200 protein-coding genes, 1 tRNA gene and 5 pseudogenes (2 of these 206 only partly in view) are annotated in these 226,456 nt (G+C 72.8%); 102 read left to right on the forward strand and 104 right to left on the reverse strand.

Features of this window, described 5'->3' with window-relative positions; all coding sequences use genetic code 11:
- Positions 1-674: the 5' portion of a saccharopine dehydrogenase family protein gene (locus tag DT019_RS01550; protein ID WP_114034716.1), read on the reverse strand. Its footprint begins 397 nt before the window's first position; the window shows 674 of its 1,071 coding nt (coding positions 1-674); its start codon is at positions 672-674; the stop codon falls past the left edge of the window.
- A gap of 107 nt (positions 675-781) precedes the next feature.
- Here DT019_RS01550 and DT019_RS01555 point away from each other — a divergent pair, with 107 nt between their 5' ends.
- Positions 782-1,762, forward strand: coding sequence for a helix-turn-helix domain-containing protein (locus DT019_RS01555; protein ID WP_114034717.1), 981 nt, complete (start codon positions 782-784; stop codon positions 1,760-1,762).
- A gap of 44 nt (positions 1,763-1,806) precedes the next feature.
- Here the strand turns inward: DT019_RS01555 and DT019_RS01560 are convergent, their stop codons facing one another.
- Positions 1,807-2,103 carry a hypothetical protein gene (locus tag DT019_RS01560; RefSeq protein ID WP_114034718.1) on the reverse strand — a complete coding sequence of 99 codons (297 nt, stop codon included), beginning with the start codon at positions 2,101-2,103 and terminating at the stop codon, positions 1,807-1,809.
- A gap of 229 nt (positions 2,104-2,332) precedes the next feature.
- Between DT019_RS01560 and DT019_RS01565 the strand changes: the two genes are divergently transcribed.
- Complete coding sequence (locus DT019_RS01565; RefSeq protein ID WP_223279252.1) at positions 2,333-2,497, forward strand: hypothetical protein; 165 nt, start codon at positions 2,333-2,335, stop codon at positions 2,495-2,497.
- 225 nt (positions 2,498-2,722) lie between these two features.
- On the opposite strand, the gene DT019_RS01570 is transcribed toward DT019_RS01565, so the two are convergent.
- Together DT019_RS01570 and DT019_RS01575 are read right to left on the reverse strand one after the other, a co-directional pair.
- Complete coding sequence (locus DT019_RS01570) at positions 2,723-3,283, reverse strand: GNAT family N-acetyltransferase (protein WP_114034720.1); 561 nt, start codon at positions 3,281-3,283, stop codon at positions 2,723-2,725.
- Between the two features lie 277 nt (positions 3,284-3,560).
- Positions 3,561-4,403, reverse strand: a complete 843-nt coding sequence (locus DT019_RS01575; RefSeq protein WP_223279253.1) for a maleylpyruvate isomerase family mycothiol-dependent enzyme — start codon at positions 4,401-4,403, stop codon at positions 3,561-3,563.
- 206 nt (positions 4,404-4,609) lie between these two features.
- Here DT019_RS01575 and DT019_RS01580 point away from each other — a divergent pair, with 206 nt between their 5' ends.
- Together DT019_RS01580 and DT019_RS01585 are read left to right on the forward strand one after the other, a co-directional pair.
- Positions 4,610-5,773, forward strand: coding sequence for a PP2C family protein-serine/threonine phosphatase (locus DT019_RS01580; RefSeq protein ID WP_114034721.1), 1,164 nt, complete (start codon positions 4,610-4,612; stop codon positions 5,771-5,773).
- 57 nt (positions 5,774-5,830) lie between these two features.
- Positions 5,831-6,616, forward strand: coding sequence for a class I SAM-dependent methyltransferase (locus tag DT019_RS01585; RefSeq protein WP_114034722.1), 786 nt, complete (start codon positions 5,831-5,833; stop codon positions 6,614-6,616).
- A 32-nt stretch (positions 6,617-6,648) separates the two neighbouring features.
- Here the strand turns inward: DT019_RS01585 and DT019_RS01590 are convergent, their stop codons facing one another.
- Positions 6,649-6,987, reverse strand: coding sequence for a thioredoxin family protein (locus DT019_RS01590; RefSeq protein WP_114035272.1), 339 nt, complete (start codon positions 6,985-6,987; stop codon positions 6,649-6,651).
- 308 nt (positions 6,988-7,295) lie between these two features.
- On the opposite strand from DT019_RS01590, the gene DT019_RS01595 reads away from it, so the two are divergent.
- Together DT019_RS01595 and DT019_RS01600 are read left to right on the forward strand one after the other, a co-directional pair.
- Entirely contained in the window at positions 7,296-7,952 is a 657-nt protein-coding gene (locus DT019_RS01595) for a hypothetical protein (RefSeq protein ID WP_114034723.1), read from the forward strand.
- Between the two features lie 265 nt (positions 7,953-8,217).
- Positions 8,218-9,276: a hypothetical protein gene (locus DT019_RS01600; RefSeq protein WP_223279254.1), complete on the forward strand. Its 1,059-nt coding sequence runs from the start codon at positions 8,218-8,220 to the stop codon at positions 9,274-9,276.
- A gap of 90 nt (positions 9,277-9,366) precedes the next feature.
- On the opposite strand, the gene DT019_RS40080 is transcribed toward DT019_RS01600, so the two are convergent.
- The 3 genes and pseudogenes from DT019_RS40080 to DT019_RS01610 all read right to left on the reverse strand — a co-directional run bounded on the left by DT019_RS40080 (position 9,367) and on the right by DT019_RS01610 (position 10,754).
- Positions 9,367-9,657: a hypothetical protein gene (locus DT019_RS40080; RefSeq protein ID WP_223279296.1), complete on the reverse strand. Its 291-nt coding sequence runs from the start codon at positions 9,655-9,657 to the stop codon at positions 9,367-9,369.
- Between the two features lie 83 nt (positions 9,658-9,740).
- A pseudogene (locus tag DT019_RS40085) lies at positions 9,741-10,151 on the reverse strand (metallophosphoesterase); the annotation flags it as partial.
- A 150-nt stretch (positions 10,152-10,301) separates the two neighbouring features.
- Positions 10,302-10,754, reverse strand: a complete 453-nt coding sequence (locus DT019_RS01610) for a hypothetical protein (protein WP_114034724.1) — start codon at positions 10,752-10,754, stop codon at positions 10,302-10,304.
- 460 nt (positions 10,755-11,214) lie between these two features.
- Here DT019_RS01610 and DT019_RS01615 point away from each other — a divergent pair, with 460 nt between their 5' ends.
- Positions 11,215-11,913: a hypothetical protein gene (locus DT019_RS01615; RefSeq protein ID WP_223279255.1), complete on the forward strand. Its 699-nt coding sequence runs from the start codon at positions 11,215-11,217 to the stop codon at positions 11,911-11,913.
- Positions 11,914-12,086: 173 nt separating this feature from the next.
- Here the strand turns inward: DT019_RS01615 and DT019_RS01620 are convergent, their stop codons facing one another.
- Complete coding sequence (locus DT019_RS01620) at positions 12,087-12,416, reverse strand: LuxR family transcriptional regulator (protein ID WP_114034726.1); 330 nt, start codon at positions 12,414-12,416, stop codon at positions 12,087-12,089.
- 173 nt (positions 12,417-12,589) lie between these two features.
- Positions 12,590-13,552, reverse strand: a complete 963-nt coding sequence (bla, locus tag DT019_RS01625) for a class A beta-lactamase (protein WP_114034727.1) — start codon at positions 13,550-13,552, stop codon at positions 12,590-12,592.
- Positions 13,553-13,871: 319 nt separating this feature from the next.
- Here bla and DT019_RS01630 point away from each other — a divergent pair, with 319 nt between their 5' ends.
- From DT019_RS01630 to DT019_RS01640, 3 genes are read left to right on the forward strand one after another with little or no spacing between them, the layout of a single operon-like run.
- Complete coding sequence (locus tag DT019_RS01630; RefSeq protein ID WP_114034728.1) at positions 13,872-14,504, forward strand: DUF4956 domain-containing protein; 633 nt, start codon at positions 13,872-13,874, stop codon at positions 14,502-14,504.
- Entirely contained in the window at positions 14,501-15,496 is a 996-nt protein-coding gene (locus tag DT019_RS01635; RefSeq protein WP_114034729.1) for a polyphosphate polymerase domain-containing protein, read from the forward strand. The genes DT019_RS01630 and DT019_RS01635 overlap by 4 nt, the downstream gene beginning before the upstream one ends.
- Positions 15,486-16,460, forward strand: coding sequence for a trypsin-like serine peptidase (locus tag DT019_RS01640; RefSeq protein WP_223279256.1), 975 nt, complete (start codon positions 15,486-15,488; stop codon positions 16,458-16,460). Before DT019_RS01635 ends, DT019_RS01640 begins: the two co-directional genes overlap by 11 nt.
- A 102-nt stretch (positions 16,461-16,562) precedes the next feature.
- Here DT019_RS01640 and DT019_RS01645 read toward each other — a convergent pair whose 3' ends face one another.
- The 3 genes from DT019_RS01645 to DT019_RS01655 are packed head-to-tail and all read right to left on the reverse strand — an operon-like array spanning position 16,563 to position 19,157.
- A complete protein-coding gene (locus DT019_RS01645) occupies positions 16,563-17,300 on the reverse strand; it encodes an FAD:protein FMN transferase (protein WP_189389150.1) in 738 nt (245 codons plus the stop codon).
- 40 nt (positions 17,301-17,340) lie between these two features.
- Positions 17,341-17,763, reverse strand: coding sequence for an FMN-binding protein (locus DT019_RS01650; protein ID WP_114034731.1), 423 nt, complete (start codon positions 17,761-17,763; stop codon positions 17,341-17,343).
- Positions 17,764-17,792: 29 nt separating this feature from the next.
- Positions 17,793-19,157: a ferric reductase-like transmembrane domain-containing protein gene (locus DT019_RS01655; RefSeq protein WP_114034732.1), complete on the reverse strand. Its 1,365-nt coding sequence runs from the start codon at positions 19,155-19,157 to the stop codon at positions 17,793-17,795.
- 191 nt (positions 19,158-19,348) lie between these two features.
- Between DT019_RS01655 and DT019_RS01660 the strand changes: the two genes are divergently transcribed.
- Positions 19,349-20,083, forward strand: coding sequence for a response regulator transcription factor (locus DT019_RS01660; protein WP_114034733.1), 735 nt, complete (start codon positions 19,349-19,351; stop codon positions 20,081-20,083).
- Positions 20,080-21,567, forward strand: a complete 1,488-nt coding sequence (locus DT019_RS01665; RefSeq protein ID WP_114034734.1) for a sensor histidine kinase — start codon at positions 20,080-20,082, stop codon at positions 21,565-21,567. Before DT019_RS01660 ends, DT019_RS01665 begins: the two co-directional genes overlap by 4 nt.
- Positions 21,568-21,630: 63 nt before the next feature.
- On the opposite strand, the gene DT019_RS01670 is transcribed toward DT019_RS01665, so the two are convergent.
- A complete protein-coding gene (locus DT019_RS01670) occupies positions 21,631-23,151 on the reverse strand; it encodes an LCP family protein (protein ID WP_114034735.1) in 1,521 nt (506 codons plus the stop codon).
- A 159-nt stretch (positions 23,152-23,310) separates the two neighbouring features.
- On the reverse strand, positions 23,311-23,541 hold the full coding sequence (locus DT019_RS01675; protein ID WP_114034736.1) for a hypothetical protein: 231 nt from the start codon (positions 23,539-23,541) through the stop codon (positions 23,311-23,313).
- 138 nt (positions 23,542-23,679) lie between these two features.
- Between DT019_RS01675 and DT019_RS01680 the strand changes: the two genes are divergently transcribed.
- The 4 genes from DT019_RS01680 to DT019_RS01695 all read left to right on the forward strand — a co-directional run bounded on the left by DT019_RS01680 (position 23,680) and on the right by DT019_RS01695 (position 28,672).
- Entirely contained in the window at positions 23,680-24,348 is a 669-nt protein-coding gene (locus tag DT019_RS01680; protein WP_114034737.1) for a hypothetical protein, read from the forward strand.
- 57 nt (positions 24,349-24,405) lie between these two features.
- Positions 24,406-24,981: a TerD family protein gene (locus tag DT019_RS01685; RefSeq protein ID WP_114034738.1), complete on the forward strand. Its 576-nt coding sequence runs from the start codon at positions 24,406-24,408 to the stop codon at positions 24,979-24,981.
- A 195-nt stretch (positions 24,982-25,176) separates the two neighbouring features.
- On the forward strand, positions 25,177-27,081 hold the full coding sequence (locus DT019_RS01690; protein WP_114034739.1) for a cellulase family glycosylhydrolase: 1,905 nt from the start codon (positions 25,177-25,179) through the stop codon (positions 27,079-27,081).
- Positions 27,082-27,265: 184 nt separating this feature from the next.
- Positions 27,266-28,672, forward strand: a complete 1,407-nt coding sequence (locus DT019_RS01695) for a lipase maturation factor family protein (RefSeq protein ID WP_114034740.1) — start codon at positions 27,266-27,268, stop codon at positions 28,670-28,672.
- A 25-nt stretch (positions 28,673-28,697) separates the two neighbouring features.
- Here the strand turns inward: DT019_RS01695 and DT019_RS01700 are convergent, their stop codons facing one another.
- Both DT019_RS01700 and DT019_RS01705 read right to left on the reverse strand, forming a co-directional pair.
- Complete coding sequence (locus DT019_RS01700; RefSeq protein WP_114034741.1) at positions 28,698-30,077, reverse strand: FAD-binding oxidoreductase; 1,380 nt, start codon at positions 30,075-30,077, stop codon at positions 28,698-28,700.
- A gap of 466 nt (positions 30,078-30,543) precedes the next feature.
- A complete protein-coding gene (locus DT019_RS01705) occupies positions 30,544-31,170 on the reverse strand; it encodes a hypothetical protein (RefSeq protein WP_223279257.1) in 627 nt (208 codons plus the stop codon).
- Positions 31,171-31,594: 424 nt separating this feature from the next.
- Between DT019_RS01705 and DT019_RS01710 the strand changes: the two genes are divergently transcribed.
- On the forward strand, positions 31,595-32,332 hold the full coding sequence (locus DT019_RS01710) for a dienelactone hydrolase family protein (protein WP_223279258.1): 738 nt from the start codon (positions 31,595-31,597) through the stop codon (positions 32,330-32,332).
- A gap of 73 nt (positions 32,333-32,405) precedes the next feature.
- On the opposite strand, the gene DT019_RS01715 is transcribed toward DT019_RS01710, so the two are convergent.
- The 7 genes from DT019_RS01715 to DT019_RS01745 form a co-directional block, all read right to left on the reverse strand.
- The gene (locus tag DT019_RS01715; protein ID WP_114034742.1) at positions 32,406-35,258 is read right to left on the reverse strand and encodes a condensation domain-containing protein; all 2,853 of its coding nucleotides are present in this window, start codon (positions 35,256-35,258) and stop codon (positions 32,406-32,408) included.
- Positions 35,248-37,086 carry a non-ribosomal peptide synthetase gene (locus DT019_RS01720; RefSeq protein WP_114034743.1) on the reverse strand — a complete coding sequence of 613 codons (1,839 nt, stop codon included), beginning with the start codon at positions 37,084-37,086 and terminating at the stop codon, positions 35,248-35,250. The genes DT019_RS01715 and DT019_RS01720 overlap by 11 nt, the downstream gene beginning before the upstream one ends.
- Position 37,087: 1 nt before the next feature.
- Positions 37,088-38,977, reverse strand: coding sequence for a non-ribosomal peptide synthetase (locus DT019_RS01725; RefSeq protein WP_223279259.1), 1,890 nt, complete (start codon positions 38,975-38,977; stop codon positions 37,088-37,090).
- Positions 38,977-42,180, reverse strand: coding sequence for a non-ribosomal peptide synthetase (locus DT019_RS01730; protein WP_114034744.1), 3,204 nt, complete (start codon positions 42,178-42,180; stop codon positions 38,977-38,979). The genes DT019_RS01725 and DT019_RS01730 overlap by 1 nt, the downstream gene beginning before the upstream one ends.
- A gap of 161 nt (positions 42,181-42,341) precedes the next feature.
- Entirely contained in the window at positions 42,342-43,634 is a 1,293-nt protein-coding gene (locus tag DT019_RS01735; RefSeq protein WP_114034745.1) for a non-ribosomal peptide synthetase, read from the reverse strand.
- Between the two features lie 87 nt (positions 43,635-43,721).
- Positions 43,722-45,035, reverse strand: coding sequence for an MFS transporter (locus DT019_RS01740; RefSeq protein ID WP_114034746.1), 1,314 nt, complete (start codon positions 45,033-45,035; stop codon positions 43,722-43,724).
- Between the two features lie 311 nt (positions 45,036-45,346).
- Positions 45,347-45,778 carry a DUF6299 family protein gene (locus tag DT019_RS01745; protein WP_114034747.1) on the reverse strand — a complete coding sequence of 144 codons (432 nt, stop codon included), beginning with the start codon at positions 45,776-45,778 and terminating at the stop codon, positions 45,347-45,349.
- Positions 45,779-46,162: 384 nt separating this feature from the next.
- Here DT019_RS01745 and DT019_RS01750 point away from each other — a divergent pair, with 384 nt between their 5' ends.
- Together DT019_RS01750 and DT019_RS01755 are read left to right on the forward strand one after the other, a co-directional pair.
- On the forward strand, positions 46,163-47,296 hold the full coding sequence (locus tag DT019_RS01750; RefSeq protein ID WP_114034748.1) for a glutamate--cysteine ligase: 1,134 nt from the start codon (positions 46,163-46,165) through the stop codon (positions 47,294-47,296).
- Positions 47,297-47,605: 309 nt separating this feature from the next.
- Positions 47,606-48,220 carry a hypothetical protein gene (locus DT019_RS01755; RefSeq protein ID WP_114034749.1) on the forward strand — a complete coding sequence of 205 codons (615 nt, stop codon included), beginning with the start codon at positions 47,606-47,608 and terminating at the stop codon, positions 48,218-48,220.
- A gap of 73 nt (positions 48,221-48,293) precedes the next feature.
- Here the strand turns inward: DT019_RS01755 and DT019_RS01760 are convergent, their stop codons facing one another.
- The 5 genes from DT019_RS01760 to DT019_RS01780 all read right to left on the reverse strand — a co-directional run bounded on the left by DT019_RS01760 (position 48,294) and on the right by DT019_RS01780 (position 50,595).
- The gene (locus tag DT019_RS01760) at positions 48,294-48,995 is read right to left on the reverse strand and encodes a ribonuclease H (RefSeq protein WP_114034750.1); all 702 of its coding nucleotides are present in this window, start codon (positions 48,993-48,995) and stop codon (positions 48,294-48,296) included.
- 54 nt (positions 48,996-49,049) lie between these two features.
- On the reverse strand, positions 49,050-49,574 hold the full coding sequence (locus DT019_RS01765; RefSeq protein WP_189389035.1) for a DUF3592 domain-containing protein: 525 nt from the start codon (positions 49,572-49,574) through the stop codon (positions 49,050-49,052).
- A gap of 187 nt (positions 49,575-49,761) precedes the next feature.
- Positions 49,762-50,145: a lamin tail domain-containing protein gene (locus tag DT019_RS01770; protein WP_114034752.1), complete on the reverse strand. Its 384-nt coding sequence runs from the start codon at positions 50,143-50,145 to the stop codon at positions 49,762-49,764.
- Between the two features lie 119 nt (positions 50,146-50,264).
- Positions 50,265-50,338, reverse strand: a tRNA-Met gene (locus DT019_RS01775).
- A gap of 71 nt (positions 50,339-50,409) precedes the next feature.
- Entirely contained in the window at positions 50,410-50,595 is a 186-nt protein-coding gene (locus DT019_RS01780; protein ID WP_114034753.1) for a DUF1059 domain-containing protein, read from the reverse strand.
- 204 nt (positions 50,596-50,799) lie between these two features.
- Between DT019_RS01780 and DT019_RS01785 the strand changes: the two genes are divergently transcribed.
- The gene (locus tag DT019_RS01785) at positions 50,800-51,963 is read left to right on the forward strand and encodes a serine hydrolase domain-containing protein (protein WP_114034754.1); all 1,164 of its coding nucleotides are present in this window, start codon (positions 50,800-50,802) and stop codon (positions 51,961-51,963) included.
- Positions 51,964-52,041: 78 nt separating this feature from the next.
- A complete protein-coding gene (locus tag DT019_RS39310) occupies positions 52,042-52,218 on the forward strand; it encodes a hypothetical protein (protein WP_189389038.1) in 177 nt (58 codons plus the stop codon).
- 144 nt (positions 52,219-52,362) lie between these two features.
- On the opposite strand, the gene DT019_RS01790 is transcribed toward DT019_RS39310, so the two are convergent.
- A complete protein-coding gene (locus tag DT019_RS01790) occupies positions 52,363-53,421 on the reverse strand; it encodes a PHP domain-containing protein (protein ID WP_114034755.1) in 1,059 nt (352 codons plus the stop codon).
- Positions 53,422-53,675: 254 nt separating this feature from the next.
- Between DT019_RS01790 and DT019_RS01795 the strand changes: the two genes are divergently transcribed.
- The gene (locus tag DT019_RS01795; protein ID WP_114034756.1) at positions 53,676-54,596 is read left to right on the forward strand and encodes a trypsin-like serine peptidase; all 921 of its coding nucleotides are present in this window, start codon (positions 53,676-53,678) and stop codon (positions 54,594-54,596) included.
- Positions 54,597-54,804: 208 nt separating this feature from the next.
- On the opposite strand, the gene DT019_RS01800 is transcribed toward DT019_RS01795, so the two are convergent.
- From DT019_RS01800 to DT019_RS01810, 3 genes are all read right to left on the reverse strand, one after another.
- Entirely contained in the window at positions 54,805-55,191 is a 387-nt protein-coding gene (locus DT019_RS01800) for a hypothetical protein (protein WP_114034757.1), read from the reverse strand.
- A 45-nt stretch (positions 55,192-55,236) separates the two neighbouring features.
- A complete protein-coding gene (locus DT019_RS01805; RefSeq protein WP_114034758.1) occupies positions 55,237-56,124 on the reverse strand; it encodes a C40 family peptidase in 888 nt (295 codons plus the stop codon).
- Positions 56,125-56,327: 203 nt separating this feature from the next.
- On the reverse strand, positions 56,328-60,092 hold the full coding sequence (locus tag DT019_RS01810) for a helix-turn-helix domain-containing protein (protein WP_223279260.1): 3,765 nt from the start codon (positions 60,090-60,092) through the stop codon (positions 56,328-56,330).
- 398 nt (positions 60,093-60,490) lie between these two features.
- On the opposite strand from DT019_RS01810, the gene DT019_RS01815 reads away from it, so the two are divergent.
- Complete coding sequence (locus DT019_RS01815) at positions 60,491-62,275, forward strand: M4 family metallopeptidase (protein WP_114034760.1); 1,785 nt, start codon at positions 60,491-60,493, stop codon at positions 62,273-62,275.
- 61 nt (positions 62,276-62,336) lie between these two features.
- On the opposite strand, the gene DT019_RS01820 is transcribed toward DT019_RS01815, so the two are convergent.
- Positions 62,337-63,233 (reverse strand): hypothetical protein, encoded by an 897-nt coding sequence (locus DT019_RS01820; RefSeq protein ID WP_317617718.1) that lies wholly within the window; start codon positions 63,231-63,233, stop codon positions 62,337-62,339.
- 164 nt (positions 63,234-63,397) lie between these two features.
- Positions 63,398-64,720 (reverse strand): annotated as a pseudogene (locus DT019_RS01825) (serine hydrolase domain-containing protein).
- 209 nt (positions 64,721-64,929) lie between these two features.
- Here DT019_RS01825 and DT019_RS01830 point away from each other — a divergent pair.
- Complete coding sequence (locus tag DT019_RS01830; RefSeq protein WP_114034762.1) at positions 64,930-67,500, forward strand: DEAD/DEAH box helicase; 2,571 nt, start codon at positions 64,930-64,932, stop codon at positions 67,498-67,500.
- 8 nt (positions 67,501-67,508) lie between these two features.
- Here DT019_RS01830 and DT019_RS01835 read toward each other — a convergent pair whose 3' ends face one another.
- Positions 67,509-67,928, reverse strand: a complete 420-nt coding sequence (locus DT019_RS01835; protein ID WP_223279261.1) for a nuclear transport factor 2 family protein — start codon at positions 67,926-67,928, stop codon at positions 67,509-67,511.
- A gap of 100 nt (positions 67,929-68,028) precedes the next feature.
- On the opposite strand from DT019_RS01835, the gene DT019_RS01840 reads away from it, so the two are divergent.
- The 5 genes from DT019_RS01840 (at position 68,029) to DT019_RS01860 (ending at position 73,583) form a co-directional block, all read left to right on the forward strand.
- Positions 68,029-68,604, forward strand: coding sequence for a TetR/AcrR family transcriptional regulator (locus tag DT019_RS01840; RefSeq protein WP_223279262.1), 576 nt, complete (start codon positions 68,029-68,031; stop codon positions 68,602-68,604).
- Between the two features lie 142 nt (positions 68,605-68,746).
- Positions 68,747-68,953, forward strand: coding sequence for a hypothetical protein (locus tag DT019_RS01845; protein WP_114034765.1), 207 nt, complete (start codon positions 68,747-68,749; stop codon positions 68,951-68,953).
- A 168-nt stretch (positions 68,954-69,121) separates the two neighbouring features.
- Positions 69,122-70,666, forward strand: coding sequence for a carboxylesterase/lipase family protein (locus DT019_RS01850; protein WP_114034766.1), 1,545 nt, complete (start codon positions 69,122-69,124; stop codon positions 70,664-70,666).
- Between the two features lie 123 nt (positions 70,667-70,789).
- On the forward strand, positions 70,790-72,304 hold the full coding sequence (locus DT019_RS01855; protein WP_114034767.1) for an MFS transporter: 1,515 nt from the start codon (positions 70,790-70,792) through the stop codon (positions 72,302-72,304).
- A 325-nt stretch (positions 72,305-72,629) separates the two neighbouring features.
- On the forward strand, positions 72,630-73,583 hold the full coding sequence (locus tag DT019_RS01860; RefSeq protein WP_114034768.1) for an NAD-dependent epimerase/dehydratase family protein: 954 nt from the start codon (positions 72,630-72,632) through the stop codon (positions 73,581-73,583).
- A gap of 14 nt (positions 73,584-73,597) precedes the next feature.
- On the opposite strand, the gene DT019_RS01865 is transcribed toward DT019_RS01860, so the two are convergent.
- Positions 73,598-74,014 (reverse strand): organic hydroperoxide resistance protein, encoded by a 417-nt coding sequence (locus DT019_RS01865; RefSeq protein ID WP_114034769.1) that lies wholly within the window; start codon positions 74,012-74,014, stop codon positions 73,598-73,600.
- A gap of 136 nt (positions 74,015-74,150) precedes the next feature.
- On the opposite strand from DT019_RS01865, the gene DT019_RS01870 reads away from it, so the two are divergent.
- The 4 genes from DT019_RS01870 (at position 74,151) to DT019_RS01885 (ending at position 76,573) form a co-directional block, all read left to right on the forward strand.
- Complete coding sequence (locus DT019_RS01870; protein WP_114034770.1) at positions 74,151-74,657, forward strand: MarR family winged helix-turn-helix transcriptional regulator; 507 nt, start codon at positions 74,151-74,153, stop codon at positions 74,655-74,657.
- A gap of 122 nt (positions 74,658-74,779) precedes the next feature.
- Complete coding sequence (locus DT019_RS01875) at positions 74,780-75,520, forward strand: SDR family NAD(P)-dependent oxidoreductase (RefSeq protein ID WP_114034771.1); 741 nt, start codon at positions 74,780-74,782, stop codon at positions 75,518-75,520.
- A gap of 58 nt (positions 75,521-75,578) precedes the next feature.
- A complete protein-coding gene (locus DT019_RS01880) occupies positions 75,579-76,025 on the forward strand; it encodes a hypothetical protein (RefSeq protein WP_114034772.1) in 447 nt (148 codons plus the stop codon).
- A gap of 80 nt (positions 76,026-76,105) precedes the next feature.
- Entirely contained in the window at positions 76,106-76,573 is a 468-nt protein-coding gene (locus tag DT019_RS01885; RefSeq protein ID WP_223279263.1) for a hypothetical protein, read from the forward strand.
- Between the two features lie 33 nt (positions 76,574-76,606).
- Here the strand turns inward: DT019_RS01885 and DT019_RS01890 are convergent, their stop codons facing one another.
- The gene (locus DT019_RS01890; protein WP_223279264.1) at positions 76,607-77,641 is read right to left on the reverse strand and encodes a methyltransferase; all 1,035 of its coding nucleotides are present in this window, start codon (positions 77,639-77,641) and stop codon (positions 76,607-76,609) included.
- A 229-nt stretch (positions 77,642-77,870) separates the two neighbouring features.
- On the opposite strand from DT019_RS01890, the gene DT019_RS01895 reads away from it, so the two are divergent.
- Complete coding sequence (locus tag DT019_RS01895) at positions 77,871-78,257, forward strand: PPOX class F420-dependent oxidoreductase (RefSeq protein ID WP_114034774.1); 387 nt, start codon at positions 77,871-77,873, stop codon at positions 78,255-78,257.
- An 8-nt stretch (positions 78,258-78,265) separates the two neighbouring features.
- Here the strand turns inward: DT019_RS01895 and DT019_RS01900 are convergent, their stop codons facing one another.
- Positions 78,266-80,485: an RICIN domain-containing protein gene (locus tag DT019_RS01900; RefSeq protein ID WP_114034775.1), complete on the reverse strand. Its 2,220-nt coding sequence runs from the start codon at positions 80,483-80,485 to the stop codon at positions 78,266-78,268.
- A gap of 238 nt (positions 80,486-80,723) precedes the next feature.
- Here DT019_RS01900 and DT019_RS01905 point away from each other — a divergent pair, with 238 nt between their 5' ends.
- Entirely contained in the window at positions 80,724-81,206 is a 483-nt protein-coding gene (locus tag DT019_RS01905; RefSeq protein ID WP_114034776.1) for a hypothetical protein, read from the forward strand.
- A gap of 21 nt (positions 81,207-81,227) precedes the next feature.
- Here DT019_RS01905 and DT019_RS01910 read toward each other — a convergent pair whose 3' ends face one another.
- Positions 81,228-82,445 (reverse strand): trans-sulfuration enzyme family protein, encoded by a 1,218-nt coding sequence (locus DT019_RS01910; RefSeq protein ID WP_114034777.1) that lies wholly within the window; start codon positions 82,443-82,445, stop codon positions 81,228-81,230.
- A 59-nt stretch (positions 82,446-82,504) separates the two neighbouring features.
- Between DT019_RS01910 and DT019_RS01915 the strand changes: the two genes are divergently transcribed.
- Positions 82,505-82,978 (forward strand): Lrp/AsnC family transcriptional regulator, encoded by a 474-nt coding sequence (locus tag DT019_RS01915; RefSeq protein WP_114034778.1) that lies wholly within the window; start codon positions 82,505-82,507, stop codon positions 82,976-82,978.
- A gap of 46 nt (positions 82,979-83,024) precedes the next feature.
- Here the strand turns inward: DT019_RS01915 and DT019_RS01920 are convergent, their stop codons facing one another.
- From DT019_RS01920 to DT019_RS01930, 3 genes are all read right to left on the reverse strand, one after another.
- Positions 83,025-84,608, reverse strand: a complete 1,584-nt coding sequence (locus DT019_RS01920; RefSeq protein ID WP_114034779.1) for a GMC family oxidoreductase — start codon at positions 84,606-84,608, stop codon at positions 83,025-83,027.
- Entirely contained in the window at positions 84,589-86,130 is a 1,542-nt protein-coding gene (locus DT019_RS01925) for an APC family permease (protein ID WP_114034780.1), read from the reverse strand. Before DT019_RS01925 ends, DT019_RS01920 begins: the two co-directional genes overlap by 20 nt.
- Before the next feature lie 89 nt (positions 86,131-86,219).
- Complete coding sequence (locus DT019_RS01930; RefSeq protein ID WP_114034781.1) at positions 86,220-87,707, reverse strand: aldehyde dehydrogenase family protein; 1,488 nt, start codon at positions 87,705-87,707, stop codon at positions 86,220-86,222.
- A gap of 281 nt (positions 87,708-87,988) precedes the next feature.
- Between DT019_RS01930 and DT019_RS01935 the strand changes: the two genes are divergently transcribed.
- The gene (locus DT019_RS01935) at positions 87,989-88,588 is read left to right on the forward strand and encodes a Type-2Aa cytolytic delta-endotoxin (protein WP_114034782.1); all 600 of its coding nucleotides are present in this window, start codon (positions 87,989-87,991) and stop codon (positions 88,586-88,588) included.
- Positions 88,589-88,600: 12 nt separating this feature from the next.
- Here DT019_RS01935 and DT019_RS01940 read toward each other — a convergent pair whose 3' ends face one another.
- The 3 genes from DT019_RS01940 to DT019_RS01950 all read right to left on the reverse strand — a co-directional run bounded on the left by DT019_RS01940 (position 88,601) and on the right by DT019_RS01950 (position 92,483).
- Positions 88,601-90,307, reverse strand: coding sequence for a ricin-type beta-trefoil lectin domain protein (locus tag DT019_RS01940; RefSeq protein WP_223279265.1), 1,707 nt, complete (start codon positions 90,305-90,307; stop codon positions 88,601-88,603).
- A 311-nt stretch (positions 90,308-90,618) separates the two neighbouring features.
- Positions 90,619-91,272 carry a response regulator gene (locus tag DT019_RS01945; protein WP_114034784.1) on the reverse strand — a complete coding sequence of 218 codons (654 nt, stop codon included), beginning with the start codon at positions 91,270-91,272 and terminating at the stop codon, positions 90,619-90,621.
- 5 nt (positions 91,273-91,277) lie between these two features.
- A complete protein-coding gene (locus DT019_RS01950) occupies positions 91,278-92,483 on the reverse strand; it encodes a sensor histidine kinase (protein WP_114034785.1) in 1,206 nt (401 codons plus the stop codon).
- Between the two features lie 167 nt (positions 92,484-92,650).
- Here DT019_RS01950 and DT019_RS01955 point away from each other — a divergent pair, with 167 nt between their 5' ends.
- From DT019_RS01955 to lepB, 4 genes are all read left to right on the forward strand, one after another.
- Positions 92,651-93,166 carry a YceI family protein gene (locus DT019_RS01955; RefSeq protein WP_114034786.1) on the forward strand — a complete coding sequence of 172 codons (516 nt, stop codon included), beginning with the start codon at positions 92,651-92,653 and terminating at the stop codon, positions 93,164-93,166.
- 63 nt (positions 93,167-93,229) lie between these two features.
- Complete coding sequence (locus DT019_RS01960; protein ID WP_114034787.1) at positions 93,230-93,991, forward strand: N-acetyltransferase; 762 nt, start codon at positions 93,230-93,232, stop codon at positions 93,989-93,991.
- Between the two features lie 188 nt (positions 93,992-94,179).
- The gene (locus DT019_RS01965) at positions 94,180-95,286 is read left to right on the forward strand and encodes an alpha/beta hydrolase (RefSeq protein ID WP_114034788.1); all 1,107 of its coding nucleotides are present in this window, start codon (positions 94,180-94,182) and stop codon (positions 95,284-95,286) included.
- A 211-nt stretch (positions 95,287-95,497) separates the two neighbouring features.
- Positions 95,498-96,340, forward strand: coding sequence for a signal peptidase I (gene lepB / locus DT019_RS01970; RefSeq protein ID WP_223279266.1), 843 nt, complete (start codon positions 95,498-95,500; stop codon positions 96,338-96,340).
- Between the two features lie 16 nt (positions 96,341-96,356).
- Here the strand turns inward: lepB and DT019_RS01975 are convergent, their stop codons facing one another.
- From DT019_RS01975 to DT019_RS01990, 4 genes are all read right to left on the reverse strand, one after another.
- Entirely contained in the window at positions 96,357-96,854 is a 498-nt protein-coding gene (locus DT019_RS01975) for a hypothetical protein (protein WP_114034790.1), read from the reverse strand.
- Complete coding sequence (locus DT019_RS01980) at positions 96,851-97,501, reverse strand: RNA polymerase sigma factor (RefSeq protein WP_114034791.1); 651 nt, start codon at positions 97,499-97,501, stop codon at positions 96,851-96,853. Before DT019_RS01980 ends, DT019_RS01975 begins: the two co-directional genes overlap by 4 nt.
- A 58-nt stretch (positions 97,502-97,559) precedes the next feature.
- Positions 97,560-98,027 (reverse strand): LPXTG cell wall anchor domain-containing protein, encoded by a 468-nt coding sequence (locus DT019_RS01985; protein WP_147267249.1) that lies wholly within the window; start codon positions 98,025-98,027, stop codon positions 97,560-97,562.
- A gap of 196 nt (positions 98,028-98,223) precedes the next feature.
- Positions 98,224-99,453, reverse strand: a complete 1,230-nt coding sequence (locus DT019_RS01990) for a carbohydrate-binding protein (RefSeq protein ID WP_114034793.1) — start codon at positions 99,451-99,453, stop codon at positions 98,224-98,226.
- A gap of 293 nt (positions 99,454-99,746) precedes the next feature.
- Here DT019_RS01990 and DT019_RS01995 point away from each other — a divergent pair, with 293 nt between their 5' ends.
- The 8 genes from DT019_RS01995 (at position 99,747) to melC2 (ending at position 106,361) form a co-directional block, all read left to right on the forward strand.
- Entirely contained in the window at positions 99,747-99,935 is a 189-nt protein-coding gene (locus tag DT019_RS01995; RefSeq protein WP_114034794.1) for a hypothetical protein, read from the forward strand.
- Between the two features lie 35 nt (positions 99,936-99,970).
- Positions 99,971-100,507: an RNA polymerase sigma factor gene (locus tag DT019_RS02000; protein WP_223279267.1), complete on the forward strand. Its 537-nt coding sequence runs from the start codon at positions 99,971-99,973 to the stop codon at positions 100,505-100,507.
- On the forward strand, positions 100,508-101,242 hold the full coding sequence (locus DT019_RS02005; protein WP_114034796.1) for a hypothetical protein: 735 nt from the start codon (positions 100,508-100,510) through the stop codon (positions 101,240-101,242).
- A 27-nt stretch (positions 101,243-101,269) separates the two neighbouring features.
- Positions 101,270-102,421 (forward strand): D-alanyl-D-alanine carboxypeptidase family protein, encoded by a 1,152-nt coding sequence (locus DT019_RS02010; RefSeq protein WP_114034797.1) that lies wholly within the window; start codon positions 101,270-101,272, stop codon positions 102,419-102,421.
- Positions 102,422-102,838: 417 nt separating this feature from the next.
- A complete protein-coding gene (locus tag DT019_RS02015; protein WP_114034798.1) occupies positions 102,839-103,285 on the forward strand; it encodes a subtilase-type protease inhibitor in 447 nt (148 codons plus the stop codon).
- A 155-nt stretch (positions 103,286-103,440) separates the two neighbouring features.
- Positions 103,441-104,532, forward strand: a complete 1,092-nt coding sequence (locus DT019_RS02020) for a phosphatidylinositol-specific phospholipase C domain-containing protein (protein WP_114034799.1) — start codon at positions 103,441-103,443, stop codon at positions 104,530-104,532.
- A 549-nt stretch (positions 104,533-105,081) separates the two neighbouring features.
- Positions 105,082-105,480: an apotyrosinase chaperone MelC1 gene (gene melC1, locus DT019_RS02025; protein WP_114034800.1), complete on the forward strand. Its 399-nt coding sequence runs from the start codon at positions 105,082-105,084 to the stop codon at positions 105,478-105,480.
- A gap of 53 nt (positions 105,481-105,533) precedes the next feature.
- Complete coding sequence (melC2, locus tag DT019_RS02030) at positions 105,534-106,361, forward strand: tyrosinase MelC2 (protein ID WP_114034801.1); 828 nt, start codon at positions 105,534-105,536, stop codon at positions 106,359-106,361.
- A 28-nt stretch (positions 106,362-106,389) separates the two neighbouring features.
- On the opposite strand, the gene DT019_RS02035 is transcribed toward melC2, so the two are convergent.
- From DT019_RS02035 to DT019_RS02050, 4 genes are read right to left on the reverse strand one after another with little or no spacing between them, the layout of a single operon-like run.
- A complete protein-coding gene (locus DT019_RS02035; protein WP_114034802.1) occupies positions 106,390-107,190 on the reverse strand; it encodes a class I SAM-dependent methyltransferase in 801 nt (266 codons plus the stop codon).
- A gap of 22 nt (positions 107,191-107,212) precedes the next feature.
- Positions 107,213-108,070, reverse strand: a complete 858-nt coding sequence (locus DT019_RS02040) for an ABC transporter permease (protein ID WP_114034803.1) — start codon at positions 108,068-108,070, stop codon at positions 107,213-107,215.
- Positions 108,030-108,857 carry an ABC transporter ATP-binding protein gene (locus DT019_RS02045; RefSeq protein WP_114034804.1) on the reverse strand — a complete coding sequence of 276 codons (828 nt, stop codon included), beginning with the start codon at positions 108,855-108,857 and terminating at the stop codon, positions 108,030-108,032. Before DT019_RS02045 ends, DT019_RS02040 begins: the two co-directional genes overlap by 41 nt.
- Entirely contained in the window at positions 108,854-109,318 is a 465-nt protein-coding gene (locus DT019_RS02050; RefSeq protein ID WP_114034805.1) for a MarR family winged helix-turn-helix transcriptional regulator, read from the reverse strand. The genes DT019_RS02045 and DT019_RS02050 overlap by 4 nt, the downstream gene beginning before the upstream one ends.
- A gap of 190 nt (positions 109,319-109,508) precedes the next feature.
- On the opposite strand from DT019_RS02050, the gene DT019_RS02055 reads away from it, so the two are divergent.
- The 5 genes from DT019_RS02055 (at position 109,509) to DT019_RS02075 (ending at position 115,422) form a co-directional block, all read left to right on the forward strand.
- Entirely contained in the window at positions 109,509-110,648 is a 1,140-nt protein-coding gene (locus tag DT019_RS02055; protein ID WP_388974356.1) for a hypothetical protein, read from the forward strand.
- Positions 110,649-110,754: 106 nt separating this feature from the next.
- On the forward strand, positions 110,755-111,426 hold the full coding sequence (locus DT019_RS02060; protein WP_114034807.1) for a transcriptional regulator: 672 nt from the start codon (positions 110,755-110,757) through the stop codon (positions 111,424-111,426).
- Positions 111,427-111,712: 286 nt separating this feature from the next.
- Positions 111,713-113,266 (forward strand): alpha/beta hydrolase, encoded by a 1,554-nt coding sequence (locus DT019_RS02065; RefSeq protein WP_114034808.1) that lies wholly within the window; start codon positions 111,713-111,715, stop codon positions 113,264-113,266.
- A gap of 114 nt (positions 113,267-113,380) precedes the next feature.
- A complete protein-coding gene (locus DT019_RS02070) occupies positions 113,381-114,856 on the forward strand; it encodes an MFS transporter (protein WP_114034809.1) in 1,476 nt (491 codons plus the stop codon).
- Positions 114,853-115,422 carry a TetR/AcrR family transcriptional regulator gene (locus DT019_RS02075; RefSeq protein WP_114034810.1) on the forward strand — a complete coding sequence of 190 codons (570 nt, stop codon included), beginning with the start codon at positions 114,853-114,855 and terminating at the stop codon, positions 115,420-115,422. Before DT019_RS02070 ends, DT019_RS02075 begins: the two co-directional genes overlap by 4 nt.
- 15 nt (positions 115,423-115,437) lie before the next feature.
- On the opposite strand, the gene DT019_RS02080 is transcribed toward DT019_RS02075, so the two are convergent.
- Both DT019_RS02080 and DT019_RS02085 read right to left on the reverse strand, forming a co-directional pair.
- Complete coding sequence (locus DT019_RS02080; RefSeq protein ID WP_114034811.1) at positions 115,438-115,632, reverse strand: ferredoxin; 195 nt, start codon at positions 115,630-115,632, stop codon at positions 115,438-115,440.
- 35 nt (positions 115,633-115,667) lie between these two features.
- Positions 115,668-116,900: a cytochrome P450 gene (locus DT019_RS02085; RefSeq protein WP_114035279.1), complete on the reverse strand. Its 1,233-nt coding sequence runs from the start codon at positions 116,898-116,900 to the stop codon at positions 115,668-115,670.
- Positions 116,901-117,099: 199 nt separating this feature from the next.
- Here DT019_RS02085 and DT019_RS02090 point away from each other — a divergent pair, with 199 nt between their 5' ends.
- On the forward strand, positions 117,100-118,107 hold the full coding sequence (locus tag DT019_RS02090) for a cytochrome c oxidase assembly protein (protein WP_388974346.1): 1,008 nt from the start codon (positions 117,100-117,102) through the stop codon (positions 118,105-118,107).
- A gap of 4 nt (positions 118,108-118,111) precedes the next feature.
- Here DT019_RS02090 and DT019_RS02095 read toward each other — a convergent pair whose 3' ends face one another.
- Together DT019_RS02095 and DT019_RS02100 are read right to left on the reverse strand one after the other, a co-directional pair.
- Complete coding sequence (locus DT019_RS02095; protein WP_223279268.1) at positions 118,112-118,510, reverse strand: hypothetical protein; 399 nt, start codon at positions 118,508-118,510, stop codon at positions 118,112-118,114.
- A gap of 83 nt (positions 118,511-118,593) precedes the next feature.
- Positions 118,594-119,364, reverse strand: coding sequence for a DUF2127 domain-containing protein (locus tag DT019_RS02100; protein WP_114034813.1), 771 nt, complete (start codon positions 119,362-119,364; stop codon positions 118,594-118,596).
- A gap of 143 nt (positions 119,365-119,507) precedes the next feature.
- On the opposite strand from DT019_RS02100, the gene DT019_RS02105 reads away from it, so the two are divergent.
- Both DT019_RS02105 and DT019_RS02110 read left to right on the forward strand, forming a co-directional pair.
- Complete coding sequence (locus DT019_RS02105; RefSeq protein ID WP_114034814.1) at positions 119,508-120,137, forward strand: DUF1275 family protein; 630 nt, start codon at positions 119,508-119,510, stop codon at positions 120,135-120,137.
- A 239-nt stretch (positions 120,138-120,376) separates the two neighbouring features.
- Complete coding sequence (locus DT019_RS02110; RefSeq protein WP_114034815.1) at positions 120,377-121,810, forward strand: PP2C family protein-serine/threonine phosphatase; 1,434 nt, start codon at positions 120,377-120,379, stop codon at positions 121,808-121,810.
- A gap of 67 nt (positions 121,811-121,877) precedes the next feature.
- On the opposite strand, the gene DT019_RS02115 is transcribed toward DT019_RS02110, so the two are convergent.
- Entirely contained in the window at positions 121,878-123,371 is a 1,494-nt protein-coding gene (locus DT019_RS02115) for a hypothetical protein (RefSeq protein WP_114034816.1), read from the reverse strand.
- Positions 123,372-123,603: 232 nt separating this feature from the next.
- Here DT019_RS02115 and DT019_RS02120 point away from each other — a divergent pair, with 232 nt between their 5' ends.
- A complete protein-coding gene (locus DT019_RS02120; protein ID WP_114034817.1) occupies positions 123,604-124,734 on the forward strand; it encodes an aminoglycoside phosphotransferase family protein in 1,131 nt (376 codons plus the stop codon).
- A 72-nt stretch (positions 124,735-124,806) separates the two neighbouring features.
- Here the strand turns inward: DT019_RS02120 and DT019_RS02125 are convergent, their stop codons facing one another.
- The 3 genes from DT019_RS02125 to DT019_RS02135 form a co-directional block, all read right to left on the reverse strand.
- Positions 124,807-126,135 (reverse strand): N-acetylmuramoyl-L-alanine amidase, encoded by a 1,329-nt coding sequence (locus DT019_RS02125; protein WP_114034818.1) that lies wholly within the window; start codon positions 126,133-126,135, stop codon positions 124,807-124,809.
- Positions 126,136-126,426: 291 nt separating this feature from the next.
- A complete protein-coding gene (locus DT019_RS02130; protein ID WP_114034819.1) occupies positions 126,427-126,927 on the reverse strand; it encodes a hypothetical protein in 501 nt (166 codons plus the stop codon).
- 211 nt (positions 126,928-127,138) lie between these two features.
- Positions 127,139-130,018 (reverse strand): ATP-binding protein, encoded by a 2,880-nt coding sequence (locus DT019_RS02135; RefSeq protein ID WP_114034820.1) that lies wholly within the window; start codon positions 130,016-130,018, stop codon positions 127,139-127,141.
- A gap of 301 nt (positions 130,019-130,319) precedes the next feature.
- Here DT019_RS02135 and DT019_RS02140 point away from each other — a divergent pair, with 301 nt between their 5' ends.
- Positions 130,320-131,381 carry an isoafricanol synthase gene (locus tag DT019_RS02140; RefSeq protein WP_114034821.1) on the forward strand — a complete coding sequence of 354 codons (1,062 nt, stop codon included), beginning with the start codon at positions 130,320-130,322 and terminating at the stop codon, positions 131,379-131,381.
- A gap of 170 nt (positions 131,382-131,551) precedes the next feature.
- Here the strand turns inward: DT019_RS02140 and DT019_RS02145 are convergent, their stop codons facing one another.
- The 5 genes from DT019_RS02145 to DT019_RS02165 form a co-directional block, all read right to left on the reverse strand.
- Positions 131,552-131,818, reverse strand: a complete 267-nt coding sequence (locus DT019_RS02145) for a DUF397 domain-containing protein (RefSeq protein ID WP_411292681.1) — start codon at positions 131,816-131,818, stop codon at positions 131,552-131,554.
- A gap of 107 nt (positions 131,819-131,925) precedes the next feature.
- Entirely contained in the window at positions 131,926-133,092 is a 1,167-nt protein-coding gene (locus DT019_RS02150) for a thiolase domain-containing protein (protein ID WP_114034822.1), read from the reverse strand.
- A complete protein-coding gene (locus DT019_RS02155; protein WP_114034823.1) occupies positions 133,089-134,150 on the reverse strand; it encodes a thiolase domain-containing protein in 1,062 nt (353 codons plus the stop codon). Before DT019_RS02155 ends, DT019_RS02150 begins: the two co-directional genes overlap by 4 nt.
- Positions 134,150-135,109, reverse strand: coding sequence for a Zn-ribbon domain-containing OB-fold protein (locus tag DT019_RS02160; protein ID WP_114034824.1), 960 nt, complete (start codon positions 135,107-135,109; stop codon positions 134,150-134,152). Before DT019_RS02160 ends, DT019_RS02155 begins: the two co-directional genes overlap by 1 nt.
- Positions 135,110-135,295: 186 nt before the next feature.
- Entirely contained in the window at positions 135,296-136,096 is an 801-nt protein-coding gene (locus DT019_RS02165) for a crotonase/enoyl-CoA hydratase family protein (protein WP_114034825.1), read from the reverse strand.
- A 166-nt stretch (positions 136,097-136,262) separates the two neighbouring features.
- On the opposite strand from DT019_RS02165, the gene DT019_RS02170 reads away from it, so the two are divergent.
- Positions 136,263-137,885, forward strand: coding sequence for an acyl-CoA synthetase (locus tag DT019_RS02170; protein WP_114035282.1), 1,623 nt, complete (start codon positions 136,263-136,265; stop codon positions 137,883-137,885).
- 18 nt (positions 137,886-137,903) lie between these two features.
- Here the strand turns inward: DT019_RS02170 and DT019_RS02175 are convergent, their stop codons facing one another.
- Positions 137,904-139,418: an alpha/beta fold hydrolase gene (locus DT019_RS02175; protein ID WP_114034826.1), complete on the reverse strand. Its 1,515-nt coding sequence runs from the start codon at positions 139,416-139,418 to the stop codon at positions 137,904-137,906.
- Between the two features lie 220 nt (positions 139,419-139,638).
- Between DT019_RS02175 and paaK the strand changes: the two genes are divergently transcribed.
- Entirely contained in the window at positions 139,639-140,928 is a 1,290-nt protein-coding gene (gene paaK / locus DT019_RS02180) for a phenylacetate--CoA ligase PaaK (RefSeq protein WP_114034827.1), read from the forward strand.
- A 51-nt stretch (positions 140,929-140,979) separates the two neighbouring features.
- Here the strand turns inward: paaK and DT019_RS02185 are convergent, their stop codons facing one another.
- From DT019_RS02185 to DT019_RS02200, 4 genes are all read right to left on the reverse strand, one after another.
- The gene (locus DT019_RS02185; protein WP_114034828.1) at positions 140,980-142,470 is read right to left on the reverse strand and encodes an acyl-CoA synthetase; all 1,491 of its coding nucleotides are present in this window, start codon (positions 142,468-142,470) and stop codon (positions 140,980-140,982) included.
- Positions 142,471-142,540: 70 nt separating this feature from the next.
- On the reverse strand, positions 142,541-143,410 hold the full coding sequence (locus DT019_RS02190) for an RNA polymerase sigma-70 factor (protein ID WP_114034829.1): 870 nt from the start codon (positions 143,408-143,410) through the stop codon (positions 142,541-142,543).
- A gap of 99 nt (positions 143,411-143,509) precedes the next feature.
- The gene (locus DT019_RS02195; RefSeq protein ID WP_114034830.1) at positions 143,510-145,060 is read right to left on the reverse strand and encodes an acyl-CoA synthetase; all 1,551 of its coding nucleotides are present in this window, start codon (positions 145,058-145,060) and stop codon (positions 143,510-143,512) included.
- Positions 145,057-146,166 (reverse strand): nitronate monooxygenase, encoded by a 1,110-nt coding sequence (locus DT019_RS02200; protein ID WP_114034831.1) that lies wholly within the window; start codon positions 146,164-146,166, stop codon positions 145,057-145,059. The genes DT019_RS02195 and DT019_RS02200 overlap by 4 nt, the downstream gene beginning before the upstream one ends.
- 270 nt (positions 146,167-146,436) lie before the next feature.
- Here DT019_RS02200 and DT019_RS02205 point away from each other — a divergent pair, with 270 nt between their 5' ends.
- Positions 146,437-148,128, forward strand: a complete 1,692-nt coding sequence (locus tag DT019_RS02205) for a serine hydrolase (protein WP_114035283.1) — start codon at positions 146,437-146,439, stop codon at positions 148,126-148,128.
- A 25-nt stretch (positions 148,129-148,153) separates the two neighbouring features.
- On the opposite strand, the gene DT019_RS02210 is transcribed toward DT019_RS02205, so the two are convergent.
- The 4 genes from DT019_RS02210 to DT019_RS02225 all read right to left on the reverse strand — a co-directional run bounded on the left by DT019_RS02210 (position 148,154) and on the right by DT019_RS02225 (position 154,191).
- Positions 148,154-149,719 carry a phytoene desaturase family protein gene (locus DT019_RS02210; RefSeq protein WP_114034832.1) on the reverse strand — a complete coding sequence of 522 codons (1,566 nt, stop codon included), beginning with the start codon at positions 149,717-149,719 and terminating at the stop codon, positions 148,154-148,156.
- Between the two features lie 46 nt (positions 149,720-149,765).
- The gene (locus DT019_RS02215) at positions 149,766-152,009 is read right to left on the reverse strand and encodes a serine/threonine-protein kinase (protein ID WP_114034833.1); all 2,244 of its coding nucleotides are present in this window, start codon (positions 152,007-152,009) and stop codon (positions 149,766-149,768) included.
- 18 nt (positions 152,010-152,027) lie between these two features.
- Positions 152,028-152,918, reverse strand: a complete 891-nt coding sequence (locus DT019_RS02220; protein WP_114034834.1) for an oxygenase MpaB family protein — start codon at positions 152,916-152,918, stop codon at positions 152,028-152,030.
- Between the two features lie 82 nt (positions 152,919-153,000).
- Positions 153,001-154,191 (reverse strand): acyl-CoA dehydrogenase family protein, encoded by a 1,191-nt coding sequence (locus tag DT019_RS02225; protein WP_114034835.1) that lies wholly within the window; start codon positions 154,189-154,191, stop codon positions 153,001-153,003.
- A gap of 298 nt (positions 154,192-154,489) precedes the next feature.
- Between DT019_RS02225 and DT019_RS02230 the strand changes: the two genes are divergently transcribed.
- Complete coding sequence (locus tag DT019_RS02230; protein ID WP_114034836.1) at positions 154,490-154,909, forward strand: CBS domain-containing protein; 420 nt, start codon at positions 154,490-154,492, stop codon at positions 154,907-154,909.
- 123 nt (positions 154,910-155,032) lie between these two features.
- Positions 155,033-155,233 carry a hypothetical protein gene (locus DT019_RS02235; protein WP_114034837.1) on the forward strand — a complete coding sequence of 67 codons (201 nt, stop codon included), beginning with the start codon at positions 155,033-155,035 and terminating at the stop codon, positions 155,231-155,233.
- A gap of 72 nt (positions 155,234-155,305) precedes the next feature.
- Here the strand turns inward: DT019_RS02235 and rho are convergent, their stop codons facing one another.
- Together rho and DT019_RS02245 are read right to left on the reverse strand one after the other, a co-directional pair.
- Positions 155,306-156,472, reverse strand: coding sequence for a transcription termination factor Rho (gene rho / locus DT019_RS02240; RefSeq protein WP_262985303.1), 1,167 nt, complete (start codon positions 156,470-156,472; stop codon positions 155,306-155,308).
- A gap of 312 nt (positions 156,473-156,784) precedes the next feature.
- A complete protein-coding gene (locus DT019_RS02245; RefSeq protein ID WP_114034838.1) occupies positions 156,785-158,143 on the reverse strand; it encodes a DUF2252 domain-containing protein in 1,359 nt (452 codons plus the stop codon).
- A 319-nt stretch (positions 158,144-158,462) separates the two neighbouring features.
- On the opposite strand from DT019_RS02245, the gene DT019_RS02250 reads away from it, so the two are divergent.
- Positions 158,463-159,422 (forward strand): D-2-hydroxyacid dehydrogenase family protein, encoded by a 960-nt coding sequence (locus tag DT019_RS02250; protein ID WP_114034839.1) that lies wholly within the window; start codon positions 158,463-158,465, stop codon positions 159,420-159,422.
- 11 nt (positions 159,423-159,433) lie between these two features.
- Here the strand turns inward: DT019_RS02250 and DT019_RS02255 are convergent, their stop codons facing one another.
- A complete protein-coding gene (locus DT019_RS02255) occupies positions 159,434-160,276 on the reverse strand; it encodes a carboxymuconolactone decarboxylase family protein (protein WP_114034840.1) in 843 nt (280 codons plus the stop codon).
- A 102-nt stretch (positions 160,277-160,378) separates the two neighbouring features.
- Between DT019_RS02255 and DT019_RS02260 the strand changes: the two are divergent.
- Positions 160,379-160,897, forward strand: a pseudogene (locus DT019_RS02260) (MFS transporter); the annotation flags it as partial.
- Positions 160,898-160,903: 6 nt separating this feature from the next.
- Here DT019_RS02260 and DT019_RS02265 read toward each other — a convergent pair.
- The 3 genes from DT019_RS02265 to DT019_RS02275 all read right to left on the reverse strand — a co-directional run bounded on the left by DT019_RS02265 (position 160,904) and on the right by DT019_RS02275 (position 164,140).
- Positions 160,904-162,463, reverse strand: a complete 1,560-nt coding sequence (locus DT019_RS02265) for a bifunctional phosphatase PAP2/diacylglycerol kinase family protein (protein WP_114034841.1) — start codon at positions 162,461-162,463, stop codon at positions 160,904-160,906.
- Between the two features lie 51 nt (positions 162,464-162,514).
- Positions 162,515-162,892, reverse strand: a complete 378-nt coding sequence (locus DT019_RS02270) for a DUF488 domain-containing protein (RefSeq protein WP_114034842.1) — start codon at positions 162,890-162,892, stop codon at positions 162,515-162,517.
- Between the two features lie 126 nt (positions 162,893-163,018).
- Entirely contained in the window at positions 163,019-164,140 is a 1,122-nt protein-coding gene (locus DT019_RS02275) for a hypothetical protein (protein WP_114034843.1), read from the reverse strand.
- A 315-nt stretch (positions 164,141-164,455) separates the two neighbouring features.
- On the opposite strand from DT019_RS02275, the gene DT019_RS02280 reads away from it, so the two are divergent.
- From DT019_RS02280 to DT019_RS02335, 12 genes are all read left to right on the forward strand, one after another.
- Positions 164,456-164,971 (forward strand): DUF5709 domain-containing protein, encoded by a 516-nt coding sequence (locus DT019_RS02280; RefSeq protein WP_223279270.1) that lies wholly within the window; start codon positions 164,456-164,458, stop codon positions 164,969-164,971.
- Between the two features lie 19 nt (positions 164,972-164,990).
- A complete protein-coding gene (locus DT019_RS02285) occupies positions 164,991-165,239 on the forward strand; it encodes a type B 50S ribosomal protein L31 (RefSeq protein WP_114034844.1) in 249 nt (82 codons plus the stop codon).
- The gene (locus DT019_RS02290; protein WP_114034845.1) at positions 165,236-165,607 is read left to right on the forward strand and encodes a hypothetical protein; all 372 of its coding nucleotides are present in this window, start codon (positions 165,236-165,238) and stop codon (positions 165,605-165,607) included. Before DT019_RS02285 ends, DT019_RS02290 begins: the two co-directional genes overlap by 4 nt.
- A 207-nt stretch (positions 165,608-165,814) precedes the next feature.
- On the forward strand, positions 165,815-166,705 hold the full coding sequence (locus DT019_RS02295) for a glycerophosphodiester phosphodiesterase (protein ID WP_114034846.1): 891 nt from the start codon (positions 165,815-165,817) through the stop codon (positions 166,703-166,705).
- Between the two features lie 82 nt (positions 166,706-166,787).
- Complete coding sequence (gene dhaK, locus DT019_RS02300; protein ID WP_114035285.1) at positions 166,788-167,780, forward strand: dihydroxyacetone kinase subunit DhaK; 993 nt, start codon at positions 166,788-166,790, stop codon at positions 167,778-167,780.
- Positions 167,781-167,802: 22 nt separating this feature from the next.
- Positions 167,803-168,399, forward strand: a complete 597-nt coding sequence (gene dhaL / locus DT019_RS02305; RefSeq protein ID WP_114034847.1) for a dihydroxyacetone kinase subunit DhaL — start codon at positions 167,803-167,805, stop codon at positions 168,397-168,399.
- Entirely contained in the window at positions 168,396-168,809 is a 414-nt protein-coding gene (locus DT019_RS02310; protein ID WP_114034848.1) for a PTS fructose transporter subunit IIA, read from the forward strand. The genes dhaL and DT019_RS02310 overlap by 4 nt, the downstream gene beginning before the upstream one ends.
- Before the next feature lie 127 nt (positions 168,810-168,936).
- Positions 168,937-169,728: a PIG-L deacetylase family protein gene (locus DT019_RS02315; protein ID WP_114034849.1), complete on the forward strand. Its 792-nt coding sequence runs from the start codon at positions 168,937-168,939 to the stop codon at positions 169,726-169,728.
- A 99-nt stretch (positions 169,729-169,827) separates the two neighbouring features.
- Complete coding sequence (locus DT019_RS02320; RefSeq protein ID WP_114034850.1) at positions 169,828-171,849, forward strand: NADPH-dependent 2,4-dienoyl-CoA reductase; 2,022 nt, start codon at positions 169,828-169,830, stop codon at positions 171,847-171,849.
- A 28-nt stretch (positions 171,850-171,877) separates the two neighbouring features.
- Positions 171,878-172,423: a PadR family transcriptional regulator gene (locus tag DT019_RS02325; protein WP_114034851.1), complete on the forward strand. Its 546-nt coding sequence runs from the start codon at positions 171,878-171,880 to the stop codon at positions 172,421-172,423.
- Positions 172,424-172,528: 105 nt separating this feature from the next.
- Positions 172,529-172,963 carry a MarR family winged helix-turn-helix transcriptional regulator gene (locus DT019_RS02330; RefSeq protein ID WP_114034852.1) on the forward strand — a complete coding sequence of 145 codons (435 nt, stop codon included), beginning with the start codon at positions 172,529-172,531 and terminating at the stop codon, positions 172,961-172,963.
- A gap of 61 nt (positions 172,964-173,024) precedes the next feature.
- Complete coding sequence (locus DT019_RS02335; protein WP_114034853.1) at positions 173,025-175,010, forward strand: NAD-binding protein; 1,986 nt, start codon at positions 173,025-173,027, stop codon at positions 175,008-175,010.
- A 7-nt stretch (positions 175,011-175,017) separates the two neighbouring features.
- On the opposite strand, the gene lysA is transcribed toward DT019_RS02335, so the two are convergent.
- Both lysA and DT019_RS02345 read right to left on the reverse strand, forming a co-directional pair.
- Complete coding sequence (lysA, locus tag DT019_RS02340) at positions 175,018-176,352, reverse strand: diaminopimelate decarboxylase (RefSeq protein WP_114034854.1); 1,335 nt, start codon at positions 176,350-176,352, stop codon at positions 175,018-175,020.
- 17 nt (positions 176,353-176,369) lie between these two features.
- On the reverse strand, positions 176,370-176,747 hold the full coding sequence (locus DT019_RS02345; protein WP_114034855.1) for an SAV_915 family protein: 378 nt from the start codon (positions 176,745-176,747) through the stop codon (positions 176,370-176,372).
- A gap of 309 nt (positions 176,748-177,056) precedes the next feature.
- On the opposite strand from DT019_RS02345, the gene DT019_RS02350 reads away from it, so the two are divergent.
- On the forward strand, positions 177,057-177,584 hold the full coding sequence (locus tag DT019_RS02350; RefSeq protein ID WP_114034856.1) for a universal stress protein: 528 nt from the start codon (positions 177,057-177,059) through the stop codon (positions 177,582-177,584).
- A gap of 18 nt (positions 177,585-177,602) precedes the next feature.
- On the opposite strand, the gene DT019_RS02355 is transcribed toward DT019_RS02350, so the two are convergent.
- Complete coding sequence (locus tag DT019_RS02355) at positions 177,603-178,994, reverse strand: MFS transporter (RefSeq protein ID WP_114034857.1); 1,392 nt, start codon at positions 178,992-178,994, stop codon at positions 177,603-177,605.
- Between the two features lie 76 nt (positions 178,995-179,070).
- Here DT019_RS02355 and DT019_RS02360 point away from each other — a divergent pair, with 76 nt between their 5' ends.
- The 8 genes from DT019_RS02360 (at position 179,071) to DT019_RS02395 (ending at position 187,887) form a co-directional block, all read left to right on the forward strand.
- Positions 179,071-179,436 (forward strand): MerR family transcriptional regulator, encoded by a 366-nt coding sequence (locus tag DT019_RS02360; protein ID WP_114034858.1) that lies wholly within the window; start codon positions 179,071-179,073, stop codon positions 179,434-179,436.
- A gap of 31 nt (positions 179,437-179,467) precedes the next feature.
- A complete protein-coding gene (locus tag DT019_RS02365; RefSeq protein ID WP_114034859.1) occupies positions 179,468-179,872 on the forward strand; it encodes a VOC family protein in 405 nt (134 codons plus the stop codon).
- A gap of 91 nt (positions 179,873-179,963) precedes the next feature.
- Positions 179,964-180,458 carry an NUDIX domain-containing protein gene (locus DT019_RS02370; protein WP_114034860.1) on the forward strand — a complete coding sequence of 165 codons (495 nt, stop codon included), beginning with the start codon at positions 179,964-179,966 and terminating at the stop codon, positions 180,456-180,458.
- A 167-nt stretch (positions 180,459-180,625) separates the two neighbouring features.
- A complete protein-coding gene (locus DT019_RS02375; protein ID WP_114034861.1) occupies positions 180,626-181,939 on the forward strand; it encodes an ROK family transcriptional regulator in 1,314 nt (437 codons plus the stop codon).
- A gap of 296 nt (positions 181,940-182,235) precedes the next feature.
- Positions 182,236-183,606, forward strand: coding sequence for a family 2B encapsulin nanocompartment shell protein (locus DT019_RS02380; RefSeq protein ID WP_114034862.1), 1,371 nt, complete (start codon positions 182,236-182,238; stop codon positions 183,604-183,606).
- A complete protein-coding gene (locus DT019_RS02385; protein ID WP_114034863.1) occupies positions 183,593-184,858 on the forward strand; it encodes a cysteine desulfurase in 1,266 nt (421 codons plus the stop codon). Before DT019_RS02380 ends, DT019_RS02385 begins: the two co-directional genes overlap by 14 nt.
- Positions 184,859-185,050: 192 nt before the next feature.
- Positions 185,051-185,398, forward strand: a complete 348-nt coding sequence (locus DT019_RS02390) for an SH3 domain-containing protein (RefSeq protein WP_147267250.1) — start codon at positions 185,051-185,053, stop codon at positions 185,396-185,398.
- A 365-nt stretch (positions 185,399-185,763) separates the two neighbouring features.
- On the forward strand, positions 185,764-187,887 hold the full coding sequence (locus tag DT019_RS02395; protein ID WP_317617721.1) for an NPCBM/NEW2 domain-containing protein: 2,124 nt from the start codon (positions 185,764-185,766) through the stop codon (positions 187,885-187,887).
- 138 nt (positions 187,888-188,025) lie between these two features.
- Here DT019_RS02395 and DT019_RS02400 read toward each other — a convergent pair whose 3' ends face one another.
- The 3 genes from DT019_RS02400 to DT019_RS02410 form a co-directional block, all read right to left on the reverse strand.
- Positions 188,026-188,733, reverse strand: a complete 708-nt coding sequence (locus DT019_RS02400; protein WP_114034865.1) for a class I SAM-dependent methyltransferase — start codon at positions 188,731-188,733, stop codon at positions 188,026-188,028.
- Between the two features lie 64 nt (positions 188,734-188,797).
- Positions 188,798-189,553: a lysophospholipid acyltransferase family protein gene (locus DT019_RS02405; RefSeq protein ID WP_223279271.1), complete on the reverse strand. Its 756-nt coding sequence runs from the start codon at positions 189,551-189,553 to the stop codon at positions 188,798-188,800.
- A 38-nt stretch (positions 189,554-189,591) separates the two neighbouring features.
- Positions 189,592-190,344 (reverse strand): GNAT family N-acetyltransferase, encoded by a 753-nt coding sequence (locus DT019_RS02410; protein ID WP_114035287.1) that lies wholly within the window; start codon positions 190,342-190,344, stop codon positions 189,592-189,594.
- Between the two features lie 369 nt (positions 190,345-190,713).
- On the opposite strand from DT019_RS02410, the gene DT019_RS02415 reads away from it, so the two are divergent.
- Positions 190,714-192,192: a peptidoglycan D,D-transpeptidase FtsI family protein gene (locus DT019_RS02415; RefSeq protein ID WP_114034867.1), complete on the forward strand. Its 1,479-nt coding sequence runs from the start codon at positions 190,714-190,716 to the stop codon at positions 192,190-192,192.
- Between the two features lie 92 nt (positions 192,193-192,284).
- On the opposite strand, the gene DT019_RS02420 is transcribed toward DT019_RS02415, so the two are convergent.
- Entirely contained in the window at positions 192,285-193,304 is a 1,020-nt protein-coding gene (locus DT019_RS02420; protein ID WP_114034868.1) for an alpha/beta fold hydrolase, read from the reverse strand.
- A 252-nt stretch (positions 193,305-193,556) separates the two neighbouring features.
- Here DT019_RS02420 and DT019_RS02425 point away from each other — a divergent pair, with 252 nt between their 5' ends.
- Entirely contained in the window at positions 193,557-195,032 is a 1,476-nt protein-coding gene (locus DT019_RS02425) for an immune inhibitor A (protein ID WP_114034869.1), read from the forward strand.
- A gap of 34 nt (positions 195,033-195,066) precedes the next feature.
- Here DT019_RS02425 and DT019_RS02430 read toward each other — a convergent pair whose 3' ends face one another.
- Positions 195,067-196,317 (reverse strand): cytochrome P450, encoded by a 1,251-nt coding sequence (locus DT019_RS02430; protein WP_114034870.1) that lies wholly within the window; start codon positions 196,315-196,317, stop codon positions 195,067-195,069.
- Positions 196,318-196,632: 315 nt separating this feature from the next.
- Here DT019_RS02430 and DT019_RS02435 point away from each other — a divergent pair, with 315 nt between their 5' ends.
- The gene (locus tag DT019_RS02435; RefSeq protein WP_114034871.1) at positions 196,633-197,703 is read left to right on the forward strand and encodes an esterase-like activity of phytase family protein; all 1,071 of its coding nucleotides are present in this window, start codon (positions 196,633-196,635) and stop codon (positions 197,701-197,703) included.
- Between the two features lie 140 nt (positions 197,704-197,843).
- Here the strand turns inward: DT019_RS02435 and DT019_RS02440 are convergent, their stop codons facing one another.
- Together DT019_RS02440 and DT019_RS02445 are read right to left on the reverse strand one after the other, a co-directional pair.
- A complete protein-coding gene (locus tag DT019_RS02440) occupies positions 197,844-200,066 on the reverse strand; it encodes an NADP-dependent isocitrate dehydrogenase (RefSeq protein WP_114034872.1) in 2,223 nt (740 codons plus the stop codon).
- 169 nt (positions 200,067-200,235) lie between these two features.
- Positions 200,236-200,442 (reverse strand): cold shock domain-containing protein, encoded by a 207-nt coding sequence (locus tag DT019_RS02445; protein WP_114034873.1) that lies wholly within the window; start codon positions 200,440-200,442, stop codon positions 200,236-200,238.
- Positions 200,443-201,485: 1,043 nt separating this feature from the next.
- On the opposite strand from DT019_RS02445, the gene DT019_RS02450 reads away from it, so the two are divergent.
- From DT019_RS02450 to DT019_RS40095, 4 genes and pseudogenes are all read left to right on the forward strand, one after another.
- A complete protein-coding gene (locus tag DT019_RS02450; protein ID WP_114034874.1) occupies positions 201,486-202,595 on the forward strand; it encodes a mechanosensitive ion channel family protein in 1,110 nt (369 codons plus the stop codon).
- Positions 202,596-202,740: 145 nt separating this feature from the next.
- A complete protein-coding gene (locus DT019_RS02455; RefSeq protein WP_114034875.1) occupies positions 202,741-203,199 on the forward strand; it encodes a helix-turn-helix transcriptional regulator in 459 nt (152 codons plus the stop codon).
- 10 nt (positions 203,200-203,209) lie between these two features.
- A complete protein-coding gene (locus DT019_RS02460; protein ID WP_114035288.1) occupies positions 203,210-203,623 on the forward strand; it encodes a VOC family protein in 414 nt (137 codons plus the stop codon).
- Between the two features lie 222 nt (positions 203,624-203,845).
- Positions 203,846-204,466, forward strand: a pseudogene (locus tag DT019_RS40095) (MFS transporter); the annotation flags it as partial.
- A 167-nt stretch (positions 204,467-204,633) separates the two neighbouring features.
- Here DT019_RS40095 and DT019_RS40100 read toward each other — a convergent pair.
- A pseudogene (locus DT019_RS40100) lies at positions 204,634-204,756 on the reverse strand (hypothetical protein); the annotation flags it as partial.
- Between DT019_RS40100 and DT019_RS40105 the strand changes: the two are divergent.
- The gene (locus DT019_RS40105; protein ID WP_223279291.1) at positions 204,722-205,261 is read left to right on the forward strand and encodes an MFS transporter; all 540 of its coding nucleotides are present in this window, start codon (positions 204,722-204,724) and stop codon (positions 205,259-205,261) included. The pseudogene DT019_RS40100 and the gene DT019_RS40105 sit on opposite strands and share 35 nt — an antisense overlap.
- Positions 205,262-205,309: 48 nt before the next feature.
- Here the strand turns inward: DT019_RS40105 and DT019_RS02470 are convergent, their stop codons facing one another.
- The 6 genes from DT019_RS02470 to DT019_RS02495 form a co-directional block, all read right to left on the reverse strand.
- Entirely contained in the window at positions 205,310-207,226 is a 1,917-nt protein-coding gene (locus DT019_RS02470; RefSeq protein ID WP_114035289.1) for a helix-turn-helix domain-containing protein, read from the reverse strand.
- A 97-nt stretch (positions 207,227-207,323) separates the two neighbouring features.
- Entirely contained in the window at positions 207,324-208,127 is an 804-nt protein-coding gene (locus DT019_RS02475) for a 3-hydroxybutyrate dehydrogenase (RefSeq protein WP_114034877.1), read from the reverse strand.
- Positions 208,128-208,182: 55 nt separating this feature from the next.
- Positions 208,183-208,665 carry an NUDIX hydrolase gene (locus DT019_RS02480; RefSeq protein WP_114034878.1) on the reverse strand — a complete coding sequence of 161 codons (483 nt, stop codon included), beginning with the start codon at positions 208,663-208,665 and terminating at the stop codon, positions 208,183-208,185.
- A 33-nt stretch (positions 208,666-208,698) separates the two neighbouring features.
- Entirely contained in the window at positions 208,699-210,315 is a 1,617-nt protein-coding gene (lnt, locus tag DT019_RS02485; protein ID WP_114034879.1) for an apolipoprotein N-acyltransferase, read from the reverse strand.
- Between the two features lie 75 nt (positions 210,316-210,390).
- Complete coding sequence (locus DT019_RS02490) at positions 210,391-210,978, reverse strand: hypothetical protein (protein WP_114034880.1); 588 nt, start codon at positions 210,976-210,978, stop codon at positions 210,391-210,393.
- Between the two features lie 46 nt (positions 210,979-211,024).
- Positions 211,025-211,807, reverse strand: a complete 783-nt coding sequence (locus tag DT019_RS02495; RefSeq protein ID WP_114034881.1) for a glutamate racemase — start codon at positions 211,805-211,807, stop codon at positions 211,025-211,027.
- Between the two features lie 80 nt (positions 211,808-211,887).
- Between DT019_RS02495 and DT019_RS02500 the strand changes: the two genes are divergently transcribed.
- Complete coding sequence (locus DT019_RS02500; protein WP_114035290.1) at positions 211,888-213,063, forward strand: glycosyltransferase; 1,176 nt, start codon at positions 211,888-211,890, stop codon at positions 213,061-213,063.
- Between the two features lie 4 nt (positions 213,064-213,067).
- On the opposite strand, the gene DT019_RS02505 is transcribed toward DT019_RS02500, so the two are convergent.
- Positions 213,068-214,387: a TerD family protein gene (locus DT019_RS02505; protein WP_223279272.1), complete on the reverse strand. Its 1,320-nt coding sequence runs from the start codon at positions 214,385-214,387 to the stop codon at positions 213,068-213,070.
- A 256-nt stretch (positions 214,388-214,643) separates the two neighbouring features.
- Between DT019_RS02505 and DT019_RS02510 the strand changes: the two genes are divergently transcribed.
- The 4 genes from DT019_RS02510 to DT019_RS02525 all read left to right on the forward strand — a co-directional run bounded on the left by DT019_RS02510 (position 214,644) and on the right by DT019_RS02525 (position 219,245).
- Positions 214,644-215,099: a DUF6643 family protein gene (locus tag DT019_RS02510; RefSeq protein WP_114034883.1), complete on the forward strand. Its 456-nt coding sequence runs from the start codon at positions 214,644-214,646 to the stop codon at positions 215,097-215,099.
- A gap of 57 nt (positions 215,100-215,156) precedes the next feature.
- The gene (locus DT019_RS02515) at positions 215,157-215,990 is read left to right on the forward strand and encodes an MOSC domain-containing protein (protein ID WP_114034884.1); all 834 of its coding nucleotides are present in this window, start codon (positions 215,157-215,159) and stop codon (positions 215,988-215,990) included.
- 148 nt (positions 215,991-216,138) lie between these two features.
- Positions 216,139-216,735, forward strand: coding sequence for a hypothetical protein (locus DT019_RS02520; RefSeq protein ID WP_317617725.1), 597 nt, complete (start codon positions 216,139-216,141; stop codon positions 216,733-216,735).
- A 113-nt stretch (positions 216,736-216,848) separates the two neighbouring features.
- Positions 216,849-219,245, forward strand: a complete 2,397-nt coding sequence (locus tag DT019_RS02525) for a right-handed parallel beta-helix repeat-containing protein (protein ID WP_114034886.1) — start codon at positions 216,849-216,851, stop codon at positions 219,243-219,245.
- Here the strand turns inward: DT019_RS02525 and DT019_RS02530 are convergent.
- Positions 219,215-221,551 carry a hypothetical protein gene (locus tag DT019_RS02530; RefSeq protein WP_114034887.1) on the reverse strand — a complete coding sequence of 779 codons (2,337 nt, stop codon included), beginning with the start codon at positions 221,549-221,551 and terminating at the stop codon, positions 219,215-219,217. The two genes, DT019_RS02525 and DT019_RS02530, sit on opposite strands and share 31 nt — an antisense overlap.
- Before the next feature lie 190 nt (positions 221,552-221,741).
- Here DT019_RS02530 and DT019_RS02535 point away from each other — a divergent pair, with 190 nt between their 5' ends.
- Positions 221,742-222,614 carry a DeoR/GlpR family DNA-binding transcription regulator gene (locus DT019_RS02535; protein WP_114035291.1) on the forward strand — a complete coding sequence of 291 codons (873 nt, stop codon included), beginning with the start codon at positions 221,742-221,744 and terminating at the stop codon, positions 222,612-222,614.
- Positions 222,615-222,696: 82 nt separating this feature from the next.
- Positions 222,697-223,179 (forward strand): SRPBCC family protein, encoded by a 483-nt coding sequence (locus tag DT019_RS02540; protein ID WP_114034888.1) that lies wholly within the window; start codon positions 222,697-222,699, stop codon positions 223,177-223,179.
- Between the two features lie 39 nt (positions 223,180-223,218).
- Here the strand turns inward: DT019_RS02540 and DT019_RS02545 are convergent, their stop codons facing one another.
- The 3 genes from DT019_RS02545 to DT019_RS02555 all read right to left on the reverse strand — a co-directional run.
- Entirely contained in the window at positions 223,219-224,847 is a 1,629-nt protein-coding gene (locus DT019_RS02545; protein ID WP_114034889.1) for an FAD-dependent monooxygenase, read from the reverse strand.
- 160 nt (positions 224,848-225,007) lie between these two features.
- Entirely contained in the window at positions 225,008-225,913 is a 906-nt protein-coding gene (locus DT019_RS02550; RefSeq protein ID WP_114034890.1) for a universal stress protein, read from the reverse strand.
- A 61-nt stretch (positions 225,914-225,974) separates the two neighbouring features.
- Positions 225,975-226,456, reverse strand: partial view of a PLP-dependent cysteine synthase family protein gene (locus tag DT019_RS02555; protein ID WP_114034891.1) — the final stretch only. The gene runs 619 nt beyond the window's last position; only the last 482 of its 1,101 coding nucleotides appear in the window; the start codon falls outside the window, past its right edge — the gene reads right to left on this strand; the stop codon is at positions 225,975-225,977.

Raw genomic sequence — 226,456 nt, forward strand, 5'->3', positions numbered from 1 at the left:
TGCGTCCCGAACGGCTCGGGAAACTCCCACGGGAACTCCGGGGGGGTGTAGTCGAACGGCACCAACTTCCCTTCGGTGTAAGCGAGTTGCTGCCCGGCGTTGCTCTTGCCGGTGAGTCGGCTGCCGAGGGTGGGCAGCCAGCTGTCGAGGGCGTACGCGAGGACCACCTCGTCCACCTCCGCCCAGTCCCCCAGGGCCGCGGTGGCCAGCAGATCGCCGAGAGCCCCGTAGAAGGCGACCGAGGGCGCGAGGACGATGCCCGCCGCACGGGCACGATGGTCGTACGTGTCGAACAGCGCGGCGGTGACGGCCTGTTCGGCGGCGACGTCCAGATACGGCAGCCGCGCGCGCAGCGCCGCCTGGGCGACGGGGAGCGCGGTCGCGAGGAAGGGCCCCGCACAGTTGACGACCGCCGAGGTGCCGTCGAGGGCGCGGTCGAGGGAGGCCGCGTCCCCGGTCGACGCGACCCGCAGCGGAGCCTCGGGGGCGAGCGCGCCGAGGCCTTCGAGCTTGGCCCGGTCGCGGCCGACGAGCACGACGCTCGCTCCCCGGTTCACCAGCTCCCTCACAACGAAGCGACCCGTGTGCCCGGCTGCGCCCATGACGGCGACGGGCCGCCGGTCGGGCCAGGCTCCGGTGCGCGGGGCGGGCAGGGCGGAGGATGCGGAACTCATGACGGGCTCCCGATTTCTGCTGGTGGGGTGGGTGTGCACGCCATGATGTGGGGCCCGCACACCCGTCCACCAGCGTCCGGAATGACGAGGGGCGTACAGTTTCGGACATGACCGCTGAGGACCCGATCACGCCGAAGACCGCGGGCGGCCGGACGGTGGCGCTCGCCGTCGCCGACGGCAGCATGCTCTTCGAGGCCGCGGCGGCCTGTGAGGTGTTCGGCACCGACCACAGCGAACTCGTCGATCCCTGGTACTCGTTCCGCGTGTGCGGCTCCCGGCGGGCTCGGGTCGGGGACTGGCTGCGGGCCGACACCACCCACGGCCTGGACGCCCTCGCCACCGCGCACACGGTCATCGTCCCGGCCCAGGACGACATCGAGGGTGACCCGCCGGGCGAGCTCGTCGACGCCGTACGCGCCGCGCACGCCGCCGGCGCCCGCATCGTCTCCCTGTGCACCGGGGCGTTCGTCCTGGCCGCGGCGGGGCTGCTCGACGGCCGCCGCGCCACCACGCACTGGGCCCACGCGGACCTGCTCGCCGCGCGCTATCCGAAGGTGACGGTGGACGCCGGGGTGCTCTTCACGGACGAGGGCGGCGTGCTCACCTCGGCGGGCAAGGCCGCCGGGATGGATCTGTGCCTGCACATCGTCCGCAGCGACCACGGCGCGACGGTGGCCAACGCGCTCGCCCGCCACCTCGTGGTGCCACCGCACCGCGACGGCGGTCAGGCCCAGTTCATTCCGGCGCCGGTGACCCACGGCCGCGACCATCCGCTCGCCGAGCTGCTCCCCTGGGCGCTCGACCGCATCGACCAGCCCCTCACGGTGGAGGACCTGGCCCGGCAGGCCGCCATGAGCACCCGCAATCTGGTCCGGCACTTCCACGCCGTCACCGGGACCTCGCCGCTGCGCTGGCTGCTGAGCCAGCGCGTGCGCCTGGCCCAGGAACTGCTGGAGTCGGGCGACGACAGCGTGGAGCGCATCGCCGCACGGACCGGCATGGGCACGTCCGCCACCCTGCGCCGTCACTTCGCCCGCGTCACGGGCCTGCCGCCCGAGGCCTACCGGCGCACCTTCGGCGTGCGTTGACGTCCCTCGGGCCGAGCGCCCATTCGGCCCGAGGGACGCCAGGTTCAGAGGACGAACACGCTGCGGCTGCCCTGCGGGTGGTAGGTCTCACCGGGATAGATCAGCCAGTCGACCTGCCCCGTGCAGTCGGGCCCGGACCGGACCTCGGCGATCGCATCCGTCTGGTTGGTGACCACGGACGGCACGAAGTCCCCCAGGGGGAAGCAGCCGCTCGGATTGGGGTGGGCCGCCCCGTCGATGATCAGCACCCCCTGCGCCGCATACGCGGCATTCGGCGCCCCCAGCACCAGCGCCGCGGCCGCCACGCACCCGCCGAGCACCCTGATCATGCGCCGCACCATGCTCGTACCCCTTCTGTCGCCGCAGGCCACACTCCGCGTGGTCTGCCTTCGCGACTCACCGTATGCGATCAACTACGTGCCGTCACAGGCGTGCGGGGGTGAAACCGCCCGCCCCCAACGCGCCCCACGCCGACCCTCCGCGCCGCACCCACCCGACATGCGATCTCCAGATGTGCGTGCAAGCGTGGAAGTGCTCAACCTCCGATCTGCCCACCAGGGGGCGACCACCATGAGCAAGAAGCAGACCCGCCAGAACCGGGGAGCACGCACGGGCGGCCATGACCGCAGCACGACGTCCGAGGTCAAGGAGCAGACGACCGCCGCCACGTCACAGGCCGCGCACCCGACCCCCGAGGTCTCCCACAAGCAGCCGCGGAAGTTCGGGCACAACTAGGGTCCAGAACCGTCCTGTTGACCAACTCATCTGCGGAGCTGGACCGTTGACCCCTCGCCCGCACACGGGGCCCTCCCTTGAGGGCCCCGCGCAACTTCCGCCTTCGTACATGGCCGACGGTTGAGGCGCGGGCCCCGAGGTCGCCAGGAGCTCGGGCCCCCGGGCTCTGACGATCAAAGGGTGCGAAGGCTCGGTGGCTGGGGCTGCCCGGTGGGGCTCGCGAGTTCAGGGAAGCCGCTTGGCCGCCCGCCATTGCGGTGCGAGCACCGACCAGATCTCCTCGTCGTGCCGCTCGCCCCGGTAGAGGTAGCTCTCCCGCAGCACCCCGTCCCTGGTCATGCCCAGACGTCGGGCCACGGCGATGCTGGGTTTGTTCCGCGCCGAGGCCCACCACTCCACCCGGTGGACGCCGCGCTCCTCCACGGCCCAGTCGATGATCACGCGCATGGCCCGGGTCACCAGGCCCCTGCCCACCGCCGCCGGCTCCAGCCAGCAGCCCGCCTCCGCCACACCCTGTGCGAGGTCCAGCCTCCGGAACAGCACCGCGCCGACCAGCCTGCCGCCCGACCGGATGCCGTAGAGGCGCCCGGTGTCGGCCGCCGCCCGGTCCGCGTACGCCTGGAGGAAGGACCGGCTCGACGCGAGGTCGGTCACGACGTCCGGAAGCCCGTTGTACTGCCCGATGAACTCCCGGCCCCGGTTCACATGGTCCAGGAACTCCTTGGCCTGCCACGGTTCGAGCGGGCCCAGCTCGGCGCCGTCCTCCCCCAGGCACATCGCGTACATCCACACCCTCCACGGTCTCGGTCGGCCTGCGGCGCAGATCCTCTCACGCGGCCCGGGGCCCCTTGGGGCCCATGGCTTGCCCGGGCCGTTGGGGCCTCGGCGCTCCTCGGGCCCATGTGGTGTCGCCCTGTGGATGGCATGGGATCCGTGGAGGCGACGCGGGTAGTGAGCGTGCGGCAAGGGTGTGCGGTCGCACCACAGGGGCCCAACCGGGCCTGCCCCGGGCCGACTTCACGGTCGGCCCGGGGTCGGTGATTGTGGCTGAGCCCGGGGCCCGTCAGAACTCGGAGTTGGCGACCCACCGCCTGAGCAGGTCGTCGTCGCCCGACGTTGCGAACGCCTCCGAGCCGGGGCCGAGGCGTCCGTACATCAGCAGGAGCAGATCGGCCGCGGCCCCCTCGACGGTGGCGTGCGCCGCGGGTGCGTCCGTCTCGGCCGCGGGGTTCTGGTCGAGCCCGAAGCCGTCGGGGCGAAGGCGGACCAGCCAGTCACCGGCCCGGTCGGCGCAGCGGAAGCGAATGGTTTCGCCGTCGCCACGCAGATGGGCGGTCTTGGGGGCGAAGGGGGCGGCGAACGGCAGGTTGACCAGGAACTCGTCCACCCCGTCGACCGCGAGGGCGGGATCGATCGCGGGCCGCAGGCCCAGGGCGAGTTCCGCGTCGACCCGGTGCACCAGCGTCTCGAACAGCATGCGCCGCATCCAGAACCGGGCGTGCGGATCGGCGCCCCACACCCACATCGCGGCCTGCGCGTCGGTGTCGGCGAACGCCTGGTCCGCCACCTGCGAGCTGTCCGTCAGCCAGGCGCGGTAGCCGGAGTCGTGCGCGGGCAGGTCGAGTTCCACGTCGCGGCTCAGGGGCCGCTCCTGAATGCGGCTGCGCAGCAGCCCGGAGAACCAGCGCTGCACGCTCCCGGTGTGCCGGATGAGGTCGACGAGGGTCCAGCCGGGGCAGCTCGGCACCGGTGTCGCCAGGTCCGCGTCCTGGACGGCCGCCACGAACTTCGCGGTCTCGGCCATCACCGCGTCGCAGTGGGTCGCCGGGGCACAAGCCCACCGCGAAACCGGCACACCGTCCTTACCCATGTCGCTGTCCATCCCACTGCCCGTCTCGCTGCCCATGTGCGCGCACCTTCTCCGTTGTGCTCTTACCGTCCGACAGACCGGCCGGATCGCGCTCGGGGCGCGCCTCCTCCACCGTCTGCCGCAATCAGTGTGCTCCGAGCACAGTCGGCCGGAGGACTCGGGTTGCCTCTCGTGCGGTGTGGTGGGACCCCATTCGGCCAGGCGTGACGTGTGTGGGACGCAGGGCGGTGTATTCAGGAGTGATGGATCTTCAGGCCCTGCGCCCGGCCCGCCACCGTTCCCAGGCGGCGCGTCACGCACTGCTGACGGTGCCGTTCGCGATGATCGCGCTCGTTACGACGGGGGATGTGCTCGCCCCGCCCGACGTGCACCTCGGCCCCTTCCTGGCGGCGGCCCCCGCCGTCACGGCCTCGTTCGCCGGACCCCGCACCACCGGGTTCATCGGCGCCGTGGCGGTGCTGGCGCAGGTGGTCGTCGCGATGGTGCGCGGCAGCGTCACCGACCTCAACCACACCTTTCAGATCATCACCCTGATCCTGATCTCGGTGTTCGTGACGATCTTCGCCCATCTGCGCGAGGTGCACGAGAAGGAGCTGGTGCAGTTGCGATCGGTGGCCGAGGCCGCCCAGCAGGTCGTGCTCCGGCCTCTGCGCGAACACCTCGGCCCGCTGCGCCTCGCGAGCGTGTACCTGGCCGCGGCGGCGGACGCGCAGATCGGCGGCGACCTGTACGCCGCCGCCCGCACCACCCACGGCACCCGGCTCATCATCGGTGACGTACGAGGCAAGGGCCTTGAGGCGGTCGGGGACGCGGCGCTGGTGCTGGGCGCGTTCCGGGCCTCCGCCCACCAGGAGGCCGATCTGCCGGGCCTGGTCGGCTACCTGGAACGCGCGGTCGCGCCGGACCTGGACCACGCGCATCGGGACGGCGGCGCCGACGCCGACGCGCCCTTCGACGACCGCAGCGAGGCGTTCATCACCGCCGCCCTGCTCGACATCCCCGACCTGGGCCAGGCCTTCGAGATCGTGAACTGCGGCCATCCGCCGCCCCTGCTGCTGCGCGGCAACCGGGTCATCCCCCTGGAGGTCGACCATCCGTCGCCGCCCCTGGGCCTGGCCGACCTCGCCCATTCCCCGCTCGCCCCGCAGGGCTTCGCGTTCGAGCCGGGCGACATCCTGCTCCTCTACACCGACGGCGTCCTCGAGGCCCGCGACGAGTCGGGCACCTTCTATCCACTGGCGGAACGCGCGGCCGCCTGGCGCGGCTCCGGCCCGCGCGCCCTGCTGAGCCATCTGCGTGACGACCTGCTCGCCCACACCCCCGGCGGGACGCTGGGTGACGACGCCGCGATGGTCGCCATCGAACGGCTCCGCCCACCCACCGAGCGGGGTGCGCCCCGCCTGTAGGGACCCGATGATGGGGAGAACCTGTGCAGCGTACGCATCCGAGAGGCGGGAGCAGGCATGCCGCAGGAACCAGCGGGTGAGAAGCCGGCTCCCGAGGGCGAGCGGGCCTGGTCCGGCCGCGAGGGCGCCCGGGCGTTCGCCTCGGTGGACGCGGCCACCGACTGGCTGCTCGGCTATCCCTTCGTCTTCAGGGCCCTGGCCGAACACGGGGCCGCCGGGGTTCTGCTGGACTTCGGCTGTGGGCCCGGCCGCGTCGCCGCTCACGCGGCCCACCGGCTCGGCATGCGGATCATCGGCGTGGACACCTCCCCCGACATGCTCGCCCTGGCCCGCCGGCAGGGCACCCCCGGCGCCGAGTACCACCTGATCACCGACGGCCGGGCCGACGCACTGTCCGATGGCTGTGCGGACGCCGCGATGTGCAACCACGTCCTGGCGTCACTGCCCGACGAGCGGACCGTCCTCGACGTGTTCGGCGAGATCCACCGGCTGCTGCGCCCCGGAGCGCCGCTCGTCCTGCTCACCACGGACCCCGCGGCGAGCGGCATCGAGTACGCGTCCTTGCGGGTGGGCGAGCCCGGCGTCGCCTACCGGCCGGGACAGCCCATGACCGTACGCCTGCGCCGGACCGACGGCACCTGGCAGACCATGCCGAACCACGCCTGGCCCCCGGCCACGATCCGCGCCCTCCTGGAGCGTGCCGGGTTCACCGGGCCCACCCAGCACCACCCGACGCCGGACGAAGCGCGAGAGGTGGCCGAGCCGAGCCATGTGCACAGCCGCGACTGGGTCGCCGAACGGCGGCTTCCGCCCCTGGTGGTGACGGTCGCGATCCGGGACTGACCACCGGGCGCCTCCGCCTTCTTGGTGGTGGTTCAGAGGTTGCGCTCAAGGAAGTCCCGCAACGCCGGCCGGTCCATCGCGCCGGTCTCGGCGGCCGCCGCCTCCCCGTCCTTGATCAGGACGACGGAGGGCGCGGCGGTGACTCCGTAGCGCTGAACGGGAGCCGGGCACCGAGTCATGTCGACCTTGACGACGGTCAGCCGCCCCGCGTACTCCTCCGCGATCTCCCCCACGACGGAGTCCATCTCCCTGCACACCGTGAGAGCCTTCGGCCAGCTCCCGCAGAAGTACCCGAGGACCGGGCCGTCGGCCATGGCGAGGATGAAGTCGAACTCACGGTTCTCCAGCGGTTGATGGACCCTGCGGGCCATGGCACTCCTCATGTTCCGATCGATACGCCGGTCATCGGTGCACTGGACACTGGTGAGCGGCACGCGCCTCCATCATCGCCCGGGTGCCGGGCGGCCCGCCGCGTGCTCATCGGCGGCCGCCCGCACCGCCCGTCGCTCCAACCGGCGGACCTGCGACGACGAACACGTTTCGCTTCCGTATTGGGCAGGTCATGGAACGGTGACGAGGCTGGCGGGCGGCCGTGTTCCCGTACTAAGAAGTGTGATCACAGAGATCGCTTTTGACGGTCCACAGTCATGCATGGGGGAGAACAGTGAGCATTTTCGGCGTGCGACGGACCACGTACGGTGCCATCGGCGTGGCGGTCGTCGGGGTGTTGGCCCTGAGCGGCTGTCAGAACAACGACGACAAGGGCGACGGCGGAAAGGCCTCGAACCCTCCTGCCGCCGGGTCGAGTCAGCCCAGCCAACCCGCGCAGCCCAGCGCGTCCGCCCCTGCCCAAGGCGGCGGCACGGCCGGCGGCGCCGGCATGGCTCAGGCGGGCCAGAGCTTCAAGATAGGTGAGGCGGCGCAGATTCCGTTCAGCTACGGAACCACCACGAAGGGCACCATCGCGCTCACCGTCACCTCGATCGACCAGGGCCAGCCCGGCGATCTGGCCCCGCTCAAGCTGGGCGACCAGGTGAAGGGGAAGGTCCCCTACTACGTGCGGTACTCGATCAAGAACACCGGCACCACCGACCTCGCCTACGCGTCGGTGGGTCATATCAAGGGCCTCCTCGGGGACGGCACCGCGGCCCAGGACCTCATGGTCATCGGGTCGTTCGACAAGTGCCCGAGCGACTCGCTGCCCAAGGGCTTCACCAACGGCCACACCCAGACCGGCTGCGCGGTCGCCCTGGCACCTTCCGCCGCGACGAAGGTGACATCGGCCGAGTACTGGGGCGACCCCTTCACCCTCGGCAAGGGCATCACCTGGAAGTGACACAGTCCGGGCCCCACTCATAGGGCGGCACCACACCCCGCGTCGCCTCGTGCGGCGCGGGGTGTGGCGCATGTATGGGGTGCTTGTGGCGCGGAGCCCAAGTCTCCCGGTGTGGCGAAGGCCCGGGAGGCTCCCCGCCGTCGTCCGGGGCAAGGCCGTCGGGGGTGGATCCGGTGACCCCTGCCCGGCGAGGTGTGCCACCGGGCGGGAGCGAGGGGCGGATACTGGCGGCGTTCCGTACCGCCGCGCGCCCGAGGAGCCGGTCATGGCCCTGCTTCCCCCGCCCTGCACCCCTCCGCCCGGGGCCCTCGCCCGACGTTCGGTACTGCTCGGCACGGCGGCCTGGTGCGTGGGCGCCGCAGGCTGTTCGGGCGGGGCGAAATCGCCGTCGGATTCCTCGTCCCCCTCCGCCGGTTCGCGTTCCCCGGGTGCGTCCGCGCAGGCATCCGGCTCACCGTCCGACGCCGAGAGACCCCGTGCCGCCCTCCCGAAGGCCATCTCCTGGCGACCGGGACCCGGAGAGATCGAGCCCGCGGCCAAGCTCGCCGCCGTCCGGCTCGTGGAAGCGCTCGGTACGTGGCCGGACGGGCAGGGCAGCGAGCGGGCGGCCGCCGCCCGGGCCGCGGCGCTGGGCATCTCCGCCACCCCGGCGGCTCAACTGGCCGCACAGGCAGGCTCGTTGAGGCCTACCGCCGACGCCGCTGTCGTCCGCGTGATCGACGCCCAGTACGGCGGCATCCTGACCGACACGGCGAGCGTTCTGGTGGTCTGCGACCAGCCCACCCTGCTCGGCTCGGTCGTCCACCCCGGGGGCACCACGGTCGACGTACGGCTCAGCCGCACCTCCGCCGGCTGGAAGGTCACCACCCTGCACCCCGCCGCACCCGGCCCCGCCACGGCTCTGGACGCGGCCGCGCGGGAGGTGTTCGCCCAGTCCCGGATCGAGTTGCCGCCCGCCTCGGCCGCCGACATCCGCAGCGGCGCCGTGCACGACAGCGTGCTGCGCGCGATGCTCCAGCTCGCGGGCGGCTACCGCTTGTCGGTCAGCGTCGTACGCTCCGGACACCCGCTGGACGTGTTCGGTACCGACCGCCCCAGCGACCATCCGCTCGGCCGCGCCTTCGACGTCTGGCGCATCGACGGCCACGCCGTCGTCGACCCGGCGACGTCCCGCACGCTGATCACCGCCTTCATGCGGGCCGCCGCGGCGGCCGGTTCCTACAACGTCGGCGGCCCCGTGCAGCTGTCGGGCGGAGCCACGGCGAACCAGTTCTTCTCCGACGACACCCACCACGACCATGTGCACGTCGGCTTCACCTCCTGACGCCCGCCGCTTCACTGCCCGCGTCGCCTCCCCCGCGATGACCTGGGGCATCGCGAGATGGGGCCGGGAACAGGGCTGCCGTCGTGGTGCTCAGAGCCAGGTGGCCAGCGGGGCACTCGTATGGCTGACAGGGATGGTGTGAGTGACCCACATGGGTCCCGTACACACATGGAGGAGGAATGAAGTGGGCTCGTCACGGTAGTTGGGGACCTCACCATGGCGGGCCAGGCCGCTCTGGAGATAGGTGCTGGGGGCGATGGCCAGCGTGGCGCCCGCGAACTCCGCGGCGACGGACCGGTGGACATGGCCGGTGAGAACGCGCACGACCCGCGGGTGACGCACGACCACCTCGGCCAGACCCTCGCCGTCGGCCAGCCGCATGGCGTCCAGGAAGGGATCCCCACCGGGATCGGAGGATGATGCAGACAGACCAGGGCCGGGGTGTCGGAGCGGCGGCCAAGTACGCCGTCCAACCAGGCGAGTTGGGCAGCGCCCAGTCGGCCGCCGGGAGATCCGGGCACCTTCGAGTCCAGGACGGCGATCGTGAAGGCGGGGTGGTCCACCACATAGTGGGTGTCGTGTGATCCGCCCAGGAACGCGGTGCCGCCGAACACCTCCCGCAGCGCCTGGGGGTCGTCGTGGTTTCCGGCAGTCAGATACAGCGGCAACGGAAATCCGTCGATCACCTCGCGCAGCACCGCGTACTCCTCGGCGCGGCCACGGTTGGCCAGATCCCCCGTGATCACCACGGCGTCCGGTGGCGGATCGAGCGCGAGGACCCGGGCGAGGGCCCGGCTCAGCGCCTCGGCCGGTGCGCCCGCCAGCGGGCCGGATGTGAGGTGCGGGTCGCTGAGGTGCGCGATGGCCGGGGTCATACCCGCAGGCTTCCCGCCATCCGTCCCGGTCGCAACCAGTCACGCTCAGGGCGAAAGGCGTGCCACCCCACGAGCGTGCCACTCTCGGAGGCGGGGAGTCCCCAACGCGGCTCCACCTCTTGTTGGTTGAGGCAGGGATCGGGTTCGGGCTCACTTGGATGCGAACAACGACCGCAGATGACTGCCGTTGACCAGCGCGACGACGGCGATCAACAGAACGCCGCAGAGCCCCTGTTCGGCCTTCATCCACAGCGGGAACGCGCCGGGCAGCGCGATGATCGCCGCGATGGCCACCACCATGACGCCGGAGATGACCCTCAGACGGCGATACGCGGAGCGCGAGCCGCGAGCCGCGCGGACGGCACATCCGTACGTCACCAGGGCGCTGACCACCACGATGGTGCCGCGGACCCATACGGCCGAGTTCACGTCCGCGGAGTCGTCGCGCAGGAGCACGATGGCCACCAGCGTGAGCACGCTGATGCCGAGGTAGCCCCCGAGGAGGAGCTTCGTGGCACGGAAGGCCGCCAGGCTGCGCGGGTGGGTGAGGTGTTCCGCGGAAACGGGGGCGGCTGCGGAACGCGAGCTCCGGACGGCGTTCATGTGGGTCCCCTCTCTTCTCTCGATGGATGACGGCCACGACGAGCGACATACGGGCGGGCCGCACGCCCCTCGCGTGGGTTCAGCGGCCCTTCGTGCGGCCCTTCCCAGGCTCCGTCTCCGCGGCCGCGCATCCATCGCCCCCACGGACGAATCGCGGTCGGCACGACGTCAGGGCCCTCTGAGGGCCGCCCCGTAGTGGGGCGCGGCCCCCACCCCTACGGCGATGAGGAGGGGCGCGGCCCCACGTGAGCGGACGGGGGTGGGGGCAGCCCCCACACACGGCGGCCAGGGGCGTGGGACTGCGCCCCACCGAGCGCGAGGGTTCGGGGACGGCGTGCCACACACATCCGGTAGGACTGTTTCCCCCGTGGGGGTGAGCTCCTGCCGATTCCGGGCGTTTCATGATCCGCGGCCGCTAGAAAGGGCCCGTCTTGTCGATCAACAGATGGGCTGTTCCGCCATGTTGAAGACCGCTCTGCGTGTTCTCGCCGCTACGTCCCTGGCTGCCGCCTCCCTGACGGTCGCCGCACCCGCCGACGCGACCGTCCACCGCGCGACGACGGCACGCGCGCAGGCGCCCGACACCGAGCCGTGCGGACCGGTCGGCCCGTTCCGCCCGTCGGACTGGTGGCGGACCACCACCTCCCCCTCCATCGCCCCGGCCGTCCGGCACGCCGCCGAGGACGAGAACTGGCAGTGGCGCGACGACGCCAACACGCTCTGGCGGGGCGACACCCGCGAGAACGTGCAGCAGCTCTTCGAGGACGGTTTCACCCCGCGGGGCGAGACGGTCACCCCGCTCGCCGAGTACATCGTCAAGGGTGGCGGTCAGAACACCGCGCACGTCAGCACCAGTTGCGAGAAGTGGGTGGCGCAGAAGTTCGCCACGTACGGCGCGGCGAAGACGGGATGGGTCTACGAGATCGAGGCACCGGGTGGCATCGACGTCAACGCCACCGCACACCTCAACGGTTACGAGTCCCCCTACCTCTGGAACAAGGAGATCGACTTTCCCGGCGGTATCAAGGGGAGTCACCTCAAGAAGGCCTGCAAGTACCACCTCCTGAGGACCGACCCGGAGACCCGGGTCAACACGTACGAGAACCTCGGCTGCCGGACCAACCCCCACTTCGAGCACGCTCTGACCGCCGCGCCCTGAGCCCGCGGCGGCGGTACCAAGGTACGGATCCCCGGCAGGCCCGGCCGGGTGGCGTCGGCAAGCGCGCCACCCGGCCCCGCCTCTTCGAGGGAAATGTCGTACGACTCCCGGAGGGCGGTCGGTTCGGCGGGGTCGGGCATTCCGCGACCGTAGGCGGGTGGGGGCGGGCGGGGTCAGGTCATCGCCACGGTCAGCAGGAACGTCGAGTCCTCCAGGGCTTCCACCGTGTGGGCCGTGCCGGGCACGGTCAGCAGGTCGCCGTCCCGGCCCTCCCAGGTGTCCGCACCGGACACGAGCCGGATCCGGCCCGCCCACACCAGGAGCGTGGCCTCCCCGCCCAGACCGTGCTCGCCGAGCTTGTTCCCCGCGGTGAGCGCCAGGACCGTCTGCCGCAGGACGCGCTCGTGGCCGCCGATCACCGTGGACGCGCTGCGCCCCGCTTCCGCCTCGCGGGCGGCGGTCAGTTGAGCGCGGGCGATTGCCTCAAGGGAGAACTTCTCCATGTCTTGCTCTCACTTCCTCGTGCGACGGGTGCCGCGCCGCAGCGCCAGGGGTACGTACGAGCCCGACCCTGACAGAACCGCCGCCCGGCGGCACTCCGGGACGCGCCGGAAGGCGGTCCCGGGTGCGGCCGCACCCACCCCTCCCCCACGCGTCACTCACCTGCCCCGTGGGATCATCGACGCACACCCAGTCCGCGTACCAGTGTCGAGGTGGTGCTCGCGATCACGGCGCTGTCCGCGGGGGCGTCGGCCGTCAGGTGATTGGTGTAGATCGCGATGATCACGGGCCTCCCCGACTTCGGCCAGGCGACGGCGATGTCGTTGGCGGAGCCGTAGGCGTCGCTGGTGCCGGTCTTGTCGCCGACGGTCCAGTCCTTGGGCAGCCCGGCCCGGATGCGCTCGTTCCCCGTGACGGTGGCGCGGAGCCAGCTGTTCAGCCGCGCCCGGTCCGCGGGTACCAGGGCGCTGCCCAGCGAGGTCCTGGCGAGGTCGCGCCCCATGGCCGCGGGCGTGGTGGTGTCGCGCTGCTCGCCGGGCTTCCACACGTTCAAGTCGGGCTCCCAGCGGTCGAGCCGGGAGACCGCGTCGCCGAGGGCGCGGTAGTAGCGGGTCATGCCCTCGGGGCCACCGATCCGGCCGAGCACCAGGTTGCCCGCCGTGTTGTCGCTGCGGGTGACGGCCGCATGGCAGAGGTCGGCCACCTTCATGCCCTTCCCGCCCTGTCCCGCGGTGACGGGTGAGTTGGCGACCTCCTGGCTCGCCTTCCAGTGGACGACCTTGTCCAGCAGTCCCGGCTCCGTGTGCCGCGCCCGTCCCAGGACGGCGGCACACACCATGGCCTTGAAGGTGGACAGGGAGGGGAACTTCTCGTTGCCGCGGTAGCTGACGCTCCGCCCGGTGGCCGTGTCGAGGGCGTACGCGCCGATCCGTACATGCTGTGCGGTCTCCAGGCGCCTCAGCTCGTCCGCCACGTCGTGCGAGCCGCGCGCGGGGAGCGGCGCGAGCACCGGCGGCACGTCGGCCGCCCGCGCGGTGGAGGCCGTGCCGGTGGTGAGAACGGCGACGGCGAGCAGCGCGGCGGGCCACTTCGCACGGGAACGGGACAGGGGGGCACGGCGTTTCGTGAGGTCTCGCATGGCCTCAGCAGAACAGGCCCGGCCCGCCGCCGTCCAAGAGCCGCACGCGGAACGCGGCCATAGCGATCCGCCTATCGCACCTGCTGAGGCGGGCTGCCAGGCGGCCGCACCAGCCAGCCAATCCGCCAGGACAAGTGCGCCGCAAGAGGCGCGAACGGGACACCGGTGGTGCCGTATTGGTCATTTGCCACCCTGATACATCAATGATCCGTCGGATTCACTGACAAGTTGGTGAACGTACACCCCGGGGCCTCCTAGAGTCTGGGTTCTCTTCCCGTACACACATGTACGCCTTCGCACGAACGCAGGGAGCGGAGCCATGGATTCATTACGTCATCTCGCCGCCCATCTGGGGCTCGACCTCACCGCCATCTGCCTGCTCACGTTCGCGATCTACTATCCGAGACATCGGCGGCGCGATCTCGTGCCGGCGTATCTCGCCCTGAACGTGGCCCTGTTCACCATCGTCGCGGCGCTCGCCGAAGTCCGCGGAAGCGGCGGCATGGCACTCGGCTTCGGGCTGTTCGGCGTCCTCTCGATCATCCGGCTGCGCTCGGACGCCGTCCAGCACGAGGAAGTGGCCTACTACTTCACCACCCTGGTCCTCGGCCTCATCTGCGGTCTGCCGCGCCTCGGGTTCGCGCTGGCCGCGACGCTGAGCGGGCTCCTGCTCCTGGTCGTCTACGCGGCCGACCACCCCCGCCTGTTCGCCCGGGCCCGGCGCACCGTCATCACGCTGGACACCGTGCACACCGATCCCGGCGCGCTGCGGGCCGACCTGGCGCGGCGGCTCGGCGAGCCCCATCACTGGACCGTCATGGAGATCGACTTCGTACGGGACCTGATGGTGGTCGACGTCCGCTACCGCGAACCGGAACCGAGGCAGGCCGGGCAGCAGCCCGGCCCCGTCGAGGCGCGGCGCCCGGCCACCCCCGCCCTGGACTCCGTATGACCACCCGGACGGCGGCACCGGCCGGGGAAGCCGTACGCGCCATCCACGAGGCGGCCCTGGCGGCCGGCCCCATCTCGCTGGCCGAGCTCAACGAGCGGTCCTCGCTGCTCACGCGGTTCGACCGCAGCTACCTGGTGCCCGCCGCCACCTTCCTCGGGGTGATCGGCCGGCTCACGGAGGCCCGCCACCCCGGCGGACCCTTCCGGGCGCTGGCCATCGACGGCCGCCGCGCCTTCCGCTACCACTCGGTCTACTACGACACACCGGGGCTCCGCTCCTTCCACGACCACCGCCAGGGCCGCCGGCTGCGTTTCAAGATCCGGGAGCGCGTCTACGAGGACAGCGGGGAGCGGCAGTTCGAGATCAAGCTGAAGGGGGCCCGCGGTGACACGGTCAAACACCGCTGCCCGCTGAGCGGCGCGGACACCCCGCTCGACGCCGCGCCGCAGGCCTTCCTCGCCGACACGCTTCGGCGCGCGTACGCGATCGACGCGCCCACCGCCCTGCGGCCCTCCCTGTCCACCGACTACCTGCGGACCACCTTCGTGGCCGACGGGCAGCGCATCACCTGTGACGCGGGGCTCGTCTGCGTCGATCTGGGCGCGGACCGTCTGGTGCGCGGCGACGCGGGTCTCGTCCTGGTCGAGACGAAGTCCGCCGAGCACCTCACCGAGGCGGACCGGCTGCTGCACGCCCACCGGGTGCGGCCCGCCGTGTTCACGAAGTACTGCGGGGCGCTCGCCGTGCTGCGCCCGGCCCTGCCCGCCAACCGGTGGCGGCGCGCCGCACACCAGGCGTTCGGCCCGGCGTCCCCCTGCGCGTGGCGGCAGCAGGTGTGGCCGGAATCCATAGTGCCCGCTCGCACCGGGTGGGACCACCCCGTCACCGACGCGCCGCGCCCGGGCAACTTCGCACACTTCTGTCCGCCACCGCGGCACCCGTATGGTGAGCCGTCACATGTGTCCCGGCAGAGGGGAACTGATGGTGCGTAGGACCAGGATCATCCGACAGGCCACGGCGGCCGCGGCCGCCCTGCTGCTGTCCGCGGGGCTGGCCCCCGCGGCATCCGCCGCGGACACCCCGGCCCCGCCGAACCCGGACGCGGCGGCGCTGAGCGCCTACTGGACCCCGGCCCGCATGACGGCCGCGGTGCCGAGCGACCCGGCCCGGAGAGGCGACCTGGGGGCCCGCACCACCTCGCCCACCGTGGACGGGCCCCGGCCCGGCGAGTTCATCCCGCCGAGCAAGAGCTTCGACGGCATCCCGCAGGCCGGCACCTTCTTCTGGACCGACGCCTCCGGCACGGGGCGCACGTGCAGCGGCTCTGTGGTGCGCAGCCCCGACCACGACCTGGTGCTGAGCGCCGGGCACTGTCTCAAGGGCTACTCCGGCACCTCGCCCAAGCGTCATCTGGGCTTCGTCCCGCAGTACCACGACGGGCTCACGCCGTTCGGCATCTTCCCCGTCCGGAACAACGGCGTGTACGTCTCGCAGGAGTACTACGACCAGGGTGAACACGCGGGCGCCGCCTACGACTTCGGGTTCGCGGTCACCGAGCCCAACCAGGACGGGCAGCGGCTCCAGGACGCGGCGGGCGGCGTCGAGCTGCTCACCGACACGGGGTACTCGCACGCCCCGGTACGGATGATCGGCTACCCCGGTGGCGCGCAGAAGCCGCTGGAGTGCCTGAGCTGGACCACCCAGTGGGCCAGCGACGACCCGGCCGACCCGGGCACCTTCGAGCGCATCGCCTGCGCCGGGTTCGTGGGCGGGACCAGCGGCGGGCCGATGCTGGTGCCGTGGCCGGGCGGATGGGCGGTGGTCGGCGTCATCGGCGGCTACCACACCGGCGGCAACACACCCCAGGTCTCGTACAGCGCGTACTTCGGCAGTGCCACCCGCGCCCTGTACGACGCCGCGACCACGGGCGCCCCGCCGGCGGGACCCGCCTCCTGACGGCCGTGCCGGTCACCCCGACACGCGACGCGCACCTGCCCCTGCTCCGGGAGCACCTCCCGGACCGGAGCACACAGGCTGCGCGACACCTCGACCGGCCGGTCAGGCAAGTCGGTCGAGGTCGACGGCGGGGAACTCCTCGCTGTGCCACACCTCGCCCGCCGGGGTCATCACCAAGGTCTCGTATCCGGGGTGGGCCCGGGTCCAGGCCCGGGCGGCCTCGGCTCCCATCGCGAAGAGGGCGGTGGCGTACGCGTCGACCTGGGTGAGGTGGCGGCCGGTCACGGTGACCGACGCCAGGCGCGTGGCGGGCTGCCCGGTGTGGGGGTCGATGATGTGGTGGCCGCGTTCGGCGGTGCCCGAGGTGGCCACGGCGAGGTCGCTGCCGGTGACGACGGTGAGGAGCCGGCCGGGCTCCAGCGGGTGCGCGATGCCGACGCGCCACGGCACGCCCGGTGCCGACTCGCCCGTGAGCTGGAGGTCGCCACCCCCGTTGACGCAGGTGTTCCGGGCGCCGGCAGCGTACAGGATCTGTGCGGCGCGTTCGGTCGCCCAGCCCTTCACGAGCCCGGACGGGTCGAGCCGGCCCGCGGGGTTGTGGCTGAACCAGCCGTCGGTGGCGGCGGCGGCCGTCTCGCACAGGGCGAGGACCTCTGCCACGTCGGGCGGGCAGTCGCTCGCCCGCAGCTCGCCCCCCGCCATGCGGCTGATCGCGCTGTCGGGCCGGTAGGTGGAGAACACGGCGTCGACCTGGTGCAGCCAGGCCACGGCGTCGGCCAGGGCGGCGCGGACGCGGCCGGTGGGCCGGTCACGGATGTCGAACGAGAAGACCGTGCCCATGACGTGCTCGGCGTGGCGCAGCCCCCCGGCCGCGTGGGTGTCAGACACCGGCCCTGTCCAGGGCGCTCTGGAGGGACTGGATGTAGCCCTCGCTGGTGTAGCTCGCGCCGGAGACGGCGTCGATCCGCGCGTTCTGCGTGCCGAGCGCCTCCTCGGTGAGTCGCGGCACGGCCCGTGCGGCGATCTCCTGATCGCGGCCGTTCTCCGAGGGCACCTGGAGGACATGGACGGCGGTGAGGCGCCCCTTGTCGAGGCTGACGGACACCTGGACCGGCCCGTACCGGGTGTCGATGACGTCACCGGTGAAGTCGCCGGTGCGGGTGCCGGTGGCCGCCTGCCCCGGTGTCGAGGCGGCGGGCCTGGGGGCGGACACCGCGGGCGGATGGCTCTGGTGGGGTTTGAGGGAGAGCAGCAGGACCACGCCCGTCGCGGTGGACAGGGTGGTGACGGCGGCTCGGCGCACGGCGGGTCTCCTCGGCTTCCGATCGCGCATCAGAACGCGAAGGACTCGTGGTGGATGCGGCGGCGGCGCACGCCCGCGCCGCGCAGGGCGCGCAGGGCCGCGTCGGTCATGCCGGGCGGCCCGCACAGGTATATGTCCCGGTCCCGCAGGTCGGGTACGTACTGGAGCAGCGCCGAGTCCGTCAGCGGCAGGTGGTGGGCGGCGGGCTCGTCGACCGAGTAGAGGATCCGCGCGCCGCGCGCCGCGGCGAGGGCGTCGAGTTCGCCGCGCAGCGCGAGGTCCTCGGGGCGGCGGACGCGGTACATGAGGGTGATGTCGCCGGGCAGGGTCTCCAGGAGGGCGCGGAGCGGGGTGATGCCGGCGCCTCCTGCCAGAAGCAGGGTCTTCGTCGTGGTGCGGCGGGCCGCGGTGAAGCCGCCGTAGGGGCCTTCGGCCCAGACCCGGGTGCCGGGGGCCAGCCGGGCGAGGGCGGCGCTGTGCGTGCCCACGGCCTTCACGGTGATGCGCAGGAAGCGGTGGTGGGCGGGGGCGGACAGCGAGTACGGGTTGGCGGCCCACCACAGGCCGGGGGCGAGGAAGCGCCAGCGGAAGAACTGCCCGGGTTCCGCGCCGAGTTCGTCCAGGTGCTCGCCGGTGAGGTAGACGGACACGACGCCCGGCGCCTCGGCGCGGACCTCGGCGACGCGCAGGCGGTGGCGCAGCCCGCGGCGGACGGGGACGACGAAGCGGAACCACAGGAGCAGCGCGGCCACCCCCACATACATCGCGTACCAGGCGAGCTGCGCGGAGCGGTTGCCGACGAAGTCGGCGCCGTTGGACAGCATGTGCCCGAAGACCAGGAAGACCGCGAGGTACGTGGCGAAGTGGAGGTAGTGCCAGGTCTCGTAGCGCAGCCGGCGGCGGGCGGCGCGGGCGGAGACGATGCCGGTGCCCACCAGGAGCAGGAACCCGGCGGTGCCCTTCAGGAGGTCCGGGTAGTGCAGTACGAGGGTGGTGGTCTGGTCGACCACGTGGGCGTGTGAGGTGACCGCGTAGCCCCAGATGATCAGGAGGGTGTGGGTGAGGGCGAGCGAGAGGGTGTAGCGGCCGCCCATGGCGTGCCAGCGGGCCAGCCGGTCGGAGCCCACGCCGTGGTCGAGGAGGGGGATGCGCGCCATGAGGGCGAGCAGGACCGCGCAGGCGTATCCGGCGAGGAGCCCGGTGATGCGGCCGCCGTCGGTCAGCCATCCCCCCATGCCGACGACCGAGGTGGTGTCGCTCCACCACAGGCCGAGCACGCCCGCGGCGCCGGTCCAGACGAGGATCAGGGCGGCGCGGGGTATCCAGGCGGTGCCGCGCGGCGCGGCGTGCGGGACGCGTGCCACGGGCCGGCTGTCGTGAAGGCTGGCGGCCATGTGGCCCCCTTTCCGGGTGGCGGATCCATGTGGTCCGCCACCATGTGGGCGGTGCCCGGCCAGCCTCACACCGGTACTTCTGAGTTCCCTCTGAAAGGGGGCCCGGGGGCCGCGTCCACAGGGGATTCTGAGGAAACTCAGAGCTCCGCGCGGCTCCGGCGGCGGGGCGTCCGGGGGATGCTGGAAACATCATGGAAAACCCCTCACCGCCTGCCGTGCTCCGCAGGACCGACGGCTCTCCTGTCCGGATCCTCGTCGTCGACGACGAGCCGGATCTGACCGAGGTGCTGTCCGGCGCCCTGCGCTCCGAGGGCTGGGACGTCCGCTCGGCCGCCGACGGCACGAGCGCACTCGCCCTGGCGTCGTCGTTCCGTCCCGACGCCGTGGTCCTGGACTGGATGCTGCCCGACCTGGACGGTCTGCGCGTCCTGCGCGAGATGCGGGCCGGGCTGCCGGACGTCTGTGTCCTGTTCCTGACCGCGCGCGATTCGGTCGAGGACCGCATCGCGGGCATCACCGCGGGCGGCGACGACTACGTCACCAAGCCGTTCAGCCTGGAGGAGGTGCTGGCCCGGCTGCGCGGGCTGCTGCGCCGGGCGGGCATGGCCCGCGAGCCCGGCGGCAACCGTCTGGTGGTCGGCGATCTCGTGATGGACGAGGACGCGATGGAGGTCAGCCGGGCGGGCCGACTCGTGGACCTGTCCCGCACCGAGTTCGAGCTGCTGCGCTTCCTGATGCGCAACCCGCGCCGGGTGCTGTCCAAGGACCAGATCCTGGACCGGGTGTGGTCGTACGACTTCGGCGGCCGCGCGCACATCGTGGAGCTGTACATCAGCTATCTGCGCAAGAAGATCGACGCGGGCCGGACGCCGCTGATCCACACTGTGCGCGGCGTCGGCTACGTCCTCAAGCCCGACCCCTCATGAGGTGGCCCGCCCCTCCCCGCGCCGCACGGCGGGCCGCCCGGGAGCGCCGGTCCTCGGCGAGGCGGCCGGGGCTCCCCCGCACCCTGCGGGCCCGTCTGACGGCCGGTCTCGTGCTGCTCCTGGCGCTGGCCTGCCTCGCGGTCGGGGTGACGAGCGTCCTCGCCCTGGAAGGGTTCCTCGTCAGCCGGCTCGACCAGCAACTCAGCGCGTCCGGGGGCCGGTTCGCGGCCAGTCTCGAACACGACGAGAAGCCGGACGCCGACAACCAGCCGGACACCCGCGGCCAGGCGAACGGCACGTTCGGGGCGCGGCTGCTGCGCGGTGAGACCACCCAGGCCGCCGTGGTGCACGCGCAGACCGACGCCGCCGTGCCGCTCACCGCGGCGGACCGCGCGGCGCTCGCCGCCGTGCCGGTGGACGGGCGGGGCCATGACATCCGGTTGTCGACGCTGCGCCACTACCGGGTCGCTGCCGTGTCGGGCGACGACGGCGATGTGCTGATCACGGGCCTGCCGCTGGAGCCGGTGGAGGAGACCGTGCACCGCCTCGAAATCGTCGAGGCCGTCGTGTTCGGCGCCACCCTCGCGGCCACCGGAGTCGCCGGAGCCCTGTGGGTACGCCTCTCCCTGCGCCCGCTGCGCAGGGTGGCCGCCACCGCCACCGAGGTCACCCGGCTCTCCCTGGCCAGTGGGGAGATCGCGATGCCCGCCCCGGTTCCCGACACCGATCCGCGCACCGAGGTCGGCCAGGTCGGCGCCGCGCTCAATCACATGCTCGGGCATGTCGGGGACGCTCTCGCCCAGCGGCAGGCGGGCGAGGAGCGGCTGCGCCACTTCGCGGCCGACGCCAGCCACGAGCTGCGCACGCCCGTCGCCACCGTGCGCGCCCACGCCGAGCTGGCGCTGCGCCACCGCGGCCCGGTGCCGGGCGAGGTGCGCCACGCGCTGGAACGGATCCAGTCCGAGACCCAGCGCATGACGGGCCTCGTGGACGATCTGCTGCTGCTCGCCCGGCTGGACGCGGGCCGCCCGCTCGCGCGGGAGCCCGTCGACCTGACCCGGCTCGCCCTGGACGCGATCAGCGACGCCCAGGCCGCCGCCCCCGGTCACCGCTGGCTGCTCGACCTGCCGGAGGAACCCGTCGTCATGGCCGGGGACGATCACCGACTCCACCAGGTCATCGCCAACCTCCTCACCAACGCGCGCACGCACACCCCGCCCGGCACCGAGGTGACCCTGCGGATCGGCGAAACCGGTGCGGGAGTACGGGAGTTGAGTGTGACCGACACCGGGCCCGGGATCCCCGCGGGGCTGCTGCCCGAGGTGTTCCAGCGCTTCACCCGGGCCGGGCACAGCCGTGCGGTGTCGGCGGGCAGCGGCCTGGGTCTCGCCATCGTCCTGGCGGTGGTCCAGGCTCACGAGGGGACGGTCGACGTCACCAGCAGCCCGGGCCACACCGCCTTCCGCGTCACCCTGCCCCGGTGAGGAAGTCTGACTGACGGCCTGTCAAACCCCTTCGTACCAGAGCCGCTTGGGGCCGGTGTCCGCTCAGCCGTACGAGAGGTTGGAGCAGACGTCGTCGTCGGCCGAGCGGGCGGTCCCTGCCACCCCGGTGGGCAGGGCGGTGGGTGCGGGCGACGACGCGGTGGGCCGCAGGGGGTCGGCGTAGCTGCTGCCGAGGATCACGTTGATCCCGGCCGCCGCCGCCGAGGTGACCTCCGCGCCGGGGAAGACCTGGGCGACCTGCTGGGCCTGGGCCTGCTGACCGGGGCCGTACTCGATGACCGTCTTGGTCTGGGTGCGCACGATGGCGGAGGCGACGCTGGTGACCGTGAAGCCCTGCTGCTTGAGCGCGTCCGCGGCGCGGGCCGGGAGAGCGGTGTCGGTGGTGCCGTTGTAGACAGCCACGGAGATCCCCCTGCTCGCGAGCGGCGCGGTCGGCGAGGGCGACGCCGCACCGGCCTGCTCGTCGTGGTGACCGCTTGCGTCCTGCCCGTCGAGGGTTCGGTCGGCCTTGAGCGCGGCCCACAGCGCCTCGGCGTCCGGGTGGACGATGGCGACCCGCGCGCCCTGGTAGCGCCACGGCAGGGTGACGAACTTGGTGTTGTGCAGGTCTATGTCGCGCATCGACATCGCGAACGAGATCAGCTTGTCGGCGGAGCCGAGGCCGGGGTCCACGGTCAGCGACTGGGTGGCGGCGTCGGCGAGCGGGAACAGTTTGGTGGGGGTCAGGCCGTCGCTCTTGACCTTCTTGACGAGGGAGGCGACGAAGGCCTGCTGCCGCTGTATGCGGCCTATGTCGGAGCCGTCGCCTATGCCGTGCCGGATGCGGACGTAGTCGAGGGCCTTCTGGCCGGACACGGTCTGCGGGCCCTTGGCGAAGATCTGATCGCCGCGGGTGGCCCGGTTGGGGTTGAGGTCCCGCTGGTAGACGTCCTGGGGCAGGCAGACCTGGACTCCGCCGACGGCCTGCGTCATCTTCGCGAAGCCCTTGAAGTCGACGACCACGGTGTGGTCGACGCGCAGCCCGGTCAGCTTCTCCACGGTGTTCTGGGTGCAGGCGGGGTTGCCCTTGGCGCTCTCGCCCACCGAATAGGCGCCGTTGAACATGGTGTTGGTCTGCGGCTTGGTCCATGTGCCGTCGGGCAGCTTGCAGGACGGGATGTCGACCAGGGTGTCGCGCGGAATGGAGACCGCGACGGCGTGCTTGTGGTCCGCGTACACATGCAGCAGGAATGCCGTGTCGGAGCGCCCTATGTCGCTCTTGTCCCCGCCGCCGAGGTCACTGTTGCCGCCGATGCGCGCGTCCGTGCCGATGACGAGGACGTTCGAGCCGTTGGCCGAGGCCGGGGGGCGCGTGCCCGAGACGCCGTCCGCGTTGAAGGTCTCGATGTTTCCGTCGAGCCGCAGGTAGGCCCAGCCCACACCCGCCGTCACCAGGACGAGCAGGGCCAGCACGATGCCCAGGCCGAGCCGCACCCCGTTGCGTCTGCGGCGTCCGCCGCGCGCGTGGGCTTCACCCCCCTGGCTCCGCCCCGCCCCCTCGCGCCCACCCCGACCGCCTGCCATCCGCGTGCTCCCCATCCGTCCGGCGCACCCCGAAGGGGAGAGCCGCCCCCACCCCATAGTCCGACAGTTGCGCAATCTAGCAATCTTTCCCGTCCCCGTACCCGGGGTGGCGGCCACCTTCTCACGGAAATCGAACAAACCCCGCCCCAGGGGGTGTGGTCAGGGACTGGCGCCGTCGAAGCCGTAGCGCAGGGGCTCTTCACGTGTCCGGTGGTCGCGGCGGTACACGTACACCGCCTCGGCGCGCACGCCCCGCGTCGGCGACTCCCACGCACAGGGGTAGGTCACCTGCACCACCGACGGACGGTCCCTCACATACATGCGCAGCCCGTCCGCCGGACCACCCGTCAGCACGGCGAGTTCCCCGCGCGATGCCGTTCCCGCATTCATCCCCGTCTCCATTTCTGTCACTTTAAAGGTTGCGCAATACTTGAACTATGGTGAGGTCCGTCACGCGACGGGCGGAACACCTCGGTTCCGGCGGCCCCCGCGTGTGCGCGCGGGACACGACACACCATCGGGGGAGACATGCACCGTTCCGACGGGCTGCGGGAGCAGGATGCGCGGGAGTTCGCCAGGCTCCTCCAACAAGCCCTGGACTCAAGGGAGATCAGGGGCCTCCTCCGGTCCTCGCGGCACGCCGTCGATGCCGGGCGGTTGCGCGCCGGGGCCCTTCGGGAACGCGCCGGCATCGCGGCGGTGGCGAACCCCGAGTACCAGGCCTTCCTCCGCGCGGCCGCGCTCCCCGAGGTCCGGGCGGACGCCCAAGCGCAGCCGCCCGACGACCTGCAGGAGCCCGGACGCGGCGGCCTGCTGGCCGTCCTGGCCGTCCTGACCCCCACCCTGTCGGCCATGGCGGCGGTGCTGCTGCTCCTCATCGGGTACGCCCTGCGGCTGGTGGGCCTCCACGTCCACCTGGCGCGCGGGCTGCACAACGCGGGCTGGATGCTCGCGGGCCTCGCCGCGGTCAGCGCGCTTCCGGGACTGGCCGCGGTGCTGGTGACCGCGGCCCGCAACCGCCCCTCCCCGCAGACCGCGCCCCCGCCGGGCCCGGAAGCCGCCCACGCGTACGAGCTCTGGCGGCAGGCGCTGCTCGAGCGCGGGATCCTGCCCCATCTGCGCCGGCGCATCGAAGCGGCCCACCGCACCTGCGACGGCGACTCCCACTTCAGCGATTGCGCAACCTTGGAACCGTAGCGCCGTCCACGACGTTGTCATCAGACGACGGGAACCGCACAACCACGGAGGAAGAACATGGGCGTGAGCCTGGGCAAGGGCGGCAATGTCTCACTGAGCAAGGAAGCCCCTGGGCTGACGGCCGTCACGGTCGGCCTGGGCTGGGACGTGCGGACCACCACCGGAACGGACCACGACCTCGACGCCAGCGCGCTGCTGTGCAACGAGAGCGGCAAGGTGCTCTCCGACAGCCACTTCGTCTTCTACAACAACCTGACCAGCCCCGACGGTTCGGTCCAGCACACCGGCGACAACCTCACCGGCGAGGGCGAGGGCGACGACGAGACGATCAACATCGATCTCACCCGGGTCCCCGGCCCGGTCGCGAAGATCGTCTTCCCGGTCTCCATCCACGACGCGCAGGCCCGCGGCCAGAGCTTCGGCCAGGTGCGCAACGCCTACATCCGCGTGATCAACCAGGCGGGCGGTGCCGAACTGGCCCGCTACGACCTGAGCGAGGACGCCTCGACCGAGACCGCGATGGTCTTCGGCGAGCTCTACCGGCACGGCGCGGAGTGGAAGTTCCGCGCCGTCGGCCAGGGGTACGCGTCCGGGCTCGCCGGGATCGCCTCCGACTACGGCGTCAACGTCTGACCCACGGCCCATCCCCATGCCGCCCGCCCTTTCCGGGCGGGCGGCGGCCCCACTTGGCGATTCCTTTGCCGCACGCCCCGTTGTACCCGGCGGTAACAGAACCGCATGCTGCTCCCAGCCGGCCACATCCGACGTTCGCCGTTCACCCATCGCTTCAACCCGGCTGCCCGGACGGCCCGTTGAGACGGAGCACGGATGGTGGGATTCCTGCGGCGGTGCACCCTGATCCTCGCCGCCCTCGCGCCCCTCCTCGCCGCGGGGCCGACGGCAGAGTCCTCGTCCGCGAGCCCCGTCCAGCGGACCGGGGCACTCACCGATTCCTGGACCGGCCCGCTCTCGGCCAGAGGGCGCTACCTCGTCGACGCGACCGGTGCCCGCTTCAAACTCAAGGCCGCCAACTGGGGCGGCGGACAAGGCAGTTGGACCGGCTCGGGCGACATCGCCGACCCGGCCAACCACCACGCGGGCGAGGACTCGTACAACATCCCCCTCGGCGTCGACCGGGTGCCGCTCGCCAACCTGCTGGCCGACTTCCACCGCCTGGGCATCAACAGCGTGCGGCTCCCCTTCTCCAACGCACTCGTCCACGCCACCACCCCCGTCCCGGACGCCGCGGTGGCCGCCAACCCCGAGCTGCGGGGAAGCACACCGCTCCAGGTGTACGACGCCGTCGTCGCCGCCCTCACCCACGACGGTTTCGCGGTGATCCTCAACAACCACACCAACACGGCCCGTTGGTGCTGCGGCCTCGACGGCAACGAACGCTGGAACACCTCGCAGTCGACCGCCCAGTGGGTGGACGACTGGGGCTTCATGGCGGGCCGCTACAAGGACAACAAGCGGGTGGTGGGCGCAGACCTGTACAACGAGGTGCGACGCACCGTCCTCGACGATCCCAACTGGGGCGGCGGCGACGACCACGACTGGTTCGGCGCCGCGCAGCAGGCCGCCGACCGCATCCTCACCCAGGCCGATCCGGACCTCCTCGTCATCGTCGAGGGCATCAACTGGACGGGCATCCCGGCCGACGGCCTCCCCCACGACCGCCCCACCCTCGCCCCCGTACGCACCCTTTCGCACACCTTGCTGCGCTCCGGCAAGCTCGTGTACTCGGCGCACTTCTACGGCTTTACCGGCCCCCACCACTCGGGCGCCCACGGCACCGGCGAGACCCACGACCCGCGCTACCAGGACCTCTCCCGCGCCGACCTCTTCGACGTGCTGCGCCGGCAGGCGTTCTTCGTCACCGACGAAGGAGAGCACTACACGGCGCCGCTGTGGGTCAGCGAGTTCGGCACGGGCGCCTCGGAGACCGATGCCAAGGCGCGCGCCTGGTTCGCCGACTTCACGGACTACCTGAGCGCCAATGACACGGACTTCGGCTACTGGCCCCTGGTCGGACTGCGCGGCCCGGCCGGACAGGGCGACGACTACGCCCTGCTGCGGTACGACCCCGAGGGACACCGCTCGGGCATCCTCGACGCGGGAGACTGGCGCGCGGCGGACTGGCAGGCGCTGCTCGCCTCCCCGTCCCGCACCGGCCGGATCGCGATGCCGGCCCGCTGGAACATGCTGGACCTCGACCATGGGGACGCGGTCCGCTCCCTGCGCGTGGCGGCGCTCGGCGACTGGGACCCGGGTGCCCGCAAGGGCGTCTGTCCCGACGGCCAGCGCCTCATCGGCCTTTCCCACGGCACGGGCCGAGGGCTGTGCACCGACGCCGGCGCGGGTGACCTGCGGGCGGCGGGCGACGCGTACACCGTCGTGCGCGACGAGCGGTACGTCACCCACGGGGACTGGGCGAACGGCTACACCAAACTGGAGTGCCCACCCGGCCGGTTCCTGACCGGCTACAGCCTGCGCGGCGAGGCGGCGGCCTCGGCCCTGTGCGTCCCGGCCCGCGGCGGCCTCGGAACGGCGGGCCGTACCGTCGGGTTCGACCGGGGCGACAACCGCCCGGCCACCTCCCCCGGCGGGGAGTTCGCGTACGGCCGCTACAAGGGGCAGTGCGAGGAGGGGGAGTACATGGCGGGCCTCGCCTTCACCGCGCGCCTCGGGGCCTCACCCGCCCCGGCCGCGCTCCTGTGCCGCGCCCTGTAACCCTGGCGCGCCCCGGCCCGCCGCTCCGGGGCCTCCGCGCCGCTCAGCGGCCTTTTCCGATGATCACGGTTCTCGCGCGGGCGGGTGACGTAGCCTCCCCTGCCTCGACCCGGTGCCTGATTCCCCGCTACGAAGAGGTGACAGACTCCCCCGCATCCCGCTGTGACCAGGAGGCGCCCTCGCCGTGGAATGGTTCTCGTCGTCGGCCTACTGGCTCGGCCGGCTGGTCTTCCAGCGCTCTCTGGCGGCCGTCTACCTGGTGGCGTTCCTCGCGGCGGCCCTGCAGTTCCGGGCGCTCATCGGGGAACGCGGGATGCTGCCGGTGCCCGCGTTCGTGCGCCGCGTGCCGTTCCGCGCCGCTCCCAGCCTCTTCCATCTGCGGTACTCCGACCGGCTGTTCGCCGGGTGCGCCTGGACGGGTGCGCTGCTCGCCGCGGCCGTGGTCGCGGGGGCCGCAGACGCGGTGCCGCTCTGGGCGTCCATGGTGTTCTGGGCGGTGCTGTGGGCGCTGTACCTGTCGATCGTCAACGTGGGACAGACCTGGTACGGCTTCGGCTGGGAGTCGCTGCTCCTGGAGGCCGGATTCCTCGCCGTCTTCCTGGGCAATGCCGAGGTCGCGCCGCCGGTGGTCCTGCTGTGGCTGCTGCGCTGGGTGCTGTTCCGTGTGGAGTTCGGCGCCGGTCTGATCAAGATGCGCGGCGATCCGTGCTGGCGCGATCTGACCTGCCTGTACTACCACCACGAGACCCAGCCGATGCCCGGCCCGCTGAGCTGGTTCTTCCACCATCTGCCCAAGCCGGTCCACCGGGTGGAGGTGGCGGCCAACCACTTCGTCCAACTCGTCGTCCCCGTAGCCCTGTTCACTCCCCAGCCGGTGGCGAGCTGTGCGGCGGCCCTCGTCGTCTGCACCCAGGTGTGGCTGGTGCTCTCCGGCAACTTCGCCTGGCTGAACTGGCTGACCATCGTCCTCGCCGTCTCCGCCCTGGACGGCTCCCTCGTCAGCACACCGCCCACGCTGCCGAAGCCTCCGCTGTGGTACGAGATCCTGGTCCTGGCGGTCGCCGTACTCGTCCTGGCCCTCAGCTACCGCCCAGCCCGCAATCTGCTGGCGCGCGGCCAGCGCATGAACACCACGTACGAGCCCCTGCACCTGGTGAACTCCTACGGGGCCTTCGGGAGCATCACGCGCATCCGGCACGAGGTCGTCGTCGAAGGGACGTCGGATGACGCGATCACCCCGGAGACGGTCTGGCGGGAGTACGAGTTCCACGGGAAGCCGGGCGATGTGCGCCGACTGCCACGGCAGTTCGCTCCGTACCATCTGCGGCTGGACTGGCTGTTCTGGTTCCTGGCGCTCTCGCCCTCCTACGGATACTCCTGGTTCAGCGGGTTCGTCGAACGGCTCCTGGTCAACGACCGCGACACCCTGCGGCTGCTGCGGCACAACCCCTTCCCCGACGCCCCGCCGGTGTACATCCGGGCCCGGACGTGGCGCTACCGCTTCACCACCTGGGAGGAACTCCGTGCGACCGGGGCATGGTGGCATCGCGAGGCGCCCCGCGAGTTCCTGCCACCGACGACGCTGCGGTGAGGGACGGGCCGGACGCCGCCCGCCGCTATTCGGCGGGCCTGATGTTCTGGTTGGCGTGGAAGAGGTTGTGCGGGTCGTACAGCCGCTTGATGGTGGCGAGCCGGTCGTAGTGGTCGCGGTAGGTGGCCTTCACCCGGTCCTGGCCCTCGCCCTCACCGATGAAGTTCACATACGCGCCGCCCATGGAGTGGGGGTGCAACTCCTCCCAGTAGTCCACGCACCACTGCCGGACGAGTTCCGCGTTGGCGGGATCGGGGTCGACGCCGCCGATGACTCCGGACCAGATGGCGTCCCGGTAGGCCCAGGCCGTGTCCTTCTGGGCCACCCGGTGGGCGGCGCCGTCGACCGGGTAGAGGTGCATCGTCGACAGGTTGGTGGGCAGTCCTTCCGCGTACTTGGCGTGCACGTCGATGGCGCCGTCCGTGATCCGGTCGAAGAAGTCCCCTCGCCAGTACCACTGCAGGCCCTTGGGGATCAGCTCGTCGAACATGCCCTGCAGCATCGGGTACGGCATCGGTGCCGTGAAGTGGAAGGTCGGCGGGCCCGCCTCGTCGACCGTCGCCAAGGTCTTCTCCGCGACGTCCGGATCACCCGTCCAGCACCACACCACACCGCACATCTTGTGCCCGTGGATCTCCTCGGGGAACGGGGGCGCCGGTGGCACGACGATCTCGGCGAAGAACCCGTTCAGGTCGTGCGGCGCCTGGGGCAGGAAGTCGCGGTACCAGCGCAGTACGTCTCCGATGCGGTCGAGGGTCCACAGGGTCACCCCGAGCACCACGGTGTGCACGGGGTGCAGGCGGAAGGTGAAGGAGGTGACGACGCCGAAGTTGCCGCCGCCGCCCCGCAGGGCCCAGAACAGGTCCGGATTGTCGCGCTCGGTGGCGGTGACGAAACTGCCGTCCGCCAGGACGACGTCGGCGGCCAGCAGGTTGTCCACGGTCAGGCCGTACTTGCGGGTCAGATGGCCGTGCCCGCCGCCGAGGGTGAGACCCCCGACCCCCGTGGTCGACATGATGCCGGCCGGGGTGGCCAGGCCGAACCCGTGGGCCGCGTGATCGAGGTCCGCGAGGGTGCTTCCGCCGCCCACCTGGGCGGTCTCGGTCACCGGGTCGACCCGGGCCCACCGCATCGGTGACAGATCGAGGGTGACGCCGTCGTCCACCAGGCACAGACCTCCGCCGCTGTGCCCGCCGCCGCGTACCGCCAGTTCGAGGCCGTGGTCCCTGACGAAGTCGACCGCGTCGATGACATCGGCCGCGTCCGCGCACCGCACGACGGCGGCCGGTCGCCGATCGATCATCGCGTTGTAGATCGTGCGGGCCCCGTCGTACTCGGGGTCCTTCGGGCCGATGACCGGGCCGCGCAGCACGGTCCGCATCGCCTCCAGCGTCGTGCCGTCCATGACGATCTCCTCGCGGAGCGCGGCTTGAACCGTGTCCCGCCCGGCACTTCCCCTGCTGGGCCGCCGGTGGCAGCGCACGCTCGCCGGTGCCCCGGCCTCCGCACGGGCCACCGGCGCGGTCGGAGGCCACAGGGCTGACCCCTCCAGCGTCCCGCCGCACCGGCCGCCCCGCAATCGGTGGCTCCGCTCTCCCCACCGCATGCCGGTGCGAGCGTCCGCGCTGTACGGGTCCGGCCACATGGGGTGAGCACCCATGGGGGCTCCGGAGCGCGTGTGGTTCTCCCCCGCGCCTCGCTCAGGAAGCGCCCTCACCAGACGGCGGAGCGTGTCCGCAGGCTCCCTCGCCGCCGACCACCGCGCGTATCCCCAGGGCCCCGACTCGCCGTCCACCACCTCCGGGCCGCCCACCACGGTGGTACGTGCCGGGGGACATGGGAGCGACGACAGGTGACGACCTGACGAAGCGTCAGCGAACGATCTGATCCCCGTCCGGCACGTCCTGAACGGTCACGATGTGTTGGACGCGTCCGAGGCCGTCGGCCACGGCACGGGCGATCCCGTCGAAGTCCTGACCGGTCGGCACCGGGACCCGCCCCCCCTCGCCATAACCCTCGATCGCCTTGGTGAAGTAGCTCGGGTGCCAGGCGCCGACGGCCCCCTTGACCTCGATCGCGGTCACCGGCCGACCGCCGACGAGGGCCCTGAGGGCCGGCAGTATGGCGTCCGACCGGAGCTCGCCGGGCACCTGGAACAGGCTGGCGTGCGCGCCCACCAGGCCGCCGCCGCGCAGCCGTACGGTCACGGTCAAACAGCTGGTGACGCTCGGGTACGTGATCACACCGCCCGGGGCCACCTCCTTGACCTGCCCCTCCGAGACCGTAGCCGCGAGCGGAGCCTTCGGCCCGCGCCCGACACCCGCTGCCGTCACCCCGTACCCGTCCTTCACCGGCTCGTGCGTCCGCGCCTGAGCCGGGGAACCGGCCCCGATCTGCACGGCGACCAGCGCGACCGGAAGCACCAGGGCGCCCGCCGCGACGGCCCTCCATGCCGTGGACCGGCCGGGGGCGGACTGAGGGCGCTGCGGGAAGGACACGTGGACTCCTGGCTGGTGAAACGGGGCCCGGCCGCGCCTGTCCGGCGGCCGGAGGTCGGCCGCCAACTGTACGCAGGGGCCGGGGGTGGCCGTGCGGGTGAGCCCCCATGGTGCGGGCGACGGCGCGCCTCCCGACGTGCTCCGGTCGTTGGTGGCGCGTCCGGGGTGGAGGGGTTCGCCTCGCCGTACTTCTGCCACCGCCAACTGGCTGAACTCGGCCTGGCCCACGTAGAGTTCGGCGTTCGCGGCGTTCACCCGAATCACCCACTGCCTCCGGCTCACCGAGGAGACCCGGCGTCATGCCACGCAGCTGCGGGAGGTCATCGGTCCGGCCTCTGTGGAGGCCCCGGTGCCATCCCGCGGGCCGACGCCCGCGCTCCACCGAACCGAACGCCGCTCGCGGCTCACAGAAGAGGGTTTCCCCATGTCCGATGTCCCCGCGATGTCCGCCACTCCCGTCGAGTACCGCCATGGTTCGTCCGTGTTCGAGGGGCTCCTGCTGCGCGGCGAGGGCCCGCCCGGTCCCGCGCCCACGGTGCTGGTGTTCCCCGGCATGGAGGGCCGCACCGGCGGCATGGTGGACCTCGCCAAGGAGGTGGTGCCCTGGGGGTACCAGGCGTTCGCCGTGGACCTGTACGGGAAGGGTGTCTCCGGCTCCACCCCGGCCGAACTGCGTTCCCTCATGCAGCCGTTGATGGACGACCGTGCGCTGCTGGCGGAGCGCCTGGCAGCCGTGGTGGCCGCCGTGGCCGCCCTGCCGGAGGTGGACGCGTCGAGGATCGCGGCCGCGGGATTCTGCTTCGGCGGCCTGTGCGTGCTCGACCTGGCGCGGGCCGGTGCCCCCGTCACCGGCGTGGCGAGCTTCCACGGCGTACTGACGCCGCCGCCCGCGCCGTCCGGGCGGCGGATCGACTGCAAGGTCGCCGTCTTCCACGGCTGGGACGACCCCTTCGCGCGTCCGGACGACGTCACCGCGCTGGCCGCCGAGCTCACGTCCGCGGGCGCCGACTGGCAGCTCCTGGCGTTCGGCGGCACCGCACACGGCTTCATGGCGCCGACGGCGAACCTGCCCGCACTCGGCGTGATGTACGACGCCGTCGCCGCCCGGCGCTCCTGGGCCGCGGCGAAGGCCTTCCTCGCGGAGTGCCTGCCAGAGGCGTGAGAGACCGACGGCGGCCGCGACGCCCACCTGTCCGGGCATCGCGGCCGCGCCGCGGTCAGGAGGTCCTGACCGGTCAGGACTCCGCGGGTGTGATCATCGAGGCGAGCACGGTGTGCAGGTCCTCTCCCGGCTGGGGCCGCAGCGCTCCCGCGAGTCGGTCCGCGCGGTAGTGCCACCGGTGGTCGAGGTCCGGATGCACCGCGTCGTCGAAGGTGACGACGCTGTCGCTGCCGAGCAGGGTCACCAGGGCGGCCGTCAGGTCGGACCAGGCGACGTGTCCGCTCACCGCGTTCGCCACGCCGTGGACCGGCGCGTCGAGGCAGGAGACCACGGCCCGGGCCAGCGCGGCAGCGTGCACCCAGGGCGCCCCGTACCAGTCGTGCCCGTCCGTGCCGGACGCGGGCAGGCTGATGGGGCGGCCCGCCCGCGCGGCCTGGTACAGCAACCCGGTGGCCCCCCAGCGCAGCTGGTCGCGCAGCCGGTCGTGGGCGCCCCACACGATGGGCGAGCGCACGGCGCTCGCGCCGCCGCGCCCCTCGGTGCCCGCGGCGCTCAACAGGAGCCGCTCGCAGTCGAGTTTGGCCTGCCCGTACGCGCTCAGCGGCGCCCGCGACGCGGACTCCTCCGCGACCTCGGCGACGGCGGGCTGCCCGTAGGCGTCCACACTGCTGACGAACACGAACGGTCCGCGGCGCCAGGCATCGACCATGGCCCCCATCGCCGCCACGTCGACGTCGGGGCGGGTGAAGGTGCACGCGGCGTGGATCACCGCGTCGGCGCCCCGGACCGCCGCGCGCAGGCTGTCGAGATCACCGAGGTCGCCCTCGACGACCTCGATGCCGTCGCCGCCGACCAGATGCGCGGACTCCGGGCGGGCCAGCGCGAGCACTGGCCTTCCCCGCGCGGCCAGTTCGCGCAGCACGAACGCGCCGACCCCGCCCGTGCCGCCGGTCACCAGGACCGTTCCCGCACGTGCCCGGCGCGGGCGCGCGGCCGTGGTGGAGGCCGCCGCGACCGCCTTGGCCCGCTCCGCCGCCCGCGCGTCCAGGAGCGCCGCGACGGCGCGGGGTGTACGGGTCTGCATGATGTCGAGGCCGATGAGCGGCAGCTTGAGGGCGGACCGCAGGCGCTCGGCCAGCTGGACGGCGGTCAGTGAGTGGCCGCCGAGCGCGAAGAAGTCGTCGTCCGGGCCCGGACGCTGGTCGAGCAGGCCCGCGAAGGCGTCGGTCACCGCGTCCAGGTGGCGGCTCCTCGGCACCGCCGGGCTGGGCGCGGTGGGCAGGCGGCCCGCCTCCACCGCGCCGTCGGCCGTGCGCGGCAGGGAGTCGAGCAACATGACGGTGGCCGGGACCAGTTCGCGTCCCAGTACGCCGCGCAGGTGGGCGCGGAGCTGGGCGGGCGAGGGGCCGCCGGTGCGGCTGAGGACGGCGTAGGCAAGGAGTGGGCCGCCCGCCGGGTCCGGCACATGGGCGTCGGCGACCTCCGGGTGGGCCCGCAGCCGCACCTCGGCGGGGTGGGCGGCCGTGGCCCGCGGCCGGGCGAGCCGGCCAGGCAGCCGGGAGAGCGGGAGCGCCGGGTCGGCCGCCACCGCGCTCAGCAGAGCGGCGAAGGAGGCGCCCAGGTCCCGGCCCGTCTCCTCGTCCAGGGCGGCCCGCCCGTACTGCACCAGGCTCGCCGGGCTGTCCGTGTCCAGGAGACCGAAGGTCAGGTCGAACTTGGCCTCGCCAACGCCGACTTCGACGGGACGCGCCTCAAGTCCGGGAAGAAGCAGGGCCGTCTGCTCGCCGATCACGTCGGAGGTGACCCGCACCAGGGCGGTCCCGTCGTCGCCCCGGGCAGCGGCGCCGAGGCGTTCCAGGATCAGGTCGAAGGGCACCTCGCGGTGCTGCTGCGCTTCGAGCAGCGCGTCGCGTACGCGCTCGACGAGGGTGGCGAAGGCGGGGTCGCCGGACAGGTCCACGCGTACCGGAAGGGTGTTGACGCAGAGCCCCACCAGGCCGCGCGTCGCCGGGCCCTCGCGGTGGGTGGCGGCGCAGCCGATGACCAGGTCGAGTTCGCCGGTGAGGCGGTGCAGCGCGGCGAACGCCGCGGCGAGGCCCACCGTGAACACCGTGGCGCGGTGTTGGCGGCCCAGCTCGCGCAGCGCGGGCAGCACCTGCGCGCCGAGCTCGGTGGTGCGGGTCCGCGCGGGATGCCCGGCCAGGTCGGCGGGTGTGGTGGCGGGGCGGGGCAGGCGGGGCGGGGTGGCTCCGGCGAGACGGCGGGCCCAGCGGTCCAGTCCGTCGTCGAGGCGGGCGGCCCCGGCGTGCTCGCGGCGCGCGAAGTCCGCGTACTGGGGCGGCTCGGCCAGGTCGGCGCGGCGGCCGTCGACCGCGGCGGCGTACAGGGCGGCGAGCTCCTCCGCCACGGTCTCCAACGAGCCGCCGTCGATGGCTATGTGATGGAACGTCAGCAGCACTGTGTGGTCCTCGGGCGCGTGCCGCAGGACGAAGGCGCGCGGGACCGTGCTCCGCGCCAGGTCGAAGGGGCGGCGGGCCTGTGCGGTGAGGAGGTCGGCGCCGTCGCCCGGCGCGTCCACCACCTCCACGGTGACGTTCTCCGGGGCGGGCAGCGGCTCCTGGTACGGCTCGTCGCCGCGCGTGCCGTAGCGGGTGCGCAGGATCTCGTGGCGGCGCACCAGTTCGGTGAGCGCGGCGCTCAGCGCCGCCATGTCGAGCGGGCCGCGCAGCCGGGTCGCGAACGGCACGCTGTACTGGGCGCTGTTCTGGCCGAGGCGTTCCATCAGCCACATGCGGCGCTGGGCGCGGGTGAGCGGGGCGGGGCCGGCCTCGCGCGCGGGCGCCGGGGCGGTGGAGCGGCCGGCGGCGCGGGCGCGGGCCCTGCGCAGCAGCTCTTCCTGGAGGGCTGCGGAGGTGTCAGTGGCCATCGGTGTCCTCCGGCGTTTCGGGGCGCAGGTCGGTGTGGGCGGCGAGCAGGGCGCGTTCGACGAGCGCGGCGTGTCCGGCGACCGTGGGGGCGGCGAAGAAGTCGGCCAGCGAGAGTTCGACGCCGAGGTCCTCGCGCAGCTCTTCGGCGACGACGAGGGCCAGCAGGGAGTGGCCGCCCAGGGCGAGGAAGTCGGCGTCGGGCCGGGTCACCTCGCAGCCGAGCGAACGGCTCCACACCTCCGCCACGGCCTGCTGGAGCGGGGTCAGCGGCTGGGCGTCGGCGCCGGTGGCCTCCGCCGTGGCGAGGTCGGCGAGCGCACGGCGGTCCACCTTGCCGGAGCCGGTGAGCGGAAGCCGGTCGACGACGGTCAGCTCGTCCGGCACCAGGTGTGCGGGCAGGAAGGCGGTGAGGCGGGCCAGGAGCGCCTCGGGGCGGGGCACCGGGCCGGGGCCCGCGACCACGAAGGCGGCGAGGCGGGCGTCGTCGGGGGTGGGGCGGCGGACCGTGACGGCCGCGTCGTCCACCTCCGGCTGCTCGCGCAGCGCGTGTTCGATCTCCCCCGGCTCGATGCGGAAGCCGCGCACCTTGACCTGGTCGTCGGTGCGGCCGTGGAAGTCCAGGACGCCGTCGGGGCGGGCCGAGACGAGGTCGCCGGTGCGGTAGAGGCGGCCGAGGCCGGGGTGGTCGACGAAGCGTTCGGCGGTCAGCTCGGGCCGGCGGGTGTATCCGTGGGCCAGGCGGCTTCCGCCGATCCACAGTTCGCCGTGTGCGCCGTCGGCGACGGGCAGGCCTGCCTCGTCGAGGATGTGGGCGGTGGCACCGGCCACCGGTCGGCCGATCGGCACCGGTCCGTCGCAGTCGCGGTCGGTGACGCGGTGGGTGGTGGCGAAGGTCGTGGTCTCGGTCGGGCCGTAGCCGTTGACGAGCTCGACCCAGGGGAACGCGCGCAGCACCGCCCGGGCCGGCTGGGCGGCCATCGCCTCGCCGCCCACGACCACCGTGCGCAGCAGTGAGAAGACGCGGGAGCGGCGGGCGGCGAGCTGGTGGAAGAGCGCCGTGGTGAAGAAGGCGACGGTGACGCCGTGCCGCTCCACCTCCTTGGCCAGCTCCTCGAAGGAGGGCCGCTCCGTGGTGCACACCACGACGGCGGCGCCGTTGGCGAGCGCCGACCACACCTCGAAGGTGGAGCCGTCGAATGTCGCCGGGGAGTGCAGCAGGACGCGGTCACGCGCGGTGACGGTGACGTAGGCCGGGTCGGTGACGAGTTCGGCTATGGCGCCGTGGGGGACGGCGACGCCCTTGGGGCGGCCGGTGGAGCCGGAGGTGAACATGACGAACGCCGTGTCGTCGGGGCCGGGCCCCTCGCCGGGCATCTCCCCGCCGGTCAGCTGCTCGTCGCCGGGCAGCGCGAGGGTGGCGCCGGAGGCTCCGGCGGCTTCGAGCAGCTTGCTGTCGCCGACGGTCAGCGTGGCGCCCGAGTCTTCGAGCATCGCCTCGGTACGGGGCCGCGGATGGGCCGGGTCGAGGGGTACGCAGGCCGCGCCGGCCCACCACAGCGCGAGTTGCGCGACCACGGTCCTGGCCGAGCGGGGCATCAGGAGGGCCACGAAGTCGCCGGGGCGTACGCCCTGCTCGTGGAGGTACGAGGCCAACCGCCGCGCTGAAGAGGCGAGTTGGGAGTACGTCAGGGTGGTGTCGCCGTCCGCCACCGCGAGGGCGTGCGGGGTGTGTGCGGCGTGCCGCGCCACCAGGGCGGGCAGGCCGGTCCGGGCCACGGTCACGGTCGGTTCCTTCCGGTCGTCGGGCAGGAGCTGGGGGTCGGCCATGTCAGGACCCCGGCGTGCGGGCCGCCGCGCGGCGCTTGTCGAGCACGGCGGCGATGGCCCGCAGATCGGGCTGGCGCAGCAACTCCGGTGCCCGCAGCCGCACATGGGACTCGCGCTCCAGGACTTCCAGGAGCCGCGCCGCGAGCAGGGAGGTGCCTCCGGCGTCGGTGAAGTTGTCCTCCAGTGTCGTCTCGGGGCGGCCGAGCAGGTCGCGGACCGCGGCGAGCACGAGCAGTTCGTCGGCGCTCGCGCCGTCCGGCAGCGTGGCGGCGTCGGCGGCGCTTCCCGGTGCCTCTTCGGCGTGCTTCAGGAGGGCGTGCCGGTCCACCTTGCCGTTGGCGTCCAGGGGGAAGGAGTCCACGACGCGCAGCGTCGAGGGCACCGCCTGCTCGGGCAGCCAGGTCCGGACGGCGGCCAGCAGTTCGTCGGCCGCGGGGGTGGCGCCGGCCGCCGGCAGGACGTACGCGACGAGCCGCGCGCGGCCCTCGGCGTCGCGGGGGGCGGTGACCACGGCGCTCAGCACGGCGGGGTCGTGTTCGAACGCGGCCTCGACCTCGGCGGGTTCGATGCGGACCCCGCTGATCTTGACTTGGTCGTCGAGGCGGCCGAGGAAGACGAGGCGTCCGTCCTCCAGCATCCGTACGCGGTCGCCGGTGCGGTACAGGCGGTCCAGGCCCGGCAGTTCGGCCGGCGGGGCGGTGAAGCGCCGCGCGGTCAGCTCCGGGTCCAGGTACCCGAGCGCCAGGCAGGTGCCGCCGATGCGCAGTTCGCCGTCCGTGCCCCGCGCCAGGACCGTGCCGTCGGCGTCGGTGACGGCCACGGTCGCGCCCGCGATGGGAAGGCCGATGGGCGGCGCGGTGGCGGAGTGCGCGTCGGGGTCGTCCGGGCGCATGGTGTGGGTGGTGGTGACGACGGTGGCTTCGGCGGGGCCGTAGGCGTTGTGGACGGTGGCGGTCACATCGGGGCCGGGGCGGCGGCGCATCCGGTCGCCGCCGACCATGAGGTGCCGGAGCTTCAGGCCCTGCGGCCAGGGGCGGTCGAGAAGTGGCTCGATCATGGGGGTGGCCGACACGGCGACGGTGACCTCGGCCTCGCGCCACCAGTCGGTGAGCGCGGCCGGGTCCCAGCGGACCTCGTCGGGGGCGGGTATGAGTGCGGCGCCGCAGGTGAGGCCCGCCCACAGTTCGAGGAGGTGCGGGTCGAAGGCGACCCCGATCAGCAGGGACTGCCGGTCGCCGGGGGCGAGTCCGGTCTCGGCGCGGTACCAGTCCAGCAGCACGGCCAGCGAGGCTTCGGCGACCGCGACGGCCTTGGGCCGTCCGGTGGAGCCGGAGGTGAGCACGGCGTACAGGGCCTCGGGCGGCGCGGTCCGTGCCTCTGCCGCGATGGGTCCGAAGGACGCCACGACGGATGCGGCGGCGTTGGCCCCCTCGGCGGGCAGGGCCAACTCGACCTGATCGCCGATTTCATGACGTGCCATCAGGACATTGGGGTCCCCGATGAGGCAGACGACGCCGATGTCCTCGGTGACCGCGGCGATGCGGCGCTCGCCGGGACGCGGGCCGAGTGGCAGATAGACCGCGCCGAGCCGGGCCAGCGCGACCGCCGTGACGACGAGGGCGGCCGAACGGTCCAGGCAGACCCCGACGAGGTCACCGGGCCGGACGCGCCCGGCCAGCGTCGCGGCGACCGCGTCGGCCGCCTCGTCGAGCTGCGCGTAGGTCCAGCTGGACTCCCCGTCGATCACCGCGGGCGCCTGGGGCGAGCGGCGGACCCACTCCTCGTAGCGCGCCAGCACCCCTGCTTCGGCGGAAACGGGGAGGGGCGCGCCGTGCAGCACACTCAGGGTGCTGTCCGTACCGGCCCGACGGTCCATCAACTGCTCGGTCATCACGACTCCTTCGGCGCGGTGGTGGTCAGTGCGGAGGTGGCGGCGGGGGCGAGGGCGCGCGCCTGGTCGGCGAGGACCGGGTGCTGGAAGAGCAGGCGCAGCGAGGGCCGCTCGCCCAGGCGCGGCTCCAGCCAGGCCGCCAGCTGGGCGGCGAGCAGGGAGTGGCCTCCGACGTGGAAGAAGTGCGAGCTCTCCTCGAAGCGGTCGTGCCCGAGCACCTCGCGCCAGCCCTCGGCGAGCAGCACCACGGCCGGGTCGTCCGAGCGGGCGGGATCCGTCGCCGGCGCCGCTTCCTCGACAGGGGCGGCGGGGGCGGCGGGGGCCGCCTCGGCGGCCAGGCGGGCGAGGGCGGCCCGGTTGGGCTTGCCGCCGGCGAGGGTCGGCATGCTGTCCAGGAGCACCCAGCGGCCGGGCACGAGGGCGCCGGGCAGGCGGGTGCTCAACTCGGCGTGCAGGGCCTGCTCGTCCCACTCCTCGCCCTCGTGGGCGCGCTCGCGGAAGGCGACCAGACGGGGTCCCCCGGGGGTTTCCCGGTCGAGGACGACGGCACAGGACCGGCCGCCGAGCGCGGCGGAGGCCGCGGCTTCGACCTCTTCGAGTTCGATGCGGTAGCCGCGCAGTTTGATCTGGTTGTCGCGGCGGCCCAGGAAGCGCAGCAGCCCGTCCTGGCCGCGGTAGCCGAGGTCGCCGGTGAGGTAGACGCGCTCGCCGCCGAGCGCGTCGACGGTGACGAAGCGGGCCGCGGTGGCCTCCGGGTTGCCGACGTAGCCCTCGGCCAACCCGGCGCCGGAGATCGCCAGTTCACCGACGGCGCCGGCGGGCAGCGGCCGCAGACCCTCGTCCAGGACGTGGACTCGCTCGCCGGGCAGCTCGACACCGAGCGGGATCTCGGCCCCGTCGACCAGGCTGTCCGGGGTGATCTCGTGCACGGTGGAGCTGATCGCGGCCTCGGTGACGCCGTACACGTTGAGGACGGCGAACCGGGCGGTGTCGCCGCCTTCCGTGTCGGCGAAGAAGGCGCGCATCACGTCGGCCGGTATGCGTTCGCCGCCGAGCACGAGCAGGCGCGGCGCCCAGCGGCCCTCCCCGAGCACCGGCAGCAGGTCCTCGCGGGTGGCGAGGAAGTAGCTGGTGGGCAGGTTGGCCACGGTGACCCGGGCGGAGGCGAGCAGTTCGGCGAGCTCGGCGCCGGTCGGTACGTCCTGCTCGGGGACGACCAGGCAGGCGCCCGCGTACAGGGAGGGCAGCACCTCTTCGAGGGCGACGTCGAAGGACGGCTGGGCGAACAGCAGCACCCGGTCCCCCGCCGCGAGGGCGAACCGCTCGGCCGCGCCGGTCAGGTGGTTGACCAGAGCGTCCCGGCCGACGGCCACGGGCTTGGGGATGCCGGTCGAGCCGGAGGTGTGGATGATGTACGCCGCGCCCGGCACGGTCCCCGCCGCGCGGGCGGGCGGCAGCACCTCGACGCCGACCGCGGCGCTCGGCAGCCCGTCGGGAACGCGTACCGCGCTGTCCTCGGCGGTCAGGACGAGCGCCGGGCCGAGCCGGTCGAGCAGCAGCTCAAGGCGGGCGGGCGGGTCGGACGGCGACAGGGGGCAGTAGACGGCCCCGGTCCGCAGGCAGGCGAGCAGCGTGACCACGGAGTCGGCGCCGCGGGGCAGTACCGCCGCGACCGGCTGCCCGGCCGTCACTCCCGCCGCCCGCATCCGCTCCGCGAGGGAGGTGACCCGCGCGTCGAGGTCCCCGTACGTGAGGCGGCGGGCGCCGATCAGGAGGGCGGGCAGGGACGGGTCGTGGGCCGCGGCCGGGTCGAGGGGGTCGCGGCCGGGTACGACCCGCGCCGCGGACGCGGCCTCCTGGGGCGCGGCGGGCGGCGCGAGGTCGGCGAGGGGGGTGGCGGGGGCGTCGAGATAGGCCCGGAGCAGGTCGAGGAAGCGCTCGGCGAGCAGCTTGGCCACGTCCTCGCCGAACAGGTCGGCGTCGTAGTCCCAGACCAGGGTCATGCCGGCCACGCCGTGGCGCGGGCTCACACCGCGCCGGTCGTCGGGGAGCAGCACCACATCGAGGTCGAAGCGGGTGGTGCCGGTGTTGAACCCTTCGAACAGGGTGACGTCGAGGCCGGGCACCTCGATCTCGGGCAGCGCCGCGTCGTGGGCGCTGAACATGACGCTGAACAACGGGTTGTCGGCGCCCGAGGTGTGCAGGCCGAGCGCCCGGGTGAGCTCCTGGACCGGCACCTCCTGGTGCGGGAGGGCCCGGATGAGGGTGTCGGTCACCTCGTCCATGGCGTCCTCGGCCGGTGCGCCCGAGTCCAGGTTCAGCCGCAGCGGGATGGTGTTGACGAACATGCCGACGGCGTCCTCGAAGCCGCGTGGCCGGTTGCCCACAGCGGTTCCCACCACCATCTGGCTGCGTCCGCTGTGGCGCCGCAACAGTTCCGCGAACAGGCCGAGCAGGGTGGCGAAGGGGGTGAGTCCACGCTCGCGGGTGTGGGCGCGCAGCCGTTCGGCGAGGTCCGCCCCGATGGACTGGCGCAGCTGTCCGCCGTGGTGGCGCCGCCGCGCGCCGGGCCGGGTGAGACCCGGCAGGGGCATGTCGTACGAGGCGTCGCGCAGGGTGTCGGACCAGTACTCCAGGCTCGCGGCCAGCTCCTTGGCCCGTACGTCGTCGGCCCGGGCTCGCACATGGTCGGCATAGGAGCTGGGCGTGCCCAACTCGAGGTCCTCGCCGAGCACCTGGGCGCGGTAGACGCTGAAGACGTCGTCGAGGAGGATCGCGAACGAGTGGCCGTCGTGGATCAGGTGGTGTTCCACGTGGATGAGCCGGTGCTGGTCGTCGGCGAGTTTGACGAGGGTCCAGCGCAGCAGGGGTGCCTCGCGGGTGTCCAACGGTGTCTCCGCCTCGGAGCGCAGCAGGTCCTGGAAGGCCGCCTCGGGGTCGGCCTCCCAGGTGATGTCCACGGTGCGCAGCCTCGGCAGGCACACGTCGGCCACCCGTTGACCCGGCATCGCGCCCGCCACCGGCACGAGTTCGAGCCGCAGCCCCGGGTGGCGGGCGAGGGTGGCGGCCAGGCCGCTGCGCAGCGCCTCGACGTCGAGGGTGCCCCACAGGTCGAGCGCGGCGGTGAAGTTGTAGGCGCGGCTGCCCGGCTGCACTTCTTCGTGCAGCCAGACGATCTCCTGCGAGGAGGAGAGGGGGAGCATGGGCGATCCCTTGGGTTGTCGGGTCGGAAGGTGCCGCGCGGTCGTGCGCCCGCGGCGGCGGGCCGGCCGGTCCGCGGATCGCGCGGTACGGCCGGATGCTGGAGGTTCACGGGGGAGGACGGTCGTACGCCGGCGTCCGGGTGGGGACGGCCGGGGCGGGCTCAGTGGGCGGGGGCCCCGGCGGGCAGCGCTCCGCGCAGCGCCGCGAAGGCGTCTTCGGCCGCGGCGTCGTCGAGCACGGAGCGGTCCCACACCATGCGCAGGTGGAGTTCGGGTCCCTGGGTGGCGGAGACGGCGAAGGGGGCGCGCACCTGTCGGCCGCCGATGTGCACCTCGCGGCCGGCCGTCCCGCCGAGCCGCAGCGGGGTGCGGTTGCGGGCGTCGTCCACGGTGAGCAGCCCGTCCAGCCTGCCGGACCAGGCGGATCCGCCGGACCGGGCGGCGCGGACGACTTCGTCGAAGGGGGTATCGGCGCGGTCCAGGTCGTCCCACCAGTCGGTGGCCGTGACCTCGGGTGCGACGGTGCCCCGGGTGTCGGCCGGGAAGACCACGGTGTTCAGGAAGCAGCCGAGAACGGGTGCGGCACCGGCCGGGCGGCCGCCCCACGGGTAGCCGATGGGTGACACCGGCCCTGTCCCGAACAGGGCCGCGGCCGCGGCACGGCACGCGTCGAGCAGCGCCGGGAAGGGAACTCCCCCGGCGGGCGAGGCGATTCTCGTCTCGACCGCTCCGCTGGGCAGTCCGGCGGACATGGGCCTTGAGCCGGGCAGCGGGGCCTGCTCGCGGACCGTACGCAGCCGTTCTCCCCAGTACGTCAGCGCGCCGGGCACCGCGGCGCGGTCCTCGGCGTCGAGCTGGCGCAGGACGGCGTCCCGGTAGGCGGCGAGTTCGGCGGCCGCGGCATCGGGCGCCAGGTCCTCCGGTCCGAGACGGTCGCGGTAGGCATCGCCGAGTTCCTCGACGATGCGGGCGAGGGACTGGCCGTCGCAGGCGGTGTGGTCCAGGACGACCGCGAGGAGCTCCTCCTCGGCGTGCGGGCCGTCCTGGGCGAGGAACAGGCGCAGCGGCGGGCCGTCGGCGGCCCAGCCGGCCAGCGTCCGGCGCAGCGCGTTTTCGGCGTCCTCGCCGGGCGCTCCGGCGACCAGGTCCAGCGGCACGTCCGGCGCGCCGGGCCGCAGCACGGGCGTGCCGCGCACGACGCTGGGGCGGGAGCGCAGCACGGGGTGGCGGGCGGCCAGGTGGCCCGCGGCGGCGCGCAGCCGCGCCGTGTCGACGGTGCCGCGCGGGAAGGCGAAGAACATCGGGACGATGTCGGCGCGGCCGGCGGGATCCAGGGAGCGCACGAGCAGGAAGCGCCGCTGGGCCCCGGTGACGGGCAGCAGTCCGGCGGCCGGGTCACCTGCGCCGAGGCGCTGGTAGCGGGCCAGATACTGGCCCGTGATGCTGGGGAGCACGTGATCCTCTCTCGGGTCGGGAACTCTCGGTCGGGCATGGCTTGCGCGCGGTTGCCCGCGGGAGGGGAGGTGAGCGGTCGCTCGGCGTCAGGCGACGGGCACGTTCTCGTCGCGGCCGGTCGTCGCGGGCCGGTGGGCGTCTTCGTCGGGATCCGCGCTGTCGGGGAGGTCGCGCATCCGGCGCAGCGGGGAGAGCAGCAGGGGCAGCGGCACGACGAGGAAGCCGATCGCGCAGACCCACAGGGCCGAGCGCGCTCCGAAGGCGTCCGCGATGGCGCCGCCGACGAGCGCGCCGAGCGGCAGGGTGCCCCACATCAAAAAACGCAGGGTGGCGTTCATGCGCCCCAACAGCCGTTCCGGGCACAGCGTTTGACGGAAGCTCACCTGAGCCACGTTGTAGACCACGGCGCCGAAGAAGACCACGCCGGAGGCGACGGCGAACAGGGCGGCGGCCGCTCCCTTTCCGGACAGCGGCCACAGCAGTGCGAACGGACCGGTGGCCAGGGCCGACAGCCAGATGACGCGGGCCTGGCCGAAGCGGCCGGCCAGCCGGCCCGCGCAGAGCGCACCGGCCAGTCCGCCGACGGCCGAGGCCGAGAGCATCACGCCGACGGCAGCCGGGGGCAGGTCGAGGACGCGGACCAGGAAGATGGTCTGGGTGGCCATCAGCATCGCGGTGAAGAAGTTGCCGAGGCCGGTGGTGCCGGCGATGACACGGAGCAGCGGGTGGCCCAGGACGAAGCGCAGGCCTTCCGCGACCTCCTTGCGCAGGGACGCGCCGGGGACCGGCTCGGGCTTGTTCTCGGGGCGGCGGATGGCCAGCAGGAACACGGCGGACAGGGCGTAGCCGATCGCGTCGGCCACGATCGCCAGATGGGCCCCGACGAGCTGTACGAGGCCGCCGCCGAGGCCGGGTCCGGCCACCTGCGCCGAGGAGCGCACCGTCTCCAGCGCGCCATTGCCGGACACCAGCTGCTCCCGGGGCAGGAGTTGGGGCAGATAGCTCTGGTGGGCCACGTCGAAGAACACCGTGGCCACGCCGGTGACCAGGGCGACGACATACAGCTGGGCCATGGTCAGCACGCCCGCCGCGGCGCCGAGCGGCACGCTGGCCATGGCCAGGGAGCGGACCGCATCGGCGCGGATCATCAGCGACAGCTTGCGCATCCGGTCGACCCAGGCCCCCGCGGGCAGTCCGATGAGCAGGAACGCGGCGGTCTCGGCGGCGGTGAGCAGTCCCACCTGGAAGGCGGGCGCCTTGAGTTCGAGGACGGCCACCAAGGGCAGCGCCACCAGGGTGACTTGGGCGCCGACCTGCCCGGCCGCGGCTCCGGCGAGCAGTAAGCGGAAGTCGCGCATGCGGAGCAGGCCACTGGGAGCGGCCCGGGGCGAAGGGGACATGCACGAGACCTTCACCTCGCGCCGATCAGGAGTCAAAACAAACAAGACACTTTCGGTCGTTTCCAGTGCCATCCTGGCACTGGATCAAGAAAATCATCGGCCAGATCAGGGCAACGGCCGGATGAATTAAAGATGTTGAGGGCCAGGTACACAGGACTTCTCCCCGCGCCGGGGAAGCATTTCAAGGGCGCGGTGCACCCCCGGACCCCATGAATGCGGGTATGTCCGAAACTCACCGCACGCACACGTGCGGGGGCAACCAGAAGCGCGCTCGGGCGTCGGGGGTGCCGGGACGGCGCGGAAGCGCGCCGTCAGTCCTTGGCGGGGAGCAGGTTCGCGCTGTGCCGGTCGGTGGCCAGGATCGCGGGCAGCGGCAGGCCACTGCGGGTGTCCAGCTGCATCAGGGTCGCCTCGATCTCCGTCGACCCCGGCGCGACCGGCGTCCCGTGCGCGGGCTTGGCGTGGTTGACCCAGGTGTGTTCGGCGCCGTCGCACCGCGCGACCGTGCCGCCGATGCCGTGCCGCACGGAGTCGGTCCCCACCGAGCTCGCGACGAAGACGGGGCCGGTGGTCGACGTGGTGCAGCGGTAGGTGCCGGACAGGGTGACGGTGCCGTCCTTGGCGATCGTCCCGGACGGGTTGGCGGACACGGTGCCCGAGGAGGCGGCGGCCGGACCGGCGGCCCCTCCCAGAAGCACTCCGGCGGCGGCGACGGCCCCGGCGGCGACAAGACTTACACGCATCGGCAGTTCTCTCCTACATCGGTACGTCCGCGAGATGGTGCGGCGTTCATGTGGTGGCGCTCCAGGGGGTGGTGCTCCCCGTGGTGACACATGGGCGGCACACACCACGGCCGCCCTCGCGCCCCAAGGAATACCGCCACGGCACCCTCCCGTCGGGGATTCCCCCCGGTCGGCGGCGTGTCAGGACGCCCGTCCCCTGGGAGCAGAGTGACGGGCGGGGCCCCACAGCGCCTCCTGGGGCAGGGGGTGTCCGCCCCTTCCGGGTGTGACCGAAAGACGGCCCCCTCACCAGGAGTCGGGGGCGGCACCGGCCGGGCATGCTGGTGCCCCCGGCCGTTTACCGCGCCGCCTCCCAGGGCGCCCGGACAGGATGGGAGCGTCATTTTGCGCACCGTAGGCGTGGAAGAGGAACTGCTCCTGGTCGATCCGGGCACCGGGCAGCCGTGCGCGCTGTCCTCGGAGGTGCTGGCCCGGCTGGCCAAGTCCGCCGCGGACGGAGGCGGCCCGCTGCAGGGCACCTTCGCCCGGGAACTGCAGGGTCAGCAGCTGGAGTTCGGCACCCGCCCGCAGACCGACATGGACGAACTCGGCACCGAGATCGTGCGCTGGCGCCACGAGGCGGCCCGGCACGCGGCGGAGACGGGGGCGGCGGTGGTCGCCCTCGCCACCTCCCCGCTGCCCGCCCGCCCGGCCGTCAACGTGGGCCGGCGCTACCAGTGGATGGAGGAGCAGTTCGGTCTGACGACCCAGGAACAGCTCACCTGCGGTTGCCATGTGCATGTGTCGGTCGCATCGGACGACGAGGGCGTCGCCGTGGTGGACCGGATCCAGCCGTGGCTGCCCGTCCTGACCGCACTCAGCGCCAACTCGCCGTACTGGCAGGGCCACGACACCCTGTACAACAGCTACCGCAGCAGGGTGTGGGGGCGGTGGCCCATGTCCGGGCCGACGGGCGTCTTCGGCTCGGCCGAGCGCTACCACGCCCAGGTCGCCGACATGGTGACCAGCGGTGTGGTGCACGACCAGGGCATGATCTATTTCGACGCCCGGCTCTCCCACCGCTATCCCACCGTCGAGATCCGGGTCGCCGACGTGTGTCTGGAGGCCACCACCACGCTGCTCATGGCGGGTCTGGCGCGCGCCCTGGTGGAGACCGCGGCCCGGGACTGGCGGGCGGGACGGCCACCGCTGGGCCACGGGGTGAGTCTGCTGCGGCTGGCCGCGTGGCGGGCCGCGCGCTCGGGGCTCGACGACGTCCTGCTGCACCCGTCGACCATGCGGCCGGCTCCCGCGCCGGTCGTCGTACGGGCGCTCTTCGAGCACACACGGGAGGCGCTCGAAGACACCGGGGACCTCGCCTGGGCCCGCAAGGCCGCCGCGGAACTGCTCGCGCGCGGCAACGGGGCCCGCATCCAGCGCGAGCTGCTCACCCGTACCGGAAGCCTGGGCCGGGTGGTCGCGGCATGTGTGCGCCGCACCCTGGGCGAGCGTGAACTCCGGTACACGACACCGGAGTGACCTCACAGGAAGGGCGACACCGGCCGGGCCCGTCGCCCCCTGTACGACGTCACCACACACACGGCACATCTCCCCCATGGGTGCCGCCCACAGGAGGCGCCGATCGAGCCGGTCAGGGGGTCACACATCCACGGAAGCGGCTCCCATGCTCGGGGTTGGACATCACTCGATGTACCCGACAGGGCGGTTCCGCGGGAACTTCTCTCACCCCGAGCGGTCTCATCTACTGTCAAGTGGGTGCCCCAACACAGCAGAGGCGCGTAACATCCGGCAGCAATCACGTACGCACACGCCCCGGAGGAACACCTCGTGCCGGAAAGCACCACGCTCCAGTCCCAGTACGCCGCCCAGATCCAGAGCGACCTGGACAGCAATGTCGCCGAACGCGAACAGATCGCTGCCCAGATCAGCGCCCTCCAGGAACAGTTGAGTGTCCTGGAGAACAACCACGCCCTGCTGGCCTCCATGCGGGAGGCGATCGGCAGCCCCGCCGCGCCCGCGCCGGACAAGGCCCCCAAGAAGTCCGCCGGAGCCTCGTCCCCGCGCGTCCCGCAGGCCCGTAAGGCATCCAAGTCCGCAGGTCGCGGGGCCAAGAAGCAGGCTCAGCCGGCCACCAAGTCCAAGGCCACCGGGAGTGCTCCCACGCTCCGGGAGCTCGTCGCGGCCCACCTCGCGCAGAGCGGTGAGCCGCGCTCGGCGGCCGAGATCACGGCGGGTCTCACCGACGCACACCCCCAGCGCAACATCGCGGGCACCGTGGTGCGCAACACCCTCGAGAACCTCGTCGCCAAGGGGCAGGCGCAGCGCACCCGGCAGAACCGGTCCGTGTTCTACACGGCGCCCGACAGCACCGGCGCCCCCGCGTCCGCGGGCTCCGACGTCAAGAAGGAGGAGGGCGCCGTCACCCCCGCGGCCGCCAACTGATCCGCGCGTGGTGCCGGCTCGGCCGGCACGCTCTGAGCCACCTACCGGACAGGTGACATGGCAGCCCCGTGCCTCACCCCACTGGGCTGCAGTCCGGGTGACCCCAGCCGCCGTCCCGCTTCATGATGGGTGTGCCGGCGGCATAGGACTGGCCGCAGGGACAGCGCCCGGGGAACTTCGCCTTGATGGTCCGCGGCTTGCCCGACGGGGCCGAGGTGGCACCGGACGACGCCTTGCGCGCGGCGGCCGGCTTGGCTCGTGAGGCGGTGGCACGAGCCGGTGCCGGCACCGGCATCTCCTGATCGCCGAGGGCGGTACCGGCCGGCCGCTGGGTGGTGGCCGCATCACTCGCGGCCTGGTCGGCGATCGCGTTCAGCGGGTCCCCACCCACCTGGTGTGCGGGCACATAGACGAACTCCACATCCCGTTCGGCCAGCAACTCGTCGATGCGCTCGACCAGTTCCCGGTTGGCGACCGGCTTGCCCGCGGCGGTCTTCCAGCCGTTGCGCTTCCAGCCGGGCAGCCACTGCGTGACCGCCTTCATGGCGTACTGGGAATCCATCCGCACCTGCATGCGGGTGCCCGCGTCGACGGCTTCGAGCAGCCGTTCCAGGGCGGTGAGCTCCCCGACGTTGTTGGTGGCGGTGCCCAGCGGCCCCGCGCCCCAACGTTCCGGGCGTCCCTGCGCATCGGCGATCACCCAGGCCCATCCCGCGGGGCCGGGGTTGCCCTTCGAGGCACCGTCACAAGCGGCAACAACAACACGATCAGACATCGCGCCATCATCCCACCGCCGCCCGCACACCAGAAATCCCCGGCCCGGCCGTGCTCAGGGCGCCGCGCTGAGGTATGGATCCGACAAGGGGGCGGGGGCGCCGTCGTCGGCCGCCGTACCCGCGAACAGGGCCGCGCCGAATCCGACCGCGGCGAAGAACAGACCCATACACATCACGGCCACCATGGCCCCGCCGAACAGACACGCCACCACCCCGACGCCGGTCGGTGCCTCGTCCGCCACCGCGCGTTCGGGCCGGTGCGCCACATACCGCACCGGCACGACGTCTCCCGCCACATAGGGGTGTCGCGACGTCACCCGCGCCCGTACCTCACGCCCGCCGACCGTACGGAATCCCACGATCAGACGGCGCCGGACACGGGTGGCGCCCCCGGATGTATGGGTGCGCACCACATGGGTCTCCAGACAGCGGGCTCCGGCCCTCAGCCCTTCACGCAGGGTGCGCTTGTGCTCCGACACCGTGCGGGCCACCCAGACCAGCGCCCCGAGGCCCACCGCGACGAACAGCAGGCCCACACTTCCGAACACCACCCCGAAGATCCCACCTACAGCGAACATGCACATCCCCCTACCGAGGCCCCCACCCAGGGTCCGACGCCGGTGTAGATGCACGGCGCGGTGCGTTGGTTCCGTTCACCAAGGACGGAGCCGCGAAGAAGGGAGCGACGGCGGCCAGCACTCTCCTCCCGAGGTGCCGGCCGCCGTCAACCGCCGCTGTGCGCACATCGCTTGGCGCACGGTGCGATCAGTGGCGGCCCCAGGACCTCGTGACCACGGCGCGGCCGTGGTTGTCGCGCAACGTGGCGGTGTCCCCGCTGTTGTTCCAGACAGAGGCGCGACGGCTCTGGTACACGTCGGTACGGGTGTTGTGGTCGATCCCGGTGTGGACGCGCACCGAGGCGCGGCCGCCCAGGGTGAACGTGCCGAACGTGTATGCGTGGTGACCGCGGTCGCTGAGTGTCCACCCCTTCAGGCTCACGGACGTGCGGCCGGTGTTGGTGACGGTGACCCACTCGGCGTTGAGGCTGCGCTGCGAGCGGTCGTCCTTGCCGGGGCTGTCGTACTGGATGGCCCCGAAGGTGACCGGCGAGCGCGGAGCCCCGGCGAGCCCGGCACACAGGGTCGACACAGGGGCGTCACGGGTTGGTGTCGGTCAGGGCGGCCCGCCAGGGTGTCACGGTCGTGGGGCGGGACCCTCCACACGCGTTTCGGCCCCCCGGCACTGGGTGCCGGGGGGCCGAAATTCCGTAGCGGGGACAGGATTTGAACCTGCGACCTCTGGGTTATGAGCCCAGCGAGCTACCGAGCTGCTCCACCCCGCGTCGATGACTCCACCCTACGTCACACAGGAGGGGCCGTTGACCACCCGGGCGGTGCAGCGACATCACTGCTTCTAGACGGTTGCCTCGTCCTTCAGCATCTTCCGCAGCTCTTCTCGCAGTTCGGGGGTGTCGGTGTGGCCGTGCACCGATGCGGCGTGCTCGGCCGCCGCCCGGACGACTTCGTCTTCCTCACCGGAAATCGCCAGGCTGCAATTCGATTCGCTCGGGTAGTCCCGACAGTCAGCGACCTTACGCATGAGTGCCTCCTCGGGGCGGAATATCCCGGTTCCAGGATCCCACCTTTACGCCCGCCCGGCGGAGCTACTTCGGGTGACCGGGGATGGTCCGTGCGTGGCGGCCGGTGCGCGAAGAGCGCGTGGCGACCACCGATGATTCCGGGCCCGGGGAGGAGTCTCTTCTGGGACCGGATGTACACGACCGGACCTTCGAGAAGGTGGACCATGAACGCGTTGCGGAAGATCCTCGACACCTGCGTCGGCGACAGGACGGTGCCGGGTGCGGTGGGCCTGGTGGCCCGGGGCGACCAGGTGGAGGTGGCGGTCGCCGGCTCCCACGATCTCGCCGGCTCCTCCCCCATGGCCAGGGACTCGATCTTCCGCATCGCCTCGATCGGCAAGCCCGTCACCGCCGCGGCGGTCATGATGCTGATCGACGACGGCCTGATCGCGCAGGACGACCCGATCGCCGAGTGGCTGCCGGAGCTGGCCTCGCCTCTGGTCGTCCGCACCCCGTCCTCCCCCGTCGACGACGTCGTCCCGGCCGTCCGGCCGATCACGGTCGGCGATCTGCTCGACTTCCGCGCCGGATACGGCTTCCCGTCCGACTTCTCACTGCCCGCCGTCACGCCGCTGTTCAGCGAGCTCCACCAGGCGCCCCCGCGGCCGCAGACGGTGCCCGGGACGGACGAATGGCTCTCCCGCCTCAGCCGCATCCCGATGCTCCACCAGCCCGGCGAGGCCTGGCTGTACAACATCTGCTCCGACCTCCAGGGCGTGCTGGTCTCGCGGGTTTCCGGGCGTACGCTGCCCGACTTCCTGAGCGAGCGCCTGTTCGAGCCACTCGGCATGACCGACACCGGATTCTCGGTGCCGGCCCGCGATCTGGACCGGTTCACCAGCTGCTACCGGACCGGAGCGGAGGGCGGGCTTGAACTCGTCGACGCCCCCGACGGGCAGTGGAGTACACCGCCCGCCTTCCCGTCCGGCGCGGGCGGCCTCGTCTCCACCGTCGACGACCTGCACGCCTTCGCACGGCTGCTGCTCGGTGCCGGGAGCGTCGGGGGGCGTCGGGTGTTGTCGCCCGAGGCGGTTCGGCAGATGACCACCGATCACCTGACGGCGGCCCAGCGCGCGGACGCCACGCTGTTCCTCCAGGGCCAGGGCTGGGGATTCGGCGGGTCGGTGGACATCGAGCGCGTCGAGCCGTGGAACGTGCCCGGCCGCTACGGCTGGGTCGGCGGCACCGGCACCGCGGCCCACGTCGTGCCGTCCACCGGCGCCGTCACCATCCTGCTGACCCAGGTCGAGATGACCGGGCCCACGCCGCCCGCCCTGATGCACGCCTTCTGGCGGTACGCCGCCGAGGCCACCTCTCACGCTGTGTAACGGTTCGACGCGCGGGGCGTGACCGATCGTGTCACGGTTGAGGTGTTCGATCCCCCCCACGTACAGGAGTGAATCTCCATGGGCAAGGCCGAGAAGTTCCAGGACAAGGCACGCCAGGCCGCCGAGCGGGCCAAGGCGCAGGCGTCGAAGGGCCGGGGTCAGTCCCCCGACGACCTCGACCCGTCCCGCCGGGGCCAGGACGCGCAGGAGCGCGCCGAGCGTGAGATGCGTGAGGCCGGCGCCTCCGACATCTGACCTGGACGGCACAGGGGCCGGGGCGGACACCCAGAAGTGGGTGACCGCCCCGGCTCTCGCGTGTGCGCTCCGCCGGGCGGGGTGGCCACGTCCGGACCCGGGCGGACCGGAGCGCTGCCGCGTCGAGCGGGTTGCGGCGGATTCCTAGGAGGCGCGGGCCGGACCGGCCACACCGGCCGGGGTCGCGCGGGTGCGGGTCCAGTGCAGCAGGTCTTCGACGTGCCACGTGGTGATGACGCGCTCGGCGGGGACCCCGCACTCCTCGGCCCGGGCGCAGCCGTAGAGCTGCCAGTCGAGCTGGCCGGGGGCGTGGGCGTCGGTGTCGATGGCGAACAGGACCCCCGCCTCCACGGCCCGGGTCAGCAGCCGACGCGGTGGGTCGAGCCGCTCGGGGCGGCTGTTGATCTCCACGGCGGTACCGCTCTCGGCGCAGGCGGCGAACACCGCGTCCGCGTCGAACTCGGACTCGGGTCGCCCCCGGCCGGTGACCAGCCGTCCGGTGCAGTGCCCCAGAACGTCCGCCAGCGGGTTCCGTACCGCGGCGATCATGCGCCGGGTCATGGCGGCGGCGTCCATGCGGAGCTTGGAGTGCACGGAGACGACCACGACATCGAGCTGGTCGAGCAGCTCGTCCTCCTGGTCGAGGGAGCCGTCGTCGAGGATGTCGCACTCGATTCCGGTGAGCAGCCTGAACGGCGCCCAGCGCTTGTTGAGGTCGGCCACCACGCGCAGCTGGCTGCGCAGCCGCTCGGCGCTCAGCCCGTTGGCGACGGTCAGGCGGGGCGAGTGGTCGGTGAGGACGGCCCACTCGTGGCCGAGCTCGGCCGCCGTGGCGCCCATGTCGTCGATCGTGCTGCCGCCGTCCGACCAGTCGGAGTGCAGATGGCAGTCGCCGCGCAGCGCGGCCCGCAGGGTGTCGCCGCCGACGGCGAGCGGGGCGGCGGCCGCGAGGTCGTCCTCAAGTCGCTGGAGGTAGCCGGGGACCCCGCCGGCGAGTGCCTCGCGGACCACCTGCGCGGTCTTCGGGCCGATCCCCTTGATCGATTCCAGCTCGCCGGTCACCGCTGAGCGCGCCGCGAGATCCTCCGGGGGCATCTCCTTGATCGCGGCCGCGGCGTTCCGGAAGGCCTGGACGCGGTAGGTCTCGCCCCTGCCGCGTTCGAGCAGGAAGGCGATCCGCCGCAACGCCGTCACCGGGTCCATGCACACCTCCTGCGCGCCCGGCCTCCGAGGGCGGGGCCGACGGCCCGCCCTCCCAGCTTCCCTCAGCCCCGCCCGGCTCGCAGGCCGCGGGGGCGGGTGCCGGACCGCGGCGTGATTTTCAGTCCGGTTGCCGGTCGTGTCGACGCGGCTCCGCACCGGGCCCGGGCCCTAGCCTCGCCAGAGTGCTTATGAGAAGAAATGCGCACGGCGGTCCCCGGCACCGTGCCGCTTTCGGCCTCGTTGTGGGAGCGGCTGTGATCACGGTGCTCACCTGCGTGCTGGCCGTCTGCCCCGGCCGGGACGACGAGGCGTCGACCGCGCCGGCCGCGGCCGCCTCCGCCCGGCCGGTGGCGGCCGGTCCGCCGGGGGCGAGCGCCGCGCACTACCTGGACGGCGCCGCCGACAGCGCCAGGATCGACGGCGCGGACTACCACCGCCTCCGCCCGCTGCGGTCGGCCGCGTGCGCGGCGGAGCAGCGCCGCCCCGACCCGCACGATCTGTCGTCGGCGTGCTCGTATCCAGCGGTGGGGGTCTTCCTGCGGGCCGGCGGCAAGCAGTCCTGCACGGCGGCCGTGGTGGACAGCCGCCACGGCGATCTGCTGGTGACGGCCGCCCACTGCCTTCCGCTGGACGGAGCCACGTTCGCCCCCGGCTACCACGACGGGCTGACCCCGCGGGGCGAGTGGCCGGTCCTCGCGGCCCTGCCCGATCCCCGCTTCGCCGAGGCCCGCAGGGGCGCCGAGCACTGGCCGTACGACTGGGCCTTCGTGCGGGTGGCCCGGGTCGGCGGCAGGAGTGTGCAGGAGGCGGTCGGGTCCGCGCTCCGGGTCCCCGCGCACCCGGAGCTGCTCTCCCCCCAGCTCGCCGGGGTCACGCTCGTCGGCTATCCGCACGACCGGCCGGGCCAGCACACCTGCACGGTGGACGCGCAGCCCGCCTACAGCGACTTCCGGCAGGCCCGGTGCGCGGGGTTCTCGACCGGGGTGTCCGGCAGCCCCTGGATGATCTCCGGGCCGGACGGCGAGGCCACCGTGGTCGGTGTGCTGGGCGGCGCGGAGCACGGCGGCGGGTTCATGGACGACGTCTCCTACACCGCGCGCTTCGACGCCGGGCTCGGCTCGCTGTTCGCGACGGCGCAGGGGTCCGGGAGCCGGGACACGCCGCTCTTCCCGTGACCGGCCGTCCCGGGCTCGGGGGACGGGAAGGCTTCCCGGTCCTCAACCCCCGTCCGCGGCGTCCTGGTTGAGTGGCTCCGGCACCCAGTCCTGGAGGCGTGGCGGGCGGGCGCTCAACTCCCTCGCGGGGAAGGCCGGTTGAACGACTGGCCGGGCCGCCGGTCGGGGGATTCGACGGGCGGCCCGGTGCTTCAGCGCGGTGCTTCGATCAGCACTCGCGCAGACCGGGGGCGGGGTCCTGGCCGGTGTTCACGTCGACGGCCGGGACGTTGCCCCAGGCGCCGTTGTCGAGCTGGGTCCAGTACCAGATGTCGTTGCCGCCCGGGTGCGGGTCGCCGTGACCCCAGCACTGGAACCAGCTGAAGGTGCCGACCAGCGTGCCGCGGGTCGCCGAACGGTAGGAGCGGTCGGCGTAGCCCTTCGCGCCGGCCCGGTTGCCGCAGTACAGCCGGCCGTCCGAGCGGACCCCGCACTCGGCGGCGGGCTTGGCCGCCTTGGCGGGCGCGGCGACGGCGGCGGGCAGCCCGGCCGCGGTGAGGCCGGCCGTCAGCGCGGTGGCGGAGAGGAACAGGGCGATCTTCTTGCGTACGTTCACTGCGAACTCCTCGGGAAGGGGTGCGATGGGGTGGGCGCGGGCTGGTCAGGCGCAGGTGGGGACGCCGTCGAGCCAAGCGGCTCCCTGGATGTAGATGTTGGTGAGCCAGGCCTTGTAATCGGGCAGGTAGGACCAGGCGTCGTTGCGGTAGCCGTCGGCCTCGACGAGTTGGGCGTGCTTCTGGCAGCTGATCCGCACGCGGGTCGGACCCGCGAACTTGTTGACCCGGGCGCTCGTCGTGGACGGCTGGGCATGCGTCCACACGTCGGTGCCCCAGGTGGAGAAGGTGCCGCTCGGTCCGGGGCCGCCGCCGATGCGGACCGCGCCGTTGTAGTCCCCGCCGAGCCGCACGTCGCTGACCATCACATGGGTGCCGGACTGGCGGGCCTCGACCATCTTGCCCGCGCCGAGGTAGACGGCGATGTGGTGGATGGAGTTGTCGCCGCCCCAGGCCATCAGGTCGCCGGGCAGCAGCGGCCCGGTGCCCTGGCCCGCGCCGAAGCGGGCGGTGACGTGCGAGGAGTGGTACTGGCTGTTGGCGGTGCCGGCCAGGATGTCCTGCCCGCTCGCCTGGGCGTAGGCGTACCTGACCAGGCCCGAGCAGTCGAATCCGAGCCGTTCGGGGTCGTGGTCGCTGGCCGGGTCGGTGGGGTCCACCTGCCCGTAGGTGGCGCCGGGTTGGGGCCCGTGCCCGCCGCCCCACGTGTACCAGACGCCGAGCTGGGAGCAGGCCGCCCGGACCGCTGCCTCGGCGGTGGCCAAGGCGCCGGGCGCGAGCACGTCGCAGCCGCCGGCGGCCGTCGCGGTGCTCGGCGCCCGCGCCGTCGAAGCGGGTGCGGCCGAGGAGGGTTGGGCGGTCGGCACGATCGCGCAGACCGCCACGACGCCCGCCGCGGCGACGGCACGCCGGGCTCTGGCAAGGGTGTGGCGCATGATCTGTTTCCCCGTTTCGTCGTACGTGTCGTACGGGTGCCGGGACGGTTCCCGGCGGTCCGCGGTGTGGTCCCGTGCTGATCCGGACCACCCGCCGCGGTGGTTCGAGACTGGGCCGCGGCAGGGCGCGCTGTCGAGGAGTCGGCCGTCTCCCGTGCCGACGGGAAACGGGAAACACCCGGGGAAACGGCCCCTGACCGGGGTCAGTCGGGTGGCGGGCACAGGGGCCGGTAGGGCACGTCGGGCAGCAGACGGGCCCAGCGATCCGGCCCGGTGTCGCCCAACAGGCGGCACACCTGCGCCTGTTGGCGCGGCACGTCCGTGTTCCAGATCCGCACGGTCCCGTCGTTGCTGCTGCTCACCAGGGTGCCGGGCAGAGCGGGGTCGAAGGTGACGCCCCAGACGGCTCCGGTGTGGCCGCTCAGGGCCGCGGTCTGTTCGGCGCGCACGGGGTCCCACAGCCGTACGCTCTGGTCGCTGCCGCTGCTGGCGAGGGTCGCGCCGTCGGGGCTGAAGGCGACCGCGCGCACCGAGCCGCTGTGCCCGGCGAGCACCCCGGCCGCCGCGCGGTGCGCCACGTCCCACAGGCGTACGGTGCCGTCGTTGGCGCCGCTGGCGAGGGTCTTGCCGTCGGGGGCGAAGGCGACCGCGCGCACCGAGCCGGTGTGTCCGTGAAGCAGGGAACGCGGGCCGTGGCCGGGGTCGTTCACGTCCCACAGACGCACCGTCAGGTCGTCACTGCCGGTGGCCAGGGTGCGGCCGTCCGGGCTGAAGGCGACGGCGTTCACGAAGTCCTCGTGGCCGTGCAGCGTGGCGTGGGGCTTTTGGGTGGCGACGTCCCACAGCGTCGCGGTGCGGTCGGCGCTCGCCGAGGCGAGCAGGTGGCCGTCGGGCGAGAAGGCGAGGGCGAACACGGAGCCGACGTGGCCCGTCAGGGTCGCTTCGAGCCGGCCCGAGGCCACGTCCCAGAGTCTGACCGTGCGGTCGGCGCCCGCGGAGGCGAGGAGGCGGCCGTCGGGTGAGAACGCCACGGCGAACACCGAGCCGTCGTGGCCGGTGAGGGTGGCGCGCAGGCGGTGGCGGCCCATGTCCCAGAGGCGGACGGTGCGGTCCGCCTCCGCGGAGGCCAGCAGGCGGCCGTCGGGGGAGAGCGCCGACTGCCACGCTTCGGTGAACGGCCGCGCGGTGAGCGCCGCACGGCCCGGGTCCCACAGCACCACGGACTGGTCGAATCCGGCGGTGGCCAGGCGCTCGTCGGGTCCGGCGGCGACCGCCAGGACGTAGTCGGTGTGGCCGGACAGGGTGGCCACCACCCGGTGGTTCACCGCGTCCCACAGCTTGACGGTGCCGTCCCCGCTGGCGCTGATGACGGTGTCCCCGGCCCGGGTGAAGGCCACGGCGTTCACGTCGTCGCTGTGCCCGGTCAGCACGCCGCGCGACGTCCCGTCGGGCAGGTCCCACAGGCGTACGGTGCGGTCGGCGCCGCCGGAGGCCAGGGTGTGGCCGTCGGGGCTGAACGCCACGCCGAGCACCTGGTCGCTGTGTCCGGTGAGGGTCTGGGGTGGGTGACCGCCCGTCACGTCCCAGAGCCGTACCGTGCGATCGGCCGAGGCCGATGCCACGCTGTGCCCGTCGGGACTGAAGGCGACGGCCATCACGGCGTCGGTGTGCCCGGTGAGGACGGCGCCCGGGGTGCCGTCGGGCAGGTTCCACAGGCGTACGGTGCGGTCCGTGCCGCCGGAGGCCAGGGTGTGCCCGTCGGGGCTGAACGCCACGGAGCGCACGGCCCCTTGGTGTCCGGGCAGCGTCGCGGTCATGCGGTGGCCGGCCGCGTCCCAGAGCCGTACGGTGCCGTCCTCGCCGGTGGTCGCCAGGCGTGTACCGTCCGCGGAGTAGGCGACCGAGGTGACGGCCCCGGTGTGCCCGGTCAGGGTGGCGGTCACCTGGCGGGTCGCGGTGTCCCACAGCCGCACGCTCGCGTCCGAACTCGCCGTCGCGAGGGAGGTCCCGTCGGGGCTGAACGCCACGGAGTTGACGGGGCCGGTGTGGCCGCGCAGCCTCCCGTCGAAGTACTGCGCCTGGGTGCTGAGCAGGGCGCCGCGCGCCTGGGGTGTGCGGTCGGTGCGGTAGGCGTCGGCGGCGAGCAGCATGGAGGCCTCCGGCTGCCCGGCGGCGAGCGCGCCGGACCGCACGGCCAGGGCCTGCGACCGGGCGGTGCGGCTCTGGTCCAGGGCGCGCCGGCTCTGCTGGAAGGCGAGGACCCCGGCGGTCACCGCGACCGCGAGCAGCCCGGCGAGGGTGACGAGCAGGGTACGGCGGATCCGGGTCTGGCGCCGCGCCGCGCGCGCCCCGCGTTCTTCCTCCGCCTCGCAGGCGTCGAGGAACTCTCTCTCCACCGGCCCGAGTTGAGCGCGCCCCGCGGTCTGGTGCGAGCGGTCGCGCACGGCGGCCAGCCGGGTGCCCCGGTAGAGCAAGCTCGGATCGCGGCCGGACCGTACCCACTGGGTCGCGGCGTCGAAGACCTCCTGGCGCATCACGAGGGCGGCCCGGTCCGCGTCGATCCATCCGCGCAGCCGGGGCCAGGCGTGCAGGAGCGCCTCGTGGGTGATCTCCACCGTCTCGCTGCCCGCGGTGAGCAGGCGGGCGCGCACGAAGGCGTCGAGGGCGCGGGTCCCGGCCTCCGGGTCGGTCAACTGCCGTATCAGTGACGCGCGTTCGACGGGTCTGCGGGTCTGGGCGGTGTCGTCCGCGACGTGCACGAGGCGGACCAAGAGTTGACGGGTCATCAGCTGTTCGGCGGGGTCGAGGCGGGCGTGGACGGCTTCGGCGGTGCGGGCGACCGCGCCGTGGATGCCGCCCGTCGTCTCGTATCCGGCCACGGTCAGGGTGCGGCTGGTGCGCTGCTGCCAGGTGACGAGGAGGGCGTGGGCGAGCAGGGGCAGCGAGCCCACGGAGGCCGCCGAGTCGGTGCCCAGGTCCCGCAACAGCAGTTCCACCAGGCCTGGTTCGAGGCTGAGCCCGGCTCGTTCGGCCGGTCCGGTGATCGCCTGGCGCAGTTGGGTGGCGGACATGGGGCCGAGCGCGTACAGGCCGTGGGTGAAGACCTCCACGAGGTGGGGGTGGTCGAGGCAGCGGCCGCAGAAGTCCGCCCGCAGGCCCACCACGACGGCGGCGCGGGCCGTCGCGCCGTCGCTGTCCCGGGCAGTGGCCAGGGCGTGGAGCACGGCGACGAAGTCGCGGCGCTCGCGGTCGCTCTCGCAGAGGGTGAACGCCTCCTCGAACTGGTCGACCACCAGCACCAGGCCGGGTTCGCGGCCGGGCACCGCCGATGCGTCGAGCAGCGCGCCCGGGCGCTCGGCCAGTACCTCGGGGGTGATCTCCGCGCCCGCCGCGCCGAGCACGTCCGCCGCGCAGCGCAGGAGTTCCTTCAGCGGATGGGCGGTCGGGGTGCACACGACGACCGGCCAGTGGTCGGAGCCGGGGACGGGCAGCGCGCCGCGGCGGAGCGCGGGCAGCAGCCCGGCCTGGAGCAGCGACGACTTTCCGGCGCCCGAGGGGGCGACCACGGCGAGCGGGCCGCGGCCCATCCGCTCGGCGAGCCGCCCCGCCAGTTCGGCCGTGGCGCTCTCGCGGCCGTAGAACCACGCGGCGTCCTGCGGTCCGTAGGCGGCGAGTCCCCGGTAGGGGCACACCCCCGCGTCGGCCGGGGCGCCGGGGGCGGTGCGCGATGGAGGCAGGGCGGCCGGTTTGGGCACGAGGCGCAGGAGCGTGCCCCGCGCGTCGAGTGCCTCGTCGCAGCGGCGGGCGACGTCGAGGGTGGGCGGCTTGCTGCCGTTCTCGATCTTGCTGAGGTAGCCCTTGCTGTAGTGGATCGAGCGGGCCAGTCCGGTCAGTGACACCTTGCGCAGGCCTCTCAGGCGCCGCAGCTCCGCTGCGAATCCGTCGGCCGTCTCGTCGTCCGTTGGCACGGGACCCACCTTTCCGTGACGGAGGGGGCGTACGACGGAAAAGGATGAACTTCGTCCGGTTCCGGTCCGCAACAGGCGTACGAGCCGGGTTGGTTCGCCTCGCGCAGGCGATTCGTCCGGCTCCGGTCGCGGGGTCGCGCGGACGGGGCAACCTCCCGGCGCGATCCGGCGTCTCCGCCGGTGAGTGGGGAGTTGGACACCTTCCGGCCATCGAAGTCCGGGGCAATTGTTAAATCTGAGTTCCGGCAGCGCCAAACTCGATCTTGCCCCTTTACATGTCCATGGCAGACATAGCAGGGTTTCGGCCGGGACCACATGGTCCCCGCGGTGCACAACAGCACCGTGCGTACGGGTGGTTGTTGAGCCGACCGCCCCCGCACCTCTAAGGACCCCCCACTGTGCGTACGCCCCACATACGCAGCCTGGCGATAGCCCTGGCCGTCACCACGGCCGTCACCATCAGCGCGGGAGGCGGGGCCACGGCCGTCGCCGCACCCGCCACCCCGGGGGCCACCGCCCCCGCCGCGAGCGCCGCTTTCCAGCCGGTCGTGGACGCGGCCCGCACCGCGGCCCTCGCACACGCCTCGGCCACCGGTGTCGGCAGGGACGACACACTTCAGGCCAGCGACGTCCTGGTGGACCCGGACGGCAAGCAGCACGTCCGCTTCGTCCGCTCGCACCGCGGACTGCCGGTCCTCGGCGGCGATCTGGTCATCCACCTCGACAAGAGATCCGCCTACACCGGTGTGACCCGCGCGCTGCGCCACCAGGTCGACCTGCCGTCCACCGGCGCCAGACTGACGGCCGGACAGGCCCAGGCCAAGGCCGCCGCCACCGCCAAGGGCACCGCCGGCGCCGCCCAGCTCGTGGTCGACGCCCGCGCCGGGCGCTCGGCACTGGCCTACCAAATCCAGGTGAAGGACAGCGCCACCGCCGAGTCCGGCAGCCGTACCGTGATCCTCGACGCGGCCACCGGCGCCGTCCTCAGCAACACCCCCGCCAGCGATTCGTTCCTGTCGCCCAGCCTCCGGGAGAAGCTCCGCAAGAGCGGCCAGAAGCTCAGCCCCGCGCTCGGGACGGCCGCACCCGCCCCTCTCGCGTCCTCCGCCGCCACCGGGTTCCCCGCGCAGGCGACCGGCACGGGCTCCTCCCTGTTCGTCGGCAGCGTGTCGCTGACCACCACGCAGACCGCCAAGAGCGCCTTCACGCTCAAGGACCCCAGCCGCGGCCAGACCGAGACCCGTGACGCGGGCAACAAGGAACTGGCGCAGTTCGCCGGCGGCAAGGCGTTCACCAGCACCACCAACCGCTGGGGCACCGGCAGGGCGAGCGACCGCTCCACCGCCGCCGTCGACGCGCAGTACGGCATCACCAGCACCCTCGACTTCTACAAGAAGACGCTGGGCCGCAACGGCATCAAGAACGACGGAGCCGGCGCGCACGCCCTGGTCCACTTCGGCAGCAAGGTCGGCAACGCCTTCTGGTCGTCCGACTGCGGCTGCATGCTGTACGGCGACGGTGACGGGCAGACCTTCGCCCAGCCCCTCGTCGTCCTCGACGTCACCGGCCACGAGCTCACCCACGGTGTCGTGGACGCGACGGCGAACCTCCAGCCGACCCGCGTCGACGCCAACGACAACCAGTTCGGCGAGCCCGGCGCGCTCAACGAGTCGCTCGCCGACATCTTCGGCAGCAACGTCGAGTTCGCCACCAACAACCCGAACAACCCGCCCAATTACCTGCTGGGCGAGAAGCTCGGACTCCAGCAGAAGTTCCTGCGCCGCCTCGACCACCCCTCGCTCGACAAGCTCGAAGGCACCGTCGACTACTGGTCGTCGGCGTCCTACGACACCGAGGTCCACGCGGGTTCCGGCGTCTCCTCGCACGCCTACTACCTGCTGGCCGAGGGCAGCGGCAAGAAGACCATCAACGCGGTGGCCTACGACTCCCCCACCTACGACGGTTCGACGGTGGCCGGCATCGGCCGGGACAAGGCGACGGCGATCTTCTACCGGGCGCTCACCCGGTACATGGTCTCCACGACCGACTTCCACGACGCCCGCACCGCCACGCTGAGCGCCGCCGCCGACCTCTACGGCGCGACCAGCACCGAGTACAAGACGGTGGACAAGGCCTGGGCCGCCGTCAACGTGACCGCGGCCAACGCCCCCTCCGGCAGCTGATCCCGCGCGCCGCTGCCGCCCCGTGCCGCACGGGGCGGCAGCGGCATGTCCGCCCCGCCGCTCACCCCGCCACCACCAGGGTGTCGAGCGGAGTCGTCACCACGTCGCTGGTGGGGCGGGACAGATGCAGCGCGGCGTGGAAGTAGCCGTCGCACTCCTTGCCCCGCGGGTCCTGACCGGACGCCGTCACCGTGTCGACGGCGTACCGCTGTTCGCGGGCTCCGGTGAAGCGTCGCTGCGGGAAGGTGGGCAGCGCCCGTTCCGTGGCGAGGCCGAATCCGGCGAGACAGCCCGCGATCTCCGCGTACGAGGTGGTGCGCAGGACGAATGCGGCGACCCACACGGGCCCGCGTGCCGCGGTCAGCAGCGGACGGAAGGTGCGATGCGACAGGAAACTCGCGCCGCCGGTCACCGTGATGAGCCGGGTCCGGCGTACCGCGCGGCGCAGGGCCGGGCTGGGCGGGGCGGTCTCCAGGTTCTCGGCGAAGCCCTCCGCGAGCAGCCCCGTCCGCAGCCCGTAGGCGACGGCCCGCGCGGCGATGTCGAGGCCGATCACGCGGACCCGGTCACGACGGCGCCGAGAGGCGAAGAACTCGCGGTCCCACGCGGCCAGTTCGTCCGTACTCATCGAGACGGCCGCGGGCGAGGTGTAGCGGGCGTACAGCTCCTCCAGCGTCACGTCGTGGTTGAGCAGGGCCGCGTTGATGCCGTACGAGCAGCACAGGTCGAGCACCGTCAGGTCGGCCGGACCCGCCGTGCCCAGCGCGGCCCGCAATCGCCGGAAGATCTGCTGGGCATGGCCGGGGGTGCGGTATTCGAGCGGGCCGAGGGCCTGGAAGTAGGCCCGCGGGTCCGGCCGGTCGTAGACGTCGTCGAACGGTTCCAGCCCCGCCGCGGGGCTGGTCCCCGGGCTCGCCATGCCGCCCGCATCCGAACCGGTCCGCCGAGCATCGGTCATCGCCTGTCCGTCCCCTCGCGCTCCGTCGCCGCTTCCCCGCCCGAGCATGGAGACGGCGACGGCGCTTGGGAACACGGCCGGTACGGATCAGGCCACTGCCAACCGCCCAGCCGAATCGCCCTGTTGGGCAGCCGGCCGGATGCCGGAGGGGCGACGGCACCGTGTCAGCGGAGCGCGGCCGTCATCGGGTCGAGATCCCGCGGCACGAGGGGGACGGCGGGCTTGTCCGGCTTGCTCCCCGGCCCCGTCCCGCACAGCGCCTGGCTGTAGAACCCGCCGAACGCCGCATCGATCGGGCTCGGCTCCAGCTTCCCGTCCGGGCCGATCTTCTGGTACTTCATCAAGTTGTAGGCGATCGCCATCTGGCGCTTGCCGCCCTCGCTCGACAGGACGTCCGTGCCGGCCCCGAACACGGCTCCGTCATGTCCCCAGAACCGCCCGCAGGGCAGGTCGACGCTGTACACGCCGAGCCCGTAGCGCATGGCGACCTGCCCGTTCTCGCCGGGAACCGGCACCGTCGTCCGCATCTCGTGGAGCTGAGCGGGAGCGAGGAGCTGACCGCGCAGCAGCTTGCGGTAGAAGTCGGCGAGGTCGGAGGGGGTGGACACCAGCGCCCCGGCGGTCCCGCCCCACGACATGTCGTACACGCTGTAGTCGCGCGGCGGGTCGATCAGCCCGTAGAACGACTCGTACATCCTGGGGTGCGGCCCGGCGATGTGGGGTGCGCGCGGGAAGTACGTCTCGCGCAGGCCCGCCTTCCGGATCACGTTGCGGGTGATGTACGCCTCGGGGTCCTCGCCGGTGACCTTGCTCAGCAGCATCCCGGCGATGACGTAGTTGGTGTTGGAGTACGACCACTTCTCGCCGGGCTTGCCCGTGGCCGGGCCCTCGACGCCCAGGCGGGCCAGTTCCTCGGGGCGGAAATGGCGGAAGCGGTTGTCGTCCAGGCTCTGGGTGGACTTCCGCGCCAGCGAGGGAAAGGCACCCAGGACGTAGTCGCCGATGCCGCTGGTGTGGTTGAGCAGCATCCGCACGGTGATCTGCCGGCCGCGCTCCCCGGGGACGGTCTCGGGCAGGTAGCGCCCGATGGGGGCGTCGAGTTCGACGCGGCCCTTGGCGACCTACTGGAGGACGGCGACCGCCGTGAACGCCTTGGTGACGCTGCCGACGCGGTGCTGGAGCCCCGGCCGCATGGGGCGGCCGGTGTCCACGTCGGCGACACCGGCGGCGCCCAGCCACTCCTGCCCGCCGTCCCTGACCGTCGCGTTCACTCCGTACATGCCCGCCGCGTGGATCGCCTCCAGCGACGCGCCGAGCGCCCCGCGGTCCAGGCCGGGCGCGCTCACGGCGGTGCCCGGGGCCGAACCCGCGGTGGGGGCGGGGGCCGCGGCGCCGGCCGGGACGACGGTCGCCAGCAGAGCCGCCGCGAGTGCGGCGGTGGTCGCGGCGACGCGCGTGCGGCGGCGATCCGGGCGGGTGGAGGACATGAGCGTTCCCTTCGGACGGGTGAACGGGGCTCCACCTTCGCAAGGCGCCCGGCCCCGGCAGATCGTCCCGGGGAACGATCTCGCCGCCGTGCGGTGCACCGCACGGATGAGCCGCTCTCGGCCACCGTGGCCGACCTCGGGCAGGCTTAGTGTTTTCCTTCTCCGGGCGGCCGGAGGCGGCGACGAGGAACGAGGAACGGTGGGCATGCGTGATCAGGCTCCGTGAGCACCAGGTGGACGCGAAGGCGCGGATCCTCGCCGAGTTCGGCTTCCCCGCCCGCGCCGGCGTGCCCGAGGGCGGGGCACGGGCCACCGTCGTCTCGGCGACCGGCAGCGGCAAGACCTACACCGCCGCATCGGCCGCGCTGGAGATGTTCCCGCGCGGCCGGATCCTGGTGCTCGTGCCCACCCTCGACCTGCTGGTGCAGACCGCCCGGGCCTGGCGGGAGGTCGGCCACCGCTCCCCCATGGTCGCGGTGTGCTCCCTGGAGACCGACGAGGTCCTGGACGGGCTCGGCGTCCGATGCACCACCAACCCCATCCAGCTGGCGCTGTGGGCCGGGCGGGGCTCCGCCGTCGTGCTCGCCACCTACGCCTCGCTGGTGGAGCGGGACGACCCCGGGGAAGAAGCCCTGCCCGGCGTGGACAAGGTGCCCGGACCCCTCGAAACGGCCCTGCGCGGCGGGGAGTTGATGTACGGGCAGCGGCTGGACCCCTTCGACCTCGCCGTGATCGACGAGGCCCATCGCACCGCGGGCGACACCGGCCGCCCGTGGGCGGCCGTCCACGACCAGGCGCGCGTCCCGGCCGCGCGGCGGCTCTATCTGACGGCCACGCCCCGCATCCTCGCGGCTCCCCGGGCCCCGCGCGGCAGGGACGGCCGGGAGCTGGAGATCGCGAGCATGACGGAGGACTCGGCCACCTACGGCCGGCAGATCGTCCAGCTCGGTCTCGGCGAGGCCGTCGAGCGCGGCATCCTGGCCGGGTTCGAGATCGACGTGCTGGAGATCCGCGATCCCTCGCCGCCCCGTGCCAGGGCGTCCGAGGAGGTGCTGCGCGGGCGGCGCCTCGCGCTGCTCCAGACCGCGCTGCTCGAACACGCGGCGGCGCACGACCTGCACACCGTGATGACGTTCCACCACCGGGTCGAGGAGGCCCGGGCCTTCGCGGACCGGCTGCCCGCGACGGCCGCCGAGCTGTACGCGAACGACGTCAGCGGCCGGGCGCGGCGGCGGGCCGCGAAGCTGCCGCCCTCAGCGGCCCGGCCGTACGGACTCGAACCGGACCGGCACGTCCCGGCGGACCGGGTGTGGGCGCAGTGGCTGTGCGGAGACCATCTGGTGTCCGAACGGCGCGAGGCGCTGCGGCAGTTCGCGGACGGCGTCGACGCCCGCGGGCGACCGGTGAGCCGCGCCTTCCTGGCGAGTGTCCGGGTGCTCGGCGAGGGCGTGGACATCGTCGGCGCCCGAGGCGTCGAGGCCATCTGCTTCGCCGACACCCGCGGGTCCCAGGTGGAGATCGTCCAGAACATCGGCCGGGCGCTGCGCCCCAACCCGGACGGCACCACGAAGACCGCCCGGATCCTCGTGCCGGTCTTCCTCACCCCGGACGAGGACCCGGACGACATGATCGCCTCCGCCAGTTACGCGCCGCTGGTGGCCGTTCTGCAGGGGCTGCGCTCGCACGACGAGCGGCTCGTCGAACAGCTCGCCTCGCACGCGCTGACGCGCGGGGCCGACAGCGGCCGCCCTCCCCATCTGCGCCGCGACAGCCGGGGACGGATCATCGAATCCGGCGCGGACGACGAGAACCCGCTGCTGCGCTTCTCGACCCCGCGCGACCCGGCGACCATCGCCGCCTTCCTGCGTACCCGGGTCTACCGCCCCGAGTCCCTGGTGTGGCTCGAAGGCCTGGGCGCGCTGCGCCGCTGGCGGCGCGAGCATCACCACACCGGGCTCGTGTCCGTCCCGTACGACACCGAAGTCGCCCTGGGCGTCGCCGTGTTCCCGCTCGGCCGGTGGGTGGCGCAGCAGCGGCACGCCTTTCGGACCGGTGAACTCGACGAGCACCGCAAGATCCAGCTCGACGAGGCGGGGATGGTGTGGGAGCCGGGCGACGAGGCGTGGGAGGGCAAGCTCGCCGCGTTCCGCGCCTTCCACCGGACCCACCACCATCTGGCGCCCCGGCAGGACGCGGTCTGGCTGGACGAACCCGTCGGGCAGCACCTGGCGAACCTGCGCAGGACGGGCGGCCTCGGCAAGGACCCCGAGCGGGCCGAGCGCCGTGCGGCCCAGCTCGCGGCGATCGACCCGGACTGGAACTGCCCCTGGCCGCTGGACTGGCAGCGGCAGTACGCGGTGCTGCGCGACCTCGTGGCCGCCGACGGGGTGCTGCCCGACATCCATCCCGGGGTGACCTTCGACGGGGACGACCTCGGGCGCTGGGTCGAGCGGCAGCGCCAGGACTGGCGCGCCCTGTCCGCCGCCCAGCGGGAGCGGCTCGCGGCGCTCGGCGTGAAGCCCGCAACGCCGCCCGCCGCGCAGCCGGGGGCCGGGGCCACCGGCAAGGCGTCGGCGGCGTTCACCCGCGGCGTCTCGGCCCTGGCCCAGTACGTCCAGCGCGAGGCGCGCACCACCATCCCCCGGGGGCACGAGGAGACCCTGCCTGACGGCACCGTCGTGAAGCTGGGCATCTGGTACTCGAACCTCAAGAGCCGCCGCGCCGGGCTCAGTCACAGCCAGCGCACCGCCCTGGCCCGGCTGGGCATCGACTGGGCGTAGCCGCGGGGTCAGCGCAGCCGGCGGTCCGCCTCGTCGATGGGCACGTCGTTGATACTGGCCTCGCGGCGGCGCATCAGCCCGGCGTCGTCGAACTCCCACTGCTCGTTGCCATGGCTGCGCCACCACTGGTCCTGCGCGTCGCGGCACTCGTACACGAACCGCACCGAGATGCGGTTGCCGGTGTACGACCACAGCTCCTTGCGGAGCCGGTAGTCCAGCTCGCGCCGCCACTTCTCGGCGAGGAAGGCACGGATCTCCGCGCGGCCGGTCAGGAACCGGTCACGGTTGCGCCACTGCGAGTCCTCGGTATAGGCGAGGGCGACCCGCTCGGGGTCCCGCGCGTTCCAGGCGTCCTCGGCGGCCTGCACCTTGGCGCGGGCGCTCTCCTCGGTGAACGGGGGCAGGGGCGGGCGTACGTCGGCGGTCACGGCGGCTCCGATCGGATCGGCGAAGGGGGAGAACGAACGTTCTCCATCCGGTTCCGTACCGTAGAGAACGCCCGTTCTCCGCGCAAGTAATAATGGCGTCATGAGTCAGACAGGTGGCGTGATGGACGACGGCGAGGCACGGGCCCGGCTGCTCGACGCGGCGGACGCGCTCTTCTACACGTACGGGGTGCAGGCGGTCGGGATGGACCGCATCCGCGCCGAGTCCCGGGTACCGCTGAAGCGTCTCTACCGGCTCTTCCCCGCGAAGGAGGCGCTCGTCGCCGCCTATCTCGACCGCCACGACCAGCGCTGGACGGCCGGGCTGCGGCGTCATGTGGAGGCCGCGCCCGCCCAGCCGCGCGAGCGGGTGCTCGCGGTCTTCGACTGGCTGGCCGAGTGGTTCGCCGAGCCCGCCTTCCGGGGCTGCGCCTTCCTCAACGCCCTCGGCGAGCTGGGCGAGACCCCGGCGGCGGTGAACGACGTCGCCCGCCGCCACAGGGCGGAGCTCCTGCGGATCCTGACCGGGCTGGCCACCGCCGAAGGCTCCCCCGCGCTCGGGGACCAGCTGATGATCCTCGTCGAGGGCGCCACGGCCGTCGCGGCCCTCGACCGCGGCCCGGCCCCGGCCCACCGGGCCCGCTCCATGGCCGAGACGCTCCTGGACGCCGGGCACTGAGCGCGGAGCGGCACGCTCTCACCTTCGGCAGGTGTTCCGCATGCGTCGGCGTGGTACCGGTGACAGTGTCGAATCGCCGGGGCGTACCCGGCGTCCGCGGCCGGGCGGCCGGGCGCGGCCCGACACGGATGAGGAGTCACCAGTGCGCCATCGCATCGTTGCCGAAAGACTTCCCGACGGCGACATCCTCAAGGAGTGGCACATGGTCCGCGGCGACGAGGAACGGGCCATGTGCGGACGCGACTTGGCACAGAACGCGGAGGAACTGCCCGACGAGGCCTGGGGTACGGACCGTGCCCACCCCTTCTGTCACACCTGCGGCGCGCTCTACCTGCGCGAGGTGCCCTAGCCCGGCCGCGGCGGGCGGCCGTCGAACCGCCCGCCACCGGTCCGCGCCCGTCTGCAACCATCCTGTCCCGCTGGGGAGTTGAGGCCGCGGCGCAGCACGACGCCCCCGACCGGGCGTCCCCTTCCCGGCTCCGTATCGTGGAGACACGCTGCCGAGAAGGGACATCGCATGACCGAACCCACGCTCGCCCCCGAGGTCCGCACGACGTCCGGAACCGTCCGCGGCCGCATGGCGGACGGCATGGCCGTCTTCCGCGGCGTCCCGTTCGCCGAGCCGCCGGTCGGCCCCCTCCACCTGGCCCCGCCCGTGCCCGCCCGGCCGTGGGACGGTGTCCGCGAGGCGCTCGCGTTCGGCCCCACTCCCCCGCAGTCGCTGGCCCTGGGATTCAGCGCCGGCCCCGAGAACGCGGGGGCCTCGCAGGAGTGGCTCACGGTCAATGTGTGGACCCCCGATCCGGCCGGTGCGGCCCGGCTTCCGGTCCTGGTGTGGATCTACGGCGGGGCCTACCTGGTCGGGTCCTCGGACGGACCCACCTACGACGGCACGGCACTGGCCCGCCGGGGAACGGTCGTCGTCACGTTCAACCACCGGGTGGGCGCCGAGGGCTACGGCCATTTCGAGGGCGCGGTGCCCAACCGGGCGCTGCTCGACCAGGTCGCCGCCCTGGAGTGGGTGCGGGACAACATCGCGGGGTTCGGCGGCGACCCCGACCGGGTGACCGTCTTCGGCGAATCCGCCGGGGCGGGGGCGATCGCCGCGCTGCTCGCGATGCCGAGGGCCGCCGGACTGTTCCACCGCGCCGTGGCCCAGAGCGTTCCGGGCACGTTCTTCAGCGCGGCGCTGGCCGCGGACGTCGGTGCGAGCGTGGCCGCCGAGCTCGGCCTGCCGGCCACCCTGGAGGCGCTGGCCCCCGTCGCACCCCTGGCCCTGCGGGACGCGGCGGACGCGGTGCTCGGCAAGATCACCCAGTACGGGGCGCGTTGGGGGCTGATCTCCCATGCCCATCTGCCGTTCGCGCCGGTGGTCGACGGCGAGGTCCTGCCGTGTACGCCGTGGGAGGCCCTCCGCTCGGGCCGGGGCCGCGACCCAGAACTCATCACGGGGCACACCCGCGACGAGGCCCGGCTGTTCACGGTCGTGGCGGGCCGCTACGGGAAGGTCACCCGGGAGGAGGCCGACACCACCCTGGCCCGGTTCGCTCCCGGCCCCGACGGCGCGGCCGCCTACCGGGCCGCCCACCCGCAGGCCGACCCGACCACGATGCGGGACCTCGTCATGTCCGACTGGCTGTTCCGGATGCCGAGCCTCCGGCTGGCCGAGGCGCACGCGATGGGCGGCGGCACCACGTACGCCTATGAACTCGCCTGGCCCGCGCCCGGGTTGGGCGGCGCGCTGGGGGCCTGCCACGGTCTGGACGTGCCCCTGGTGTTCGCCACCCTGCACGGCGGAATCGCCACGCTCCTGTTCGGCGAGGAACCCCCGGCCGAGGCCCGGGCCGTGTCGGACGCCATGGGCCGGGCATGGACCGACTTCGCGGCGCACGGCGACCCGGGCTGGGCCCGCTACCGCACCGGCGAGCGGCTGACCCGGGTGTACGACACCGAGCCGAGCACCGTGCCGTACCCGCAGGAGACCTCCCGCAGGATCTGGGCCCAACACGACTTCGCGCCGCTGGAATTGACGGCCGACCCCGATTACCTGCCCACGGCCTGAGCGCCCCCGGGCGCGCCGCACGGACTCAGGTCCGACGGCGAGCGGGTGATTGCGGGGAATATGTCCGGTGACCGCCGGGTACTCGCGTCCGGCAGGTGCGGTGGCGGCGGCAGGAGGCAGCTCATGAGCAGTGCGGCACAGGACACCGGGCCGGGCCCGCGAACCATCACGACGGCGGTGCCGTCGAGACTGGACCGGCTGCCCTGGTCGCGCTGGCACTGGATGATCGTGATCGGCCTCGGCACCGTGTGGATCCTGGACGGGCTGGAGGTCACGGTCGTCGGGAACATCGCGAGCCGGCTCTCGGAGCACGGCAGCGGGCTCGCGATCACCGACGCCCAGGTCACCGGCCTGGGCGCGGCCCTGTATGTGGCGGGGGCCTGCTCGGGGGCGCTGTTCTTCGGGTGGCTGACCGACCGGTTCGGGCGCAAGAAGCTGTTCCTGGTCACCCTCGCCGTGTACCTCGCGGCCACCGCGATGACCGCGCTGTCGTTCTCCGCGTGGTGGTTCTTCCTGTTCCGTTTCCTGACGGGCTTCGGCATCGGCGGCGAGTACGCGGCCATCAACTCCGCCATCGACGAGCTGATCCCGAGCAAGTACCGCGGCCGGGTGGACCTCATCATCAACGGCAGCTACTGGCTCGGCGCGATGGGCGGGGCGCTGCTCTCCGTGCTCGCACTCAACACCGACCTCCTGCCGAAGAACATCGGCTGGCGGCTCACCTTCGCCCTGGGCGTCGTGCTCGGTCTGGTCATCCTGCTGGTGCGGCGGCACGTTCCGGAGAGCCCGCGGTGGATGTTCATCCACGGCCGCGAGGAAGGTGCGGAGCAGCTGCTCGACGACGTGGAGCGGCAGGTCGAGGAGCAGACCGGCGAGCCCCTGCCGCCCCCGGGACGGTCGATCACCATCGAGCAGCGCGAGAGCGTGGGCTTCCTCGAGATCGCGCGCACGCTGTTCCACGCCTACCCCAAGCGCGCGGTGCTCGGCTTCGCCCTGTTCATCGGACAGGCCTTCCTCTACAACGCGATCACCTTCGGCTTCAGCTCGATCCTGGTGAAGTTCTTCGCCGTGTCGAGCGGCACCACCGGCTATTTCTTCGCCGTGATCGCCTTCGGCAACTTCCTGGGACCCCTGACGCTGGGCAAGCTCTTCGACACGGTCGGACGGCGCCGCATGATCGCCGGGACCTATGTGCTGTCGGGGCTGCTGCTCTTCGTGACGGCGTGGCTCTTCGCCCAGGCGTGGCTCAACGCGGCCACGATGACGGCGTGTTGGTGTGTGGTGCTGTTCTTCGCGTCGGCGGGCGCCAGTTCCGCGTACCTCACCGTGAGCGAGATCTTCCCGATGGAGACCCGCGCGATGGCGATCGCGTTCTTCTACGCCATCGGTACGGCCGCGGGCGGCATCTCGGGGCCGCTGGTCTTCTCCGCGCTGACGTCCAGCGGAGTGGTCGGCGACGCCGTCATCGCCTTCAGCATCGGCGCCGCGCTGATGACGGCGGCCGGAGTGGTGGCCGCGTTCCTCGCGGTCGACGCCGAGGGCAGGTCCCTGGAGGACATCGCCGCCCCGCTCTCCGCCCGGCTCGCCGCGGCTACCGAGAACGCGGCACCGACACCGCCCGGCGCGCCGGCCGCGTAAACGCTCGGCGCCGGGCGTTGCTCCGCGCGTGAAGTCCGGGGCGCAGGAGGCCCGGCGACCCGGGGCGCCCCGTGGGAGCCGGGCCGCCTTACGCTCGCGGTCCGGTTCGGCCCCGCGCCCCCGCCCCCGGGAAAGGCCGCGAAGAGAGGCGGCCCGAGGCGCTGGGCTGCCGTGATGCAGCGGCCGGCCCGAATCCCCGAGAACAGCCCCTTCAACAACCCTCGTTATTGCATGAGCACACGCTCGCGTTAGAGTCTCTAACTAACGGCACTGCACATAACACGCCGGGCGGCCTCGGCATGCCCGGCCGATGAGGGGATTCGACATGTCGCACACCGAGAGCAACCTCCACGTGGTCCTCGGCTCGGGCCCGGCGGGAACGGCCGTCGCCACCGAGCTCGCACGCCGCGGCCACCCGGTGCGGCTCGTCGACCGGTCCGGAACGGGCCCTGAGATAGCCGGAGTCGACCGGATGCGGGGCGACGTCGCGACGGCCGAGGGAGCGGCGGCGGCCGTCCGAGGCGCCGGGGTCGTCTACCACTGCGTCAACGTGGCCTACCACCTCCAGATCGAGGTCATGCCGCGCATCCAGCGGGCCGTGCTCGGCGCGGTGGAGGCGGCGGGCGCGCGCCTGGTCGTGCTGGACACGCTGTACCCGTACGGCGAGACCCACGGCGAGGTCATGACCGAGGACACCCCGTGGCGCGCCACCGCCCTCAAGGGCCGGATGCGGGCGGAGCTCGACGAGAGGTACCTGGCCGCACATCGCGAGGCGCGCACGTCGGTCGTCCTCGGCCGGTCCGCCGACTTCGTCGGCCCCGGCGTCCTCAACTCGACGCTCGGCGCGGCCGTCTTCCCCGGGGCCCTGACCGGCTCCGAAGTGCTGACCCTGGGCGACATCGACCTGCGGCACAGCTACACCGACATCCGCTCGGTGGCCGCCGGGCTCGCCACCCTGGGCGAGAGCCCGCACGGCGACGGCCGCGTATGGCACCTTCCCACCGCGCCCGCGCTCACCACCCGCGCGGTGCTGCACATGATCGAGGAGCGCGTCGGGCGCCCTCTGAAGATCGTCACGCTCGACGAACCCCGCCCCTTCGGGCCGTTCGACCAGGTCTTCATGGACGCGTACGCCGAGATGTTCTACCAGCACACCGAGCCGCAGATCGTGGACTCGGGCGCCTTCGAGGCCGCGTTCCGCACCCGGCCGCCGTCGATGGCCGAGACGCTCGACGCCACCCTGGCCTGGTACCGCGGCCTTCTGGCCAAGCGCGCCTGACCCGGTGCCGGTCCCTACTCGATGACGATCTCGAACGGGATGTTGCCGCGGGTCGCCTTCGAGTACGGGCAGGCCGCGTGGGTGAGCTCGACGAGCTTCTCGCCGGTCTCGCCCTCGAGGTGGTCGGGGAGCTCGACGCGCATGACCACGCCGATGCCGAAGCCGCCGTCGGCGGGGTCCTTGCCTATGCCGACCTCGGCCGTCACCGAGACGTCCTTGACGTCGAGCTTCAGCTGACGGGCGACGGAGCCCATCGCGCTGGCGAAGCAGGCCGCGTACCCGGCGGCGAAGAGCTGCTCAGGGTTGGTGCCCTGGCCGTTGCCCCCGAGGGCCGCCGGGAAGGCGAGCGGCAGGTCCAGCTGACCGTCGGAGCTGACGGTGCGACCCTCGCGGCCGTTGGCGGTCGCCACTGCGGTGTAGAGCGCGTCCATGGGATCGGTTCCTCTCGTGTCCGTCCGTACGGGGCCCGGTGCGGCTCCGTACGGGGCAGCCTCGGCTGCCCGGAACCAACTCAAGCACACAATTAAGTTGTGCACAACTGAATGGTGCGCATGTTAGCCTGGACCCATGGAGACCACGCCCCCCGCCCGCCCGCACGACGAGGACTATCTGCGGCTCGACCTCCAGCTCTGCTTCTCGCTGCACGCGGCCTCGCGCGCCTTCAACGGGGTCTACCGCACCCTGCTCAAGGACCTCGGGCTCACGTATCCGCAGTACCTCGTGATGCTGACGCTCTGGGAGCACGGTGAGCTGCCCGTCAAGGCCATCGGCGAGCGCCTGCGGCTCGACTCGGGGACGCTGTCGCCGCTGCTCAAGCGCCTCGAATCGGCGGGCTTCGTCGAGCGCCACCGCAGCCGCGCGGACGAGCGGTCCGTCACCGTCCGCCTCACGGACCAGGGCACGGCGCTGCGCGAGCGCGCGCTGGCCGTTCCGCACCACATCGCGCGGGCCGTCAACCTCCCCCCGGAGGACTTCCACACCCTGCGCACCCTGCTGGCCACCCTGACCGAGGGCCTCGACGCCGCGGGGACGTCGCCGGCACCCTCCGACGAGGCCGCCTGCGCCGAGGGGTGAGCGCGGTGCCCGGCCCGGCCGGCCCCCGCGCACCCGTGACCCGCTCTCGGGGATCCGTCGCGCGTGCGGTAGGACTTGGCGTGTCGTAAGACGCACCAACCAGCAAGCGCGGGAGGCAGCACGTGTCACGTCCGGTCACCATCGTCACAGGCGGCAGTCGGGGAATCGGGGCGGCGATCTGCGCCCGGCTGGCGGGCGACGGGCACGATCTCGCTGTCGGATACGTCAGCAACAGCGCGGCCGCCGAGGATGTGGCCGAGGCCGCCCGGTCGGCGGGCGTGCGCTGTGTGACCGTGCGGGCCGACACGTCCCAGGAGGCCGACGTGGAGCGGCTGTTCGACACGGCCGCCGCCGAACTTGGTCCGGTGACCGGCCTGGTCAACAACGCGGGTGTCACCGGTCCGCTCGGTCCGCTCGCCGACTCCCGCACCGGGGACCTGCGCCGCGTGATCGACGTGAACCTCGTCGGCCCGCTGCTCTGCTGCCGCCGGGCCGCCCGCGACATGGCCGCGCACGGTGGTGGCGCCATCGTCAACATCTCCTCGGCGGCGGCCACGCTCGGCGGCCCCGGCGACTACGTCCACTACGCCGCCTCCAAGGCGGCCGTCGACGCGCTCACCATCGGCCTGTCCAAGGAGCTCGGCCAGGACGGCATCCGGGTCAACGCGGTCGCGCCCGGCATCATCGACACCGAGATGCACGCCACGATGGGCGACCCCGAGCGTCCGGCCAGGATGGCCGGCGCCATTCCGCTCGGCCGCCCCGGACAGGCTCCGGAGGTCGCCGCCGCCGTGGCGTGGCTGCTCTCCCCCGACGCCTCGTACACCACCGGCGCGGTCCTGAGGGTCTCCGGCGGCCGGTGACCCCGGCTCGACACCGTGCGCATGCGGCCAGCATGCTAGCCCCTCAGGGAGGTGGGCGATGACCGGGGACCAGGCGACGGGGCCGTTCGAGCCCGCCACCGGGGACGGGCCCGAGGCCGTCGGCGCGGACCGCGAAGCCGCCGTGCGCACCGCCTTCGAGGGGCTGCTGCACATCCGCCGGGTCCTCGACGCCACGGGCCCGGCGCAGTGGGAGCGGCTCCAGCCGGTGCGGGCGGTCGCGCTCACCCTGGAGGCGGCCGGCATCGAACCGTCCGCCGTCGGGCCCCAGGGCGAGCGGTGCGCGACCGGCTATCGGGTCAGCGCCGGCGACCAGGCGGCCGCCGTACGGGTCGAATGGCTGGGGCCGCCCGGCAGCGGCGCCGAGTACGCGGCGAACGAGGCGCTCCGGCGGTGCGCCGCCGCGCTGCGGCCGCTGGGGTGGGTGGCGCTCGAATACCGCGGGCCACGGCGCCACCACTACCTCGAAGTCGAACCGGCCCGGTGAGACGGGGCCGGTTCGCGGACCCGTGCCGCTGCCGCTAGAGTCCCATGTCTGTTCGAATGTTCGGGGACCACGGGGGACGTGTGAGCGCACAACTACGGGACACGGCAGGCGAGTTGGGGATGCTGCTGTGGCGGGAGCACACCCTGTACCGCGAACGCTCGGGCAGCGTCGTCATCCGCGGGGCCCATGTCGAGCGCTGGATCAGCCTCTCCCCCACCGGCGGCCGGGACCAGGTGCTGATCCGCGCGGGCCGGATCCTCGACGGCGGAACCACCGCCCCGGCCCGCTCGGAAGCGGTGGCGAGCCTCGCCCTTGGCACCGCCGAACTCGCCACCGTCTGCCGGAGGCTGCTCGCCGACACCGCCGCGGGTCCCGCTCCTCGTCAGGAGCGGCGAAGATCCGGCAGAGCGAAGAAGGCGAAGGCGGCCGGGCGGACGAGGAAGCCGGTGCGAGGCAGTCGCCACACCGGCCTCCTGTCCTGGCTGATCATCCTGGCGGTGGCGGCCGTCGTCGCCGTGTACGTGCGCAACCTGGCCCTCTGGCTGTGAGCATCCGGGGGCCCGGCGCTCGTCCGGGCCGTTTCACACCGCTTCCGCCTCGATGATCGAGGGCAGCGACGGGGTGGGCAGGACGCGGTTGAGCCTGAATCCCGAGCGGGCGAGCAGGTCCTCGAACTCAGGGGCCGTCCGCTCCCGCCCCTTCACCAGCATCAACATGATGATGTCCAGCTCCACGGCGGGATGTGGGGCGCCGTTGTCGGGCAGCACGGCGTCGATCACCAGGAGGCGCTTGCCCGGGCCCGCGGCCCTGCGGACCGCGCCCAGGATGCGCAGGCAGTCCTCGTCGTTCCAGTCGTGCAGGATGTGCTTGAGCAGGTAGAGGTCACCGCCGGCCGGTACCTCCGAGAAGAAGTCGCCGCCCGCGACACTCCAGCGGCCGCGGACCTCCGGCACGTCGAGCAGATGGTCGGCCACGGTCTCCGGCTGGTCGAAGAGCACACCGGTCAGGGCGGGTTCACGGCCGAGCACCGCCCGCAGGAACCCGCCCCGGCCACCGCCCACGTCGACGACGGTCCCGCTGCCGGGAAACGCGTAGCTCTCCGCGAGGAGCTCGGCGCCCCGCCCCGAGAGGGAGGCCATGCCCTCGTCGAACAGCTCCCGGTCGGCGGGCGAAGCGGCGAGATGGGTGAAGAACGGGACACCGTAGGCGACTTCGAAGGACGTCGTCCCGGTCCGCAGCGTGTCCGTGATTCCGGTGGCGGCCCGTCGGAACATCTCGTCCGTGGTCAACAGGGCCATCGGGTGCTGCGAGCCGGGCACGTCCGTCCGCAGTTGCTCACCCGCCTCGGTCAGCGCGAAGGCGCCCTTGTCGTCCAGCGTGAAGAGCCCGTGCATCGCGAGCACGCGCAGGACGCGCCGCAGCGACGTCGCGTGCAGACCGGCGCTCGCGGCGAGTTCCCCGGCCGTGCGGGGACCGTCGGCCAGGAGGTCGGGGATGCGGTGCACGGCCACCGCCCGGACGGACGCCGAGTACACATGGCCGTAAAGGAGTTGGTTCAGCGGGGAGGGGGTGAAGGGGTCCATGGGGTCGATCGGTTGACCCGGGCTGGTCGACAACGGTCCGCTCCTGTCGTCACGGGATGCCTCTGTCACCGCAAAGGCTCGCCTTCCCATCGTGACAGCGCGCGTCGCGCCGGGGCCGTCTTTCGCGGGGGTGCGCAGGCGTCAAGCCGCCTTCAGGACACGAACCGCCAAGGCGGCGCCCCGGTGGCACGGTCCTGACGTCGTCGGCGCCCACCTGCTACAAAGGGCTCCCACCCGCTTCAAGCACCCCGAGGACGGCGCCATGAAGGCCGACACACTGGACCGGCTCGGCGCCGGTAAGTACCTGCTCGTCACCACCTACAAGAAGGACGGCACGGGCGTCGCCACGCCGGTGTGGGTGGTGCGTGACAGCGACGCCCTGCTGATCTGGACGGTGGCCGACTCCGGGAAGGTCAAGCGCATCCGCAACCGGCCCGAGGTGCTGGCCGGCCCCTGCGACGTGCGCGGCAACCCCACCGGCGAACAGCACCCGGCCACGGCGGTGATCTGCGATGCCGCCGCCACCGACGCCTGCCGGGCGCTGCTGCGCCGCAAGTACGGGATCCTCGGACGGCTCACCCTGCTCGGCAGCCGGCTGCGGCGCGGCACGAGCGGAACGGTGGCCGTCCGGATCACCCTCGACGACTGACCGGCTCCTTACGGCCCGGACACGAGGTTGGCCACATTGCTCGCGGAGTTGGAGGGGCCTCCGCTGTTGTTGATGACATGACTGATGGTGCCGGTGCCTCCGAGGGAGACCGTCACCATGTCGTGGAAGCGGACCCCGGGGGCGGTGGGCGCCTCGAAGGCCCGGTCGGCCACCACCGACGGGTCGGCGCTGAAGTAGCAGTAGCTGCCAAGACCCCAGGCCTCGTGGCTGGTCACACCGTCGGCGACCTTGTACGCGTCGTAGCCGCGCGTCGAGCCGTTCATCCAGGCCGCCTGGCCGGGCGGGTCGTAGGGCATCTCGTTCTGGAAGAAGTAGGTGCGTCCGCCGTTTCCGTTCCAGATGACCTGGTGCTGCTGGTAGTGCTCGACGAACAGGCCGTACATCGTGACGTCCGTGCCGTTGACGACCAGCCCGTTGGCGGCGGTGTTGCTGGTCCAGCCGACGCCGCTGCCGTGGTCGGCGCGCCACAGCCACATGTGGTCGCCGATGACGTCGGAACTGTTGACGACGAGGCTCTGGGTGGCCCTGCCGACACCGGCTCCGCCGACACGGAAGAACACGTCGTGCAGCGAGATGGGGTCGGCGCTGTGCCGGGCGGACGCCCCGGACCGGCCCACCCGCATCAGCGTCTGCGAGTTGACGGGACCCGCGTCGATGAGGAGACCGGCGATGTTCACACCGTCGACGTCTGCCACGTCCATCGCGGTGATGCCGTTGTCCGGGACGAGGGTGGCGAGTCCGAGGCCGAGCACCACGGTGTCCGCCCGGGTGACGTTCAGGGTCTGGTCGAGGTGGTAGACGCCGGGTGTGAACAGCAGGTTCTTGCCGTGCGCGAGTGCCTGGTTGATGTCGGCGGCGGTGGCGCCCGGCTTCACGACGAAGAAGGAGTCGATCCCGAGGGAACTGCCCGGCCGGCTGCCGCCCGACCAGGTCGTGCCCTCGGTGTTGGTGCGCGTGGCCGGGACGAACACCTGGTAGGCGCCCGCGCCGTCCACGTACAGGAAGGGCTTCTCGCGGGTCACCGGTGACTGGGCGACCGTGGTGTAGGGCGGGTGGGGGAAGGTGTTGGCGGGGGCGTTGACGTCGCCGACGAACACCATGTTCCAGTTGGCGCCGCTCCAGCTCCCCCACTGGGTGTTGCGCGAGAGCCACTGCTGCTGCGAGCCGGAGCGCACCTGTCCGTCGATCTTCGAGTCGGCGATGAAGCCGCCGCTGGACCATCCTCCGTCGTCGAGCTGGAGGTCACCGCGTACGTGCATGCGGCGGTAGGGGGCCGCTTGTGAGACGGCCCAACGGTCGCTGCCGCCGGTGGGGTTGACGGAGAGGTTCTCGGCGGAGCGCCAGAAGTTCTGCGTCGCGTTGCCCTGGAACCAGTCGGCTTCGGCGTGGACGGCCCCGTTGATGGTGACGTCGTCCGGGGAGAGGCCGAGCCCGGCGACCTGGGTGTAGAAGCCGACGTTGGCGTCGGCGCTGTAGGTGCCCGGCTTGAAGAGCAGGGCGTAGCGCTGGGCGCCGAACTGGTTCTTCTCCTGCTGGGCGAAGACCTGGTTGAGCCGGGACTGGATGGACGACGCGGACATCGAGGGGTCGAAGACGGTGACGTTCGGTCCGAAGTCCGGTGTTCCGGCCGGGGGTTGGGGCCCAGCGGCCGCGTCCAGGCTGAAGGACTGGGCCGCCGTGCCGTTGCAGGCGTACTGCTGGACGCGGGCGCCGTCGGCCGTGGAGGCACCCGGCACATCGAGGCACTTGCCGCTGTTGCGGTTGACGAAGTGGTAGGTGCCGCCCGTCTCTTGGACCGGCAGCCACTGCTGGTTGGCGCCACCGCCGTACGACCACAGCTGGACGGGCGCGGCATCGGCGGTGGAGACGTCCGTGACGTCCCATGCCTTGCTCGGGTCGTTGCGGTTGTTCACGCGCACATAGCCGTCTCCCGTCGGCTGGAACTGCCACTGCTGTGCGGTGGTCGCGTTGCAGGCGTACTGCTGGACCGCCGTGCCGTCGGTGGTGTGGCCGGCGGCCGCGTCCACGCACTTGCCGCTGTGCCGGGCCGCCACGGTGACCCACCCCGTGGGCAAGGTGGCGGCCCGCGCCGCGGGGGCGAGCGCCGTCGCCGAGACGAGGGAGGCGAGCAGGGCGCCCAGAGCGAGCAGTGGGGTGGGAGGGGTGCCGCGGCGCGGGGCGCGCGGGGAGGTGGGGGTCGTTCTCATACGTCTCTCCTGTACCGCGTGATGCACGGGGTAAGTGGGGGGGTGTACGGGAGGAGTTACGAGGGAGTGGAGGGCGTCTTCAGTGACGCGAGGGGCTCACGGCTTTCTTCAAGGTGTGAAGTTATGAGGCCCCCGTGGACCCGTCAAGAGTTCAGGTGGAGAAGAAGTCCGGGTGCGCGAGGCGGGTGGCTGGTAGCTTGACGCGTCCGGAAAAAGCGTCGCAAGGGGACGATCAGCAGTGCACAGGTTGTCGCGTACCACCGGCCTCGTCTCCGTGGGGCTCGCCGCCGCCCTCCTCATCTCGGGGTGCAGCAGTGGCGGCACGGACCGGGCGTCGGACAAGGCCTCGGACAAGCCGTCGGCCAAGGCGCCCGCGACCAGCGGCGCGCCGTCCGCCTCAACTCCCGCTCAGGGCAAGGGAAAGGGCACCCCGGCCGCGTCCGGGCCCGCGTCCGGCGGAATCGACGGCGACTGGGTGGCCGTCACCCAGGGCAAGCCCGTAGCCCTCGTCATCAAGGGCAAGAACGCCTCCGTGCTCGGCGAGCACCTCTGCAACGGAACGACGAGCAGCGCCGCCGGCACGGCGACGCTGCATCTGAAGTGCCCGGACGGCAACACCGCGCGCACGAAGGGGGCGGCCAGGCTCAACGGCTCCACCCTGGAGGTCAGTTGGGCCGGATTCGGCAAGGACGAGTTCACCCGGAACAAGACGTCCCGATAGTCCCCCGCCCCCGCTCCCCGTTCACGCCTCGGCGAACCGGACCTCCCCGGCCACCGCGGCCGCGTCGAAGTCCCGGCGCGCGGGCCGGGCCGAGGCCGGCCCGCCCAGTGCCTGGTCCAGGTCCCGCCACAGGTCCTCGGCGTCCTCCAGGCCGACCGACATGCGCAGCAGCCGCTCGCTGACACCGGCCGAGGCACGGTCGTCCTCCGGCACGATGCGATGGCTGATCGAGGCCGGGTGCTGGATGAGGCTGTCGACGCTGCCGAGGCTGACGGCCGGGGTGATCAGGCGGACCCGGGCGATCACGTCGTGCGGGTCGGTGAGCGTCTCGAAGGCCACCATGGCGCCGCCCACCTTCGGGTAGTGGACGCGCAGCACGCGCGGGTCCGCGGCCAGGCGTGCGGCGAGTCCGGCCGCGGTCGCGGAGGCCGCACGCACCCGGACCGGCAGCGTCGCGAGTCCGCGCAGCAGCAGGTAGCCCGCGAGCGGGTGCAGCACGCCGCCGGTGGCGAAGCGGATCTGGCGCAGCCGCCGGGCGAAGGCCTCGTCGCACGCGACGACTCCGCCGAGCACGTCCCCGTGGCCGCCCAGGTACTTGGTCGCGCTGTGCAGCACCAGGCGGGCGCCGCTGTGCGCGGGGCGCTGGAGCACCGGGGTGGCGAAGGTGTTGTCGACGAGCAGCGGCACCGTGCCGCAGGCCCCGGCGAGCGCCTTGAGGTCCACCTCGGCGAGGGTCGGGTTGGCCGGGCTCTCCACCATGACCAGCGCCGTGTCCGGACGGATCGCGTCGGCGACGCCCTCCGGGTCGGCCCAGGTGACCTCACTGCCGAGGAGCCCGGCGGTCAGCAGATGGTCGCTGCATCCGTAGAGGGGGCGGACGGCTACGACGTGGCGCAGGCCCGTGGCGTGCTGGGCGAGCAGGACCGCGGACAGGGCCGCCATGCCGCTGGCGAAGGCGACGGCCGCCTCGGTGTCCTCCAGGCGGGCCAGGGCCGCCTCGAAGCGGGCCACGGTCGGATTGCCGAGCCGGCCGTAGACCGGCGGCCCCTCGGGTTCCTCGCCGGTGGCGGCGAAGGCGTCGACGCGGGCGGCTTCGGCCCTGCTGTCGTACGAGGGGTAGGTGGTCGACAGATCGATCGGCGGGGCGTGCAGACCGAGAGCGGCGAGGTCTTCGCGGCCCGCGTGCACGGCGAGGGTGTCCACGGCTCTGGCGTCCACATGCGTGGTGTCGGCGTCCATGCGTCCACTGTGAACAGGTGCCGGGCCCCGGGAGCCGTACCCCGTGTTACGTTCGGGCCATGGCCGAATCCGTCGTACTGGACCCGGTGGATCTGCACATTCTGCGCCTTCTGCAGAACGATGCCCGCACGACCTACCGCGATCTCGCCGCCGAGGTCGGTGTCGCGCCCTCCACCTGCCTGGACCGTGTGGCCCGGCTGCGCCGGACCGGGGTGATCCTGGGCTATCAGCTGCGGGTGGATCCGGCCAAAGTGGGCCGGGGGCTCCAGGCGCTGCTTTCCGTGCAGGTGCGCCCGCACCGGCGCGATCTGATCGGTCCGTTCGTCGAGCGGGTCAGGGCGCTGCCGGAATCCCGGTCGCTGTTCCATCTGACCGGGCCCGACGACTATCTGGTGCATGTGACCGTCGCGGACACTGCCGATCTCCAGCGGCTCGTCCTGGACGAGTTCACCTCACGGCCGGAGGTCGCGCGGGTGGAGACCCGGCTCATCTTCCAGCAGTGGGACTGCGGCCCGCTGCTCCCTCCGGCCTAGGCCCGGTTCCGGGCCCCGTGCGGGGTCCGGAACCGGTCGGCGGGGGTCAGCGCGCGTCGGCCTTCAGGAGGTCGGCGCACTTCTCTCCGATCGCCATGGTGGTGATGCACGGGTTGACAGTGACGAGCTCCGGCATGATCGAGCCGTCGCACACCCGCAGCCCGTCGATGCCCTTGACCCGCAGGCGGGCGTCGACCGGCGCCATGGCGTCGTCGTCGGCACCCATCTTCACCGTGGAGGCCGGGTGGTAGACGGTGTTGTGGGTCTTGCGGATGTAGTCGAGCAGCTCGTCGTCGGTGCGCACGTCCGGGCCCGGCGCGAGCTCGGCACCCGCCCAGCCGCTCAGGGCGGGCTGCGCCGCGATCTCGCGCGCCAGCTTCAGGCCGTACGTCATGACCCGCTCGTCGTGCTCGTGCGTGAAGTAGCGGGGGTCGACCATCGGCTTGTCGCGGTAGTCGCGGGTGCGCAGCCGCACGGTGCCGCGCGACTTGGCCTGCGTCACGTTGGGGGTGAGGCAGAAGGCGTTCTCGGTGGTCGGGTAGCCGTAGCGCGCGGTGTTCATGTCGAACGGCACCTGGCCGTAGTGGAACATCAGGTCGGGGCGTTCCAGGCCGGGCTCGGTGTCGGCGAAGATGCCGATCTCCCACCACTGGGTGGACGCCGTCGTCATGGGCTGCTTGGCCTCCCACATGATGACGCCCTCGGGGTGGTCCTGGAGGTTCTCGCCGACGCCGGGGGCGTCCACCAGGACGTCCACACCCACCTCGCGCAGGTGCGCGGCCGGGCCGATGCCCGACAGCATGAGCAGCTTGGGGGTGTCGATCGAGCCGCAGGACACGATGACCTCGCGCCGCGCGGTGACCGTGCGGGTGTGGATGAGGTCCGGGTCGAGGTACTCGGCGCCGGTGCAGCGCCGGTTCCCGTCGATGATCAGCTTCTTGGCGCGCACCCCGGTGCGGACCACGAGGTTGGGCCGCTGGTCCATCACGGGGTGGAGGTAGGCCACCGAGGACGACTGGCGGATGTTGTTCTCGTCGGAGTTGATCTGGAACCAGTTGGCGCCCCGGATCACGGTCTTGCCGTCGTTGAACTGCGTGGTGGGGATGCCCTGTTGGGCGCAGGCCTCCAGCAGGGCGGCGCCGCACGGGTCGGACGACTTGACGTTGCGTATCTTCACCGGGCCGCTGCGGCCGTGGTGGTCGCCCGGTGCGTCGTTGGTCTCCAGACGCTGGTAGAGCGGGAAGATGTCGGCCGCACCCCAGCCCGAACAGCCCGCCGCCTCCCAGGCGTTGAGGTCCTCGGCAGGCGCCCAGAAGGCGATGCAGGAGTTGTGCGAGGAGCATCCGCCGAGCACCTTGGCGCGGGCGTGCCGCATGAAGCTGTTGCCGTGGGTCTGCGGCTCGACCGGGTAGTCCCAGTCGTACCCGGACTCGAGCAGGCCCATCCAGCGGTCGAGCTTGAGGACGTTGTCGTCGCCGACGTCGGAGGGTCCTGCCTCCAGGACGCACACCGTCACCGAGGGGTCCTCGCTGAGCCGGGCCGCGACCACGTTGCCCGCCGTGCCGCCGCCGACCACGACGTAGTCGAACTCCTCGGTGCGGACGGGGGATTCAGTGTGCTGTGTGGGCATGGATCTGCGACTCACTTTCGGTTTCCGATGCGGCATGGCTCGCGAGAACGCCGGTCTTGTGGCGCTGGACGAACCAGTAGTAGGCGAAGCCGCCGAGCAGGACGGCTCCGACGAAGAGGAAGGCGCCCCAGCGCAGGTACCAGTGGTAGGGCGCGGTGGCGTTGTAGACCTCGGCGCGCGGCCAGGCCAGGTTGAGGGTCATGGCGCCGCCCCACAGCACGCCGAGGATGTTCACCGGCAGGCCCCAGCGGCCGAGCGAGAACTTGCCGTCGTCGGCCGGGGTCCACTTGCCGCGCAGCCGCGCGATCAGCATGGGCGTGGTGACGAGCAGATAGGCGACGTAGATCATGATGATGCCGATGCTGGTGACCACCGAGAAGATCTGCGGCTGACGGATGTTCACCAGGAGGATCACCAGGGCCAGGACGCCGATGACGACGGCGGGCAGCACGGGGGTCTTGAAGCGCGGGCTGACCTTGGCCATGAGCGAGGCGGCGGGCAGGTTGTTGTCCCGGGACATCGCGAAGGCAAGGCGGATGGCGGCGGTGTGCACGGCGAGCGCGCACACGGTGACCGCGATCAGGACGCACCAGAGCATCAGCTTGCCGCCGGTGTCGCCGAGCACGTCGAGCACCACGTACTGGAGGCCGTCGGTGGTGATGCCCTTGCCGTCGAGGCTGCTGACGCTCATCAGCGCGAGGATCAGGATCAGACCGCCCAGCACGAACGAGGCGAGCAGGGCCCGCAGGATCGCGCGGGGGGCGTTGCGGGAGGGGTCGACGGACTCCTCGCCGAGGGAGGCGGCCGTGTCGAAGCCGTACATCACATAGGCGGAGGCGAGCGCCGCTGTGAGGAAGGCGCCCATGTAGCCGAAGCTGCCGCCGCTGCCGTGGCCGTGGGTGTCGAGGACGACGGAGGGGCCGCGCACCACGTGGACGGCGAACAGCACGATCAGGACGACGGTGGCGACCAGTTCGAGGAAGACGCCCGCCGTGTTGATGCGGGCCATCAGCTTCACGCCGAACGCGTTGACCAGGGTGGTGAACAGGATCAGCACCGCGGCGAGGATCACGGCGTTGGTGGCGACGTCGTAGGTGCCGGTGCCGTCGCCGACGATCTGGAACACCTTGGAGATCTGCGGCAGGGTCGCCTGGTAGGCGAGCGCCACCGCGGCGATCGACACGATCGAGGCGATCAGCATCATCCAGCCGGCCAGCCAGCCCACGTGCGGGCCGCCGAGCTTCTTCGCCCAGTTGTAGACCGAGCCCGCGACCGGGTACTTGGCGGCCAGTTCGGCGAAGCACAGCGCGACCATCAGCTGACCGACGAAGACCAGCGGCCAGGACCACCAGTAGGCGGGGCCGCCGAAGCCGAAGCCGAAGTAGAACAGCTGGAAGGTGCCGGTGAGGATCGAGATGTAGCTGATGCCGGCGGCGAAGGTGTGGAAGTTCCCGAGGGTGCGTTTCAGTTCGGGTCTGTAGCCGAACTCCCGGAGCTCGGCATCATCCTGTGTCATGCTCATGACCAGACTCCAAGTAGGCAGGGATTCAGGAGGGGCACGGGGCGGTGACCGGCCGTCCGCGGGGAGCGGCCGGTCAGGAGGTCAGCGGCTCAGCTCTCGAACCACCGCTGGGGTTCGGGGGCCGTGTTGCGCCAGATGTGCTTGGTCTCCTGGTACTCGGCCAGGCCCGCGGGTCCGAGTTCGCGTCCCGTGCCGGACTGCTTGTAGCCGCCCCATTCGGCCTGCGGGACGTACGGGTGGAAGTCGTTGATCCACACGGTGCCGAGCCGCAGCGCGGCCGCGACGCGGCGGGCCCTCGCCTCGTCGGTGGTCCACACCGCGCCGGCCAGGCCGTAGACCGTGTCGTTGGCCAGGCGTACGGCCTCCTCCTCGTCGGCGAAGCGCTCGACGGTCAGCACCGGCCCGAAGGACTCGTCCCGCACCACGCTCATACCGGCCCGGCACTCGTCCAGGATGGTCGGCGGGTAGTAGTAACCGCCTTCCAGCTGGGGCGAGTTGGGCCGCTCGCCGCCGCAGCGCAGCACGGCGCCCTCGGCGAGCCCGGCGGCGACGTACGCCTCGACCTTGTCGCGGTGGGCGGCCGAGATCAGCGGGCCCGTCTCGACCCGCTCGTCGAAGGGGCCGCCGAGCCGGATGAGCCGGGCGCGGCGCACGAGTTCGTTCACGAACCGGTCGTGCAGCGCGTCCTCGACCAGGAGCCGGGTGCCGGCCGAGCAGACCTGGCCGGAGTGCAGGAACACGGCGGTCAGCGCGTTGTCCACGGCCGCGTCGAAGCTCGCCTCGTCCCGGGCCGCGTCGGCGAAGACGATGTTGGGGTTCTTGCCGCCGAGTTCGAGCGCGACCTTCTTCACGGTGGGCGCGGCGGCGGCCATGATGCGGCGGCCGGTCACGAGCCCGCCGGTGAAGGAGACGAGGTCGACGTCAGGGTGCTCGGCGAGCGGCGCGCCCGCCTCGGGGCCCGCGCCGAGCACCAGGTTGGCGACGCCGGCCGGAAGTCCCGCCTCGTCGAGGAGCTTCATGAGGTGGATGGCCGTGTGCGGGGTCAGCTCGCTCGGCTTCAGGACGAAGGTGTTGCCCGCCCCGATCGCCGGGGCGACCTTCCAGGCGGTCTGGAGCAGCGGGTAGTTCCACGGCGTGATCAGCCCGCAGACGCCGATCGGCTCCTGGACGACCCGGCTGTCGACGACCGGGTTGCCGGTCTCGACGACGCGCCCGGCGCTCTCGGAGGCGACGAGGGTCGCGAAGTAGCGGAAGCAGTTCGCGATGTCGTCCATGTCGTAACGGGACTCGACGAGCCGCTTGCCGGTGTCCAGGGACTCGGCCCGGGCGAGCGCCTCCTTGTCGCGCACGAGCAGGTCCGCGACGCGCAGCAGGAGCGCCCCGCGCTCGGCCGGTGCCGTCCTCGGCCACGGGCCGTGGTCGAAGGCGGTACGGGCCGCGGCGATGGCGGCGGCGGTGTCCTTGGGACCCGCCTCGTCGACGGTGGCGACCAGGGTGCCGTCGGCGGGACACCGGATCTCCCGGGTCCGCCCGTCGACGGCGGCGTTCCACTGGCCGTCGATGAAGAGCTCGGGCATGGTTCGGATCCTCCGATGGGTGCTGGGACAGGGCCATCACCGCCCCTGCCCCGGCATGCGGGGAACATGCCGAAAAAATCACCCGAAGTGACGGGCCTCACTTTCCGTGGTACTCGCAGGTCAGCGCGGTGCTTTCGGTCACGTTCGGTCACTCTTGGTCGACCGTGGGCGCTCCCATGCCCCTGCGCGTACGGAATGTGAGACCGCTCTCCCACTCCGCGACCGCTTGTGCATACTGGCGCGTCGGCAAGTGATCACATCCAACCTCCGCGGGAGCAGCCATGGTTGACCGGGCCATCAGCACAAGGGCCGCGTTCAGGACGGTCGTCGAAGTCGGTCCGGACACCCTCGACCAGGTGCGGGCCGCCGAGGCGGTGCTCCAGGAGGCCCTCGCGCCGGCCGCCGCCGGGGCGTTCGACTTCGCCGCCGTACGGTCGGCGGCGCGGAGCCTGCCGAACAGCTCCGTCGTGAAGATCATCCCCGGCTTCGGCCTCCAGGAGACCGCTCCGGTCCAGGTCATGGTCCTCACGCTCCGGCAGGCGGTGCGCCAGGCCCTGGTCGAGCCGTTCGAGAACCCGGCGTTCTGGGCCAAGGCCGAGGCCGCGCTGACCGAGGTGTTCCTCGGTCTCGGCGAGCAGGAAGGGGCGGCGCACCTCACCTTCGAGGACGCCGCGGAAGGCACCCACTACTTCTACGACCTCCTCTTCGCGCTCCAGGACGAGGAGACCGCGGGACACCTCTATGTCGTCGCGTTCCGCGTCGACGTGAGCGTGGCCGCGGACCGGGCGAAGCTCCGGTCGCTGCGCGCCGAGGACACCGCGGCGGTCACGATCCGCCTCGACGCGATCAGCGTGCGACAAGAACTCGCCCGCGCGGTCTGACGGCATACGGCGTCACACGGGCAGCGACCACGCCTGATTGGCCTGGTGGTCGCCGCAGGTCCAGGTGTCGAGCTTGGTGCCGCTCGCCGTGCCGCCCCCGTACACATCGAGGCAGAGCCCCGACGCGGCGTTGACCAGCGTGCCGTCCTGGTCGGTGGTCCACCGCTGGGCGTCGCCACCGGTGCAGGCCGACAAGGTGGCCGCGCTTCCGGCCGAGGCGCCGCTCGCGGTCAGGCACTTGCCGAGCGCCCGTACGGTGTCGTCACCGGACAGCGTCCAGCGCTGATTGGCGTTCCCCGTGCACGCGTAGAGGACCACCGGCGTGCCGTCGGCGGTGCCGCTGTTGGACACGTCCACGCACTTGGCCCCGTTGCCGGTGATCTGCCCGGTGGGCACGGCCTCGCCGCAGCCGCTGCCCGGGGTGAGCCGCCAGATCGCGGTGCCGTGGGCCGCGACGGTCGCGGTCAGCGCGGTGGAGGTGGTCGAACCCGCGCCGCTCCACAGGTCCTTGGCGCGCACCGTGCAGCCCGGCAGGCCGATCGAGGCGAGGCTGGTGGTGACCTTGCGCGCCGACGAGGACCGGTTGAGCACGGCCACGGCCCGGTCGCCGTTGGCCAGCGGGCGGGCCAGGACGTCGGTGGTGCCGTTGGTGGCGACCACCCCGGCCTGCCGGCCGAGGCCGTCCTGGTCGATGGCGACCAGACCCGTGTTGCCGAGAGCCGCGAGTCCGGCCGGGCTCAGGGCGGCCACATCGGAGGAGAGGATCAGCGGGGCGGCCATCATCGACCAGAGCGCCACCTGGCTGCGCGACTCGTCGGCGGTCAGGCCGGGGGCACCGGCCAGCACGAAGTCGGGATCGTTCCAGTTGCCGGGCCCGGCGTAGCGGCCGATCCAGCGGTTGTAGCCGTAGTTGGTGAGCACGCTCGCCCAGCGGCTCGCGTCGGGTTTGTGCGGGTCGTACGTGGCGATGTCATAGCCCTCGCGCCAGAGCTGGCCGTCCTTGCCCACCCAGGAGAGCACCGAGAACCAGCCCGGGTTGCCCCATTCGCCGCTCTGGAAGTAGGCGGGCGCCGATTCGGAGAACACGATGTCCCGGCCGACGTCCGCCAGGGCCGCGGCCTCGGCGTCGTACGCCTGCCGGTAGGCGCCTTCCTTGGTCTGCCCCGGGGCGACGTACAGGTTGCAGCCGTCCAGCTTGAGGTAGTCCACGCCCCACGAGGCGAAGGTGGCCGCGTCCTGCGCGAAGTGGTCGGCGCCGCCTCCCTGGGGCTGCCCGCTGCCGGGGTAGCCGCCGCACGTGCTGGAGCCCGCGTCCTCGTAGATGCCGAAGCGCAGACCGCGCTCGTGCAGATACGAACCGAGCCAGGCCATGCCGTGCGGGAACCGTGCGGGGTCCGCGACGAGTTCGCCCGCGCTGTCGCGGCTCTTGGCCATCCAGCAGTCGTCCACGGTCAGGGTGGTGTAGCCCTTGGCCGCGAGGCCCGTGGAGACCAGGGCGTCGGCGTTGTGCACGACGGTCTGTTCGCTGATGTCGCACATGTAGTGCGCCCAGTTGTTCCAGCCCATCGGCGGAGTGGCGGCCAAAGGCGCGCTCCGGGCCGGGGCCGCGGGCCGCGCGGGGGCCGGGACGGCCGAGGCTCCGACCGCGGTCAGCGGGACGGCCAGGAGGGCCGCGACCACAGCGGCGAGTCTCCGGCGGCGCGTGGGAAGTGACGGCACGACAGATTCCTTCCTGGCCCGGCGGGTTGGGGCCCGGGCGGGATGCGTAGGAGGGCAGGGGAAGGTGCCGATCCCGCCGGCACGAGCCTGCCGGAGGGCACCCGCCAGTGCAGTACTGATGCTCGTACCTGTCAATGGCTCCCATCGAACGAGCAGAAACAAGCATCCGCCGCCGTCCGCACCGAGCCCGGCATTGCCACGGCGTGTCCGGGAGCGGGGCGCCCGAGCGGCTCCGGCGGCGAGGAACGCGCTTGCGCAGGCAGGATCCGTGAACGGGTCAACTTCCGTACGCGTCAAGGGCGTTGGAGAGGCTACTGGGGCGCGACCAGGCCCGCCTCGTGGGCGAGCAGACCCGCCTGGGTGCGATTGGCGCATTCCAGTTTGTCGAGCGTACGCGACACATAGCCCTTGACGGTGGCCTCCGACAGATGGAGGCGGGCCGCGATCCGCGCGTTGGACAGCCCCTCCCCCAGGCCCGCCAGCACCTCTGTCTCCCGCTCGGTCAGCAGGGCGACGCGTTCGCGCGCCCGGTCGCGGGCCGTCAGGCCGTCCGTCGAGGCCGCGATCAGCCTCCGGGCCGCCGCGGGCGACAGCACGGTGTGCCCTTCGGCGGCCACCCGGACCAGCCCGATGAGATCCTCCGGCGGGGTGGACTTCACCAGGAATCCCAGCGCCCCGGCGCGCAGGGCGCGCAGCACGTACTGGTCGGCGTCGAAGGTCGTGAGCACCACGATCGGCGGCGCGTCGGCGCGCCGGGCCAGCCGCTCGATGGCCGTGATCCCGTCCATGCCCGGCATGCGCAGATCCATCAGGACGACGTCGGGCCGGTGGCGCAGCACCGCCTCGATGCCCGCCGCCCCGTCGTGCGCCTCGGCCACGACCTCGATGTCGTCGGCGGAGCCGAGGATCGTGCGGAGGAATCCGCACACCATCGGCTCGTCGTCCACCACGACCACGCGCACCACAGGTCTCACCCCACCGATTCCGCTGTCGGTACGAAGGCGGGCAGCACGGCCTCGACGCAGAAGCCGCCGTCCGGTTCGGGCCCGGCCCGCAGGCTGCCGTGCACGAGCTCGATGCGGCGGCGGAGCCCCGCGATGCCCAGGCCCGAACCGGTGCGCGCCAGCTCGCTGTTGGGCCGGCCGGTCGGCCGGGTGTTGCGGACGGCGACCCGCACCTGCGTCTCCTCGTACTCGACGCGCACGGTGACGCGCGCGCCCGGGGCGTGCTTGTGGACGTTGGTCAGCGCCTCGCGCACCACGCGGTACGCGGTGCGTCCCACGACCGGCGAGGCCAGCGAGCGGTCGCCCCGCTCGACGAGTTCGGCCGGTACGCCCGCCGTCGTCGACTCGGCGACCAGCGCGGCGAACCCGTCCAACGACGGCGTCCGGTCCCCCTCCGGCGCCGTGCGCAGGATGCCGATCAGATCGCGCAGTTCCTCCAGCGCCTGGCAGCCGGCCGAGCGCAACTCCTCCGCCGCCCTCCGGGTCGGCTCGTCGGACGCGGTGACGCGCAGCGCGCCCGCCTGGAGCACCATCAGGCTCACGCGGTGGGTCACCACGTCGTGCATCTCCCCGGCCAGCCGGGCGCGTTCCTCGGTGCGGGCCCGCTCGGCGAGCAGGTACCGCTCGCGCTCCGCCCGCTCGGCACGCTCGGTCAGGGCGCACACCAGCCGCCTGCGGGCGTCGAAGTACAGGGCGAGCAGAGGGCCGACGGCCGTCCGCAGCAGGCCGACGGTGATGACGGTGACGGACGGCTCCCAGGGCCGCGCGATGACGAGGGTCAACAGGCCGAGCGCGAGCAGCGCCCGGCGCCGGTTGCGGGGGTTCCTCCCGTGGAAGAGGGGGCCGTACGCCGCGAGCGCGGTCGAGAACGGCGCCCAGACGTTCTCCGGGGAGGCGGGGGTCAGAGCGTGCAGGGGCGAGATCAGCAGGGTGACGGCGAGCGTGAACGCGCCGAGGAGGGCCACCCCCGTCAGCGGAGCGCGCCTGCGGACCACCACCGAGAGGCAGGCGAGCGTCTGCACCCCGAGCATGGCCCAGGCGAGGGCGCCGGGCCGCGCGGGCCACCAGGTGGCACCGACCAGTGTCAACGCACCGTCGCCCACGGCGAAGCAGACGGCGATGCCCGCATCCACGGCGAGCGGATGCCGACGGTGCCAGAGTCCGTCACTCATGTCGCTCACGGTAGGACATGACCGCGCGGAGGTCGCCGGGAAGCAGACGTTCGGCCCGGCACACCCTACGAAAGTCGCACGGTGGCGGGCACGGCCCTCCTTTCGTCGCTCCAGGAACCGACCGGACACCCTGTCGCGCGGCGCCCGCGCCGCGGTGGAATCGATCCATGGAAACCGACCACGACAGGCTTGCGGCCGCGCCCGCCGTAGGGCGCTACATCCTCGACCCGGACGGCTCGACCCTCTCCTTCAGGACCCGCCACGTCTTCGGGCTCCTGCCGGTGCGCGGCAGTTTCGCGATCCGGTCCGGGACCGTCGACATCGCCGAACCGCTCGGCACCTCGGCTGTCCGCGCCGAGATCGACCCGGCGAGCTTCCGCACGGGCAACCGGCAACGGGACACCGCCGTGCGCTCGGCGCGCTTCCTGGACGCCGCTCGCCACCCGCTCATCGCCTTCACCGCGGACCGCCTGGACGGGACGACGCTGCCCGGCACGCTCACGGTGTGCGGGGTCGCCCGGCCGGTGGACCTGTCCGTCGAGGAGTGCGCCGCGGCGGCCGGGGAGTTCACCGCCCGCGCCACGGCCCGGGTCGACCGGACCGCGTTCGGGGTGACCGCGTCCCCCGGCATGGCCGGGCGCCACCTGGATGTGACGGTGCGGGTGCGCTGCGTACGCGGGTGACGCTCCCCTCCTCCCCTCTTGAAGAGGTGGCGCTGACCTGGGGATTCTGGCAGGGTCCGGCTCGTGACGGACAGCGACCTCATCAAGATCAGCACGCTCGCCGAGCGGCCGGAACTGGCCGCCCGGATCTACGACCTCCAGGACACATGGCCCGAGTTCATAGCCCGGGACCTGGTCGGCTACGCCCTGCTCGGCCGGGTTCCGGAGGAGTTCCCGCAGTACTGCGTGGTGGCCACGGAGGGGGACCGGGTGGTCGCCCGGGGGTTCAGCGTCCCGTTCAACGCGACGCTGGAGGGCCGGGAGGAGATGCCCGACCGAGGCTGGGACCAGGTGCTGACGTGGGCCTTCGACGACCTGCGGCGCGGGCGGGCCGCGACGGTCGCGAGCGCGCTGGAGATCACCATCGACCGCGACAGCCTCGGGCGCGGCCTGTCCCCCCGCATGCTGGCGGCGATGCGCGAGGCGGCCCGCCGCCAAGGGCTGGACGCGCTGGTGGCGCCGGTGCGGCCGACGGCCAAGCACCTCCAGCCGCGGTTGCCCATGTCGGCCTACATGCGTCACGTCAGGGACGAGGACGGGCTGCCCGCCGATCCATGGCTGCGGGTCCACGTCCGGGCGGGCGGCACCATCGAGAAGGCTGCCGCCGCGTCCATGACGGTCAGCGGGACGCTCGCCGAATGGCGCCACTGGACCCGCCTCCCCTTCGACCGGGACGGCGAGGTCGAGGTCCCTGCCGCCCTGGTCCCGGTGCACTGTGACACCCGTCACGATCGCGCGAGCTACGTCGAACCCAACGTCTGGGTGCGCCACGGTCTGCGACCCTGAAGAGAGGGCACACCAGGGGGTGGCCGGGGCCGCGCGGAGCGGGGACGTTCCGCGACCGGCGATGACGGATCTGTCACTTGCACAAGATTTGTAAGACAAATCCGGAACCCATTGGTCACTCCTGCCCATCACGTCTGGTGAACCAACAGGCATGCCCTTGGGCCACAGAACCATCCGGAGCGATCGCAATGACCCACCCCCGCCACGGGGCCTATCAGTCTCAGGGCCACCGCCGGGCCAGCCGCGCCAAGCGCTGGATACTCGGCGTGGTCACGCTCGTCGTGCTCGGCCTGATCGCGTGGCCGGTCCTGAACTACTTCGACGTCTTCTCCGACAAGGGTGACGCGATCAGCTTCGGGCAGGACGGCGGGGCCGGCGGCGACAAGCCGGGCGGCGGGGGGAAGGCGGCCGACTCCAAGGTCCTCATGCCGACCGGCCCGGAGGCGAAGTTCACGGTGGCGGGCACCGTTCCCGAGAACGACACCAAGATCGCCGTGACCACCCTGGAGGGCAAGAAGTCCGGCTTCAAGGGCAAGGTCTGGGTCTGGGTCCCGCCGGAGTACAAGGACCCGAAGTACGCCCAGAGCGGCTTCCCCGTCATGGTCGCGCTGCCCGGCGGCGCCGGTTACCCGACCAACTACTGGATGGGCACGGACCTCAAGCTGGAGGCGAGCATCTCCCAGTGGTCCAAGGAGGGCAAGAGCCTCCCGTTCATCCTCGCGATGCCGGTCCTCAACCCCAAGCCGGACACGGGCGGCCTGTACTGGGACGCGAGTGACATCCCGGGCCAGCCGAAGATGGGCACCTGGCTCACCGAGGACGTCCCCGACCTCATCAAGGCCAATTTCCGTACGATCAAGTCGCGTGACGGCTGGGCCTTCATGGGCTCCTCCACCGGCGGCTTCGCCGGCCTCAAGAGCGTGCTGCAGAAGCCGAACCAGTTCAAGGCCGTCATCGCCTCCGGCCCCGACATCGTCCCCGACTCCCGCCTGTGGGCCGGGCACGACAAGGAGAAGGCGGAGAACAACCCGAAGCTGCTCGCCCAGAAGCTGATCGACACGAAGGGCCCGGACGTCTACCTCGCCTTCCAGGTCGGCACCGCGGGCTCCGACGCCCAGGCCAAGCCGAAGATCGAGGACTTCGTGCAGAAGTACACCAAGGGCCCGGTCAAGACGAAGCTCAGCATCATCCAGGGCGGCGACCACAACGCCAAGACGTACGTGCCGAACATGGCCAATGGCGGCCTCATCCAGTGGATCAGCGAGCACATGCAGGGCCCCGAGCCCGCCTCCTGACCCGCGCTCCTCGCACCGTCGAGCCCCCGTCGTCCGGCGCTGCCGGGCGCCGGGGGCTCGCGCGCGTCCGGCGTCCTTCGGATGCAGGAATGCGGGCGGACACCGCGCGCGGGCCCCGGTGGACAGGGCCGCCCGGAACTACCGTTCGTTGGACAGGTCGCGGACCCAGGCCACCGGGCGCGTGGGGCGCGGTACGAACGGAGGAGCGGGCGTGGGGAATTCAGCGGTCGGCGCGGACGGGAACCCACAGACCGGCGGCGGCGAGCCGCGAGAACCGCGCCGCGCACGGGGCGGCAAGCACCGCTCCTTCTGGAAGGAGCTGCCGATCCTCATCGGCGTCGCACTGGTCCTCGCGCTCCTCATCAAGACGTTCCTGGTGCAGGCGTTCTCCATCCCGTCGGACTCCATGCAGAACACGCTGCGGCCGGGCGACCGCGTCCTCGTCGACAAGCTGACGCCCTGGTTCGGCTCCGAGCCGGCGCGCGGCGAGGTCGTCGTCTTCCACGACCCCGCCGAGTGGCTCGCGGGTGAGCCCCATACGAACCCGAACGTGGTGCAGAAGGTGCTGTCGTTCATCGGTATCATGCCCTCGTCCAACGAGCAGGACCTCATCAAGCGGGTCATCGGCGTCGCGGGCGACACCGTGGAGTGCGAGGGCACCGGCCCGGTGAAGGTCAACGGCAAGCCGCTCACCGAGCCGTACGTCCGCCCCGACAGCACGCCCTGCACGGTCGACGATCAGGGCGGTCAGTTCAAGGTGACCGTGCCCCCGGGCACGATGTGGGTGATGGGCGACAACCGGCGGAACTCGGCGGACTCCCGCTACCACCAGAAGGACAAGACCCACGGATTCGTCCCGGTCGACGACGCCGTGGGCCGCGCGTTCGTAATCGCCTGGCCCCTCTCCCGCTGGGCGACGCTGCCCGTCCCCGCCACCTTCGACCAGTCCGGGATCAACACGACGGCCGCTCTCGCGCCCGGGGCGCTCGCCCTCACCGGCACGGTGCCCGTCGTGCTGTGGCGCCGCCGCCGCGGGGACGGCCGCGACGTCTGACCCTGTGGCCCGGCGGTCAGCGGGCCGAAGGCACGGGCGGCGGGACGGCCCGCCGCGGGGAGGCGCCGCGCGAGGGCGCCTCGTTCGCCGGGCCCCCCGGGGCCTTCGACGGGCTCGGCGAGAGCGCCGCGGGCGACGACTTCGGACGGCCGGCGGACGGTGACCGGGGCGGGCGGGGTGACGGCCGGACGCTGGGCTCCGCGGACGCGGAGGGCGTCGGCGGCGGCTGGACCGGGCCCGGCGAGTCGGCGGGCAGCGGGCGCTGCTCGTCCCGGCCGCAGGAGAGCGTGACGTAACCGACGGCCACGGCGGCGGCCGTGGCGAGCCCGGCCAGCGGCAGCGCGAACCGCCGCAGCCGCAGCCCGGCCCACGGGGTGCGGCGCGCACGGGACCCCGGCGGGTCGGCGGGACGCAGATCGGCCGCGGTGATGCTGTCGGCCCGGGCGGCCAGCGCCGCGCGCAGCCGCGTCTCGACCGGCCGCCCCTGCGTTTCGGGGCTCCACAGGCCGCTCATGCCCCTGCCTCCAGGATCTTCTCCAGCGAGTCGAGGGCCCGGCTCGCGATCGACTTGACCGAGCCCCGGCTGATGCCGAGGGTCGCCGCGATCTCCGCCTCCGTGAGCTCGCTCCAGTACCGCAGGACCAGCACCTCGCGGCGGCGGGCCGTCAACTGCCCCAGCGCGGACAGCACTTCGCGGTGCTCCTCGTCGAGGACGACGCGCTCCTCCGCTGACGGGGCGTCGGGTTCGTGGGGCGGGGTGTAGCCGCGGGCCGTGCGGCGCCTGCGCAGCACGGAGCGCGAGGCGTTGACCACGGCGGTGCGCAGATAGGCCAGCGCGTTGTCGATCTCGTCGATGCGCTCTCCGTGGCGCCGGTACAGCGCGGTGAACGCGTCCTGGACGACGTCCTCCGCGGTGGCCCGGTCATCGACCAGCATCACGGCCAGACGCACCATCTTGAGACGGTGTGCATGGTAGAGCTCGCTGACCGTCGGCGGCGCCGCGGGTTCGGGCGGATCGGCGAACCGGCTCCGGCCGGCCCCGGGCGACAGCGCACGGGTGTCGCGGAACGCCAGGCGGCCCCGGCGCAGCAGTGCGCGCCACCAGGACGCGAGCGGGCTCGGGGCGAAGGGGGACAGCTGCGGTACGGCGATGTGCTCCATCGGTTCCTCGGTGCGCGGGCGTGGCCCCGCCCTGGTCATGGACGGGGCCGTGGGTGCCTCAGTGCTGCTGCCGCCGCCGTACGGCGTAGACGGTGCCGGCGCCCGCGAGGATCAGCGCGCCGGCTCCGGCGCCCATCACCGCGTTGGTCGTGGACGACCCAGTATGAGCCAGCTCCTTCTGGTCCGAGGGGGCGGGTTCGGCGGCCGGGGCGCCGGTGCCGGCCGCCGGGCGGGGCGCGGTTCCGCTCTCGGCTCCCGTGCTGGGGGCGGCGCTGGGCGCGGCCTGCGGCCGGGCGGCCTGCTCGCTGCCGGACGCGCGCTTGACCGGCGACGAAGCGGTGCCCGGCGCGGCCGCCTTGGCCGGGCCCGCGGGCTGCGGCCGGGCGCTCGGCCCGTCGGCGTGGGCGGTACCGGCGAGCGCGGGGACGGCGAGGGCGAGGAGCAGGCCGGTCGTCGCGGCGGCGCCGGCGAGGCGTCGGGGGCCGCGGGACGCGGGGCGGGTGGGACGGTGCTGGGGGACGGTCACGTTGTGCTTCTCCACGGTCGGCGGGGAGGCGCGGGAATGCGCCTTCACCCCTGACGACGTGCGGCGGCGGCCGGGGTTGCCGCTCCCGCGGAAAAAGATTCGGCGGATCGACTAAGCCTTCCGGTGACCGCCCCCGGGCAGCGGAACGGCTCCGGACCGCGCGGCGCGCGCGGTCCGGAGCCGTTGGCCGGGTGGTTCAGCAGGTTCCCTCGTCCTGCCAGACCCCCCATTCCCCCGTGGTCCCGGGCTCCTCGTTCTGGGTCCACCACTTGGCCTTCCACTTGTGGCCGTTGTGGGAGACCTCGTTGCCCTGCGTGTAGACGGCGCTCGGACTCCAGGCCGCCACCGTGCAGGTGCCGCCGGGCGAGGAGGGCGGGGCGGACGACGGCGGGGGCGAGGAGGGCGGGGTGGCCCCGGCGAACCTCACCGAGTACTTGGCGAAGTCCCAGGCCGCCTGCGGAACACTGCTGCACGTCCCCGACGTCGTGCCGTTGTTGTCCGGCGGGGTGCACTGCCGGTCCCGGTTGAGGGACCAGAAGGTGAAGCGTGCCATGCCGTGGCTGGTCGCGTAGTCGAGCACCGTCTGGAAATCGCTCTGCGAGAAGTACTCGCCCGAGTCGCTGCGGCCGTTCATCCCCGAGAAGCCCTCGTGGGCGTAGGCGGTCGCCGTGTCCCAGCCGAACGTCGACCGGAGCACGGAGTTGAAGTTGGTCAGCGCGCTCGTCTGGGCGGCGGCGCCGCTGAACCCGCCGTCGAAGGGCATGATCGAGAAGTTGTCCGGCACGAAGCCCTGCGCCTTGGCCTCGTTCAGCATCTGCTTCCCGAACCAGCCGGTTCCGTCGGCGGTGCCGGCGGTGGTCACCGACACGTACAGGCCGGGGTTGTTCTGCTGGAGGATCTTGGCGGCGCCGATCTCGTGCGAGATGGCGGTGGTGTTCTCGTACTCCGGCTCCTCGAGGTCGAAGTCGATCGCCTTCAGCTGGTACTTGGAGATGACCTGCTGGTACGCGGCGGCGGTGGAGGCCGCGTCCGCACAGTTCTGACCGAGCTTGGTGCCGCCGTATCCGCCGACGGAGACCGAGACGTCGCCGCCCTTGGCGCGGATCGAGGAGATGATTCCGGCGACCGCCGTGTCGGAGGAGACGGGCGCGGTGCCGCCCCAAGTGGGGCTGCAGCCGCCCCCGTTGGGGGCCAGGACGAAGGCGAGCTGGAAGGCCTTGAGGCCGGTGGCGTCCATGATGGCGGCGGTGTCGGGCGGGTTGTTGTCCAGCGGCATCAGATACGGCGCGGCGGCGTACCAGCGGTTGCCGAGCCCGGCCGCGTCGGCGGTCGCGCCCGAGGCCTGGCCGGTGACGAAGGCGGTGAGCCCGGCCGCGGCCAGTGCGGCGCTCGCGGCGCCGCAGAGGAGAGCACGAAGTGGCTTCATGTCGAGGTCTCCTGGGGGTGGGAGGGGGCTCCCAGAATTGGGCGGTGGCCGGAACACGTCAACGACTTGGACTAGACCATTGCTGTTCCTTGAACAAACGAAACAGGCCCCGGCGAACAGAACCGGCCACAAGGGGCGCACGGCGCGGCCCATGCATCGGATCGCCGAGATTCCTGCGACCGCCGTGCACATTCGGGGCATCGAGTCGCTTTGCTGTAGATGGGAGCGAAGGCGCTCTCCGGCACCGTTCCGCGCGTCCTGGTGCCGCCCCCGACCGGAAGGAACCCGGGCCGGTGCACATCGAACTGACCCTCCAGGTACTCGCGGGAGCGACCGCCGTGCGTGTCTTCGCGGCCGACCTCCGCACCCTGTCCCGGCGCCTGCTGGGTGCCGGAGTGCGGGTCGGCGCCGCCGAACTCGCCGAGCTCCGCAGCAGGCACGCGGCCCGCCCCGCGGAGCGGCCCCGGCAAGGCCACCGATGATCGGTCCAGCACCGGATCCGGGGAGTCCACCGTCCGTGCGCGAGGACCTGGCCGCCGCCCTGCCGGCGGACTTCGTCGCCTTCTACTCCACCCACCACCGCACCTATCTCCGCTACGCGCACCTCCAGTTGGGCGCCCGCGAGCTCGCCGAGGGCGCCGTCGAGGACGTGTTCGTGCGGCTCGCCGTCGAGTGGCCGCACGTCCTGCGCAGGCCCAGCGTCCAGGCGTACGCGTGGGCCGCTCTCCAGGACGCGGTCGGCGAGCGGCTGCGCACGCTTGCCCGCGGCCGGGCCCTGGTGCAGACCGCCTCGTTCGCCGCCGCCCGTGACGCGCTGCGCACGGAGATGGAGACCCTCGAAACGGGGCTCGGCCTGTACGCCGCGATCGCCCGGCTGCCCGAGCGCCACTACGACGCGATCGTGCTGCACTACGTCCTCGGATACCCCCAGCGCGAGGTCGCCGCGGTGATGGGCATCTCGTACCCGACGGTCCGCTCCCATCTGCGCGGCGCCCGCCGACGCCTCGCGCGCGATCTGCGGCTCGCCTGGTACACCGACAGCGAGGAGACGTAGATGAGCGCGGACCACATCGACGACGTGCTGCTCGGTGCCGCCGTCCTGCGCGAGGAGTACGACGACTTCGACGCGCGGGCCGCCCTGGAGCGCATCGCCGGGCGGGTCCTGTCCCGCGCGTCCACGGGTCCCGGAGCCCCGCTGCCGGCCGCCACGGCCCGCCGGCTGCGGGCCGAGCAGCGGCTGCGCGCCCTGTCCGCGGACATCCTGCGTGACGAGGCGGCCGTGGCGGCGATGGGGCTGCTGGTGGACGACGGGACGACGATCGAGCCGTACGGCGCGCTCGCCTTCGCCTGTCTGCTCCATCTCACCGACCGGGCGGAGGCAGCCCGGTTCTGGTGGCAGTTCGCGGCCGGCGCCGGCTCCCCCGCCGCGGCGCACTGCCTCTACCTGCACCATCTTCAGTACGGCGAGCCGCACGACGCCGGGCACTGGCGCCGGCAGACCGAAGCCCTGCTGGCGAGCGGCGAGCGGCCGGTCCCCCCGTGCGGGCTGCACCCCATCGAGCAAGAGCCCCTGCTGCCGCGGCCCCGCAGCGGCCCGCTGTCGGCCGACAGCGTGCGCAGGGCCGTCGGCCCGCTGTCGCCCGGGGAGCTGTCGGGCCTCGCCGACGTGGTGCGCAGGCTCGCCGCGTGCCACGACGCGGACTTCGGCACCATCGTGCGGCCCGACCCCGTGCTCGCCGCCGCCGGATGCCTGCCGTGTAGGCCGGACGGCACAAGCCGACCTGCGTGATGTCCGTTCTGTTCCTACGGTGACTGAATGGTCATCAGATCCGGATTCCGTTCGATGGCAGCGCTCACCGCCACTGCCGCCATCGGTCTGTGCTGCCTCGCGCCGACGTCCGACAGTTCCGCCACCGCGCCCCTGCCGGGCCCCCCGGCGGGCGAGCAGGTGCGTCCGCGGCCGGGCGCCCCCGCCCTTCCGGGTGAGGTGTCCGCCCTCTCCTACGTGGTCGCGGACGCCCGTACGGGAAAGGTCCTCGCCGCCCGGGACGCGCACCGCAAGCTGCCGCCGGCCAGCACCCTCAAGACGCTGTTCGCGGTCACCGCGCTCCCCCATCTGCGCGCCGAGGACCGGCACACGGTCTCCGAGCAGGATCTGGCCGGCATCGGCGCGGGCAGCAGTCTGGTGGGTGTCGAGCCAGGGCACACCTACCAGGTGTCCGACCTGTGGCGCGGGGTGTTCCTCAGCTCGGGCAACGACGCCGTGCACGTGCTGGCCCGGCTGAACGGCGGCTGGGAGGAGACCGCGGTCCAGATGCAGGCCCAGGCTCGCAAGCTGGGCGCCCTGGACACCGAGGTCGTCTCGCCCGACGGCTACGACAGCCCGGGGCAGGTCTCCTCCGCCTTCGACCTCGCGGTGTTCGGCCGGGCGGGTCTTGCCCGGCCGGACTTCGCCGAGTACTGCTCGACCAGTTCGGCCCAGTTCCCCGGCGGGAGCGGCTCGTACGGCATCGTGAACACCAACCGGCTGCTCTCGGGCACCGACGGCATCGCCCGGTATCCGGGCATCATCGGGGTCAAGAACGGCTACACGACCCATGCGGGCAACACCCTGATCGCCGCAGCCAGGCAGGGCGAGCGCACCTTGCTGGTGACCGTCATGAACCCGCAGGCCGGCGGCGGGTTCGCGGTCTACGAGGAGGCTCGCACCCTGCTCGACTGGGGGTTCAAGGCCTGGGACCACGTCGACGCGGTGGGTTCGCTGGAACCCGTACGGGCCACCAGGCAGGCCCGGCATCCGGCACAGGTCAGGCAGGTGGCGGCGGTCAGGCCCGAGGGCAGCGACGAGGACGAGCCGGAGTGGCCGATGGCGGGCGCCGCGGCCGGTGGCCTCGCCCTGGCCGGAACCTTCTTCCTGTTGGTGCGCCGCCGCACGACCCGCGACGGCGCGCGGCGCCGGGCCGAGTGAGCCCGCGCGGCGAGCGCCGCGCCGCGCGAGCGCGGCGAGCAGCCGGGCCCGGCCCGCGGGTCCCGGAGCCCCACCGCGTGAAGATCGCGCGCACTGGCCCGTTCCGTCCCCGCTCTTTCCGGCCGGAGGTCCGGTGCAGCACCGCGTCGCCATCTGACCAGTCCTCAATTCAGCCTAAGATTCCCAGAATTAAGCCTTCCGTTGCCTTGAAATCGACCAGCCACCCCTCAACATGCCCTTCTTTTGGACGACGTTGACGGGCTCGGCGACCTGCGCTCCCGCGCCATGTCCTGCGCCGATGCGGCTCCGGGGAGTGACTTCACGTGACCGAATGTGTCCGGCGTGGCGCGCGGCGGTCTTCGCCTCGGGAGAGACTCCTGTTCGTTCTTCGGAAACCAACCCCCAGGAGTGTTCGAAATGCGGAAGATCGCAGCAGTCAGCGCCGTCGCCGTCGCCTTACTGGCCAACGGACTCGTCGGTACCGGTCTCGGCAGCGCGTCCGCCACCCCGGCCGGGGCCATGACGCCGATGAGCCTGTATCCGCCGTCCGCCCTCGTGATCTCGGTCGCGGACGGGACCGGCGACGACGGGGGCGCCGTCCAGCGCGCGGTCACCCTCAGCTGCGCCCCGACGCCGTCGGGCACGCACCCCGCGCCGGCCGCGGCGTGTGCCGAACTAAAGCGCGTGCGGGGTGACTTCACCGCCCTGTCCGCCAGTGGCGCCCCCCGCATCTGTACCCAGCTGTGGAAGCCGGTCACCGTACGGGCGGACGGCGTCTGGAACGGCAAGCGCGTCAGCCATGTGCAGACCTACCCCAACTCCTGTCTGAAGGCAGCGGGTTCGGAGGCCGTGTTCAACTTCTAGCCCGGCGGGCCCGGGTCCCGTGGACGGCACCCTGCGGCCGGACCGGCCGCAGGGGGTGACAGGAGGAATCCAACTCGTGTTACTTGACATGTCTTCGTCGCTTCATTCGACGATGGCACCGTCCTGACGGAGAGTCACCCCCACTAGGAGGACCCGTGTCGGATCCCCGGCCCAGACGATTCACGCCCCGGCTGCGCACAGCCCTGCTCGGCGCGCTCGCCACCTGCCTCGCCCTCGCCGCGACGGGCGCCGGCGGCAGCGCTTCGGCCGCGGGGCCCGAGACTCTGCCACTGTCCGGGGCCACCGTCTCCGGCCTGCACAACACCTACGATCCGGCCGCCTTCCCGTATCTGGCACAGGCCCTGGACACCGGCACGTCGATGATCGAACTCGATGTGTGGGACGACTTCATCACCAAGGAGTGGAAGGTCAGCCACTCCAACCCGCTGGGCAACAGCAACAACTGCGTCAACGCGAGCACCCCGGCCCAGCTCTACACCGGCGGCGCCAACAAGAACCTGGAGAGCTGCCTGGACGATGTAAGGGTCTGGCTGGCGGCCCACCCCGGGCATCCCCCGCTCGTCATCAAACTGGAGATGAAGGCGGGCTTCCAGGCCACGTTCGGCATGGGCCCCGCCAAGCTGGACCAGACGATCAGCGACCACCTCGGCTCGGCGGTCTTCCGCCCCGCCGACCTGCTCGCCAAGCCCGGCGGCGGCCAGTACGCCACTCTCGACGAGGCCGCCAATGCGGGCAACTGGCCCGCCCGCAAGGATCTCGCGGGCAAGGTGATGCTCGAAGTGATCCCGGGCACGGTCGAGGAGAACAACCCCGCCGACAGCCTGTGGACGGACGTCGAGTACGCGCGCCACCTGCGCGACCTGGCCGCGGCGGGCCGCACCTCCCAGGCCCAGGTCTTCCCGGCCGTCCACAACGCCCAGGCGGGCGACCCCCGTTCACGCTACGCGGACGCCTCGATCCGCCCGTGGTTCGTCGTCTTCGACGGCGACGCCGCGACGTATGTGAACGGCACGATCGACACCGGCTGGTACGACACGCACCACTACTTCCTCATCATGACGGACGCCCAGAACGTCCCGCCGGTGCTCGACGACAAGAATCCGGCACCGGCCGACGCGCAGGCCCGGGTGGCCCGGCTCGCCGCCGCCCACGCCAGCGTCGCCTCCAACGACTGGACCTCTCTTCCCCAGGTCCAGTCACTCGCGCTGCCCCGCGGGGTGGGCTGACCCGGGCCCCTCTCGACCCTCCGCGTCCAGCAGCACCTTGACGGCCGCTCGCGCCCCGTCGGCACCCAGCCGACCGGCGCGGGCGGCCGTCCCTGTGGGGCAGCGAACGAAGTCCCCTGCCTGATCGGACACTTCCGGCCATTGGCCGACCGGAGGCGGGCGTTTCCGGTCGCCTTCCGCACGTGAGGGCAGCCACACTCCGCGCACCACGGCAACAAGATTTTCACAGAACCGGCATGCTCCGATAAAAATCTTCACAGTTGGCGGCCCGGCGACGGGATGCCAGCAAGATCCCCCTTGTTGAACACTGCACTTCGAATCGGGACATGTCCGCATAGCGGCCAACCCGTATCTCCCGGCTTCTGTGGCGAGGACCCCGACCGGTAGGGATGGATGTGCACCGGTTCGCCGGGCATCCCGGCCGTGACCAGGCCGGTCGAATGCCTCCCGGCGAGGTGCCGGGCCCTCCTCTGCCGTCCGTTCGGCGCGCACGGGCGAGGGCCCCGCGCTGGACCCTTGCCCATCGACCACACAGCTCTGGGGATTCCTATGTCTCGACCCACCCGCCGCCACGCCATCGGCGCGACCGCCGGCACCCTCGCCGGACTCGCCCTCGCGGGCACCGCCCACGCCTCCACCCCGCCCGCCACCGCCACCCCCGGGGCCACCGGCAACGGCCCTGCGGGACACCAGGACCACGGCGCGCCCGAGCCCTTCGACGAGGTGTTCCAGGGGCGCCGGATACAGGGCGCGCCCAGCACCGGACACATGCACCACGGCGCCGGCTACGCCGTGCGGATAGACGGCCAGGAACTGCACGTGATGCGGAACGCCGACGGGACGTGGATCAGCGTCGTGAACCACTACGAGCCCTTCGCCACGCCCCGCGCGGTCGCCCGCGCCGCCGTGGTGGAGCTTCAGGGCGCCGCCCTCGTTCCGCTCGCCTGACCCACGCGGCAGCCGGCCCACCTCTCGTATCCAGCCCAACCAGGAGCACACCCATGGCCATGCGCAAGAACCAGGCGGACCTCACCGCGACCGAGAAGCGCCGCTTCGTCGACGCGCTGCTTCAGCTCAAGCGCGACGGAAGGTACGACGCCTTCGTCACCACGCACAACGCGTTCATCATGAGCGACACCGACTCGGGTGACCGGGTCGGCCACCGTTCGCCGTCCTTCCTGCCCTGGCACCGCAGATTCCTCATCGAGTTCGAGCAGGCCCTGCAGTCGGTGGACGCCTCGGTCACGCTGCCGTACTGGGACTGGACGGTCGACCGCACCCCGAGCGCCTCCTTGTGGGCGGCGGACTTCCTCGGCGGCACCGGGCGCAGCCGGGACGGCCAGGTGATGGACGGGCCCTTCGCGCAGAGCGCGGGCGGCTGGACCCTCAACGTCCGGGTGGACGGCCGCACTTATCTGCGCCGGGCGCTGGGCGCGGCGGTCGCCCAGCTGCCGACCCGGGCCGAGGTCGACAGCGTGCTGGCGATGACGACGTACGACATGGCGCCGTGGAACAGCGCCTCCGACGGCTTCCGCAACCATCTGGAGGGCTGGCGCGGGGTCAATCTGCACAACCGCGTCCACGTGTGGGTGGGCGGCCAGATGTCGACGGGGGCCTCGCCCAACGACCCGGTGTTCTGGCTGCACCACGCGTTCGTGGACAAGCTCTGGGCGCGGTGGCAGGCCAAGCACCCCGGCTCGCCCTATCTGCCGACGGCGGGGACCCCGGACGTCGTGGACCTGCACGACACGATGCGTCCGTGGAACAACGTGGCCCCGGCCGACCTGCTCGACCACACCCGCTACTACACGTTCGACTCGGCGGCCTGATCCCGCGCCCGGGTCGCCGGTCCCCCGCTCAGGCGGGCCGGCGGCCCCAGGCGGAGATCATCGGCGAGGTCGCCAGGTCGAGACGGCCCGCGGCGACGCTCGCCAGATGGCGCTCGATGTCGTCGTCGCTCGCCAGGCCCCGGTCGACGAGCTGGTCGCGGACCTGGCGCACGGTGGCCGCTTCGAGCACCGCGCTCGCGGGCGAGGTGACCGGGAAGTACGCGTCGGCCTCCACCCCGTCCAGGCCCAACTCGCGCAGCAGGCGCGGGAGTTTGCGGCCGTACGAGAGGTCCGCGCCGCGCTCGGCGAGGAGTGCGCGAAAGCCCCGGCGCAGCCGGTTGGCGCGTTCCTGCTCGGGGCCGTATTCGTCGAGGCAGAGCAGGGGCTGAAGGGCCGGGTCGGCGTCCTCGATGAACAGGACGCCGCCGGGGCGCAGCGCCCCGAGCAGCGAGCGCAGGGCGCGGGCACGGTCCTTCACATGCACCAGGACGAGACGCGCGTGCACGAAGTCGAAGGGCCCGGCGGGCGCTTGTTCCTGCCCGACGTCGTGACGGGCGACCTCGACGTTCGGCGGCAGGGTGGCGCCCGTCAGCCATCCGGTGTCGAGGTCGGTGGCGAGCACCCGGCCCTCGGGACCGACGCGCTCGGCCAGGGCGAGCGGGACGGAGGGACCGCCCGCGCCGACCTCCCACACGTGGTGGCCGGCGCTCAGGCCCAGGGCGTCGAAGTGGCGCAGGGTCGAGGCGTCGAAGAGTTCGGCGAGCGCGTCGAACCGTTCGCCCGCCTCGGTCCGCCGGTTGTCCAGGAGGTATCCGTTGTCCTCGGTCATAGCGATCATGATGGCAGGGCGTTCACCGGGCCAGCCTGCCGAGCAGCGAGGAGGCCGCCAGGATGCCGAGCGCCGCCGCGAGCAGCAGCACCCCGTAGTCGAGGCCGAGATGGGTGGGGGTGCCGAGCAGCAGGCCGCGCAGCGCGTCGACCTGGTAGCTCAACGGGTTGGCCCTGCTGACGGCCTGGAGCCAGCCCGGCATGATCGACACCGGGTACAGGGCGCTGGAGCCGAAGAACAGCGGCATGGTGATGGCCTGGCCGATGCCCATCAGGCGGTCGCGGGTCAGCACGATCCCGGCGATGGACATCGACAGGCAGGAGAAGAAGGCCGAGCCGAGCACGACCGCGACGCCGACCCCGAGCAGCTTCAACGGGTTCCATGTCAGCGCCACGCCGAGCAGCGCGGCGATCGCGATGACCACGACCGCCTGGATGAGCGCCTTGACGCCGGCCGCGAAGGCCTTGCCGGTGATCAGCGCCGCGCGGGGCGTGGGGGTGACCAGGAGCTTGGTGAGGATGCCCGAGTCACGCTCCCAGATGATCATGATCCCGTAGAAGATGGCGATGAACATGGCGGACTGGGCGATGATGCCGGGCGCCAGGTAGTCGATGTAGGGGATGCCGCCCGTGGGGATCGCCTTGATGCGGGTGAAGGTCTCGCCGAAGATGAGCAGCCACAGCGCGGGCTGTACGGCGCGGGTGTAGAGCTCGGCCCGGTCGTGCCGGAGCTTTTGCAGTTCGACCGCGCACAGCGCGCCGACCCGGGCGGGCAGCACGCGCCAGCCGGTGCGCGGGCGCGGCGGCACCAGGAGCAGGTCGAGGTCCCCGGCGGTGGCGTCAGCCGAGGCGGGCCGCGGTGCGGCGGGTGCTGCGGACATCGCGGAAGTCACCTCCCTGGCTGTCGAGCCCGCTGCCGGCGACGTCACGGAAGACGTCCTCCAGGGTGGGCGGTGGCTCCTCGGGCCCGCGGCGCTCGCGCAGCTCGGACTTGAGCCCGTCGGGCGTGCCCAGGGCCCGTACGCGGCCGCGGTGCATGAGCGCGAGGCGGTCGCAGTACTGGTCGGCCTCGTCCATGTGGTGCGTGGTCACGAGGACGGTCATGCCGGTGGCGGCGCGTACGGCGTTGATGTGGTCCCACACACTGGTGCGGGCGATCGGGTCGAGGCCGATCGTCGGCTCGTCCAGGATGAGCAGCCGGGGCGCGCTGACCAGGGCCTGGGCCAGTTCGAGGCGGCGGATCATGCCGCCCGAGTACGTTCTGGCCATGCGGTCGGCGGCCTCGGTGAGGTCGACGGCGTACAGGGCCTGCTCGACGCGGCGGGCGCGTTCCTTGCGCGGGACGTCGAAGACCCGGGCGAACAGGGCCACGTTCTCGCGTCCGGTCAGACCGGCGTCGGCGGACAGTTGCTGCGGCACGTACCCGAGCAGGCGGCGCACCGCCATCCGCTCCCGGGCGGCGTCGTGCCCGAACACCCGGACGCGGCCGGCCGGAACCGGCAGCAGGGTGGTGACACAGCGGATCGCGGTGGTCTTGCCCGCCCCGTTCGGCCCGAGCAGGCCGAAGACCTCGCCCGGTGCGACGGCCAGGTCGAGCCCGTCGACCGCCCTGGTCTCGCCGAAGGCGTACTCGAGGCCCTGGCACGCCACCGCGTGGTCGTCGCTCATGTTCCCTCCGCTTCCTCGTGCAGGTTCTCGGCGAGCCGGCGCAGCGCGGGCAGCGCGGCGGCGAGGGCGGCCCGGTCGGCCGGGTCGAGGCGGGCCACCTGGTCGCGTACGAGCGCGGCGCGCCGGCGCTGCCAGTCGCGCAGCCGGTCGAGGGCGGCGGGGGTCGCGTACAGCAGGGCCGAGCGGCGATCGCCCGGGGCGGTCTCGCGCCGCAGGTATCCGTCCTTGACCAGCTGGTTGACCAGGGTCGAGACCGAATTGGCCGCCAGGTAGAGCTCCTTGGCGGCGGCCGACACCCCGATGCCGGGCCGGGTCGCCACGAGACGGAGCAGTTCGACGTGGGCGCCGCGCAACGGGGGCGCGGTCAGCCCGCGGCGCAGCCGGCGCCGGACGAGCCGCTGGACCGCGGCGAGCACGTCGGCGAAGGAGTCGTCGAACGGCTCGGCCTCCTCGACAGCCATGTCCCCATTTTATCTCTCACTCAGAGGTAACGGCCAGACCGCGGTACGGTCGGCCCGCGCGGGGTGTGGCGGCGGCCACAGGGGACCCGCTGTGAGAACGAACCGGGCCCGCATGACATCTTTCCCCGGGGCCCCACGTGCTCCACGGAACGCCATTCGTATCGGGCAGGGAAACAGGAGCTGAACGCACGTGCCGGCCATCAGTCAGAGGATGCATCTGATCCTGCTCTCCGCGTGGACCGCGCTGTGGTTCGCCGTGGTGGAGCCCAACGGCGGCTTCTCCTGGCACTATCTGCGCGCGGGCGGCGAGCTCATCTTCCAGGGGCCCTCCGGTGACGGCACCGGAGGGCTCAACCTCTACGCCCACCACCCCGAGCTCCAGATGGGCCCGGTCAGCTTCCTGACGGCCGGGCTCTTCAACCCGTTCCCCGACCACACCGGCCAATTCCTGGCCGCCCTGCTGATGTCGGTGCTCGGCCTGGTGATCGTGGTGCTCGCCGGACGCAGCGCCGCCTGGTACTTCCTGGGGACCGGCACCAACCACCAGCGGCTGCGCCAGCGGGTGCTCATCGCCGGTCTGGCCTTCATCCCGATGTGGATCGAGGTGTCGGTGCGCTTCGGCCACCTCGACGACGTCCTCGCCCTGTTCTTCACGGCGCTCGCCGTCCGCTCGGTGACCCGCGACAGCGCCGTGGGCACCGGCGTGTGGCTGGCCCTCGCGATGGACTCCAAGCCGACCGCGGTCACCTTCGCCGCGCTGCTCTTCGCCCTGCCGCGGCACCAGTGGCTGCGGGCGGGCCTGTGGTGCGCGGCGGTCCTCGCGGTCGCCTGGGCGCCGTTCTTCCTCAACAATCCGCACTCGATGTCGGCCGCCGGCTTCGCGATACCCAACCAGCCTGCCTCCGCCCTGCGCTGGCTCGGCGTCGCGGACGCGCAGACACCCGGCTGGGACCGGCCCGCGCAGGCGGCGCTCGGCCTTCTGCTCGGCGCGATCGCGGTGTGGCGGGGGCGGTGGGCCGCGGTGGTGCTGCTCGGCGCGAACGCGCGGATCGTCCTGGACCCCAGCGTCTACACGTACTACACGGCCTCCGTGCTGCTCGGCACCCTGCTGTGGGACGTGATCGGGCAGCGCCGGCTGGTGCCCTGGTGGAGCTGGCTCGCGCTCCTGACGCTGTACGGGAGCGTGTTCGTGGTGCCGGACGACGCGGCGCGGGGGCTGATCCGGCTGGCCTTCGTGATCGTGTCGACGGCGTACGTGCTGCTGTGGCCGCAGCGTGACAGGACCCGGGACCGCCGCCGAAGGCGCCGGTCCGCCTCCGTCCCCGCCTGAGTGGGTATGCGGACCGCGCCGACCGTCCGTCACCCGGTGAGCGCGGACCGCGCCGCGTGAGACGCTGGGACGGTCCGCACCGGCAGACTTGCGAAGAGGGTCCCCCATGACTCGTCAGACGCGTACGGCCAAGGAGATCATCGCGGCGACGTCGGCCGCCCTCGCCCCCGCGGCGGACGACAACCCGCTGGTGCCGCTCGTCGAAGCGGGCACGGCGCCGCTCTCCGCGCTCGCGGGACTCGCCCTGGAGCAGCGCCACATCATCGCCTCCGACCGCCGCGCCTTCGTGTTCCTGGCCGAACGCTCGGGCAAGGGCGGCGCGTGCGCGGAGTTCTTCGACTCGCTGGCCCTGGGCGAGACGCTGGCCCTGGAGCGGCTCGCGGCGTACGAGACGGCCTGCGGGCTCACCCCGGAAGCCATCGGCCAGTACGAGCCGAAGGCGGGCTGCCAGGCCTACCCGGCGTATGTGGCCTGGCTCGCGCTGAACGGCGAGCCATCGAGCGTGGCGCTCGCCCTCACCGCCAACTTCGCGGCCTGGGGCGGCTACTGCGCCCAGCTGGCCGCGGCACTGCGCGGCCGGTACGGGTTCACCGACGAGGCGTGCGCGTTCTTCGACTTCTTCGCGGGACCGGCGCCGGAACTGGAACAGCAGGCCATCGCGGCCGTCGCCGCCGGCTCGGACGACGCGCACGGCGAGGGCGTCGGCAGCGGGGCCCACTACGGACGGCTGCTCCAGCGGTACGAGTCGATGTTCTGGACCACGCTCGCCGGGGCCTGACCGGCGACGGCGGAGCCGCGCCGCCCGGCCCGCTCGGCCCGCCCGCGATTCGGCTCGAACCCGCCTTCCTGACCATGGAGTTGATGGGCCGCTCCCGGCCCGCGACGAGGAGCCGCGCGGGAACCTGGACCACCTCGGGGGTGGCATCCGTGCCACCCCCGGTCGGGGTGGTGGCCGGATCGCCGCAGGGGGCCCGGGCGGTGGACGATCGACCGACCGAGGCACCGGAAGGGGTGCGGCGCGGATGACCGGCCCCCCTTCGCACCACCAAGGGGGAGAGAGACCCATGCAGTTGTTCAGGAAGCCGGGCCGCTGGGCCGCGGCCGCCATGTGCGGCCTGCTCGCGGCGGCGGCCCTGCCGGCCGGCGTGGCGAGCGCCGCCGCCCGGAGCACCGTGCCCGACCGCTACCGCCTTCAGCGGCTCGTCTGGCAGCCGTGCGCGTCCGGGGCGCTGGAGTGCGCGACCATGGCGGTACCCCGGGACTGGCACCACGCCGAGGCCGGGCCGAGCCTGAGCATCCAGGTCTCCCGGCACCGCGCGACCGGTCCCGGCGCACGGCGGGGCGTGCTCATGATGGCGGCGGGCGGCCCCGGCGCCTCGGGCTTGCGCCGCCCGGCCGAGTTGACCCGGCTCAGCCCGAAGCTCGCGGCGGCGTACGACGTGGTCGGCTTCGACCAGCGCGGGGTCGGGGCGAGCACCAATGTGGTCTGCTCGGACCAGGACAAGGTCGACGCCCTTTTCACCAGCGGGGACCTGCGGGACCGTTCGCCCCGGGCGGTGGCGGCCACGTTCGGCCGCGCACGTGACTTCGTCGCGGACTGCGAACGCGCGTCGGGCGGACTGCTGCCGTACATCACCACCGATCAGGCCGTGCACGACATGGATCTGTACCGGTCGCTGCTCGGCGTGGACCGGGTGTCCTACTACGGGCCGTCCTACGCCACCGTCCTCGGGGCGTACTACGCGACCGAGTTCCCCCGCCGGGTCGAGCGGGTCGTCCTGGACAGCGACGTCGACTTCACCGGCAGCTGGGAGTCGTTCCTGGTGGGGCAGCCGATGAGCTTCCAGCGCCGGTTCGAGCAGGACTTCCTGCCCTGGCTGGCGAGGAACGACCGGGCGTACCACCAGGGCCGCACCCCCGCCGAGGCGAAGGCCTCCTACGAACGGCTGCGGGCCGCACTGCGCGAGCACCCGCTCGACCTCGACGGCACCGTGATCACGGGCAACCACCTGGACGCCGCCGCGATCAACGCCCTGTACGACGCGTCCGGCAGGTTCCAGGACTTCGCCTCGCTGATGGGCCTGCTCGAACATCCCGAGAGCGCCCCCGCGGACGCGAGGAAGAACGTCGCCGACCGGCTCAGGCACTTCATGGGGGCCAACTTCCTCGCCAACTTCTTCTCGGTCACCTGCGGCGACACCCCGTGGAGGCGCGACAGCCGCTACTGGGTGGACCAGAGCGCCCGCGCCACGAGCGCCACCCCGCTGGCCGGAGCCCAGGAGCTGACGTACGCGGCGATCTGCGCGAACTGGCCGCGGTCCAGGGCTCCCCACATCGAGGTGACCGGCAAGGGGCTGCCGCCCGTGCTGATGCTCAACTCGACGCACGATCCGGCCACGTACTACGAGGGAGCGCTGCGCGCCCACCGCGGGCTCGCCGGCTCGCGCCTGATCACCGTGGACGGCGGTGACCACGGCCAGTTCCAGCACGGCAACGCGTGCGCGGACGCCTACGTGGAGGACTACCTCCTGTCCGGCACACTGCCCGCCGAGGACACGACGTGCGCGGGCGTGCCGCTGCCGGAGCCCGCGCCACGCGGCGGGAGCACCACGCGGTAGTGCCGGGCGGTGCGGGCCCGATTCCCGCAGGACGGGGAACACAGGGTGCACAAGCGTTTACCCTGAGGGTGAACGGATGTGCACCCTGCCCGCGCTCCAGCCGTACGGAGAGTCATGCCCCCAGCGATACCCGCGCCCGCCGACCCGCCGCGCCCCCGCTCCTTCGTCGGAGTGCTGGCGTTCTGCGGAGTCGTCGTGGCTGTCATGCAGACGCTGGTGGTGCCGCTGCTCCCGCATGTGCCCGCCCTCACCGGCAGCACTCCGGCCGCCGCGAGCTGGCTCGTCACCGTCACGCTGCTGACCGGCGCCGTCTTCACCCCGGTCCTCGGCCGGGCCGGTGACATGTACGGAAAGCGGCGGCTGCTGCTCCTCTCGCTCGGGGTGCTCACCGCCGGCTCGGTGATGTGCGCGGTCAGCTCGCACATCGGGGTGCTCATCGCGGGCCGCGCCCTGCAAGGAGCCGCCCTGGCGGTGATCCCCCTGGGCATCAGCATCATGCGGGACGAACTGCCGCCCGCGAAGGTGCTCTCCTCGGTGGCGCTGATGAGCTCGACGCTCGGCATCGGCGCGGCCGTGGGGCTGCCCGTGGCGGCGCTGGTCGTCGAGCACTTCGACTGGCACACGATGTTCTGGGCGTCCGCCGCGCTCGGCGTGCTAGACATCGCGCTGGTGCTGTGGTGCGTGCCGGAGTCGCCGCTGCGCTCGCGCGGCCGGTTCGACTCCGTGGGGGCGCTCGGGCTCTCGGCGGCGCTGGTCGCCGTGCTCCTCGCCATCACCCAGGGCGCCGACTGGGGCTGGACCTCGCCGCGCACCCTCGCCCTGCTCGGCGCGGCCGCGGTGATCTGGCCGCTGTGGGGCGCGTACGAACTGCGCACCCGCTCACCCCTGGTGGACCTGCGGGTGTCGGCGCGGCCCGCGGTGCTGCTCACCAACGTGGCGGCCCTGCTCATCGGGTTCGCCTTCTACGCCAACTCGCTGGTGACCGCGCAGATGGTGCAGGAGCCCAGGGCCACCGGGTACGGCCTCGGGGCGTCGATCGTGGTCAGCGGGCTCTGCCTGCTGCCGGGCGGTCTCTCGATGGTGGCGCTGTCCCCGGTGTCGGCCAGGATCTCGGCGAAGTACGGCCCCAAGGCCGCGCTCGCCCTCGCGGCCGCCGTCATGGCCGCGGGGTACGGGGTGCGGTTCTTCACCAGTCACAGCCTGCCCCTGATCATCGCGGGGGCCACGGTCGTGTCGTGCGGCACCGCGATCGCGTACTCGGCGCTGCCCGCCCTCGTGATGCGCGCGGTCCCGGTGAGCGAGACGGGCGCCGCCAACGGGCTCAACACGCTGATGCGCTCGGTGGGACAGGCCTGTTGCAGCGCGGTGGTGGCCGCCGTCCTGGCGAACGTCACCTTCGAGGCGGGCGGCCGCACCGCGCCGACGCTGCACGCCTATCTCCTGGTGTTCCTGATCGCGGGCGGCGCCGCGCTGGCCGCACTCGCCGCCACGCTGTGCCTGCCGGGCCGCGCCGCCCCCGCCGCGGGTACCGTCGGGGCGGGGCGCGGCGAGGGCACGCCGGGACGCAGGACGGCCGAGGAGAGCGCATGACGGGGCAGCGGGCCACCGGTGCCGACACCGGAACGGGCAAGGACGCGATCCTGCGGGCGGCGCGCCGGGCGTTCACCCTGCGTCCGTACGCCGAGGTCACGATGCGGTCGATCGCCGCCGACGCCGGGGTGAGCGCCTCGCTCATCGTCAAGCGGTTCGGCAGCAAGGAGCGGCTCTTCCACACGGTCGCGGACTTCGGACCCGCCGCCGACGCGCTGTTCGCGGCGCCCCTCGAAGGGCTGGGGCGGCACCTGGTCCTGACGATGGTGCGGATGCGGCGCGAGGACCAGGGGGATCCGCTGCTTCGCGCGGTGTTCTCCCTGGGGAACGTGGATGAACGGACCCTGCTGCGGGAGCGGTTCCGCGAGCAGGTCACGTCCCGGCTGGCCGGTCAACTGCGCGGCGGGGAAAGCGAGTTGAGGGCCGAGTTGATCGCCGGACTGCTGCTGGGCCTGGGCGCGACCCTCAGTCTGCACCGGCCGGGCGCCGGGGAACGCGCCACGCCCGAGCAGCTGGCGGATCTCTACGCGCCGGCTGTGCAGCGTCTGATCACCGGTTCCGACTGACCGGAACCGGTCCTCTCACTCGTCGTGCACGGTGATGGCCTGCACCGGGCAGGCCCGGACGGCCTCGCGGACCAGGGGGTCGCCGCCGCCGTCCTCGCGGCCGGGCAGCAGCTCGCTGAACCCGTCGTCGTCCTGCGTGAAGACGCCGGGGGACGTCAGCACGCACTGGCCCGCGCCGATGCAGACGTCCTGGTCGATGCTGATCCGCATGTGCGGCTCCTTTCCTTCCGTCGGTTCCCGCGCCGCTACCAGGCGACGGGGAGTTCGACCATTCCCTGGATGGTGTCGCCCGGTTTGAACGGGATCTCGTCGGCGGGCACCGCCAGGCGAAGGCCGGGCAGCCGGTCGAAGAGGGAGCGCAGCGCGATCTCCATCTCGGCCCGCGCCAGGTTCTGGCCGAGGCACTGATGGATGCCGAAGCCGAAGGCGACGTGGTGCCGGCTGGTGCGGTGCCAGTCGATCCGGTCGGGGGCGTCGAAGCCGGCGCTGTCCCGGTTGATGATCGACGTCGAGAAGACGACGCCGTCGTCGGCGCGGATGGTCCGGCCGCCGATCTCGATGTCCTCCAGGGCCACCCGCAGCATTCCGTCGGCGATCGACAGGTAGCGGAGCAGTTCCTCGACCGCGGCGGGCATGAGCGCCGGGTCGGAGCGCAGCTCGGCCAGCTGCTCCGGGTGCTGGAGGAGCGTGAACGTGCCGAGCGAGATCATGTTGGCGGTCGTCTCGTGGCCCGCGACCAGCAGGATGGTGGCGAAATCCACCAGTTCCTGCCGGTTCAGCGCCCCTTCGTTCAGGCGCCGCTCGATGAGTTCGTCGAGCAGCCCGTCGCCGGGTTCGGTCTGCTTGCGCTCGATCAGCCGGACGAAGTAGTCCTCCAGCGCGTCGCGTGCCGCCTCGACGTCGGTGGTTTCCGGCCCGCGCAGGAGCTTGCGGGACTGGCCCTCGAAGAACTCGTGGTCCTCGTAGGGCACACCGAGCAGCGCGCAGATGACCATCGACGGCACCGGCAGCGCGAACGCGCTCACCAGGTCCGTCGGCGGTCCCTGCTCGATCATCGCGTCGAGCAGCCGGTCCACGGTCGTCTGGATCTGCGGCCGCAGGGAGGCGGTGCGCTTGAGGGTGAAACTGGGGATCAGCATCCGGCGCTGGGTGGCGTGCTCCGGATCGTCGGTGCCGAGCAGCGCGGCGCGGCGCCGGGTGATCCCGGCGAAGCGGGCCGTCGGCGAGGGGAACGCCTCGTTGAGCCGGTCGCTGGAGAGCCGCGGGTCGGCGAGCAGGGCGCGCGCCTCGGCGAGCCCGGTGACCATCCAGACGATCCGGCCGTCGTAGAGCCGGACGCGGGCGAGCGGGCGCTCGTCGCGCAACGGCTGATATGCGGTGGGCGGGTGGTAGGGGCAGCTGCGGTCCTGCGGGAAGGAGACGCTGCCGGTGTCGGTGGCGGTGTGGTCCGTGTTGACGCTGGTGTCCGTGCCTGTCATGTAGACCTCGCAAGCGAAGGGTTCCGTCTTGCCGATCTCCACTACATGCCTCGGGCACCTATGACGTCTACGCGTTCTTCGGCCGATTCCCAGCGTTCGGCTCAACCGCCCGGGGGCCCGGTGCGGGCCTCCGGGCGCGGCGGGGCTAGCGTGTGGGCGGCCCGTCGTACGTCACGGGCCGGTGAGGAGATCGACCCGGATGTCCGGAATGACGCTGAGCGAGGCCGCGGCGGCGAACCTGCCTGAGCTGACCACGGGGCGGCTGCTGTCGGTGTGGGAGCCGGACGCGGCCGCGCTGCTCCTGATCGTCGCCCTGGGCGGCCTGTACGGCTGGGGCGTCCTGCGGCTGCGCCGCCGCGGTGAGTCCTGGCCGCTGCCGCGCATCGCCGCCTTCGCCGTCCTCGGGCTCGGCAGCCTGGCCGTCGCCACGATGTCGGCGCTCGCCGTGTACGACACCGCGCTGTTCTGGCCGGCCGCCGTGCAGAACGTCCTGCTCGACCTCATCGCCCCGCTCGGCCTCGCGCTCGGCGACCCCCTGCGCCTCGGGGTGCTCGCGCTGCCGGAGCGCGGAGCCCGGCGGCTCAAGGGCGCGATGAGCGGGCGTCTGGTCCGCTTCCTCACCTTCCCGCTGGTCAGCACCGGCCTGGTGCTCGCAACGGAGCTGTGCATCTACTTCACGCCGTACTTCGAGTCGGCCCTGCGCCATGGCGCGCTGCACGAGCTGATGTACCTCCAGCTGCTGCTCGCCGGAAGCCTGTTCGTGCTGCCGGTGCTCACCCGCGAGGAGGCCCTGCCCGCCTGGTGCACCCACCCCGTGCGGGCCGCGCTCGTCTTCCTGGACGGGCTGATCGACGCGGTGCCCGGCATCGTCGTGATGACCCACGGCACCCTGATCGCCGGCGCCTGGTACCTCCACCACGCGCCCGCGTGGGCGCCCGACGCCCACCGCGACCAGCAGCTCGGCGGCGGCGCGATGATCACCATCGCCGAGCTGGTGTCGCTGCCGTTCCTGCTCGCGATCCTGGTGCAGTGGTCGCGGGCCGACCGGGCCCAGCGGGTGGTGCTCGACCGCCGGCTGGACGCCGAACTGGCTCCGGCCGCCCCCGTCGAGGGGCGGCCGGATGACACCGGACTCGTACGGCCCTGGTGGGAGACCGACGGCGGAACGGTCGGCCAGCGGATGCGTCAGCGGCGTCCCGGCGGCTGAGTGGTCAGTGCCGGTCGCGGCGCCGGCGCAGCCGGCTCACGATGAACCAGATCACGAAGACGACGAACGCGATGAAGAGGAGCACCAGGACCAGCAGGAAGATCCCGAGCTTCTTGAAGAAGCCGCCCTTTTTCTTCTTGGCCTTCTTCGAGGCGAGGACGGTGGACTTGTCGGCGACGGTGTGACGCCCCGTCTGCGCGGCCGCCCGCACCGGCGCCGCCGCATCCCGCGCGGTCGCGGTCTGTTGGGCCGCGGCGACCGCGACCGTGGCGCGCGGTGCGGCCTCGGCGGTCACCGGCCCCGCCACCAGCGTGGCGCCGAGCAGCAGGGCGAGGAGTACGGCCGCGCGGCGCAGCGGGCCGGGGCCGGTCTTCGACGCGGCCGTGGAGTGCGATTCGTTCATGGTTGTCATCCCCCAGGGAAATTCGGTGCGGCGGGCCCGCCGCACGCCGTGTGTATCTGTACCCGCAGGGCGGGCCGTATGCCTCAGTGGTGCGTCGCGATGCCCGCCGTCGTCTCCACCTCGATGAGCGAGGCGCTGTGGCGCTCCGCCTCGAAGGCAGCACGCCCGCCCCGCAGCCCGAACAGGCGCTTGGCGAGCAGGATGTAGAGGACCGCGAGGATGTTGATGGTCAGCGTGACGATCTTCAGCCAGCTGATCTTCTCGGTGAGTTCGTAGATCTCCAGCGGCAGGAACATCGCCGTGGCGACGACGGTGAGGTACTCGGCCCACCGCTTGGCCCGCCACAGCCCGACGCCTTCGACGATCTCGATCAGCGCGTACACGAGCAGCGCCACCGCGACGATCACCAGGGTGGAGTGCTTGTAGTCGAAGGTCTTCTGGATGGAGCCCACGACCGGCGAGTGGTCGAGGTCGTAGTGGAAGTGCCGGAAGACCGGCCGGAACACGTCGAGGTACTCGTCGAAGAACCGGCGCACCGCGTCCTTGGAGTTGCTGAACTTCCACACCGCGAGCGCCACCAGGACGATGAACACGCCGCGCACGGCCCGCTCGACGGCCAGGAAGCGCAGGATGAACAGGTCGCGCAGCACCTTCCCGCGCGGGACCAGCGGCGCCTGTTCGGCCGGCCCGGAACCGTGCGGCGCGCCCAGGGCGAAGTCGCCGCAGCGCAGACAGCGCCAGGCCTCGCCGAGACCGGTGTCGGCCCGCAACCGGTCACGCAGCACGGCCTCCTGCGGCGCGTACGTCACATGGCCGCGGCGCGCACAGGTGCGCCGGTCCCAGTCGATCTTCATGCTCTTCCTCCCGTGAGGCCCGCGACACGCGCGGGCCGGTGTGCTCCACAGGGACCGTAGTGGACCCTTGTCGTGGACGTGCCACGGGGTCGGGTCCGGGTGCCCTGACGCGTCCGCCCTTCTAAGGAGACGAGAATGCGCTGATGAGTTCCGCGATCACGACAACTTCCGCCGCCCGGTCCGAGGAAAAGTTCCTCCTGGTGCTGTCCGCGGCCTCCGGCGCCACGGACGCGTTCGCCTTCCTCTGTCTCGGGAAAGTCTTCGCGGGCGTGATGACCGGCAACCTCGTCCTGGTCGGCGCATCGGTGGGCGCCGGGGACCGCGACGTGGTGCCCCGCGCCCTGACCGCGCTCCTCGGGTACGCGCTCGGCGCGGCCGGGGCGGCCGTCACCGGCTCCCGTCTCGCCCCCCGGCCGCTGCTCGCGGCCGAGACCCTGCTGCTCGCCCTCGTGGCGGGCGGCTGGGCGCTGGGACCCGGCCGTTCGCTGGGGCCGCAACTGGCGCTGCTGCTCGCGGCCGCACTCGCGATGGGGGTGCAGGCGCGCGCGTGGGGCGCGCCGACCACCTACTTCACCGGCACGTTCACAGGGCTCGCGGGGCGGCTCGCGAAGCGCGAGCCGGAGCGGCGGGACCACTGGGTGGCGGGGCGCCTCGTGGCCGTCGTGGCCGGGGCCGCCGCCACGTCACTGGTCGCCTGGCGGTGGTCCCCCGGCGCGGGCGCGGTCGGGGCGGTGCTGTGCGCTGCGGCGTTCGCGTTCCGGCCGCGCCGGTAGGGCTCGGGCGGCGCTGCCCGTAGGACTCTGCCCAGGAGCCGCCCGCGTGGTCCGTGCGGCATATGCCGCACGGCGACACCCCCGGACGACCGGCGGAAACGCTCGCCTTTGACATATGCCAGAAGCACCACCGTATCGAGTGTTGCCAAATCCCTTACGGGGCATCGCTCCCTGTGCAACAGTCGTTACCGGTCCACTTCGCCAGACCAGGCTCTACCGCGGTCGCATCGGAGAACGTCATGCCGTCCCATCTGTTCGCGGACCGTCCCGCTCCACAACCGCCCGAGCGGGGCACGGTCGACGCACTGATCACGCAGACCCGCCGGCTGCGCGGGGGCGTGGACGCGGTGCGCCGCGACGCGCTCGTGGACGACGACGACGCCCAGGGCCGCTGGCAGCGCGCCCTGTGCGACCTGGCGGTGCACCAACTCGACGACCTGGGCTCGCACTTGGACCAGCTGCGCGAGGGCCTGAGTCCGCAGGAGCAGGACGCCGCGGCGCTCGCCGTCGACGGCGCGTTCGGTGACGAGCCGGACGCCGGCTCGCTGCTCAGCCGGGTCGGCAGCGCCGAATGGAATCTGCTCACCGACGCGGTGAGCTGGTCCGAGGAGCTCTTCCAGATCTTCGGCCGCTCCCCCGAGAGCGGCGGCATGTCGCTCGACGAACTGCCCACCATGGTGTTCGCCGACGACCAGGCCCTGCTCACCACGATGGTGACGGGCTGCCTGGTGGACGGCCGCCCGATCGACGGGGAGTTCCGGATCGTACGGACCGACGGCCGGATCCGCACGCTCCACATGATGGGCGAGCCCGTACTCGACGCCGACGGCTGCACCGCTTCGATGTGGGCCGTCCTGCGCGATGTGAGCGAGCTGCGGCGCAGTCAGCGCGCTGTGCGGGAGAGCCGCGACAGCCTGCGGCACCAGCGCCACATCGCGCGGACCGAGCACCGGCTCGCGGTCGAGCTGCAGGAAGCCGTGCTGCCACCGTGGCGCGGCTCCCTGCGACTCCCGCACGGCGGCCCCGGCGCGCTCGACATCGCGGCGCACTATCTGCCGTCCTCCTCCAGCGCCCTCATCGGCGGTGACTGGTACGACGCGCTGGAACTGCCCGACGGGTCCTCTTTACTGACCGTCGGCGACCTGACGGGGCACGGGGTGACGGCGACCGGCGCGATGGCGATGCTGCTCGGCGCGCTGCGCGGCATGGCCGTCGCGGGGATCGGGCCGGGGCCCTTGATGGGCCACCTCAACCAGCTTCTGGAGACGACCGTGCAGCCCGCCCTGGGCAGCGCGGTCTGTTGTCGTTACGAGCCCGCCGGGCGCAGGCTCACCTGGTCCCAGGCGGGCCACCCCGCCCCGCTGCTGTTCCGCGACGGGACGGGACAAGCGCTCGGCCGGCCGGACGGGGTGCTGCTCGGCGCCACCCACGGAGCCTCCTACGGGCAGGCCGAGGTCATGCTCCGCGAGGGCGACCTGCTCGTGCTGGGCACCGACGGGCTGACCCGGCAGGGTGCGTCGGACGAGGCGGACCAGCGCCGCCTGCTCGGACTCGCCCCCCTCTTCGACGGCGGCCGCACAGCCCAGGACTGCGTGCGGATGATCGTCGAGGAGTTCGGCGAGCACGAGCGCGAGGACGACGCCTGTGTGCTGGTGGCCCGCATCGGGTCCTGACGCACCGGCGGGGATGAGTGGCCCGAGGGGGCCCGGGGGTTGTACGCGTCCGGCGTACAACCCCCTTCTAGATGTCCGCGATCCGGCTCCGCTTCGACGGCGCCTGCGGCAGCGCCAGCTGGATCTCCTCCCGCAGATCCTGGATCTTGGCGTAGCCCGCGTACTGACCCGTGAGCCGGTACATCTCGCGCAGCCGGTCCCAGGTGCGGTGCGAGGAGGTCTCCCCCATCGACACCAGCGCCAGGCGGGCATAGCGGTCCGCCTGTTCCGGGTCGTCGGCGATGAAGCAGGCCGACGCGAGCGAGATGTAGTCGAAGATCTTCGAGCGCTGACGGCCGCCCACCCGCAACTCCAGCGCCTGTTTGGCGTGGTGCTGCGCGATGGTGGCCGCGGAGGGATCGTGCTCGGCCAGCGTGCGGAAGGCCAGCGCCTCCATGCCGTGCAGGTCCGCCTCGTCGAACATCTGCATCCAACTCGGCGGCGGCACATCGCCCTTGTCGGAGACGAACAGGTCCTCCGCCTCGCCCAGGGTCCGGCGCATCGCCTGACCGCGCCCCATGGACGCCTGCGCCCACGCCTCGATGGTGTGCAGCATCGCGCGGGTGCGCGGCAGGGTCTCCTCGCCCGAACCGGACTTGGCGAGCTTCATGAGGTCGAGGGCCTCGCCGGGACGGCCCAGATGGACCATCTGGCGGGCGGCCCGGGACAGGGCCTCACCGGCGCGCGGGCGGTCGCCGCCCTCGCGGGCCGCGTGGGCGGCGATGACGAAGTACTTCTGGGCGGTCGGCTCCAGGCCGATGTCGTGCGACATCCAGCCCGCGAGGACGGCCAGGTTGGCGGCGACGCCCCACAGGCGCCGCTGGAGATGGTCGGGGTGGCGGTAGGCGAGCATGCCGCCCACCTCGTTGAGCTGGCCCACCACCGCTTTGCGCTGGAGCCCGCCTCCGCGGGAGGCGTCCCAGGCGCGGAACACTTCGACCGAGCGCTCCAGGGCGTCGATCTCCTGTGACCCGATGGGCGCGGCCTCGTACCGGTCGAACCCGGCGGGGTCGGCGTGCAGGGGGTCGTTGATGCGGGGGGCGTCGGCCGAGAGTACGGGGTCGGTGTGCAGCCAGTCGTGCATGGCGCTGCTGAGTACGGAGCCGGTGGCGAGCGCGGCGCCCGCGCCCACCAGACCGCGTCGGTTGAGCATGAGGTCCATTCCCGTGAATTCGGTGAGGACCGCTGCCGTCCGTTCGGGCGCCCACGGAAGGCCGTCCGGATTCTTGGTGTTCCTGACGTCGTTCCGCTTTCCAGCGCGCCCGTGCCGGTCGAACCCGAGGTCCTCGATGGTCACGACACGGCCGAGCCGCTCGGTGAACAGCGCCGCCAGCACCCGGGGCACCGGATCGCGCGGGGTCTCCCCCATGTCGATCCAACGCCGCACCCGCGAGGTGTCGGTGGCCAGTTGAGGGTGGCCCATGGCCGCCGCCTGTCGGTTCACCAGTCGCGCGAGTTCGCCCTTGGACCAGCCGGCGAGGCCGAACAGGTCGTTCAGGCGGGTGTTGGGTTGTCCGCTCACGTCAAGCCCCCAGGTTCTCGGCTGAGTTGACAGTAATCCCCCTGTCAGATGCGGCGCGAGTATTCGCCATGGTTCGCCAGGGCACGCCAGATGGTGTGCCACCCGCGGCCGGGTGTCAGGTAAGAGAGCGCCACCCCGACCCGGGGGCCGGACCACATTCCCCAGGGTGCGGCTCGGCCACCGGGGCGGGTAGCGCACGCAACTTGTCGGCACACGAAGGGATCTGTCACCCATGTACACAGCATCGTCCTCCGTGTCCGCGCCGCCCCGTCCGCACCGTCCTCTGGGGGCGGGCGGCGGACCGTACCTCGACCCCACCCACGCCGGGTCGGCGTACGGCGCGGGCCGGATGCCGCGTCGGCCCGGGGCGGGCACGCAGCCGCTCAGCGGGAGAATCGACCTGTCCGGCCCCCAGGGCGCCCAGCTGCGCATCGCGATCGCCTCGGTGCAGCGCATCTGTCCGGAGTTCAACCCGGTGCAGGTGATGCGGCACAGCGGACGCTCGGTGCTGATCGTCGGGACGACAGGGCGCGCGACCGCCGTCGCCAAGTGTTTACTGGACCACTCACCCGCGTGGGCCGAGCGGTTCCGGCAGGAAATAGCTGCCTATCGCGCCTTCGTGCGGCACCGCCCACCGGTGCGGGTGCCGCGGCTGATCGCCGCCGATCCGGACAACTGCACGCTGGTGATCGAGCGGATGCCGGGCAGGGCGGCGGCCCTCCAGCGGCATCCGGTCGAGGCTCCGCCACGTGCCGACGTCAGGGCCGCCCTCGGCGCGATCGGGCGCATCAACGCCTGGCGGCCGCCCGCCGAGATGTTCGGCAGGCCCCTGGACTACGCACCGCGCATCACCCGGTACCACGAGCTCGGCCTGTTCACCGACCGGGATCTCAGCGACCTTCAGAAGCTGGTGCACGGTCTGGCCCTGTCGGGCCGGGTCGACTGGCAGTTCTCGCACGGCGACGCACTGCTCTCCAACATCCTGCTGTCACCGGCCGGTCCGGTGCTGGTCGACTGGGAGCACGCGGGTTGGTACCTGCCCGGCTACGACCTGGCGACGCTGTGGGCGGTCCTCGGTGAGGCGCCGATGGAGCGCCGGCGGATCAGTCAGGCCGCGCAGGCGGCGGGCCCCGCCGCGCGGGACGCATTCCTGGTGAACCTGATGCTCGTGCTGACCCGGGAGATCCGGACGTACGAGACGGCGGTGCAGCGCACCATGCGGGACACGGCGCCGGCGAGCCCGGCGCAGACCCCGCCGGGTGTGCTGTCCGCCGGGGAGCAGCAGCGGCTGCTCCTGCGCAGGCTGCACGACGACTGCGCCCTGGCGCGGCGGGCGGTGCGGGCGGCGGTCGGCACGCGCTGACCGCCGGGCAGAGGGGGAAGCGTGCTGCGCGTCCGGTGCCGACACACCGGGCGCGCAGCGCGCTGTCGTGCGTCAGCGCACGCGGACGACGTCGACGTCGGAGGCCTTGACGAAGGCGATCCGGTGGCCGATCTGCACCGTCACGAAGCGGGTGCTGCCGGGGAAGAACGTGTGGTCGTAGGGGTACGAGGAGTCGATGGTGGGCGCGTAGTAGTAGCCCGCGGGTGTGGGTTCGCCGCCGGGGTAGGACTGTCCGGCCTTGATGGTGTAGGCGAGCGGGACGCTCACGCGCGGCGAGGTGAAGCCCGCCGGGTAGTCGCCCGCCACCGGGTAGGCGGTTCCGTAGACCGGCACGTCGGTCAGGCCCTGCTTGGGGCGTACGACGTAGCCGGCGGTCGGGGTGGTGGTGCGGGTGTGCTCGGGGCTCTGGAACCAGGCCTTCTGTCCGTACCACCAGATCGCGGTCCAGCCGGGCCTCCGGTCGGCGACCACGGCCTGCTGGGTGGCGCTGATCTTGCTGCCCCAGTCGCCCGCGCAGTTGGTGCCGGGCCGGCCGGGAGGGTGGAGTCCGGGGTCGGCGAACAGCGGGGCACCGGTGGAGGGTTCCGTGTACAGCGGGACCGCGCTGGAGGGCTGCACGGGCAGGTCGATGTTCTTCTCGCAGTCGCGGATGGCCTGGAGGTTCTTCTTGAACACCGGGTTGACGGTGACCAGTTGGCCGCCGGGCCGCCCGGTGGGCTCGGTGGGTCTGCCGAGCAGGCTCATGAAGTGGTTCCAGTCCCAGTACGGGCCCGGGTCCCAGTGCATGGCGGCGGTGCCGCCCTGGCTGGTGGGCGGCACGTTGTCGTGGCCGAGGATGTGCCGACGGTCGAGCGGGATGTCGTACTTGGCCGCGAGGTAGCGCACCAGGGCGGCCGTCGAGCGGTACATCTCGGGGGTGTACCAGGTGGCGCCCTCGGTGGCGTAGCCCTCCTGCTCGATGCCGATGGACTCCGTGTTCATGTACCAGTTCCCGGCCTGCCAGGCGACGTCCTTGGTCTTCACCATCTGGGTGACGTGTCCGTCGCCGGAGCGCACGACGTAGTGGGCCGAGGCGGCGCGCTTCGGGTCCTGGAAGATCTTCAGGGTGGTGGCGAAGGTTTCCTCGGTGTCGTGCAGCACGATGTACTTGATCTTGTTGGTGTGGGGCCGGTCGGAGAGGTCGTAGTTGCCGTACGCCTCCTTGTTGGCCGGGTCGCCGGTCTGCTGGTAGGCGGCCGGTACCCAGTCGCACTTCAGGACGCGGGGGCATTCGGCTCCGCCCTGGGCCGCGCTCGCCGGGGAGGCGGGGGCCAGGGCGAGGCCCAGGGCGCCGACCGTCGCCGCCGCGAGCGCGAGTCCGATCCTCTGTGTGGACGTCATGGACAACCCTTCCTGCCGGGAGGTGCGCGGGCGCTCTCGCCGAGCGGCGCGTGGATGCGCGCGGTCCGCGCGGGACACTGTGTGACCCGCGATGACGGCTCGTCAAGTACCTCTCGGCCACCCCGACTTGTACCAGTGGCCCAGACCTCTGGCAGGGCGCCTGACCTGCCGCTGGCGCGCGGCGGTCAACATCCGTACCGGTGGGCCGGGTTCAGGGCCCGGGGACGTGCGACAGCCCGGCACCTCGGACGGGAGGTGCCAGGCTGTCGGGCGCTACGCCGGGCGGGTCGCTCAGCTCTGCTGGAAGAGCTCCGCGGGCAGCGGCTTCAGGAGGGCGTACAGGTCGTCGGTGATCGGCCGGTCCCAGCTGGCGATCGTGACGAGGACGTTGTCGCTGCGGTCGAACTGCACGCAGGAGATGCGGCTTTCGGAGAGCTTGAGGCGCCGCACGATGAGGAGGTTGTCGCCCTGCATCACCGGCATGTCCTCGGAGCCCACCACCTCGATGGGCTCGTCGTTCTCCAGCGCCACGAGCAGCTGGGCGACCTCGAAGGGGACCTGCCCCTCGGCCATCTCACGGGCCGGGGAGCCCTCCGGCAGGTTGCCGATGATCATCGCGGGGCCGCGGCCGCCGAACAGGTCATAGCGCAGGAAGACACCCTGGCAGCTGCCGTCGGGGGCGGGCAGCAGACCGGCGCCCAGGTTGCCGGGCCAGTCACCCGGGTCCATGGCCAGGACATCGAAGTCCGGGCCCGCGGGAGTGGCGGCGCTGCGGCGGCGGAGGAAGGACATGCGGTCAATGGTACGTGCCCCGAGCGGTCCGGCGGAGCCGGGCCCGGAGGCCTGGGCGGGTCGGATTCCGCGTCCGGCCGGGCCGTCAGGGGCGGGCGGCCCCGGCCGTGGCACGAGGTGGCATCGGAGGCCCTCCGGCCGCCCCCCACAGGGCGCGGCCCCGGCTCCCCTGCCAGCGGGTGGCTCGGGGGCCGGGGCCGTCCCGGGGTGGTCAGCTGCCGGGCACTCCTCGGGTGCCGGAGCCCCGGGTCTGGAGGGGCAGCAGCCCGGCCAGGCCGCCGCGGTCCGTGCCGAGCTTGCGGAAGGCGCCGGACAGAAGGAGCTCCACCGTGCGCTCCTTCGTGCCGAGCTCCTCCGCGATCCGCCGGTTCTCCCAGCCCTGCGCCGCCCGCTCGGCCACCGCCTTCTCCTGCGAGGTGAGCGAGTCCGAGTCGACGGCCCGCAGCTGGAGCGGGCGCAGACCGGAGGCGGCGAGTTCCTCGCGGGCCCGGCCCGCCAGCGCGTCCGCGCCACAGAGCGCGGCGCTCTCCAGACCCCGCATCAACAGGTCCGCGGCGTCCTGCGGCAGCCCGGCGCGGCTGAGCATGGCTCCGTGGTCGACCAGGGCCTGGGCCAGCTCGTAGGCGGCCGGGGACTTCTCGAGCTGGCGGACCGCCTCGGCCATCAGGGCCAGGCTGTCGGCGCCGGAGGTCACCTTGGCCGCCGCGTGCAGGGCGCGGCCGATGGCGCCCGGGGTGCCGAAGCGGCGGGCGATCTCGACGGCTTCCTGCGCGACCTCGGCGGGATTGGTGTGGGCGATCGTCTGCGCGAGCAGCGGCCGCCAGGGGCACCACATGGGGTTGCGCATGCCGCGCGGTTCGAGCCTGCGGCCGACGGCCCGCAGCCGTTCCTCGGCGTCGGTGCGCAGCCCGCGGGCGAGGAGCAGCTCGCTGTAGACGGTCTCGGAGTCGGGATAGACCACGGCGTTGGGCACGACCTGGCCGTAGTTGTAGGTGTCGGAGAGCTCCTGGGCCTCCTGGACGCGGCCGCGGGCGAGCAGGATCTCGATGAGGATGCCGAGCGCGAACCACTGGGCCGGGACCTGCTGGCCGACCCGGTCGGCGATCCGCAGCCCGCTGTGCACCAGGTCCTCGGCCTCGGCGAGCCGGCCGCGGTGGAACTTGATGTAGCCGAGCAGCGTCAGGCCGAAGGACAGGTGGGCGCCGCGCCAGCCCTTGCGTTCGCAGTCGGCGATGCCCTGGTTGAACAGGTCGTCGGCGCGGCCCGGCTGGTCGCAGTACATGAAGGTGAGCGCGACCAGGACCGGGACCTCGAAGCCCCAGTTGTCGTCGGTCCAGGGCAGCCCGCCCTCCAGGGCCTCCTCGGCGTAGCGCAGGGCGGTCTCGGCGGGTTCGCCGCGCACCATCGCGTCCCAGGCGCGCAGGCCCAGGATGTAGCGCTCGGCCTTGCCGCGTCCGGTGAGGTGTTCGGCGAGCCGGGCCAGACTGCGCGAGCGGGTCGGCGAGTCCTCCTCGTCGGCGCGGAAGGCGTTCCACTGGAAGGTCTCGGCCTGCATGCGCAGCCGGGTGCGGGCGCTGGTGGAGTGTTTGGCCTCGGCGGCCACGAGGGCGGCGGCCTCGCCCATGCGGTCGGTGTGGGCCAGTGCCTGGGCGAGCCGGTAGGTGACGGCTTCGCGCAGTTCCGGGGCGAGTTCGGGCTCTTCGAGGGCCGCCTTGAGGTGGTTGACGGTGGTGGCGGGCTCGTTCAGGAGCGCCGAGCAGCCCAGCTCGAAGAGGACCTCGGCCCGGTCCTCCAGGGCGGGAGGTTCGCGCAGGGCGCGGGCCAGACAGCGCCGGGCCGCGTCCGGGGCGCCCGCGCGCAAGTAGTCTCGGGCGGCGGCGCGCAGCTGGCGCACCGCCCACCGGTCGTTCTCGGGGTGCATCTCCAGGATGTGCCGGGCCGCGGAGGTCGCGCCGAGACCGGCCTCGGTGACGGCGAAGGCCGCCTGCCCGTGCATCGCGACGCGCATGGCCGCCGGGATGGCCCGGTAGACCGCGGTGCCCACGAGCGGGTGGAAGAAGTCGAGCCGTCCGGGACCGTCCTGTGCGGGCGCGAGGATGCGTGCCTCGCGCAGCCGGTCCACCGCGTCGGCCATCTCCTCCGCGCCCAGTCCGGCGACCCCGGCCGCCATCTCGCGGTCGGCGTCGGTGCCGAGGACGGCGACGGCCCAGGTGAGGCGCACCGCCGAGGGGCCGAGCCGCTCAAGCCGCTCGATGAGCCCGCTGCCGCGTACGGCGGAGGCCAGTTCGCGCAGCTCGGTGGCGTTGACGTACTGCGGTTTCATGCCGCGGTCGCGGATCCTCGCGATGAGCTCCACGGCCTCGTACGGGTTGCCCGCGGTCAGTGCCCAGCACTCGCGCGCGAACAGTTCGTCGCCTCCCTCGCCGAGCGCGTCGCGCACCAGGTCGCTGACGGCGGCCGGGGTGAACGGGGAGAGGTCGAGCGGGCGCGAGCCGTGCCGCATGGCGAGCCGGCGGAACTCGGCGGCGTGCCGGGGCAGTTCCTCGGGCCGGTAGGCCACGACGATCAGGAGCGGCAGGTCGGAGGCGCGCAGCGCGAACGAGCTCAGCCAGGACAGCGTTTCCTCGTCCGCCCAGTGGGCGTCGTCCACCACGAGCACGACCGGCGCGTACTGGACGGCGAAGCGGGTGACGAGCCAGTCGAGGCCGTCCCGGACGCCCTGCGGGTCGGGCGCGACCCCGCTCTTTCCCGCGACCAGTCCGACCGCGGGCGCGACGATGTCGTACCAACTCCCCAGTATGTTGCGGTGCTCGGCCTCCGTGGCCGCGGCCAGCACCGGCTGCACGAGCTGCCGTACGACGTGGAAGGCCACGCCTTCCTCCTGCTCGCTGCCGCGGGCGGCGAGCAGGGTGCAGCCGCGGGCCGCGGCTTTGCGGCGCACTTCGGCCACCAGTGTGGTCTTGCCCAGGCCTGCCGATCCGGCGATGGCGAGCAGCCCGCCGTTGGGCGCGCTCCCCTCGCCCGCGCGGCCACACAGGTCGTTCAACATGCTGTCGAACAGCAGCAGTTCTTCGTCGCGCTCAAAGAGCATCCGGCGCGGCGCTCCGCCCCGGCCCCTCGTCTCCGCCACAGCGGTCCCCTTCTGGCAGTAGCACCGAGCCTACGCCCCCGGACACGTACCGTGACATGAATAACCGACTTCCGTCTCCTGCTTGACCCTTTAAGTTGGCTGAATCCGTGGACGGTTGGGATCGGAATGTCAACGAAGGGCGCCAAGCACTCCCCCGCACGCCCCCTGTGCGCTGTCGGGCTCCGGCAGCGTACGACTTCTCCCCGGCCACGGCCCCGTTGATGATTAAAGGAAGTACGGAACATCGAGGAGGCGGTGCCGCATGGTCAGCACTGGCAGAGGCAGGTCGGCCAGGGCGCGGACCGGTCTCGTCGACATACCCTTCCCCGCCCGCCGCCACCCCCGGCACGAGCTGGCCCGGCGGCACACGCTGGACTGGCTGTACGAGTTCGGCATGCTGGCCGGGGAGCAGGCGACGGCCGAGTACGACGCGATGGGCCTGGAACGCCTGATGGCGTACTTCTATCCGGACGCCTCGGACGCGCATCTGGCGCTGGCGACCGATCTGAACGCCTGGTTCTTCGTCTTCGACGACCAGTTCGACGGCCCGCTGGGCAAGCGGCCGGACGTCGTGCTGCGCCAGATCGACACGGTGCTGCGCACCATGGGGGACGAGCCTCCGGTGCCGGGGGAGGCGTCGAACCGGCTGGCCGAAAGCTTCCGTGATCTGTGGCAGCGGGTGACCGCGGGCACCCCGCTCCTGTGGCAGGACCGCTTCCGCGCGCACTGGCGGGAGTACCTGACCGCGTATCACTGGGAGGCGCTGAACCGGACGCGCAACGGCACCCTGTCGCTCCCCGGCTTCCTGCGCGGCCGGCGGGACTCCATCGGCGTGCAGCCCTGCCTGGACCTGGTGGAGCGCTGCGGCGGCTACACGCTGCCGAGAGAGCTGCACGAGGGGGAGCCGCTGGCGGAGATGCGGGAGATCACGGCCGATGTGGTGATCTTCGTCAACGACATGGTGTCCGCGGACAAGGAGTTGGCCGCGGGCGACGTCAACAACAGCGTCATCATCCTGCTGCGGCAGGAGATGTGCACCGTGGACCAGGCGGTGCGGCGGGTGGCCGCGCTGGCCAACGCCCGGCTGGCCCGCTTCCAGGAGCTGACCGCCGAGCTCGACGCCCGGCTCGACAAGACGGCGCTGCCCGAGCAGGCGCGGGCCCAGGTGGACGACTACGTCGAGGGCATGCGCGCCCTGATGAGCGGCAACCTCGCCTGGTCCCTGGAGACCGCCCGGTACGGCGAGGCGGGCATCGCCGCCGTCAGCGAGGGCCGCCAGCGGCCCTGGGCCCAGCTGTTCCCCGAACAGGCCGCCGAGGGATGAGAGGAGGCGGGTGGCTCAACTCGTGCGGGACGCGAGGCCGTTGAGGACATCGACGGCCGCTACGACGTGTCCGTGAGAGGCGGTCGGCCCGCGCTCCTCGCCCGCAAGGGCGCGGGGCCGGGACGTCGTGCTGCCCCGTGGCGCAGGCGCGACCGGCCTCCGCGCGGGGCTCAGGTGAGGTCGAACTCGCCGTCCCGCGCGTTGATCACGAACGCGCGCCACTCCGCGGGGCTGAAGATCAGCGACGGGCTGCCGGGGCTGCCGCTGTTGCGCATGGCGATGAAGCCTTCGACGAAGGCGATCTGGACGTCGCCCGCCCCCTGACTGCTCGAGCGCCACTCGGCCTCGCTGAGGTCGAGCTCCGGCTTGTCCCAGCCGGAACGGGTGTGCCCCGCAAGGGTCTGCAAGGTGTGCTGGGTGGTGGTGGTGTCGGCCACGTCCGTGCTCCTCCCCGGTTCTGTCGTCCGGGGCCAGACTAGCCATCGCGTGCTGTGACGGACAGGCCACGGAAGGAGTACCGGGGCCGGTCCGCCGCGTACCGGCCTCAGCGGGTGGGTGGTTCGGCGCCGACGAGCCACATCGAGAAGAACTGCGAGCCGCCGCCGTAGGCGTGGCCGAGCGCCTTGCGGGCGCCTTCCACCTGGTGTTCACCGGCCAGGCCGCGCACCTGGAGGGCCGCCTCCGCGAAGCGGATCATGCCGGAGGCGCCGATGGGGTTGGTGGACAGGACGCCGCCCGACGGGTTCACGGGAAGGTCGCCGTCGAGTTCGGTGACGCCGGCCTCGGTGAGCTTCCAGCCCTCGCCCTCGGCGGCGAAGCCCAGGTTCTCCAGCCACATCGGCTCGTACCAGGAGAACGGCACGTACATCTCGACGGCGTCGATCTCGCGGCGGGGGTCGGCGACGCCGGCCTGCCGGTACACGTCGGCCGCGCAGTCCTTGCCCGCCTGGGGCGAGACGAAGTCCTTGCCCGCGAACAGGGTCGGCTCGCTGCGCATGGCGCCGCCGTGCACCCAGGCCGCCGGGCGGGGTGAACGGGCCGCGCCCGCGCGGTCGGTGAGGATCATCGCGCAGGCCCCGTCGGAGGACGGGCAGGTCTCGGAGTAGCGGATCGGATCCCACAGCATCGGCGAGGCCTGGACCTTCTCCAGGGTGATGTCGTGCTCGTGGAGGTGGGCGTACGGGTTCTTCAGGGCGTTGCGCCGGTCCTTGTACGCGACGAGGGAGCCCACCGTGTCGGGGGCTCCGGTGCGCCGCATGTAGGCCCGTACGTGCGGGGCGAAGAAGCCGCCCGCCCCGGCGAGCAGCGGCTGGGTGAACGGCACCGGAAGGGACAGGCCCCACATGGCGTTGGACTCGGACTGCTTCTCGAAGGCGAGGGTCAGCACGGTGCGGTGCACCCGGGCGGCCACCAGGTTGGAGGCCACGAGCGCGGTCGATCCGCCGACGGAGCCCGCCGTGTGCACCCGGAGCATGGGTTTGCCGACGGCGCCGAGCGCGTCGGCGAGGTAGAGCTCCGGCATCATCACGCCCTCGAAGAAGTCGGGCGCCTTGCCGATGACGACGGCGTCGATGTCGGCCCAGGTCAACTCGGCGTCGTCCAGGGCGCGTCGGGCTGCCTCGCGGACGAGTCCCGCGATCGAGACGTCGTGCCGGGCGGCCACGTGCTTGGTCTGGCCGACGCCGACCACGGCCACGGGTTCCTTGCTCATGACTCCCCCTCCAGGACGGCGACCAGGTTCTGCTGCAGGCACGGGCCGGACGTGGCGTGCGCGAGGGCCCGGTCGGACTCGCCCCGGTGGATGCGGGCGGCGGCCTCGCCGAGCCGGATCAGCCCGGCGGCCATCATGGGGTTGGCGGCCGGCGCGCCGCCGGACGGGTTGACGGTGACGTCGTCGCCGAGCCGGAGCGCCTTGCGCAGTACGATCTCCTGCGAGGTGAAGGGGGCGTGCAACTCGGCCGTGTCGACGGGCCGTTCGAAGGCGCCGGCCCGTTCGGCGGCGAGGCGGGCGGACGGCGAGTCGGTGAGGTCGCGCACGCCGAGGCTGTGCGCCTCGATGCGGTGGTCCATGCCGCGGATCCACGCGGGTCGCGCACACAGTTCGCGTGCCCGCTCGCCCGCGGCCAGGATCACGGCGGCCGCGCCGTCGCCGACGGGCGGGCAGTCCCCGGTGCGCAGCGGGCGCACCACATAGTCGCCCTGGGGACGCGAACCCCGCACCTGGGCATGGGGGTTGGCGGCGGCGGAGGCGCGGTTGCGGCCCGCGATCGAGGCGAGCTCGGCCTCGTCCCCGTCCCCGGCGTCGATGACGGCCTGCGCCTGGAGGGCGGCGAGCGCCACCGAGTCGGGCCACAGCGGCGCCACGTAGTAGGGGTCGAGCTGCCGGGTCAGCACGTCGCGCACCTCGCCGGGCGAGGACTTGCCGTACCCGTAGACGAGCGCGGTGTCCGCCTCGCCGGTGAGGATCTTCACCCAGGCCTCGTAGAGCGCCCAGGCGCCGTCCATCTCCACATGGGACTCGGAGATCGGCGGCCAGGCACCGACCCCGTCGAGCGCCATGGTGAACGAGAAGGCGCGGCCCGCCAGGTAGTCGCTGGAGCCGGAGCAGGTGAAGCCGATGTCGCTGGTCCTGAGGCCGGTCGCGTCGAGCACCTGGTGCAGCACCGGCATGAGCAGCTCGACCTCGGACAGCTCGTCGGTGCGGCGCCGGTGGTCGCTCTGCGCGAAGGCGACGATCGCCACGTCCCGGGCGGGTCCGGTGGGCGCCATCAGATCAGCTCCTTGTACGTCTCGTAGTCGGCGTCGGGTTCCCCGGTGGGCCGGTAGTGGTCGGGGTAGCGGCCGCCCTCGCTCCACACCGGTTCGACCCGCAGTCCCATCCGGACCTGGTCGTAGGGGATGCCGCCGATCCGGCCGTGCAGGGCGAGGCCCGCGCCGTCCAGGGCGATGTGCGCGTAGACGTAGGGCACCTCGATGTCGAGGTTGCGCGCCTTGATGTTGACGATGCAGAACGTGGTGACGGTCCCGGCCGGTCCGACCTCGACGCGCTCCTCGGTGGCGACCCCGCAGGTGGGGCAGGCGCCACGCGGCGGGACGTACACCTTCCGGCAGGCGGGGCAGCGCTCACCCACCGTCCGGCGGGCGGACAGCGCGTTGATGTACACGGACTGGGCACGGCCGGGGCTGTAGGTGTAGTCGAGCCGGGCGGGCGCGACGATGCCGGTGACGGCGTCCTCGAACGTGCCGTCGTGCGCGGTGGGTCGATGGTCGGGTGCTCCGTCGTACGGTTCGAAGCAGGCGATGTCGGTGATCGCTCCGGTACGCTCCCCGGCCCAGCGGATCCGGACCCGCATCCCGGTGCGCACGGCGTCGGGTCCGGGCGCGTCCAGGGCGTGCAGGAGCGCGGAGTCGGCCCCGTCCAGCTTGACGAGCACCCAGGCGAAGGGCCGGTCGAGGGGCTGGTCGCGGCGCGGGGCCGGGTTCCAGGCCCAGGTGGTGACGGTGCCGGTGGGCGCGACCTCGACGAGGTCGCGGATTTCCTCGGCGCTGACGGGGTCGTACTCGACGGGCGGCACGAGCACCCGTCCGTCCCCGCCCCGCACCCCGAGCACGACCCGCTCCCGCAGCCCGCTGAGAAAGGCGCTCTGGACGGGCCCGAGGGACCGGGTGAAGGGAAACTCGACGACGAGGGGCGCCCGCAGCACCTCGGGGGCGGCAGAGCCTGTCATGGGCGAACTCCTTGGGTTCCTGGCAATTCCGGGCCACCTGCGGCCCGTGTGGTGTGGTGAGGACGAGCGGACACCTCCCGCAGCCCGTCCGGCGCGCGAGGACGGGCGCCCTCACGGCGCGAGCGGGGTCCGGGGCAGAGCCCCGGGCCGACTCCCCGGAGGGTCTCGGGAAGGGGCGGGGCGGGCTCAGGCCCGCCGGTAGACGGCGGCCCGCTTCTCGGCGAACGCCCGCGCGCCCTCCTTCGCGTCGGCCGTCGCGAAGATCGGCCACCCCCGCTCCAGCTCCGCCCTGAGCCCGTCGTCCTCGCTCAGGGAGGCCGTGTCGTACACGGACGCCTTGACCGCCTCCACGGCCAGCGGCCCGCACGCGTTGATCTGCTCGGCGATCTCCAGCGCCGTGTCCAGTGCCGTTCCGTCCGGCACCACGCGTCCGATCAGCCCGATCCGTGCCGCCTCCTGCGCCCCGTAGGGCCGCCCCGTGAGCAGCATCTCCAGCGCGTGCGTCCGCGGGATCTGCCGCTGGAGGCGGACGGTCGAGCCCCCGATGGGGAACAGGCCGCGCTTGACCTCGAAGAGCCCGAAGGTGGCTCCCTCCCCCGCGACGCGGATGTCCGTGCCCTGGAGGATCTCGGTGCCGCCCGCGACGCAGTACCCCTCGACCGCGGCGATCACGGGTTTGCGGGGGCGGTGGTTCCGCAGCATCGCCTTCCAGTGCAGCTCCGGGTCGGCCTTGAGCCGGTCCCGGTACTGGTCCCCCTCCATCCCGCGCCCCGCCAGCGCCTTCAGGTCCATGCCCGCGCAGAAGTCGCCGCCCGCCCCGGTGATCACGACCGACCGGATCGAGTCGTCCGCGTCGGCCTCCAGCCAGCCGTCGTAGAGGCCCACCAGCAGCGGCAGCGAGAGCGCGTTCTTCGCCTCCGGCCGGTTCAGGGTGAGCACCAGTGTGGCGTCCTCGCGCTGCACGGTGAGGTGTTCCGTACCGCCCATTGCCGTCCTCCCGTCTCAAGACCTAGAACAGGTTGCAGTAGCGGCGGTGCCAGTTCAATAGTTTTCTGACAGGCAGTCAGATTTCTTCTGCGGCGCCTCTTCCCAGTTGTGCACGGCTTTGCTCTGATGACCCCCGAGTCCGTCGGGGCCGGTGTCAGGAGGAATGGTGGAGTACAACCTTGCCGACCTGTTCGAGTCCGTCGTCGACGTGGTGCCGGACCGCGAGGCGCTCGTGTACGTCGACCATCCCGGAACCGGCGCCGAACGCAGGCTGACCTACCGGCAGCTGGACGAGGCCGCGAACCGGCTCGCGCACCATCTCATCGACGCGGGCCTGGAGCCCGGCGAGCACCTGGGACTGCACCTCTACAACGGCGTCGAGTACCTCCAGACGGTGCTGGCCGCCCTCAAGGCCCGCCTCGTCCCCGTCAACGTCAACTACCGCTACGTCGAGGAGGAGTTGGTCTACCTCTACCGGGACGCCGATCTCGCCGCGCTGGTCTTCGACGCCGAGTTCACGCAGCGGGTGGCGGGCGCCCTGCCGCAGACCGAGAAGCTGCGCCACCTGGTCCGGGTCGGCCCGGTCCAGGACGGCACCCCGGCGCTCGCCGCCACGGCGTTCGCCGAGGCCGAGGCGGCGGGCTCCCCCGAGCGGGGCTTCGCGCCGCGCTCGGCCGACGACCTCTTCATCATCTACACCGGCGGCACCACCGGCATGCCCAAGGGCGTGATGTGGCGTCAGGAGGACCTGTTCTTCGCGGGGTTGTTCGGCGGCGACCCCGCGGGCGAGCCGGTGCAGCGGCCCGAGGAACTGGCCGAGCGGGTCGCCAAGGGCGGCGCGGGCCTGACCTTCTTCCCCGCGCCCCCGCTGATGCACGGCACCTCGACGCTGACCTCGTTCGTCGCCTTCGACTACGGCCAGCGGGTGGTCATCCACCGCAAGTACGTGCCCGAGGAGGTGCTCCGCACGATCGAGAGGGAGAAGGTCACCAGCGTCTCCCTGGTGGGCGACGCTATGCTCAGGCCGCTCGTCGACGCACTGCGCGGCCCGCTCAAGGGCACCGACCTGTCCTCCCTGTTCACCGTCTCCTCGTCGGGCGCGATCATGTCGGAGACGGTGCGGGCCCAGTTCCAGGCCCTCGCCCCGAACGTGCTGATCCTGAACAACTTCGGCTCGTCCGAGTCCGGCTCCAACGGGAAGGCGACGGACGACTCGGGTCCGGAGAAGGGCTTCCGCCTGGAGGTCAACGAGCGTACGCGGGTGGTGGATCCCGTGACGCACGAGCCGGTCGCGGTGGGCGAGGCGGGGCGCCTGGCCCAGCGCGGGCACGTACCGCTCGGCTACTACAACGACCCGGCGAAGACTGCGGAGACCTTCTTCCAGAAGGGCCCGGAGCGGTGGGTGCTGCTCGGCGACATGGCGACCGTCGACGAGGACGGCATCGTCACGGTCCTGGGGCGCGGCTCGCAGTGCATCAACACGGGCGGCGAGAAGGTCTACCCGGAGGAGGTCGAGCAGGCCCTCAAGTCGCATCCCGACGTGTACGACGCGCTGGTGGCCGGGGTGCCCGACGCCACGTGGGGCAGCCATGTGGCGGCGGTGGTGCAGATACGCGACGGTGCGGTCCGGCCCACCCTGGACGACATCCAGACGCACTGCCGCACCCGGCTCGCGGGCTACAAGGTGCCGCGCCAGCTGGTGATCGCCCCCAGCATCCAGCGCTCGCCCAGCGGCAAGGCCGACTACCGCTGGGCGCGGACGGTGGCGACGGAGGCCGACGCCCACTGAGGCGCCGCGCCCGCGGCCTCACCCGATACCGAACTCCCTCAGGGCGGCGAGGAATTGGGCGGGCCGGTCGGTGTGGACGAGGTGGCCGGCCTCGATGGTCACGAGGCGGGCGCCCGGTATGCGCGAGGCCATCCAGGCCAGCTTCTTCTGGTCGATGTGGCTCTCCGGCCCGCCCGCGACCACCAGGGTCGATGCCGCGATGGCGGCGAACCGGCCGCGCCAGGACGGGTCGGGCTCGTTCAGCTGCGCGTCGATCGCCGTCACCACGGACCAGTCGAATCCGAGCTCGCCGTCCGGGCGCTCCGCGGGGCCGCGCGGCGGGTCCAGCGGAAACAGCGGCGGCGCCTCCTCCAGGACGAGCCGGCCGATCAGTCCGGGCGCCTCCTGGGCGAGCAGTGCGGCGGCGGCCCCGCCCATCGAGTGACCGACCACGTCCGCCCCGCCGAGGCTCAGCTCGGTGATGAAGCCGTGCAGGTCGTCGCGGAACGCCTCGAAGGAGTACGCGCCCGGCCAGTCGCTCAGACCGTGGCCGCGCAGGTCGACGGCGTACACCCGGCGGGTGGCCGCGAGCTCCTCGGCGATCTCGGCCCAGTCCCGGCTGTCACCGCCCCGGCCGTGCACGAGGACGACGGGCGGCGCGGACTCGGCCCCCCGGACCCGGTAGGCGAGCCGCACGCCTCCGACGGTGATCGTACGGACGCCCGGGTCGAGGAAGGCGGCGGCGGTGCGGACGAAGGCGCCCGGGTCGTCGAGCCAGGGGAAGTGCCCGGCGCCGGGCTGGACTTCGAGTCGGCAGTCGGCGAAGCAGGCCGCGGCCCGCGCCGCGAGATCGGGGCACGGGCCGCCGTCGAGCTCACCGGCCAGCAGCAGTACGGGGGCCTCCAGCCGGGCAAGGGCCGCGCGGGTGGCGGTCGGCTCGAACGCGCCGTCGCCGCCGTACATCGTCGCCGCCTCCTCGTTGTACTGCCGCTCGCCCTCGGCGGCATGGGCCTGGGCCGCCGCGTCCCACCGGCCGTAGAAGAGCGCGTCGTAGTCCGCCCGCGGCTCCTGTCCCGCCAGCACCGCCGCGTAGGCCGCGTACGCCTCCTCGAACCAGGGCTCGTCCTTGCGCAGCCGCGCCGCGGCGAGCCGCTCTTCACCGGTCGGCGGCATGCCGACGGCCCACGGGGAGGGAGTGATCAGCACGAGGCTGCCGATGCGTTCGGGATGGGCGGCCGCGTACAGCATCGCCAGGTTCCCGCCCGCCGAGTGGCCGAGCAGGTCGATCCGGTCGAGGCCGAGGTGCGCGCGGAGCGCCTCGACGTCGGCCACCTGGCGGTCGCAGCGGTAGGTCGCCGGGTCGTCGGGCACCGCCGAGTCACCCGTGCCGCGCAGATCGAGCAGGACCAGCCGGCGGTGGGCGGTGAGTCCGCCGAGGTCCCCCAGGTATTCCGAGGCGCGCATCGCCCCGCCCGGCAGGCAGATCAGCGGTGGGCCCTCCCCGCGCAGGTGATAGGCGAGCTCGGTTCCGTCGTACGTCGTGAACATCGGCATGCGGCCGATCCTCACAGCCGCCCGCCGGACGGGGCAATGCCTTTCACCCACAGCGCGATCATGAACGGTGGTGTGCGGCCGGCGAGGGGCGGGGCCGAGTTGTCCAGGGGCCTTGACGCGCGCCCGGGGCGGCTGGATTACTGAGGCGAGACAGATCGACCGAATGATCGGTCGTCCGATTTCGTCGCCCTTTCGGCGGAGCGAGGACGGGAGCGCACCCATGGCAGCTGAGCTGGACGCGGCCGAGCGGCTGAGCCGCCCGGAGCTCGAAGCCCTGCAGCTCGACCGGCTGCGCGCCGCGCTGCGCCACGCGTACGACCACGTCGGCTTCTACCGCGAGGCCTTCGACAAGGCCGGGGTCCATCCGCAGGACTGCCGCTCGCTCGCCGACCTGGCCCGCTTCCCGTTCACCGCCAAGTCCGACCTGCGCGACCACTACCCGTTCGGGATGTTCGCGGTCCCGGAGTCCGACATCCGCCGCATCCACGCCTCCAGCGGCACGACGGGCCGCCCGACCGTCGTGGGCTACACCCAGCGGGACCTGGACACCTGGGCGGACGTGGTGGCCCGGTCGATCCGGGCGGCGGGCGGCAGACCCGGCCACAAGGTCCATGTGGCGTACGGCTACGGCCTGTTCACCGGCGGCCTCGGCGCGCACTACGGGGCGGAGCGGCTCGGCTGTACGGTGATTCCCGCGTCCGGCGGTATGACGGCCCGTCAGGTCCAGCTCATCCAGGACTTCCGCCCCGAGATCATCATGGTGACCCCGTCCTACATGCTCACGCTGCTCGACGAGTTCGATCGACAGGGCGTCGATCCCCGGACGACCTCGCTCAAGGTGGGCATCTTCGGCGCCGAGCCGTGGACCGAGGAGATGCGCCGCGAGATCGAGGAGCGGTTCGCGATCGACGCAGTCGACATCTACGGGCTCTCCGAGGTGATGGGCCCGGGTGTCGCGCAGGAGTGCGTGGAGACCAAGGACGGGCTGCACATCTGGGAGGACCACTTCTACCCGGAGATCGTGGACCCGCTCACCGGTGAGGTGCTGCCCGACGGCGAGCGGGGCGAGCTGGTCTTCACCTCGCTCACCAAGGAGGCCATGCCGGTGGTCCGGTACCGGACGCGGGACCTGACGCGGCTGCTGCCCGGCACGGCCCGGGTCTTCCGGCGGATGGAGAAGGTGACCGGCCGCAGTGACGACCTGGTGATCCTGCGCGGAGTGAACCTGTTCCCCACCCAGATCGAGGAGATCGTGCTGCGCACGCCCGGCCTCGCCCCGCACTTCCAGCTGCGGCTGACCCGGCAGGGCCGGCTCGACGCGCTGACGGTGCGGGTGGAGGCCCGGGCGGACACGGCGCCCGAGCGGCGCGAGGAGGCGGCGCGCTCGATCGTCGCGGCGGTCAAGGACGGGATCGGTGTCTCCGTGGACGTGGAGGTCGTCGACCCGGAGACCATCGAGCGCTCGGTGGGCAAGTTCAAGCGGATCGTCGACCTCCGCCCGGGCCGCTGAGCACGCGCGCCCAGCGGCGGAGTCGGCACGGGGGGGTGAGCACGGCGGGGGTCAGGCGAAGCGGTCGCGCAGTTCACGCTTGAGGATCTTGCCGCTCGCGTTGCGCGGGAGTTCGTCGACGAACACGACCCGCTTGGGGGCCTTGAAGTGGGCCAGCCGCTCCCGCGCGTGCTCGATGAGGTCGGGTCCGGTCACCTCGCCGCGCCGCACGACGAACGCCGTGACCGCCTCGATCCAGCGCGCGTCGGGCAGGCCCACGACGGCGGCCTCGGCGACCCCCGGGTGCGTGTACAGCGCGTCCTCGACCTGACGCGAGGCGATCAGCACGCCCCCGGAGTTGATGACGTCCTTCACCCGGTCGACGACGGTGAAGTAGCCCTGCGCGTCGCGCACCGCGAGGTCACCGGAGTGGAACCACCCGTCGCGGAAGGCGTCCTCGGTCTCGGCGGGCTTGCCCCAGTAGCCCTCGCACAACTGCGGGGAACGGTAGACCACTTCGCCCGCCGTGCCGTCGGGCACCTCCTTGCCGCTCGCGTCGACGACCTTCGCCTCGACGAAGAGCACGGGCCGCCCGCACGAGTCCATCCGCCCCTCGTGTTCGTCCGGGCCGAGCACGGTGGCGAGCGGGCCGATCTCGCTCTGCCCGAAGCAGTTGTAGAAGGCGAGCCGCGGCAGCCGCTCGCGCAGCCGCTCCAGGACCGGCACCGGCATGATCGAGGCGCCGTAGTAGGCCTTGCGCAGTCCGCCGAGATCGCGCGTGGCGAACCCGGGGTGGCCCGCGAGGGCGATCCACACGGTGGGCGGCGCGAACAGCGAGTCCGCGCGGCCCGCCTCCACCAGCTCGAAGATCCGCTCCGCGTCGGGCGCGTCCAGGATGGTGTTCTCCGCGCCCACCGCGAGGTACGGCAGCAGGAACACATGTGTCTGCGCCGAGTGGTAGAGCGGCAGCGCGTGCACGGGCCGGTCCGACGCGGCGAGGTCGAGTGCCGTGATCGCCGAGACGTACTCGTGGACGAGGGCGCGGTGGGTCATCATCGCGCCCTTGGGCAGCGCGGTGGTGCCCGAGGTGTAGAGCAGCTGGACCACGTCGCCCTGCTCGCCGCGGGGCTCGTACGGCAGCGGCGTGTCCAGGGCCGCGAGGAGCGAGTCGGCGGCGTCACGCAGCGGGCGGAGCGCGAAACCGTCGGGCACCCGGTCGGCGAGGGCGGGGTCGGCGAGCACGAGGGCGGCGCCGGACTGCTCCAGGATGTACGCCAGATCCCCGCCGGTGAGGTGCTGGTTGACCGGCACATGGACGAGTCCGGCGCGGGCGCAGGCGAGGAAGGCGATGAGGTACGCGTCCGAGTTGTGGCCGTAGGTGGCGACCCGGTCGCCCCTGGACAGGCCCCGCGCGGTGAGGAAGGCGGCGGCCGTGGAGACCGCCGCGTCGAGTTCGGCATAGCTCCACGCGCGCTCCCCGTAGCGCAGGGCGGTGCGGTCGGGGGTGCGGCGGGCGCTGCGGCGCACGATGCCGTCGACGGTGCTGCTGCGTACCTCGTCCATGGCTGGATCCTGGGTGGCTCCCGCGGGCGGGGTCAAGGCGTGCGCGCCGTCGGCCGCCCGGCGCGTCGCCTCAGGGCGTGCCGGAGGCGTCGAGGTGCGTGAGCTTGTCGGGGTTGCGGATCGTGTAGATCGTTTCGATCAGCCCGTCGCGGAAGCGGACGAGACCGACCTGCCGTTGGCCGTCGGCGGTGATGGACAGGGCCGGGCCGCCGTTGACGTCCAGGATCTCGAAGGCCTGGAGTTCGTAGCGGTTGAGCAGGCCGGTGATGAAGGCCAGCACCTTCTTGCGGCCCGTGACCGGGCGCAGCGCGGCCCTGACCTTTCCGCCGCCGTCGCTCCAGGCCACGACGTCCTCGGCGAGCAGTTCGGCGAGCGCGCTCAGATCGCCGCCCTGGGCCGCTTCGAGGAATCGGGCGAGCAGTTTGGCGTGTTCGTCGTCGGACAGCGGGAAGCGGTCGCGGCCCGCGGCCAGGTGGCGGCCCGCCCTGCTGTACATCTGGCGGCAGTTGGCCACGCTCGCGTCGACGATGCCCGCGATCTCCTCGTACGGCAGCTGGAAGGCCTCGCGCAGCACGAACACGGCGCGCTCCGGGGGCGAGAGCCGCTCCATGAGGTGGACGGTGGCGTAGGCGACGGTGTCGCGCAGCTCGGCCGTGTCCAGTGGGCCGAGCGCGTCGGTGGCCACGGGCTCGGGCAGCCACGGTCCGACGTACGCCTCGCGAGTCACCCGGGCCGAGCGCAGCTGGTCGATGGCGAGCCGGGAGACGACGGTGATCAGGTAGCCGCGCGCGTCCCTGATCCGGGCGCGGTCGACCCGGCTCCAGCGCAGATAGGCGTCCTGGACGACGTCCTCGGCGTCCCACAGGGAGCCGAGCAGCCGGTAGGCGAGCCCGAGCAGCACCTGCCGGTGGTCCTCGAACTCCTCGGCGTGCTCGGTCATGACGTCCACCTCCCGGGCCCGCCGGCTCGGGCCCCGGCGGCTGCCGCGTCATTCAACTCGACGCCGGGCCGGGGCGCCAGCGGATCCGGACAGAACGGCTCACACCGCGCGGTCGCGGCCCTCCCAGTACGGTTCGCGCAGCCGCCGCTTGTAGAGCTTGCCGTTCGGGTCGCGCGGCATCGCGGCGATGAAGTCGAGGGACTTGGGACACTTGTACCCGGCCAACTGCCGTGCGCAGTGGGCGAGTATCTCCGCCGCGAGGGCGTCGCCCGCCGCGTGCCCGTCGGCCACCTCGACGACGGCCTTCACCTCCTCGCCCCAGTCGGCGTGCGGAATGCCGAAGGCCGCGGCGTCGGCGACGGCCGGATGGGCCAGCAGCGCGGCCTCGATCTCGGCCGGGTAGATGTTGACGCCACCCGAGATGATCATGTCGATCTTGCGGTCACGCAGGAAGAGGTAGCCGTCCTCGTCGAGGTAGCCGAGGTCTCCGACCGTGAAGAAGTCACCGATGCGGTTCTTCCGCGTCTTGCCCTCGTCCTTGTGGTAGCTGAAACCGCCGGTCGACATCTTCATGTAGACCGTGCCCAACTCGCCCGCCGGAAGCCGCACGTGGTCGTCGTCGAAGACGGCGAGCTCGCTGATGGGCCAGGCCTTGCCGACCGTGCCCGGCTTCTTCAGCCAGTCCTCGGCCGTCGCGAACGCCCCGCCGCCCTCGCTGGCCGCGTAGTACTCCTCGACGCAGCTCCCCCACCAGTCGATCATGGCGCGTTTGACGTGGTCGGGGCAGGGCGCCGCGCCGTGGATGGCATGCCGCATCGACGACACGTCGTACTGCTCCTTGACCTCGTCGGGCAGGGAGAGCAGGCGGTGGAACTGGGTCGGCACCATGTGCGTGTGGGTGCAGGCGTGTGCGTCGATGAGGCGCAGCATCTCCTGCGGCGTCCACTTGTCCATGAGAACGACGCGGTGCCCGATGTGCAGGGAGGCGCCCGCGAACTGGAGGACGGCCGTGTGGTAGAGCGGTGAACACACCAGGTGGACGTTGTCGTCGAACGGCTTGATGCCGAAGATGGCGAGGAAGCCCCCGAGGTAGGTCTCCTCCGGCGGCTTTCCGGGCAGCGGACGCCGGATGCCGCGCGGGCGGCCGGTGGTGCCGGAGGTGTAGTTCATGACCCAGCCGAGCGTGCGGTCGGCGGGCACCGTGTCGGGCTGCCCGTCCAGGAGTTGGGCGTACGGCCGGAATCCGGCGACCGCGCCGACGGCATAGCGGTGGGATGCGGGGAGCCCGGCCTCGTCGGCGGCGGCGGTGGCCGCCTCGGCGAACCGCTCGTGCGCGATGAGGATCTTGGCGCCGGAGTCGGAGACGATCCAGGCGATCTCCGGTCCGACCAGGTGGTGGTTGACGGGCACCAGGTAGAACCCGCCCTGGGAGGCGGCGAGATAGGCCGTGAAGAACTCGACCCCGTTGGGCAGCACGACCGCGAAGGCGTCGCCGCGCTCGAGACCCGCGGCGCGCAGTCCGTGGACGAGCTGGTTGACGGCGGCGTGCAGCCGGCCCGCGGTCCACTCCTCGCCGTCCGGGGCGACGAGGACGGCGCGGTCGGGATCGGCGGCGGCCTGGGCCCAGAATCCGTTGGGCGGCTGGTTCATCGGGCGTCCCTCCCGGCGATGCGGTTGACGCGGTCGACGGCGCGTTCGAAGCCGCGCGTCAGGTCGTCGAAGGTGTCCCGGACGCTGCGTTCGGCGGTCATCCGTCCGACGATCTGGCCGACGGGGGTGCCGAGCAGCGGCTCGACCTCGTACTTCTGGATGCGCGAGAGCGCCTCGGCGACCAGGAGGCCCTGCAACGGCATGGGCAGGGTGCCGGGGCCCGCCGGGTCGTCCCAGGCATCGGTCCACTCGGTGCGCAGTTGGCGGGCGGGTTTGCCGGTGAGCGCGCGGGAGCGGACGGTGTCGCCGGAACCGGCGGCGAGCAGTTTGCGGGTGAGCGCGCGGGAGTGGAGTTCGGCCTCGGTGGTGGTGAGCCAGAGCGAGCCGAGCCACACGCCCTGAGCGCCGAGCGCGAGCCCGGCGGCGATCTGCTCGCCGCTGCCGATGCCGCCGGCCGCGAGCACCGGCAACGGCCCGACGGCGTCGACGACTTCGGGGACGAGCACCATGGTGGCGATCTCCCCGGTGTGGCCGCCGGCCTCGTAGCCCTGGGCGACGACGATGTCGATGCCCGCCTCCGCGTGGTGGCGGGCGTGCCGGGCGCTGCCCGCGAGCGCGGCGACCAGCACGCCGTTGTCGTGGGCGCGCCGGACGACGTCGGCGGGCGGTGAACCCAGCGCGTTGGCGAGCAGCGTGATCGGGTAGTCGAAGGCGACGTCGAGCTGGTCGCGGGCGACCTGTTCCATCCAGCCCGTGATGCGCCAGCCGGACGCCTCGCCCTCGGCGAGCTCGGGCACCTGGTGCTTGGCCAGGGTGTCCCGCACGAACTGCCGGTGCCCCTCGGGGATCATGGCCTCGACCTCGGCCTCCCCGACGCCTTCCACCTTCTTGGCGGGCATCACCACGTCGAGGCCGTAGGGCAGCCCGTCGGTGTGCTCCTGCATCCAGTCGAGGTCGCGTGCGAGGTCGTCGGGGGCCGTGTAGCGGACCGCGCCGAGCACACCGAACCCGCCGGCCCGGCTGATGGCCGCGGCCACCGCCGGGAACGGCGTGAAGCCGAAGACGGCGTGCTCGACTCCCAGTTTCTTGCTCAGCTCCGTCTGCATGGGGCGCAGGATGCCGCAGCCGGGGCGACGAGGGAAGAGATTTTCTGATGCTGCGTCAGATTCTTTGCCGGGCGCCGCCACCCCCGCCGCTTCGTTGACACGGGCCGCCCCCAGGGCAGAAAGTTTCCGTTGTTCGACGTGATCACGAAAGATACTTTCAGCGCGTCAGGAAGGCGCGCCGGGAAGAGGTGCGTGCCGGTGGCCGAGGACGTCGGGGGCGTCAGCAGACGACGGCTGGCCGGTGCGGCCGTGGTGCTGGGAGGGGCGCTGATGGTGGGATCGCTGCCGGGCGGGGCGACGGCCTCGGAGCGCGGACGGACACTGCGCCGCGGGACCGCGGAGCAGGCGGGGCTGCTGCCCGCGCACCTGGACCGGCTCGTCGAGGACGCCGGGACGTTCCTCGGCCCCTCCCCCGACCACCCCTGGTACGCGGGGGCCGTCCTGCTCGCGGGGCGCGGCGGCACGGTGGCGCTGCACCACGCCCTCGGCAGCGCGGTCCGCTACGCGGCGTACGACGAGAAGAGCGACACCGCGGTCGAGCTCCCGCCTCAGCGGCGGATCGCGACGTCCCGGGACACGGTCTACGACCTCGCCTCGCTCTCCAAGCTGTTCACCTCGCTGCTCGCCGTCCAGCAGATCGAGCGCGGCACGCTGGACCTGGACCACCCGGTCGCCTCCTACCTGCCCGAGTTCGGCGCGGCGGGCAAAGCGGCCGTCACCGTACGCCAGTTGCTCACCCACACCTCCGGGTTCCGCTCCTGGCTGCCGCTCTACGAGGCGCCGACCCGCGAGGACCGGCTCCGGCTCATCTGGAACGAGGCGCCCACGAGCCCGCCCGGCAGCGCATACCTCTACTCCGACCTGAACCTGATCTCCCTGCAACTGGTCCTGGAGAAGATCACCGGCCGCCCGCTCGACGCGCTGCTCCACGACGGGATCACCGCGCCGCTCGGGATGCGCCGCACGCGCTACAACCCGCCCGCCTCCTGGCGCCCGGAGATCGCCGCGACCGAGGACGCCCGCACGCCGTGGTCGGGGCTCGACCGGGGCCTGGTGTGGGGCGAGGTCCACGACGAGAACGCCTTCTGCCTCGGCGGCGTCGCGGGCCACGCCGGGGTCTTCTCCAACGCCTGGGACCTCGCGGTCCTCGCCCGGGCGCTGCTCAACGGCGGGAGCTACGGGCGGGCCCGCATCCTGAGCGCCGACTCCGTGGAGCTCCTGTTCACCGACTTCAACACGACCTTCCCGGGCCACGCGCACGGGCTCGGCTTCGAACTCCACCAGCACTGGTACATGGGCGCGATGGCCACGCCGCGCAGCGCCGGGCACACCGGCTTCACCGGCACCAGCATCGTGCTGGACCCGAGCACCGACACCTTCCTCGTCCTGCTCTCCAACTCCGTTCACCCGGTGCGCACATGGCGTTCCGGTTCCGCCCCGCGCGTGGCCGCGGGCAACGCCCTCGCGCGGGCCGTCGCGGTACGTCCCCCGCGCGGGGGCACGTCCTGGTTCGGGGGCATGGCGCGCGGGGAGAGCCGCACCCTCACCCTGCCCGAGCTGTCCCCCGCCTCCGACGGGGCCCGCCTGGAGTGCGCGCTGTGGTGGGACACCGAGCCGGGCGTGGGCACCCTCGCCCTGGAGGCCTCGGCGGACGCGGGGGCGACCTGGCGGCCGGTGCCGTTCACGACGGCGTGCGCCGGGCAGGGGGCGGTGGAACACCCCGCCGGTTCGGTGACGGGGTGGTCGGGGCGGGTCTGGCACCGGGCGACGGCTGACCTGGCGGCCTGGCGCGGCCGCCCGGTGCGGCTGCGCTGGCGGTACACGACCGGCCCGCTGTACGTGGGCCGGGGCGTGTACGTCGACGGGCTGTGCGTCCGGGACCGCCGGGTCCTGTTCGACGAGGCGCGGCCGGACGACGCCGCCCGGATCGAGGCGTCCGGCTGGACGCGATCGGCCGACTGAGCCGGCCGGCGGGCCGACCCGAGGGTCAGCGGCCGAGCACCGCCATCGCCGCGTTGTGGCCCGGGATTCCGCTGACGCCGCCGCCGCGCACGGCGCCCGCGCCGCACAGCAGCACGTTCGCGAGCCCCGTCCCGACGCCCCAGCGGCCCGTCGAGCCGTCGCCGTAGGGGAAGGCGAGGGCCCGGTGGAAGATGTTCCCGCCGGGCAGCCGCAGGTCGTGTTCCAGGTCGAGGGGGGTCTTCGCCTCGATGCAGGGGCGGCCTTCCGCGTCCAGGGCCAGACAGTCCGCGATCGGCTCGTCCAGATGGGCGTCGAGCTCGGCGAGGGTCGCGGCGAGCAGGTGCTCGCGCGCCTTGTCGTGGTCGTCGGCGAAGAGGCGGGCCGGGGTGTGCAGGCCGAACAGGGTGAGGGTCTGGTACCCCTGAGCCGCGAGGCCGGGACCCAGGATCGACGGGTCGGTGAGCGAGTGGCAGTAGATCTCCGAGGGCGGGACGGCGGGCAGCTCCCCGCGGGCCGCCTCGGCGTACACGGTCGCCAACTGGCCGTATCCCTCGGCGATGTGGAAGGTCCCGGCGAAGGCCTCGCGCGGGTCGACCGCGCTGTCGCGCAGCCGGGGCAGCCGCTTGAGCAGCATGTTGACCTTCAGCTGGGCGCCTTCGGCGGGCTCGGGCGGACGGTCGCCGACGAGTTCGGCCAGGGCCTGCGGCGAGGCGTTCACCAGGACGTGGCGGGCGGCGACCGTGCCGGGTGCCTCACTCGTGACGTAGGCGACCTCGGCCTCGGTGCCGTCGGTGCGGATCGCGGTCACCTCGTGTCCGGTGACGATCTCCGCCCCCGCCGCCCGCGCGGCCCGGGCGAGCGCGTCGGTGAGGGCACCCATGCCGCCGACCGGGACGTCCCAGTCGCCGGTGCCCTGGCCGATCACGTGGTAGAGGAAGCAGCGGTTCTGGGCGAGTGAGGGGTCGTGGGCGTCGGCGAACGTGCCGATCAGGGCATCGGTGAGGACGACGCCCCGCACGAGGTCGTCGCCGAAGCGGTCCTCGACGGCGACGCCGATGGGCTCCTCGAAGAGCATCCGCCACGCCTCGTCGTCCCCGATCCGCTCGCGCAGTGCGGCCTCGGTGGGCAGCGGCTCGGTGAGGGTGGGGAAGACCCGTTCGGCGACCCTGCGCGTGGTGTCGTAGAAGGCCTCCCAGGCCGCGAACTCCGCATCCGATCCGGTGAGTTGGCGGAACGAGGCCGCGGTCCTGTCCCGGCCGCCGCCGATCAGGAGGCCACCGGGGCGGCCGTCGCGCACGGTCGGCGTGTAGGAGGACACCGTCCGCTTGCGGACCGCGAAGTCGAGCCCCAGGTCGTCGACGATCTTCCGCGGCAGCAGGGAGACCAGGTAGGAGTAGCGCGAGAGCCGGGCGTCCACGCCCGCGAAGGGCCGGGTGGAGACGGCCGCGCCGCCGGTGTGGCCGAGCCGTTCCAGGACCAGGACGGACTTTCCGGAGCGGGCGAGGTAGGCGGCGGCGACCAGGCCGTTGTGGCCGCCTCCGACGATGACGGCGTCGTACAGATCACGGGCGAACGCGCTGGGTGCGGGCATGCCCCTTGGTAACACGGGATGATCGCTCGCGGAACCCGTCCCGGGGTCACGGGTGGCCGGCGCCGCCGCGGCGCAGGGCCGCCACCTTCCGGTACAGCGCGACCGCCTCCGCTCCCCGGCCCAGTTGTTCCAGGCAGAGCGCCTCGTCGTTGCGGCTGGCCAGCGTGGCGGGGTGGTCGGCGCCCAGGACGCGCTCGCGCGCCTCGGCCACGGCGCGGTAGACGTCCAGCGCCTCGGCCCAGCGGCCCAGCCATCCCAGGGCCACGGCGATCTCCCGGCGGCTGATCAGGGTGTCGGGATGGTCGGGTCCCAGCACCCGCTCGCGCAGGGCGCACACCTCGCGCGCCTCCCGCAGGGCCTCCCCCCAGCGGGCGAGCCGGCCGAGGTTGACGCCGAGGCCGTGCCGGGCGCGCAGCGTCTCGGGGTCCTCGGGGCCGCTGACCCGCAGCCGGTCCTCGATCAGGTCGCGGTACAGCTCCAGGGCCTCGGGGCTGCGGCCGAGCCGGCCGAGGCTGATGCCGATCTCGTAGCGGGCCGCCAGGGTGTCGGGATGGTCGGGGCCGAGCGCCGCCGCCCGCCCCCGCGCCACCTCGCGATAGGCGGCGAGCGCTTCCACCCAGCGCCCCAACAGGCCGAGCGCGTACGCCACTTCGTACTGCGTGACCAGGGTGTCGGGGTGTCCATGGCCGAGCACCCTGGCGCGGGCGGCGGCCACGTCCCGGGCCATCGCGTAGGAGTCCTCCAGGCGGCCGAGCCTGCTGAGGTTGAAGGCGAGGTTGTGGCGGCAGCGCAGGGTGTCCGGGTCGTCGGGGCCCTGGGTGCGCTCACGCGCCGCCAGCACCGTGACGTACACCTGGTGCGCCTCGAAGTGGCGGCTCAGCTGCCCCAGGACGTACGCGGTCTCCTGGCGGGCGTCGAGGGTCTCGGGATGCTCGGGGCCGAGCGTGCGGGCTCTGCCGTCGGCGACCTTGCCGAACTCGCGCAGTGCGTCGGCCGGGCGGCCGGTGCGGCTCAGCGTGAAGCCCACTTCGTAGCGGCTGGCGAGGGTGTCGGGGTGGTCGGGCCCCAGAAGGTGGGCGCGCTCGGCGGCGACCGCCCGGTGCACCTCGCCCGCCTCCGCCCAGCGGCCGAGCCGGCCGAGGCTGAGCCCCGCGTTGTGGCGGCTGTTCAGGGCGGCCAGGACGTCCGGCGGCGGAGGCGGCCGCTCCTGCTCCCGCGCGGCCCGGACGGCGGGGGTGCGGCGCGGGTCGGCGGGCGGGGCGGTCCACTCGCCGGTGAGGCCCGCCGTGGGGTCGGGCGGCGTGGACCAGGAGAGGGTGCCGGTCGCCTTGTGGCCCGTGGTCATGCCTTTCGTCCAGGACGGGAGCCGGGGACCGTGGCGGGCGGCCAGCGGCACCGGGTCGATCGCGGGCGCGGCGGCGTCGGGAACGCGCGGCAGCGCGGCCCGCCCGGCCTCGAGCCGCTCGGCCAGCTCCGAGGCGCTGTCGGGGCGTTGGCCGGGCTCCTTGGCCAGCAGGTCGAGCACGGCCCGCTCCAGGAACTCGGGGAGTTCGGGGCGGTGCTCGCGCGGCGGCCGGGGCAGGGTGTCGCGATGGCCGACGAGCACCGCCCAGGCGTCCTCCAGATTGAACGGGGGCGCCCCGGTGGCGAGTTCGTACAGCACGCAGCCCAGCGAGTAGAGGTCGCTGCGGTGGTCGAGCTCGGCACCGCCGATCTGCTCCGGCGACATGTAGTGCGGGGTGCCCATGGCGATGCCGGTGCCGGTGAGGCGGGCGGTGAAGCCGATGTCGGCCCCGAGCCGCGCGATGCCGAAGTCGCAGATCTTCACCGTGCCGTCGTCGAGACGCATGATGTTCGCGGGCTTCAGGTCCCGGTGCACGATGCCCTGCCGATGGGTGTAGGCGAGGGCGGCCGCGACCTGTTCGGCGATGTCCATGACGTCCGGCACCGGCAGCGGACGCTGCTTGTTGTCGCCGAGGAGCTGGCTGAGGTTGCGCCCTTCGAGCAGCTCCATGACGAGGTAGAGCCCACCCTCGTACTCCCCGAAGTCGTGCACGACGGTGACACCGCGGTGCTGGAGCGCGGCGGCGACCCGGCCCTCGCGCCGGAAGCGCTCCCGGAGCACCCGGGTGAACGACTCCTCGTGGCCCGGCGCCGGCGGCTTGAGCAGTTTGACCGCCACCCGCCGCCCCAGCGACTCGTCGCGGGCCCGCCACACCTCGCCCATGCCGCCGCGCCCGATGAGGTCGAGCAGCGCGTAGCGGCCGTGGATCAGCCTGGTGTCCGCCATCTGGTGCCGTCGCCCCCGTCACTGACCATGCGCCCTCCCCGGCCCGTCCAGTATGGCCGCCTGTTCGCGGAGTGTGTACGGTGCCGGGCGCGACCCGGGACCCAGCCGGGCGACCGCCCTGAGGATGTGACGGGGCGGCAGCCGCCAGCGCACCGACGCGGGTATGCGGCGCAACGCCGTTCCGGTGAACACCAGTTGACGGTTGACCTTGCGCTCGGCGGGGCCGGGGCGGCCGTAGAGGGCATGGGCGTACGGGGGCAGTGAGGCGTAGGCCAGCCCCGCTACGCGCCGCCAGACGAGCGCGCGCGCCGGGACCAGGAGGGGGTGCGTGGGGGGCCGCCGCAGGAAGTCGTCGACCGCCCGCGCGTCGGCGGTGACCGCGAGGTCCGGCCGTACGGAGTCGAAGTAGGCGGCGAGCTCCGCGACCGTGCCCGGCACGCCGGCCGGGTCGAGGCCCACCAGGCGGGCGTCCACGCGGTGTTCGCCGACATAGCGGTCGGCCTGGGCGTCGCTGAGGCGGAACCCCGAGCGCCGCACCACGGTGAGGTAGCTGTCGATCTCCGCGCAGTGCACCCACAGGAGGAGCTCGGGGTCGTCGATCCCGAACCGCTCCCCGGTCACCGGGTCGTCGGCCTTCAGCAGGGCGTGGATGCGGCGCACCCGCGCGCCCGCCTGCTCGGCCGCCTCCTTCGTGCCGTACGAGAGCGTCCCCACGAAGTTGGCGGTGCGCATCAGCCGCCCCCAGGCGTCCTTGCGGAAGTCGGAGTTCTGCATGACCCCGCGCACCGCCCGGGGGTGCAGCGCCTGGAGGTACAGCGCCCGGACCCCGGCGACCCACATCATCGGGTCGCTGTGCAGCTGCCACGTGACCGATTCGGGCCCGAAGTATCCGGGATCGGCGCCAGCCATCCGCCACCTCCAGTGAGCGCGCCCGCCGTCGCACCCACCATCCGAGACTAGTTGGTGCGCGGCGGGCGGGGTACCGGTCCCGTCACCGCCGCACCCGCGGCATCCCCAGACCGATCCACGCGATGATCTCGCGCTGGATCTCGTTGTTGCCGCCGCCGAAGGTGAAGATCACCGCGGAGCGGTAGCCGCGTTCCAGTTCGCCGTGCAGCACCGCGCCGGCCGACCCCTCCTTCATCGGGCCGGCCGCCGCCACGACCTCCATGAGCCAGGCGTAGGCGTCCCTGCGCACCTCGGAGCCGTACACCTTGACGGCGGAGGCGTCCTGCGGGGTGAGGGTGCCTTCCTGGACGGCGTTCACCATCTGCCAGTTGAGGAGTTTCATCGCGTCGAGCCGGGTGTGGGTGCGGGCGAGGTTCCTGCGGACCCAGCCCAGGTCGATGACGCGGCGGCCGTCGGCGAGCTTGGTGTCGGCGGCCCAGCGCTGGACGTCGTGCAGCGCGCGGATCGCCATCGTGCCGTGGGCGGCGAGCGTGACCCGCTCGTGGTTGAGCTGGTTGGTGATCAGCCGCCAGCCCTTGTTCTCCTCGCCGACCCGGCGGGTGGCGGGGACCTTGATGTTCTCGTAGTAGCTGGCGGTGGTGTCGTGCGAGGCGAGGGTGTTGATGAGGGTGCAGCTGTAGCCGGGGTCGGAGGTCGGCACGAGGAGCATGGTGATGCCCTTGTGCGCGGGCGCGTCGGGGTCGGTGCGCACGGCGAGCCAGACCCAGTCGGCGGTGTCCCCGTTGGTCGTCCAGATCTTCTGCCCGTTCACCGTGTAGGTGCCGCTGGTCTCGTCGCCCTCGCGCACCGCGCGGGTCTTCAGGGCCGCCAGGTCGGTACCCGCGTCGGGTTCGCTGTAGCCGATGGCGAAGTCGATCTCGCCGGAGAGGATCCTGGGCAGGAAGTACGCCTTCTGCTCCGCCGTGCCGAACTGCATGATCGTCGGGCCGACGGTGTTCAGGGCCATCAGCGGCAGCGGGACCCCGGCCTGGGCGGCCTCGTCGAAGAAGATGAACTGCTCCATGGGGCTCAGGCCGCGCCCCCCGTACTCCTCGGGCCACCCCACGCCCAGCCAGCCGTCCCCGCCGAGCCGCCGCACCGTGTCCCGGTAGAACCGCTTCTGGGCGGCCGGGTCGGCGTACCGCGCGTAGACGTTGTCCGGCACCAGCTCGGCGAAGTAGGTCCGCAGCTCGGCGCGCAACTGCTGCTGCTCAGGCGTGTATTCGAGGTGCACGGCCCCTCCAGGACGGTCGCGGTACGGCGGCGCACACAGTAGAACGTGTTCCAAGAATCTGGAAGGGGAGCGCGGCCGCGGAGCCCGCGCGGGCCGACCGGCGGCACCGCCCGGACGGCTCCGCCGCGCCGGCGCGCACATGCTGCGCCCGCTCCCGCACGGGCCGTCATCGCGGAGGGGCATCGAGGGTCACCCGATCGACCGCGTGCGGTGGCCCGGGGCGGTGCCCGCGGTGAGCATGGCCGAGGCGTCTGCGCCGCGTCCGTCCACCCCTCGCGCACCCCGACCGGAGGCTCCCGTGATCACTGCCCGCGACCTGATGACGGCGGACGTCCGCTGCGTCCCGGCGTCCGAGACCCTGGACCGCGCCGCCCAGTTGATGCGCGACCACGGGATCGGCGCGCTGCCGGTCAAGGGCGGCGACGGCGAGCTCACCGGCATCGTGACCGACCGCGACATCGTGGTGAAGGCCCTCGCCGCGGGGAAGGACGCGTCGAAGGTGACCGCGGGTGAGCTCACCGACGGCGTCGTGCACACCGTCGACGCGGGCGCCGAGGCCGCCCTGGCGGTCAAGGCGATGAGCCGGGCGCGGATCCGCCGGATCGTGGTGGTCGAGGACGGTGCGCCGGTCGGCATGATCACCGAGGCGGACCTGGCGCGCAAGCTCACCGCGGAGGCCTTCTCGTCGTACGCGGGCCAGGTGTACGCGACCCCCTGACCTGTCCCGTCGACCGGCCGGGTGGGGCCCCGTGGAGAGGTGCGGACGGGGCGTGTGGGCCGGATGCGGTGCGGGTAGGCGGGGGCGAGAATGGTGCATTACCGGACGAACGTAGGAGGCGGTATGAACGACCGGCCCGATTCCAGCCCGCAGCCCGACCCCGTGACCCCCGACGCCCTGCTGCACACGGGATCCGGGGGCGAGGTCACCGCCGAGGACCTCGTGCTCGCGTCCGGGCGGGACATCACCCCGCAGAACCTGGCCTGGGCCGAGCGCAAGCTGGCCGCGGAGGGTCCCGCCGCCCTCGACAAGCTGCTCCCTTGAGGCTTTCCGGGGCGTGACGGCCCAGCGGGGCGCGCCGCCGGGCCGGGGCGCGCCCCGGCGCCCCGGCCCCCGTCAGGCGGTGAGTCGGACGTGCCGCAGGAAGGCGGCGTTGTCCGGCGTCTGGCGGATCTTGTCCAGGAGAGCTTCGAGGGCGCCGTGCGCGTCCTGGTGGTGCAGCGCCCGGCGCAGCCCGCGCACCGCGCTCAACTCCCCAGGACTCAGCAGGAGTTCCTCGCGCCGGGTGCCGGAGGGGGCGATGTCGACGGCCGGGAAGAGCCGCTTGTCGGCGAGGGCCCGGGCCAGCCGCAGCTCCATGTTGCCGGTGCTCTTGAGCTCTTCGAAGAAGTAGTCGTCGGCGCGCGAGCCGGTCTCGACCAGAGCGGTCGCCAGGATCGTCAGGGAACCGGCCTCCTCGGTGCGGCGTGCCGCGCCGAACAGCCGCTTGGGGCCGTGCAGGGCGGCGGCGTCGACCCCGCCGCTGAGGGTGCGCCCGCCCGGCCCCGCCGCGTTGTTGTGGGCGCGGCACAGCCGGGTGAGCGAGTCCAAGAGGACGACGACGTCCCTGCCCTGCTCGACCAGGCGCTTGGCGCGCTCGATCGCGAGCTCGGCGAGCGCGATGTGCTCCTTCGCGGGCCGGTCGAAGGTCGAGGCGAACACCTCGCCCTGGACCGATCGCCGCATGTCGGTGACCTCCTCGGGCCGTTCGTCGACCAGCAGCACCATGAGATGGCACTCGGGGTGGTTGTGGGCGACGGCCGCGGCCAACTCCTTGAGCACCGCGGTCTTTCCGGCCTTGGGCGGCGCCACGATCAGCCCGCGCTGCCCCTTGCCGACGGGGGCGACCAGGTCGATGACGCGCGTCGTGAGCCGGTCGGCCCGGGTCTCCAGGCGCAGCCGCTCACGCGGGTGCAGCGGGGTGAGGTCGGCGAAGTGCGGCCGACGGCGCAGCTCCTGGACGGGGGCGCCGTTGACACGTACGACGCGTTCGGGCGTGGCGCCCTCGCATTCGACGAAGTCGCCCTTGCGCAGGGCGAGTTGCTTGATCAGAGTGGGCGGCACCTTCACGTCGCCCGGGGAGGGGGCGCAGCCGGCGGTCCGCAGTCGGCCCTGGCCTCCCGTGAGGTCGAGGACCCCGGCGAGCGGGGCCTCGGTGGAGTGGTCGTGGTGGTCGTGGTGGATGGTGCGGGGGTGTTCGAGCGTGCTCAGCACAGGAGGGTCCCTTCGCGCGACGGGGCGCAGGAGAAGTCCGGGCCGTACGACGGCCGGGAGGGGAACAGCGGGCGCCGCGCTGGAGGCGGCACCGGGAGGGAACGAGCACGGACGCCGCGAAGAAGGGGGCGTACACACGTGCTGAGGGCACAGTAGCACTCCTGGTAGCCGCCAGGGAGTCGGACGGCGTCCGGGAGCCTGCTCGGCTGCCCCCCGGGGGGCTGCGCCCCAGCCCCCGGGACCCCTGCCCGCCCTTCGGCTTGCGGGCCGTGGTCGCTTCTCGCGCAGTTCCCCGCGCCCCTAACAGCACCGGTGCTGGCCGGCATCGGCTGGGGCGCGGTGTCAGAACCCGGTCGCGGCCTCGATCGTGCCGTCGGCCACGGCCGCCGCCAGGGCCGCGTGGTCGGCGGCGTTCTGGTCGGCGTAGCGCACCGCGAACGTGGCGACGGCCCGCTCGAAGGCGTCCGAGCCCCCGAGGTAGGCGGCGACGGCGATGCGGTCGCCGGACCGGGCGTGGGCGCGGGCGAGCGCGGTGCCGCACAGACCGGCGTACGCCGCCAGGACCGGCGGGGCCATGCGGCCGAGGTCGACGGCGCCCTTCAGGTCGCGCAGCCGGCGCCAGTAGAAGTGCCGCCCCTGCGGCCCGGTCATCCAGCCGAGGAAGATGTCACCGCCGGCCTGCAGCAGGCGCTGGCCCGCGACCACCCGGTGCCCGTGGTGGGCCGGGGCCACGCCCGGGAGATGGGGTTCCAGCACCGACCGCTGGGCCTCCTTGATCTGGAGGAAGAGCGGATCGGCCGCGTCCCGGCCCTCAAGGAGCACGAGATAGCAGCGAGGACCGATGCCGCCCACCCCGACGGCCTTGCGGGACGCGTCCACGAACCGGTAGCGGTCGAGGAGCACGCGCTGCTCCTCGGCCAGCGAGGAACGGTAGTCACTGAAGATCTTCCGCAGCGCCACCAGGTCGGGGCCGTCCACCGGGTCGAGCAGCGGCGGGTCCTCGACGACGCGGCGCCGCCCGTCGCGGATCTCGGTGAGCTTGGCGAGGGGCGGCAGGTCGGTGCGGCCGCGCGGCGCGGCCGGTCCCAGCCCGGTCGCCCCGCGGTCGGCGGTGCGGCGTACGAGGCGCACGATGTCCCGGGTGTCGATGTGCTCGTACCAGACGTCGAGCTCACCCCGGCAGGCGAGCCTGCGCATGCCGCGGCGGTACGCCTCCGCCGCGGCAAGGGCGGGGACGCGGACGCCCTGGCCCCGGTGACCGTTCTCGCGCGCGGCGACGGCGACGCTGGCGGCGAGCCGCTTGACGTCCCATTCGAAGGGGCCGGGGCAGGTCTCGTCGAAGTCGTCGACGTCGAACAGGAGGGACCGCTCGGGCGAGGTGAACACGCCGAAGTTCAACAGGTGGGCGTCGCCACAGAGTTGGACGGTCAGCCCGGTGTTCTCCTGGGCCGCGAGGTCGGCCGCCATCACCGCGGGCGATCCGCACAGGAAGCGGAGCGCGCTCTCGGCCATCCGTCCGTACCGGATCGGGACCAGCTCGGGCACCCATGTGCGGGCCTGCTCCCCGAGGACGGTCAGCGGGTCGGGCCGGTCGGCGCCGGGGATCCACCGGCCGTGCGCGGAGCGCGAGAGCCGTTTGCGGGCGGCGCGGCCGTGGCGCGCCCGCTCGTCGGGGCTCGTCGCGGGGCTCGGGCTGGTCATGGGCACACCTTCCGGCATGCGGTCCGGGGCGGGCGGGGCACGGGACCGGTGGCGGTCTCTCCCGTTCTGTGGTTCTCGACTTCCGTGGCGGTCGGGTTCGTGGGTCCGCGGTCTCGTCGTCGGCGGACGGAGCACCGGGGAACCCGGTCCTCCGCCCGCATCCGAGCGTATCCAGGGTGTGCCGTCACGGCACCTGCTGCGTCGGCCACCGTCCCGTGGCCGGACCCCGCCCGTCCGACGGGCGGAAGAGGCAGTGATCATGTCGGTACCGGCGGTCCGCCGGGGCCAGGCCGTGCGATGAGACCGGGAGAGAACCGACATGCCCCTGCGCTGTGCCCTGCTCGACGACTTCCAGGACGTCGCGGCCTCGGTCGCCGACTGGTCCCCGCTCGACGGCGAGGTCGAGGTCGTCTCCTTCGCCGAGCACTTCGCCACCGAGGCCGAACTGGCCGCCGCGCTGGCCGGGTTCGACATCGTCGTCACCCTGCGCGAGCGGGTCGCCTTCCCCGCCTCCCTGTTCGCCGCACTCCCCCGGCTGAAGCTCCTGATCGCGTCCGGCATGCGCAATTCCGTCATCGACTTCGAGGCCGCCACGGCTCACGGTGTGACGGTGTGCGGCACCGAGAGCCGGTCCACTCCGCCGGTCGAGCTGACCTGGGCGCTGCTGCTGGGCCTCGCGCGCGGGCTGGTCGAGGAGAGCGCCGCGCTGCGCGTCGGCGGCCCCTGGCAGAGCACCCTGGGCGCGGACCTGCACGGCCGGCGGCTCGGGCTGCTCGGCCTCGGCCGGATCGGGAGCAAGGTCGCCCACGTGGGCCTCGCCTTCGGCATGGACGTGGTGGCGTGGAGCCAGAACCTCACGGCGGAGCGGGCCGCCGAGGTCGGTGTCCGGCTCGCCGCCTCCAAGGAGGAGCTGCTGCGCACGAGCGACTTCGTCTCCGTGCACCTGGCGCTGGGCGAGCGCACCCGGGGTCTGCTCGGCGCCCCCGAACTGGCCCTGATGAAGCCGACCGCCCATCTGGTCAACACCTCCCGCGCGGCGATCGTCGACGAGGAGGCCCTGCTGGACGCGCTGCGCGAGGGACGGATCGCCGGGGCCGGGGTGGACGTCTTCACCGTCGAGCCGCTGCCCGCCGATCACCCGATGCGGTCGGCGCCGCGACTGCTCGCGACGCCGCATCTCGGCTACGTCTCGCGCGCCAACTACGAGGCCTACTACGGCCAGGCGGTCGAGAACATCCAGGCGTTCCTGGCCGGGTGCCCGGTACGCAGGCTCGGGTAGCGCGGGCGCGGTCAGTTCTCCGCGCGCTCCGCGAAGACCTCGCGGGCGGCGGCGATGCCGTTGAGCGCGGCGGGGAACCCGGCGTAGCCCGCCATCTGCGTGATGACCTCGACGACCTCCTCACGGGTGCCGCCCACGTTGAGCAGGCCGTGGATGTGCACACGCAGCTGGGGGGCCGCCGTGCCGAGCGCGGTGCACATGGCGACGCTGGCCAGTTCACGCGACTTCAGGTCGAGCCCGGCGCGCGCGTAGACGTCCCCGAAGGCGAAGTCGATGATGTAGCGCGCCAGATCGGGCGCGATGTCCCGCAGGGAGGCGACGACCTGGTCACCGGCGTGCCCGTCGACCTCGGCCAGCTTGGCGAGTCCGCGCTCGTGGCGGTCGCCGGGCGCGGGCTCGGTGTCGACCGGGGTGGCGGCGACGTCGGGGCGGCGCTCGAAGACCTCGCGGGCGGCCGCGATCCCGTTGAGCGCGGCGGGGAAGCCCGCGTACACGGCGGTGTGGATGAGGATCTCGACGACCTCGGCGGGGCTGACCCCGACATTGAGCGCGCCGTCGATGTGGAAGCGCAGCTGGGGAGCGGCGTTGCCCATCGCGGCCAGTGCGCCGACGGTGGCGATCTGCCGCTGGCGCAAGGTGAGTCCGGGCCGGGAGAGCACGTCGCCGTACCCGAAGGCCACGGTCATGCGGCCCAGGTCCGGCGCGATGTCGGCCAGGCTGTCCAGGACGGCCGGGTGCTCCTGGCGGCCGACGGTCCGCAGCAAGGCGAGCCCGCGCTCGTACCGCTCGTCGGTGGCGCCGTCGGCGGCGTGCCGGGCGTCGGGTGCGTCGTTCGTGTGCTCCGCGTTGTTCATGACCACGACGCTACGAGTTGGAGCGTGCTCCAACGCAAGCGGCTGTGCGCACCGGGTGTGCGGCCGAAGATCTGTTCCGCCGGGTAGAGGCGAAGTTGGGGGTACGCCCGCGAGCGGGTGAGCGGCGGTGAACTGGCGGGCTCCGCGGCCCTGTTCGTGCTGTACGGGGGCGGCGCGGCGGGCACGGTGGTGGGCGGCAGGCTCGCGTCCCGCTGGGACCGGGTGCGGGTGGTGCGCTGGTCGTACGCGGCCGCGATGCCCGCCGTCGCGGGGGTCGTCTTCGTTCTCGGGCCCTTCTTCCACCTGTTCGTCGCCCTCACCTCGGCCGCGCTGTACGTGCCGTTCTCCTTGCGGGTGACGCTGGGGCAGGACTGTCTGCCCACGCGGATCGGCACGGCGAGCGGGGTCACCCTCGGCCTGACGGTGAGCGCGGGCGGGGTGGCCGGTCCGCTGATCGGGGCCGCGGCCGACGCGACGTCGCTGCGGACCGCGCCGGCCCCGCTCGTGCTCTTCCCCGTGCTGGCGTGGCTCCTCATCCGCAGGCTGTCGGAGCCCACTCCCCCGGAGCCTGACGCTCCGGTGTCCCGGGGCGTCAAGTCCCGGGCGTGGAGCGGGGCTTGAGCGGAATCAGGGCGCCGTACGAGCCCGGCTCGCGGTGGCGCCCGCGGCGATGGCGGCCCTCGCGGTGCGGGCCCGCTGGGCGAGTTCGTCCTGCGGTTCGGCCGGGCTGTAGACGACCAGTTCCCGGTCCGCCTTGTCCAGGCGCAGGCCGTCGGGCGCGGGCGCGGTCTCGCCGTCGTACGCGAGGGTGTTCACGGCGTCGAGGCCGGTGAGCCGCAGCGACCGTACGCGTTCGGCGCGGTAGACGTGCGAGCGGCGCAGCGCCCCGGCCAGCGCGGAGACGACCAGGCGGGTGCGGGCCAGGGGCAGCTCGGCGTCGACGGTGCGCACGTCCAGGAGGCCCTGGTCGAGGCGGGGCCGGTGCGAGGGGGCGAGCCCGTCGGGCTGGTAGTGGCCGTTGCCCGCGAAGAGCAGCCACAGGCGCCGGGGCCGCCCGTCCACGACGAGACGCAGCGGTGTGGCGGTGCGCAGCACCCGCACGAGGGCGATGGCGCCGGCCGGCCACTTGCCGATCCGGCCCTCCATGCGCTCACGCATCCGTACCAGGTCCGGGTAGAGGCCGATGCTGAAGGTGTTGAGGAAGGCCGCGACGTCCCGCCCCGCGTCGTCGCGGACGCGGGCCAGGTCGACGCGGATCGCCTCGCCGCGTTCGAGGGCGTGCGCGGTGTCCTCGAAGGCGGGGACGCCCGCGTCGAGCGCGAAGTGGTTGAGGGTGCCGCCGGGGAACACCGCGAGGGCGAGCCCGGCCCGGGCGGCGCGTTCGCAGGCCGCGTTCACCGTGCCGTCGCCGCCGCACACGCCCAGTACGCCGCCGAGTTGTCCCGCCCGGGCGACCGCCTCGTCGAGCAGCGCGCCCAGGTCCTCGCCGGGAGCGAGTTCGACGATCTCGGCCTCGGGCAGCAGCAGCCGCAGGTGGTCCTGGGCGGGCAGCCGGCCCGGAACCCCCTTGCCGGAGCCCCCGTTGACGACCACGACGAGCCCCTGCCCGCGCGGCAGGGCGGGCGCCGCGGCGCGGGTGTGCAGCGGGTGCGGGGGGTGGGGTCTGGGCGGCCACCAGTAGCAGGTGACGGCGGCCGCGGCCGCGCCGAGCGCACAGCCGGCCAGCACGTCGCCGGGGTAGTGGACGCCGACGTAGACGCGGGAGAACGCCACGGCGGCGGCGACCGGGGCGACCAGCGCCCCGTACCGGGTGGATTCCAGGGCCACACCCGTCGCGAAGGCCGCGGCCGACGCGGAGTGCCCGGAGGGGAACGAGGTGGTGTGCGGCGCCTTCGTGAGGCGCCGCACCAGCGGGACGGCGTCGATGACCGGCCGGGTGCGCCGGGTCGCGTACTTGCCGGCGGTGTTGGCGGTGAGGGAGGCCAGCGCGAGGGCGCCGATCCCGCGCCGGGCGGCGCGGCGGGCGGTGGGGCCGCCGACGACGGAGAGCGTCGCCGCCGCGGCGAACCAGAGTCTGCCGTGGTCGGCGGCGCGGCTCAGGACGGGCAGCACCTGGTCGGCGCCGGCCGGCCGTGCGGTCGCCACCCGCTCGAACCAGCGGCGGTCGAGTCGTGCCATCCGGGACATGGGTGCCATGCACCCTGCCTAGCCGCGTCGGCGCGGGTGCGCCCGCCGGGTTCACCCGGACGGGCGGCCCCGCTCCACGACGGAGACAAGCGTCGGCACATGGCTGTGCTCGATGTCCTTCACGGCGGTGACCAGGGTGACGGTGCCGTCCTCGACGAGGTCCCGCAGTCGCTCCAGGGCCCGGGTCTGGTCCGGTCCGGCCAGTTCGGCCTCGTACCGCTTCGTGAAGTCGGCGTACCGCCCGCGGTCCTCGTGGTACCAGCGGCGCAGTTCGGTCGAGGGGGTGAGTTCCTTGGGCCACTCGTCGACGGCCGCGTGTTCCTTGGACAGACCCCGGGGCCACAGGCGGTCGACGAGGACGCGTACCCCGTCGGCCTTCTCGGGCGGATCGTAGACGCGGCGCACCCGCATCGTGCGCTCTCCCGGCATGGTTGCCTCCCTGGGGTCGTCCGGCCGCACGGTCACCGGCCCCACCCTGCCAACAGGCCACGCGCGCCGCGACCGACGACGAGGGCGGCCCCGTCGACCGGGGCCGCCCTGGTGCGCGGGTCGGTGTCAGACGCCGACGGCTTCCTCGACCTCCTCTTCCTCCTCGGCCGCTTCGGCCAGGGCCGCGCCGGACGGCGCCGCCGTGGCGGGCGCCGCCCCGGCGGGGGCGGCGGCCGGGGCCCGGCGGCGTTCGGCGAGACCGGCGACGGCCAGCACGGCGAGACCGAGGACCAGCCAGGCGGCGAGCACCCAGACGTTGCGGGCGAGGTCGTGGCCGCCGAAGTAGACCAGGTCACGGATGCCCTCGACGAGGCCCGCGCCGTTCCAGAAGGCGTGCAGGCCGCCGAAGAAGCCGTTCTGCAGCTCGGGGCGGAACAGGCCGCCGGAGCTCGTGAAGTTGAGCATCACGAAGAGCACCATCACGGCGAGCGTGGTCCAGCGCTTGAGGAAGGTGTGGAGCCCGACGCCGAGGAAGAGGATGCCCGCCGAGTACAGCCAGGACATCGCCCACACGCCCCACAGGCCGTGGTCGACGAGGTGGAACAGCGGGCCCGCGAAGGCCGCGCCGATCACCGAGACCGCGAGGGACACCCCGGCCACCAGCACCGCCCGCAGCCTCAGCGAGAGCCCGGCGCCGGCCGCGCCGAGGGCGGCGACGGAGGCGTACGAGCCGATGCTCACGGCGATGAGCAGGAAGAAGATGCCCGATCCGGTGGGGTCGCCGGAGACCGGCGGCACGACGTCGGTGATCTTCAGAGGGACGCCGTGAGCCCCGGCCACCGGGGTGAAGACCTTCTCGACGGCGGTGGCGCTCATGTCGGAGCCGGCCGAGGCGACGATGAGTTCGGGCGCCTTCGCGCTGAGGACGTAGGCACCCGTGATGTCGCGGTGCTTGAGCTGGTCGACGGCGGTGGCGCGGTCGGCGACCGTGCGCACGTCCAGCTTGTCGCCCGCCTTGTCCTTCACGGTCTGCGCGAACACCTTGGCCTCCGGGCCCGCCCCGACGACCGCGACCGGCAGGTGGTGCGGCTCCGGGGTGGCGAAGGCCCCCAGGTAGGCGAGTCCCATGCCGAGGCACATCAGCAGCGGGGTGATCAGGTGCGTGAGGACGTGCCGCAGCGCGGGGTTCGACGGCGCCGTACGCACGTCGACCGGCGCGACACGGCCGGCCTTGTGGCCTCCGGACATGACAGGACCCTTCTGACCGGGCCGCGGCCGAGGCGGCCGCGCGATCGATGGTTGGCTTTTACAACTTCTATGAGTTGTACTATACAAGCATTCCTCGGGAGGTGCCACCAAGGTGGCGACCGGAGCCCCGCCGCGGTCGGGCGGGGCCATGGATCGCCCGGGCGCACGGTGGCCGAGCTGCCGTCGGCGGCCCGGTGGTCACCCGGGTGGCTCGCGTGCGGTGGTGGCCGGGCGCCCCGCGAGCCGAGACTGGTGAGGGCTGCCGGATCGGACCGCGCGGCGTGCGAGCCACTGGTCGCAACCCAGGAGGTAGCCGTGGTCGACAGTGAGGCGTGGGGGGACGACGTCTACCAGCCCGACGGCTCCGAGGTGCAGGACGACGAGGGCATCCTGAGCACCGAGGACACCCTCGACGACGGTCCGGCGGAGCCCCTCGACGCCGGGTACTCACCGCCGGAGCGGCCGTGGGCCGTGGAGCGCCCCGGGGTGACCGCCGCCGAACGCCTGCGCGGCGAGGGCCTGGAGCGGCGCCTGGCCGATGAGGTCCCCGAGGTGGCCGTGGCCGACGGCGACGGTGTGGGCGACACCTGGGACACCGACGGCGAGCCCCGCGACAACGAGGTGGGCGGCGCCCGCGCGGGGCGCCTCGTGGCCCCCGACGAGGGCGCGCACCCGGACGACGAGACCCGGATGCTCGCCACGGACGTCGGCATCGACGGTGCCGCGTCGTCGGCGGAGGAGGCGGCCATGCACATCGTCGACGAGGACGACCTCGACCGCCTCGACGACTTCCAGGACCCCGCCGCCACCGAGCCGGACGAAACCCGCTGACCCCCACCCCGGAGTCCTCATGCAGCGTGACAAGCAGCCCCCGTACCAGCCCGTCGTCTTCCGTGACCGGGCGGCCGGGTTCGCCTTCCTGACCCGGTCGACCGCCACCAGCGAGGAGACCATCGACTGGGACGACGGGAACACCTACCCGGTCATCGACGTGGAGATCTCCGCCAAGAGCCACCCCTTCTACACCGGTACGGCCCGGACCGTGGACACCGAGGGGCGGATCGCCCGCTTCGAGCGCCGCTACGAGGGCAAGGAATGACCCCGAAACGGCTGCTGCCCGTCTCGCTGATGCTGCTGAGCGCGCTCACCGTGCCCACGGCCGCCGCGGCCGCCCAGCAGAGCAGCGAGCCGGCGCTCCATGTGCGCACCACCCGGTGGCAGACGGGCAGCACGTACTACGTCGACGGCGTCGCCTGGACCCCGCGCGCCGTCGTGCGCACCTTCGTGGAGGGCTGGCAGAAGGCGCCGCGCACCCGCCAGTGGAGCCGCGACACGGCCGACGCGCGCGGCAACTTCTCCTTCCAGTTCTACGTCCCGCACGACGCGAACGAACACGGTCAGCTGAGGCTGCGCATGGTGGACGCCGCGACGGGCCGCCGGGGCGAGATGTCGATCCCGCTGCCGTAGCGGACCGCTGGACCCGCTGCCGGGCGGCACCCCCCGCGGCGGACGCCCGCTCATGTGCTCGTCCTTGGGCCTCCTGGCCGAACGCGGGCCACCCGCAGCGGGGAACCCGCCCGGCATCTTGGCCGCCGCCTCCCCGCGACGCCGTCGCGGGCCGCGGCGGCCTGGCACCCTCGGCGCACGTTGATCCGTGCCGTCGTGAGGAATGCCATGCGCCACCGCACCGCTGTGTCCACCGTCGTCAGCGCGCTCTGCGGGGCCCTCGCCCTCGCGCTGCCCGCCCGCGCCGCGGCGGCCGGACCGGCCGGGCCCGTCATCGTCTTCGGCCACCGCGGCGCCTCGGCCTACGCTCCGGAGAACACCCTCAGCTCCGTCCAGCGGGCCGCCGATCTCGGCGTCCGGTGGGTGGAGAACGACGTCCAGCGCACCCGCGACGGCGCGCTCGTGGTCATCCACGACACCACGCTGGCCCGCACCACCGACGCCAAGCGGCGCTACCCCGAGCGGGCCCCCTGGGCGGTGGGTTCGTTCACCCTGGCCGAGATCAAGAAGCTCGACGCGGGCAGCTGGTTCAACCCGCGCTTCCGGGGCGAGCGCATCCCCACCCTGCGGGAGTACCTGAGCCTGCTCGACCACACCGGCCAGGGTCTCCTGCTCGAACTGAAGCAGCCCGAGCTGTACCCCGGCGTCGAGCGCCAGGCCCTGGACGCGCTGGGCCGGTCCGGCTGGCTCGACCCCGCCCACCTCAACCGGCGCCTGGTCGTGCAGAGCTTCAGCGCCCCCGCGCTGCGCACCACGCACCGCCTGCGCCCCTCGGTACGCACCGGCTTCCTCGGCAACCCGCCCGTATCCCAGCTCAAGCAGTACGCCGCCTTCAGCGACGAGATCAACGCCGAGCAGCACACGGTGACTTCGGCGTACGTGAAGGCCGTGCACGCGCTCAAGGGCCCGCACCGGGTGGGCCTGCGGCTCAACACCTGGACCGTCGACAGCGCGCCCGCCGCCACCCGGCTGGTGGGCCTCGGCGTGGACGGCATCATCACCAACCGGCCGGACGTGATCGCCAAGGCGCTGCGTCCGCGCACGTCACAACCCGCCTGACCGCACTTCGGCTGCCCGGGCCGCGGGGCGTCGCGTGATACTGGGGCCGTCACACTCCGCACGCCTCGCCCTGGAGGTCATGGTGAACATGCTCATCAACGTGCCCGAGACCGTCGTAGCGGACGCGCTGCGCGGCATCGCGGCCGCGCATCCCTCGCTCACGGTCGACGTCGACAACCGGGTGGTCGTCCGGCGGGACGCCCCGGTGGCCGGGAAGGTGGGCCTCGTATCGGGCGGCGGGTCGGGCCACGAGCCGTTGCACGCGGGGTTCGTCGGGCCGGGGATGCTGTCGGCGGCCTGTCCCGGGGAGGTGTTCACCTCGCCGGTGCCGGACCAGATGGTGCGGGCGGCGGCGGCCGTGGACGGCGGCGCCGGAGTGCTGTTCGTCGTCAAGAACTACACCGGGGACGTCCTCAACTTCGACATGGCGGCGGAGCTCGCCGAGGACGAGGGCGTGCGGATCGCCAAGGTCCTCATCGACGACGACGTGGCGGTGACCGACAGCCTCTACACCGCGGGGCGGCGCGGCACCGGCGCGACGCTGTTCGTCGAGAAGATCGCGGGCGCGGCCGCCGCCGAGGGCGCGCCGCTGGAGCGGGTGGAGGCGATCGCCCGCCAGGTGAACGGGGCCTCGCGCAGCTTCGGGGTGGCCCTGTCGGCCTGCTCGACCCCCGCCAAGGGCAGCCCGACCTTCGAACTGCCGCCGGGCGAGCTGGAGTTGGGGGTGGGCATCCATGGCGAGCCGGGGCGCGAACGGCGGGCCATGATGACCGCCCGCGAGATCGCCGACTACGCCGTGCACGTGGTCCTGGAGGACCTGCGGCCCACCAGCCCCGTCCTGCTCCTGGTCAACGGAATGGGGGCCACTCCCCTGCTCGAACTGTACGGATTCAACGCCGAGGTGCACCGGGTGCTCGCCGAGCGGGGCGTTCCGGTGGCCCGTACGCTCGTGGGGAACTACGTGACCTCGCTGGACATGGCGGGCTGTTCGGTGACGCTGTGTCAGGTCGACGAGGAGCTGCTGCGGCTGTGGGACGCCCCGGTCGACACGCCCGCGCTGCGGTGGGGTTGCTGAACCGATGCCTGAGGGAGAGCTCGTGCTCGACGCCGCGTTCATGTGCCGCTGGATGTCCGCCACCGCCGCCGCGGTCGACCGGGAGGCGGCCCGGCTGACCGATCTCGACTCCGCGATCGGCGACGCCGACCACGGAGCCAATCTGCAGCGCGGCTTCACCGCCGTGACCGCCGTGCTCGACAAGGAGGCGCCGCCCACCCCCGGCGCCGTACTCGCCCTCGCCGGGCGGCAGTTGATCTCCACGGTCGGGGGCGCGTCGGGGCCGCTGTACGGGACGCTGCTGCGGCGTACGGGCAAGGCGCTCGGGGACGCCGGCGAGGTCAGCCGGGAGCAGCTGGCCGAGGCGCTGGGCGCCGGGGTCGCGGCCGTCGCCCAGCTGGGCGGGGCGGCGGCCGGGGACAAGACGATGCTGGACGCGCTGCTGCCCGCGGTCGAGGCGCTCGGCGAGTCCTTCGGGGCGGCGGCCGAGGCGGCCGGGGCCGGGGCGCTCGCGACCGTGCCGCTGCGCGCCCGCAAGGGGCGGGCCAGCTATCTCGGCGAACGGTCCGAGGGCCACCAGGATCCGGGGGCGGCATCGTCGGCGCTGCTGATCGGCGCGCTGGCGGAGGCGGCCGCGTGAGCGGCGCGGCGCCGCTGGTCGGGGTGGTGCTCGTCTCGCACAGCGCGGCGGTCGCGGCCGCCGTCGCCGAGCTGGCCGAGGGGCTCGCGGGCGGCGGCGCCACCGCCCCCGTCGCACCGGCGGGCGGCCTGCCCGGCGGGGGCCTGGGCACCAGTGAGGAACTCATCGTGCGGGCGGCCGGGTCGGTGGACCGGGGCGCGGGCGTGGCCGTCCTGGTGGACCTGGGCAGCGCCGTCCTCACCGTCAAGGCACTGCTGGCCGAAGGCGACGAACTCCCGCCCGGGACAAGGCTGTTGGACGCCCCGTTCGTGGAGGGCGCGGTGGCGGCGGTCGTCAGCGCGTCGGCGGGCGCGGACCTGGACGCCGTGGAGGCGGCGGCGACGGAGGCGTACGGCTACCGGAAGGTGTGAGCGGCGGGCCACCGCGTGAGGGGAGGAGAGGCAGGCGGGTCGCCCTCGGCACGCCGATCCTGCTCGCGGTGCCGCGGCCTCGTCGTCCGGCTGTCGCCGCCGCCCGGGCGGCGCCATCATGAGGGGCATGAGCGCCTTCAACGATGCCGGTGGGAGCGGCGGGCCCTCCCTCTCCCCGCTGCCGGAGGACTGGGGACGGGCCCTGGCCGTGGTGGCGCACCCGGACGACATCGAGTACGGCACGGCGTCGGCGGTCGCCCGCTGGACGGCGCAGGGCAAACAGGTGGGCTATCTGCTTGCGACGCGCGGGGAGGCGGGCATCGACGGCGTGCCGCCGGACCGGGCGGCGCCGCTGCGCGAGGCCGAGGAGCGGGCCGGGGCGCGCGAGGTCGGGGTCACGGACGTGGAGTTCCTCGGCCATCGTGACGGGGTCGTCGAGTACGGGCCTGCCCTGCGGCGCGACATCGTGCGGGCCATCCGCCGGTTCCGGCCGGACGTGATCGTGTCGGGGGCGTACACGGTGCGGATGATCGGCGGGCTGGTCAATCAGGCCGATCACCGGGCGGTCGGGCTCGCGGCGCTGGACGCGGCGCGCGACGCCGGGAACCGCTGGATCTTCCCCGAGCTGACCGAGGAGGGTCTTGAGCCGTGGCCCGGGGTGCGGTTCGTGGCGTTCGCCGGGGCCGAGCGGCCCACGCACGGGGTGGATGTGACCGGCGCCCCGCTGGAGCGCGGCATCGCCTCGCTTGCCGCGCACGCCGAGTACACCAAGGGGCTCGGCGCGGACGCGGACGCCTTCGCCCCGCGGCCCTTCCTGACCTGGATCGCGCGGGCGGCGGGCCCGGCCCTCGGGGTGGAGGCGGCCGTGCTCTTCGACGTCCACCAGCTCGCCCCCGAGGGTCCGCCGCCCTGGGTGTGAGAGCGGGATCACGCCACCTCAGCGTTATGCAACTTGTTGCATAAGCGGGTTCCCTGGTCTACAACTGGAGGCGACGACACCCCACCCGGAGGCGCCCCCATGACCGCGTACCCCCATCTGCTGAGCCCCCTCGACCTCGGGTTCACCACGCTGCCCAACCGGGTGCTGATGGGCTCGATGCACATCGGGCTCGAAGAGGCCGAGAACGGCTTCGAGCGGATGGCCGCGTTCTACGCCGAGCGGGCCCGCGGCGGGGTCGGCCTCATGGTCACCGGCGGCATCGCACCCAACGACGCGGGCCGCCCCTACCCCGGCGGCGCCAAGCTCACCACCGAGGCGGAGGCCGCCCAGCACCGCACCGTCACCGACGCGGTGCACCGCGAGGGCGGCCGGATCGCGATGCAGATCCTGCACTTCGGCCGGTACGCCTACCACGAGGACCTGGTCGCGCCGAGCGCGCTCCAGGCGCCGATCAGCCCGTTCGTGCCCAACGAGCTGAGCGAGGAGGAGGTCGAGCGGACCATCGAGGACTTCGTGCGGGCGGCCGGGCTCGCGCGCACCGCCGGGTACGACGGCGTCGAGATCATGGGCTCCGAGGGCTACCTCATCAACGAGTTCGTCGCGGGCGCGACCAACCGGCGCACCGACCGCTGGGGCGGCTCGTACGAGAACCGGATGCGCTTCCCCGTCGAGATCGTGCGCCGCACGCGCGAGCGGCTCGGGGCCGACTTCATCATCATCTACCGGCTCTCCATGCTGGACCTGGTCCCGGGCGGCTCGACGCTGGCCGAGGTCATCACCCTCGCGCAGGCCATCGAGGCGGCCGGGGCGACGCTCATCAACACCGGCATCGGCTGGCACGAGGCACGCATCCCGACGATCGCGACCTCGGTGCCCCGGGGCGCGTACACCTGGGTGACCAAGAAGCTGATGGGGTCGGTGTCGATCCCGCTGATCACCAGCAACCGCATCAACACCCCCGAGGTCGCCGAGCGGTTGCTGGCCGAGGGGCGGGCGGACATGGTGTCGATGGCGCGCCCCTTCCTCGCCGACCCGGAGTTCGTCGCCAAGGCGGCCGCGGACCGCGCCGAGACCATCAACACCTGCATCGGCTGCAACCAGGCCTGCCTGGACCACACCTTCAGCGGAAGGATCACCTCCTGCCTGGTCAACCCGCGCGCCTGCCACGAGACCGAGCTGGTCCTGTCCCCCACCCGGCTGCGCAAGCGCCTCGCCGTGGTCGGGGCGGGCCCGGCCGGGCTCGCGTTCGCCGTGTCGGCGGCCGGGCGCGGGCACGCGGTCACCCTCTTCGACGCCGCCGACCGCATCGGCGGCCAGCTGAACATCGCCAAGCGGGTGCCGGGCAAGGAGGAGTTCGACGAGACGCTGCGCTACTTCCGCACCCAGCTCGAACTGCACGGCGTGGAGGTCAGGCTGAACACCGAGGTGAGCGCTGCCGACCTGGGCGACGGCTCGTACGACGAGATCGTCGTCGCGACCGGCGTCACCCCGCGCACTCCAGAGATCCCCGGCTCGGACCACCCGAGCGTGCTGACCTACCTCGACGTGCTGCGCGACGGGGCGCCGGTCGGCGAGCGGGTCGCGATCGTCGGCGCGGGCGGCATCGGCTTCGACGTCGCGGAGTTCCTCACCGACGGCGGCGACGCGGCGAGCCTGGACCCCGAGACATACTTCCGTCAGTGGGGCGTCGACACCGCCTACAGCGAGCGCGGCGGGCTGCGCCGGGCGGAGCGGCCCAAGCCGCCGCGCCAGGTGCACCTGCTCCAGCGCAAGACGTCGAAGGTGGGCGCCGGGCTCGGCAAGACGACCGGCTGGATCCACCGCACCGAGCTCAAGCACCGCGGTGTGACCATGGTCCCGGGCGTGCGCTACGACCGGATCGACGACGCGGGCCTGCACATCACCGTGGACGGCGAGTCCTCGGTCCTGCCCGTCGACACGGTGGTGCTGTGCGCGGGGCAGGAGTCGCGGCGCGGCCTGTACGAGGAGCTGACCGCGGCCGGGGCCACCGTGCACCTCATCGGCGGCGCCGACGTGGCCGCCGAACTGGATGCCAAGCGCGCCATCGACCAGGGCACCCGGCTGGCCGCGACGCTCTGAGCCGGCCGGGCGAACCTAGGATGCGGTCATGTCCCTCCCGCACGCGATCCTGACCGCCCTGCTCGAGAAACCCTCCTCGGGGCTCGAACTGACCCGCCGCTTCGACAGGTCGATCGGCTACTTCTGGTCGGCCACGCACCAGCAGATCTACCGCGAGCTGGGGCGTCTTGAGCAGTCCGGGTTCATCCGGGCGCTGCCCACCGCCGCCCCGGCCCGCGGCCAGAAGAAGGAGTACGAGGTGCTCCCCGCGGGCCGCGCCGAGCTCGCCCAGTGGGCGGCGGCGGGCCAGGACCCCAAGCCCATGCGGGACCCCCTGCTGCTGCGGATGCGGGCGGCGGCGGTGATCGGAACGGGCGGGCTCCGGGCCGAGCTGGAGCGTCATCTCGCCCTGCACCGCGCCCAGTTGGAGACGTACCACGGGATCGAGTCGAAGGACTTCCCGCCGGAGCGGGACAGCGAGCAGGACCGGCTGCGCCATCTGGTGCTGCGCGGCGGCATCGAGCTGGAGACGTTCTGGATCGGCTGGCTGAGCGAGGCGCTCGACACCCTCGGCGAGGAGCCGCCGAAGGGCTGAGGCCAGGGGCCCGCGGCGTGGCGTTCCGCGCATCCCCAACGGCGTTGTATTCTACAACTGTCCACCCGGAAGGACCGAGAGGAACCGAGAGGAAGGGGATCAGTCGTGCTCAGCCGAGACCAGTCGGTCGTCACCATCCAGCGTGAGCTGACCGCGTTCGCCCGGCGCGCCCGGGCCGCCGCCGCCCGGATGCACCCGGAGCTCTCGCTCGTCTCGTTCACCCTGCTCTCCCATCTGGAGGACCAGCAGGGCTGCCGGGCGACCGATCTGGCCGCCTACTACATGCTCGACAAGTCGACGATCAGCCGCCAGATCGCCGGACTGGAGAAGCTCGGCTTCGTGGAACGCATCAGCGATCCCGACGACCACCGCATCCAGGTGCTCCAGCTCACCCCGGCGGGCACCGCGAAGCTTGCCGAGGCGGCCGAGCTGCGCCGCCAGGCCTTCCACGACCGGCTCGCCGACTGGGCCCCGGAGGACCTCGACCGGTTCGCCGCGTACCTTCTGCGCTACAACAGCCTGGCCGAGAGCGGCGGTTGAGATGTGCGGCGTCGGCACGCCGGGCCCCGTGGCCCGTCGACGGCGCGCCGCACCATGAGGCATGGTCTGGGGTGTGCCTTCACTTCCTCAACAGCCGCTCCCGTCCCAGCAGTGGGCGGGGCCTCCCGTCGGACACATGATCGTCAGCGGGGACGGCGCCCTCGCGCACCGGCTCGCCGGCGAACTGCGCGACGTGTACGGGGAGCGTGTGGTGCTCCTCGTGCCACCGGAGCACCAGACCCGCTCGGACCGGCTCCCCGCGGGCGGCCGCGCCAGGGCCTCGGCGCTGTTCGGCCGGATGTCGTCCGTGGTGCTGCGCACCCCCGTCACCGGGACCGAGGGGGCGGGCGAGGCCCGGCTCGTCGAGGCCGTCGAGCCCAACGACACCGCACTGATGGAGGCCGGGACCGAGCAGGCCGCGGCCCTCGCTCTGGTCCACAGCGACGACGAGACGAACATCCGGGCGGCGCTGATCGCCCGGCGCCTCAATCCGCGCGTCCGGCTCGTCATCCGCCTCTACAACCGCAAACTCGGCCAGTACCTCCAGGAGTTGCTCGACCAGGCCGCCGCCCTCGCGGCGGCGGACCCCGCCACGCCCGCCTCCGAGGCGTCCACCACCGTCCTGTCCGACGCGGACACCGCGGCGCCCGCGCTGGCCGCGACCGCCATCGCGGGCACCAGCAAGGTCGTGCACGCCGACGGGGTGCTGCTGCGCGCCGGGCAGCGTCCGCCGCCGCGCCCGGGCGAGGTCACCGACCCCGGACTGTGCACGCTGGCCCTCCTGTCGTCGACCACCAACGACCCGGCGGGCGCGGAGGGTTCGGACCGCAGCGGCGCGGAGGGGCCCCGGCTGCTGCCGGACGAGCGCTCGATGGACGACGCCGACCGGCGCGGCCGGGTCGTCCTGGAGACCGTGACCTACACCGGTCCCCCGCAGCAGCCCGGCCGCCTCACCGATCTCCGCGCCCCGCTGGGCCGGTTGTTCTCGCGGCGGCTGCGCTGGTCGCTCGCCGGGATCGTCGCCTCGGTGTTCGCCCTCGCGATCGCGACCTGGCTCACCACCGGCGACGACCCGCTGCACGCCGCCTATCTGACCCTGCTCGACATCTTCGCCATCGACGACCCGGCCATCGGCCAGCCGGTGGGCCGCCAGGTCCTCCAACTCCTGTCCGGGCTCACCGGGTTGCTGCTCCTGCCCGTCCTGATCGCCGCCGTCCTGGAAGGCCTCGGCACCTTCCGCAGTGCCTCCTCGCTGCCCCGCCCCTCCCGCGGGCTCTCCGGCCATGTGGTGCTGCTCGGCATGGGCAAGGTCGGGGCCCGGGTGCTGGTGCGGCTGCGCGAGCTCGACATCCCCGTCGTGTGCGTGGAGGCCGACCCGGAGGCCCGCGGCATCGCGCTGGCCCGGCGCCTGCGGGTGCCCACCGTCATCGGCGACGTCACGCAGGAGGGCCTGCTCGAATCGGCCCGGATCCACCGGGCGCACGCCCTGCTCGCCCTGACCAGCTCGGACACCACCAATCTCGAAGCGGCCCTGTACGCCCGCTCGGTGAAGCCCGACCTGCGGGTGGTGATGCGGCTGTACGACGACGACTTCGCGACCGCGGTCTACCGCACCCTGCGCGCCGCCCACCCGCAGGCGCTCACCCGCAGCCGCAGCGTCTCGCACCTGGCGGCGCCCGCCTTCGCCGGGGCGATGATGGGCCGTCAGATCCTGGGCGCCATACCGGTGGAGCGCAAGGTGCTGCTGTTCGCGGCCATCGACGTGGCGGGCCATCCGCAGTTGGAGGGCCGCACCGTCGAAGAGGCGTTCCGCGAGGGCGCCTGGCGGGTCCTCGCGCTCGACACCTCCTCGCCGGCCGACCGGGTCCCCGACCTGGGCGCGGCCCGTCGAGGGGGCGGGGGCGCGCCCGGCGACCTGGTCTGGCAACTTCCGCCGGGCTACGTCCTGCGGCCCGAGGACCGGGTCGTGCTGGCCGCGACCCGGCGTGGTCTTGCCGAACTCCTCGGGCGGCGCCCCGCCTCCCGGGTGGGCCAGCGTCCGCGATGAGGTCCGCTCACAGCCCCACGTCGCGGCTGCGGAAGTCGTCGAGGGATTCGCGGCGCACCAGCAGCCGCGCGTGCCCGTCGGCGACCGCGACCACCGGCGGGCGCCCCACCAGGTTGTAGCCGGACGCCATGGACAGCTGGTAGGCGCCCGCCACCGGCACGGCGAGCAGGTCGCCGGGGTGGATGTCGCCGGGCAGGTCCACCGCGGCGGCCAGGACGTCGCCCGCCTCGCAGTGCCGCCCGACGACGGTCGCCCGGCAGGACCCGGCGGTCGAGGCCCGGCCGATGAGGCGGGGCGCGTACCGCACGCCGTACAGCGCGGGCCGCGGGTTGTCGCTCATGCCGCCGTCGACGGCGACGAAGAGGTGCTCGCCGGTCCGTTTGACGGCGAGCACCCGGTAGAGGGCGACGCCCGCCGGGCCCACCACGGCACGCCCCGGCTCGACGAGCAGCCGGGGCACCGCGAGCCCGGCCGCCGCGCAGCTCTCGATGAGTTCGGCGCGCATCCGGCGGGCCAGCGCCGTGATGTCGAGCGCGTCCTCGCCGGGACGGTAGGCGACGCCGTGACCGCCGCCCATGTCGAGCTCGGGCAGCACCACGCCGTGGGTGTCGCGGACGCGCGCCATCAGGCCGACCATGCGGCGCACGGCCGCGAGGTAGGGCTTGACGGTGGTGATCTGCGAGCCCAAGTGGCAGTGCAGGCCGGTCAGTTCGAGCTGTGGCTGGCCGAGGATGCGGGTGATGGCGTGCTGGGCGTGGCCGTCGGTGAGGGACAGGCCGAACTTCTGGTCGTCGGTTCCGGTACGGATCTTGTCGTGGCCGCCCGCGCTGATCCCCGGCACCACCCGGACCATCACCTTCTGGTGGCCGTGCGGGCCGACGGCCGCCGCGAGCCGGGCGATCTCGAAGGGGCTGTCGATGACGATGCGTCCGACCCCGAGGCGCAGCGCGGCCTCGATGTCCTGCGGGGACTTGGCGTTGCCGTGCAGCACGATCCGTTCGGCCGGGAATCCGGCGGTGACGGCGAGTTCGAGCTCGCCCGCCGAGCAGACGTCGAGCCCGAGGCCCTCCTCGTCGACCCAGTGGGCCAGGGCGCGGCACAGGAACGCCTTGGCGGCGTAGAGCACTTCGGCCTCGGGGAACGCGCTGCGGTAGGTGCGGCAGCGCTCGCGCACCTCGCCCTCGTCCAGCACGTAGACCGGCGTGCCGAAGCGTTCGGCTATCTCGCCGAGCGGGACGGCCCCCACCGCGAGGCCGCCGTGGGCGAGCCGGGCGGTCGAGGCGGGCCACACGGACAGGTCGTCGGCGGGCGTCAGGCCGGTCGGCAGATTCAGGGTGGTCATGGCTTTCGTACTCCTTCTCAGCCGATCCACAGGGCGAGCGCGTCGGCGACGGCCGCGGCTCCGGTCACGCCCACGTCACGCACCCTCCAGGGCCGGACGGTGCGGGTGACGGCGGGCGCGCAGAGCTGAGGGTCCACCGTGACGGCGGTGACTCCGAGCGGTTCGACGAGCGCCCGCAGCGCGGGCTCGGCCAGCCTGATCCAGGCCTGGTCCGGGCCGAGCGTCGCCGCGAGCCGGCCCCGGGTGGTGAACGCGACGGCGGTGCGGTCGCCCAGCGGGGTGCGAAACATCCGGGCCGCGCACCGGGCGGGTCCCGGCCGGACGGGCACGAACAGCGCTCCGGCCGGGGGGTGTTCGCAGGGGTCCGGGTCGTCGTCGCGGACGGGCTGTGCCATGGGATTCCTCCTGGAGGATCCTCGCTCGGGGTGGGGCGGCCCCGGCACGGGGAGGCGGGCCGGGGCACAACGGCGACGCTACGCCCGGCGGTCGCGGCCGTCCGGCGCCCTGACGCGATGCTGACGTCCGGGCGGCCAGTGATGACGGGATGCTGACGCGGCGGCGGACGCGGCGTCATGGGCCCGTCAGGATCCCCCGCGCGACCGTCAGGAAGCCGCCAACGCGCGCCGCCGCGAGGGGTGTACGGGTTTGGCTCGTCGGGAAGGCGAAGACGGAGCGGAGCTGGAGCGGGAGCCGTGGAGGGAGTCATGGACAGGATCGGTGGGCGGCGTGTGGTGGCCGGGGTCAGCGGATCGCTCGGGAGCCTGACGGCGTTGCACCGCGCGGCGCGGGAGGCCGCACACGGCGGGGGCACCCTGGTGGCGGTCCTCGCCTGGGCGCCGCCCGGTGGCGAGCTCGGCCACCGCGGCTCCCTCGACCCGGACCTGCTCGCGCAGTGCCGCGCGATGGCGGCCGAGCGGCTCCTGACGGCCCTGGACACCGCCTTCGGACCGGCCGGTCCTGCCGTGCCGCTCGAAGCGACGGTCGTACGCGGCACCCCGGGTGCCGTCCTGGTGGAGGCGGCGCGGGCGGCGGAGGACCTCCTGGTGCTCGGCACCGGCCCCCGCGGCAGGCTGCGCCGCGCGCTGCGCCCTTCGGTTGCCCGCTACTGCCTGGCGCACGCCTCCTGCCCGGTGCTCGCCGTCCCGCCCTCGCCCCTGGAGCACGAGCTGGCGGCCGTGCACCGCCTCGTCACGTGGCGACGGCCGCTGGACGCCCGGGAGTTGGCGGAGTGAGCGGAGCACCTTCGCCCTTCAGCCCACCAGGACCCGCCGCACCGGATCGTCGGCCGTGGGCCGCTCGCGGCGGGCGGCGACGAGTGCCGCGCCCGCGGCGGCTGCGGCCGTGGTGAGCAGGAAGGCGAGCCGGAAACTCACGTGGTCCGGGGAGGGCCCCAGCGTGAGCGTCAGGACGGCCACGGTGACCGCGCCCGACAGGTACTGGGACGTGGTCAGCAGGGCGCCCGCGGTGGCCTGGTGGGCGGCGGGCACGTCATGGGTGCCGATGATGAACATCGAGGTGTACACGGCGCCGTGGCCGAATCCGCTCAGGAGCAGGCCGGGCAGCAGGTCGACGGCGTACGAGTCGCCGGTCAGGGCGAGCGCGAGCCAGAGCAGTCCTGCGGCCGCCAGCGCGAAACCGGCGACGAGCACGGCCCGTGGGCCGACGCGGCGCACGGCCCGGCCCGCGGCCGCGCTGCCCGCGGTCACCATCACGGCGAGCGGCAGGAAGGCGAGCCCGGCCGCGAGGGGCGTGTAGCCCTTGAGGTACTGGAGGAGCAGGGTCAGGAGGTAGAACTCCGAGCCCACGCTCGCCATGTACAGCGCGGTCGCTCCGGCCCCGGTACGCAGCGAGCGGGTGGCGCGCAGGACGGGTTCGATCAGCACGGTGCGCGAGGTCGCCTCGCCGCGCAGGAAGGCGGCCGCGAACACCAGGGCGAGCCCGAGGCAGACCAGGGTGGGCACCGCGCTCCAGCCTTCACCGGAGCCGAGCGTGAGTCCGAGGACGAGGGTGAGCACGGTGCCGGTACCGAGCAGGGAGGCGAGGACCGGGGCCGGCCCGGCCGGTGCGGTGGTGCCGGACCCGCGCACCCACAGGGCGGCGCCCAGAGCGCACAGCAGGGTGAGCGGCACGTTGATGACGAACGTGAGCCGCCACGAGGCGGAGGTGAGGAGTCCGCCGAGGATGGCGCCCGCGGCGAGCCCGGAGGCTCCCACCGATCCCCACACCGCGAGCGCCCTGCCGCGCCGGGGCCCGGCCGGGAACGTCGTGCCGATCAGACCGAGCACGGCCGGCTGGAGCAGGGCGGCGCCCAGCCCCTGCGCCCCGCGCGCGGCGAGCAGCACCGTGCCGTCCTGGGCGGCGCCGCCCACCGCGCTGGCCGCGCCGAACGCGACGATCGCCACCACGAACAGGCGCTTGGCGCCGACCCGGTCCGCCAGCCGGCCGCCGACGACGAGGAAGCCCGCGAACAGCACCGCGTACGCGCTCACCACCCACTGCGCGAGCGAGGGGGCGAGCCCCAGGTCGTCCGCGATGCTCGGCAGCGCGATGTAGATGATCGAGTAGTCGAGGGCGATGAGGAACTGCGCGACCGAGAGGACGGCCAGGGTCGCCGCCGGGGCGGACGGTCTCCGTGTGATCATGAGGCCATCGTCGAACCTTCACACTAGTGTCAAGGGAAGCCCGACCGGAAAAAGGCCCCGTCCTGGAGGTGCCACCGTGCGCATCGGAGAGCTGTCCGCCCGTACCGGCGTACCGACCCGCCTGCTGCGCTATTACGAGGCCCAGGCCCTGCTCGCCCCGGCCCGGGCGGCCAATGGTTACCGCGACTACGACGAGCACCTGGTGGAGCGCGTCACGCAGATCCGCGGCCTGCTCGACGCGGGGGTGCCCACCAGGATCATCAAGGAGATCCTGCCGTGTCTGGACGGTCCCGACTCGATCCATGTGAGCGGTGCGAGCGCCGCCCTGATCGAGAACCTGGAGCGGCACTGGGCCCAGATGGACGCCAAGATCCAGTGCCTCAGCAGGAACCGGGACGCGATCCGCGACTATCTCGACACGGTGCGTGAGGCCGGGCGTTAGCGAGGGGGCGCACACGGGCACTCGTCGCGGCATGAGTGTTCAGAAGACCAGCATCCTCGTCCTGGACTGTGCCGAACCCGTCGAACTCGCCCAGTTCTACGCCGAGTTGCTCGGTGGCGACATCGAGACCGCCTGCGATCCGGACTTCGTCGAGGTGGTCGGCGCGCAGGGCACCCACCTCGCGATCCGCCGCGACCACGGCTACGCCCCGCCCAGCTGGCCGCGCCCCGACGACTCCCTGCAGGCACACCTGAGGATCGTGGTGGCGCTCGGCGACATGGACGCCGCCGAGCGCGAGGCCATCACCCTGGGCGCGACCCCCGTCGACACCAAGGACAACAACGGGCCGCGCGACGAACGCGTCTACGCCGACCCCGCCGGGCACTCCTTCACGCTCGCCGTCTCGGCCAAGCGCTCCGAGCAGTCCGGCTCCTGAGCGCTCCCGGCCAGGGTCCCCGCCCCGACGTCCGCGGGCCCGCCGCACGCGTCCCATGGCGCCGTGCGCGGCGGGCCACCAGACTAGCGCCATGGCCGGAAAACGCAGCGCTGGGCTCCTGCTGTACCGCAGGGCGGGGGACGGCATCGAGGTGCTCGTCGGGCACATGGGCGGCCCGTTCTTCACGGGCCGGGACGCCGGCGCCTGGTCGATTCCCAAGGGCGAGTACGGCCCCGAGGAGGTGCCGGCGGCCGCGGCCCGGCGCGAGTTCGAGGAGGAGCTCGGACTGGCGCCGCCCGATGGCCCGCTCGTGCCGCTGGGAGAGATCGTGCAGCGGGGCGGCAAGACCGTGACGGTGTGGGCGGTCGAGGCCGACCTGGACCCGGCGGACGCGGTGCCGGGCACGTTCACCATGGAGTGGCCGCGGGGGTCGGGAACCCTGCGCGAGTTCCCCGAGATGGACCGCTTCGCGTGGCTCGCCCCCGAGGCCGCGGCGCCCCTGCTGGTCCACGGCCAGCGGACCTTCCTCGAACGCCTGGCCACCTACCTGGGCGACGGTTCGGCGGAAGACCGCAACTCGCGTTAGTCGCGACCCGGTCGGCCTGGGCGGCGATCTCGCTCCCCATGGCCTCACGGCCAGGAGCGGCCCTCCCATCAGCCCTCACGCCTTGGTTCATGCCATGCCGTAGGCCGCGGAAGAGGCGCGCCAACACTTCTCTCGCACCGGTATGTTGCGCGCAGGGAGGGCGCCCCATGGCCACACCGCACACCAGGACCGTCCGCGACCTGCGCCGCGACAACCGCGGCACGGTGCTGCGACGGCTGTACTTCGACGGCCCGATGAGCCGGCAGGCGCTCGGCCCGGCCACGGGGTTGAGTTCGGGCTCCATCAGCAACGTCGTCACCGATCTGCTCGCCGACGGGCTCCTGGAGGACGCCGGGGTGGTGGACTCCGACGGCGGAAGACCGCGCACCCTGCTGCGGATCGCTCCCGCGAGCGGCCATCTCATCGGCGTGGACGTCGGCGAGACCCGGATCAGGGTCGCGCTGTTCGATCTCGCACTGCGCGAACTCGCCCGCGCCGAGCATCCGTTGGGCGCGGGAGGTTACGACGTCGGGCGCGTCGTCGGCCACATCGGCGCGGGGGTGGCCGCGGTGCTGCGCGAGAGCGGGCTCGATCCGCGGCGACTGCTCGGCGTGGGGGTCGGCGTGCCGGGCATCGTCGACCGCGGCTCCCCCGAGGGGGCCGTGGTGCACGGGCAGACCATCGGCTGGGACGCGGTGCCGCTGGAGTCGCTGCTGCGGGACTCCCTCCAACTCCCTCCCGGAGTCGGGTACTTCATCGAGAACGGCGCCAAGACGCTGGGGCAGGCCGAGATGTGGTTCGGCGGCGGCCGCGGCGCCGTGGACGCGGTGGTCGTCCTGGTCGGCTCCGGCGTCGGCGCCTGCGTCGTCTCCGGCGGCGCGCTCTGCGGTGGCGCGTACAGCGGCGCCGCCGAGTGGGGCCACACCACCGTGCACGTGCGCGGCCGGCGCTGCCGCTGCGGCGCGCTCGGCTGCCTGGAGGCATACACGGGCGCCGAAGCACTCCTTCGGCGCTGGCGCGAGGCGGGCGGGGACCTGCCCCCGGAGCCCTCCGAGGAGGAGGCCCTGAGCGCGCTGCTCGCCGCCGCGCACCCCCGGGACGAGGGCGTCGCCGCGAGCCCCGCGGCCCTGGAGGTGCTCGGGGAGTGCGCCGAGTACCTGGGCGCCGGACTCTCCGACCTGATCAACCTCTACACCCCCGAGCGCATCCTCATCGGCGGCTGGGCGGGCCAGCGACTGGGCCCGCACATCCTGGAGTCCGTGCGCCGCCACGCCACCGCCTACGCCCTGCGCCACCCCGCGGAACGCGTCACGATCGAACTCGGCAGCCTGGGCCCGGACGCCGTCACCGTGGGCGCGGCCACCCTGCCGCTGGCCGGGTTCTTCGCGCGCGGCGGTCGCCGCACCGCAGCGGGTGAGCGGGCGGCACCCGCCGGAAAGGCGGGCCGGCACACCTCGGCGCCAGGGCTGGCGACCCGCTGATCATTTCCCGGTGAATTCACGCCGCGGATCCTGGAATTCGACCGGAATCAGCATTCCCATAAGCCGGGCTTTCAGGATCTAATAGCCGGTACGACGAGTTTGAATCGCGTCTCTTATGCCGTGCACCGCATCCGCTCCGACCTGCGCGGGAGCGGTTTTTCGCGGCCCTCCCAGCGCCATTTCCGGCCTGCCGCCGGCACATGCCCCTTGTGGTGCCCGAATTCCAGGAACACCATCGGTCCTCGTCCAACCCCGTCGAGGAGGTACCAGTGAACGCTCCTGTGAATAACCAGCGGATGAGTCTCGGCCCGGACGCGGCACGGCAACTCGCCACCGCGACCAAGACCGCTCCGCAAATGCGCGGCATCACCCCGCGCTATCTGCTGCGCGCCCTGCCCTGGGTCGATGTCGAGTCCGGTGTCTACCGGGTCAACCGCCGCCGCTCGTTCGTCCTGGGCGACGACCGGATCAGCACGTACGACGAGGACGGCACCCCGCGCGTCATGCCGGGCGACCTGCGCGAGCTGCCCTACTTACGCGACGCCGAGGACGCGCTGCTCGGCGAACTCGCGGGGGCCTTCACCCCGGTGACCTTCGACGCGGGCCAGGTCCTGGTCCAGGAGGGCGACCCGGCCGACCGGCTGTGGATCCTGGTGCAGGGCCGCGCGGAGAAGCGGGTCACCGGCCGCTACGGCGAGGACGCCCTGCTCGAAGTGGCGGGCGACGGCCAGTTCTTCGACCTCGACGCGTGGACCCGCGGCGAGGCGATGCCCTACCGGGTCAAGGCGCTCACGCCCGGCACGGCACTGTGCGCCGAGCGGTCCGCGCTCACCCAACTCGCCGACCGCAGCGAGCAGTTGCGGACCGCCATGGACCTGTACGCCACGGGCGACACCGTCAAGCCGGGCTCCGAGGTGCCCATCGACCTCAGTTCCGGGCACGTCGGCGAGGTCGACCTGCCCGGCACCTACGTCGACTACGAGGACGCGCCGCGCGAGTACCACATGACGCTCGCCCAGACCGTGCTGCGGGTCCACACCCGGGTGGCGGACCTGTACAACGGCCCGATCGACCAGACCCGGGCCCAGTCCAACCTGACGGTGCAGGCCCTGCGCGAGCGGCAGGAGGCGGCGCTGCTCAACCACCCCGAGTTCGGCCTGCTCAACAACGTCTCCGCCGGCCAGCGCGTCCAGTCCCGCACCGGCTCGCCGACCCCGGACGACCTCGACGAGCTCCTCGCGAAGGTGTGGAAGCAACCGGGGTTCTTCGTCGCGCACCCGAGGGCGATAGCCGCGTTCGGCCGCGAATGCACCCGGCGGGGCGTGCCGCCGGTGACCGACAACCGGTTCGGCAGCCCCATGCTCACCTGGCGCGGGGTGCCGCTGCTGCCCTCCGACAAGGTCAGGTTCTCGGGCGGCGGCAGCGTGGGCACCACGGAGATCCTGCTCATGCGCACGGGCGAGGCCGAGCAGGGCGTGGTGGGGCTGCGGCCGGCCGCGGTGCCCGACGAGATCGAACCGGGCCTGTCCATGCGGAACATGGGTGTCGACCAGAAGGGCATCACCTCGTACCTGATGACCGCGTACTTCAACACGGCCGTCCTGGTGGAGGACGCGATCGCGGTGCTCCAGAACGTCGAGGTGTCCAACTACCATGACTATTCCTGACGTCACGGAGCGCACCGTCGCCGGCCGCCGGCCGGGCACGTTCTCACCCGAGTCGGCGCGCAAGGACTTCCCGATCCTGCACCGCACGGTCAACGGGCATCCGCTGGTCTGGCTCGACAACGCGGCCACCACGCAGAAGCCGCGCCAGGTCATCGAGGCGCTGGCCGGCTACTACGGTGCGGCGAACTCCAACATCCACCGGGGCGCGCACACCATGGCCCGTGAGGCCACCGAGATGTACGAGGCGGGGCGGGCCGCGGTCGCGGACTTCCTGGGCGCGCCCTCGCCCGACTCCATCGTGTTCGTGCGGGGCACGACCGAGGCCGTCAACCTGGTCGCGCAGAGCTGGGGCCGGGCGAACCTCGGCCCCGGCGACGACATCCTCGTCCCCGTCCTTGAGCACCATTCGGACATCGTCCCCTGGCAGTTGATCGCGAAGGAGACCCGGGCGCGCGTCGTCCCGGTGCCGCTGCTCGCGGACGGGCAGATCGACCAGGACGCCTACGCCGACCTGCTCTCCTCGCGCACCCAGCTCGTCGCCATCAGCCAGGCCTCGAACGTCCTCGGCACCGTGCCGCCCGTGCGCGAGATGACCGCGCTGGCCCACCGCTACGGTGCGAGGGTGCTGGTCGACGGCGCGCAGGCGGTCGCCCACCTGCCCGTCGACGTGACCGAACTGGACGCGGACTTCTACGCGTTCTCCGGTCACAAGCTCTACGCCCCCACGGGCATCGGCGCGCTCTACGTCAAGCCGGAGGTCCTGACGGGCCTGCGGCCCTGGCAGGGCGGCGGCAACATGATCGACTCGGTGTCGTTCGAGCGCACCACCTTCGCCCCGGTGCCCCATCTCATGGAGGCGGGCACCGGGCACATCGGCGGCGTGGTCGGGCTGCTCGCCGCCCTGAACTGGTTCACGTCGTTCGACCGCACCGCCGTGGCGGCGTACGAGGACGGGCTCACGGCGTACGCGCAGCAGGCGATGGGGAGGGTGCCGGGCCTGGAGATCCTGGGGTCGGCGCCCAGCCGGATCGCGGTGCTCACGTTCACCCTGGCGGGCCACGATCCGGCGGAGATCGCCTCGTGGCTGGACCGCGACGGCATCGCGATCCGGGCCGGCCACCACTGCGCACAGCCCGCCCTGGCCCACTACGGACTGGAGTCGGCGGCCCGCGCCTCCTTCGCGCTGTACAACACCCCGGAGGAGGTGGACCAGCTCGTCGGGTCGCTCATGAGCCTGCGGGAATCGGCCTGATCCACGGGCAGCACTCCCCTCGGCCCCGTACCACCCGCGAGAGACCGGGCGGCACGGGGCCGAGAGCGTAGGCGGTGGGCGTTCGGGTCGCATCCCGCGTGGACCGGGTGTGTGATGGAAGGGACGCGTCGAGGGGCCAGGCCGTGATCCGCCGGGCGCCCCAGGGGGCAGCAGTGACGAAGGGAGTCGCTCATGCACACCGGACGCACACGTCGAGCCGTGGCCGCGGGCCTGCTCGCCTGCGGTCTTTCCGCGGGAAGCGTCGCCATGGCGGTCACCGCCGCCGCGGCCCCGGCGCACCATGACGACGGGACCGTGTGGGGCACCGTCACCTCACGCATCGAGCTGAACATCCGGGACGAGCCGAACCTGCGCGCCGATGTGGTGACGAGTCTGGCGCCGGGCGCCCAGGACCGGCTGGAGTGCAAGACACACGGGTCGAGCGTCGACGGCACCAGCTGGTGGTACTGGCTGGACCGGGCCGGCGGCTGGGCGAGCGCCGCCTACGTCGACGCGCAGGGCCGCGTCCCCGACTGCTAGCGACCCCCACCCCGGACCGGGCCGTGCGCCCGGTCCTCCTGGTCCATCCATCGGTCGCGACGGAGCCCCACCGCAGGGTGCGGTGGGGCTGCCGCGCTGTGCGGGCCGTCACACACACCGCCGCCCCCGCGCGCCCCGTCCTCACGACCGGGGCGATCGCACGTCCTCGCGGCCGCCTGCCGATGCCTTCGCCCGTGCTCCAGCGCCCGTCCATGGGCCCGTCCAGGACCCGCCGTGGCCCGGAGGGACACTTTCGCGACTCCCCCTCCCTTTCTCTTGACATGCACGTGACTGACCGCTGAGATGTGGTTGCTTTCGTTCGACGCCGTTCGTTTGTGCGCCAAATACCCTCACTGGAGCCGCACTTGACTACCGAACTGCACAGTTTCAGACAACGCCTGATCGCCACGCTGGGCACGCTCGCTCTCGTCGCGGGCGGCGTGACGGTCGCCGTGGAGGTCGCGGCCGCGCCGCCCGCCGCGGCCGTGGACAACGGTCTGGCGCGCACCCCGCAGATGGGGTTCAACAACTGGAACTCCACGCACTGCCGCGCCGAGTTCAACGAGTCGATGGTCGAGGGCATCGCGGACGCCTTCGTCGCGCAGGGCCTCAAGGCCGTCGGCTACACCTATGTCAACATCGACGACTGCTGGGCGCTGCCCAACCGGGACGCCTCCGGCAACCTCGTCCCCGACCCGGTGCGCTTCCCGCACGGCATCAAGGCGGTCGCGGACTACGTGCACGCCAAGGGCCTCAAGTTCGGGCTCTACTCCAGCGCGGGCACCAAGACCTGTGACACCCAGGGCTTCCCCGGCGGCCTGGGCCACGAGCGGCAGGACGCGAACCTGTGGGCGTCCTGGGGCGTCGACTACCTCAAGTACGACAACTGCAACAACACGGGTGTGGACGCCAAACAGCGCTACCAGGCCATGGGAGACGCCCTCAAGGCCACCGGCCGGCCCATCCTCTACAGCATCTGCGAGTGGGGCTCCAACCAGCCCTGGAACTGGGCGCCCGGCATCGGCAACTCCTGGCGCACCACGGGCGACATCAGCGACAACTGGTCGAGCATGATCGGCATCGCGCACCAGAACCAGTCACTCGCACCGTACTCCGGCCCCGGCGGCTGGAACGACCCGGACATGCTGGAGGTGGGCAACGGCGGCATGACGGACACCGAGTACCGCACCCACTTCAGCCTGTGGTCCCAGATGGCGGCGCCGCTGCTCATCGGCAGCGATCTGCGCAGTCCGAGCGCGGCCACCCTCGCCATCCTCAAGAACACCGACGTCATCGCGGTCGACCAGGACCCGCTCGGCAAGCAGGGCACGGTGGTGTCCAGCTCCGGCGGCCTGGTCGTGATGTCCAAACCCCTCGCTGACGGCGGGCGTTCGGTCACCCTCACCAACGAGAACACCTCCGCCCGGACGATCTCCACGAGCGTCGACGCGCTCGGCATCGGCGGCGCCTCGTCCTACGCGCTCAAGGACCTGTGGTCCAAGGCGACGAGCAGCACCACCGGCACGATCAGCGCGTCGGTACCGGCGCACGGCACGGTGATGTACCGGGTGACGCCGGGCACCCCGGTGCCGCCGCCGACCGGCCTCAACCAGCTCAGCGACCTGCCGTGGCTGTCGGCCGTGAACGGCTGGGGCCCGGTCGAGCGCGACCACAGCAACGGCGAGCAGGCCGCCGGTGACGGCCGGACCCTCACCATCAACGGCACCACCTACGCCAAGGGCCTCGGCGCGCACGCCCCCTCGGACATCGCGTACTACCTGGGCGGCGGCTGCCGTTCGCTCGGGGTCGACGTGGGGGTGGACGACGAGGCCACGGCGGGGGGTTCGGTCGTCTTCCGGATCTACCGCGACGACACGCTGGTCGCGGACAGCGGGCTGCGCACCGCGAGCGATCCGGCCAAGCATCTGACGGCGGATCTCACCGGCGCCACCAAGCTGCGGCTCGTGGTCACCGACGGCGGCGACGGCACCACCTATGACCACGCCGACTGGGCGAACGCCCAACTGGCCTGCGGCCGGGGCCCGTCGGCGGGGACCCACGCGCTCAGCGACCTGCCCTGGACGTCGGCGGCCAACGGCTGGGGGCCGGTCGAGCGCGACCGCAGCAACGGCGAGCAGGCCGCGGGCGACGGCACCACCCTGACCATCAACGGCACCACGTACGCCAAGGGCCTCGGGGTCCACGCGGCGTCGGCGGTGACGTACTACCTCGGCGGCACCTGCACCGCGTTCAACGCGAGCGTGGGCGTGGACGACGAGGTGGGCGCCAAGGGCTCGGTCGTCTTCCAGGTGTACCGCGACGGTGCGCTCGCCGCCGACAGCGGCAGGCTCACCGGGGCGGACGCCGCCAAGGCGATCGCGGCGGACCTGACCGGGGCCAACGAACTGAAGCTGGTCGTGACGGACGCCGGGGACGGGGTCGACTACGACCATGCCGACTGGGCCGCCCCGCAACTGACCTGCTCCTGAGCCCAGTTGCCCGTTGGCGGCACACGGGACCGTGCGCACCGACAGGCGCGGCACGGCGACGACAGGTGCGACCCTGACGGGAGTGGGTGAGCACGGCCGGGGGCCTCGTCCTGACGGACGGGGCCCCCTCCCGGTCGGCTACTTGGTCGCCACGACCAGTCGGGCCCGGGGGCTTCCGTCCGGACGGCGGCCCAGCTCTTCCAGCGCGTACAGCTCCACACCGAAACCGGCGGCCACGAGGTCGCGCCGCACGTTTCCGAGGCGGAACCCCCGGTAGTACATGACGAACGGGGGACGCCACAGCGCGTTGCGCACTCGCATCGCCGCGTCGAAGCCCAGCAGGGCGAGGTGGCCGGGGCTGCCCGGCCGGGCGGGCGCCACCACCGGGAACGCGAACCGGCCGCCCGGCCGCAGCGCCGCATGGGCCTGCGCGAACAGGTTCGGCCGCTCCCTGGGCAGGAAGTGCCCGAACGCGCCGAAGCTGACGGCCAGATCGAACGCGGCCCGCAGCGGCAGCGCCCGCGCGTCGGCCCGCAGCAAGGTGGCCTCCGGATGCGCACGGGCGGCGACGTCCAGCATGCCGGCGCTGATGTCGATCCCGGTGACGTTCTTCCGGCACACGGCGGCCAGCACGTCGAGGCCCGCGCCGGTGCCGCAGCACAGGTCGAGCCCCCGGTCGAAGGGGCCGAGCCCGTCGAGGACGGCCGCCACCGCATCGAGGATCGCCCCCGGTGTGCGGAAGGGAGTGTGGTCGAACTTCGGGGCCAGGAGGTCGTAGCCGTGCTCGACGGACGACAGCGCCTGGGCGGCCAGCTCACGGACGGTGGGGCCCTGGGGGGTGAACATGGCTGCCCAGCTTAGAGGCTGCGCACGGGGGCCCGGTGTGCGCCGGGCGGGGCGGGCGCACAGGTCAGACGGGGACGGCCTGTTCGGCGTGGGCGGGACAACGGGCGCCGCGGACCACCGCGTGGGCCTCGGCGGCCAGGGTGCGGCGGTCGGTGCCCCACAGCGGCGGGTGCGCGGTGACCCGCACGCTCAGGTCGCGGGCGGCGGCCACCCGGCGCAGCGAGGTCGTGAAGTCGTCGCCGCCGAGGAAGGCCGCGACCGTGCTGGGGACGCCGCGCTGTACGTAGTCGACGGTGATCGGCCGCACCGGCGCGCCCGCGTCGACGGCCGCCTGGAACGCGGCCCGCCGGAACCGGCCGCCCGCCACGGTGCACCAGGTCGTCGCCTGCGGGAAGACCAGGACGGACCGGCCGGCTTCGAGGGTGGCGGCCAACTCCGCCACGATGCAGGGGAGTTCACGTACGGCGCCCCGGTCGATGAAGCGGGTGCCGATGCGGCGGGCCAGCGTGCCGACCACCGGCCACTGGCCCACTTCCCGTTTGGCGAGCACGCTGACCGGCTCCACTGCGAGCAGCGCCACGGCGTCGAGCCAGGAGATGTGGTTGGCGACGAGCAGCGCTCCCCCGCCGCCTCCGGGCGGGACCGGCCCGGTTTCGAGCCGCACGCCCAGGGCGTCGAGGACGGCGCGGGCCCGGGCGCGCAGGACGGCGGGCGCGGCAAGCCGGTCGCCCAGCGCCACGGTGCGGATCAGGGTGTGGGTGAGGGCCGCGTACCGGCGGGCCGCCTCGGTCAGCGGCACCCGCGGCTCCGTCTCGCGCACACAGTCCGGGGTGCAGGGCGCCGCAACCGACCACGGGTTCATCGGGTGTCCCCCAGGAAGTAGCGGCGGTAGCGCTCGCCGAGCCGGTCCATGTCGAGCAGCACGAAGAAGTCGGCCACGTTGAACTCGGGGTCATATGTGGGCGCGCCACACATCCAGGCGCCGAGCCGGAAGTAGCCGCGCAGGAGGGGTGGCAGGTCGGCGTAGCTGGGGCGGCCCTCCACCGGGCCCGCGGGCAGCCAGGGGCGGTGGGGGTGCACCCTGAGCTCGGGCGGCGAGGAGTGCTTGGCATTGCCGAGCAGCCAGGCACTGGAGGCGGCCGTGCCGCCGTCGGCCAGCGGCACGGACGCGCAGCCCGCCAGGTAGCGGTGGCCCGACAGCAGGACATAGCGCGCCAGCGCCGACCACATCAGGTTGATGACCGCGCCCGAACGGTGGTCGGGGTGGACGCAGGAACGCCCCGCCTCGATCATCGACGACCGCAGCGGGGCGAGCGCTTCGAGGTCGAACTCGCCCTCGCAGTAGGAGCGTTGGGACCGTCCGGGCGGCAGCAGCCGGTAGGTGCCGACCACGTCGCCGCTGGAGGTGTCGGTGACGATCAGGTGGTCGGCGCGGGCGTCGAAGGAGTCGATGTCGTGGCCGGGCAGCGGGGTGGTGAGCGTGGCGCCCATCTCTTCGCCGAAGACGCGGTACCGCAGCCGCTGGGCGGCCCGGATCTGCTGCTCGGTGTCCGCGATGGAGGTGACGTAGGAGGAGCCGGTGGCCGTGGTTGCGGTGGATATCGAGAGCATGGGTGTGGCGTTCTCCGCGACGTGGTGCACAGTCGAATCCCTCTGTGGTTTCCGCATGGGCTTCCGCGCAGTGAGTATGGGATCGCCATATGTGCTCCCGGTGAATTGCACACGACGCCGCGTCGGGCATTGCCCGGCTCGAAGACGCCCACCACCGGGCCGGCGACGATGCCCCCGATGACCGTTATATGACCTTTCCGTAACAGCCACACTCTGGAAAATCCCCCGCCGTACGGCTGTGACCTGCACCGATAGGCGGATCACCAAGGCGTCGATGTGCTGCCGCTCTTGGACATCGGGGCGCCCGGCCTGATCTGCTGATCACTCCATGTCCGGTTCAACCCCATTCGGTACGTCTCTGGGAGTGTGATGAACAAGCCGCTGCGCCACATAGCCGTCTTCTGCGGGGTGATGGTGTTCGCCCTGCCGATCCGGGCGACGTGGGTCCAGTTCGTGAAGGGCGACGCCCTCGCCGGCGATGAGCACAACCGCCGGGTCCAGATCGAGGCCTTCTCGCAGCCGCGTGGCGACATCGTGGTGGGCGGGAAGCCGATCACCGGGTCGGTGCAGACGCCGGGCTCCGACTTCAAGTACAAGCGCACCTACCAGGACGGCCCGATGTACGCGCCGGTCACCGGCTACCTCTCCCAGGCGCAGGGCGCCACCTTCCTGGAGGGCGTGCACGCGAAGGTGATGAACGGCAAGGACGACCGGCTCTTCCTCGACCGGACCAAGTCGATGCTCACCGGGAAGGCCCCGCGCGGCGGCGATGTGATCACCACCATCGACCCGGCCGCGCAGAAGGCCGCGTACAAGGGGCTGACGGACCTCAACGCCAAGGGCGCGGTCGTCGCCCTCGATCCGCGCTCCGGCAGGATCCTCGCGATGGTGAGCACGCCCTCCTACGATCCCTCCGTCTTCGCCGGGATCTCCAAGAAGGAGGGCGAGGAGTTCAAGAGGCTCGACGCCGACAAGAGCAAGCCGCTGAACAACCGGGCGATCCGCGAGGTGTACCCGCCGGGGTCCACCTTCAAGATCCTCACCGCGGCCGCCGCCCTGGAGCACGGCGTCGTGAGCGACATCAACGCCCCGATGCCGGACGCCCCGGCCCCCTACACCCTGCCGCTCAGCACCACCCAGGTGGGCAACGACGTCGAGAACTCGCTGTGCGACAAGGTCTCCCTCAAGACCGGCATGCAGTGGTCCTGCAACAACGTGTTCCTGCAGACCGCGCTCAAGACCGGCAAGGACAAGATGCGCGAGACGGCCGAGAAGTTCGGCTTCAACCACGAGCAGTTCACTCCGGTCCGCACGGCGAAGAGCGGCTACCCGGACAAGCTGGACAAGCCGCAGACCGCGCTGACCGGCATGGGCCAGGGCAGCCTGACCAGCACCCCGCTCCAGATGGCCATGGTGACCGCGGGGATCGCCAACAACGGCAAGGTCATGAAGCCGTACATGGTCGACGAGCTGCGCGGCCCCGACCTCTCGACCCTGGAGAAGGCCCAGCCCGAGGCCCTCAGCCAGGCCGTCTCCGAGAGCACCGCGAAGAAGGTGCAGGAGATGATGGAGTTCACCGCGAGCGACGGCACCGCGAAGAAGGTGAGGATGGAGGGCGTCACCGTCGGCGGCAAGACCGGCACCGCCCAGCACGGAGCCGATGTGCGCGAGGAGCGCCCGTACGCCTGGTTCGTGTCGTACGCCAAGCAGAGCGACGGCACCTCGCCGGTGGCGGTGGCGGTCTTCGTGGACCCGGCGGACATGGACATCAAGCGGTCCGAGATCGCCGGTGGCAAGCTGGGCGCGCCGATCGCGAAGTCCGTGATGGAGGCGGTCCTGAAGAAGTGACCGCGGTCCTCCGCGCGTCCGGCGCGCCCCCTCGCTCCTGAGGGGCCCGGACCCGGGACCCGGCGCGACCCGGCCCCGCCCGACCGGCGGGGCTAGGTCGCGCTGCGCTCGCTCTCCACCCTCAACTCCCGCTCCACGGCCGCCTCGTACGCCGGATCGGGCTCGGCCACGACCGTGCCGAAGCGGCCCGCCCGCAGCAGGGCGTGCCAGCGTTCGGCGCTCCAGTCGGCGGGCGCGGTGGACTCGATGAAGTCCTCGACCAGGGCGAGGAAGCGGGCCGCATCCGAGTGGAAGGGGAAGTGCCCGGCCCCCTCGAAGACCTCCAGCCGGCTGCCCGGCATCGCGGCGTGCGCGCGGTGGGCGTGCCGTTCGGGTACGACGCTGTCGCGCGAGCCCCAGATGAGCAGGGTGGGCATGCCCTGGGTCAGATAGCAGCGGTCGAGCATGGTGACGACCTGGCCGCGCCAGTCGACGACCGCGCGCAGGGTGCGGATGAAGACGCTCCGGGACCTGGCGTCGGGCAGTGCGTCCACGAGGCCGAGCAGCTCCGGGGCGTCCTGGCCGAGGTCGCTGTCGAGCAGCCGCATCAGTTCGATGACGAGGCGGACCGGCCCACGCATCCCGGGCCGCGAGAGCAGGGCGAGCACCAGCTCGGCGCCGGGCAGGGCCGCGGCGCGCAGGACCGGGTTGACCTCGCGGCCCACGCCCCCGGCGCCGACCAGGACGAGCCGCTCGGTCAACTCCGGGTACTGATAGGCGAATTGCATGGCCACGCCGCCGCCGAGCGAGTGCCCGACCAGGGTGGCCCGTTCGATGCCGAGGACCCCGAGCAGGTCCCGGACGCCGTTGGCGTACGCGGCCACCGAGTAGTCGGCGCGCGGCTTGTCGGAGGCGCCGTGGCCGAGCAGGTCGGGCGCGAGGACGGTGTAGCGGCGGGCGAGGCCGGGGATCAGCCCGGCCCAGGTGGCGGAGGAGTCGCCGATGCCGTGGATCAGCACGACGGGCGGCCCCTGCCCCGCGGTCCGGTACGCCCGGCGGTACCCGTGCACCACGCGGTGGCGCGGACGCACGTCCTGGCCGCCCACCGGGCGCAGCCTCGTGCCACTAGCCATCGACAACCTCCCCGATCACGCCCGCACCGCTTCCCCGTGCGCGCTCCCCGTCACCGTTCCCGGTAACGAGCCTAGAACCAGGGGCGCATGCGCGATTACCAGCAGATTTCGCCACGGACAAGCCTGCCGTCGCACGTTTCTGCCATGTACGGTTCAACCGCGCGCCGCGCAGGCGTCCGTACAACGACGTTCTACGCGCGCAGACTTGGTGTCCCCACCACCTTGGCCCCCACCCTCACGGAGGTACACAGGATGCTCGGAGCCAGAAGTTCCGGACGCTCCCATCGCCGGACCGCCGGTGTGCTGACCGCACTCGGCGCGCTCGTCGTCGCGGGCGGCGCGGCCGCCCAGGCCGCCACCCCGCCCGCGTCGCCCGCCCCCCGGGCCGCGGCCGCCACCCAGCACCGGGTGCTGTTCGACAATTCCAAGGCGGAGACAGCCGGCAACGCCGACTGGATCATCAGCACCAGCCAGCCGGACCCGCTCGGCGAGAACCCCTCCCCCAGCTCCGAGGGCGACTGGACGGGCGCGCTGTCCTCGTGGGGCGTGGCGCTCCAGAAGACCGGCAACTACGCCCTGAAGACGCTGCCTTCGGGCGGCACGATCACGTACGGCACCTCTTCGGCGACGGACCTGAAGAACTTCGACACGTTCGTGATGCCCGAGCCGAACGTGCTGCTCAGCGCGTCCGAGAAGACCGCCGTGATGCAGTTCGTGCGCAACGGAGGCGGCCTGTTCCTCATCTCCGACCACACCGGTTCCGACCGCAACAACGACGGCGCGGACGCGGTGAAGGTCATCAACGACCTGATGTCCAACAACAGCGTGGACTCGTCGGACCCGTTCGGCTTCTCGGTCGACTCGCTCAACATCGGCACCGACAACCCGCGGGCCATCAGCGACGCCTCCGACCCGGTCCTGAACGGCTCGTTCGGCAAGGTGACCGGCAGCATCATCCGCAACGGCACCACCGCCACCCTCAAGCCGTCCGACAACCCGGCGGTCAAGGGCGAGGTCTACCGCACCGGCTACTCCGGCAACACCGGCGCCTTCTTCGCCACCAGCACCTTCGGCAGCGGCCGTGTCGCCTTCTGGGGCGACAGCTCACCGATCGACGACGGCACCGGCCAGCCGGGCAACAACCTGTACGACGGCTGGAACGACCCGGCGGGCACCGACGCCGCGCTCGCCCTCAACGCCACCGAGTGGCTCTCGGGCGCGGGCGGCAGCACCGGGGGCGGCGGCATCCCCACCCCGTGCACCCCGGCCCAGCTGCTCGCCAACCCCGGCTTCGAATCGGGCAGTTCGGGCTGGACGGCCACCAGCGGCATCATCAACACCAGCAGTGGCGAGCCCCCCTACTCCGGCGCCTACAAGGCCTGGCTCGGCGGCAAGGGCACGGCGCACACCGACACGCTGGCCCAGACGGTGACCATCCCGGCGGGCTGCGCGGCCTCGCTCGGCTTCCAGCTGCACATCGACACGGACGAGACGACCACGAGCACGGCGTACGACACCCTCAAGGTCCAGGTGCTGGGCAGCGGCGGATCGGTCCTGGCCACCCTCGCCACGTACTCCAACCTCGACGCGGCGGACGACTACACCCAGCACACCTTCGACCTCGGCGCCTACGCGGGGCAGACGGTGACGCTCAAGTTCACCGCGACCGAGGGCTCCAAGCTCCAGACGTCGTTCGTCATCGACGACACCGCGCTCACGGTGAGCTGATGAGCGCTCCCGCCCGGGTCCCGGCCCGGGCGGGTCAGCCCCGCAGCCGCACCGGCAGGGACTCAACGCCGTACACGATCGACAGCTTGCGGAAGGCGAGTTCCTCGGCCGGCACGGCCAGGCGCATCCCGGGGAAGCGGCGGACCAGGGCGGGGAAGGCGGCGCGCAGCTCCATGCGGGCCAGTTCCGCGCCGATGCAGCGGTGGATGCCGTAGCCGAAGGCCAGGTGGCCGCTCGCCCTGCGGGACGGGTCGAAGCGGGCGCCGTCCGGGGTGAACGCGGCGTCCCGGTTGGCGCCGCTCAGCGAGCAGAGCACCATGTCGCCCTTGGGGATGCGCACCCCCGCGATCTCGACGTCCTCGCGGGCGAAGCGCGGGAAGGCCAGCTGCACGACGGTGAGATGGCGCAGCGCCTCCTCGACGAATGTCGCGGCCGCCGCCTCGTCGTCCGCTATTCGCGCGAAGGCGTCCGGTTCCTGGAGCAGGACGAGGGCGCCGAGCGCCAGCATGCTCGCGGTCGTCTCGAACCCGCCGGTCAGCACGCCGTCGGCGAGCCCCGCGAGTTCGTCGTCGCCGACGCTGTCCCCGTGCTCCTTGACGATCATGCCGAGGAGGCCGTCGCCCGGGTTCTCGCGCTGCTTCTTGACGACGTCGCGGAAGTAGGACAGAGAAGCCGACATCGCGCCGAGCGGGGCGGTCGCGCCGGCGAACAGGTCGAAGCGCTCCATGGCGAGCTGCTGGAAGTCGTCGCGGTCCTCGTAGGGCACGCCCAGCAGTTCGCAGATGGTCAGCGAGGGAATGGGCAGCGCGAAGGCCTCCACCAGGTCGACCGGCCCGTCCGCGGCCTCCATCGCGTCGAGCCGCTCCTCGACGAGGGCGTCGATGCGCGGGGTCAGCCGGCGCAGGCGCCGCATGGTGAACTCGGGCGTCAGGATGCGGCGCAGCCGGGTGTGCACCGGCGGATCGCTGAAACCGAGCCCGCCCGGGTGCTGCTCCTCGACGACTCCCGCGTTGCCCGCGAGGTGGGTGAAGTCGTTGCTGAACCCGTCGGTGGAGCCCAGTACGGCCTTCACGGCGTCGTGGCCGGTGACGACCCAGGCGTCCATGCCGAACGGCAGCGGGACCTTGCTGACCGGCTCCTCGGCCTGCCGGGCGGTCAGCTCGGCCACCGGGTCGAGCCCGTCCCGGCGCAGCGGCATCAGCAGCGCGTCGGGCAGGAGCGAGATCGTGCCGGGCCCGATGCCGCGCTTCTGGATCCTGGCAAGGTAGGTGCGCCCGAGCCACATGGTGACTCGGGAACGGAGATTTACCCTCAAGGCGGACTCCAAGGACAAGTTGTGCGGCCAGGGCACCGGTACGGACTGAGTGGCTCAGGATAAGTGGCTCAGCGCCCCCGCCGAGCCGCCAGGGCCCCGGCTCACCAGCGGTTCGCGGCCGCGACGGGGCCGCCCTCGCACGAGCCCGGGTGGCCGATCGCCCGGGTCCGCGCCGGATACGACCGGCGGTCCGGCGTTCCCCCGCAGGACGGTGCGACTCAACTCGCCGGTCACACAAGCCGATCTACGGTGTCGGTACCGCCGTACCCGATCCTGGGAGGAACCGTGCGCCTGCGCACCGCCGTCACCGCCGCGACCGCTTCACTGGCCGTCGCCGTCTCCGCGAGCGTCACCGATGCGACCGCCGCGGAACGGGCGCCCGCACGTGCCCCGCACGCCTGCTCCTCGTCCACCGCGCTCGACGGCTTCTGGGACGGTCTGGACAAAACGGTGTATCAGGGCACGGTGGTCGGCAATCTGTCCGGGCTTGCCGTGGACACCGACGGCACCGTCGCCGCGCTGTCCGACCGTTCGCGGCTCTTCGGCCTGACGGTGGGCCGGGGTCCGGTGGCCGCTCCCACCCGCGTCGTTCCGCTCGCGGACGAGAAGGGGGCGCCGCTCGACTCGGAGGCCGTCGTCGTGGAGCGCGACGGCTCCCGCCTGATCACCTCGGAGACCGAGCCGTCCGTACGCCGCTACGACCGCGACGGCAGGCCGCTGGGTCGCCTGCCCGTCCCCGACGCGCTGCGGGTCGCCCCGGCCGGCCGCGCCGTCACCAACGCCACCTTCGAGGGCCTCGCCCTCCAGCCCGGCGGGCACACCCTGGTCGCCTCGATGGAGGCCCCGCTGTCCGGTGACGGCAAGGACGCGGCCGGTCGCTCGCTCGTACGCTTCCAGACCTGGCACCGCGGCGGCCCCACGGACGGTTTCCGCCTCGCCGGGCAGTACGCGTATCCCGCGGAGCCGAACACGGGTGTCTCCGAGATCACCGCGGCGGGCGACGGGCGGCTGCTGGTCCTGGAGCGCGGCTTCACCGCGGGCGTCGGCAACACCGTCCGCCTCTTCCTCGCCGACCCGCGCGGGGCGAGCGACGTGAGCGGGGTCGAGAACCTGCCGGGCCGGGCCAGGGCCGTGCGCAAGACCCTGCTCGCCGATCTGGCCGCCTGCCCCTCCCTGGGCGCGACGGCCAGGCAGCCGCAGCCCAACCCGCTGCTCGACAACATCGAGGGCGTGGCGGTCACGGGCCGCACCGGGGACGGCCGACTGCGGCTGCTCCTGGTCAGCGACGACAACGAGAACCCGAAGCAGATCACCCGCCTCTACTCGCTGACGGTCCGGCTGCCCCGCCACGTCTGAACCGCCAGGCGGGGCGGCCCCGTTCGGGCCGCGGCCGCGCGCAGCCTCCGGGACGAGGAAGCCGACCGCCCCGGCCGGAAGGATCCGGCCGGGGCGGCGGCGTGCTCAACTGCTCTCCCCCGAAGGGGAGTCGGGCTGGTTCAGGCGAGGGTGGCGATGGCCTGGTTCAGGGTCTTCGAGGGGCGCATGACCGCGGACGCCTTGGCGGGGTCCGGCTGGTAGTAGCCGCCGATGTCGACCGGCGAACCCTGCACCGCGATGAGCTCGTCGACGATCGTCGACTCCTGCTCGGTCAGCGTCTTGGCCAGCTCCGCGAACGCCTCAGCGAGCTGCGCGTCCTCGGTCTGCCTGGCCAGCTCCTGGGCCCAGTACAGCGCCAGGTAGAAGTGGCTGCCGCGGTTGTCGATGCCACCGAGCTTGCGGCTCGGCGACTTGTCCTCGTTGAGGAAGGTGCCGGTGGCGCGGTCGAGGGTGTCGGCGAGGATCTGGGCGCGCGCGTTGCCCGTGGTCGTCGCCAGGTGCTCGAAGCTGACCGCGAGCGCGAGGAACTCGCCCAGGCTGTCCCAGCGCAGGTAGTTCTCCTTGACCAGCTGCTGGACGTGCTTGGGGGCGGAGCCGCCGGCGCCCGTCTCGAAGAGGCCGCCGCCGTTCATCAGCGGGACCACCGAGAGCATCTTGGCGCTGGTGCCCAGCTCCAGGATCGGGAACAGGTCGGTCAGGTAGTCGCGCAGCACGTTGCCGGTGACCGAGATGGTGTTCTCGCCGCGGCGGATGCGCTCCAGCGAGAACGCGGTGGCCTCGACCGGCGACATGATCTCGATCCGCAGGCCCTCGGTGTCGTGCTCGGCGAGGTAGGTGCGGACCTTCTCGATGAGGACGGCGTCGTGGGCGCGGCCCTCGTCCAGCCAGAACACGGCCGGGTCGCCGGTGGCGCGGGCGCGGGTGACAGCGAGCTTGACCCAGTCCTGGATGGGCAGGTCCTTGGTCTGGCAGGCGCGGAAGATGTCGCCCTCGGCGACCTCCTGCTCCAGGACCACGTTGCCCGCGGTGTCCACGAGGCGGACGGTGCCGGCGGCCTGGATCTCGAAGGTCTTGTCGTGGCTGCCGTACTCCTCGGCCTTCTGCGCCATCAGGCCGACGTTGGGCACCGAGCCCATGGTGGCCGGGTCGAAGGCGCCGTGCGCGCGGCAGTCGTCGATGACGGCCTGGTACACGCCGGAGTAGCTGCTGTCCGGGAGGACGGCGAGGGTGTCGGCCTCCTGGCCGTCCGGGCCCCACATGTGACCCGAGGTGCGGATCATGGCCGGCATGGACGCGTCGACGATGACGTCCGACGGCACGTGCAGGTTGGTGATGCCGCGATCGGAGTCGACCATCGCGAGGGCGGGGCCCTCGGTGAGCTCGGCCTCGAAGGCCGCCTTGATCTCGGCGCCGATGTGCGGCACGTTGTCGAGGCCCTTCAGGATGCCGCCGAGGCCGTCGTTGGGGGACAGACCGGCCGCGGCCAGCACGTCACCGTACTTGTCGAAGGTCTTCGGGAAGAAGGCGCGCACCACGTGACCGAAGACGATGGGGTCGGAGACCTTCATCATGGTGGCCTTGAGGTGCACCGAGAACAGCACGCCCTCGGCCTTGGCCCGGGCGATCTGCGCGGTGAGGAAGCGGCGCAGCTCGGCCACGTGCATCACGGACGCGTCGACGACCTCGCCGGCCAGCACCGGTACGGACTCGCGCAGCACGGTGGTGGTGCCGTCGGCCGCCGCGAGCTCGATGCGCAGCGAACCGTCCTCGGCGATCACCGTGGACTTCTCGGTGGACCGGAAGTCGTCCGCGCCCATGGTGGCGACGTTCGTCTTCGAGTCGGAGGTCCACTTGCCCATGCGGTGCGGGTGGGCCTTGGCGTAGTTCTTGACCGACGCGGGGGCGCGGCGGTCGGAGTTGCCCTCGCGCAGGACCGGGTTGACGGCGCTGCCCTTGATCTTGTCGTAGCGCGCGCGGACGTCCTTGTCCTGGTCGGTCTTCGGGTCGTCCGGGTAGTCCGGCAGCGCGTAGCCCTGGCCCTGCAGCTCGGCGACGGCCGCCTTGAGCTGCGGGATGGAGGCCGACACGTTCGGCAGCTTGATGATGTTCGCGCCGGGCGTCTTGGCCAGCTCGCCGAGCTCGGCGAGCGCGTCGTCGATCCGCTGGCTCTCCTCGAGGAACTCGGGGAAGCTCGCGATGATGCGCCCCGCGAGGGAGATGTCACGGGTCTCCACAGTGACACCGGCGGTCGAGGCGTACGCCTGGATCACGGGCAGGAACGAATGCGTCGCCAGGGCCGGCGCCTCGTCAGTGTGGGTGTAGATGATGGTCGAGTCAGTCACCGGGTGCTCCGCTCCACGTCTGCAACATTGCTCGACATCAAGATATCTCGTGATCGCCCCGGGTCACGACGGGGCCCCGGCCCGATGCTGCTCACGGGGAGGTGCGGCCGAGGACCCGGGCGGGTCCACCGCGCAGCGGGCGGGAGCGGTGCCCGGAAGGGCACCGGGGTCAGGGCCGGACGGCGCGCGCCTCGAAGCGGCCGAGGCCCAGCTCTATGACGAAGGAGACCTGCTGCCCCTCGGACAGGGTGCGGGGCTCGTCCTCGATGTCCTCCCGCCGCACGTAGATGCCGTCGCGCTGCCCGATCGGCACGACGAAGCCGTAGCCCTTCTCCCGGTCGAAGTACTGGACGATCCCGTCGCACCTCACGTTCATGGCCTCACTCCTCGGGTGATCGCTTCCACGGCCCGCGACGGATCGCGAAAGGGGGAACCGGCTGGGTTCACACAGGGTGGGGACGTGGCGCGGATCGCCGCGCCGGAACAGGGCCTGCCCGCGAAGGGGGCTCCCGCCGTCCTGCAAGGGGAACCGTCCACGACCCCGGACCGACCGGGCGCCGCCGAAGCGGACACGTTCCTTATCGCTAGGTATACCTCCGGGCCCCGCGTTTGATACCTCCCGGTTCCGCCGTCCGGATGGCCCCGGCCCGAAGAAGGGCGAGCCTCCTGGCGGCCGGGCCGCCGGTGCCCGCGGCCGGCCAGGGCCCGCGGGAGGGGCCGGGCTCCTGGGCCGCGAGGGGCTCCGCAGACCCGCGCTCCGGAGACCCGGGGGCGGCTCGCGGGACGGCCCGGCGTCAGGTCCGCGTCCATGACGGCACGGTGCCCGTCAGCGGTCCGTCATGGTGGGCGGCCCCATGGGCTGCGGCCACATGGGCTGCGGCCACATGGGCTGCGGCCACATCGCGTCCCGCCCCATGGGACGGGGGACCACTCGCGAGGCAGCGGGAGACGGCACCACCTCCACACGCTCCACGGGCGGGCCCGAGGCGATGGTGTACGACGCCGTATGGGCGGGCGATGCCCGCTCGGCGGTGGGGTGCGCGGGGGCGCTGTTCGGGCCGCGACCCTGGGCCGGATGGCGGCGCGTGTGGCCCGGGAGACGGCCCGCGCGGTCTTCAGGCGCTCGGGCCCGCACTGGCCAACGGCCTCCCGCGCCAGGGCGGTTGCCACGGCGGACTCGCTCGTGCGCGGCGCCGCCCGGGACGCAAGCGGCGAGACGGCGTGACACCGGCCCACCTGCGAGGACGCTCCGCCCATGCGGCAGGATGGCAGCCCGTTCCGTGCGCGTACGGCCCGAACGAGGCTTCCGGCAGCACGATCTGACAGGCGACAAGGTGACACAGTGACGACACATCCCATACGGCGATCGACGGCGCCCCTCGCTCAACTCGCGTCCCCGCGCTGCCCGGAGGACGTCCGTTGAACCGGGGCCTCGTCCTGCACGACTGGGTGGCGGCCTCCATCGCCCTGGCCGCGGGCATCGCGGCCGGGCTGCTCCTGCGCGTCCTGCTGAGATGGCTCGGCAGGCACGCGCGAAGAACGCGCTGGACCGGCGACGACATCATCGTCGACGCGCTGCGCACCATCGCCCCGTGGGCGGCCGTGGTCGCGGGCGCAGCGGTGGCCGCCTCCGCGCTGCCGCTCACCACCCGGGTCGCGGGCATCGTCGACCACGGGCTGAACGCCCTGCTCATCCTCGTCATCACCCTCACCGCGGCCCGGCTCGTGGCAGGGCTCGTCCAGTCCCTGGCGCACTCCCGGACCGGGGTGGCCGGCTCGGCCACGATCTTCGTCAACATCACGCGGGTCGTGGTGGTCGCGATGGGCGTCCTGGTCGCCCTCGAAACCGTGGGCGTGTCGATAGCCCCGCTCCTGACCGCTCTGGGGGTGGGCGGCCTCGCGGTCGCCCTGGCGCTCCAGGACACCCTCGCCAACCTCTTCGCCGGGGTCCACATCCTCGCCTCGAAGACGGTGCAGCCGGGCGACTACATCCGGCTCAGCAGCGGCGAGGAGGGCTACGTCGTCGACATCAACTGGCGCAACACGGTGGTGCGCAACCTGTCGAACAACCTCGTCATCATCCCCAACGGGCGGCTCGCCCGGACGAACATGACCAACTACACCCGCCCGGAACAGGAGTTGTCGATCCTGGTGCAGGTGGGGGTCGGCTACGACAGCGACCTGGAGCACGTCGAGCGGGTGACGCTGGACGTCGTCGACAGCGTGATGGCCGACATCGCCGGGGCGCTGCCGGGGCACGAGGCCGCCGTCCGCTTCCACACGTTCGCGGACTCCAGGATCAACTTCACCGTGATCCTGGGTGTCGGGGAGTTCAGCGACCAGTACCGGATCAAGCACGAGTTCATCAAGCGGCTGCACCGGCGCTACCGGGCGGAGGGCATCTCGATCCCCGCGCCGACCCGGACCGTGTCCCTCCAGCAGGACGGCCCCGAGCCGCCGCCGACCCCGGCTCTGCTCCCCCACCAGCGCGAGGCGCCGCCCACGACCGTGGCGGACACTCGGCGCTGAGCCCGCCCCGCCCCGGACCCGCCACGGGCGCCCGGTCCGGGGCGGCGGCGTGCGGGAGACACCCGGACTGTCGGTGAGACACCGTCCGGCACCATGTTTTCGCAGGTCAGAGCCGCTGTCAGGGGGCGGTGGTAGCGTCGTTCGCATGACCCCGGAAGAGCTCGCCAACCTCGTGCACCTGCGCCGGGCGCGGGACCTCATCGACCGCGAGTACGCCAAGCCCCTCGACGTGCCGACCATGGCCCAGCACGCGCTCATGTCGCCCGCGCACTTCTCGCGGCAGTTCCGGGCCGCCTATGGCGAGACCCCGTACAGCTACCTCATGACCCGCCGGATCGAGCGGGCGATGGCGCTGCTGCGCGGCGGCATGAGCGTGACCGACGCGTGCATGACGGTCGGCTGTACGTCGCTCGGCTCGTTCAGCTCCCGGTTCACCGAGATCGTGGGCGAGACACCGAGCGCGTACCGCGGGCGGCTGCACGACGCGGTTGCGGCGATGCCCGCGTGCGTGGCGAAGGTGCGCACGCGCCCGACGCGCCATCCTTCCGCGGGGCCCGCGGGGCCGAGCAGGATCCGAGAAGCGGACGACCAGCCCGCCGCCTAACGTGGCAGCCATGACCAGCATCGCGCTCCAGTACTGCCACATCACCGTCAATGACCCGGACGAGGCCCTCGGCTTCTACCGCGACGCGCTCGGCCTCGAAGTGCGCAACGACGTCGCGTCCGGCGACTACCGATGGGTCACCCTCGGCAGCCCGACCCAGCCGGGGCTCGAGATCGTCCTGTCGGAGCCGCACGCCGGCCGCTCCCAGACCGACGGCGACGCCCTGCAGGAACTGCTCACCAAGGGCGTCATGCCGATGTTCGTCTTCAGGACCGACGACCTCGACACGACCTTCGAGAAGGTGCGCGCCTCGGGCGCCGAGGTGCTCCAGGAGCCCATCGACCAGCCGTGGGGGCCGCGCGACTGCGCCTTCCGTGACCCGTCCGGCAACCTGGTCAAGATCCAGCAGCAGGCCAAGGAGTAGCCGGACCGCCACCCTGCACACACAGCCGCACCGGCCCGGACCGCGCCCCTGGCGCACGGGCGGGTGCGGCTCTGGTGCGTCGGCGGCGCCGGAGCGGGGGCATGGATGCTGAACTCACACTCCGGCCGCGGACTGTGGTGTCCCGCCACATAGCGGCCTGACCTGGGCATTTCTACGGTGTGGCGACACACGACCGTCCCCACCCTCCCGGAAGTGGTACCCATGGCCGCCTCTTCGACCGCTCCCCCACCCGCCACCAACCTCAGGCGCATCGTCGCCGCCAGCCTCATCGGCACCACCATCGAGTGGTACGACTTCTTCCTGTACGGGTCGGCCGCCGCGCTGGTGTTCAACAAGTTGTTCTTCCCCGGGTCTGCCCCGCTCGTGGGCACGCTGCTCTCCTTCCTCACGTACGCGGTCGGGTTCGCGGCGCGGCCGCTCGGGGCACTCGTCTTCGGGCACTTCGGGGACCGGCTCGGCCGGAAGAAGCTGCTGGTGGTGAGCCTGCTCATGATGGGCGGGGCCACTTTCGGCATCGGGCTGCTGCCCACCCACGCCACCATCGGGGCCGCGGCGCCCGTGCTGCTCACGGCGCTGCGGCTGGTGCAGGGGTTCGCGCTGGGCGGTGAGTGGGGCGGGGCGGTGCTGCTGGTGTCGGAGCACGGGGACCCCCGGCGGCGCGGGTTCTGGTCCTCGTGGCCCCAAACCGGCGCCCCCGCCGGGCAGTTGCTCGCCGCGGGCGTGCTCTCGGCGCTGACGTCCCTGCTGAGCGAGGACGCGTTCACCGCATGGGGCTGGCGCATACCGTTCCTGCTGTCGGGTGTGCTCGTCCTGCTCGGGCTGTGGATCCGGCTCTCGGTCGACGAATCACCGGTGTTCAAGGCCGCGTTGGCGCGGGCCGAGGCCCGCACGGCGGACCAGGGGAGCGAGCGGCCGTCGACCAGGAGCCGAGCGGTCCCGCGCTCGCCCAGGTTGCGGTTCTCGACGGCCGTCCGAACGGCGGCACCGGAACCGTCCGTGAGGGCGGCGCCGAGGCAGATCACCGCGTCCGGCGTGAAGAACCACGACTTCCTGGTGTACGCGACGGCCTCGGCCGGGATGGCCAAGCAGACCGCGCTCAACGCCGTACTCATAGCCTCCGCGGTGCACTTCGTGGTGATCCCGGCGTGGGGCGCCCTGTCGGACCGGATCGGGCGCAGGCCGGTGTACCTGATCGGCGCCCTCGGCGTCGGCGCCTGGATGTTCCCGTTCTTCGCGCTGATCGACGCCGGCGGCTTCCCGCGCCTGATCGTCGCCGTCACCGTGGGCCTGGTGTTCCACGGGGCGATGTACGCGCCGCAGGCGGCGTTCTTCTCGGAGATGTTCGCGACCCGGATGCGGTACTCGGGGGCCTCGATCGGGGCGCAGTTCTCCTCCGTGGCGGCCGGGGCGCCCGCGCCGCTGATCGCGACGGCGCTGCTCTCCGACTACGGCACGTCGACGCCGATCGCCCTGTACGTCATCGCGGCCGTGCTGCTCACCGTCGTCGCCGTCGGGTGCGCGCGCGAGACCCGGGAGCGGGATCTGGAGCACGTCGAGGCCGCCGGACCGGCCGGGGCCGCGGCGACGGCGCACTCGGCGAAGGCGCGTACTGCCTGACGGCGCGCGGGAGTTGGGGTGGGGTGGCGGCATGATGCCGCCCCACCGTCAGGGCGTCATGGCGGGCGCCGCCACATGGAGGCGGAGGGCCAGCTGGATCTCCAGGGCGCGGGCCGGTGACTGCCAGTCGGGACCGAGGAGACGGCCGATCCGTTCGAGCCGCTGGGCCACCGTGTTCACATGGACGTGCAGGTGCTCCTTGGTGCGGGCCGGGCTCATGCCGTGTGCGAAGTACGCGTCGAGGGTGCGGACCAGATCGGTGCCGCGTTTCCGGTCGTACGCCACGACCGCGCCGATCGTCCGGTCGACGAAGCCGCCGATGTCCCGGGTGTCCGCGAGCAGCAGTCCGAGGAAGCCGAGGTCCTGGGCGGCCGCTCCCTCCCCGGCGCGGCCGAGCAACCGCAGCGCCTCCAGGCAGCGACGTGCCTCGGCATACGCCGTGGCGACCGTCGCGGGGGTCGTGGCGGGGGCCGCGACGACGGCCGACGCGCCGACCGTGACCGGCTCGTGGAGGGCGCCGCTGAGCTGTTTCGCCGCGTGCCGGGCGACCTCGGCGGGGGTGTCGCCGGGCCCGAGCGGCAGGAGCAGCACTGTGGCGCCGTCCCGGGTCGAGGCCAGGCCGTGCCGGGTCGTGGCCAGGTACGCGGCGGCGGAGCCGATGCGCCGGCGGTCCGCGGTCCGGCGGGCACTGGTGCCCGGGTCGAGGCCGTCGAGGCGGGCGGCGAGCACCACGTGCGGGGCGTCGAGGTCGGCCCGCACCCGGGCGGCGCGCTCCCGCAGGAGTCTGGGGTCGCGGTCCGGCGCGTCCAGGAGGTCGTCGAGGAGCTCGCCCCGCACCCGCTGCTCCGCCTCGCCCGCCGAACGCCGGGCGAGCAGCAGCAGGGAGGTGACCATGGCGGCCCGTTCCAGGGTGCGGCGGTCGACCGGATCCAGGTCCGGCTGGCCGTGCAGGACCAGCGCGCCCAGGAGTTCGTCCCCGGCCGACACCCCTGCGAGCCAGTCCTCGCCGTGGCGGATGGCGTGACCGTCGGTGCCGCCGAGCCGCAGGACGGCGGCCCGCGCCGAGTCGGCACCGGCGAACTCGACCGTACCGTCGAGGACTTCGGACACGGCGTCGGCCACGTCGTGGACGCCGCCGCCGCGCAGGACTAGTTCGGTGAGCCGGTCGTGGACCTCCGAGGCCCTTTCGAGGACCGCGCTGTGGTCCCGGATGGTCTCGTTGGCCCTCTCCAGCTCGGCCAGGGCGGAGCGGGTCTCGGCCAGCAGGTTGGCGGTGTCGATGGCGACGGCCGCGTGCGCGGCGAAGGAGCCGAGCAGGGCGATCTCCTCGCGGGCGAAGACCCGGGAGTGGCGGTCGGCCGCGAAGAGCACGCCGATGACGGTGCTGCCGAGCATCAGCGGCACCCCGAGAATGGCGACGAGCCCCTCGTCGCGTACGCCGGTGTCGATGGCGCTGGTGTGCTGGAAGCGCTCGTCGTCGAAGTAGCTGGACGTGACGTAGGGACGCGCGGTCTGCGCGACGAGCCCGCCGAGCCCTTCGCCCATGCCGAGCCGCAGCTGCTGGAAGCGGGCGGCGACCGAACCTTCGGTGACCCGCATGTAGGTGTCGCCCGCCGTCGGGTCGTTGAGGCTGAGGTAGGCGACTTCGGTGCCGAGCAGCGAGCGGGCGCGCTGCACGATGGCGCGCAGCACGGCGTCGAGGTCGCGCAGGCCCGCGAGGTCGTGGGCGGTCTCGAACAGGGCGGACAGTTCGGCCTCGCGGCGCCTGCGCCCTTCGAGGTCGGCCCGTACGCGCAGGGCGAGGTGTTTCGCGGCGTCCAGACCGGCGAGCGCCTCGGGTCCCGCGCCGTCGGCGCGGGCCAGCAGCGCCGGCCGGTCGTACGCCTCGGCCGGCGCGCCCCGGGCGAGAAGTTCCAGGTAAGGGGCTTCCGGATGGTCGGTGAGCTGCGGCTGGTCGTGGGACATGGTCACAGGGATACCTGCCGGACGGGCGGCCTCGCCAGGCCTGTGGACAACTCGTGAGGAGTGCAGGACAAGCGGGGAATCGCGGGGCGGCCGGGGGTCAGTGGGCGGTCCAGCCGCCGTCGAGGGCGAGGGAGGTGCCGGTGATGAACGACGCCTGCGGGGTGCAGAGATAGGCGACCGCCTCGGCCACCTCGTGCGGCTCGACGAGCCGCTTGAGCGCCGCGTCCCTCAGGAACACCTCGGTGAGCACGCGTTCTTCCGGGATGCCGTGCGCCGCGGCCTGATCGGCGAGCTGCCGCTCCACCAGGGGCGTGCGCACATAACCCGGGTTGACGCAGTTGGAGGTGACCCCGTGGGGGGCGCCTTCCAGGGCGGCGGTCTTGGAGAGGCCTTCGAGGCCGTGTTTGGCGGACACATAGGCCGACTTGAAGGCGGAGGCCCGCAGCCCGTGCACCGACGACAGGTTCACAATGCGTCCCCATCCCTGCCCGTACATGTGCGGCAGCGCTCCCCTGATCAGCCGGAAGGGGGCTTCCAGCATCACGGTGAGCACGGTGTGGAAGACCTCGGGCGGGAACTCCGCGATGGGGCACACCAGTTGGAGCCCCGCGTTGTTGACCAGGATGTCGGTTCCGGCGGCGGCCTGTTCGGCGGCGTCGAGGTCGGTCAGGTCGAGGACGAGCGGCTCCACGGTGCCGCTGAGCCCGGCGGCACCGGCGGCGAGCTCTTCGAGGCCTGCCGCGTTCCGGTCCGCCGCCGTGACCTTGGCTCCGGCGGCGGCGAGCCGGAGGGCGCAGGCCCGGCCGATGCCGCCCGCGGCGCCGGTGACGAGCGCGGTGCGGCCGCCCAGGTCGACGGTGACGGAGCGGGGCAAAGGGGCGGGGGCGAGGGGGGCGGTCATGTTCTTGACCCTAGGCAGGCCGCCCGCACCCACCCATGTGGTCAGCCCACATACTTCAGAGCCCAGTACTGGGCCGGAACCACGTAGGGCTGTCCGACTGGGCCTGCTTGATGCGGAACAGCGCGAACTCGCTCAGCTTCGGCAGGGCGTCCAGGGCGAACCAGCCCACCTCAAGGGACTCCTCGTCGTTGACGCGGGCCTCGCCGCCGACGGCCCGGCAGCGGAAGCAGATGTCCATGAACTGGCACTGGTCGCCATTGGGATAGGTGATGGTCGACCGGCCCGCCTCCACCAGCACCACCCGCTCGGCGACACACCGTACGCCGGTCTCCTCGTACACCTCGCGCACCGCGGTGTCGGCGGGCTCCTCCCCCGGCTCGGGGATGCCGCCGATCGTCGACCACTCCCCGGTGTCCGCGCGACGGCCGAGCAGGACCCGGTCCTCGTCGTCGAAGACGATCGCGCTCACCCCGGGCAGCAGGAGCAGCTGATGCCCGGCGAGGGCCCGGATGTCTTGAATGAAGTCAGGAGTTGCCATGCGCCGACCCTAACGGGCCCGCGGAACCGGCCGTCAGCTCCCGGTGTCGCGACGCCCCCGCATGGACCGGGTGACCGCCCAGGCCAGGCCCGCCGCGGCGACCGCGACGAGCAGCCACTCGGGCAGCGTGCCCAGCTTGGTCGCGGGCGTCTGCGAGGAGCGCAGCGGCACCTTGGCCACGAGCGAGGCCGGCGTGAACATGGCGGTCTTCTGGACGACCTTGCCGTCGGGCATGATCACGGCGCTGACACCGCTGGTGACCGGAACCGTGACGGTCCTGCTGTGCTCGACGGCCCGCACGCGGGACATGGCGAGCTGCTGGTAGGTCATCTCGCTGCGGTCGAAGGTGGCGTTGTTGCTGGGCACGGAGATCAGCTGGGCGCCCGCGGTGACGGTGTCGCGCACCGCCCAGTCGAATGCGGCCTCGTAGCAGGTGGCGATGCCGACCTTGGTGCCCGCCATGGTGAACAGGCCCGCTTTGGTGCCGCGGTTGAAGTCCTCGCGCACCATGGAGGTGTAGCCGGGGGCGAAGGTCGCGATGAGGCCGCGCAGCGGGATGTACTCGCCGAACGGCTGGATCTGGCGCTTGTCGTACGTCGCCACAGGACCCAGCTTCGGATCCCACTGGACCTGCTCGTTGTACAGCTTCGCGCCGTAGCCGCCGACGACCGCGCCGACCGAGATGGGGGCGCCGATGGCCTTGGCCGCGTGGTCGATGACGGCCCGTGCGTCGTCGTCCACGAAGGGGTCGACGTCGGAGGAGTTCTCCGGCCACAGCACGAAGTCCGGCTTCGGCTCCTTGCCCGCCCTGACCTTGTCGGCCAGGCGCAGCGTCTCGCGCGCGTGGTAGTCGAGCACGGCCCGGCGCTGGGAGTTGAAGTCGAGGCCGAGCCGGGGCACGTTGCCCTGGATCACGGCGACGGTCGCGGTGCCGTCCTCGGCGGAGTCGCTGACCAGGCCGCGGGCGCCGAAGGACGCCGCGACCGGCACGACGACCATGAGCAGCGCGGCCACCGGCGCGCCCTTGCGCACGGACGCGGTGCTCCGCAGGCGCAGCGCCTGGCGCAGGCACTCGTACAGACCGAACCCGCACAGCGCCACGGCGAAGCCGAGGACCGGGGTACCGCCCAGGGCCGCCAGCGGCAGGAACGTCCCGTCGGCCTGTCCGAAGGCGATCTTGCCCCAGGGGAAGCCGCCGAACGGCGCCCGGGCGCGGGCCGCCTCGGCCGCGATCCACAGCGCGGCGGCCCACACGGGCCACAGCGGAAGCCGCGAGACCACGGCGGTGCCCGCGCCGGCCGCGGCGATGAACAGCGCCTCGATCGCGGCGAGCCCCAGCCAGGGGCCGGGGCCGACCTCCACGCCGGTCCATACCAGGAGGGGGAGCAGGAAGCCGAGGCCGAAGAGGTACCCGAGGCCGAGGCCCGCCTTCCAGCCGCGGCCGCGCAGCACCCAGCCGAGGACGGCGAAGGCGGGCAGCGCCAGCCACCACAGGGGCCTCGGCGGGAAGCTCAGATACAGGAGCACCCCACCCAGCGCGGCCACGGCGGGCCGCAGGAGACGGTTCAGCAGTGTCCGCAGCCGCGCGGGGGCGGCAGACCGCGGTCCGAGCTGTTCCGGCTCGGTTGTGGGGGTCTCGGTGGTGCTCACCCGGCGGAGTCTACGGCGGGTCGCTGTGGACCGGGGAGTCCGGTGACGAGGGCCACCGTCGCGCGCGCGGCGCGGTCAGGCCCCGACGGGCTTGCCGGTGCCGAGCAGCCGCAGCCGGTCACGGATGACCCGGACCGCCGCTTCGGCGTCGTCGACGGTGACGGTGAACACCCGCCCGTCGCCGAGCTTGAGCGCCACGCCCTCGCCGCGGCGTACGACGACGGCGGTGCCGATCTCCGGGCGCCAGCGGTAGCCCCAGCCGCCCCACTGCCGCGGGGTGACCCGGGGCACGAAGTCGGCTCCGACGACGTGGTCGAGCGGGATGGTGCGGCGCGGCAGCCCGATGTGGCCGCAGCGCACCTCCAGGCAGTCGCCGTCGACCTTGACCGCCACGTGGACGAAGGCGAGCGTTCCGAAGAGCACGAGGAGCCCGGCCGCCAGGCAGCCGACCACGGACATCAGCAGCGGCGCGATGCCCGAGGTCCACGTCGAGTCGACGGCGAGCTCCACGCCGAGCGCGATGCAGGCCGCACCGCCGGCCGCGAGAAGCCACTGGACACGGTTGGTCGCCCGGCCGGTCCAGACCTCTGGCGCCTGCTCGGCAGCGGACGAGGCATGACGTGACTCGGGGGGCTCGGGGTGTTCCGGGGACGGTTCCCTCATGTGTAGCAGCGTACTCAGGTTCCGCTGCGGTGGCACCGTTCAGCTCTCAGTGAGCGGGGCTCACGGCCTGGAGCAGGCGGCCTTCCGGATAGGCGAGGGCGACCTCGGGCAGCGCGCCCGGGCGGCCGCTGAGGAGCACGGTCAGGCCTCCGACCTGGGGCGCATCGGGAGCGGGCAGGATCCCGGCCCGGCGCAGGCCCTGGGCCGCGACCGCTTCGGCGCTGCCGAAGAAGGTGAGCGGTCCGCCGTCCGGGCGCAGGGCCGTACGGATGCGTGCGGCCACCAGTTCGTAATGGGTGCAGCCCAGGACGACGGTCCTTGCCTCCGGCGGAGTGAGGGCGGCGGCCGCCGCGACGGCCCGGTCGATCGCGGCGTCGTCGGCGTGCTCCACCGCTTCGGCCAGACCGGGGCAGGGCACCTCGGTGACGGGGACACCGTCGGCGAATTGCCGGATCAGCCCGCGCTGGTAGGGGCTGCCGGTGGTGGCCGGGGTGGCCCAGATGGCGAAGGGCTCCCCGCCGGCCGCGGCCGGCTTGATCGCGGGCACGGTGCCGATGACCGGGATCCGCGGCTCCAGGGCGGCGCGGATCGCGGGCAGGGCGTGCACGGACGCGGTGTTGCAGGCGATGATCAGGGCGTCCGGCCCCAGGGCCGCGGCGGCCCTGGCCACCGCGAGCGCGCGCTCCGCGATGCCTTCGGGGGTGCGCGGACCCCAGGGCATGCCGTCCGGGTCGGACGAGATCACGAGTTCGGCGTCGGGCCGCAGCCGACGTGCCGCGGCGGCCGCGGCGAGCAGGCCGATTCCGGAGTCCATGAGCGCGATCTTCACCCGGTCACCATAGTCGACGGCCCTGCCGCGACCGGCCGAGGTCCGGTACGGAGCACGGGATGTGGGGCAGACTGCGGCGGATGAGCGCCCTCGTATGGATCGCCCTCGCGTCCCTCGTCGTCTGGCTCTGGCTGCTGCTCGGGCAGGGCTTCTTCTGGCGTACCGACCAGCGGCTGCCACCCCGCGCGGAGCTCGAACATTGGCCGGATGTAGCGGTGGTGGTGCCCGCCCGGGACGAGGCGGAGGTGCTGCCGTCGAGTCTGCCCTCGCTGCTGGCGCAGGACTATCCCGGCCGCGCGAGCGTCTTCCTGGTGGACGACGGGAGCTCCGACGGGACGGGCGAGCTCGCCCGCCGCCTCGCCGAGCGGCACGGAGGCCTGGCGCTGACCGTGGTGTCGCCGGGGGAACCGGAGGCGGGCTGGACCGGCAAGCTGTGGGCGCTGCGCGCGGGCATCGCGCTCGCGCGGGCCGACGGGCCGGAGTACCTCCTGCTCACCGACGCCGACATCGTGCACCGGCCGGACAGCCTGCGCGCACTGGTCGCCGCGGCGCGTGGGGGCGGTTTCGACCTGGTGTCGCAGATGGCCAGGCTGCGGGTGGCGAGCGGCTGGGAGCGGCTGATCGTCCCGGCGTTCGTCTACTTCTTCGCCCAGCTGTATCCCTTCCGCTGGATCAACGCCCGCAGGGCCCGTGCCACGGCCGCGGCGGGCGGCTGCGTGCTGCTGCGTACGGAGGCCGCGGAGCGGGCCGGGATTCCGCGGGCGGTGCGCCAGGCGGTGATCGACGACGTGTCGGTGGCCCGCGCGGTGCGCCGGTCCGGCGGCCGGGTCTGGCTGGGCCTGGCCGACCGCGTCGACAGCGTGCGCCCCTATCCGCGCCTGGGCGACCTGTGGCGGATGGTCTCGCGCAGCGCGTACGCGCAGCTGCGGCACAACCCGCTGGTGCTGCTCGGCACGGTCGCGGGACTCGCGCTGGTCTATCTGGCGCCGCCGGTCACCTTCTTCGCGGGGCTCGCGACGGGGAGCCCGGGGGCGGCCTGGGCGGGCGGGCTCGCCTGGCTGGTGATGGCCGGGACGTATCTGCCGATGCTCCGCTACTACCGCCAGCGGCCCGTGCTCGCCCTGACGCTGCCGTTCACGGCGCTGCTGTACCTCCTGATGACGCTCGACTCGGCGGTGCAGCACTACCGGGGCCGCGGGGCCGCCTGGAAGGGCCGCACCTACACCCGGCCCGAGGCCGCGCCCGAACAGCCGTGACGGGCTACTTGCGGCCGGGCGTCCAGTTCATGCCCCAGCCGTAGGCCTGGTCTATGGTCCGCTGCGGGCTGACGCCGCGCGCGGGCACCAGGTAGCGGGCCTCGCGCTGGACGACCAGATCGCCGCCGTTGTTGGTGATCAGGGCGAGCGCGCAGACCGTGGACGGCACGGTGCACTCGTCGAGGAAGAACTCGATCGGCGCGCCGAACTGCGGCTGGAGCGTCACCGTGGCGTGCAGATCGGCGAAGCTGCGGGCGCCCTCGTAGATGGTGACGAAGATCAGCAGGCGGCGGAACTTGTCCTTCTGGTCGAGGTTGACGGTGAGGTTCTCGCCCGACTCCACGGCGCCGGTGCGGTCGTCGCCGTCGAGGTGGATGTACGGCGGCTGGTGCAGCGCGCCGAAGGCGTTGCCCAGGGCCTGGACGACGCCCTTGCGCCCGTCGGCGAGTTCGTACAGCGCGCACAGGTCGAGGTCGAGATCGCTGTGGTTGGCCACGGCACGCCCCAACTTGGCGCCCCAGCCGCTGAATTGCTTGCGGCTCTGCCAGTTGAGATTGACCCGCATCGCGCCCGAGGTGCCGCCCTGCTTGGCGAGCGAAACCCTGGGGGCGTCCTTCGTGAGGGTGACCTTGGAGAGGCGCACCGGTGGCGGCGGCGTCAGCGGAGCGGCCGTCAAGGGCGCCGGAGTCTGGGCGGCCGGCTCGGGCCAGACGGGGGCCGGTGGCGGCATATAGGCGGTCTGAGTGGGAGGCGGGGTGTAGGGCGCGGGGGCGGGGGGCGGCGTGATGGGCTGCGGCTGGGGCTTGTCGACGGTGATGCCGAAGTCCGTTGCCAGGCCTTCGAGTCCACTGTCGTAGCCCTGGCCCACCGCGCGGAACTTCCAGGCGCCCTGGCGGCGGTAGAGCTCGCCGAGGATGAACGCGGTCTCCACGGTGGCGTCCTGGCTGTCGAAGCGCGCGAGCTCCGCGCCGGTCACCGCGTCCAGGACGCGGATGCCGAGCCCGGGCACCCGGCCGAAGGCGCCGCCGTCGGCGGAGGCGGCCAGCACCACGCGCTCGACGGCGGGTTCCACCCGCGCGAGGTCGATGAGCAGGGTGTCCGTCACCGCGTCGGGGCCGGACCGCTTGCCTTCGTGGCGTACGGCGCCCGAGGAATGGGCGGGCTGGTTGTAGAAGACGAAGTCGGCGTCGGAGCGGACCCGTCCGCCGGACAGCAGCAGGGCCGAGGCGTCGACGTCGGGGACGCCGGGGCCGGACCGCCAGGACAGTTCGACGCGTACCGAGGGCGCCGGCACCGCGACGTTGGCTCCTTTAAGCATGGACATGCTCTCCCCCATCACTCGTGGCGGCGCCGAAAGATTTCCGCACCGCCAACCTAGTGCGCGACCGACCGCCCGGCACCTCTCCGGGCCACCCGCCGGTAACCCCTGATGACCTTGCCCTTTACACGATTTCAACGCCCGGGCGCGACCGATTTTCCCAAGTTCGCTCACATTGATGATGCCCAGCCACTCCGAACACGCAAAACAACCCTCTTATCGGGCTCCCCAACGACCACATCGTGGGCTTAACTTATGTGCCATGACCTCCCCCCGCTCCACCTATGGCGGCGGTTACTACTCCGCGCCGTTCTTCCCGGACACCCCCATCTACGACTCCCTCGTCGCAGAACGGGGTACGCCTCAGATCGCCCCGATCCGAGTGCCTTCTCTCTATGACACCGGCAGCAACCACCTGCCGGCCCTGCCGTCGGCGCTGCCCGCCCTGCCGGCCGCCCCTTCCCAGCAGACCCCCTCCTACGCCTCGTCGTACGGCTACCAGCAGCAGATGCAGCAGCCGGTGCCGTTGCAGCACGCGCCCGCGCCGTACATCCCGCAGCAGCCCTCGGCCCCGCGCGGCTACCATGGGCAGCCGTCGATGCCGCAGCGCCCGATGCAGGGCACCGGGTACGAGGCCATGCGGCCCGCCGCGCCCCGGCCGGCGCCCGCCCCGTACGAGGATCCGTACAACCGGCCCTACCAGGGCACCGGCTACTGATCCAGGCGGGTTCCGGCCGCCCGGACGACTGTCCGGGGCGGCTGGCAGGATGTGTTCATGAACAACGGACTTGATGCGGTCGTCCACGGGATCCACATCCATCCCGTCAAGTCGGTCGGGGGATACGACACAGCACGAGCGGCGGTCGAGCCATGGGGGCTCGCCGGGGACCGCCGCTGGATGCTGGTGGACACGCAGGGAACGGCCGTCACGCAGCGCGAGCGGCCGGGTCTGGCCCTGAGCAGTGCCGCCACACTGCCGGGCGGAGGGGTGCGGCTTTCCGCGCCCGGGTGCGGCGATCTGGTCGTCGAGCCGCCGCAGCCGATGGCCCCCACGGGCGTCACGCTCTTCGGCAACAAGTTCGAGGCGGTGGCCGCCGCCGACGAGGCTCACGCGTGGTTCAGCGCCTACCTGGGCACCGAGGTGCGTCTGATGCACCTCGACGACCCGGCCCACCGCAGGGCCATCGATCCCCAGTACGCGCCCAACGGCGAGACGGTGAGCTTCGCCGACGGATTCCCGCTCCTGATCGCCACGCGCGCCTCGCTCGACGCCCTCAACTCGCTGATCGCCGAGGGCGACCACGCCGCCGAGGGGCCGCTTCCGATGAACCGGTTCCGGCCGAACGTGGTCCTCGACGGGACCGAGGCGTGGGCCGAGGACACCTGGTCGCGGATCGCGATCGGCGAGGTCTCCTTCCGGCTCGCCAAGCCCTGCGGCCGCTGCGTGATCACCACCACCGACCAGGCGACCGCCGAGCGCGGCAAGGAGCCGCTGCGCACCCTGGGCCGGTACCGACGGGTGGGCAAGTCGCTGGCCTTCGGCGTGCTGGTCGTCCCCGAGCACACCGGCACCATCCGCGTCGGTGACGCGATGAGGGTGCTCGCATAGCCGCGGTCCCCACGGGAACTCCTGTGGGTGGCGGATGCGTTGGACGGGACAAGCCGGGTGGATCGGATCCCTGTTCGCGCCACCCGCGCGCAGGCCGCCCCGCCCGGGCGGCGCGACGGCGGAAGGGGGTGCGCGGCCCGTGCGAGCCATGGCGGGAGTCTGGCGCTGGCGGCGCAATCCGCTGCGCCGCCGCACCGACCTCGTGGAGGCCTGGCTGGCGCTCGTTGCCCTGCTGCTGATGGTGTTCGCCGCGCCCGCGGCGGGAGTGCTCTGCGGTTCGCTCACCGACACCTCACTGCGCCGGACCGCCGCCGAGCAGCACCGCCACCGGCACCCGACCGAGGCCGTGGTGGTGCGCCGGGCCGGGCAGCGGGCCCCGGCCGCCGAGCCGGACGGCTCGCCGGGCCGCGCCATCCACACCATGGTCGTCGCCAACTGGACGGCTCAGGACGGCAGTTCGCACAGCGGCACGCTGGCCGCGCCGCTGATGTCACCGCCGCCCGGCTCCCGTTTCCCGATATGGACCGACGACCAGGGGCGCCCGGTGCCCCGGCCGATGGCGCCGGCCGCGGCCGATACGCACGCCGTGTTCTCGGGCATCTGCGCGGCCGCGGCGAGCGCCGGACTCGTCGAGGCGCTGCGGCGGTTGACCGTATGGCGCCTGATACGCCGGCGGTATGAGCGCCTGGACCGGGCGTGGGCCCGGTACGGTCCCGACTGGGGCCGTACCGGCGCGGGCAGCTGACCGGTCAACTCAGCGGCCCGGCGCGCGCTACGGTGGACCATCAGTCGCACATACGAGGTCACGGTCGAGGTGTGTGCAAGGACGCACGCACGAGGTGGGGGCACGGCAGCACGATGGCTCAGGGCACGGTCCAGGTGACGCACACGGGCACGTCGAGGTGGCGCCGCCGCACGGGTGAGTACGCCTCCTTGGCCGCGGCCCTGGAGGCCGCAGGCGACGGCGACGTCCTGACCGTCGCCCCGGGCACCTACCGGGAGAACCTGGTGCTGCGTCGCTCCGTGACGTTGCGCGGCCCCGAGGGCGCGGTCGGCTCGGTCCGCATCGCGCCCGTCGACGGCGTGGCGCTGACCGTGCGCGCCTCGGCGACCGTGCGGGACCTGTATCTGGAGGGCCAGGACGCGGCGGCGCCCGCGCTGCTCGTGGAGGACGGCGCGCCCGAGCTCGCCGATCTGCGGGTGGTGACCCGCTCGGCGGTCGGCATCGAGGTGCGGGGCGGCGCCCGGCCCACGGTGCGGCGCTGCACCGTGGACAATCCGGGCGGCGTCGGCATCGGTGTCTTCGACGGCGCGGGCGGGGTGTTCGAGGAGTGCGAGGTCGTCGCGGCCGGGCAGTCCGGGGTGTCCGTGCACAGCGGCGGCCACCCCCGGCTCGAACGGTGCCGGGTGCACCACGCCAGCGGGGCCGGACTGGCCGTCAGCGGCGAGGGCAGCGGGCTCGAGGCCCTCGGCTGCGAGGTGTACGAGATCAAGGGCGCCGGGGCGCAGATCGCCTCGCGGGCCGCGGCCCATCTCACCGACTGCACGGTGCACCGCACGTCGGCCGACGGCATCACCCTCGACACGGACGCGGTGCTCACGCTCGCGGACTGCGACATCCACGACATCCCCGAGAACGCGGTGGACCTGCGCTCCCGTTCGCTGCTCACGCTGACGCGCACCAAGGTCCGCCGCTTCGGGCGCAACGGCCTGTCGGTGTGGGACCCGGGCACCCGGGTGGACGCCAACCAGTGCGAGATCCACGACAGTACGGGTGACTACCCGGCGGTGTGGGTCAGCGACGGTGCGACGGCGGTCCTGGAGGGCTGCCGCGTCCATGACGTACCGGACGCGATCTTCGTGCTCGACCGGGGCTCGCGCGCCGACGTGGTCGACAGCGACCTCACCCAGGTCCGCAACACGGCCGTGTCGGTGAGCGACGGCGCGACCGCGCAGCTCGACGACTGCCGCATCCGGGAGGCCTCCACGGGTGCCTGGTTCCGCGACCACGGCAGCGGCGGCACCCTCGCGGGCTGCACCATCGACGGCGCGCAGACCGGTGTCATCGTGACCAAGGGCGCCGACCCGCGCATCGAGCGCGTCACGGTCACCTCGCCCGCGGAGGCTGGGTTCTACGTCTCCGCCGAGGGCCGGGGCACCTTCCACGGCTGCCGGGTGACCGGCAGCGGCGGCTTCGGCTTCCACGTCATCGACGGCTGCCGTACGACCCTGACGCGCTGCCGTACCGAGCGCTGTGCGCGCCGGGGGTACGAGTTCTCCGAGGACGGCGCGGTCGTGGAGGACTGCACCAGCGACGAGAGCGGTGCCAAGGACGGCGCCGCCGAGCCGCCCGCCGTGCAGAGCGCGACGCAGACGATGGGGCTGCTCTCCGCCGTCCCCGGCCCGCGCCCCGTCGAGCCCCCGGCGCCCGCGACCGAGCCCGCGCGCAGTTCGGGGGCGGTGCTCGGCGAGTTGGACACGCTGGTGGGCCTGGAGAGCGTCAAGCGCGAGGTGCGGGCGCTCACCGACATGATCGAGGTCGGCCGCAAGCGGCAGCAGGCCGGTCTCAAGGCGGCCTCGGTCCGCCGGCACCTGGTCTTCACCGGCTCCCCCGGCACCGGCAAGACCACGGTGGCGCGGCTGTACGGGGAGATCCTCGCCTCCCTCGGCGTCCTGGAACGCGGGCATCTGGTGGAGGTGTCCCGTGTCGACCTGGTCGGCGAGCACATCGGGTCCACCGCGATCCGCACCCAGGAGGCCTTCGATCGGGCCCACGGCGGCGTGCTCTTCATCGACGAGGCGTACGCCCTCTCCCCGGAGGACTCGGGCCGCGACTTCGGGCGGGAGGCGATCGACACGCTGGTGAAGCTGATGGAGGACCACCGTGAGGCGGTGGTGGTCATCGTCGCCGGATACACGGCGGAGATGGAGCGGTTCCTGAGCGTCAACCCCGGTGTGGCATCCCGTTTCTCACGGACCATCAGGTTCTCGGACTACTCCCCCGAGGAGCTGCTGCGCATCGTGGAGCAGCAGGCCGACGAGCACGAGTACCGGCTCGGCTCCGGGACCGCGGAGTGCCTCCTGAAGTACTTCACGGTGCTGCCCAGGGGCGCCGCGTTCGGCAACGGGCGCACCGCGCGCCAGACGTTCGAGTCGATGGTCGAGCGGCACGCGGGCCGGGTCGCCCAGCTCGCCGACGCCAGCACCGACGATCTGACCCTGCTCTATCCGGACGATCTGCCCGAACTTCCCTGATCGACGCGCTGGTTCGGCACCCCCGACGCCAACTCGGCCAGCAGGAGCGCCCGTTCGCGGCCGAACGCGGGATCGGCCTGGTAGTCGGAGTGTCCCAGGATCGGCGCGGGCAGCGGGTGTTCGCGGGTCCGGCCGTAGGCGAGCGGGTCGAGCAGCGGACCCTTGTCGACGTCGCCGCCGGTCAGGACCGGCCCGCCGATCGGGTCGGTGGCTCGCCACAGGTTCCGCCAGCAGTGCACCTCCTGGTGCAGGGCCCGGAGCGGGGCAGGGCCGAAGTAGGCGGGGAACCAGCGGCCGTACAGCCGCTCGACGGGGCAGCCGTAGGTGAGCAGGGCCACCCGGCGCCGGGTGGCCGCGGGCAGTTGCCAGACAGCGGCCGCCGCCAGGACGCTGCCCTGCGAGTGGCCCGAGATCACGAGGCGGCCGCCGGTGCGGTCGGTCCAGGTGTTCATCCGCCAGGCGAGGTCCGGCACGGCCCGCTCGGCGTAGCAGGGCGGCGCGAAGGGGTGGGCGGCGCGCGGCCAGAAGGTACCGACGTCCCACAGGATGCCGACGGTGCGGCGGGCCGCCGCGTCCTTGTAGGCGCGCCGGCCCCAGGTGACGAAGAGGAGGAAGCCGAAGCCGGTGCACCAGGACCCGAGGGACTGGGCGGCGTCGGCGGCGAAGGCGACGGGCGCGGCCGCGCCGTCGGCCGCCCGGTCCGGCACCTGGCTGGTCCACCAGGCCCCGGCCAGGGCCGCGGCGCCGAGCAGCAGGGACGCGCCGGAGACGACGCCGAGGAAGACCGGGGCGTGGTCGGTGAGCCCGGCCATGGCACGGGCGCGCGCGATCTGGCGGGTGCGGGCGGTGTCCGGCCGCTCGGTGGGGTAGTCGGCCATGACGCGCGGCGCCTCGGCGCGGGCGGTGCGCCAGGTGCGTACGACGAAGAACACCACGACGGGCACAAGCAGCGCGAGCAGGGCCGGGATCACCGAGGCCTGCCAAGTGAGCAGCGGAGGCGGCCCGTTGAAGACCGAGCGGCGCGTGCCCTGCGGTGCGCCGTGGTCGATCCAGTCGGCGACGCGCTGGGCGACGCCGCCGGTCATCACGCCCCCGAGCGCGCAGGCGAGCATCGCGACGACGGGGCCGCCGAGCCCACCCAGCGTGGTGCGCTCCCCCGGCGCCCGGCGGCGCAGATGCCCGGCCACCGCGGCGAGGGCGACCACCAGCACCCCCTGGGCCAGGGTCAGGAAGCCGAACGCCCGGTCACCGGGCAGCGTCCCGGCCGAGACCCAGTCGGAGCGGTCCCAGGCCGCGTACACCAGGGCGGACGCCAGCAGGACGAGCGAGGAGACCGGCAGCCAGGCGGTGACGGCCCGGTCGAGCCGCTCGTCGAGATGGGACTCGGTCCGCCCGCGACGGCACACCACCCACACCACAACCAGCCCCGCGATGGCCAGGGTCGACTCCAGGAGCAGGCCGAGCGTCTCGAAGACGGCGCTGGTGGCGGCGCGGTCGTAGCGGGCGGCGGCCGCTGTCACCCCGGCGGCGGTGGTCAGGAACCCCGCGGCGGTGTGGGCGGCGCGCAGCCGGGCCACCAGGCGCCTGCCGTACCAGAATCCGGGCCTGCTGAACGCGGGTCCGGCCGCCCGCGCGGGGTTGGCGGCGGGCTCGGCGTCGAGGGGCTGCTGCGACTCGTAGGCGCTCCAGGTGCGGTTGGAGAGATACCAGAGCAGCAGGGTCAGGCCCGCGGGGGCGAGGGCCGCGAGGGCGAGGCGGCGGCCCGGCTGCGCCCACCAGCCGTGGTGGGCGACCGAGGTGAAGCCCAGCCAGTACCACGAGCGCGAGCAGGCGGCCGAGCCCGCGCACTGCCAGGCGGTGAGGTCGAGCGCGACCTCGCAGGCGGCGGCCACCAGCAGCACGGTGAGGCTGAGCGCGACGAGCCGCACCAGCACCCCGTACAGCCGGATCGCCCAGGCGGGATCCCGGGCGGGCGGGCGCATCCAGTGGGCCAGGTTGATCACCATGAACGGCAGCAGGAGCAGCCACAGGGCACGGGCGCTGTTGCCGGAGGTCAGATTGCACCAGACGTACGCCTCCGGCACCGGGCGGCCCCGGTAGCGCTCCGGGTGCGCCTCGGCGTCGGCGTCCTCGGCGCGCCGGTAGAGGGCGGCGGTGTCGTCTCCGGCGACGCGGACGGTGCGCGGGTCGGCGAGCATCTTCTGCGGGGTGGTGCCCCCGACGCCGTGGACCAGCAGCTCGAGTGCGGGGCCGCCGCTCTCGACGGCTGGAGCACCGGCCCGGGCGGCGGGTGTGGCACGGGACACTTCTGCGACTCGCTCTCGTGATGGCAGGATCGGCGGCGCGGGTGACTCGGAACATCAGGATCTCGGATCCGGGTCCCCTGGTGCAGTGCTCTCACCGAATCTCCCCGTGACAGGATGGGGTGTCCGGAGGCCGGGGGTGCAGATGTGCCCGGCGAGTGTGTTCGACGATGTGGAAGGGGCCGGCCCGGCAGTGAGCGACCACCAGAATCTGCTCGCGGAGCAGCGTCGTGCGCTGATCCTCGATGAGGTCAGACGGCGGGGCGGGGTCCGGGTCAACGAACTCACCCGGAAACTCAATGTGTCGGACATGACGGTCCGCCGGGATCTGGACGCGCTGGCGCGCCAGGGTGTGATCGAGAAGGTGCACGGCGGGGCCGTGCCCGTCGCGGACGCCACGGCGCACGAGCCCGGCTTCGAGGCGAAGTCGACGCTGGAGCTCAGCGCCAAGCAGGACATCGCGCGGGAGGCGGCCCGCATGGCCGTGCCCGGCAGCGCCATCGCGCTGGCCGGCGGGACGACGGCGTACGCGCTGGCTCAGCAGCTGGTGGACGTTCCGGAGTTGACGGTGGTGACCAACTCGGTGCAGGTCGCCGATGTGTTCCATGCCGCCCAGCGGTCTCCGGCGGGCTCCGGGCCGCGTCCGGGGGCGGCCACCGTGGTGCTGACGGGCGGGGTGCGCACGCTCTCCGACACGTTGGTGGGGCCGGTGGCCGACGCGGCGATCCGCTCGCTCCATTTCGACGTGCTGTTCATCGGGGTGCACGGCATCTCGGTGGAGGCGGGACTCTCCACGCCCAACCTCGCGGAGGCGGAGACCAATCGTCGGTTCGTGCAGTCGGCGCGGCGCGTCGTGGTGATCGCGGACCACACCAAGTGGGGGACGGTGGGCCTCAGTTCGTTCGCCGCGCTCGACCAGGTCGACTCCCTGGTGACGGACGCGGGCCTCACGGAGCGCTCCCGCGAGGAGATGACGGAGCATCTGAGGGACCTCGTGGTGGCCGGGGAGATCCCCGACAACGGGGGCGACAACGGGCCCGGCAACGGCGGCCCCGCAGACATCTGACGATCCGCCAGTTATGGTGTGCGGGCTCCCGTGTCCGACGGGCACGGGCCCCCGCGCACCCGCACGTCAGGAGGAACGCGTCATGGCTCGCCGACTCAGGCCCGTGGAACTGGACTTCGCCGGGTCGGCGCCGACGCGCCTGGTGTTCACCGCCCGTCTCGCGGCCGGACCCGCGGCCGTCTACCGCGCGCTCGCCGACGAGGTGAGCGACATGCCCGCCTGGTTCTCCTCCATCGCCGCGGCCCGGCCCCTGGACGGCGGGGCCGGGCGCGAGATCAGGCTGCGGGGCGGCGTGTTCTTCCGCGAGACGATCATGGCCACGGATCCGGGCGAGCGGTACGCCTACCGCGTGGACGAGACCAACGCCCCTGGAGTGACAGCCCTGTTGGAGGACTGGCGGCTCGCTCCGGACGGCTCGGGCACGAGAGTGCGCTGGACGATGGCGACCGAGGGACCGGCCCTGTTCCGCCTGCTGGCCCGGGTGGCCGGGCCGGGCATGGGCCAGTCCTTCAGGAGCGCGATGCGCAAGCTGGACCGTCGCCTCGCGAGCGCCCCGGCCCCCTGAACCAAGCCGGACCGCCGCCTCGCGGACGCAACGTCTTCCTCAACCCACCTGCGTGCACAGCCCCATGACGGACCGCCAGATCTCGTCGAGGGTCTCCGGGGTGAGCCCCTCGTCGGAGCGGGCGGCGACGAAGCCGTCCGGGCGGACGAGCAGCGCGCCCTGTGGCGGCAGTCCGACGAGGGTGGTCCAGGCCCCCTCGGTGTCCCGCACAGCGGAAGCGGTCCGCTCCAAGTCGGCCTCCCCGGCGACAATGTGATGCACCGTCACCGGAAGCGCTTTGGCCGCGTCGGACCAGGCGGCGTCCGCCGGGGCGTCCCCGCAGGTGAGCAGGGTGAAACCCGGCCCGCACAGGTCCAGGGTGGACAGGCGGCTGCCGTCGCGGTCGAGCCAGAGGTGCGGGGTGCGGGTGCCGGTCTGCCCCGCCAGCAGGTCGACCGAATCCCCGGCGGGCGCGCCGTGAACGGCGGCGGAGGCGTACCGGTAGCGGGTCATGATCTCACCGGTGCCCCGCTGGCGGTCGAGGGCGTCGCCGTTGTCCGGCGTACGGATGGCGTACCGGGCGCGGAAGTCCGTGCGCAGCCACGCCTGTTCGGCCACCAGCAGGCCGCGCGGGCGGCGCTCGGGCTCATAGGTGTCGAGGAGGGTGTCCGGCGCCTCGGCGCGCAGGACGGCGGCCAGCTTCCACGCCAGGTTGTGCACGTCGGCGATGCCGGTGTTGGCGCCGAAGCCGCCCCAGGGGGCGTGCCGGTGGGCCGCGTCCCCGGCCAGCAGGACCCGGCCGCCGCGGTAGGCGTCGGCGACCGCGGTGCCGGTGTCCCAGGCGCCGCGGGCGAGCAGTTCGATGCGCGGCCGCGGGTCGTCCGCGCCGATGGCGGTGCGCAGCAGGGCGGTGCACCGCTCGTCGGGGTAGTCGGCCGGGCTCTCGCGCTCGGGGTCGTAGGCGAGGTGGAAGGACCATTCGTCGGTGTTGTTCTTGGCCAGGAACAGGCCGGACACCTCGGGCCCGGTGATCTCGCACTGGCTGAAGGTGCGGTCGCGCACCAGCTCGGTGAGGTCGGCGCGAAAGTACAGGTTGAGGTAGTGGTGGGTGGCGGGGCGGGTGGTGCTGGTGATGCCCAGCGCGGTACGGATCGGGCTTCCGGCGCCGTCGGCCGCCAGGAGGTAGTCGGCGTACAGGGTGCTGGTGCGGCCCGTGGACCGGTCCGTGAGGGTGGCGGTGACCCGGTCGTCGTCCTGGGTGAACGCGGTCAGCTCGGTCGCGAAGCGGATGTCGCCGCCGCGCTGTTCGGCGATTTCCCGCAGGACCGGCTCGAGGAGCACCTGGGGGCAGAAGCAGAAGGCCGAGGGGCTTTCGTCCGCGCCGACCATCGCGCCGGTGGCGAGGACGTGGCGAAGGTCCAGCGCCTCGGAATCGGCGATGCTCCGGCCGGTGCGCGCGCCGCCGAACCTGCCCATCTTCAGGGCGGACGCGCTCGCGGCCTGCACGGCGTCCTCGACGCCGATCTGACGGAAGATCTCCACGGCGCGGGTGTGCATGCCGCGCGAGCGGGGCAGCACGGTCGGCTCGGCGTCGCGCTCCACGAGCACGTAGTCGACCCCGTGGTACTCCAGGCACAGGGCGGCGGTCAGCCCGACCAGTCCCCCGCCGACGATCAGTACAGATGGCATGACAGCTCCCCGTGTTCCCCGTGCCGCTCAGTGGATCTTCCCTACCGTAGACCGCCAAGCTACCGGCGGGAGCACGGCACGGGTCCGGCCGGGGTGCCCAACGCGCCGTCGTGTGGCGGAAGTTGGGCCCCGGCGCGAGAGCCTCGGGTTCCGGGGCGGGTCAGTCGTCCCCGCGGGCCGGGACCACCGCGACCGGGCACTCCGCGTGGTGCAGCACCGCGTGCGCCACAGAGCCCATCAGCAGGGAGCCGGGCTTCAGGCGCCTGCGGTGCCGGCCGACCACGATCAGCGCGGCCGACGCCGAGGCGTCGACGAGGTGGCCGGCCGCGTCGGCGGGCGCGATCACGGGGTCCACCTCGACCTTCGGGAACCGCTCCTTGAAGGGCTGGAGCCGCTCGGTCTGCTCGCGCCGCAGGTCCCGTTCGAGGGGTTCGTACTGATCGCGTTCGAGGGCCGCCGGCGGAAACTCGCCCGCGACCATCAGGGCGGTCGGCGGCGGGGCCGGGTAGGCCGAGAGCACCTGGAGCGGCACGTTCCGGGCGCCCGCCTCCGCGAAGGCGAACGCGATCACGTCGTCCGCGGTCTCGCCCAGATTGAGCCCGAGCACGACCCGGCCGGTCGCCCGCTCGGCCTCGCCCGTGCGGGCCAGCGGCGGCACGACCACGACGGGGCAGGGTGCCCGGGTGGCCACGGCCAGGGAGTTGGAGCCGAGCAGCAGGCTGGCGAAGCCGCCGCGCCCGCGTGAGCCCATCACCAGCATCCTGGCCTCGGCGCCCAGGGCGTGCAGCGCGTCGGCCACCTCGCCCTCCAGGGAGTCGAACCGCACCGAGGGCAGTTCGTCGCGGCCCGACAGCGCGGCGCGGATCCGGTCGGTGACCGGATCGTTGAGCGCCGGGCCGGGGCCGAGGGCCGAGCGGCGGGCCGCCCAGAGCTGGGTGTGGTCGGGCAGGACATGCGCGATGACCAGCTCCGTGCCCAGTCTGCGGGCGGCGGGAATGGCCCATTCCAGGGCTCGCAGACTGTGGTCGGATCCGTCTACGGCGACGACTACCGGGCGCGTGTCCATGTCGTCACCCTGGCACGCGGGGCGGGGTCCCGCACGGGCAGAAGGTCCCGTTCCGGCCAGGTCACCGGGACGGCCAGACCCCGCTCGCCAGGAAGCTGTCGAGCGTCTCGGCGTACGGGGTGATGTCCAGGCCCTGTTCGGCGAGCCAGGCGTCCGAGTAGTACTTGTCGAGGTAGCGGTCACCCGGGTCGCAGAGCAGCGTGACGATGCTGCCGGTGCGGCCCTCGGCGACCATCTCGGCGACGATCCGCAGCGCGCTCCACAGCCCGGTGCCGGTGGAGCCGCCGGCCTTGCGGCCGATCGCCTTCTCCAGGGCGCGTACGGCCGCGACGCTCGCCGCGTCCGGGACCTTCATCATGCGGTCGATGGCGCCGGGCACGAAGCTCGGCTCCATGCGGGGGCGGCCGATGCCCTCGATGCGCGAGCCGCAGTCGCTGGTGGCGAGCGGGTCGCCCTGCGTCCAGCCGTCGAAGAAACAGGAGTTCTCCGGGTCGGGGACGCAGATCATGGTGTCGTGCTGCATGTAGTGGACGTAGCGCGCGA

The organism is Streptomyces sp. SDr-06 (genome assembly GCF_003324565.1).
Taxonomy (GTDB): domain Bacteria; phylum Actinomycetota; class Actinomycetes; order Streptomycetales; family Streptomycetaceae; genus Streptomyces.

Excerpts from the sequence above, each read along its gene's own strand:
- DT019_RS02400 (WP_114034865.1), bottom strand. The coding sequence starts at position 188,733 with ATGTTCACCCCCCAGGGCCCCACCGTCCGTGAGCTGGCCGCCCAGGCG.
- DT019_RS02325 (WP_114034851.1), top strand. The coding sequence starts at position 171,878 with ATGTCCCTCCCGCACGCGATCCTGACCGCCCTGCTCGAGAAACCCTCC.
- DT019_RS01765 (WP_189389035.1), bottom strand. The coding sequence starts at position 49,574 with ATGTTCGCTGTAGGTGGGATCTTCGGGGTGGTGTTCGGAAGTGTGGGC.
- DT019_RS01725 (WP_223279259.1), bottom strand. The coding sequence starts at position 38,977 with ATGACCGAGCAGTTGATGGACCGTCGGGCCGGTACGGACAGCACCCTG.
- DT019_RS40080 (WP_223279296.1), bottom strand. The coding sequence starts at position 9,657 with ATGCGGCTGGCCGACGGCGAGGGTCTGGCCGAGGTGGTCGTGCGTCAC.
- DT019_RS02125 (WP_114034818.1), bottom strand. The coding sequence starts at position 126,135 with ATGACGTCCACACAGAGGATCGGACTCGCGCTCGCGGCGGCGACGGTC.
- DT019_RS01920 (WP_114034779.1), bottom strand. The coding sequence starts at position 84,608 with ATGCCCACACAGCACACTGAATCCCCCGTCCGCACCGAGGAGTTCGAC.
- DT019_RS02050 (WP_114034805.1), bottom strand. The coding sequence starts at position 109,318 with ATGGCTGTCGAGGAGGCCGAGCCGTTCGACGACTCCTTCGCCGACGTG.
- DT019_RS01600 (WP_223279254.1), top strand. The coding sequence starts at position 8,218 with ATGGCCCTGCTTCCCCCGCCCTGCACCCCTCCGCCCGGGGCCCTCGCC.
- DT019_RS02455 (WP_114034875.1), top strand. The coding sequence starts at position 202,741 with ATGACCCCGGAAGAGCTCGCCAACCTCGTGCACCTGCGCCGGGCGCGG.
- DT019_RS01680 (WP_114034737.1), top strand. The coding sequence starts at position 23,680 with ATGCACCGTTCCGACGGGCTGCGGGAGCAGGATGCGCGGGAGTTCGCC.
- DT019_RS01865 (WP_114034769.1), bottom strand. The coding sequence starts at position 74,014 with ATGGACGCGCTCTACACCGCAGTGGCGACCGCCAACGGCCGCGAGGGT.
- DT019_RS01640 (WP_223279256.1), top strand. The coding sequence starts at position 15,486 with ATGGTGCGTAGGACCAGGATCATCCGACAGGCCACGGCGGCCGCGGCC.
- DT019_RS01645 (WP_189389150.1), bottom strand. The coding sequence starts at position 17,300 with ATGGGCACGGTCTTCTCGTTCGACATCCGTGACCGGCCCACCGGCCGC.
- DT019_RS01590 (WP_114035272.1), bottom strand. The coding sequence starts at position 6,987 with ATGGCCCGCAGGGTCCATCAACCGCTGGAGAACCGTGAGTTCGACTTC.
- DT019_RS01850 (WP_114034766.1), top strand. The coding sequence starts at position 69,122 with ATGACCGAACCCACGCTCGCCCCCGAGGTCCGCACGACGTCCGGAACC.
- DT019_RS02375 (WP_114034861.1), top strand. The coding sequence starts at position 180,626 with ATGGCCACACCGCACACCAGGACCGTCCGCGACCTGCGCCGCGACAAC.
- DT019_RS01880 (WP_114034772.1), top strand. The coding sequence starts at position 75,579 with ATGACCGGGGACCAGGCGACGGGGCCGTTCGAGCCCGCCACCGGGGAC.
- DT019_RS02265 (WP_114034841.1), bottom strand. The coding sequence starts at position 162,463 with ATGTCCCGGATGGCACGACTCGACCGCCGCTGGTTCGAGCGGGTGGCG.
- DT019_RS01820 (WP_317617718.1), bottom strand. The coding sequence starts at position 63,233 with ATGACCGATGCTCGGCGGACCGGTTCGGATGCGGGCGGCATGGCGAGC.
- DT019_RS02385 (WP_114034863.1), top strand. The coding sequence starts at position 183,593 with ATGACTATTCCTGACGTCACGGAGCGCACCGTCGCCGGCCGCCGGCCG.
- DT019_RS02390 (WP_147267250.1), top strand. The coding sequence starts at position 185,051 with ATGCACACCGGACGCACACGTCGAGCCGTGGCCGCGGGCCTGCTCGCC.
- DT019_RS01685 (WP_114034738.1), top strand. The coding sequence starts at position 24,406 with ATGGGCGTGAGCCTGGGCAAGGGCGGCAATGTCTCACTGAGCAAGGAA.
- DT019_RS02075 (WP_114034810.1), top strand. The coding sequence starts at position 114,853 with ATGACGGGGCAGCGGGCCACCGGTGCCGACACCGGAACGGGCAAGGAC.
- DT019_RS02150 (WP_114034822.1), bottom strand. The coding sequence starts at position 133,092 with ATGAGCAAGGAACCCGTGGCCGTGGTCGGCGTCGGCCAGACCAAGCAC.
- DT019_RS02120 (WP_114034817.1), top strand. The coding sequence starts at position 123,604 with ATGTACACAGCATCGTCCTCCGTGTCCGCGCCGCCCCGTCCGCACCGT.
- DT019_RS02415 (WP_114034867.1), top strand. The coding sequence starts at position 190,714 with ATGAACAAGCCGCTGCGCCACATAGCCGTCTTCTGCGGGGTGATGGTG.
- DT019_RS02015 (WP_114034798.1), top strand. The coding sequence starts at position 102,839 with ATGCGGAAGATCGCAGCAGTCAGCGCCGTCGCCGTCGCCTTACTGGCC.
- DT019_RS01895 (WP_114034774.1), top strand. The coding sequence starts at position 77,871 with ATGAAGGCCGACACACTGGACCGGCTCGGCGCCGGTAAGTACCTGCTC.
- DT019_RS01585 (WP_114034722.1), top strand. The coding sequence starts at position 5,831 with ATGCCGCAGGAACCAGCGGGTGAGAAGCCGGCTCCCGAGGGCGAGCGG.
- DT019_RS02460 (WP_114035288.1), top strand. The coding sequence starts at position 203,210 with ATGACCAGCATCGCGCTCCAGTACTGCCACATCACCGTCAATGACCCG.
- DT019_RS02090 (WP_388974346.1), top strand. The coding sequence starts at position 117,100 with ATGTCCGGAATGACGCTGAGCGAGGCCGCGGCGGCGAACCTGCCTGAG.
- DT019_RS01980 (WP_114034791.1), bottom strand. The coding sequence starts at position 97,501 with ATGGAGCACATCGCCGTACCGCAGCTGTCCCCCTTCGCCCCGAGCCCG.
- DT019_RS01580 (WP_114034721.1), top strand. The coding sequence starts at position 4,610 with ATGGATCTTCAGGCCCTGCGCCCGGCCCGCCACCGTTCCCAGGCGGCG.
- DT019_RS02510 (WP_114034883.1), top strand. The coding sequence starts at position 214,644 with ATGACCTCCCCCCGCTCCACCTATGGCGGCGGTTACTACTCCGCGCCG.
- DT019_RS01860 (WP_114034768.1), top strand. The coding sequence starts at position 72,630 with ATGTCGCACACCGAGAGCAACCTCCACGTGGTCCTCGGCTCGGGCCCG.
- DT019_RS02350 (WP_114034856.1), top strand. The coding sequence starts at position 177,057 with ATGGACAGGATCGGTGGGCGGCGTGTGGTGGCCGGGGTCAGCGGATCG.
- DT019_RS01930 (WP_114034781.1), bottom strand. The coding sequence starts at position 87,707 with ATGCCCGAGCTCTTCATCGACGGCCAGTGGAACGCCGCCGTCGACGGG.
- DT019_RS01990 (WP_114034793.1), bottom strand. The coding sequence starts at position 99,453 with ATGAAGCCACTTCGTGCTCTCCTCTGCGGCGCCGCGAGCGCCGCACTG.
- DT019_RS02060 (WP_114034807.1), top strand. The coding sequence starts at position 110,755 with ATGACTCGTCAGACGCGTACGGCCAAGGAGATCATCGCGGCGACGTCG.
- DT019_RS02175 (WP_114034826.1), bottom strand. The coding sequence starts at position 139,418 with ATGCCGATGTTCACGACGTACGACGGAACCGAGCTCGCCTATCACCTG.
- DT019_RS02210 (WP_114034832.1), bottom strand. The coding sequence starts at position 149,719 with ATGCCCGCACCCAGCGCGTTCGCCCGTGATCTGTACGACGCCGTCATC.
- DT019_RS01955 (WP_114034786.1), top strand. The coding sequence starts at position 92,651 with ATGGAAACCGACCACGACAGGCTTGCGGCCGCGCCCGCCGTAGGGCGC.
- DT019_RS01575 (WP_223279253.1), bottom strand. The coding sequence starts at position 4,403 with ATGGGCAGCGAGACGGGCAGTGGGATGGACAGCGACATGGGTAAGGAC.
- DT019_RS02185 (WP_114034828.1), bottom strand. The coding sequence starts at position 142,470 with ATGGACGAGGTACGCAGCAGCACCGTCGACGGCATCGTGCGCCGCAGC.
- DT019_RS01730 (WP_114034744.1), bottom strand. The coding sequence starts at position 42,180 with ATGCTCCCCCTCTCCTCCTCGCAGGAGATCGTCTGGCTGCACGAAGAA.
- DT019_RS01610 (WP_114034724.1), bottom strand. The coding sequence starts at position 10,754 with ATGAACGCCGTCCGGAGCTCGCGTTCCGCAGCCGCCCCCGTTTCCGCG.
- DT019_RS02410 (WP_114035287.1), bottom strand. The coding sequence starts at position 190,344 with ATGCTCTCGATATCCACCGCAACCACGGCCACCGGCTCCTCCTACGTC.
- DT019_RS01740 (WP_114034746.1), bottom strand. The coding sequence starts at position 45,035 with ATGTCCCCTTCGCCCCGGGCCGCTCCCAGTGGCCTGCTCCGCATGCGC.
- DT019_RS02220 (WP_114034834.1), bottom strand. The coding sequence starts at position 152,918 with ATGGCTGGCGCCGATCCCGGATACTTCGGGCCCGAATCGGTCACGTGG.
- DT019_RS02275 (WP_114034843.1), bottom strand. The coding sequence starts at position 164,140 with ATGTCCGGAGGCCACAAGGCCGGCCGTGTCGCGCCGGTCGACGTGCGT.
- DT019_RS02520 (WP_317617725.1), top strand. The coding sequence starts at position 216,139 with ATGGCGGGAGTCTGGCGCTGGCGGCGCAATCCGCTGCGCCGCCGCACC.
- DT019_RS02205 (WP_114035283.1), top strand. The coding sequence starts at position 146,437 with ATGGTGGGATCGCTGCCGGGCGGGGCGACGGCCTCGGAGCGCGGACGG.
- DT019_RS02500 (WP_114035290.1), top strand. The coding sequence starts at position 211,888 with ATGAGCGCCCTCGTATGGATCGCCCTCGCGTCCCTCGTCGTCTGGCTC.
- DT019_RS01900 (WP_114034775.1), bottom strand. The coding sequence starts at position 80,485 with ATGAGAACGACCCCCACCTCCCCGCGCGCCCCGCGCCGCGGCACCCCT.
- DT019_RS01690 (WP_114034739.1), top strand. The coding sequence starts at position 25,177 with ATGGTGGGATTCCTGCGGCGGTGCACCCTGATCCTCGCCGCCCTCGCG.
- DT019_RS01555 (WP_114034717.1), top strand. The coding sequence starts at position 782 with ATGACCGCTGAGGACCCGATCACGCCGAAGACCGCGGGCGGCCGGACG.
- DT019_RS02295 (WP_114034846.1), top strand. The coding sequence starts at position 165,815 with ATGCGCCACCGCACCGCTGTGTCCACCGTCGTCAGCGCGCTCTGCGGG.
- DT019_RS02040 (WP_114034803.1), bottom strand. The coding sequence starts at position 108,070 with ATGTCCGCAGCACCCGCCGCACCGCGGCCCGCCTCGGCTGACGCCACC.
- DT019_RS02445 (WP_114034873.1), bottom strand. The coding sequence starts at position 200,442 with ATGAACGTGAGGTGCGACGGGATCGTCCAGTACTTCGACCGGGAGAAG.
- DT019_RS02105 (WP_114034814.1), top strand. The coding sequence starts at position 119,508 with ATGAGTTCCGCGATCACGACAACTTCCGCCGCCCGGTCCGAGGAAAAG.
- DT019_RS02365 (WP_114034859.1), top strand. The coding sequence starts at position 179,468 with ATGAGTGTTCAGAAGACCAGCATCCTCGTCCTGGACTGTGCCGAACCC.
- DT019_RS01785 (WP_114034754.1), top strand. The coding sequence starts at position 50,800 with ATGAACGCGTTGCGGAAGATCCTCGACACCTGCGTCGGCGACAGGACG.
- DT019_RS02235 (WP_114034837.1), top strand. The coding sequence starts at position 155,033 with ATGAACGACCGGCCCGATTCCAGCCCGCAGCCCGACCCCGTGACCCCC.
- DT019_RS01660 (WP_114034733.1), top strand. The coding sequence starts at position 19,349 with ATGGAAAACCCCTCACCGCCTGCCGTGCTCCGCAGGACCGACGGCTCT.
- DT019_RS02480 (WP_114034878.1), bottom strand. The coding sequence starts at position 208,665 with ATGGCAACTCCTGACTTCATTCAAGACATCCGGGCCCTCGCCGGGCAT.
- DT019_RS02345 (WP_114034855.1), bottom strand. The coding sequence starts at position 176,747 with ATGGCACAGCCCGTCCGCGACGACGACCCGGACCCCTGCGAACACCCC.
- DT019_RS02335 (WP_114034853.1), top strand. The coding sequence starts at position 173,025 with ATGGTCTGGGGTGTGCCTTCACTTCCTCAACAGCCGCTCCCGTCCCAG.
- DT019_RS02290 (WP_114034845.1), top strand. The coding sequence starts at position 165,236 with ATGACCCCGAAACGGCTGCTGCCCGTCTCGCTGATGCTGCTGAGCGCG.
- DT019_RS02475 (WP_114034877.1), bottom strand. The coding sequence starts at position 208,127 with ATGACCGCCCCCCTCGCCCCCGCCCCTTTGCCCCGCTCCGTCACCGTC.
- paaK (WP_114034827.1), top strand. The coding sequence starts at position 139,639 with ATGGCAGCTGAGCTGGACGCGGCCGAGCGGCTGAGCCGCCCGGAGCTC.
- DT019_RS01675 (WP_114034736.1), bottom strand. The coding sequence starts at position 23,541 with ATGAATGCGGGAACGGCATCGCGCGGGGAACTCGCCGTGCTGACGGGT.
- DT019_RS01615 (WP_223279255.1), top strand. The coding sequence starts at position 11,215 with ATGTTGAAGACCGCTCTGCGTGTTCTCGCCGCTACGTCCCTGGCTGCC.
- DT019_RS02420 (WP_114034868.1), bottom strand. The coding sequence starts at position 193,304 with ATGGCTAGTGGCACGAGGCTGCGCCCGGTGGGCGGCCAGGACGTGCGT.
- DT019_RS02245 (WP_114034838.1), bottom strand. The coding sequence starts at position 158,143 with ATGACCAGCCCGAGCCCCGCGACGAGCCCCGACGAGCGGGCGCGCCAC.
- DT019_RS02135 (WP_114034820.1), bottom strand. The coding sequence starts at position 130,018 with ATGCTCTTTGAGCGCGACGAAGAACTGCTGCTGTTCGACAGCATGTTG.
- DT019_RS02270 (WP_114034842.1), bottom strand. The coding sequence starts at position 162,892 with ATGCCGGGAGAGCGCACGATGCGGGTGCGCCGCGTCTACGATCCGCCC.
- DT019_RS02035 (WP_114034802.1), bottom strand. The coding sequence starts at position 107,190 with ATGACCGAGGACAACGGATACCTCCTGGACAACCGGCGGACCGAGGCG.
- DT019_RS01635 (WP_114034729.1), top strand. The coding sequence starts at position 14,501 with ATGACCACCCGGACGGCGGCACCGGCCGGGGAAGCCGTACGCGCCATC.
- DT019_RS01630 (WP_114034728.1), top strand. The coding sequence starts at position 13,872 with ATGGATTCATTACGTCATCTCGCCGCCCATCTGGGGCTCGACCTCACC.
- DT019_RS02195 (WP_114034830.1), bottom strand. The coding sequence starts at position 145,060 with ATGAACCAGCCGCCCAACGGATTCTGGGCCCAGGCCGCCGCCGATCCC.
- DT019_RS02540 (WP_114034888.1), top strand. The coding sequence starts at position 222,697 with ATGGCTCGCCGACTCAGGCCCGTGGAACTGGACTTCGCCGGGTCGGCG.
- lysA (WP_114034854.1), bottom strand. The coding sequence starts at position 176,352 with ATGACCACCCTGAATCTGCCGACCGGCCTGACGCCCGCCGACGACCTG.
- DT019_RS01720 (WP_114034743.1), bottom strand. The coding sequence starts at position 37,086 with ATGGCCGACCCCCAGCTCCTGCCCGACGACCGGAAGGAACCGACCGTG.
- DT019_RS01780 (WP_114034753.1), bottom strand. The coding sequence starts at position 50,595 with ATGCGTAAGGTCGCTGACTGTCGGGACTACCCGAGCGAATCGAATTGC.
- DT019_RS02315 (WP_114034849.1), top strand. The coding sequence starts at position 168,937 with ATGAGCGCCTTCAACGATGCCGGTGGGAGCGGCGGGCCCTCCCTCTCC.
- DT019_RS02215 (WP_114034833.1), bottom strand. The coding sequence starts at position 152,009 with ATGGCGGACACCAGGCTGATCCACGGCCGCTACGCGCTGCTCGACCTC.
- DT019_RS02095 (WP_223279268.1), bottom strand. The coding sequence starts at position 118,510 with ATGAACGAATCGCACTCCACGGCCGCGTCGAAGACCGGCCCCGGCCCG.
- DT019_RS02080 (WP_114034811.1), bottom strand. The coding sequence starts at position 115,632 with ATGCGGATCAGCATCGACCAGGACGTCTGCATCGGCGCGGGCCAGTGC.
- DT019_RS01715 (WP_114034742.1), bottom strand. The coding sequence starts at position 35,258 with ATGGCCACTGACACCTCCGCAGCCCTCCAGGAAGAGCTGCTGCGCAGG.
- DT019_RS02525 (WP_114034886.1), top strand. The coding sequence starts at position 216,849 with ATGGCTCAGGGCACGGTCCAGGTGACGCACACGGGCACGTCGAGGTGG.
- DT019_RS01935 (WP_114034782.1), top strand. The coding sequence starts at position 87,989 with ATGGTTGACCGGGCCATCAGCACAAGGGCCGCGTTCAGGACGGTCGTC.
- DT019_RS02070 (WP_114034809.1), top strand. The coding sequence starts at position 113,381 with ATGCCCCCAGCGATACCCGCGCCCGCCGACCCGCCGCGCCCCCGCTCC.
- DT019_RS40105 (WP_223279291.1), top strand. The coding sequence starts at position 204,722 with ATGGCCAAGCAGACCGCGCTCAACGCCGTACTCATAGCCTCCGCGGTG.
- DT019_RS01745 (WP_114034747.1), bottom strand. The coding sequence starts at position 45,778 with ATGCGTGTAAGTCTTGTCGCCGCCGGGGCCGTCGCCGCCGCCGGAGTG.
- DT019_RS01925 (WP_114034780.1), bottom strand. The coding sequence starts at position 86,130 with ATGAGCATGACACAGGATGATGCCGAGCTCCGGGAGTTCGGCTACAGA.
- DT019_RS02425 (WP_114034869.1), top strand. The coding sequence starts at position 193,557 with ATGCTCGGAGCCAGAAGTTCCGGACGCTCCCATCGCCGGACCGCCGGT.
- DT019_RS02285 (WP_114034844.1), top strand. The coding sequence starts at position 164,991 with ATGCAGCGTGACAAGCAGCCCCCGTACCAGCCCGTCGTCTTCCGTGAC.
- DT019_RS02140 (WP_114034821.1), top strand. The coding sequence starts at position 130,320 with ATGGTCAGCACTGGCAGAGGCAGGTCGGCCAGGGCGCGGACCGGTCTC.
- DT019_RS01670 (WP_114034735.1), bottom strand. The coding sequence starts at position 23,151 with ATGGCAGGCGGTCGGGGTGGGCGCGAGGGGGCGGGGCGGAGCCAGGGG.
- DT019_RS01565 (WP_223279252.1), top strand. The coding sequence starts at position 2,333 with ATGAGCAAGAAGCAGACCCGCCAGAACCGGGGAGCACGCACGGGCGGC.
- melC2 (WP_114034801.1), top strand. The coding sequence starts at position 105,534 with ATGGCCATGCGCAAGAACCAGGCGGACCTCACCGCGACCGAGAAGCGC.
- DT019_RS02470 (WP_114035289.1), bottom strand. The coding sequence starts at position 207,226 with ATGTCCCACGACCAGCCGCAGCTCACCGACCATCCGGAAGCCCCTTAC.
- DT019_RS01805 (WP_114034758.1), bottom strand. The coding sequence starts at position 56,124 with ATGCGCCACACCCTTGCCAGAGCCCGGCGTGCCGTCGCCGCGGCGGGC.
- DT019_RS02490 (WP_114034880.1), bottom strand. The coding sequence starts at position 210,978 with ATGAGGGAACCGTCCCCGGAACACCCCGAGCCCCCCGAGTCACGTCAT.
- melC1 (WP_114034800.1), top strand. The coding sequence starts at position 105,082 with ATGTCTCGACCCACCCGCCGCCACGCCATCGGCGCGACCGCCGGCACC.
- DT019_RS01655 (WP_114034732.1), bottom strand. The coding sequence starts at position 19,157 with ATGGCCGCCAGCCTTCACGACAGCCGGCCCGTGGCACGCGTCCCGCAC.
- DT019_RS02430 (WP_114034870.1), bottom strand. The coding sequence starts at position 196,317 with ATGTGGCTCGGGCGCACCTACCTTGCCAGGATCCAGAAGCGCGGCATC.
- DT019_RS01790 (WP_114034755.1), bottom strand. The coding sequence starts at position 53,421 with ATGGACCCGGTGACGGCGTTGCGGCGGATCGCCTTCCTGCTCGAACGC.
- DT019_RS01665 (WP_114034734.1), top strand. The coding sequence starts at position 20,080 with ATGAGGTGGCCCGCCCCTCCCCGCGCCGCACGGCGGGCCGCCCGGGAG.
- bla (WP_114034727.1), bottom strand. The coding sequence starts at position 13,552 with ATGCGAGACCTCACGAAACGCCGTGCCCCCCTGTCCCGTTCCCGTGCG.
- DT019_RS01700 (WP_114034741.1), bottom strand. The coding sequence starts at position 30,077 with ATGGACGGCACGACGCTGGAGGCGATGCGGACCGTGCTGCGCGGCCCG.
- DT019_RS01760 (WP_114034750.1), bottom strand. The coding sequence starts at position 48,995 with ATGTCTGATCGTGTTGTTGTTGCCGCTTGTGACGGTGCCTCGAAGGGC.
- DT019_RS02005 (WP_114034796.1), top strand. The coding sequence starts at position 100,508 with ATGAGCGCGGACCACATCGACGACGTGCTGCTCGGTGCCGCCGTCCTG.
- DT019_RS02550 (WP_114034890.1), bottom strand. The coding sequence starts at position 225,913 with ATGGACACGCGCCCGGTAGTCGTCGCCGTAGACGGATCCGACCACAGT.
- DT019_RS02380 (WP_114034862.1), top strand. The coding sequence starts at position 182,236 with ATGAGTCTCGGCCCGGACGCGGCACGGCAACTCGCCACCGCGACCAAG.
- DT019_RS02355 (WP_114034857.1), bottom strand. The coding sequence starts at position 178,994 with ATGATCACACGGAGACCGTCCGCCCCGGCGGCGACCCTGGCCGTCCTC.
- DT019_RS02165 (WP_114034825.1), bottom strand. The coding sequence starts at position 136,096 with ATGGGCGGTACGGAACACCTCACCGTGCAGCGCGAGGACGCCACACTG.
- DT019_RS02065 (WP_114034808.1), top strand. The coding sequence starts at position 111,713 with ATGCAGTTGTTCAGGAAGCCGGGCCGCTGGGCCGCGGCCGCCATGTGC.
- DT019_RS01570 (WP_114034720.1), bottom strand. The coding sequence starts at position 3,283 with ATGTACGCGATGTGCCTGGGGGAGGACGGCGCCGAGCTGGGCCCGCTC.
- DT019_RS01870 (WP_114034770.1), top strand. The coding sequence starts at position 74,151 with ATGGAGACCACGCCCCCCGCCCGCCCGCACGACGAGGACTATCTGCGG.
- DT019_RS01855 (WP_114034767.1), top strand. The coding sequence starts at position 70,790 with ATGAGCAGTGCGGCACAGGACACCGGGCCGGGCCCGCGAACCATCACG.
- DT019_RS02200 (WP_114034831.1), bottom strand. The coding sequence starts at position 146,166 with ATGCAGACGGAGCTGAGCAAGAAACTGGGAGTCGAGCACGCCGTCTTC.
- DT019_RS02160 (WP_114034824.1), bottom strand. The coding sequence starts at position 135,109 with ATGACAGGCTCTGCCGCCCCCGAGGTGCTGCGGGCGCCCCTCGTCGTC.
- DT019_RS02045 (WP_114034804.1), bottom strand. The coding sequence starts at position 108,857 with ATGAGCGACGACCACGCGGTGGCGTGCCAGGGCCTCGAGTACGCCTTC.
- DT019_RS02545 (WP_114034889.1), bottom strand. The coding sequence starts at position 224,847 with ATGCCATCTGTACTGATCGTCGGCGGGGGACTGGTCGGGCTGACCGCC.
- DT019_RS02190 (WP_114034829.1), bottom strand. The coding sequence starts at position 143,410 with ATGACCGAGCACGCCGAGGAGTTCGAGGACCACCGGCAGGTGCTGCTC.
- DT019_RS01910 (WP_114034777.1), bottom strand. The coding sequence starts at position 82,445 with ATGGACGCCGACACCACGCATGTGGACGCCAGAGCCGTGGACACCCTC.
- DT019_RS39310 (WP_189389038.1), top strand. The coding sequence starts at position 52,042 with ATGGGCAAGGCCGAGAAGTTCCAGGACAAGGCACGCCAGGCCGCCGAG.
- DT019_RS02505 (WP_223279272.1), bottom strand. The coding sequence starts at position 214,387 with ATGTCCATGCTTAAAGGAGCCAACGTCGCGGTGCCGGCGCCCTCGGTA.
- DT019_RS02255 (WP_114034840.1), bottom strand. The coding sequence starts at position 160,276 with ATGAACAACGCGGAGCACACGAACGACGCACCCGACGCCCGGCACGCC.
- DT019_RS02320 (WP_114034850.1), top strand. The coding sequence starts at position 169,828 with ATGACCGCGTACCCCCATCTGCTGAGCCCCCTCGACCTCGGGTTCACC.
- DT019_RS01840 (WP_223279262.1), top strand. The coding sequence starts at position 68,029 with ATGAGTCAGACAGGTGGCGTGATGGACGACGGCGAGGCACGGGCCCGG.
- DT019_RS02250 (WP_114034839.1), top strand. The coding sequence starts at position 158,463 with ATGCCCCTGCGCTGTGCCCTGCTCGACGACTTCCAGGACGTCGCGGCC.
- DT019_RS01915 (WP_114034778.1), top strand. The coding sequence starts at position 82,505 with ATGGCCGAATCCGTCGTACTGGACCCGGTGGATCTGCACATTCTGCGC.
- DT019_RS01975 (WP_114034790.1), bottom strand. The coding sequence starts at position 96,854 with ATGAGCGGCCTGTGGAGCCCCGAAACGCAGGGGCGGCCGGTCGAGACG.
- DT019_RS02110 (WP_114034815.1), top strand. The coding sequence starts at position 120,377 with ATGCCGTCCCATCTGTTCGCGGACCGTCCCGCTCCACAACCGCCCGAG.
- DT019_RS02100 (WP_114034813.1), bottom strand. The coding sequence starts at position 119,364 with ATGAAGATCGACTGGGACCGGCGCACCTGTGCGCGCCGCGGCCATGTG.
- DT019_RS02010 (WP_114034797.1), top strand. The coding sequence starts at position 101,270 with ATGGTCATCAGATCCGGATTCCGTTCGATGGCAGCGCTCACCGCCACT.
- DT019_RS01710 (WP_223279258.1), top strand. The coding sequence starts at position 31,595 with ATGTCCGATGTCCCCGCGATGTCCGCCACTCCCGTCGAGTACCGCCAT.
- DT019_RS02130 (WP_114034819.1), bottom strand. The coding sequence starts at position 126,927 with ATGTCCTTCCTCCGCCGCCGCAGCGCCGCCACTCCCGCGGGCCCGGAC.
- DT019_RS01620 (WP_114034726.1), bottom strand. The coding sequence starts at position 12,416 with ATGGAGAAGTTCTCCCTTGAGGCAATCGCCCGCGCTCAACTGACCGCC.
- DT019_RS02370 (WP_114034860.1), top strand. The coding sequence starts at position 179,964 with ATGGCCGGAAAACGCAGCGCTGGGCTCCTGCTGTACCGCAGGGCGGGG.
- DT019_RS01965 (WP_114034788.1), top strand. The coding sequence starts at position 94,180 with ATGACCCACCCCCGCCACGGGGCCTATCAGTCTCAGGGCCACCGCCGG.
- DT019_RS01560 (WP_114034718.1), bottom strand. The coding sequence starts at position 2,103 with ATGGTGCGGCGCATGATCAGGGTGCTCGGCGGGTGCGTGGCGGCCGCG.
- DT019_RS02085 (WP_114035279.1), bottom strand. The coding sequence starts at position 116,900 with ATGACAGGCACGGACACCAGCGTCAACACGGACCACACCGCCACCGAC.
- DT019_RS01950 (WP_114034785.1), bottom strand. The coding sequence starts at position 92,483 with ATGAGTGACGGACTCTGGCACCGTCGGCATCCGCTCGCCGTGGATGCG.
- DT019_RS02515 (WP_114034884.1), top strand. The coding sequence starts at position 215,157 with ATGAACAACGGACTTGATGCGGTCGTCCACGGGATCCACATCCATCCC.
- DT019_RS02155 (WP_114034823.1), bottom strand. The coding sequence starts at position 134,150 with ATGGCGCCCACCGGACCCGCCCGGGACGTGGCGATCGTCGCCTTCGCG.